We start from the raw sequence: 230686 nt of genomic DNA, 5'->3' as shown, positions 1-230686 counted from the left end.
CGGAGAGGCATGACCGGAAGCGATACAGACAGGCAATACTAGCGTGCGCCAGGTACCTGCTGAACCAGGAGAATCAAGGGAACCTGACGGGCGAACGACTGTCTATAACACTCGCCTCATGCCGGACAGACAAGGTGCATTCAAGCACACAGTAACAGGTTTTGTGCTCTTGCATAGAACTGCACCTCCTTTATACTGGCTAGGCCAGAATTTGAACGAACGGTTCCTCGTACTCAAAGCATACTCGGAACTCATCGTTTTTGTCAACGTTCGCTCTTCTCATTATCGACATTTCGCCAAAATTCATTTGCTTTCGCGCCTGCGGCGCTCAAGGGTAAGATGTATGAGTTGTGGCGTGGACGAACACCCACGCCACAACTCATACATCTTACCCGAGTTGTGTGACCACAAAAAGACAAGGAAAACTCTACCACATGAGGAGAGATAGTAGGCTAGTGGGATAGGAGGAGAAGTGCGCTACATTGCGCCTTTCACTGAGCGGCCAGTGAGTCGTGTAAACATCCATTGCTTTCAGAAGGGTTACCAGGTAGGCATTGGCACTGTCGGACGATGCATATGGGTCAAAGAGATTAAAGTTCGTAGTAGAGAATGCGACCACAATTGGTGCAGACCTGAAGTTCAGGACTACGGAGCGCCTCTTGTAATTCGCTGGGGGCAAGCACGGCCAGGCACCACTGGCAAGAACTCTGTTCAACTCTGGAAATGGCTCGTCCTTGCTTGGTGCGCCGCATCAAGGTATAGCGCTCAAGCAGGTCCATTTCGAGAACTGAGGTAATCAGGGAACGCTGCTGATCGAGATTGGTGCGCTGCGCCTCAAGTTGTTGCTGGCGAGTCAGTTCCGTGGAATTGTCCCGTGACCATGACTCTTGTGCCTGCTCTAACTCGCGCGCCTGACGCTCGGAGGTTTCTTTCAGCGATTCAGTAACGTCTACAATCTCACGCAGGGACTCTTCCTGGCGAGCGTGCTGAGCTCGAAGCAGCTGGACCTCCTGCTGAAGCGCCTGCAAATCCCGCGCATTGCTCAGACTCCCACTGTTAAGGCGCTGCTCTTGCGCCTCGATACGCTTCGTCAGGTCTTCGAGATGCCATTCAGCCTCGCGTTGTGTCTGGAGACTGGCCTGCAACTGTTGCGCAATGCTCTGCTGCTCAGACTGTAGCTTACGCAGCTTATAATTGTTCTGAAGAGATTGCTGAAGGGACTGAAGCTCAGCCTTGACGCGGTCGAGATCCAGGTCGAGCTCCTGTAGCTGGAACAACCGCGCGGCTAGCTGGGTCGTACTCATGAGTAGAATTTCTCCTTTCAGCGCGTCCGACATTCTACCATAGATTACTATTGTACTGCTATCCAGGAGGAACATCAATAGCATTTTCCCTTTTGCCTACATTATTCACCGAAAACGCCGCAGGATGCCCCTGCCCTTTCAGGCATGGGGAGGAATGCGGCATTCCTTTGGAGGTGGCTTGGGTGGAATACGCCGTAGACATGCTTTCATCTGCTCATGTATTATTGACAGGTAGATGAAAACTATGATATAATTCAGACTATGAAAACGGTATTAACAGCGAAACTCAAATTGAATACAACACCCGAGCAATTCAAGGCTTTACGCTCTACACAACTGGCATATCGTGATGCTCTCAACTATGTGAGCCAGTACGCCTTTGCGAATGGCAAAGTGAGTAATGCTATTCGTTTGCAAGATGCCACCTATGATGAGATCCGCCTCCGTTTTCATCTGCCTTCGCAAATGGCCTGTTCTGTTCCTCGCCAGGTTGGAGCCTCGTATAAAGCCCTCTGGACAAAGGTGAAGAACAATGCTGCTCATCGTAAGGCAGGTCTCACCAAGAAACGATATAAAGGGCTTGATCAGGCTCCTACGTTTCTCTCTCCCACGTTGACCTACCAGTATAAGAAAGACTACACGTTCAAGAAAGAGCAGCACGTGAGTCTTCTCACGCTCGATGGACGTATCGTTGTGCCCTATACTGGCTACAATAAGCATGTGGCATTGATCCAGCGTGGTACGGAGATTGGTGCATCGAAACTCTGGTATGACAAAGCCAAGAAGCAATTTTACCTCCTTGTCTCCCTGGAAGTGGAGATGGCTGATCCTACCCCCGAAACACACAAGCAAGTCGTTGGCGTGGATGTGGGGATGCGATACCTTGCCGTCACGGCGACAATGCAAGGCGATTGCACCTTCCATGCTGACATCTCTACGGTTGCCAAATCACACCACTCTGCACGACTGAGAAAGCGTCTGCAAAAAAAAGGCACTCGTTCTGCAACGAGAAGGCTCGTTGCCATCAGTGGACGAGAGAGACGGTTGAAAGCAAACGCCAATCATGTCGTGAGTAAACGGATTGTTACCCACTATTCGCAGAGCTTGATTGGACTGGAGCATCTGACAGATATTCGCGAGCAGACCAAACGACGGAAAGGCAAAAAAGCCAGTGCAAAACAGCGCAAAGCCAATCGTACCTTCTCCAAATGGGCTTTTGGTGAGTTGCACGCGATGATCGCCTATAAAGCGCTCTTGCATCAAAGTATGGCAATCAAGGTGGATGCCAACTATACCTCGCAGGCCTGCCCCCAATGTGGGCACACCTGCAAAGAGAATCGCCCTCACAAGGGCTTGCTCTTTGTCTGTCAGAATTGTCAGTACACGCTCCATGCCGATCTGGTTGGCGCGAGGAATATTGCGATGCGAACGCTTCTTATCCGGCAAGACTGGATAGGAACGGGCCTCTTGTCAGTACGCCCTGATGTGTCGGACGATGAAGCCAAAGCAGCACGCCTGAAAAGGTATGCTGAATTGCGGTGGAGTTCAGACACAACTCCAAGCCCTCGGCTTTAGCCGTAGGGTACTGACATTTTTCATAAAGAGATAGAAAACAGGGTGTTCTGGTGCGTACGCGCCAGAACACCCTGTTTTCTATCTCTTTATCTATAGTCTTCGCGTGTGTCGCGAGGCTCACGTAGAATACGCTCTACCTCGGCCAGCACAGCCTGGGGATCGATCTCTTCCAGATCTTCTTCAGCGGTTGCGGACGCTTCAACCTCGTAGGCTGGCTGCGGCACCTCCTCTAAGAGTGCTCGCGCGCGAATATCGGGAACATCTGAATCTTCCTCTTCATTCCACTGGCGAAAGATATCCAGCTCATCCTTGGGCAAGAGCATACTCTGAATCTCATCTTCATCGAGACCCACCCACTGATAATAGGTAATCTCCTCCCCATCCTCCAGATCGGTATAGATCTCCGTCAGGTTGCTCAACCCACGGAAAGTCGAGGTTACACGCTGGCCCTGGGGATTCTCATAGACCATCTCCCCCTCCTGTCCATGAGCCATAGCCTTCTGGAATGCCTCTTCTGCAGAGTTCGCCCGAATCAGGACAAGGTTTCTATGGACAACATTCTCTTCCGCCCCCTCCACATGAATCTCCTCAACTATTTCGGCAACATACCATTTTCCCTGTTTAGACGCCCCCATAGCATGTTCCTTTCTTGCTCGGACGCAGGCCCTGCTTCGATTCCCAGGGCATCTCAAAAATCACCTCTTCTTCTTATTCGGCTCCAGACTTCGCTTTCATAAGCAACCCAGGCGCAAAGAGAGAGAAAAAGGCTATTCTTTGATCCACCCTGCTTCGACTCCTACTTTGACGATGACGAAGGTACAATCTGTGGTATACTCAAACATCATATCTTAAATTGAGGTAAATGTGTAGAGGTCTACACGCGAGTATCGTCCAGTATGAGGATGTGGAGTTGGAAATGCCGCGGCATTTCCAACTCCACATCCTCATACTGGACGATTTAAGGGACGAGAAACTAGTACAAGCGGCGTATAGATCAAACTATTGACCGCTTTGGACGATTAGATATACTTGCAAGCAATGCTGACTGAATTATTTTGCTTTTCTCCACTATAACATCGATATTAACAAAGAGGGATATATGCAACTGGAGCGCCGTCAGGCAATTATTGTACTAGATTATGGATCGCAGGTTAGCCGCCTAATCACACGCCGCATTCGTGAGTGCCACGTGTATAGCGAGCTGGTGCCTGCCTCGACCACGCTGGCCGAGCTGCAAGCCAAAGACCACCTGGATATCAAGGGCTTTATCCTCTCGGGCGGCCCCTCAAGCGTCTATGACGAGGGCGCCCCAAGCTGCGACCCGGCCATTCTCCATAGTGGCCTGCCTGTACTCGGCATCTGCTATGGCATGCAGCTCATGGCCCAGCAGCTAGGCGGCCACGTCGAGCCCAAGCATGGTACACGCGAGTATGGGCCCGCCACCATCGAGATTGTGGCCGACGCAGAGCAGGATTACGCGACCTATCGCATCTTCGAGGGCCTCAAGCCCTCCCCGGAGCAGACTACCCACCTGGATCGCCCCGCGCAACATACCCCGCTGCGCCTTCCGGTCTGGATGAGCCACGGCGATAGCGTGGACCAGCTCCCCGAGGGCTTTAAAGTCCTGGCAACCACCGAGAGCAATCCCGTCGCGGTTATCGCACACCCCAAGGGGCTGATCGGCTTCCAGTTCCATCCCGAGGTCACGCACACCCCCCAGGGCAAAGAGCTCATTAAGAACTTCCTCTTCCGTGTCTGCGACTGTGAGGCCAACTGGACACCGGAGAAGGTCATCGACGAGACGGTCGAGCGCATTCGCCAGCAGGTCGGCAAAGAGCGCGTCCTCTGCGCCCTCTCGGGCGGCGTTGACTCCGCCGTTGCAGCCCTGCTAGTCCATAAGGCCATTGGCGATCAACTCACCTGCATGTTCGTGGATACCGGCTGTATGCGCGAGGGCGAGGGCGAGCAGGTCGTCGAGACCTTCCGCAACCACCTACATATTCCCCTGGTCGCTATCGACGCCGAAGAGCGCTTCCTCGGTAAGCTAGCCAGTGTGACCGATCCCGAGCGTAAGCGCAAGATCATCGGCGAAGAGTTCATTCGCGTCTTCGAGGAAGAGGCCGTCAAGCTCGCTACAGAGCAGGGCAAGATCGGATTCCTGGCCCAGGGCACGCTCTACCCAGACGTCATCGAGAGCACCAGCCACGACACCGCCAATACCGCCAAGCGCATCAAGACGCATCACAACGTGGGTGGTCTCCCCGAAGAGATGGTCTTCAAACTCGTCGAGCCACTGCGCATGCTCTTTAAGGACGAGGTGCGCGAGATTGGCCTGGAGCTGGGCCTGCCCGAAGAGTGGGTCTGGCGCCATCCCTTCCCCGGTCCCGGCCTGGCCATTCGCGTTATCGGCGATATCACAAAAGAGAAGCTCGACATTCTGCGTAAGGCCGACAAGATCGTCATCGACGAGATCCGCCGCGCGGGCGTCTATCGCGAGCTAGGGCAGGCCTTCGCTGTGCTCACCCCCATTCAGAGCGTGGGCGTCATGGGCGACGGTCGAACCTACGGCAATCTCGTTGCTGTGCGCGCCGTGACCACGGGCGACTTTATGACTGCCGACTGGGCGCGCCTCTCGCCCGAACTCCTGGCGCGCATCTCCAACCGCCTCGTCAACGAGGTCCACGAGATCAACCGCGTCGTCTACGACATCACCTCCAAGCCACCCGCCACTATCGAATGGGAATAAAAATACGCTGAGAACATGATGCGGCTGGCGGCCGATGGCCGCCAGCCGCATCATGTTCTCAGCGTATGTAATACATAGAGAAAGGTTATTTATGTTGGAATTTGAGATCCTGGCGCAAGGCTGCTTCCCAGCAGACAAGGTCGACATTCTCTATCAGCCAGAGGAGCGTATGCCCTTGACTCCCGCCATTCAGGCCTGGATGGACGCGCTCTGGGAGGAGAGGCTGAGCCAGGCCCGCGCCCTCAACAAGCGCCTCTTTGATGCCCCGCTCTACCGCCTCGTAGGTGCCGAGACAACGGGCGAGAGGCTCACGCTCCACCTGGGCGATACCAGCTATAAAGAGTATGTCACGACACGCGAGGCCAGCTTCGCCCGCGAGCGAAGGCGCGACGAACTGGGGAACGCCATCGGCGTCTGCTCCGTGGTCGAGACCAGCGATAACTATATCCTGCTAGACAAACGCCAGGGTGTCGACGTTTATGAGGGACGCTATCACGTCATCGGTGGCTTCTTCGAGCGTGGCCTGGATATCCAGGGACAGCGACCAGATCCCTTCGCCGCCATTCGCCGCGAGATCCGCGAGGAGACCGGCATTCAAGAGGCCGATATCCGCGAACAGTACTGCCTGGGCGCAGCCTACGACCTCGCCATGCCCCACGGCGAATTCCTCTTCCTGACGCGCCTGCATATTCCTCTCTCCGAGGTCCAACAGAGAGAGCCCGAAGAGGACGAAATCAAAGAACTCCGCTTCCTGCACGCCACAGAGGAGAGCCTACGCGCCTTTATCCTAGAGCACCATGGACGCATCTCCGCCACTGGTGAACCCAACCTCCTGCTCTATGGCGCCTGGAAGTTCGGCCAGCCCTGGCTCGCCTCCCTACTCCCAACCCTGGAGAGCCTGGCATAGCCCAGCATATTTCTAATCCAAATATTTCCCATGCTAACTCTGCTCTACAACCACCTCGCTAACTCTGCTCTACAACCACCTCCAGGGTAAGGGGTCTGTATACCTTTTGCGCGGCGAATGCCGCGCAAAAGGTATACAGACCCCTTACCCTGAGCGCCGCAGGCGCGAAGTGTCGCGATCTCTCATGACAAAGATTGAACAGGTATGATATAGTATCTCAACATATTCGATGTTTCGCCGGGCCGATAGTAGAGGATTTTTTTGAGATGAATAAGGAAAAACAGAGAAGAGCGTCGGGGAGCCTGTTCGGGCTGGCATTTGGCGACGCCCTGGGAGCCGATACAGAGTTTATAAGCGTCGAGCAGATTAGCGCGAAATATGGGCCAGAAGGGCCAGGCGAGCTACAGGGTAATCCCGCCCGCGTGACTGATGATACGCAGATGACGCTGGCAATTGGAGAGGCACTCCTGGCCGCCAAGAAGCCCTATAGCGCCGATACGTTGGAAGAGCCGCTGCGCGCCGCCTTTATCGCCTGGGATCGCAGCCCAGATAATAATCGCGCGCCCGGCAATACCTGCCTCCAGGCCTGCGAGGGGCTGGCGCGTAACCTTCCCTGGCAGAATGCCACTGTCATCAGTTCCAAGGGCTGTGGCGCTAATATGCGTGTAGCACCAGTGGGACTCCTACGCACCGAGCAAGACGAGGCGACGCCTGAGACGCGTGCCGCCATCGCTCAGTTCCAGGCCGCGCTCACCCATGGTCATCCGACCGCGCTCGCGGCCTCCGATCTGACGGCCTGGTGCATCGCCGACCTTGTGTCAGGCGGCGAACCCGAGGGACTCGTCGAGCGCCTGCGGGATTATGCCTTGAGCCAGCGCAGCGTCTACCATCAGCTCTGGCTGGGGCCGCTCTGGCAGATCTCGCTCAGCAATACGCCACAGGAGTTTATCGAGCGTGGCTGGGATGAATGCCTGCAGGTACTTGAGCGGCTCGATGTCGCACTGAAGCAGCCAGACCGCCAGAGTGATCCCTGCTTGCAGACGGGCGCAGGCTGGATCGCCGAAGAGGCATTCGCCACTGGCCTGCTCTGCTTCCTGCTCTATCCCGAAGAGCCTATTAAGGCCATCCAGCGTGCCGCGACCACCAGTGGCGACTCCGACTCCATCGCCTGCCTCACCGGAGCCTTCGCGGGCTCCCACCTGGGCCTCGAAGCCTGGCCCCAGGCCTGGCTCGACCGCATCGAATACCGCGATCGCCTGGCAAAGCTAGGAGCAACCTGGGATTAACAACTTCGCCAGGGGTACTGGCTCTATGAATGATACTCCGCGATGACCTCGATGGGGCCAACAATATTACGGTTGAACCCATTCAGTTCCTCAGCCGGAATCCAGTACTCCTGGTGAATCGCGCTACCCACTTTTTGCACCTCATAGCGATCGAGAAAGGCCTTGCGCACCTGGAAACGCGTCACATACCCTGAATTGCCATCGCGGGCGTTCCAATCACGAGCAATCTGGACAGCATATTCCTCAAAGAGCACAGGATAGAAGATAGGTTGCCAGAAGAGGCGCGGCGGAAAGGCGGTATACAGGCTCTCCGCAATCAAGGCCAACTCCTCTGAGCCAGTAGGACGATACAGCGTGATGGTCTCCTCTTGCATAAGTGACATCCTTTCACACCCCCTTACCCCTGAGCCAAGGCAAGAGCTGGAAAGCCCAGGGTTACGACTTACAGATAGCATATTAAGCGATTTATTGATAGAATAAAGGGAAACTTCCCACAAAACAATAAGTAAACCAGCTTCTATCCATGAAGGATTAACGATATGGCAACTTACGCGCAAATTCAAACCTATGCAACCTATGAAGATCAAGAAGACTTCGCAGAACTCCTGACCCGCTACCAGGACACGCTGAAAGAGTTGGGCTGCGACGACCAGGGCGTCCTGGCATGGCTGGACGAGATCACATGGCCCGAGAGCGAAGAGGAAAGCTTTGGCGACATCTATCCCGCTACCTTTACTCTCCGGCCTGCGCAAGGCGAACCCATTACTTGTTCTGGTATTGATGTCTCGCTCTATCCAAATATTGGTACGCCAACCCTGGATGAAGAGCCACAGCCCTGGATTGGCATCAATCTGCAATTTGAAGACGAAGCCCTGCTTACAGAGACAGGCGCGACCTATAAACCAGAGATCGGGGCCGGCATCTGGCACATCCTGCGCGTCCTGGCCAACAATTTTCCCGAACTGGGCGTCTACTTCACAGAGGAGTGGCAGGAAAACCGCTCCTGGCGCTCCATCGTTGAGGAGGCAGGCGACCCCTGGGCCTTCGACCTGGCAATCTTCCCTCGCAAGCTCGCCGCCTATTTCGAGGAGATCCCTGCCGGCTATGAAGGTACCGTTACCGACGAAGGCTTTGGCTTTGCCCAGAGCAATCGCTGGTCCCCCCTCCCCTGGAAATAATCAGATTAATTGCGACAGGTAGTACTATACTACCCGTCGCAATTAATAAACTCATATGTCACAAAATCAAGGTTCCAACGTCTAGTTGTATAGAGAGGAAAACCTTGATTTTCTTTTTGGTCTTATCAAACGCTGATTTTTTTAACTGGCAGCTATTTTTCTCGTCTACCTTATCGACATGTCTTACCTTCATTGGCGAAGGAACGCTTGCAAGGAGCGCAAGGGGGTCATGAGGTGAAGTCAACACAAGAAGGAAGGACACGCATATGCAGCAGGACGTTCTACAGGACTTTTTTATCTATGTCCCAACACTCGACCGCGTTGACGAAACCCTCACACAACACGCCACAAACACACCAGAAGTTGGGGAGAAGCTGAAGGGGTTAGCGATGGACAAAAAGTGGCAGAAAATCGCGCTGGCAGGCCAGCTGGTAATCTACGCTAAATTGCCAGAGGAAGAGGCCAACTGCGCATAGTCCCCATAGAAGCGTTCAGATGTATTGTAAGGTATGTGGTGGTGCCCTGGTTCTGCCAGGGCACCACCACATACCTTATTCATTAGATGAGAAAGTGGCTGCTCTCGTAGCAGAGTTCGCCATCGGCGTAGACCTTTCTCTAACCTGGGATCCGTCATAAAATAATTCCTTCCGCTAACAAATAAACCTCGTGATTCATACGAGCAACCTCATCTTCAAGTTGTATAGGAAATTTGTCCAGCTCCGCTTACTGTTTTTCTAGAACCACTCGACTAGCTATCGTAGCGTCACTTCAAAGGCTTTCTATACATGACTTTATAAATAAAAGCGAACATGCTTATAGGCGCATTAGTAGACGGAGCTGTTTTTTAAGGAAGCAAGCAGGTACAGATTTATGTTGGCATGCCGATAAAGTAAAGCAAGAAAGCTCTAGAAGCTTTACGAAAATACCGCAAAACTACAAATCCCAATTATTAGAATTTCTTATTTTTCTCAGCAAACCAGATCCAGATTTATTGACTTTTGCTTAGGCGACAAGTACAATAGAGAGAGTAAGACGTCGTGTACAGACCAGGAGGCATCTTCATGGCTATTGCGCATACCGACTTTTACCGTCATGAGAACCTCGTTCGCAAATCCATTCAAATCCCCTCAACACAGCACAAGGAGCTCAAAGCCCTTGCAGTTGAACTAGACTCCTCACTAGGAGATGTAGTGGAGACTATCATGGAACTCATGCGCCAGGATAATTATCAGCAACTCAAATCAGCCATTATTCAGAAGCGCGAACGCGAATTATCTTCCTCACTTAATTACTCCCTCGACGAAGCCTACGCTTATCTTGGTTCCCTTCCAGAAACGCTAGAAGACGCCCAGTTCTTTTTTGAGGCCGGGCATGAAGGTATGGTTGCATGAGCGAAGAGGCCAGGCATGTCCGGGCCAGCCCCAGAACGTATGATGTGCAGCAAGTAGATTACCCACAACCTCGCCGAGGCGAAATATGGGATGTTAACTGGTCGCCCGGACGTGGAGCCGAACAACAGGGCACACGCCCGGCTTTAATTATCCAGAACGACCGTGGTAACGGCTCAAGAAATTATCCGCTTACTATCGTCGCCTCCATGAGTCGCACGGAACGCGAACTGCCATTGCATGTGCGTATCTCCCCCAATGCAGAAAATGGGCTGACCGATTACACGGATGTCAAATGCGAACAACTGATGACGATTGAGAAATCACGTCTCTTACGCCGCAGAGGCGTCATCACCTATGAAGAGATGCAGCGCGTCGACTACGCACTCAAACTCAGTCTCAGCATCTCCTAAACACAAATAAAGCATAAAAAAGAAGTACGGCCTAGCCGTACTTCTTTTTTATGCTTTAGGATACCTTGCTTCCTTCTTCGGTGGCCTCAAGTGAGACGACCTGGTGGGGCAGGGGGCGCGGCATCTTCTGCCGCTTCAGGTACGCGACCTCGTGCTCAAGGATACGCTTGGTAATGGCAATGGTAGTGGCGTAGGTCGAGTCCATACCAAAGTAGGAGAGACTGCCCGCGCCCAGGTTCTTACCTCGCGTGTAGGGCGTATCTGAGGCGTAGTGTAGCAGGCCCACTTCGTAGGGGAGGCGCGCGAAGTTGATATTCTCGCCTACCGGGTAGCGCGTGAGGTACTGGTCTTCATAGACCGCGTTGAGGTAGGGGCCACTCTCCATCTCGACAACGGTGTAGTTGGCGCGATAGTAGAAGTCCAGGTACTGACGGTTCTGCAGGTACGTACCCTTGGCCGAAATGGCCTTCTGGTTATCCAGCACGGAGCCATAGATCAGGTAGGGCTGGACATCATGCGCCGTAAAGCAGTTGTCGAGCCAGTACGTGTTCTGGCTATGCTCGTCCAGCACAACGTTAGAAATCATGACATCGCCAATGCTGCCATTGAGCGTCGCAGCCTTGCCCAGGATATAAATGCCGCGTAGCTGCGCCAGGTTCTCCATGATCTCGCGCATCATCCGATAGGCTGCCATGCCCAGGGGATAGTCGATATTCAGGATCAAGGCCTGGCTCTGGGCCAGGTAGTCGAGGTGTGGCATACGACAGCGCGGGTCGATCTCGCCTGGATGTAGCTTGGAGAGGTCGAAGATCTGGGCATCGATCTCTACCCCATGGCGCGCATCCACGCGATAGATGCCTCGCGCTCGCTCCTCCTCCTCGCGCTGGCTCAGGAACTCTTGACCCGCGGGCGTATTGACCCACTCGCGGCCTGCGAAGTAGAGGAAGTTATGCCAGTTGCCCGGAACCTCGCCCTCCTGCAACTTGCGGCATTCCGCGTTCAGGTAGGGATCGTTGCCTTTGAGGGCAAAGCGCGTTAGCTCCTCCTCGCGATTGAGCAGGGAGCCGGAGAGGACGTTCACCATGCTATGGGTATTGCTGGAGACGAAGTAGATTGGGCGATTCTGCACGTTCAAGCTCTCCAGCACATCTTTGACCGGATTCCACCACTGGCGCGTGGCGCGGACGTAACCTACATGCGAGCCACCCAGCATGCGCAGGCGGAAGTTCTTGCGCTGCTGACCCATACTCAGCAGGGTCTCCCACAGTTGATCGCCCCAGATGACCTCCAAGCGATTCCAGTCGTCGGGCGCGATATGCAGGCGCTCGCGTAGCACCTTACTGATCTCTGCGAAGACGGGCGAGCTACGATCCATGCGTGTCTCCAGCAGCTTGATCGTCGTCGGGTCCTCGTTGATCAAGTAATACATCTTGTTCCATTCGATCTGGAAGGCCACCAGCACAGGCACGATATCATCGGTGTCACTGACGCTGGCGACGTAGGCCGCCAGGGTCTCCTTGCCATCATAGAACCACTTGCGGCGCCTGGCCGAGGCCGTCACGGCCTGCCAGCTATTGACCGGGAAGTTATGCTGCACAAAGACATCCTCGGACTGCCCCAGCAACACCAGGTTACAGTGCAGGATAGAAATTGGCAGGCGCAGCACACTATAGATGAACGCCGACATATCGGGCTGTGGCACGCGCGCATCGGGGTGCAGGATCGAATCAATGTTGTAGTGCGCCTGCACCAGGGCCTTCAGATTAACCTCGCCGGAGCTACGCAGCATCGTATTGTAGGTGCGGATGTATAGCTCAACATCACGCTTGCCGGCGGCATGGAAGCGCTCGCCGTACTCAAGTGAGGATAGGACGGCGATATGGTTGCGCTCGTTTAGGACTTCGTCGATTCCGTGTGTCTCTTCTTGCATGGGGATGTGTGTCTCTTCTATCACTTCACGTCGCTGAAATTGGTCACTGTACTCGTTGTTCTCTCGTGTCTTCCGTGGCATAGCGTTACTCTCTTTTTCTGGGGGACTTCTTTCATCCTATCTATTACCGTAATGTTTCCAATAATTATACTCGCCAGGCAATCTTATTGGTAGGGTAGCGGTACCGCGTGAGCCTGCACACCATCTAAGCACAGCTTTTCCCGGCAAAACTCTTGTTTTGGGCAGTCGTCTTCAAGAGAAGAAGCAGAGAGGTGGTCGCTAAGCAACCACCTCTCTGCTTCTTCTCTTGAAGACACTCTTTTATTTAGTGGGAGCACCCCAGATCTTCACATCAACTGTGACATTGTTTGTTTTCTTGCCTATTGTAAAAGTATTCATACTTGCTGTGGCAATGAGAGTATCATCGGGCGACCAGGTAACCCCCCTCATTTGTGTATCGTTTTGCACGTTTTTTTCCTGGTAGGTGAAGAGCGTCTTCCCGTTCATAGGGTCCCAGATCTCCACTTTCTCCACCCCTATCTGATTGCCTTCATTCGGCCCACTCGCGATTGTCTGTATCTCATTCTCAACCATGGCAATACGTTTGCCATCATGCGACCAGGCTAGATCCTGCACACCAGCATTTGGTGAGCGTGTCACGATAGGCGTGCCTGTTAATGCCTGCCAGACCTGAATCTGTGGCTTAGTATTGATCTCCCCAAAGGTATTGCTCCCAACCTGGACATCCATACTCACGGCCAGATACTGGCTATCCGGTGACCACGCTATCCCACCCATTGACCCATAGCCTTTCGCTTGAACGGTATTAATGAGACTACCTGTCTTTGCATCCCAGACACGAACAGTTTCATCCCAATTTTGTGAGAAGGAGGCCAGGTATTTGCCATCTGGCGACCACAACACGCGATAGGGATCGTCAGTATGGCCAAACAGCCTCTTAACTACTTCCCCGGTATGGCTATCCCAGATGAGAATTGGATGATCCTGCGGATCACGAGAGTTATTGATCAGGTGGCCCAGATTAGTGGCAATATACCTCCCATCTGGTGACCAGGTCAAGCTCGTTATGACGGTACCACCACTACCACTATGTGGAGTCAGGGGCGTCAATACGCTCGTAAGCGTATTTCCGGTGTTGGTCGTCGATTGCTTTGGACCAGTGACCAGGACCTTGCCGGTATTTGCGTCTATGATCTGTACTGTATCGGCGGCTATCGCGAGGCGCTGACTGCCATCGGGTGCCCAGGCCACGTTTTGAATAGGGCTATATTTGCCAGTAGGGTAATAGGTAACCTCTTTTTGCCCATTCGTGACATCCAAGATGTGTATGTCATTCCCTACCATGACGATATGCTTGCCATCCGGTGACCACTGCAAACCCATGATAATACTGTCTTTCACTTTATAGGTATAAGCAACCTGGCCTGGTTTAACCTTGGCAGGCAATGTCATCGTTGCTTTAGGTATCACCGTAGAGTGGGGTAAAGTAACGTTTCCTCCCTGGGCTGAGCGCGCCCGGTAGAGGACAGTGAGCAGGCTGCCCACGACCAGGGCCGCCACCAGAACAGCGGCAATGAGTGTGAAAGCTCGCCGGGTGGAGGCAAAGCGCTGCTGGCGTGGTCCGCCTTGCGTTTGGCCAGGCGTGCGCGATGAAGGCATATGCATGGGGATGATCTTCCCCTCGTTATTCAGAGAGCGCTGCGAGCGATTGCGCGCGCGAATATGCTGCCAGGCGTAGTTGAGCGATTGCGCATCAGCCTGGGCATCCGCCTGGTGGAGCCGTTGTAGATCAGCCACCAGTTGCATGTTGGGTTCATTTGGTCGAGCCTGCGCCAGCGCTTGCTCGATCTGCGTATCTATGTCTTTAGCGTTGAAATGTTCGTTCGATGTAGCCATAGTGCCTATCCCTTTTAGTACTTCTCATTTGTGCTTCTCGTAGATGGAGCGGAGGGTATTGAGGGTGCGCGAGAGCAGCATGCGTACTGTCCCCTCGCGTTTGTCGAGGATGTGCGCGATCTCCGCGCTACGCAATCCATTGACAAAGCGAAGGTAGAGGAGCTTCCGCTGGAGCTCCGGTAATCCCTGTACATGTGTACGCAGCAGCGCATGGCGCTCTGTGCGCATGGCGTGTTGTTCCGGCTCCTGATCTTCATCGAAGTAGAGCGCGTCCGCGACCTGTTCTATGGGCGATACCTGGCGGCGCTTCAGACGACGATGCAGATCGACCGTCTTGTTCTGCGCCACCCGCCACAGGTAGGCTCGCTGTCTCTCTATGAGCACATTCTGAAAGTTTTTCTGTTCAAGCGCCGCCAGGAAGACATCAATGAGCAGGTCCTCGGCATCCTCACGCGTCGGTGTATGCATGCGCAAGTAGGCAAAGATCTCCTGAGCGTAGCGCTGGTAGAGTTCAGCCGCGAAGGCGTCATCCCCGGCTGACGACAAATGTTGTTGCATGGTTCCGTCCTACTGTAGTTCTTCTCGCTAGCGATTTCACTGCATATGTCGCTCAAGAGTTAAAAACGCCACATAGTTATTTATATGGTAAGGGTATGTGATGATACTGGGTTGGTGGAGCCAACCCAGTGTCATCACATACCCTTACCATATGTTACTGTTTTTGTAGGATGACGATGTACTGGTGGGCGATGTTGGGGATGTAGGCGAAGGGGTAGCCGTAGGGACGCAGGCGTGTTCCGGTCTGGTACCAGATGATCTCGCCTTTGGGGATCAGACCGTGGAGGCGAGCACGGCGCGCCAGGTCGACGTGGGTAAAGATGTACTCACCATGCTGGTAGGCGTCGCGCACGATGATGACCATGTATTTCCTGGGCTTCAGGAGGCGGGCACACTCTTGAAAGATATGCTCCATGGCCTCTAAGTAAGTCTCATAGCTGGTCAGGTTGGCAAGGTCGGCGGGATCATCTGAGCGCATATCGTAGGTGGTGCGCCGGCTGGCGTGCTGGTTCGCCTTGCGCTTGCCCGACATGGTCTGGGTCATGTGAATATTGTAGGGGGGATCGGTGGCGATAAAGTCAAAGCTGGCGCTCTCCATCTCGCGCATGAGCGTCAGGCAGTCGCCATGCAGCATAGGCTGGGGCAGCAACTGGTCCTGGTTCTCTTCCAATACACGCTGGTAGATCTCTACCCATTGCGAATTAATCTCGATCCCCAGGGCCTCGCGGGGTTTGGCACAGATTGAGGCACCTATAAGCGTTCCGCCGACGCCCGCGAAGGGGTCGAGGACACGTGCGCCTGGCTTGGTAAAGAACTCTATCAACTGGCGCATGAGCTGTGGGGGCTTGTTCGCGCCGTGGGCCTTGCGTAGGTGATGGCTATATTCTGAGGGGTATGAGGTCGTCAGGATGCTACGAGTAAAGTAGACCCATTCGGATCCGTTTAACTCATTGAGTCCATTGCGCGATGACACATCTTGTTTCTTCATACACGCTCTTCCCCATATACTTACTGTATAGATCTATGCTCAAAAACAACACTTTTTCTCTCGAAATCATGCGACTAATTACCTGCGCAAAACGTAAATTTATAATAGGAGGTGTCACTAAAACGCGGGGTCTCCCCATGTCCTGCGTTTCCCCCTGGTGATGCCTTCTTTTCGTGTAAAAGTATGTAGCAGGGGCTGGGCTGGATCATGTTCCTTTTACTTGTAAGAGTTACTAGCGCCAGATGAGTAAGTCGTCGTTACCAGGCGAAACAGGGTCTTCGCTGGTGGAGTGTGTGCGCCGCCATTCGCAGCGTACCTCGCCACTCTGTAGCAGGTACTGCATGACGCCGTCATAGTCGTTGAGCGTAAACTGGCCAAAGTATTCGAGCATGGCCTGCTGGCGTAGATCGGGCCAGCGGCGCACGCGCTGTCCTCGCCCCAACTGGATGATGCGCTGCGTTAACTGCTCCAGGGAGGCTGCATGCCGCTCCTGCTCCTGGACGAGAAACCACTCCTCGGCAAGCACCCCATCATGGATCAGGGCATAAAGACGCCGCCGGTAGTCACAAAGCGCCTCATTCATATGTTGAAAACTGTCCTGGCGCCTGGTCGCAAAGAGCAGGGTCGAGGGGACATATTCCATCCAGGCTGGCCCCACCTGGACCGGTAATGCGAGTCGTTGGATGGGCAGGCTAAAGTAGCGCTTCATGCTCAGTATAAACAACTTAAGAAAACCATCTATGGCCTGCACACGCTCAGCTTCGGCACTGGGGAGGGTCTTCCAGCGGTCGGTGCGCAACAGATTTGTCAGCTTAAGTCCCACCTGTTCGTCACTTCGCGCGGCCTGGAGACAGGCATCAATCGCTTGATGCGGAAGCCAGAGGAGGAGTTCCGTGGGGGCGGTACGCTGGTAGATCTTGAGTAAATCTTCATTGCTAAAGAGCGAAGGCGTAAAGGGATTAAGCAGAAATATGGCTGGCGAAGGCTCAAGCTCACGCAGCAGAGCAGCGCCACCATCCAGCCAGTTGCTGCGCAGGACACCACCATCCTGGGGCAGCTTCTCTTGCGTTGTATGGGCATTCTGCCTGGAACCGCTTAGCAGCAGGCCATAAAGCGAGAAGGGTGGCTGCTCCTGAACAAGTTCGCGCGCTAGAAGCGAGATGGGGAGCAGGGCCTGTGGCAGCATGAACACATCCGGCTCTTTTTTGCGCCGCTTCTTCGCACCATTGCCATTCTCAGCGTGTTCAGGCATTGGCACAAGTGTCTGCTCGCGCGCATTAAGCCCCAGGGCATCGACCCAGTAGCAGCGCCGGAAGATGCGCGTGGCGGCAAGGGCGCGACAATATGCCGCTACATAGTCATGCAGCAGCCAGTGGCGCAGCGTCGCCAGGATCTCTCGTTCATTTGGCCTGCGCGCGCGTTTGCGCGGGCCATTCCCGCTTATCTGCGTCCATACGTCCTTATTCGCGTCGTTGCTTTCGATGTTGGCCCAGAGGTTCATTTGATATATTTTATCATGTTTAGGCGCGTGGAAGTAGACATCCCTTTCGCGCCTACGGCGCTCAAGGGGTAAGAAGATGAATGTACAGGTCCGAGGCCTCTGGCCTCGGACCTGTACATTCATCTTCTTACTCGGGGGAATAGTGCTATACGCTGGAATAAGAAGTAGCCTCGGGGGAAATGGTGCTATGCGCTGGAATAAGAAGTAGCCTCGGGGGAAATGGTGCTATGCGCTGGAATAAGAAGTAGCCGCGTACGCCAGTAGCGGGCCTGTAGCCGCGTACGCTGGTGTGGGCTTATTTGACACACCTGTAAGACTGTACTACAATAGATGCTGAGGAAGTGTATTTTTGACACTAGTCGATGCATTTTTTTCATGCAATTAGTGCAGCTATTAGAAATTGAAGGTTCCGCATATGGGATCAGCACTCCCCATTTTTATCTTAGTAACGCTTGCGATCCTCTTTGGTATTCTGGTTATGGTGGTGACCAACGTGCTTGGGCCACGCAAACCCTCGCCGGAGAAGCTCGCGCCCTATGAATGCGGTATTCAAGAAATTGAGCCGCCCAAGAAACGCTTCCCAGTCAAATATCTGTTGACTGGTATGCTCTTTATTGTGTTTGACATCGAAATTGTGTCGTTCTATCCCCTCGCAGTCCTGCTCCACCAGCTACAGCTTTTCGGACTCATTGAACTGCTCGTCTTCCTGGCGATTCTGATGGTGGGCTATGTCTATGTTTGGCGGAAGGGAGCTTTTTCATGGGAATAACCAATCCCTGGGAGCCGGTACAGACCTACTCCAACACGCAGACACCACGCGAGCTACCAATGCATCAGAAGGATGGTAGCTTTGGCGTACTAACCACGCAGGTGAGCAAGATCCTGGATTGGAGCCGTAGCTCCTCGCTCTGGCCCGCGCTCTTCGGCCTGGCCTGCTGCGCCATTGAGATGATGTCGACCAGCGCCAGTCGCTTCGACCTTGCGCGGTTTGGAGCCGAGGTCTATCGCGCCTCACCACGCCAGGCCGATCTGATGATCGTTGCTGGACGCTGCTCGGTCAAAATGGCCCCTGTGTTGCGCCAGATTTATGACCAGATGCCAGAACCAAAGTGGGTCATCTCAATGGGAGCCTGCGCCTCCTGCGGTGGCGTTTTCAACAATTACGCCATTGTACAGGGAGTAGATAAGATCGTCCCAGTCGATGTCTTTATCCCAGGTTGCCCCCCTACTCCCGATATGCTGTTGTTCGGCTTCAATGAGTTGCAGCGCAAGATTCGTGAGGGCATTCCCAATCCACCCGATCCTTTGAAGGATAGCGGCCTCAAGCTCGTCGGTCCTTCAAGCACGAGTATGGATCTGTAGGGTCAGCTTCTTTTAGTCCATGCAAGCATGGACCCTACACGATATACCAATCTTGATTGCCTGCCTGAGAGAAGGTAGCAGCGGCACGTTCTTCTTAATACGAAAACCAATCCCCATTCGGGGATGCGGCGCCACTATCGTGGCTAGCACTTCGCGCTCAGGTTTTCGAGAGGAAGTTCATACAGAAGAAACGAAACACAAGCGAAAAGTGGGGGCCAACCAGTTTCTGGTTAGCCCTCTTTGTGCGCAAGGGCGGTTATTTCCAGTATCGTTTCCTTGCCCTGACGCCGCAGGTGTAAAGCGCGACTCGTGTCGCCATGGACCTGGCTTTTAGCTCTACGTTCCCCTACGACCTGCGGCCTATGTTGATGATCTTTAACTAATTGCTTTGGTAATGATTGCACTTACAACTTGCCATATTAACTGGTTAAAGTCCCATTCAGTGTTCGGTTACTTTTTTAGGAAGTTATTTTATGGTCATAACAGCAGCTTCGACAGTGGACGTTGTGCGGGAGAAGTTTCCGCAGGCCGTGCTCGAAACCGTTGAACACCGTGACGAGCAGACAATCATCCTCGACCCAGGCTCCCTGGTCGAGGTCTGTCAGTTCCTGAAGGCACAGCTCCAGTACAATTTTCTTGAGACGGTAACAGCGGTTGATTGGCCAGAGCGCACACCACGCTTCGATGTCGTCTACCAGCTTCTCTCCATTGAACATCAGTGTTTTATCCGTCTCAAGGTGCGTGTGGGTCAGCGACGCGAGGCCCATCCAGAGGTTCCCAGTATTACGAGCGTCTGGGCTGGCGCGAACTGGTATGAGCGCGAGGTCTACGACCTGTTTGGGATTACCTTCGCGGGCCATCCCGACCTGCGCCGTATTATGATGCCTGAGGACTGGACCACTCATCCTCTGCGCAAAGATTATCCCATCTCGGGCTTCGAGCTTCCCGAGCCTCACTGGGGTGGACAGGTTCCTTATAATGTCGATCCCGGCGTTGGCGATTACTATCAGCAGTCGCTGCGCTCTTCCGAGGGTCGTCAGTTTAATGAGGGCCGCACTCAGGTCAATCCTGGTCAAGAGCCAGGCACATTGCCAACAACAGAAGAGGCCTAGATCAGCTCCATGACCTTAGACGAAAACCAACACCGCTCTCGCGGCTAGCGCTCACGCGCTCAGGTTTTCGGAGAGGCACTAAAGAGGACAGCTTATGCAGCAAAAAGAGAAGACGAGTACACCGCTAGCCGGGTACTCCTATACCCTTGATGAGGGGCAGCTCCTCGAAGATGGCCAGCGTAACGATACGATGACCATCAACATGGGGCCTCAGCACCCCAGTACGCATGGCGTATTGCGCCTCGTTCTGACCATCGAGGGTGAGACCGTTATTAAAGCCGTACCTGATATCGGCTTTCTCCATACCGGCATTGAGAAGACCGCCGAGGTCAAGTCCTACCACCAGGCCCTGGTTCTGACGGACCGCATGGATTACCTCGCGCCGCTCAATAATAACCTGGGCTATAGCCTGGCGGTGGAGCGTCTCCTGGGCATCGATGACGAGATCAACGATAAGATTAAGTACACACGCGTCATCCTTGCTGAGCTTCAGCGTATCGCGAGCCACCTGGTCTGGCTAGGAACCTCGGCGCTTGACCTGGGCGCGCAGAGCGTCTTCCTCTACTGTTTCCGTGAGCGCGAGATGATCCTCGATATCTTCGAGCTGATCTCAGGCGTGCGTATGATGACTAGCTACATCTGCCCCGGTGGTCTACAGGCCGAGCTACCCAAAGGCTTCGAGGCGAAGGTACGCGAATTCCTGAAGGCCTTCCCGGCACGCCTGCAAGAGTATCATGACCTGCTCAGCAATAATCAGCTCTGGCTGGAGCGCACGCGCAATATCGGCATCCTGACACAGGAGGATGCCCTGGCCTATGGCGCCTCGGGTCCGACTCTGCGCGGTAGTGGCGTGGTCTGGGATATCCGCAAGGTCTTCCCCTACAGCGGCTACGAGAAGTTTGACTTCGACATTCCAGTCGGCTCCACGGGCGATGTTTACGATCGCTACATGGTGCGCATGCTGGAAATGGAAGAGAGCCGCAAGATCATTGAGCAGGCGCTAGAAGGTCTGCCCACAGGTCCCTACCGCGTCCAGAACAAAAAAGTCACACCGCCACCCAAGTGGCAGATCACCGGTAGCATGGAGGCCCTGATCCACCACTTCAAGCTCTTCACCGAGGGCTATCGTCCACCCCAAGGCGAGGTCTTTGTGCGCACCGAGGCCCCCAAGGGCGAGCTAGGGTTCTATATGGTCAGCGATGGCGGCCCCAAACCCTATCGCATGCATGTGCGTGGCGCATCCTTCGCCAACTTGCAGGTGCTCCCGCGCATGGTCGAGGGGACCTTCCTTTCGGACGTTGTCGCCGCCATTGGTAGCATTGATATCGTGCTTGGAGAGGTTGATAGATGATTTCAGAGAAGGCTAAAGAGCGCATGCGCGAGCTGGCCAAGCGTTATCCTGCCGCGCGTTCAGCGGTTATGCCCTCGCTCTATATCGCGCAAGAAGAAGAGGGCTATATCACGCGTGCGGGCCTGGAGGCTGTGGCCGAGGCCGTGGGTATGACGATCGACGACGTGGAGAGCGTCGCGACCTTCTACACCATGTACCATAAGCAGGCACCGGGCAAGAAGATCGTGAAGGTCTGCACCAGCATCTCCTGTTATCTGCGCAACTGCGATAGCGTGATGGAACACCTGGAGCAGCGCCTGGGCATCAAGCGCGGCGAGACCACCCCAGACGGCAACTTTACCCTCCAGGGCGTCGAGTGCCTCGCGACCTGCGGCTACGCTCCTGTCATTCAGGTCAATGGGCAGTTCGTCGAGAACGTCACCCTTGAGAAGGCCGATGCCCTCATTGACGACCTTGAGCGCGAACTGAAACAGAGCAAACAGGTCAACGAGTCCAAGTCCGGTATCTCCCGGTAAAGGCACCAGTTACGAGGAAATGTGCAATGCCAGAAACAGCCAAGTTTCTTACAAAATATATCGATGTGCCGGGAATCGACACGCTTGAGGTCTATCGCCAGAACGGAGGCTACGAGGCCCTGGCCAAGGCCCTGAAGAGCGAGCCAGACCAGATCGTAGAAGAGATCAAGAAGTCTGGTCTGCGCGGACGCGGTGGCGCGGGCTTCCCCACGGGCATGAAGTGGAGCTTCCTGGCCAAAAACGATAAGCCACGCTACCTCTGCTGCAACTCGGACGAGAGCGAGCCTGGCACCTTCAAGGATCGCATGTTGATGGAGCGCAACCCACACCTGCTGGTCGAGGGCGTGCTTATCACCAGCTATGCCTGTCGTGTCAAAACGGCCTTCATCTACATTCGTGGCGAACTGCCCTACGCGGCAGACCAGGTCCAGCGCGCCGTTGACGAGGCCTATGAAGCGGGTCTGATCGGCAGCAACATCCTGGGCAGTGACTATAGTATAGACGTGATCGTTCACCGTGGCGCGGGCGCCTACATCTGCGGCGAAGAGAGCGCGCTGATGGAGTCGCTGGAGGGTCGCCGTGGCTATCCTCGCCTCAAGCCACCCTTCCCGGCGGTGGTCGGCCTCTATGGCGGTCCCACAGTTATCAATAACTGCGAGACACTCTGCACCGTGCCCGCAATCATCGAGCAGGGTGGCGAGTACTACGCCTCCTTCGGCACGGAGAAGAGCAAGGGTACACGTATCTTTGGTTTGAGCGGACACGTCAAGAAGCCCGGTAACTACGAGGCGCCCCTGGGCGTACCTCTGCGCACGCTTCTCTATGATGAGCAGTATGGTGGTGGCATCCTCAACGATCGCCAGGTCAAGGCCGTCATTCCCGGCGGTTCCTCGACCTTCTTCCTGGGTCCCGACAAGCTGGACATCCCCATGGACTATGAGTCCGTGGCGGCGGCTGGCTCGATGCTCGGCTCGGGTGGCGTGATCGTTATTAATGACGAGACCTGTATCGTCGGCACCATCGCGCGCGCGGTCGAGTTCTATCGCGATGAGTCCTGCGGGAAGTGTACGCCCTGCCGCGAAGGCACTTACTGGCTCACCGAGCTTCTTGAGCGCCTGGAACATGGGCACGGCAAGATGAAAGACATCGACCTGCTCACCAGCATTTGCGGCAATATCAGTGGTAAGTCATTCTGCCCCTTGGGCGACGCGGCGACCAGCCTGATTACCAGCGGCGTGCGCATGTTCCGTGAGGAGTTCGAGTACCATGTAACGCATGGCCACTGCATGGTTGGCGGACCTCATAAGCACAGAACCATCAATGCCGAAGCCGCCACCTTGAGCGCTGGCGCTAATTAATTATCCATAGGAATGATACAAACCGTCAGGTAGAAATAATTATGCCAGAAGAGAAAAAGGACGAACTCGTACACCTCACCATCGATGGCATTCCCGTCGAGGTTCCGCCAGGTACCCTGGTGTGGGCCGCCGCGCAGAAGGCTGGTATTGAGGTGCCGATCTACTGCTACCATCCCAAAATGCCGCCGCTGGGTGCCTGCCGCATGTGCTTCGTCGAGGTGGAGAACATGCCCAAGCCCCCTCAGACGGCGTGTACCACGCCTGTGAGCGAGGGTATGGTAGTGCATACCAAGACCGAGAAGGTGCTGAACGCACGCCAGGGTACGCTGGAGTTCCTGCTTATCAATCACCCGCTAGACTGCCCGATCTGCGACAAGGCTGGCGAGTGCGATCTGCAAGACTTCACCCTGCGCCACGGCCCAGGCGGGACGCGCTTCGATCTCAACAAGCGCCACTATCCCAAGCCTGTGCCTATCAGCAAGGATATCAACATCGACCGCGAGCGCTGCATTCTCTGCCAGCGTTGCACGCGTTTTAGCAGTGAGATCTCGATGGACAACGGCCTGGTTATGATCTCGCGTGGCTACAAGATGGAAGTCGGCACGGCTCCAGGCAATGCCTTTGACTCAAACTTCTCCGGTAACACGGTGGAGATCTGCCCAGTCGGCGCGCTGACGGCCACAAGCTATCGCTTCAAGGCTCGTCCCTGGGAGCTTAAACGCGTTCCCAGCGTGTGTAATAACTGTAGCGTCGGCTGTAACGCTCGCGTCGATGTGCGTGTCGACCGCGTGACGCGCCTGATGTCGCGCAACAACGACGCCATCGATGATGGATGGCTGTGTAACCGTGGTCGCTGGGAATTTGACTATGTGAACAATCCCGAGCGCCTGCGCACACCCTTAATCCGTCGCAATGGTACACTTACGCCCGCCTCCTGGCCCGAGGCCATCGCCTATGTCGCTCAGCGTCTACAAGAGATCGCGAGCAAGCATGGCACGCAGGCCATCGGCGGCATTGGCTCGACCCGCACCACCAACGAAGAGACCTATCTCTTCCAGAAGCTGCTGCGCGAGGTCCTGGGCACAGCCAACATCGATCATCATCACGGACTCTTCCTCGGCCCCCGCGACCGCCTGACTGGCAAGCCCTGGATGATGACCAACAGCATCGCCGGACTGGAGAAGGCTGGACACATCGTCCTGGTCGCTTCCGATCCCTATGAGCGCCAGCCAGTGCTCAATCTGCGCATCAAGAAGGCGATGAAGGCCGGAGCCAAAATCAGCATCATCAACTCGGAGACCACCGAGCTAGACCGCTTTACCAACAGTCCTTACAAGGCGGCCAAGGTGAATGTTCCTCAGAATGGCGCGGGCAAGGCGGCCAAGCTGCTGCTCAACTACGTTCTGGAGGCGGGTGAGGTTCAGACCAGCGGCTACGAAGATATCAAGAGCAAGATTGGCCGCGAGAAGGGCGTTATCGCCGAGGCTGAGAGCGCCTTTGGTGCCGAGGTCGTGGCGCAGCTCCGCCAGCTGGCTCAGGAGATCGTCAGTGCTGGCAGCGCCACGAAAGGCGCGGTTATCCTGTACGATGAGATGGCGACCCTCGATCCTGGTTGCGAAGATCTGGCCGCCGATCTGCAAGCCCTGGCCTTTGTCACCAAGAACATTGACCGCGAGGGCGCTGGCGTTGGTCCCCTCTTCGAGGATGCTAACTCACTCGGCGCGCGCGACATGGGTCTGCTGCCCGACGCGCTTCCTGGCTACCAGGCGACGACGAAGGTTGGTATGACCTACAATGAGATGCTCACTGGCTCGCAGTTGAAGGCCCTCTTCGTCATGGGTGCCAATCCGTTGCGCCACCTGAATGGCGCGACCCTGCCTCAGTCCATTGAGTTCCTGGTGGTACAGGATGTCGCCCTCAACGAGACCGCGCAGCAGGCCGACGTGGTTCTGCCCGCTGTGACCTTCGCCGAGAAAGACGGCACCATGACCAACCTCGACCACCATGTGCAGCTCGTACGCAAGGCCCTGCGACCCCTGCCCGGCGCCAAGGCCGATTGGGAGATCCTGATTCAGCTCGCCCAGGCCCTGGGAGCCGACTGGAACTATATGCACCCCCGCGATATCTTCGACGAGATCGCCGCTCACAACCCCTTCTACGCGGGCCTGGCCCACGAAGACCTGGGCATGCAGGGCGTCCGCTCGTTAGAGCAGGAGGTAGCTCATGCTTGATTTCTTAAACAACGAGATCGTCGCTGCGGTTATCAAAAGCGCTATCGTTATCGCGATCCTGCTCACGGTCTTTGCCTACATGACGCTCATCGAGCGTCGCGTGCTGGCGAAGATCCAGGGCCGCCTGGGACCAAACCGCGTTGGCCCCTTCGGTCTCTTGCAGCCGCTCGCCGACGGCATCAAGATGGCTTTCAAAGAGCAACTTGTTCCGGGACAGGCGCGTAAGTTTATCTACGGTATCGCACCGATCCTCTCAACCATCGTGGCACTCTCGGCCTTTGCCGTGGTACCCGTTGGTCTCAACTGGAGCGGCAAGACCAGCGTACACAATGTTTGGGATCCCCTGATCGCCGATGTCAACATTGGCCTGCTCTGGATTCTGGCCATCTCTTCGCTGGCAGTCTACGGCATCGTGCTCGGTGGCTGGGCCTCCGGCAACCGCTACTCCATGCTGGGCGCGCTGCGTAGCGCGGCACAGATGGTCTCTTATGAGACCAGTCTGAGCCTGGCCCTCGGCAGCGTACTCATGTGGTCTCAGACCCTGAGTATGGTCGGCATTATCGACATGCAGCGAGCCCCTGGTATGTCCTGGTTCATCCTGGCGCAACCCCTGGGCTTCGTCATCTATCTCATCGCGGGTATCGCCGAGACTAATCGCGCGCCATTTGACCTGCCCGAGGCCGAGCAGGAGTTGACCGCGGGCTACCTGACGGAATACGCTGGTCTGCGCTGGAGCCTCTACCAGATGGCTGAGTATATCAACATGATCACAGTCAGCTCGGTGGCGACAACGCTCTACCTGGGTGGCTGGAGTCTCTTCGGCCTGGAGACGCTCTTCCCTGGCGCTTCGATCATCATTTACGTCGTCAAGGTGGCCATCTTCCTGTTCGTCTTTATGTGGTTGCGCGCGACCCTGCCACGTATCCGTTATGACCGCCTGATGCGCTTCGGCTGGCAGTTGCTGCTGCCCCTGGCCGTCCTCAACGCAGTCATCACCGCCTTTGTGGTGGCGCTGGGTTGGCACTGGGCGATCAGTGGCGTGGCTGGCCTGGTCGTGATCGCGATCATGTTCTTTGTCGCTCGTCGTCAGGGCTTCAGCGAGGGCACGCGCTTCGAGGAGAAACAGGGCAAGGTCCTGCTCCCCACCTCGGTCCGCCTGGTCAAGTACGAACCCAAAGCCGTCACCGAAAGCACCAGTTCCGAGCAAGAGCCAACAGCAGTTCAAGCGTAGCATGACAGGTGTAGGCAACTTTGATATGATGCCAGATATTAACGCATTGTAGGGTCCATGCTTGTATGGACTTGCAGGCCAAGCAAGCTCTGTCCCTACATTAGGGGTTCTTATTGGATAATACTCATGACAACCTACACTTATCAGCAGATTCTAGAACAGACTCAGCAATTGACAGTTGATGAACAATTGCAACTGCTGGCCGATCTGGCGAATATTATTCGACAACATCGGGCAATGGCTAAGCCTCAGCATAGCATTCTAGAGCTAGAAGGCCTGGGCCAGAAAATATGGCAAGACCTTGATGTTAACGAGTATGTTCGTCAGGAGCGAGATTCATGGGATGGGTAGCTAGTCCAACACGTATCAAGTGAAGGGAGGCACCCCGCCCATGCAGGGAGAAAAAGGACGTGCTTCTGAAGGGCACACCTACCTTTTTCTCCCTGCCGGGCGGGGGCATTACGAAGCAAGTGAGGGTAGGTGCGCCGTTTACAAGCACTACCCGATCTGTGTCGCAAGCACAATGCTGATCTTACGTCGATAGGTATTGAAAGTGCAAAAATTGGTCCCAAACGATACGTCCTTAAAGCTTTAAGGAGTTCATATGTCTTTTGAAATTCTCAAGGGTATGGGTACTACCCTGAAAAATATGGGCAAGAAGCCTACTACCATCTCCTATCCCGAGGAGGAGCGAGAACTGGCGCCGCGCTTCCGTGGTCGCCATGTACTGCACCGCTATGACAATGGGTTGGAGCGCTGTGTGGGCTGCTATCTCTGCGCAGGAGCTTGCCCGGCTGACGCCATCTACATTGAGGCCGCAGAGAACACCGAGGAGGAGCGTGTCTCCCCAGGTGAGCGCTATGCCCGCGTCTTCGACGTCAATATGCTGCGCTGTATCTTCTGTGGCTATTGCCAGGCGGCCTGCCCCACGGGCGCGATTACCCTGGAGAAGGAATACAAGCTGGCCTCGTTCCATCCCGAAGACCTGGTCTATCATAAAGAGCAGCTTCTGGAGGCGAAGGGCAGCGCGACCGTTGGCTCGAACGAGGTCTGGGCCGATCCCGCGCCCGAACCCGATTCGGCTGAGCAGCCTGTACCGCAGAAGAGCAATGTCTTCGATGGTTCACAGGCCAGCGCGACCGCGGTCGGCCTGGGCAATTACCAGACTGAGCGCCCCGTGCTGTTCGAGAATCCTGACCAGGACGCGGACCGCCGCCAGCTAGGAAAATAAGGAATCGTTATTATGACACCTACGATACTCGCATTCGCCGTGCTGGCAGTCGCCAGCGCCGCCTCCGCTATCGGGGTCATCGCCTTTAAGAACGCCGTCTATAGCGCGCTCAGCCTGATTCTGACGCTCTTCTTCCTGGCGATGTTCTATCTGCAATTGGGCGCGATGTTTATCGCCGTGGTGCAGGTCCTGATCTACGCGGGCGCGATCATGGTGCTTTTCCTCTTCGTCGTGACCATGCTCACACCTGATGCGCAGGATACGGGAGAGGATCGCATCCCCTGGCAACGCTATGTCGGCGGCTTGCTGGGCGTAGTCCTGGTCGGCGCGCTGAGCTACCTGATCTTCAAGAATATCTCTGGTAGCAGCAGCACGGTGATCAAGGCTGGCGATAGCTATAGTCATGCCGTCGCCGCGCATGGCAACGTCGAAGCCTTTGGACTGGCACTCTTCCATGGTTACCTCTTCCCTTTTGAGGTCACCAGCCTGTTGATCGTGGTCGCCATCCTGGGTGCCCTGGTCTTCGGTCGGAGGGCCTAGATGAAGCTATTCTTCCCTGTTTTTCAGGGTCTTCGCTGAACGTGAGGATGGAGGTCTTTTTCTAACATGCCTGCAATTTCTACATTGCCGCCACTCTCAGCGTATCTGATCGTCAGCGCCATATTATTCGGTATCGGTGCGATTGGCGTGCTTATCCGGCGCAACCCGCTGGTAATCTTTATGTCTATTGAGTTGATGCTCAATGCCGTCAACCTATCACTTGTGGCCTTTTCAACATTTCTCGATTCCGCGGATGGACAGATGTTTGTCTTCCTGGTGCTGACCGTGGCCGCCGCCGAGGTGGTCGTAGGTCTTGCCATTATCGTCTCCATCTTCCGCACCCGCCACAACATTGATGTTGACGAGATGAATATGTTGCGAGGCTAATGAGGGGGCAGTATGATCAATCTTAGTCTGTGGGTACTGCTACCACCCCTGCTCGGTTTTATCGTGCTGGGGCTGGTCGGCAAAGTCTTGCCCCGCGCCGCGATCCTGACTGTGGGCTGGGGCGCGTGTGGCCTTGCCTTTCTCTTCGCGCTAAGCAACTTTGTCTCGATGCTCGGCACGCCAGCCAATGTTGCCGGCGGTCGTGTCAATGATACAGTGGTCTATCACTGGATCACATCGGGCACTGGTAGCGGCGCGTTTAATGTCGACTTCGGTCTGCTGCTCGATCCTCTGACCGCGACGATGTTGCTGGTCGTGACGGGCGTGGGCCTACTGATCCATATATACTCGGCAGGGTATATGGAGGATGATCCGGGGTTCTGGCGTTTCTTCGCCTATCTGAACTTTTTTATTTTCTCGATGGTGTTGCTGGTCACCGCGGATAACTTCCTCTTCCTGCTGATGGGCTGGGGCCTGGTGGGCCTGGCCTCGTTCCTGTTGATCGGTTTCTGGTACCAGCGCGCGGCCCCCGTGGCTGCGGCACGCAAGGCCTTCGTCATCAACGTCATTGGTGATTTCGGCCTGATGCTGGCCATCTTCCTGATCTTCCTGAACTATGGCACGTTGAACTTTCATGATGTCTTCACGAACGTCAACGCAGTCTCGACTGGCAGTGCGACGGCAGTGGCGATTACGCTGCTGATCTTCGTGGCTTGTGCCGCCAAGTCGGCGCAGTTGCCGCTCTACATGTGGTTGCCCGACGCCATGGAAGGCCCGACACCTGTCAGCGCCCTGATCCATGCCGCGACGATGGTAACCGCTGGTGTCTACCTGGTCGCGCGCACTCATCCGCTCTTCCAGATCGCGCCCGTGGCGCTCAATGTCGTAGCGGGTATCGGTGGCGCGACGGCGCTCTTCGCGGCGACCATCGCCCTGGTACAGCTGGATATCAAGCGCGTCCTGGCCTACTCGACCATTAGCCAGCTGGGCTATATGTTTATGGCCGAGGGCGTCTACAACTATTCAGCAGGCATCTTCCACCTGGTCACGCATGCCTTCTTCAAGGCCCTGCTCTTCCTGGGCGCGGGCGCGGTGATTCACGCCCTGGGCGGCGAGCAGGATATGCGCAACATGGGTGGCCTGCGCAGCCGCTTGAAGATTACCTTCTGGACCTTCCTCTTCGCGACCTGGGCCATCAGTGGTCTGCCACCCCTGGCCGGTTTCTGGAGTAAGGATGAGATTCTGGGTGGGATCTTCGCCCAGGCCGTGCATACCGCCAACCCCGGCTACTATGTGCTGTGGGGCATCGGAATTCTGACGGCTGGCCTGACTGCCTTCTATATGTTCCGCCTCTTCTTCTCAGTCTTCTATGGCGAGTATCGTGGCGGCGCGGTGGTTCAGTCCGCGCACGAGGATGACGAGGAAGAAGACCTGGCTCCCGCGAATCATGGTCACGGCCATGGCGCGCCCGCCAGCATCTACCAGGTCTACGAGGTTCCGGCTGTCATGTGGATGCCGCTGGCGATCCTGGCCTTCCTCTCGATCATCGGTGGTGTCTTCGGCTCCTTCTCGCTGATCGGTCTGCCTAACTGGTCGCCGCTGGGCAATTTCCTGGCTCCGGTCTTCTCGGGTGTTCAGACCCCTGAAATCTCACTGGGTCTCGAATGGGTCTCGGCTGGCCTGAGTATCGCGGCGGCGCTTGTAGGTTTCTTCCTGGCTCATGCTCGTTACGCGCAAGGCTTTGCCTACAAAGAAAGCACCAGCCCGGTCTACAAGCTGCTCTTCAATAAGTACTATGTTGACGAGGCCCTTGGCTGGCTCATCGTCAAGCCCGTTCAGGGCGTGGGTCGTCTCGCCACGCGCTTCCTCGATGGAAGCCTGCTGGGCGGCATCAATACTGGTATTACCGCGCTCTTCCGCGGTTCGAGCAGTGGCATCCGTCGCCTGCAAACCGGCTATATGCGCAACTACGCGCTGGCGATCCTGTTCGGCGTGCTGCTGATCGTTCTGTACTACGCGGTGAGGGGGTAGAGGTTATGCAATCGTACATTCTCTCGTTACTGATCTTCCTCCCGCTTATTGGAGGAGCCGTTGTGCTCTGCCTGCCGAAGGCGAACCAGGCGCTTATTCGCTGGATTTCGCTAGCCTTCGCGGGGATCAACGTGATATTCTCGTTCATCCTGGCCCTGCTGTATTCGCAGGCTACGGTGAGCAATTTCAGTCATTCGAGCTTCCAGGAGCGCCTGCCCTGGATTCCTTCGATTGGCATCAACTACACCCTGGATGTCGATGGCATCAGCCTGCTGCTGGTCGTACTGACCTCGCTGCTCGGGCTGGTGTGTATGGCAGCCTCCTATCGCCAGCAGAAGCGCTTTAAGAACTACATGGCCTTTATGCTGCTCCTGCAAAGCGGTATCCTGGGCGTCTTTCTCTCGGCGAACCTCTTCCTCTTCTATATCTTCTGGGAGTTAATGCTGATTCCAGCCTACTTCCTGGTGGGTACCTGGGGCGGAGAGCGCCGCATTTATGCCGCGTTCAAGTTTGTGCTCTATACCTCCGTGGGTAGCCTGCTGATGCTGGCGGGTATTATCGCCGTGGGCTACTTCTACACGCGTACGGCGGGTGCAGGCTGTGGCTTCACGCTCGATATCGGCACCCTGACCAACGGTCTGACCAACCCCAACACGGGCGCGGTCACCTGCGCGGCCCATTTCGATAGCACAACACAACTCTGGCTCTTCCTGGCCTTCGCGGCTGCTTTCGCGGTCAAGATTCCCTTTGTGCCGTTCCATTCCTGGCTGCCGGATACCTATAGCGAGTCGCCCGCGCCCGTGACGGCCATCCTGGCTGGCGCGATGTCCAAGACCGGCGCCTATGGCTTCCTGCGCATCTGCATTCCGCTCTTCCCGCTGGCAGTGCAGGCGCTGGCCCCGCTCTTTAGCATTCTGGCCGTCGTCGGTATTCTCTACTGCGCGGTCCTGGCCCTGGTCCAGACGGATCTCAAGCGCATCCTGGCCTACTCCAGTATCAGCCACCTGGGCGTGGTGATGCTGGGCATGTTCGCCTTTAACGCGCAGGGCGTCGAGGGTTCGGTCCTGCAGATGGTCAACCACGGTATTACGACCGCGGCCCTCTTCCTGATCGCGGGCTACATCGAGGAGCGCGTGGGGACACGCAATATCGCCGACTTTGGTGGCATCGCGACACGCGTGCCAATCATGGCGACAGTGCTGCTGATCGCGGCCCTCTCGTCGCTGGGTCTGCCTGGGCTCAACAGCTTCGCGGGCGAGTTCCTCTCGCTGCTGGGCGCGTTCCGCAGTAACGTGACTCTGGGTGTGCTGGGAACCGCCGTGGTCGTCCCTGCCGCCTGGTACATGCTGCGCTTCTTCCAGGGCGTGATGACGGGTCCAGCCCCGGCCCTGGGTCCAGTGGCGCAGGTCACACGCCGCGGCGGCCTGGCGGATATCCGTATGGGCGAGTTCCTGGCGATCCTGCCACTCCTGGCGTTGATCTTCTACATCGGCTTGCAGCCTGCGCCGCTCACCTTCCTGCTGCACCAACCGGTGTTGAACACGATGCAAAATCTAGGCAATGCGTTCATCAAATGAGCGTAGAGGGAGCCTCCCGCGTGGCGGCTCCTCTCTCACGAGGTATGGTCAATGACGTTTACATTCACTGTCACCGCCGCTGATTGGTGGCGAATAGCGCCATTAGTGGTCCTGGTGGGCATGGCTCTCATCGTGATGCTGGTTGATGCCGTATTGCCGCATGAGGGTGAGCGCACCAAGCATAGCGGGCCACAGAACTACACCATTCTGCCAATCCTGGCATTTGTGGGTGTGGTTGGCGCTATCGGAACCACGATCGGACTTTTACTTGGCGGAGATCAGCGCGAAGCCTTCAATGGCATGGTTGGCTCAGATCAGGGCACACAACTGGCGTACCTGATTATCCTGAGCGCCGCTGGCCTGGGCATCCTGCTCTCGCCGCCGTATCTCAAGCGCCTGCAACTGGTACACCAGGGCGAATATTACACGCTGATGCTACTAGCTGCAGTGGGCATGATGCTACTGGCCGCTTCGACCAGCCTGCTCACAGTCTTCCTGGGCATTGAGATGCTCTCGCTGGCCCTGTATATTCTCTCGGGCTTCATCGAGCGCCGCCGCGCTTCCCTGGAGTCGGGCATGAAGTACTTCCTGCTCAGCTCCTTCGCCTCGGCCTTCCTGCTCTATGGCCTGGCCCTGACATATGGCGCGACAAATAGCACGCGTTTCCTGGATATCGCCTCTTTTGCCGCGCACCTGCATGGTGCGGCCAACGGCACGGCACAGGCTCCGATTCTTCTGATCGTGGCCCTGGGCCTGCTCACAGTCGGATTCGCCTTCAAAGTCTCGGCGATTCCCTTCCAGGCCTGGACGCCCGACGTCTACCAGGGCGCGCCCGCTCCAGTGACCGCCTTTATGTCGGTTGGTACCAAGGCCGCGGCCATGATCGCCTTTGGGCGTCTCTTCGGACTGGTCTTACTGCCCTTCCATGATACCTGGGCACCCGTGATCTGGGCCATCGCCATCCTGACCATGGTTGGCGGCAATATCATGGCTGTAGTACAGACCAACGTCAAACGCCTGCTGGCCTATTCCAGTATCGCGCACGCTGGCTATATGCTGATCGGTATCGTAGTTGGTGGCACACTCGGCATGAGCGCGCTGCTCTTCTACCTGGCCTGCTACACCTTCCTGAACCTGGGCGCCTTTGGCGCAATCTCGGTCCTGGAAGGCCTGGATAACGCGGGTAGCAGCGCCAACGATTTGCGCGGTCTCTGGCATCGGCGCCCAGTCGTGGCTGGTCTGCTGGCCTTCTTCCTGCTGGCCCTGGCGGGCTTCCCACCCATGGCTGGCTTCGCTGGTAAGTACTACATCTTCTACGCCGCGCTCGCGGGTGGGCATCCTGAACTGTTGATCATCGGTGTCCTCGCCAGCGTCCTGGGTATGTACTACTACCTGCGCGTCATCGCCACCATGTTCATGGAGCAGACGGAGGAGGAGAAAGAGGCTCTGACCCTGGGAACCGTTCCGGCCTCGCCCAAGGTCAGCGAGTCCCGCCGTCCGGCACGCGCCTCTGGTGCTGCTCGGAGCGCCACCGCGACACTCTCGCGTGGTGGCGCCGCCGTCGCCGTCAAGCCAGAGACACGCACCGCTGTGGTGAACTCACCTCTCCCCGCCGAGGCGGAGGAGCAAGATTCAGCGCGCAGCCTCAACTGGTTCGCCTGGATCGCCCTGGTCATCGCGGCCATTGGCACGCTCGCGGTCGGCACGGTCCTGCCCTTCTGGCTCGTCCAGCTCGCGCAGCAAGCCGCACCCATGATGCTCAAGTAGGAATACTCAAGCGAAAGAAGCAGGCCCGCTGTGCATGCACAGCGGGCCTGCTTCTTTCGCTTGAGTTACTCTGGTTGGACACCACAAAGGGCAAGATTGGAGAAGATTTTTTGGAGCTAGAATGGTACACTTAACACCTGTGAGTGAGAAAGGAAATGTGAACTACCGCTCAGCTAAAGACTGAGCGGCTTCTTCGGAAGATGAAGCCTGAGTTCACCAGACTCAGCCACCGAAAGGTGAGCTATGTTTGGAAGGTCATGATACCAACCCTTGACGCATCAGACGGTTGCTCTATCGCCTGAGTTTAAGTAGGGATGAGGGAAGTCCCGGTGATTCAGGCCCAACAAGCCTTCTGAACCTTGTCGAGATGAAGTCGGATTCCCTGTATGGTCGCAGTACAGGGATACGCACCACCTGCCACCTGGCAGAGCATTTTTCTGAAAAGGAATTTTCGATGAACGTTGTGTATGTATTGGCACCAGATGGCACGCCATTGATGCCATGTTCGTGTGCTATTGCACGATTACTCCTTAAAGATGGCAAGGCCAAAGTCAAAAGGAGAACGCCCTTTACGATCAAGTTGTTGGTTCAGCCAACAACGACCTCCACCCAACCATTGACCCTTGGGGTAGATACGGGCAGTGTCATGATTGGTTCAGCGGTGGCCGATACGCAGGGGCAGGTGGTGTATTTGTCAGAAGTGCAGGTTCGCAATGATATTGCCACCACCATGAAAGAGCGTGTAAAGTATCGCCGGAACCGGCGCAACCGAAAGACCAGATATAGAAAAGCACGATGGCGTAATCGCAAGAACTCCATCAAAACAGGTCGCTTCTCTCCCACGATGCGCAGTAAAATTGACGCCCACCTGCGGGAAATCCGTTTTGTGCAATCCATCCTGCCCATTCGTCATATTGTGCTGGAAACAGGAACATTTGATCCCCATGCCCTTAAAAATTCTAACGTTTTAAAGCACAAGTGGCTCTACCAGAAGGGCATCAACTATGGTTTTGCCAATATCAAAGCCTATGTGCTAACACGCGATAGCTATACCTGCCAACATTGTGCAGGAAAATCGAAAGATAAGCGGTTAGAAGTCCATCATATCGTTTTTCGCAGTCAGAACGGCAGTGATGAAGAAGCCAATTTACTCACCCTCTGCAAAACCTGTCATGATGGGCTGCATGCCGGAACCGTGACGCTCAAGCGCGCTGGTAAGAAGAAAGGAAACTTGAACCATGCCACACAGATGAATAGCATTCGTCTTCAATTGTTGAAGCAGGTTCAGGCAGAGGAAACGTGGGGATTTGTGACCAAAGAACACCGTCAGATAGCAGGCTTGCCCAAGGAGCATTGCTTTGATGCGGTCTTGATTGCCACGCGAGGGGCCATGCCCACGTTTCAGACCACGGTGATTCTCAAGAAGCGATGTGTCCCCGATGGAGATTACCAGCAAACCAAAGGGCGACACAGCGAACAACGTATTCTCACGGGGAAAATTGGCGGTTTTCGGAAATTTGATATGGTGCGGTATCAGGGACAGGAGTACCTTATTAAAGGGCGAATGTCTACTGGCTATGCCATTCTGATGAACATTGATGGGAACAAGGTCGATCTCAAGCCAATTCCGAAGTTTGAGAAGATGAAGCGAGTGAGGGCACGATCTTCATGGATGATGTGTCAAGCGCCCATGCCGCATATCTCATCCACTGCCAATTAATCAGGGGAGAATGTGGCAATTCATCCACGAAGCTAAAGACTTCGTGGTTTTCTTGCCACATTCGGATAAACCAACATAAGAGGAGACAGTATGCGAAAAGTCACGTCCAAAGACAGTACGCCTATAGCCTTCGATAAATTCGGGGAAGGTCCCGCGCTCATCCTTGTGGCAGGCGCGACTGCGACGCGTGTAGCCGAGACATCGCTAGCCACGGTCCTAGCATCACATTTCACAGTATATGCCTATGATCGGCGGGGGCGAGGCGACAGTGGAGACAACACGCCATACGCGGTCGAGCGCGAGGTAGAAGATATTGAGGCCCTGATTGACGAGGCTGGGGGAACGGCATTTGTCTTTGGTCACTCCTCCGGGGCAGTTCTGGCCCTTGAGGCAGCACACCTCCTCCCCGGTAAAATCACAAAGCTAGCGCTATACGAACCACCATTTATCGTCGATGATAGCCGACCTCCCACGCCAGAGAATTATGTATCACACTTGAACGAACTGATATCATCAGGTCAGCGTGGCCAGGCAGTCAAATACTTTATGATAGAGGCTGTGGGTGTTCCTGCCGAAATGGTTGAGCAGATACAGCAATCGCCCATGTGGCCAGAATTAGAGAAAGTAGCACACACGATCCCATATGATGGCACCATTATGGGCGACACCATGCGTGGCGATCCGCGGCCACTCAAGAAGTGGGCCTCTGTCAGCGTTCCCACCCTTGTAATGGATGGCGGAGCCAGCCATGTGTTTATGCACCATGGAGCGCAAGAGATTACCAACATCCTTCCCAACGCCCAGCGCCGCACCCTCGAAGGCCAGGACCACGGCCCGGCGGATGATGTTCTCGCCCCCGCACTCGAAGCCTTCTTCCTCAACTAAGGCACGACGCTGCTAAAGCACGCGTCTACATATCCTGGCACGGGTGTCTCGTATCATGATATGTAGACACGTACTTTTGTAGCATCGGTTAATGGGATATCTCTCCCCGCTGCTGCACAAGCGTCATGATCTGGTCTTGTAGAGTGGTTCTATCCACCTGGTCATACTCGGCGCGCTTGCGTTCAACCTCGTCGATGTACTGCTCCGACCACCCGCGGATCGCCCAGATTGGCTCGATAAGGGTTCGGCCCAGGGGTGTCAAAGAGTATTCTACCATGGGCGGGATCACGGGATAGACCACGCGTTTGACCAGGCCATTGCGCTCCAGGTGGCGCAGCGTCTGCGTCAGCATCTTCTTTGAGATGCCCTGGATATGCTCATGCAGATAGCTAAAACGCCTTGTCTCTTCGCCCAGGGCCACGATGACCAGCATCGTCCACTGGTCCGCGATCAATTCAAGACCACGCCGCGTGCGGCAATCTGGCCGAATAATCGGCTCTTCAACTTTATTTCTGGTAACCATGAGGTAACTATATCATATCCTCAACTACAGCTCCAAACCTGAACGTGCTTTATGCATATGTAGTTCGCTTACGCTTTCTCTCTTCCCTTGATTTCTCCTTTTTCCGCTGTTTCCTTAGCCTTCTTGCTTCTAACACCCCAGCACGTAGCGAAGCCCTCCGAAACTCTTTGATCGTCAAGAGCAGAAGCAGCACGATGGTCATAAATCCGGCAATCACCCAGAAATGAGGGACGATAGCTGAAGCGAACAACGCGACCAGTATTAGCAAAATGAGAAAGAGATAACCTGCCCCCTTACCGCTGCTAGATCCTGTATGACTACTTTCTCCAGAACCGCTTTCTGTTATATGGGCGGATTCTGCCTCTTGACTGTTCCTGTTTCCAGTATAGGTACTAAAAATCATCCCAGTGCGTGTGTGCGAGTAGCTATACGAGCTTTGCGCCTGACCAAAGGTTGATTCGGTCATCAGTACACCAGCAACAAGTGAAAATATGAGATAAAAGACCAAGCTATTCTGCATGACTTTCGAGGTTCTCACCTGGGGATTGAATTGTTTATAGTGGACCATAATGCCGACTGCGACGAGCGTTAAAAAGATGGCAAACCACCAGATGCTAATCCCCCACCATGTGCTATCAAATTTGTGGTATACAACAACCAGGGAGAGCCAGGCAATAAAGCAAATACATGTGATTCTCGCTAGAAAATGCCATTGTTCAGATAACATTTAGATTCTCTCCCAGTAAACGGATCATTTATTTTACACCGCCTATTTGTTCAAACGCACCTACCTTTACTATCTCAAAGCACTACTCCCTTTGGTAAGATCTTTGTTGAGAATAGCGTAAATGAGCAAACATAGATGCATGCTAAGAATGCCAACCCAATGTAAGAGAGTTACAGATTTAGGAGGAGTCATTGCATAGAGGTACATCAAATCCGCTATAGGTCGAAATAAGCCAAAGATGGGAAAGCTCAAGAACAAGGCAAATTGTAGTATAGACTCTCGCTTGTACGGCTTGACCTTTGGGCTTTTCATGCGCCAGAGTTTGATGTTTGATATATTGACTATCCCTTGCTTTCTGAGTTGTCTATCTTGAGCTATCATCTGGCGGATTACATAGATGCCAAGAAGGACCAGTGATATGAAGAGACTAGCAAGGGTAAATATCTTAATTATTTGGTCAACCTGGTTAAGCTGTGGCCGTTTCGTCAGATCGAGTAGACCATAGAGTATCTCATCAGCTCCCAATAACACAACATTGACGCCTGACAAGAGAAGCAATGCTTTGCACATGACGTAATTCTCCCTTATACGCCGTCAAGCCATAAATTAAAAATAGTGTTTCCTCTCATCTGTACAAATATGTATGTCTTAATTTATTTCCATACGAACAGGCTTGACTGTGCTGGTATTTTTAGCTGAACAAAACAAAAAGTCAAGTAAAAAGCAGGAAATGATGGTTACCAAGAGGTAACTATATCACTTTGCGGTCACTCCTTACAAGAAGAAAGCTTCTTCTCTATAATTTGCAATAACAACACTGTTTTACGACGCTTCAAGCGCACATATAGAAGAAGAGGAAATTAAATATGTCTTCATTGAGTATTACTATCCTGGGTGCGGGACCTATCGGGAGCACATTGGGACGCAAGTGGGCGAAGGCCGGACATAGCATTGCTTATGGCGTACAGAATCCCTCGTCGGAGCGGGCGCAGGCTCTACGCCAGGATTTAGGAGAGCAGGTCTTCATCGGCTCCCCAGCGGAGGCCCTGGCAAAAGGTGATATCGTTGTGCTCGCGCTCGCGGGGCAGGCTGTTGAAGGGATTATTACCACCTACGCGCAACAGTTAGACGGTAAAATTATCATCGATGCGGCCAATAGGTATCCGCCCGATCAAAAGTTCTCTCAGACGCATCAATGGCCAACAACAGCACTGTATAGCGCCCACATATTGCAATCACATGCTCCACATGCCCAGGTCTACCGGGCCTTCAATACCTATAGCTGGCAAAATCTCGCTGACCCAGATTATCAGGGTATCCAGGCCGACATGTTCTACTGTGGCCCCGATGGGGATGCGATGAAGACGGTCGAGCAGCTCATTACCGAGATCGGACTGCAACCGGTACGCCTGGGCGACATAGATCAAATCGATGTAGTGGATAGTGTTCTGCGGCTCTGGGGGACCCTCGCTATTGTCCAGGGCAAGGGAGTCAATAACGTCGCGTTCAAGATGCTAACACGCTAGCAGAGAGTAGTTACTATATAGAATAGATTCTGAAGGAGAAAGACATGAAAGCCAATTTGATTACGGCCTTTGGTGGACCCGAAGTATTGCGGATCGGTGAAGTGCCGGAGCCCAAGCCCGGACCTGGACAGGTCGCAATTAAAGTAGCCTACATGGGTGTGAATTTTGCCGAGACGATGGCACGGCGCGGAGGACGGCACAGCGAAGAACTCCCATTCATTCCCGGCCTTGAAGTCTCAGGGCACATTCATGCGCTTGGCGAAGGGGTCGAAGGCTTGCGCGTGGGGCAACCAGTCGCCGCGCTGACGTTGAGCGGTGGTTATGCCGAGGTGGCACTGGCTCAGGCCACGCTCACCTTCCCCCTCGACGAGGCCAGTGAAGAGATTGATCTCGCCACGGCGGCGGGTTTTCCAACCATCGTGCCAACAGCTTATGATATGCTTGTGCGGCTCGCGCATCTACAACCAGGTGAAACAATCCTTGTTCACGCAGCAGCAGGTGGTGTGGGGAGCATCGCGGGACAGATAGCCAAGCACCTGGATGCTGGCCTGGTCATTGGCACAGTAAGCAGTCAGAAGAAAGCCGACTACGCTAGATCCTTTGGCTACGACCATGTCATCCTGCGTGATGATTTTATCAAAAAAACACAAGACCTCACGCATGGACGCGGGGTTGATGTCGTACTAGAGGCGATCGGTGAGCCAGTACGCAGTCAGAGCCTCACAGTTCTTGCGCCATTTGGGCGTCTCGTCATCTTCGGGAACGCCAACGATGAACAGGGGCGAGGCCAGAGTCTGCCACAGAATCCTGGCAACTTTCTTGTCGAGAGCAAGGCCATCATGGGCTATAGCATTGGCGCATTGAGCGTATCAGATCCCCACCTCGTTGCTGATACCGCGCGTCGCTCCCTCGAACTGATCGCCCACTCTCAGGTAAAGATCGATATCACTGATATTCTACCACTGGAACAGGCCGGTGAGGCTCACCGCCGCCTGGAAACAGGTCAGACCACAGGTAAGCTTTAGCTACGTGTGTAGAAGGAGAAGACGCTGCTAAAGCACGCGTCTACATATCATGATACGAGACACCCGTGCCAGGATATGTAGACGCGTGCTTTAGCAGCGTCTTCCGAAACGCCTCCGAAAAACTCTAGTACTCGCGTTTCATTCGGAGTGGTACGCTGCCTTAGCAGCGCATGACGTTTCGAACCATGCCCGATTACTTTTGCAGAGGAAAGAGGGCGCACAGCCGCTCATTGCGCAGGTACAGTCCTCCCCAGATAAACAGGCCGACATAGACCGGGAAGAGAACATTACTAAAGAGTGGAGCATCGATGCGCAGGTTGGTAGCAACGGCGCCTCCAAGATAGCCAGTCAGCAGGATGGCACCAAGAACAGAGGTGAATGGAATGATATAGAGGACCAGGCACACAAGTTCCACAATTCCGATCTCAAGCGCGACGCTCGCAGGGTATCCAAGCTGCTTGAATGCATCCATGACCGGGGGAATTTGCAGTACGTGTGTTACACCATCGAAAAGCAAAAACAGAACTGCTAGCACCGTCAAGATACGTCCAATCCAGAGTTGCGTTTTCGAACCTGAAGCCATTTGTGTGGCTGTTTGCATGAATGTTTCTCCTCAATATTTTTATCTCTCTATATACTTATTCCCTCCTGATGAGTAAAAAGCGGAAATGGTTTTTTCTTCGTGGCATCTTAGCTTCCCCATCAGTTCACTAAAGAACTTACTCACAACATAAGGGAATAAAATACGGTATACTTCAGAAAAAATATGCTTGGGGTGAGAAAGAGATGTCTCGAACAGGTGTAGAAGTTAAGATTCCCTGGAGGGAAATTCCCAAAGAAGTACGCCAGCAAATCGATAGCACGTTAGGTTCCCCCGTAACACGAGCAACACGTGTCTGGGGTGGATATGGACCAACACCAACCTATCGCCTTGTGTTAGAGGATGGACGGCGGGCCTTTTTAAAGGGCACCTACCAGGAATCTAATACCTTCATGAAAAACGCGCTACGCTCTGAGGAGCGTGTCTATCAAGACCTTGCACCTGTGTTGGACAGATGGATGCCCCGTTTATACGCAACCATTCAGCATGCTGACTGGCACGTGCTAATCCTGGAGGATCTTGGTCCACAGAGTGTTCCGCCCTGGACACCTGGGAAAGCTCGTGCCATCACGCATGCCCTGGCCAATTACCATAAAGCATTGCTTGGCACTCAGCCTCCCGTGTGGCTCTCTCAACCTCAGGAAGGCTTAGCGCAGGAGAATTGGACTCAGGCGGCTCAAGAGTCTCAAGACTTTCAAACGATCGCGGCCTTTACAGGTGCAGAAGCCTCCCAGGCATTGGCCTGGCTGCGAAAAATTTCTCCCACCATTGAGACTGCACTGAAGCTACCAGCGCTCACAGAAGGTCCATATGCCATTCTGCATGGTGATTTACGCTCAGATAATTTACGCTTTAACCAGGGGCGTTTGTATCTATTCGATTGGCCCTCCATTCAGCTAGGGCGACCAGAGTGGGATATTGTTGCCTTTGCTCAGAGTGTGACCGTCGAAAATGGGCCTTCTCCCGAACAAGTAATAAAATGGTATGGAGAACAATTTCCCTTGCGCACAGAAGCCATTGAAGGTGCTCTTGCCTGGTGGCTCACCTTTTTTGCCCGGCGAGCCTGGCAGCCTGAAGTACCCAGCCTTCCCCGTTTACGCCGCTTTCAGCGCCAGCAACTGGGCGTCCTGATGTTCTGGGCAGCTCGTCACTGGTCTTTTCCATCCCCCAAGTGGGCCAGATTATTACTGAAGTAGAACCAGCCCACATTGCACCTTTATCTGGTCGCAGACTATACATGACTAATCCCTAATCCTCATTCTTCAATTTTTGCCTGCTAGTATCAGATCCCCTTTTTAGCCAAAACTTGGCTCTACTGGCACAGACAACTACAATCAGAGGTAAATGAAAAACGCGGCCAGATGTCCCACTTTCCATAAAGCGGCGTCATTATAAATGGAAGAACTTTGAGGCCTCAAAACTTCTGTTTGCAAAAACATCACTCTTATCCAAGGAAATAATACATATGCAAGCTGGTTACACCTTTTCAGCAATGCACCAGCCGGAGGAGCTACGGGAGGAAGAAGCGCTTGTGCAGGCGGCAAAAGCAGACCCGGTCGCTTTTGAGCCACTCTACCAGCACTATAAAGCTCGCATCTATCGCTACCTATTACTGCGCATTGGGAGTCAGGAAGACGCAGCGGATCTCACCCAACAGGTCTTTCTCAAAGCCATGATCTCGCTGGGGGATTATAAAGCGCGTGGCAGCTTCGCGGCCTGGCTATTTCGTATCGCCTTCCACACTGTAAGCGATACCTACCGCAGGAAGAAAATTGCCTTCTCCTGGGATAGCTTGCCAGAGGCAGAGCAGCTCATAGGTGACGAAGATCCCGAAAGCATCTTTCTCCTGCGCGAGCGCCGCATGCATCTGCGCAAGCTGGTCGAGCAGCTCGATGCGCACAAGCGCGAACTGATCGCTTTGCGTTTCTCGGCGGGCTTGAATGCCAGCGAAATCGCCCAGGTTGTCGGCAAGAGTCCCGCCGCCGTCCGCAAACAGCTTACCCGTATCCTACAAGGCCTCAAGGAGCAACTATAATGTCGAAGCAACAGAAACTTATCCAAACATATAATGACTTACTTGAGACAGCAGCCGACCAGAGACTCATGCACGTGGTTGAGGAACTGGATAGCCTCGGTAACACTTCGCCTGTCCCCAATAACGTCAACTGGCAGAACCTGCGCATGCGCTATGTCCAGCACTCGTTTCAGAAGCCCACGGTCGTGCCTTTCCGTGAACAAACACGCTCCTGGTGGTTCGCACTGACCAGAAAAGCGGTTCTGGTGCCACTGATTGCCGCGCTTCTGATCGTGACCACGGCCTCCGCCTTCGCAGCCACGCCACTCCTGCAAAGCCTGCTCCAAGGAGGCAGCTACAACACGAAAGATTCTATCAAGTATAGCACCTTCGGTGATATCCAGCTTTCGCAGAAAGTTGGGAACGCCACTGTAAGGCTGGAGAAGGGATATGCTGAAGACCATAATATTGTGCTGGGCGCAACCGTCACGCCTGTTGATGATAACTCTATGCTGAACAACCCACGCCTCACGACCGCTGATGGTACTGAGCTTTCATCAAGTGGTCAGTTGTTAAGCGATGTTGAGAACCATATCCTGGCACAGTCTATGACCTTCAGCGATGCTAGTATTACTGGAACGCCAACCTCGCTCAATCTGACGCTCAAGATGGACCTGGTGCAAAACGGAAGTACGCAAACAGTAACCTTCCACTTTCAGCTACCATATCACCAGGGCGAAGTCGTAGCACCGCACCAGCAAGCAATCTCGCAGGGACAGATCATCACGCTGGAGAAAGCGACAATTGGCAAGACCCAGGCCACGATTGAACTCTCGGGCCTGAATGAAGTTTCCGTCAAAATGGCTTCTGGCAAACCTGTCACACCCCAAATTGACATGCAGACCAGCGCTACCAATCACATCACGAGCTTCGACTATGCGGGAAACAACGAGAGCGGGAAGTTCGTCTTCCGCTTCAACAGCGACCTGAGCCACTATCATGGCCTATGGACCATCACCGTTACCAAGGGTAATACCTACAAGTGGGTCTTCCACATCAATGTGTAAACCATTCGCTTAGAATCTCGTGCGTATGACATTTGCTCAGGTAATAGTGCAATGTGGGTTGGCTGCCTAAGACAGCCAACCCACATTGCACTATTACCTGGGGCGTCGTAGAGGCGTATCACCCTTAAGCGGGAGTAACACTGCGATTGACGGCCTCCTCCCATTCCTCTTGCCGTCCAAGAGGCGTAAGGTCAAGATAGTTATATGTCCCCAGGAGGATGTCGACGCCGCGTCCCGTCGTCGAATATGTGTGAAAGATCTGCTCGCCATCGCGCAGGAAAACACTTATCCCAGGTACCTCGCCGCCCTCGGCTGTGGCATCGAAGTCATAGTTGAAGTCGCTCCCATACGAGGAGAACCAGGGAATGGTCCAGTTCTTCTGCTTCTTATAGGGCTCAAGCTTCGCCAATGGGGCACGTGAGACCAGGACCAATGAGGTGTCACCTTCGTGCAGACGGGCTATATTGCCAGGAATGTTGTCAACCAGGTTCGTGCAACCTGGGCAACCCTCGTCCCAGCTTGGATCAAACATGAAATGGTATACGATTAGCTGACGGTGCCCATCAAAGAGGTCGAGCAAGCTCACCTTGCCTTCTGGGCCATCGAAGAGATACTCCTTGTCGATCCTGACCATCGGCAACTGGCGACGTTCGGCATTGAGCCTGTCTCGCGCACGGGTGGCTTCCTTTTCCTTGATCAATAGCTCCTTACGGGCTGCAAGCCATTCTTCTCGCGTGACGATTTGCGGATAGTTCATTGGGTTCTCCTTTGCTTCGATGATCACATTCCTAAGCTCTTTCCCTGGCCATCACTGGAGGATACAAAGAGCCATTAGGGACAATCTATCACGAGTCGGTCAGGAAAACTTCTCCAATGTTGCTTTTTTGCATTTCGTCGCTCAGGAGATGTAATATACTTATCTTCATTCGTTCCAGCGGCTATTAGGTGGAGGGCAAAGTTTGACCGTGGGAGCTTCCCAGTCGATGACGCGATGAGTAGCAAAATCCTGGTTGCAGAGACATGCGCGGCGCCTTATAGCCTGGCAACCACGCCGCCTGGATGACGACCTATCAGGCTTATGGTATAGATCGAAGTAAGGCGTGTTTAGAATGGCCTGCAAGCTTAATACTGTTTGCCAGGCCATCCTAAAACATATTGTTCCGACTCTTATACGCGCTGCTGGTGGATCTTGACGGCCTCGACGATCAACCGGTGCTCAACCTTTTTGATGCGCTCCTGGAGCGTATCTTCGGTGTCGCCTGCCTCTATGGGGACCTCGCGGCGACAGATGGGCGGGCCAGCGTCGACCTCGGGGACCACATAATGCACAGTGCTACCTGTGATACGTACCCCGGCCTCCAGGGCCTGGAGGGGCGCGTGCATGCCGCGAAAGACGGGGATAAGACTGCCATCGCTGGTGGTATAGGTGTCGCCCTTGCCGCCATCGGGGATGAGCGCGGGATGCAGGTTAATGATGCGCTCAGGGTAACGGGTGATAAAATCGGCGGAGATGATGCGCATAAAGCCAGCCAGGACGATAACGTCTACCTGGAAAAGCTGGAGCAGGTCAATAACCCTTCGCTCCCACTCCTCGCGTGTGCGCCAGGGCAAGTAGAGCGCGGGTACTTTATGCTTGAGGGCGCGCTGTAAGCCAAAGGCGTTGGCTTTGTTGCTGATGACCAGGGCGATCTCGACCCCGGGCAAGTGCCGAGCCTCGATGGCGTCCAGCAGGGCCTGGAGGTTACTGCCCGAGCCAGAGATTAAGACTGCTATGCGCAACGTTTTATTGATGTGTTGATCTTCCATTCCAAATCACTACTTGCTTTTATATTTTGTATTATGACTGTTCGCGCCTACGGCACTCATTTAAAATAGAATCAATTATTGTGTTGTGAGTTGCCTTCAGCAACTCACAACACAATAATTGATTCTATTTTTATACCTATAGGGCGCGGTGGCCGATGTCGCGGCGGTACTGCATGCCCTCGAAGGAGATGAGTTTGGCGGCGGCATAGACGCGGTCGGCGGCCTGTTGCAGGGTTTCGCCGTGGGCAACGACGCTGAGGACGCGGCCGCCAGCGGTGACGAGCTGGCCATTTTGCAGGCGTGTGCCGGCGTGGAAGACGTGGACGCCCTCCAATTGATTGGCCTCGTCAACTCCCTGGATGGGTAAGTCGCGCTCGTATTTGCCAGGATAGCCGCCCGCGGCCAGGGTCAGGCTCATGGCGTAACCGGGATGCCAGAGGGTCTCAGGGTCAATATGCTGGCCGTCCGCGTAGGCGAGTACATCCAGCAATTCGGCTTTGAGCAGAACCATCAGGGCCTGGGCCTCGGGATCACCGAAGCGTGTGTTATGCTCCAGCACCATGGGACCGCGCTCAGTGAGCATGATGTTGGCGTAGAGCACGCCTTTGAAGTGGATATCGCGCTCCTTGAGGGCCTGGAGCGTGGCGCCGATGACACGCTGCTGAATCTGCGCCTTCTGGTCCGCGCTGACGAAGGGCAGGGGCGTATAGGCCCCCATGCCACCCGTGTTCAAACCCTGGTCGTTGTCGAGGGCGCGCTTGTGATCCTGGCTGAGTGGCAGGGGCAGAAAATCCGTGCCGTTACAGATGGCGTGCGCGCCGATCTCGTCGCCTTGCAGGTAGTCTTCAAGGACGACGACGTCGCCCGCCGCACCAAAGATGTGGTCGACCATCATCTGCTTGAGGGCGTCCTGGGCTGTCTGCATATCGAGGGCGACAATTGCGCCCTTGCCTGCGGCGTTGCCGTCAGCCTTGACGACGACGGGGGTGCCATGCTCTTCCAGGTAGGCACGGGCCAGTTCGTACTCGGTAAAGGTGCGATGCTGGGCCGTGGAGATGCCTGCCGCGGTCAACAACTCTTTGGTGAAGGCCTTGCTACCTTCGAGGGCCGCGCCCGCCTTGTCGGGGCCAAAGACGCGCAGGCCTCGCTTCTGGAAGATATCGACGATGCCATCGATAAGCGGTGCCTCGGGGCCGACGATAGTGTAATCGATCTTGTTGCGCTCAGCGAAGGCGGCCAGCGCCTCCAGGTTATCGACACTAATAGGAAGGCATTCCGCGTGGGGCAGCATACCGGGATTGCCTGGCGCGGCATAGATGCGGTCGATCCGCTGATCCTGGGCCAGCTTCCAGACCAGTGCGTGCTCACGCGCACCCGAGCCGATGACAAATACTCGCACGAAATTTTTCTCCTTCTGTTATGAGAGCACGCCACGAGGAATGACAGGCACACGCCTGGGACCATGCTGAGACTCGACCTGGGGGTCAAAGGGCCAGCCCTGCATCTCCATACACCCATAACAAAACTCTTGATGCAGCATTTTCAGTGCGCGGGGATCGTCCACCTGGCGAGGATCAATGTCGACCGTTTCATCGATATGGGCAGCGTTGATGGCGCGACCCAGGCCCGGCAGGCTGAGATAGCCCAGGCTATCGACACCCATGTAGTCGGCGACCTCCTGCACGGTACGACCCGCGGCGATTAATTCTTTGTCGCGCGGAATATCGATGCCGAAGTAGCAGGGGTGACGCAGGGGGGGCGAGCTGATGCGCAGGTGTATCTCCTTCGCGCCATAGTTGCGCAGCGCGGAGGCCAGGCGCTTAAGCGTATTGCCGCGTACAATCGAGTCGTCGACGATAATCAGGCGCTTGCCCTCGATTTTAGTGCGCACGAAGTTGAATTTCAGGTCTACTTCGAGCTGGCGCAGGCGCTGGTCAGGCTTGATAAATGAGCGATCGCTATAGCGATTCTTGATAATACCCTGGCTATAGGGAATCCCGGAGGCCTCGGCATAGCCCAGGGCTGCGGGAATGGATGAATCGGGAACAGGCACGACCAGGTCCGCCTCTACAGGATGCTCATAGGCCAACTCGCGTCCCAGGGCCTCGCGCACCTCGTAGGTATAGCGATTGTTGATACGCGAAGTCGCGTCCGAGAAGTAGATATACTCGAAGACGCAGAGCGAGTGGCGGGGCAGCTCAAAGAGCATCTCCGAATGGATGCCATCCTCATCGATAGTTACCAGTTCGCCTGGCTCGACTTTGCGCACAAACTCGGCTCCGGTGCGGTCAAGCGCGCAGGATTCCGAGGCCACAATCCAGCTATCGCCCAACTTGCCAATGCACAGCGGGCGCATCCCCCAGGGATCACGCGTCGCGTACAATTTATTCTGCGCCAGGATCACCAGGCTAAATGAGCCACGCAGGTGCTGCAAAGTGTCCGCCAGGCGCTCATTAAAGGTTTTCCCCTCAGAATGATGGAGCATCAAGGCAATAACTTCGCTATCCGTCGTCGAGCGGAACGAGTCCTCTGGGAAGGCGTTCCGCAGCATAGCTCCGTTTACCAGGTCACCATTGTGGGCGATGGCCAGCGATTCATACTGTCCAGCACGATCACCTACGACAAAAGGTCCGGCATTCTCGACGCAGCTTGAACCCGTGGTGGAATAGCGCACGTGGCCTATGCCTGCATAGGTAGAAGGCAGGCTGGTCCCCGAATCGGTAAATACCTCGCGCACCTTGCCCATGCCTACACGATAAACAATCTGGCCTTCATCGTCATAGACAGCCATGCCCGCGCTCTCCTGCCCACGGTGCTGCAATGCTGTCAAAGCCAGGGTAATGTAACTACGTACATCCAGGCTTGCCTTGCCATGTGGCGCGTAAATTCCGACGACTCCGCATGCATCATGAAGTCGCTCCATCGCTGAACTCCTCTCTGGTAAGATGATCACATTAAATACTCAGCTTGCCCGTAAGATCAGCGACCAGGGCATAACGATCCGCGATCTCGCGCAGACTGTCCGAGGTGACTTCCTGGAGGTTGCGGTAGACCTGCTTATCGAGCATACGATTCTTGTCACCACCAGGCCAGAGCCGCCAACTATCATTATCAATTACATCGGCAACTAATAACTGACCCTGAGGGTCGCGACCAAACTCAATCTTGAGATCAACCATGGTCACATCCATTTTGGCCCAGGCAGTCTCTAGCACTGCAAAGACGCGTCGTCCCTCGCGCGCCATCCAGTCGATCTCCTCCTGCGTCGCAATGCCTTGCTGTATGATCTCTTCAGGCTGAATCTGCGGATCATGACGCGCATCATCTTTCAGGAAGGTCTCAATCAGGACGGGATCAAAGCGAGTGCCTTCGCTTACTTCGGGGTGGCGCTTCAAGAATGAGCCAGTCGCGAGGCGTCGCTGTACATGCTCAATGGGCAGCATCTCACAACTCTTAACCAGCATCGTGACCTCGTCAACTTTTTTCACGAAGTGCGTATTGATACCAGCCTCGTTCAACAGGCGGAACACATTGGCGGTCGTCGTCGTGCTCCAACGCGATTTCCCCTCTAGCTCGTTGCGGCGCGCACCATCGCCCGCGGTAATCTGATCCTTGCTGACCATATAGGCCAGCTGCTCGTCCTGTGGATAGCTATAAATCCGTTTGGTCTTGCCTTCCGTCAGCAAGGGTCCAAACTGCGCATGTTGTGTCATGAGTTTCTTGTCTCCGGGAGAAGTGTGGGCACATGGGAGCGCTACTGACTACCCTAAAGGGCACAAGGTACACACCTACGCTGGGAAGCAAATACGCTTCCGGGGAAGATATTCGCCCGAAAGCGTAGGCGCGTACGTCAGTAGTGCTCCTCCTACAGGTTAGCGAATAAGAACGGCACCCTGTCCCTCGCGAATGGTGCCGATCTGCACCAGTTCGGGAAGGATGCTGCGCGCCTCAAGCGCACTCTTGGGTGAGAGCACAAATATCATGCCGATACCCATATTAAAGGTTCGATAGAGTTCTTCCTGGGGCAGACTGCTCAAGCGCGCCAGGAGCTGAAAGAGTGGCGGCACCTGCCAGGAGCCGGTTTCGATCTCAGCCTGGGTACCAGGAGGCAGAATACGCGAGATATTACCCTGGAAACCGCCGCCTGTGATATGTGCCATGCCCTTGATAAAGCGCCCGCGATCCGCCAGATAAGAGCGAATCTCCTGCACCTCGCGCACATAGCAGCGATGGGGGCGCAGGAGCGCGTCCGCCAGCGGCTCCCCCAGTTCGGGATAGACAGTATCAAGCGAGGTCTGGGCGAAGAGCTTGCGCACCAGCGAGTAGCCATTGGTGTGCAGGCCACTGGAGGGTAGGCCCAGGATATAATCTCCTACGCTGATCGTGCTACCGTTGACGATCTCGTCCTGCTCTACGATGCCAACAATGGTTCCCGCCAGGTCGAAGGCGCCGGGCATATACACATCGGGCATCTCGGCAGTCTCGCCACCGAGCAGGGCACAGCCAGCTTCTTTACAGGCCTCGGCCACTCCCTGGACGATTCTGGCGACTTGCACCGGGTCAAGCTTATTGACGGCGACATAATCCATAAAGAAGAGCGGGCGTGCACCCATCATCAGCAGATCATTTACCGAGTGATTCACGATATCGTAGCCGATGGTGTCATAGCGCTTAGCCTGGGCCGCAATTAAGGTTTTGGTACCCACGCCATCGGTGGAGGAGACCAGGGCCGGACGACGCATTTTATCGACTGCGTGCAGACTCATCGCGCCCGCGAAGGCGCCGACACTCTCCAGCACCTCGGGTCCATGCGTGGACTGGACCGCCTTCTTCATCAGGCGCACGGCCTGCTCGCCCGCGGTGACATCGACGCCGCTCTCGGCATAAGAGAGCGGCGTAATCGTGACGCTGGGAGCCTGGGCCGCGCTTGTGGCGCTACTAGCCCCCGCGACGCTCTGCGAAGCCAGGGGCGAGGCCTCAGGACGGCTCACCGACGTCGCGCCTTCACCGCTGACGAACTTCTGTGCATAGTTAAAGGCGTTCTGGAAGATGAGCAGGCCGTCGCCAATATCGCCCGTGAGGGAGCGGCGCTGGGGATGCTGGAGCGCACTCACAAAGCGCTCTGGATGAGGCATCAGACCAAAGACGTTACCCTGAGCGTTACAGGCACCCGCGATGTTGTCCATCGAGCCATTGGGGTTGGCGGGATACTGAACCATCTCGCCAGTGCGGCCTGCGGGCGTGGCGTAGACCAGGGGAAGCTGACCGCTGGTATGCAGCTCGCTCAGGTCGCCGTTATACACAAACTGGCCCTCGCCGTGGGCCACAGGGAACTCGACGGGCTTGTCGATCCCCTGCGTAAAGACGCAGTTGCTTGGCTGGGTGACGAGCGTGACCCAGCGACATTCAAACTGCGCCAGGGCATTCTCGGTCAGTGAGGCCCGCGCCACGTCGCCCGCGCCATCACTTGCCAGGACGCCAGGCAACAGACCCGCGCGTACCAGGACCTGGAAGCCGTTACAGACGCCCAGGACCAGGCGACCCTCGGCCACAAAGCGGCGCAATTGATCACCCAGGTGAATGGTCAGATTCTTAGCCAGCAGCGTGCCCGCGCCCAGGTCATCACCATAGGAGAAGCCGCCGGGCAGGGCGAGAAAATGATATTCTAGCAGAGACTCTGGATTCTTTAACAGCTGGTTGATATGTACCAGCTCTGTCTCAAAGCCCACCAGGCGACAGGCATACGCCATCTCCCGGTCGCAGTTGATGCCAGGGGCACGCAGAACGAGCGCGCGTGGTTTCCTGGTCATGCCTGTCCTCCCTTCCATGACTCTTGCAGTTCCTCAACGCTGACGTTGACCAGCTCTTCGTCGCCATCCTGGACAATAAAGCGTGGGGTATTGGTTACCATACCCAGATAGGTCAGTTCGGCGGCACCCGCGGCACGCATATGCTGCTCAAAGGTACTCAACTGCTCAGGCGTAACCTCAACGATAAAGCGCGAAGGAGACTCGCTAAAGAGTCGCACAATATCACGCGCATGTGGATGGACCTCGTCGAGGGCGGCGCCCTCGCGTCCAACCTGCGCCACATCCAGTTTGACACCTAGCAGGCTCGCCAGCGACATCTCGGCCGCCGCGACCGCCAGGCCACCCTCTGAGAGATCGTGACAGGCGCGCACCAGGCCCTGGCGAATGGCTTCACCGAGCGCCTTCATGGTCGTATACGCGCGCTCAATATGCACCGTTGGCACCGAGGTATGCGGCACAAACGCCTTGAATGAGGCCTGGTCAATGACCTCAGTATAGTGCGAACCCGCCAGCTCATTGCGCGTCTCGCCAACGAGGTAGAGCAGATTGCCCGGCGTCTTGAGCGACATATCGACGCTCTTGCTCGCGTCCTCGATCACGCCGACCGCTGAAATCACTAGAGTCGGGATCACGGGCAAACGCTTGCCATCGGCGCGATACTCGTTATTCAGGCTATCTTTACCGGAGATGAACGGCACTTTAAAGCCGACCGAGGCATCATAGCAGCCCTTCACGGCGCGCACCAGCGTCCCAAGCTGCTCGGGATCATTGGGATTGCCCCAGCAGAAGTTATCCAGCACAGAGGTACGAGTGATGTCGCCACCGACGGCGGTCAGGTTGCGCAGGGCCTCGTCAACAGCATTGAGTGCCATCTGATAGGGGTCAACCTTGCCATAGAGCGGGTTAACGCCGTTTGAGAGCACAATTCCGGCCTTCGTCGGCTCATCGACAATAGGCCGGAGCACTGCGGCGTCACCTGGACCATTGCCCGCGCGTCCCACCATAGGTTTGAGCACCGTCGCGCCCTGGACCTCGTGGTCATAGCGACGCACCACGTCCTCCTTCGAGGCAATGTTCGCGTGTCGCAGCAGCGTCAAGAGGGTCGGGGTAATCGAATGTGTGATGGCCTCGGCGTTGCCCTCTGTCCACTGTGAAGGCTGAGCAGTCGCGCTCTCTGGTCGTGTCCACAGCGCTTCAAGCGTCTTGATGGGATTGCCATCGTGCAGGAAGTCCATGGCGATATTGGCAATCACCTCGTCCTGATAGGTCACCGTCAGGCGTTGGTCGCTGGTAAATTCGCCGATGATGCTGGCCTCGACCTCTTCGATGGCACAGATGTCCAGCAGTTCCTGCAAATGCTCCTGGGGAACCGCCAGCACCATGCGCTCCTGAGCCTCGGAGAGCCAGATCTCCCAGGGCGCCAGGCCCTGATATTTGAGGGGAGCTTTGGTCAGCTCTACGCGCGCGCCGGTCTTCGAACCCATCTCGCCCACAGCGGAGGAGAAGCCACCCGCACCGCAGTCAGTAATCGCGTGATAGAGGCCATGGTCACGTGCCTGGATGATCACGTCCGTCACCTTTTTCTCGGTGATGGGCGCGCCAATCTGGACAGCCGTCCCGGCCTGGGTATTGATCTCGTGGCTCATCTCACCGGAGGAGAAGGTCGCGCCATGCACGCCGTCGCGGCCAGTGCGCCCGCCGAGGACGACCACCAGGTCACCCGGCTCGACCTTGCTGGGATGACTACCATGGGGCAACATACCCAGACAGCCACAGAAGACGAGCGGGTTGTAGGTATAGCCGGGATGGTAGAGCACCGCGCCATTGACCGTGGGAATACCCATCTTATTGCCATAGTCACGCACACCATTCACCACACCACTGGCGATACGCCGTGGAGGTATGATGCCTTTGGGCAACGAGGCGCTCTCGGTCTCAAGCGGGCCAAAGCAGAGGATATCGGTACAGGCAATCGGCTCCGCCGAGACGCCAACGACGTCACGGATCACGCCGCCCACGCCTGTATTCGCACCACCAAAAGGTTCGATGGCCGAGGGGTGGTTGTGCGTCTCTACTTTGAAGGCGATATCGTGTGTATCGGTAAAACGCACGATACCCGCGTTATCGCTGAAGGCTGAGACCAGGTCGGGATGCTGGACCTCGTTAGTGGCACGCATGATATAGCTCTTGAGCAGGCCACGGATGGTCTCATTCTCGACCTCGTTTCCCTGGGCATCCAGCTCGCGGTAGGCAATAGTCGCCTTAAAAGTTTTATGCGAACAATGCTCTGACCAGGTCTGGGCCAGGGTCTCCAACTCGATATCGGTTGGCTCGCGTCCCTGCTCGCGGAAATGCTGCTGAATGACGCGCATCTCGTCCAGGCTCAGCGAGAGCAGACCTTTTTTACTGACCTCAAGCAACTGCTCATCGCTCATCTGGGTGAGCGGAATCATTGCCACCTGAGAGCCTGCCACGTCGGCGACTGGCACGGCCTCAGACGCATTTGCGGCCTCGGGCTGTGAGCCATTGCCATGCGCCGGGTGGAGTTCATAATGCTGGATCACGGGATTATAGAGCAGGGCATCGGCGAGGGTACGTACTTCGGACTCGCTCAAGCGCTCATCCAGCAAATAGCGTCGCCCCGTCTCCACACGCGCAATACCAGTCAGGCCCAACATACGTGCGCCCTCCAGGACGCTCTCGGCCAGGGTATCGGTTACACCAGGGTGAAAAAAGACATCGACCGTATGCGCGGTGTCGGCATAGGTCGATAGGTGGGCTTCCTGGATGACCGGGTCGGTAAGCAACTCCTGGGAGAGTCGCTCAACATCCTGGGGTGAGAGTGAGCCAGTAAGGTGATAAAGTTGAGCTGTATGAAGGTAAAGCGGGGCATCAGCGATAGTAGCAAGCGATGGAAGAGAATCTATCGATAATTGTGCGATGTCACGAGCAAGTTGACGGGCATGCACATCATGGCGCTCCGCGGTTGCTCGGACTTCAATATGAAATGATGTCACGTTTCTGTTTCCTGGCTGGCATTATAGCTTAAGAGGAAACCAGGACCACTGTTGCGGCTAGCGCTCACGCGCCGGGTTTCCTGATAGGTAGCAGGTCGCATACAAAACAAGTCACACGTATCCCATCCATGCCATAGATCTTATTCCGAAACCCAACCCCCATTCGGGGGCGCAGCGCCACTAGCGTGCCTAGCACTTCGCGCTCAGGGTGTTCGGAGACAAAGATAATGACTATAAGCGACCTCATCTGGTGGGACAAATTCATTGTAACACTAAGGGCCAGAGTCTAGCAAATTACCTGGAGCGAGAGGCAGAGCTTCACAAACGTCATTCATGCTCTTGCAGATCGGCTCGCAGGCTCGCCTCTGGGTAAGAGGGATTGGATGTGCTACGCGGGCGGATTGCCCGCGTAGCACATCCAATCCCTCTTACCCAGAGCACCGCAGGCGCGAAAACAAATGTCCAAAAGAAGCGATAGAAAAGGGAAAGCCAGGCGGAGCACCATCGCCTGGCTTTCAGAAAGTGAGTAGGGTATCTGGGAAGTGCTCTACGAGTTGGAGCGGCGTGACAGGATTCGCTTCATCAAGTCGGTAAAGCCGCTGTTTTTGACCACTCCGTCCAGCAATATACCCAGCGAAGATTTGGGGGGCGCTTCCAGAGAGGGGAAGGCATTCCCAAATGGATCGGAGTTAGGCTGGTTATTGTTGGGCTGGCCATAAGTAGACTGGTCATATCCAGGTTGGTTGGGTACCTGACTCGCTGGGCCTGGCTGGTAGTAGCCTTGATCCTGTGAGTAGGGTTGATACGGAGCATTATAGGTATCGGTGTTTGCAGGTACCTGGCTCGCCGGATCTGGCTGACCATAACCCTGGCCCTGTGGATAGTACTGGTATGGCGCATTATAGGTATCGGTATCCGCAGGCACCTGGCTCGCTGGATCTGGTTGATTATAACTTTGATCCTGCGGAAGGGGTGTATTGTTTGTATCCGCGGGCACCTGAGGAGTCTGTGGAACGTTCTGGCTCTGCGCTGGAGGCGTCGGGGTGGCCTGTCCCTGACCAGGGGCCAGACCTGTTCCCTGGGGCAGAGGTTGATCAATATGCATCAGGTAGATTGTCCCCGCGCCAGGGGGACGATCAAAACTATGGTTGGGATCATAGGCCAGAATACCACGCTCAAAGCGCTGGTAGGAGAACTGAGCATTAGGATCGGGATAGTATTCGTTCATCAGAGGCATGCCCAGGTATGTTAGGCCATTCTTGCCTGTCCCGCCAAAGCTACAGTAGAAGTTAAGCATACCACCAAAGATGTAGTAGTTCGTAGCCTTGCAATGCCAGCGACCGGTGCCGGCCTGCTCAAAGTAGCGCGCAACGATTTCATCATTCAGGTCGATCATGGCACCATTGCCTGTACTTCCTCCACTGCCACCACTGCTGCCACCGCTGTTGGAGCCACCACTTCCCAGATAGGAGATCAATTCATCCCAGGGATAGGGGCCGGGGCAGCGGCTACGGTTCACGGGATCAATTGAATAATGGCCTGTAATGCCGCCATTACCATCGGCGCGTCGCCGGGGAATTTTATGTCGATCACAGATGTGGCTGATCAGGCGGAAGCTTGCCGCCTTCTGTGCATCGGTGATGGTATCTGAATTGTCGGTATGCGGTTTGACATGCTCAATGGAGATCGTTACCCAGTTGGGGTTAACACTTGAGGTCCACCAGGAATCATGCCCGGTACTGATTACGCCATTGCCCCAGGCTCCATCCTTCTCGGAGACGCACTGGACGATGGTGCCATCCTGGCCTATGACATAGTTCGCGCTGACATCGGCCGTCTGGAAGTAGGTACCCACATCGCGAGCACTACTAAAGCCCGCAGTACCATGCACGATAATCCACTTAGGGGTATAGCCGTTGCGGTTCGCGAAGTAGTTAGGAGAAGGTATCCACACCGCCCCTGCTTCATCCACCATATACTCACTCCTTCAAAATGTTGACAACCACTTCCTACTCGTTACCGCCCACTTGCTACGCACAACAGGTGAGAGATGATTGATACGCCATAAAGTATACCCCGAGAAAAAAGAATTGCAAAGCGCACAATGTTTAGGGATACTTCCTACAAATTATGGGTAGGCTGGCCTCTCAGGCCGATTTATGCTATCAGCATCTACATACTTCTTTCTATGGATGTGTAAGGAGATGGTGACGCGGCGCACCTTTCACAACCTATTTTGAAAATAGAACAGAATGTTGTCACAGTCGCAAAAGAGAAAGCGATAGTAGGAGTGAAACTCTTAAGGGAAACACTAATAGCCTGAAGGTTAAGAATGCAACAACATGTTGAAAGAGATGGTGAAACCAGCAAATCCGTGGCAGAGGAGCTGTTTCACTGTCATGCACCCGCTATTTTTGCTTTTTTGCGCCGGCAAACATCCTCGCGCGAGGATGCCGAAGACATTCTTCTGGAGGTCTTTACCGCCGTTATTGAGCAAAAACGCCTTGGCTTATTGCCACAAAGCCAGCAAAGGCAGTTGATCTGGAAAATAGCGCGCAATAAATTGGTGGATGCCTATCGGCGTAATCTACGTCGTCCATCCTCGTCGATAGAGTTGCTGCAAGATGATCTGTTCGTCGATGACGAGCAGGCGCCAGAACAGGAGCTACTGCGCCTGGAGGAATACACTCAATTGCACGCTATGCTCCAGAAATTGCCACCTCTCCAGAGGAAGATTCTCAGTCTGCGCTTCAACAAGGAGATGCGCAGTCCACAAATCGCCACTCTGGTGGGAAAGAGTGAAGCCGCTGTGAGGGCCATCATCTCGCGTACCCTGAATCAGTTGCGCACATTGTATAGAGAAGAAGGTGAGAAGTGATGTCCAGGCACGAAGATTTCTACACCCCTGAGCAAGTCGACGAACAGGTCGACACGCTTCTACAGGCACGTGGAACATCATCGCGGGATAAGCGGCTGGCCTCCGATCTCCATGACTTGCTCAATCACGAAGGTGAGGATGCATACTCACTTCAGCGTGTCCTGGGAAAGTTTCTGGAGAACGAAAACCTGACGCAACAACAAACTAAAATTATCCCCTTTAGTGGTCAACGCGTTCAACAACAAGAACAAGGAAGGTTCGTTGCCATGCCTGATATAAAGAAGCAAGCTCGCGCGACCGAGCATCCCCAGCCCATACGACGTGTGCTGACGACACTCGCAGCTGTCCTGGTGCTCACAATTCTGGTCGGCAGTATGATACTCGTCCTGAACGCCGCCCGCCAGAAACAGCAGAGTACGACAACCGCCAGCTCTAACACGGCCACAGCAAAGCCGGCAGAGCATGAGGGGCAGGTCATTTATAAGAAAGAGCTTGATGGTAACGGTACAGCGGTGATCTGGTCACCCGATGGTAGTCGGGTCGCCACAGTCATCAATGGGCAATTGGAAAGTTGGGATGCACGCACAGGTCAGCATGTCCAGGTTTATCATCTCACGCTGGGTCCCAATGTATTGAATATCAGCTGGTCGCCGGATGGAAATATCCTGGCCGTCAATAGTTATTCCGATACCTCTGCAAAGATTGATCTCGTCAATGCCAAAACGGGAAGCTTGTTGCGCACTATTGACTTACAATCGGTCGCGCTTAACAACACTGGTACCTCGCCCTTGAGTGTCACCGGCACGACGCGCACTTTTAAGCCGCTGAGCAACATGGGACAGTTTTCTGGCGGCGGAACGATGTTTGGTGCTGTTACCTGGTCACCAAATAGCAAGTACCTGGCTGCCTCCGCGCTGATTCAACCTGCAACCAACCTGGTTACAATCTGGAACGCCAACGACGGTTCACAGGTAAAGAAACTCACGGATTTCCACGGAAACATTGTGGACCTCCACTGGTCACCCGATGGCAACTATCTCGCGACCGCCGCTAATCCAGCGATGCGTGATTCCACAATCTCGCCGGAAGTCAAACTCTGGAATACCAAAACATGGCAGGTCGCAAAGCAGTATGCCAATGTCGCCAGCCTTGAGTGGTCGCCCAAAGGAAAACAGTTAGCGCTAGTCGATGCTCAGAATGAGAGTGGGAAAGACGTGCGCATTGTCGATGCATTAAGTGGGCAAACAACAAAACAATTCGCACAAGCAGGAGCAGGGATTATTCTCGGGGTCCACTGGTCGCCAGATGGTAGTCGTATCGCTGTGGAGACGCAGAGCGGCTCTGACCAAAAAATGGTAACCACGCTCTGGAGCGCGCAAAGTGGGAAACTGCTCTACACCTTCTCCAGTAAGCACTCCATTTATGGTGTAGCCTGGTCGCCGGATAGTAAATACCTCAGCAGCTTTGAAACTATACAAGTCGAAGACCAGGATGGGAACACCAATACCGCGGTCAACCTTTTGATCTGGGTAGCGTAATAAATAACCCTCTGTCCTGAGAGAAAAAGAGCAGAGCCCCGGCAGCCTGCGGCTGCCGGGGCTCTGCTCTTTTTCTCTCACATAATCCCTTCGCGCTCGTCCTTGGGGTCGCGCATCATCAGCTCAAGCACAGCCTTGTGGGGATCGAGGCCCTGGAAGAGAATCTGGCTGAGTTTGGTGGTCAGGGGCATATCAACGTGGAAGCGCTCGGCCAGCTTGAGAGCAGCCCGCGTAATATAGATACCTTCGGCGACTGAATGGGTCGAGGCCAGAATATCTTCCAACTTCTCGCCAGCCGCCAGGCGGCGTCCCAAACGCTGGTTGCGGCTGAGAGGGCTGGCGCAGGTCGCGATCAGGTCGCCGATGCCAGCCAGGCCCACGAAAGTCAAGGGGTTAGCGCCTGCGGCGATACCCAGGCGCGCGATTTCCGCAACGCCACGTGTGATAAAGGCCCCCTTAGCGTTATCCCCATACTCAAGCCCCTCGGTCATGCCCGCGCCGATGGCGATAATATTCTTCAAGGCGCCTCCTAGCTCAACACCCACCACGTCATCTGAGGTATAGATACGCAGGTGGCGCGTGGTCAGCAGGTCGCGGCAGGCGATGGCGACCTCGGTGCTCTGGCTGGCAATGACGGCGGCGGTAGGCTTCTCGCGTGCGACCTCGGGAGAGAGGTTGGGGCCGCTCAAGACGGCGATGCGTCCGGCTGATGCAGGCAGTTCCTCTGCGATCACCTCGCTCATACGCTTGAGGCTCTCAATCTCGACGCCCTTACTGGCACTGACGAGCAGGGTCTGGGGAGAAAGGTGGGGCGCGACAAGGCGCAGGTTTTCGCGCATGCGCTGCGAGGGCGTGACCAGGATCAACAGCTCTTTCTCACGCACAGCCTCGCCAATCTCGGCAGTGACACACAGCGCCTCCGGGAAAGTGATTCCTGGTAGGAACATTTTGTTCTCGCGTTGCGACTGCATCTCTTGCGCACGCACGGCCTGATGGTCCCAGAGCGTGGTGGCAATTCCCTTCCTTGCCAGCAGCAAAGCCAGGGTTGTGCCCCAGGCACCACTTCCGATTACACCTACTGCTACCATGTCGTCTTCGTCTCCTCTATCAAGTTGTCTGTTAGCTAGCTATATGTCCAGGCCCATTGTAGCATAGAACGCCTTGATAGAGGGAGGGCAGTAGACATGGATAAGGGGTGTCTGGTGGAGGTCGGGCAGAGCCCGACCTCCACCAGACACCCCTTATCCATATTTTTTAAATTGCCTGAGTTTCGGCGGGACTGGAGTGCTGCTCTTCAGGCTCCGTTCCCTCATAGACGGAGGGCCTGAGGATGCCAATATAGGGCAGGTTGCGGTAGTACTGGGAGTAGTCCAGGCCATAACCTACAACAAATTTATCGGGAATAGTAAAGCCAGTATAATCGACTGGGACCTCTTTTAGGCGTGTGCGTTCCTTATAGAGTAAGGTGCAGATGCGCAGACTCAAGGGATTGCGGCGGCGAATGACATCTACGAGGTAGGCCAGGGTGAGGCCACTGTCGATGATATCCTCGATGATGAGGATATGCTTATTATCGATAGGTCCTTCCAGGTCCTTGAGGATGCGGACCACGCCGCTGGAGTGGGTGCTATTGCCGTAGCTGGCAACCGCCATGTAATCGAGTTCCAGGGGAAGCTCAATGGCGCGGGCCAGGTCGGCAATGAAAGGAACTGCGCCCTTCAATGTACCCAGGAGCAGCAAGTGTTTGCCCTGGTAATCAGTGGTAATCTGCTGACCAAGCTCCTGAACCTTGGCCTGAATTTGTGCTTCTGAGTAAAGAACCTCAGAAATATCTTGATGCATTTGTTTTCCTCGTTTAATAAATTTTTATTACACATCGTTGCGTCGCTGCATGGTGAGGTGGAGCAGGTGACGGGTCTCGCCTGTCAGGCGGACACGGTCATCGATACATACTCCTCCTAGCCAGATACATTGCGCACGCGAGAAGATAAGCGGAATGTGATCACGCTCCTGGCGCGGGATATGCTGGTCTACGCATATATCCTGCACCTTTTTGCTATGCGCCATCCCCAGGGGGCGAATACGGTCTCCCGCCCTCCTGGTACGCACACGGAGAACTGAGTCGAGATGTATTCGATCAATATATACAGAATATCTGTTGGATGCAAGTTTGTGCCAGGTTTGGGTCATGTCTTTCGTACGCAAGCTCTCCAGTATCTCGGCCTCTTCTTCCTCGGCCACAAATTCAGCGCGTACCAGCCATGGAGTACCGGGCACTGCCACCTCGCCCGGCACTGGCAAGATAAGCTCGTCGTTATTCTGAACGATCTGGGGCGACTGTTGCTCTTCTGTCACACGCTTGAGCAGCACCTGCTCACCCTGGCGCCAGAAATGTAGCTGACCCGGCAGGTGGAGCGTGAGTGCCTCGCCTGTCTCCTGGCTTAGAGCCTGCTCGATCAGGGTATAGTGGCGTAGTTCGAGCGGCGACTGGCCCGCGCATAAGCTGGCACTGGCCCGGCGCCAGAGGTGGCGTTGCAGGCTTAAGGGTAAGGTCAGTAGCGCGGAGCGGCGCAGAGCGATAGTCTCAGTCTCTTCATACGAGACGACGGCTGACCAGTGCTGATCGACCTGGGCCTCAATCCAGGCCGCATCTACCTGCATGACCTCTGAGCTGCGCAGGAGCGTGGCACAAATATTGGGATTAAGCTGCTCTAAGAGGGGGAGAAGTTCATGGCGAATGCGGTTGCGCTGGTAGCGAAGATCGGCATTGCTGGCATCTTCGAGGGGAGTCAGGCCATGCTGAGAGCAGTAGGCCAATGTATCCGCGCGTGTGAAGATGAGCAAGGGGCGAATAATATCCTGCTGGCGCGGCTGCAAACCGCTCACGCTGGCGATGCCGCCGCCGCGTATCCAGTGGAGCGCGAGCGTCTCCACCTGGTCGTCCTGGTGGTGAGCCACCGCGATAGGATCGCCAGCCGCGACCCGGCGTAGGAAGCGATAACGCGCCTCGCGCGCCGCCTCCTCCAGCGAGAGGTGCTCACGCTTTGCAAGAGCCTGGACATCCTCTTCACCGAGGGTTACAGGCAACCCCCAGGCACGCGCCAGCTCGGCCACTGCCGCAGCGTCCTGGCTGCTCACTGGCTCACGGAGACGATGATTGAGGTGCGCAACATGCAGTTGGAGGGTGGGATAACGCTTGCCTGGTCCACACAGGCTCCGCAAGAGGTGGAGCAGGCAGAGCGAGTCGGCCCCGCCTGAGACCGCGACAACTAACCTGCCGCCCGAGGCTGGTAGAAGCCGTTGCTGGTCGATAAACGCGGCCAGCGCATCTCTCATAGATGCGACTCGCGCCTCTGATCTCTCCTGTGCTGACATAAAGATTGCGCCTGCGACCTTTCATATGATACTATATAGGCCAATTATAGTGGCAGTGTATGGTTACTCACAAGGGGGGCCCTCTGCCCGGAGTGCATTAGTTGCAGTGCAGGGGATGAGAATATCCAATGGCTATGCGTCAAATTATTACATCTGAAAATCCAATTTTGCGCCAGAAGGCCAAGAAGGTGCATCGCTTCGATGCCTCGCTCCAGAAGCTCGTCGATGATATGTTTGAGACGATGCACGCGAGCAACGGGGTTGGATTAGCAGCCCCCCAGATCGCGCTCTCGATCCGCGTCTTCGTCGCTGAGTACGAGGGCCGCAGAGTAGCAATCTTCAATCCCGAGATTGTTAAGGCCGAGGGCGAGGAGCGAGGCCAGGAAGGGTGCTTGAGCATCCCTGGCTACGTAGGAAACAACATTCGTCGCGCGGCAAAAATCGTCGTCAAAGGTGTTGACGTTAAAGGCAAGCCCGTTCGCGTCAATGCCGAGGGCTGGTTCGCGCGCATCCTCCAGCATGAGATCGACCACCTGGATGGCATTCTCTTCCTGGACCGCCTGGATAGCCCGGATGACCTCCTCGAAGTCCAGCCAGAGGAGTATGAAGAGGCCGAAGAAGCCGCCATTATCGAATAAAGAGTTCATTGGATAAAAGATATGAGGTTGGCTGAACTGCCTGCGGCAGTTCAGCCAACCTCATATCTTTTATCCAACAGTTTAATTTATAGCTTCTGCTGTTTGCGTACCATAGGCAGACCATGCTTACCCAGCCCCTGTGCGCAATTCTGGCAGACATAAAAACCTTCTTCGCGGTAAAGGAGTTCACCCACGGAAAAATGAAGATAGCAGATGCCGCAACGCGTCGCATCGGACTGGCTGGCAATCTGGCGATCATGCTCAAACAGCTCGTGGAGAGACTGAATCATCTGATCAAAATCAAATGACTGGCCACTATAGTATCCCTTCTCCGGCGTCAGCGACGCGGGAGATTGGAGCTGCCCGGTGAGATGCCCGGTACGCTCACGGCGAAAGCTGTGGCCATTGCTCGCCGCCCCACTGCTATAGTGGGAGGAAGAATGATTACTCAAGAGACATCTCCATACATAGTAACTACCGATAAGACTTTCCGTTAATTATACCTTTGGTACAGGTAGAAATCAAGGAAGTCCTCTCCCTCGCGCCTACCAGGCCTTGCCTCGGCTCGCTACGCCCGCCAGGGGTAAGGTGTGTGTGGAAAACGGCTCTGTCGTTTTCCACACACACCTTACCCCTGAGCGCCGCAGGCGCGAAGGATTAGAGGCCGTCTGTATTTGACCAGTCGTTGTTCCAGCGGGGATCAACCTGGTCTTGGAGACGCTGGAAGCGGATATCTGTAGAGAGGCGGATACGTCCATGAGCATCGTTGTTCACAGTTGCCGCGTGGAGCATATAGGGACTATGCATCACCATATCGCCAGCCTCATAGTTGGCGGCCAGCCAGCGCGTATTAAATTTCTCAGCCATTTCAGGCAAATTGGCGCTGATCCATCCCCCCTTGCGCATGTTCTTGTTATAGGCGCTGATGCGCTCTGCAAAAGGCAGTTCGGCATTTTTCGCGCTAAACTCGGCCTCCATCTTGCGTCCAAGCGCGTCGGAACCCTCCAGGTAGACCAGTCCTCCCATCTGTGGCGGGCAATCGCCTAGCGGTATCCAACTACTACAGAGCCGGTTAGTGCCTGCACGCAGATAAATAAGGTCATAGTGGGCGGCGGTACAGTTCTTTTCTCCGGGAACGTTATGGCGAATCAGGCGTCGCTGCAAGAGATGCGGCTCCGCCTCCAGGAAAGAGGTGTAAAACTGCCAGAGGCGCGGTGTCTTGCACAACGCTTCATACTCGGGCCAGCGTACCGCCTCATTGAAAAGCTGGCTCACACACGCACGATCCACTGGGCCACCACTATAGAGCCCCTCCACGGGATCGCTGCCCTTAGCAAGCAAACCACAGGTCTGAAACTGGGTAAAATAGTGACGGCGGAAGGCTAGGATCTCCGCACGATCGAGAATGCCCTTGAACCAGATATACCCCTGCTCTGCATAGATCGCGTGCAGCTTTTTCAGCGGAAGGTGTGGATCAGTCGGCGTCAGCCAACCCAGGCGCTCGGGAACAGTTGAGAGCGTATACCCATTGCTCACCAATGGTTGCGATATTGTTGTCACTTGCCCACTCCTTTTTCGTCTTTTCGCAGTCAAAATGACATCATGGAACATTTTTTGGCTAACGCGGAAGTGTGATTAATCGCCTTCGGACGCGCTAGCCTCCTGATTCATCGTGGGGGTTCCTACCGACTTCTTGAGGGCTTGCTGCACCTTCTCAAGCAGCAGTTCCAGGGGGCAGGGCTTAGTGAGGTAGCCGAAGGCGCCCAGTTCCATAGCATGCTTCATGTGTTTCTCAGAGGAACGCGAAGTCAGCATGATCGTCTTGACGGTTGATAGCTCAGGGCGCAGGCGCATCAAATTCAGCAGATCATAGCCATTGAGATTGGGCATCTCAATGTCGAGCAGCAACACGTCTGGAACATGAACCTGTAAGAGTTCAAGGGCCTCCAGGCCATCACTGGCTTCCATGACATTATAATGGGCATGGGTCAGGGTCTGGCGCAAGGAGAGGCGCATCGAGACCGAGTCGTCCGCGATCAGAATACGTGGGGCCTGAGCCTGGCCGGAATGTGCTCTTTGCGGCACGTATGGACTCTCCTCGTGCTCCTTCAACTCATGCTGGTGTGTGGTATAGGTCTTAATTAGCTCTGGCAGTTCCAGGACCAGTAACACATGCTCATGCCCATCGATGGCGGTACCTGCCAGGCCAGGGCGGCGCAGGTGCGCTGGAAGCGGTTTAATGACGAATTCGGCCTCGCCTATCACCTCGTCGACGGCGATGCCAACCTCGCGATGCGTCCCCCAGCGCGGCAACACCAGCAGCGTCTGTCCACTTACCAGTGGCGCCGAGCCCGTCTCGGGAGCAGACGACAGCGACATATCCAGTAGGTCATTCAAATTGAAACGCAGATCTAGCTGCTCACGAGTACTATCGCCGAGGCGCTGCACCTGGGAGAAAGGCACGACAACTTTCTCACCGCCACAACGTAGCAGGAGGCAATGGGTAGAGCCACGCGAGGTTGGAAGATAGAGATGGAAGCTCACGCCTCCCTGGGCGTTACGCTCAAGGGTAACTTTGCCATTGAGCCGCTGCACTGGCTCGTGGATGAGCGTTAGCACGCCACCGGGCAGGGCCGTAGAGAAACCAATCTCAAGCTCCATCTCGCTTCCCTCCTGGGAGGCGTGGAGCCAGACACGATACTTTTCCCCCTCGCGCCTGGTCCCGGCCTCTTCGCTCTCCGCCAGTACCTCGCGCACACAGGTTTGTAGTAGGTAGACCAGCGGCTCAGTGAGTACTGTTAGCACCTCCTGATCGACCTCAAGCGTCTCACCCTTCACCTCAAACTGCACCTGGGCGCTGGTAAACCATTGGAGGGCTTCACCCAGGCGAGGCATGATAACACTCAGTGGCGTCAGGCGCATGAGGCGCAGGTCATTACGCACGTTGATGACCTGGTTCAGGCAATCGGCAATGACCTGGTTATAGCGTTCGACCGAGTTCTGGACATGTGTGGAGGCCACTGAAACATCGGCCACCGCCTCGCGAAAAGAGCGTAGAAGCATATCTTTTTCGTCATAGCGTTCCATGTTCAGCTCATCTAAACGCCACTGGCTGGTGAGGCCGGGTTGCTTAAATTGGCGTAGTATGGGCTGGATATATTTAGGGCGCTGGGGAACAATCGAATGTTCTTTTACACTCTGCTTCTCTTGCAGGATGCGGCGAATAAGCGACGAAGAAGAGAGAAACTCACCGGTGGCAGGGGCCTCTTTCTCTGGCAAGAGAGCATTGGCCAGGAGCGGTTCAAGTTGTTGCAGGCGTATCTGTGCGGCCTGGAGTTCCTGCATAGCGCCCTCAACCTGGCGCTGCGCCTGTTCCAGCGGCATCCGTTGCCCAATCAGGCTCTCGGAATGTTGTAGCAACTGGTCAAAGCGCCGCTGCTCAACCCGCATCGAGGAAGAGGACGCAGAGGTCAGTTCCTCAGCGATTGCACCTGAAGGAAGGTTCCCTTTCATTTCATACGGGGCCATGGGCTTTACCTGGCGCATCAGCTCGCGTGCCAACGTAACCTGGTCACTCTCTTCAAACTCTTCCTCCTCACGCTCGGCGGGAAGCAGATGGAGTTCGTTTAATAGAGCCTCAAGTTCCTCGCGTGGCTGCGTGCTCTCATTCCCTTGCTGGATAAAGCCCTCAAGCGTGACTTCGAGTGCATGTGCTCCACGAACCAGGGCGTTCAAAGACAGAAATGGCTCGACGCGCCCGGCCAGCACATATTCGCTGATCTCTTCCAGATAGTGTGCGATAGTTGAGAGATTGCTGCATTCAACCATACCCGCCGAACCGCGAATCTTGTGAGCGGCTCGCTTGACCGTTACCAGGCGGGCGCTATCGATAGAGGTGCCATCCTGCTGCTCCAATTGGTTCAGTGCCCGGCGTATACGCGCGATATCTTCCTCGACTTCATCCACAAAGATAACGAGCATATCATCGAGGGTGTCTTCAATAGGAGAGGAGAGCGTGGGAAGCGTAAACAACCCTGGCTCGCTATCCTGCTGCCAGGGCGAGTCATCCATCTCCTCAAAGGCCTTAATAATAGCCAGGTCCTCAGGCGTAAGTTCCTGCTCGTGAGCAAAATCGAAGGAGTTCTCGATATCTTCATCTTGCCAGGGCAAGGGGTGCTTGTCGTTCTCCATAGTTGGATGTTTTCATGCTACTTCTTATAAAGAGAGCCACTATAGACAGCAAAATAGTGGGTTTGCTAAAAAATGGGTGTAGGGTCCATGCTGGCATGGACTCTTGCGCCCACAAGCTGAAACTCAGCCGCTGGCAAGATCGCTTCGCTCGGAGTCCATGCCAGCATGGACCCTACATGGTTAGCGATTGAATAATATGCTGAAAGAGAAGGTCACTATCAAGTAGCGGCGTTTCTGGCTCTACTTTACCCTTTATCACGCCATTAGGCAAGTGGAACGAGGGTGAGGCAGGAGAATTTAAGGCCTGGAATGTCTCCTGCGGGAGGTGAATGGGGATCGCATCCATCACATAAAGGCCCAGGACAACTCCCTCGTGACCCGCGATGAGGAGCAGACCCACGCCTCGAGAGGCGGCTTCACGGTCAGCGACAGACTGTGTGAGATATGCCTCAAGGTCCACAATAGGAAGAATTTCCTCACGCCAGGCACGTACGCCAAGCATCCAGGGAGGAGAGGTAGGAAAAATGGAGAAGTGATAGGGAGATGAGATCACCTCGAGCAGCATCTCCAGTGGCAAAATGCAGCGCCCCTGACGCAAATGGCATTCAAGGTATTGCTCATGTAAACCTGTAGCAGGCGTGGCGAACGTCTCAGCCATTGAGTGAGCCAACGACCAGAACTCATCATCACTCAACTGCTCCAGGGTATGAGGCGGAAGGATAAGTGGCTGATGCTCACCATCCACTGCTGCCTCCGGTCGCATGGGCATTCCCTGATTAAATGACTCGTTCATTTTCGCCCTGTGCATCCCTTCTTCATCGGTTGATCCTGGACGCTTATGATCCGCTAATTTGAAGCTGACGAGGCTGGTGCCCTAAGATGGGAATCGATTACCGCGATAATTTCCTGGGTCTTAAAGGGCTTGGGTATGTAATCTTTCGCGCCCGCCAGGCGTCCTTTGAGGCGATCAATAACGCCATCACGCCGCGAGAGCATCACAATCACGGTATGCGCAAATTGAGGCCTGGCTTTGAGACGGCGCGCAACCTCATATCCATCCATCTTGGGCAGGCCAATATCTAATAAGATCAGGTCTGGAATCTGGGCCTCGGGCAACGTGAGCCAGCGCATAGCCTCTACGCCATCTGGAAACCCCTGCACCAGATAGCCCTCGCGCCCCAGACATGTCTCAATGATTTTGCGCACAGTAGCAGAGTCATCGATAACCATAATAAACTTGCGCATAGAAAGTTCCTCTTTCTTCCTCACCAATACGTGATGCCAGGAGCCATTCCCGGTAGAAGGAAAGGCAGCATCACCCCTCCTGCATCATGGACGCCTTTTCGACGTTCAACGAACCCAGGTCAGCCTGGCACATGACAACGTCATCTCTCCCTTGCCACCTGTTTAAATGTCTCTCGTAAATGCTCTCTTCTCTTCGAGTATCCCCTGATGAGTTACTTAGAGTGGATGTTACCACAGAATCCCGCTTTGTTTCAATCTGTATCGTGTAAAAAATTGCTTAAAAAATGGCTATTTAGCTAACCTTTTCGATCAGGAGCACGGAGGTCCAAAAATCCTATGCTCGTGCCATTACTCCTGTTTCGTATACGGCAACTCTTTTAAAAAGCGCTCCAGGACACGCAGGCGATACTGCTGGTTAAGATCTACAATGGTGGATGACTTGCCTTTGCGCAGGCGCTGCAACTCATTTGTCACCATCTCCACAAGTATAGGTATGTCTTCTTGCCAGATCATATCCAGGAGAATCTCAGAGAGATCTTCCTCAATCTCGCGATTATCCAGGCGTTTCAACCAGAATGTCACCAGGCGGGTGAGCCAGTGCTGGCGCTCTTCCGTGCTCAGGAGGGGTGCGACATTACTATCATATCCCAGGCTACTGCTGGCCTCGCTCAATAGGGTCGCCAGGTCGGGAATGACTTCATCCATTGAGTGATCTAGCAGACGTATCAGAGTGGCATTCCGCTCCTTGAGACGTTCATCCAGTACAATCGCATAGATGCCAAGGGCATTATAGTAATCATATTGCAGTGTGCGCTGCTCCGCCTCAAACAACAACTCCTCCAGATCAGTGGTAATCACGGTAGCGCTCTCACGTTGGCGCAGGCGCTCACTATACCGCTCCACACGCTGGCGATACGCCTCCAGGTCCATGGGAGGCGCGGCCGGGTGACGCGAGGAAGGAAGAATTACGACTTCCTCGATATTCCCCTCATCCCAATCGTCGAGCCGCAAATCGTTATCTTCCTTCTCCGCTATTCCGCTTAACAAGGCAGCCATCTCGGTTAATAACTCTGGGTGCCTTTGAAGCAGTTCCTCAAGTAATTGGACCATTTGCTGCTTACTCGTACTATTAAGACGAGCCTCTAATTCTGGCTCCATAGCCCCTCATCCTGCCTTCCCTGGTGGTATGCATACTCTTTGTGCTACATCGCAAACTTACAACAAGAATTGATAGTTATCTATGAAACGTACCAACCAGTAAAGACGACGCAGAGAAGGTGTGAAGCGATAATTATCCGACGCTATCTTGCCTGAGTACGCTACTAGCCAGGTATAATCGGGAGAGTAAAGCTAAAAATACTACCTTTTTCAACTGCACTTTCGGCCTTGATACTACCGCCATGTGCCTCAACCACCTGGCGGGCAATGGCGAGACCCAGACCAGCACCACCACCACCACCGGGACCAATAAAGTTGGCTTTAGCGCGGGCGCGATCTACTTTATAGAAACGTTCAAAGACGCGGGCCAGGTCCTCCTCGCGCATCCCCACACCGGTATCTCGCACGAAGAAGCTCTGTCTCGCCTGTTCTCCTTTCACCCTCGTCGTACCCACTGTGATCTTACCACCTGAGGGAGTAAACTTGATGGCGTTATGTACTAGATTAAACAGAACACGCGTGATTAATTTGCTGTCCACGTGCACTTTTGTCGTTCCCTGCTCAATATCTGTCAGCAGACTCACGCGGTGCCGCTGGGCCAGGGGAAGCATGCGAGCCATGACCTCGCGCACCAGTTGCTCAGCCTCGACGAACTCAAAGTTCATGGGCACCTGTCCAGCCTCCAGGCGTGATAGCTCTAAGAGCTCCGCGACCATGCTCGAAAGGTATTGGAGTTCGGTCTCAATCTTATTGAGAAACTGGAGTGAGCGCTGAGAATCGGTCTCGATCACATCCTCAAGCGTCTCGGTAAGTAAAAGCGCTGAAGTCAGTGGCGTGCGTAGCTCATGCGAGATATTGGCGAGGAACTCGCGCTGAATACTCTCTAAGCGCTGCATCTCCGCCATATCTTCAATACTTAAGAGAAAATACAGACTTTCAGGCTCTTCCGCCCTGGTGTGTGCCACGTGTTCTTCCAGGTGCGCCTCGCTGCCAGGCTCATATTTTGCGCGTGCCTTGCTCTGGTGCTCAAGGGGAGCCACCGTTACATGCCAGGTCACGTTACTCCGTGTACGCTCGATACTGGCCTTCTGTGTGGTACCGCTCTGTACGCATTCGCGTGCCAGGCGTGCGATAGCCTCATTATTTAAGAGGTGGCTGATCGTTTCGTGGCGGGCCAGTCGTTCTTTGCCACATAACTTTAGCGCGGCCGCGTTGACCTGTACAACTTTCAAGTCACGGTCAAGAACAAACGCTGCCAGTGGCACCGCCTCTAGTAAACTCGTAAACATATGGCGATAGTTGATTGTGGTCTTGCCTGTCACAGCCTTTTGCCGTCCTCATTATCATGATTAGGTGTCTTCTTATCTAGCAGACATTCTAGTATAAACGCATTTATGGGTAGGACGCAAACCTGGACTATTTTCCTGGGTGTGATTCTTTTTTTCTACGGCGGCAATCTTTCTTTGCTGAGTTTTTCTTCGAGAGCTATGAGATAACTTTCGGGAGCTTTGCGGAAGCGATGTTGCAAACGTCGCGCTTCTTGCCGCTGATCAAGGTTGCTCCGTAAAGCGCGCCATTGCGTGAGATCAGTTGGGCAGAGTTCTGGCCCCGAAAACGCGTGAAGCCGGGAAGCAACCGAGGTGATAACCCGAACAGGTCCGCGCACCACCAATCCTGGTGACGCCTGCTTTCGTCCCGTTGTGCGGCGCTCATGATAGCGAGCAGAGCCAAAATACTGCTCTAGCTCATTGTTGGTGCGTGGAAGATCGGCATGATCATAACAGTGAAAGAGGCCAGACCAATAGCTGGTGGTCACTTTGCGAAAGGTCGAAAGCATCGCGCTCAGCGTCTCAGAGGAGGGAGAAACTTGCTCCATTTCTGCCAGAAGGTGTTCATAGCTGTGGCGCACTTGAACAGCAGACTCTTGTTCATCATTGGAGAGCAGATATGCGGCGCGATGAACCCATGCGTATCCCTGCTTTATACCTCTGCCCAAAGTGAGGCAGTTGCGTCAAGTCCTTTGGCCAGAAAAAGCTGCATGCGTTCGAGCTCACGCGGCAAGCCCCTTTTTCAGAGACCCGCGTGAGCGAGGCAGCAACCGCTGTCATCCGCTCATGGAGCTTGAGGCCAGATGCCGAGAGCGGCGGTCTGCCATCATCGGTTAAGGCACTGCGCACCGCCAGGCAATAGCCACGGATCGCATCCGCTTCTTCATCTTGCCGTTGTTCGACGGCCCGCTCAATCGGGCGAACGCCACGCAGATACTTTTTGAGTTCCTTTTTGGCATGCCGATCCGCTTCATAGACGGGTTTGGCCGCTTCCCGTAGATAATGAAAGTGGCATAACTGATGCGGCACGTCCGGCAATGCTGCCTCAACGGCGTTGCGAATGGAGCGCTGCCCATCCGAGATGACCCCTTTGATGGGGACAGAAAGTGCCCGGTGGACCTCATGAAGCAGCTTCACAAGATCCGCTTCACAAGCGCTGAGCAGGCTCCGCGCAAGCAGGACTTCCCCTGAGAGGCAGTCACGCACGACCCAGAGCACTTCATGGCCCACATCCGGCTGGAGCCCATCAAGGGCAAGAATCACCTGCCCTTGTTGCTTCAATTGGTCGCGTAATCGTTGTCGGTCAGCAAGACGAAGCGCAACCAATTCCTCGTACCGCTGAAGCAAATGGGTCACGGTTCGTTCGGCGATTTGAACTCCTCGACCACAGAGCATCTGGTGGATCTCAGGGACGCTCCGATGGGAAGCGTAGCGTAGGGCACCAATCAGGGCAATCACATCCAGACCAAACTCGCCATGCGGTAAGGCCCATCGGCCTTCTTCCTCTGGTCGATAGGGACAATGATACTGTGAGCATTGCGGATTGTGGCATCGGCGGACACGGAGCGTCAAACGGCAGATCCCTTGCAAGGTGGTAATGGTCCGCTCGGTGCGGTAAGCAATCTGCATCCATTGACCGCAGGAGTTGCAGTGTGTACACACAGGAGTGAACAGTTGTTCCGACGTAGCAGCCGGACGACATGCTTTTCTTGCCATAGAATCTTCCCTTTCACACCGCGATAGTAGCTGAGATCTCTATCCTCGCCAGAATGCCGCTGTGCGTGTGCCTTGCTCATTTCCCTTCCATTTGCGATGTTTCCAGTGCGGGAGCCGTTGGGATTGGCGAGCCAGCCCGAATACGTTGGACAAACGTGTCAAGGGAGCGTGCGAGCCTGGTTGGCTCCGTGAACGGAAGGAGGTGCGTGTTGTCCACCCACTGGAGAGAAAATGTCGGGTAGAGGCGTGCGAGTTGTTCGCCACCAGTTCGCCATCGCGCATTTTTTTGCTCGGCACTTGCCCCTTTCTCCCGAGCCGTTTTCGTTGCCAGAACCAGTTCGACTGGACAATCCAACTGGCTGTACGCTGAAAGAAGCTGTTCGCGGCGCGTATTCACCTCAATGGTCAAGGTGGCCATTTCGGAAGGCGTGAGCCGATAGCCCATGCCAATCAGGTACATGATCCACGGTGAGTACCACACGGCTGGGTTATATATGAGTCGACGCCTTACCTCATCGGGATCAGTCACCAGGTTGACTGGCACCGCACCGTCGATGAGAAACAGCCCGGCCACCCTTTCTGGATGAGCCGCCGCATACCAGACTGCCAGGTCGGCCCCCATGGACCAGCCAACCACGATCGGTTGAGGACCAGCAACCAGGTCTATCATAGCCTCTGCATCGCTCAAGAAGCGCTCGAAAGAGATGTCGGGCGAGCGCGTTGCGGTACCATGGCTGCGAAAATCGAAGGTCACCAGCCGATACGGCCCACCGAGTTCGCGGATGATTCGCTTCCAGGCCGCTTGCGTGGTCCCCGCGCCGTTGAAGAACAGCAGCGTTGGTCCTTGACCCGATTCACTGACCGGGAGCGTCACGTTTCCATTGGCGACTCTGCTGTGTTTCACATTGGTCCTTTTCATAAAACAGAAACCTTTCTCTTACCCAAAGAGGCCCTGAAACAGCGCCTCGAGTCCAAAGTCAAACTCCTGGTTGGCATTCCACTGGGCAATTTCCGGCAACAACATATGAAGCCTGGGATAATGATCTGCCGGAAAGTGTTGCCAGACCGTCGGACCGTTTGGCCCTGGTTCCAGACCCGCGACCGCTTGCGTGCCAGTGCCGAGCAGGGTATGTCCAACAATAAAACCGACCAGGCACTGGAGCGCATAGATGGACTGAACGCCGGTGATCTGTGCCTGGTGGAGTGTTTCAAGGAGATGATCCAACAGAACAAGAGAGGCTGAGGTGCGCAGCGGGCTGGTGGCCACGAGCGGAAGCACACGCGGATGAGCGCGGAGTACGTCCCGAAAGGCATGGGCAAAGGCCCATAATTCCTCACGCGGCGTGGCATGGGGGCGCAGAGGCAACGGTGCCTGAATGATGAGCAGTTCGATTACCCCATCAAATAAGGCTTGCTTACTCTCCACATGGTTGTACAGCGACATCGCCTCGACCCCAAGCAAAGCTCCGAGCCTGCGCATACTAAAGCCTTCCAGCCCCTCTTGATCAAGCAAGCGCAAGGCTGCTTCCAACACCCGTTGCCGTGTGAGCGGCTCACCAGATTTCGCCATGATCCTTGTCCTCTCTATACTTACATTGTAAGCTTACGACGTAAGTGTAGGTCAGAGAATGAAGAATGTCAAGGCCCTTTTATTAGTGGGTTTAAATCGTTGCGCAATCCATGGGTTCAACCAATGATCGCCGTGCCTGGCATATTCTGCTAAGGCGCATTGAAAGAAAGATGCCTCTGGAAACGTCTCGCAACGCTCGAAGAAAAGCTCAGCAAATAAAGATTGCCGACGTAGCTTTTTTTAAAAGGGAGAGCGGTGGCACCTATGGAGGAGGGAGAAAGGTGTGGGGAGGAGGAGTTTGAGGGCAAAAATAAAAGGTCACCAGAGTGGTGACCTTTGTGGCTCCTCGAGTAGGACTCGAACCTACAACCCATCGGTTAACAGCCGATTGCTCTACCATTGAGCTATCGAGGAAGATTTCGCTTCGTCTCTCAACGACATCGACAGTATATACCAACTGCTCCGTTTCGTCAATACTTTTTTTAGCAATTTTCCGCCAGGGATAAAAATTTCTTCTTTCGATGCACTCTATCATCGCTGTTAGAGCGCACCTATCCATTTTGATCGGTTGGAGCTTTACTCAATGACACCAAATTTGACACTAAAAAGGCCAAAAAAACACTTTATTTTCGGTCTTTTTTCTTCCCATTCTGACCTTCACCCTCATCCTCATCTTCAGACTACAACAATGCATCAAGCTTTCTCATTGCTTTCAATTTTGCAGATTAAGAACGAGTGTGTAAATGCCCATATAGAATACCAGATCTGAGAGTGTTTCTGATCCAGGTGCTTTTATGTTACAACCAGGCATAAAAGCTCTTCCAAAAAGGGGCATGAGAATGAACAAGCAGGACTAAGATATGGGAGTGCGAAAAAACTTTTATGATTGGTCCCTTTGCACTCCACAGTGCTATGCTCCCTAATAATTACACAACCAAAGATAATATGTCTCTCAGAGAGAATGTGCTTCCCCTTGCATTTGAGTTGAGGCCAAAAAACTCTCGCTCGGGCTTGCTCTCCCCTGACTATTAAACCGTTGAACTGGACAATAAGGATGAAATAGAAGATAATATTTTTTGACAGGGGAAAAGAAGAATTTCTGCGTATTCCAGATGGTAGGAGCGGTAAACATTGGATATTATTAGCTTTTATCGCCATGAGCAGCTCCGGGTGCATGTGGCGCTACAAGAAGCGGTGCAAAAGCTCACGACCGATGAGTGGCACTTTCTGCTCCCGGGCGCGGGGAACCATATTGCCTTTACGTTCTTACACTGTATACGCACTGAGGATAATGTCTATCGTTTTATTCTCCAGGGTCGTCCACCCATCTGGAATGAAGATAAATGGCATGAGATCCTGCACCTTCCTGAGCGCCTTCAAGGTGCTAGCATGTCAATCGCCGACGCTCGGCGCATCTTTATCCATGAACCAGCTTCCCTGCTTCGATACGCCGAACAGGTCTGGCGAGATAGCGAGACCTATCTCTCTTCTATCCAGGATGGGGGGTCCGCGCTCGCCGACCGCATCATCCATGTCAACCCCCTGGGCAATATGTCCGCTCTCCAGGTCATTGGGCAGGTCTGTATCTCAGATCTCTTCATCCACCTGGGAGAGATACACACCTTGCTGGGCGCACAAGGGAAAAAAGTACGCCTGCTATAGCGACCTGCCAAAATTTTAATAAATTTTTGATATACTTGCACTTGACCCGTAATCTAAAATCTTTTATAAACAAAAGTGCAGGCAATGCTATGCCGTACGTTCCCAACCGTTTTGTGAGCAGAGAGGCACTATGACCATGCGTACCTGGAATTTTGGGGAGGCTTCTGTGTCGAAAAAGCAGAATACGTTGTTAAGGTCTGCCCGTCTGAAGAAGAGTTGGACACCCGAATTCGTAAGTGGGAAGGTGGGAGTGAGTCGCTACACCTATATTCGCTGGGAAGAAGGCTTGCAGGCTCCCCGCCTCACCTCCCTTCAGGCACTCTGCTCCATCTTTGAAATGTCACCTACTGAGCTTGGCTTCGCCGAACTACTCGAAGAACGTATGCGCTCACGCTCCTCGCTTAATGGCAAGACGACCCTACGACCACCCACTGACTCGCTAGAATTGCCAGCTATAGAGGGTCCCCAGGAACCTACGCTGACCGAAGCCCTGGCCATGTGGAGTATGGGCCTGGCCTCGTGCTGGCGCCTCTATATGATTGGGGGACAGAGCGAGCTTGAACGCCTCCTACCTACCTACCTGGCACAATTGACCGCACCAACGCTACATCCCGGTCCCGAACAGAGAAGCGCTGCCTCGCTTACCGCCCAGGTCTATCAGCTTATGGCCATGCTCGAACTCCAGCGTGGCGATTTTGTCTCAGCCCAGATGAATGGCACGCAGGCCGTAGTGTATAGCCAGCTCGCAAAAAATTGGAACTTGTACATCGCCTCGCAGTTGCGCATGGCCACGGTCTTTACACAGCGCAAGCGCATAGGTGCGGCCCTGGGGGCCTATAATGACGCCCTCAAGCGCATCAACACGATCAGCGAGACCATTTCGCCCCTACTTCATGGCTGGATCTTCGCAGGCCTGGCTGAGATTCAGGCCGCGATGAACCATGAGCAGGAGGCCATGCAGTTCCTGCGCCTGGCCATGGCCGTCTTCCCGGAGCACCCGGAAGAGGATGCTACCTTTGCCTATACATATTGTGATCGCTCGCTGCTCTACTACTACCAGGGGCATGTCTTCCTGCACCTGGGAGAGCCGCGCCTGGCCTGGGACGCCTTCGCCCAGGTTGATGAGCTTAAGCCGGCCCCCCCAGAGAGAACGCGTGCCGAATTTCTCAGGCTCAAAGCCTATACCTCACTTGTGCTGGGCAATATGGTACAAAGTTGCATCTACCTGGAGGCCGCGACACGCGCCGCGCAAGCTATTAGTAGTGATCTGATCCATAGCCAGATCTATGGCCTCTATGAGCATATGCTCTCGATCTGGGGTCAGGAGCCACGCGTGCGCTCTCTCGCCCATCTCTTCCAGAGCTAGCCCCTTATTCCGAAAACCAACATCACTTTCGTGACTAGCGCTCCCCCATTCGGGGACAAGCGCGCTCAGGTTTTCGGAGAAGAACTAGAAGTGCTTCTCAACCCAGGCCCGCGCCTCGCGTACCTCTTCATGGATGATGGTATGTCCAGTGTTATTCCAGTATGCCTGGACCTCGGCCCCCTGCTGCTCAAACAGGTTGATGAGTCTCTGAGTATTCTCACTGGGAATCAGCATATCGGAGCGGCCAGCAGCCACAAAGATTGAGCGATGCTGCAAATCCACCTGTGTCTCTGGCTCAAAGGGGAACATGGCATGCGAGAGATAGGCTCCTGCCAGGGCCTCGGGCCTGAGTAGGAGCATACTGGCGGCGATATTCGCCCCGTTGGAGAAGCCGACCGCGACCACCTGGTGCGCGTCAAAGGCGTATTCCTCGCTGGCCGCCTGGAGGAAGTCTGCCAGTTCTACAGTCCGCTGCTTCAGGTCATCGATATCGAAGACACCTTCGGCGAAGCGACGGAAGAAGCGCGGCATACCATTCTCCAGTACATTGCCGCGTGGACTCAGCAACGCGGAGCCAGGGCTGAGCATGCGCCCCAGGTTGAGCAGGTCGTTCTCATCGCCCCCCGTACCATGCAGCAGCAGGAGGGTGGGCTTATTGGCTTCCTGCGCGGGCTGAAAGTGGTGAATATAGTGTTGTAAGGCGTCTTTTGCCATGGTTTTGCCTCTTTTTAGTTGTCTATTCCGGTGTTACAGACTTCTCAGCGCCTACGGCGCTTCGCGAAATTTAGGATGTGTGGAATGGGGTTGCGTTCGCAACTCTATTCCACACCCTGACCCATATCTGCCAGCGGTTTGATTTCTGTCTTTTTATTTTAGCGGGCTTCGGTGCCGGTCCAGGGAATGGTGAGGGCGGGCAGCGCCTTCTCGAGTGCCGGACGATTGCTCTCCAGCCAGGTAGGGAGCTTGAGGTGCGTTCCCAGTTCGGCCACAGGTTCATCTACCGGGAAGCCGGGCTGGTCAGTCGCGATCTCGAAGAGGACCCCGCTCGGCTCTCTAAAGTAGATGGAGTGAAAGTAGTTGCGGTCGAGCACCTGAGTGACCTGCATCCCCTCGTCTGTCAGGGCCTGGCGCCACTGGAGCTGCTCTTCATCGTTCGCGGCGCGGAACGCTACGTGGTGAACGCTGCCTACTGCCTCCTGGCCTCGCGCCTGACCTGGCAGGTCCAGCAGGTCAACGATTGAGGCATTGCCACTCTGAGCGGCGATGAAGCGCGTGCGCTGTCCCTCCTGCTGCTGAAGCTTAAAGCCCATGACCTGGGTCAACAACTTCGCGCTTGACTCATAGCGTGCGGCCGCCAGGGTCACGCCATAGAAGCCACGAATTGCCTGCTCCGCCGGAACCGGACCTTGCCTCCAATAGATCTCTCGCTGCTCAATCCCTGGGGCCGCAACCAACTCAAGTTGCAAGCCATTAGGGTCTTCGAAGGAGAGCACCTGCTCCTCAAAGCGCTGCGCCGGCCCCTCAAAGGCGATATGGTGAGCGCGCAGCCGCTCCTGCCAGTAGTCCAGGGCCTGCGCTGGGATAGCGAAGGAGGTCGTAGCAACCTGGCCTGTGCCACGTCGCCCCCTGGGATATCCAGGCCAGGAGAAGAAGGTCATGATCGTGCCAGGATAGCCAACCTCGTCCCCATAATAGAGGTGGTAGGTCTCCGGCGAATCGAAGTTCACGGTCTTTTTGACAAAGCGTAAGCCAAGCAGGCCAGTGTAAAAGTCCAGGTTACGCTGTGGATCATCGGTGATCGCCGTCACATGATGGATGCCCGAGATAGCGTTTGCCATGGTGTATACCTCCAATGGTATGGTTAATCTTTTTCTTTATTGGTTTAGCAGGAAAGGGAAAATTTTGTGGGGAACTGGTTTCTTATTCCGCTCACCAACCCCCATTCGGGGCGCAGCGGCGCTTTCGCACCTAGCCTATCGGCTCAGGTGAGCGGAAAGGAAGCCCACGCCCCGGCAGGAGGGAGACCCTCCTGCACCTCCCCTCATTGCTTACTAAACAACATCAGTTAACACAATAATAGTAACTTATTTTTAGTTAGTTGTCAATAGCATAGTTGATGCGTGGTATGGAGTGTAGCGGCTGATGGCAGCTACACTCCGTACCACGCATCAACTAGCAAAAAGAGCCGCGACTTTGAATTGAGTCTCGGCTCCAGCGATGTGTAATGGACGCTCTAGTCAAGGGTAAGCGTCTGAGCTGGCGTTATTTCTTGGGGAGATTGACACCAAGGACCTGCTCGAGGCTAGTAACGCGGGTCGCGTTGGCAGGAGCATTGATGGTGACGGGATCATTAAACTTGCTCAAATCAAGGATAGAGTTCATATTGACCGTGAAGTCCTGGGTCGCGGAGTCACTGAAGAGCTTACCATCGGCCACCAGGTTAATCTTAAGCTGAGTGCGATGGACATAGTACTGCGACTCATCGATCCAAACGTCCAGGTTCGTCTTTACCGACTTGGTGCCATTAATGACTTTATCGACGTTCTGCTGGCTAACACCGAAGTAGCTGGCAACCTGGGGATTCTGCTTAAGAAGTTGGCGCAGGGCCTCTTTATCCAGCTCGGCACCCAGGTGGCGCAGTTGCTGCCCATTCACGTTCTCAGTGTGGTAATCCGTGATCTTTGAATTCTGGATCAGACCAAGCAGGCTATTCTGGTCCAGAGAGACAGTGGAGGGTAGAGGCAACTTGCCAGCCTCGGCCTGTAAGTCACTCTTGCTAATGACATACCACTTCCCATTTACCTGGAAGTAGACGTCATTGCCCTTTACAACCTGTTGCTCAGGGAAGCTCTGCCCCTGTGCACTCGCGGTGTACTGTACTTTGGCGTTATCGGTACCAGCCTGGTCGCCCTCACCATTTACGTTCGTACTGACGTTCTGAGGCTGAGTAGTTCCATTGCCTGTCGATACCTGTGGTACCTTGACGTCATCAGTCAGTTGCAACTTAAAGTGCGAAGACTTGAGTTGCTGCATGGCAGTCGAGCTTTTCTGCACAACCTCCAGGGGCGTGGTACTGGTAGTGCCTGTTCCCGTGGAACTCTGGCTACAGGCGCTCAGGAGCAGCATAAGCATGCTCACCAGTGCCAGAGCCATGCCAGAGCGCGTCCATAATTGCATCTTCTGTGACATTATATTTTCACCTCTATTTGCTTAAAGTATCTTGCTTAAATTACGTAGCATATTGATTGCTTTTAATACTCATAATACGGGGCAAAGGCCCGTTTTAGTTTCAAGGAGAAAAATAGCATATAGCGTGCATGTGAACTGGTGGATGAAGTCTGCCAGTTCACATGCACGCTATATCTCTCCTCTGGAGAAGCCTTCGTGCCTACGGCGCTCTGGGTAAGGGTGTCTGGTGTGAGGCTGGCGGAGCCAGCCTCACACCAGACACCCTTACCCAAGGCGAGCTTGCGAGCCAAAGCGATGCCAAGGAAGCTTTTGAAAAACCTTGCCTGAACATACCTATTCTCTATACATAGGTGCTTATCGATGGTAAGATATATGGTATAGTAAGAAAATTCATTTCTAACAAAAGCATCCTGATAAACGTTACTCCTTTTTGCAACGTTTGCAACAAATTGTGAACTAGTACGTATCTCTACTGTCGAAATATAGGATATAATACTACAAGCAATTGCTCTCTATTCCCAACCAGGCCCAGGACAGGATTTACAAGATATGAAACGAAGATTACCCACACAGCATACACAGCAGAAGCTGCGTTTCAGTTTCCTGGTCATGCTGGCAGTGAGTGCTCTAGTCTTCGCCACCTTCGGCAATACAAAGAGCGCACTAGCTGATAGCAAACCTGGAGGAAACATTTCTGATCCCGTTGTTCGCGCGGTGGATGTTGCCAAGCCGGCAGTGGTACGTATTATCACTACCCTAACCTCGCATGTAACGGTCCATTTCGCCAGTGGAGACGTGAAATTTCCCCAGGGTGGCGATGGTTATATCGCACAACTCTCGGGTAGTGGCACATTTATTACCTCCAATGGAGATGTGTTGACCGCCGACCACGTTGTCAATCCGCCCAAGGATGATTCGCTCGTCCAGTATATTAATAAGCAGGCTGCCAATGACGTCGCGGCATATCTGACCCAAAAGGGAAAAGCGACGACCGCCAGTGACGCGGAACAGCAGCTCGATAGCGGCGCCTTGCGGTCGGACGCAAATATTGACCAGACACAGAGCGAGGTCTTTCTAAGCACCGACTATACGGGAAGCCTGACAGCATCCAATTTTAATAGTGTGCCCTCCTATATTCATGCCAGTGTCGATAAGATCGAGCAACAGAGTTCGCTGGACCAGCGCGACCTGGCAATTGTGCACGCGGACTTCCAGGACACCCCCAGTGTTCAGCTCGGCAACTCCTCCTCAGTTCAGCAGCAGGACGAGCTAACGATCATTGGTTTCCCCGGCAACGGCGATGTCAGCAACCGTCCAACGGACCTGCTTACCTCCTCCGTCAATAAGATCTCGGTAAGCTCAATCAAGACCACGGATAGCGGGGCGCCCGTCATCCAGGTCGGAGGAAATGTCGAGCATGGAGATAGTGGTGGCCCGGCCCTGGATAACAATGGTCGCGTCGTGGGGGTCGTCAGCTTTGGCCTCTCCAGCCCCAATTCGCCAGGCAGCACAACCTTCCTTCAGGCCAGTAGTGGCGCCACTGATATGGCCCAGAGCCTGGGCCTGAATACAGCGCCCGGCTCTTTCCAGAAGCTCTGGCAGCAGTCCTTTGACGCTTATGCCTCTCAGGATACAGGCCACTGGCACAAAGCGCAGACGCTCTTTGATCAACTGCAAACCAAGTATCCAAACTTCAAGTCGGTTGAGCAATACGCAAGCTATGCGCGTACACAGGCCAACAGCGAGAGCCAGAATGGTTCAACGCCCAGCAAGTCAGGCAATCAGCTTATCAATACTTCCTCCATTTCCTGGGGACTCATCCTGGCGGTCATTGCGATTCTGGCAATTGTGGCCCTGCTCTTCTTTACCATCTCCGCCCGTAGCAGGAATAAGAGGCAGGCGGCAGTTGCAGGTTACCCTGGCAATCCTGGTCAACCAGTCTATCCGAGCCAGCCTGGGGCGTTCGCTAATAGCCACCCAGGTGCCACGCCGGGACCCTTCCCGCCGACGCCTGGCGCGTTTAATACCCCAAGCGGTTATGACGATGGCATGGCGGCCTTTGGCGCGCCTGCACGTCCATCGTCGTCTTATCCTGCTCCCTCCCCTATGCCTCCACAGCCAGGCTTTGGGGGCCAGCCGTCGTCATTTATGGCACAGCCTGGGCCTACGCCCCTGGCGACGCCATATCCAAATAATTCCCCAGTGACGACACAGATCTGGCCCTGTGGGCACGCCAACCGCCCCGAGGCACGTTTCTGTAGCATCTGTGGTGAATCTGCCCCCCAGCCACCCACAGTGCGACGTCCAGTCGAACAGTAAACACCCTAACAAGCCAGAAGGAGCGCCAGGCGAGATTGCCTGGCGCTCCTTTTTGGGGTGCAGGAAAAGCGTAGTGAATTGAGGAGTCATGCAGATTGAGAGTCTTATTTCAGGCAGAATTTAGGAGAGAGGTGTATCTCTTCGGGTAGATAATCGTTGATGTATTGTAATAGGCGTGATAGCAACCCGTCTCTACAGACAAGGTCGTATAGATTGAATAACACCCGGATCGCTATCCAGATTCATAACAGGGAGGTTCCATGACCAGCAGCAGAACCATGCCAGACACGCGATATAGTAGTCCCCCTAAAGAGCCGGAACCTATACGCACGTCCCGCGCCCTGGCGTTATTGCCGCTACGCCTCTTTCTGGGTGTCACTTTTCTGTATGCAGGTATGCAAAAACTGACCGATCCAAACTTCTTGCGGCCAGGAAATCCAGACTTCATCGGCCAGCAGATTCTCACGTTCGCGCAAACATCGCCACTGAGTACATTGTTGCTCCAGGTAGCGGAGCCACACGCGATTCTCTCTGGCCAGGTCATCGCCTATGGCGAGCTGGCGCTTGGCCTGGGGGCCCTGCTGGGACTCCTACTGCGGCCAGCCTCCTTCTTTGGTTTGCTGCTCAACATCTTACTCTGGCTCAGCGCCTCCTGGAGTGTCTACCCCTACTTCTATGGCTCTGACATCGTCTTTGCCTGCTGCTGGCTCGTGCTCCTGCTCAACGGTCCACACGGTACCGGTCTGCCAACGCTTGATGAGGTCTTCTTTACGCCGGTGCTCATGCGGCGTAAGGCGCAGAGGAGAGAGTCGGCGGCGCGCACATTCTCTCTCTTGCTGGGCCTTCCGCTTGCACCAGCCCTGACTAGAACAGCATATTCACAGGTGAACACGATAACCAGGCGAGGCTTCCTCTGGGGAGCCCTGGCGGGTGGCATAAGTGTGGCTGTCATGGCGACCCTGGGCAATCTGCTCCAGGCGAGCCGCCAGGCGAATGTTTCCATTGCCAATCAGGTGACACCTACTGTTAGCACGCCCCCTGGCAGTACGGCGACGGCAACCAGTGTTGGGAGTCCTTCTAATGGGGCAATTGCACGTGTAAGCGATGTACAGCTTAATAGCGCGCTTCCCTTCATTGACGCAGGAAGTGGGCAGAATGCCTTATTAATTCATCTCGATAGTAATCAGTTTGTAGCCTATAGTGCGCGCTGCACCCATGCAGGCTGTACCGTTAGCTACGATAGTGATAGTAAGCTGATAGTCTGTCCCTGTCACGGCGCCAGTTATGATCCCGCTAAGCAGGCCGAGGTCGTTCGTCCGCCGGCCCGTCGCCCTCTTGCCTCGATTCCCATTCATGTTGATAGCGCTACCGGCGAGATCCTACCCGGCTAAAGCTAGCCATAATGTTTCAATGTTTCACGTGAAACATTGAAGAAGCGAGAAAAAAGGTCGGGCCTCTGAACTAGAGACTCAACCTTTTTTCTCGCTTCTTGTTTTACGCACCCATGACGTTGTAGCCGGCGTCGACGTAGAGCGTCTCACCGGTGATGGCACGGGCCAGGTTGCTGGAGAGGAAGAGGGCGGTATCGCCAACCTCGCTCTGCTCGATGTTGCGGCGCAGAGGCGCGATCTCGGCCACGTGGTTACGGAAACCAGTCAGGCCAGAGACGCCACGCGCAGCCAGTGTATTGAGCGGACCAGCCGAGATGGTGTTGACGCGAATGTTGTGCTCGCCCAGCTCATAGGCCAGGTAGCGCGTGCTGCACTCCAGCGCGGCCTTGGCCACGGCCATGACATTATACTTGGGCATGACACGCTGGCTGGCCATGTAGGTCAGGCTGGTGATGCTGCCACCATTCTGCTGCATCAATGGCACGGCGCGCTTGGCCATAGCGACCAGGGAGTAGGCGCTGATATCCAGCGCGGTATGGAAGCCCTCACGCGTGGTCTGGACAAAGGGATTCTCCAGTTCAGAGGGAGGCGCGAAGGCCACGGCATGAATCAGGATATCCAGGCTACCACCGAAGATCTCTCCGGCTTTAGCAAAAGCGCTATCTAGCTCCTCATCGCTCTGCACATCGCAGGGGATAACCTCGGTACCGGGAATCTTGGCCGCCAGCTCGCGCACATACTTCTCCATGCGCTCCTGATACGTAAATACCAGCTGCGCGCCCTCGCCAGCCAGCGACTGTGCGATGGCCCAGGCAATCGAACGATGGTTAGCGACGCCGAAAATCAGCGCCTTTTTTCCTTCCAATAGAGGCATATGCTCTATCTCCTCTCGCAAATAGCTATCTAACCCCATGTGCAACTTTTTGGTGTCACACCTCGCGCCTACGGCGCTCGCCGGGGTAGTGGGTGTGGTGCAGTGTGGCGGCTTACGACCGCCACACTGCACCACACCCACTACCCCAAATAACGTGTACATCGGGTTAGCTAGAACCAAATCTCTATAAGTTCTTGCAGCGATGTGACACGCCTGGTGTAACAGTAACGCTGTCAAGTAGAGGGGGTGTATTAGCGCGTGGCGGGAAAGCCATAGCTCATCCAGCCGTGCATGCCGTGCGCCAGATTATAGACCTTCTGGAAGCCCAGGAGGCGCGCGATCTCGGAGGCCGAGGCACTGCGACGACCAGAGGCGCACACAAAAATGACATCTTCATCCTGGGGGAGATTCTGCTCTGCCAGCGCCTTGCCAAAGGCGTAGATGCCATCGATGGGAACCAGAGTAGCCTGGGCTATGTGGCCGCCATTCCACTCATCCAATTGACGAACATCAATGACATGTGCGCCTGCTTCGATTAAGCGTTTGGCCTCTTCGGCGTCAATCTCGCTATAGGGAAGCTGCTCTTCCTCTTCGTACATAGTTGATCACTCCTTAAGGCTCCAACCATCCAGGACAGCTTGAGCCATGTTTTACAGCCAATGTGCAACAGCATTGAGTTGGGGGACGACGCTACTAAAGTACGCGTCTACATATGGGGCCTTATATGTAGACGCGTACTTTAGTAGCGTCGGGCAGCCACAGTGCTACACTTTACCGTTCTCGAACTCTTCCAACCAGACCTTTCCCATGAGGGTGGGAGAGATAATATATTCATCGCCAACGAATGCCATCGTTAACAGTCCCTGATCCTCCATCTCGCGAAAGTCATCTGTTACCAGATACTGGTCGCGCAACAGGCGTGAGACATCGCTCTCAGGCAACTGTTTCCAGGTTTGCAATACACGTAAGACCGCCGCATAACGCGGCCTGTTATCGTCTACAGCTCGCATAAACCTTCACAAGCTCCCTCATCGTTTTCTCTGGCATCCTTGCACAGCGTACGCAACGGCATTAACATGCCTCCACATGCGCACTGCTCACAGTGTAACAAATCCGCCTGTACTGAGCAAGTCGGTATTACAAGTCTATGATCTGTATGCCCGCGTCCTAAGTCGGCATTACAAGTCTATGATCTGTATGCCCGCGTCCTAAGTCGGTATTACAAGTCTATGTTCAATATGCCCGCGTCCTAAGTCTATATTCTAGCCTATATTCGCTTGAACGACAGCATGATATACTGTAGCCGTCAGCACGCAGAAGCAGCAGAAACGCAAGCGTTCTTGTGAACTATAGAAGGAGAACATGGTATGGTGCTTGATCCTTCCCAGTCCGCGCACACGATACGCGCGGATACAGTGATTCGCAATATTGGTCAACTGGTAACAGTGGCTCAGGAACCACTTCCCGGCGCTAGTGGTCCCCTTCAGGTGATCGACCACGCGCTGGTGAGTATTAGTCAGGGGCGTATCACCTGGATTGGGCGCGAGGGCGAGGAGGAGCCGCAATTTCAATCCGCCACTACAGAAGAAGATATCGCCATCATTGATGCCGAAGGTGCGGTCATCACGCCCGGCTTTGTAGATTCCCACACCCACCTCGTCTTCGCGGGCGACCGCGCCCAGGAGTTTCACCTACGGCGCGCCGGGACCAGCTATGGTGAACTCCTCGCGCGTGGTCAGGGCATTTTAACTACCATGAACGCCACCCGCTCTGCCGACGAAGAGACGCTGTTAGGCCTGGCGCAGGAGCGCCTGCGCAGCCTGAGTGGACATGGCACCACAACCGTCGAGATCAAGACTGGCTATGGCCTGAATCCAGAGTCTGAAGAGCAGTGCCTTCACATCATCAATAAACTGAACGCCACAGACACAAACACCTTGCCCGCATTGAATGAGGTCCGCGTCGTACCGACCTTTCTGGGTGCGCACAGCGTTCCCCCTGAGTATCGCGAGCGACGCGAGGCATATGTAGAGCTCGTCATAGAGGAGATGCTGCCCCGCTTCGTGGGGCTCGCCCGCTTCTGCGATGTCTTCTGTGAGCGCGAGGCCTTCACTCTCGACGAGAGCCAGCGTATCCTCACACGCGCCAAAGAGCTAGGCTACCTGCTCAAACTGCATGCCGACCAGCTCAGCCCCTCGGGCGGCTCACGTCTCGCCGCTGAACTAGGAGCGGTCTCCGCCGACCATCTCGACCATGCCAGCGACGAGGACCTGGAGGCCATGCGCGAAGCTGGCGTCGTCGCCACCCTCCTGCCAGGCTGCTCCTATACGCTGCGCTCGCCTTATCCCACAGCACGTCGCTTTCTCGATCACGGCCTGCACGTGGCCCTGGCGACCGACTTCAATCCCGGTACTTCCTACTGCGAGAACATGCAGATGATCCTGGACCTGGCCATGTCATCCATGGGTATGTCGCTAGAGGAGGCGCTGACGGCAGCCACCATCAACGGAGCGCGCGCCCTCGCCCTGCAAGACGAGATCGGCAGCATCGAAGTTGGCAAACAATGCGAACTCGCCCTCTGGTCCATCCAGGATTACCACGAGATCGGCTACCACTTCGGCACCAACCTCGTGCGCACCACCCTCGTGAAACGCTAATAAAGGGAATGTTTCACGTGAAACGTCATGTCGCAACGAGATCAATGTTTCACGTGAAACATTGCAGACTGAATATTTGTTGAGGGAACAGAGCCTTGGGAAATCGAGCGAACTATGTGCTCATTGAAAATGGGCAGAAACAAATCTTCTATTCGCAATTTGGTGCGATTACAATCCCTGCTGTATTACTAGCAGGGCCAGAAGATACGTTGAAGTACATCCTTAAACTTGAGCCTACTGAGTACCTTATGAATAATATTTGGGCAGAGGGTGGTATTCTCTATAAAGCCGATGAACGGCGAGTAATGTTCTGGGGCGGAGATACTATCGCAGCCTATCCTTATCTGCGTCGCCCGCTCCTGAAATTATTACCAACTCTCTGGCAGGGATGGTCTATTGATTGGGCTATGCATGGTATTGCTGATCTAGCTTATGCCCTTAATTGGGATGTCTGGAAAGTTTTAGAAGATGATTTTGATGATACCGACTTTTTGCAAGGCCATGGCGCAGTCGTCACAGAAGCCCAACTGATGGACTCACTACTGGCAGATGGTGCAAAATCACATATCACTATCCGCCAAAAAATGGAGAGGTACGCGATTATTTCTTTTCAGCTCATTCCTCTCTCGGAGAAGCCTTCTTCTCACCAGAGCCTTACAAAGTGCTCTCTCCAGGTCTCCAACTAATCACATTTCTAGATGCTCAATCTACCGCTCCACTCCCCCTCGAAGGTAGCGAGCAGGAACCAGATAAGGGTGAGCTTATCGATGAGGAAACGCACACCCTCTGGGTTTGGGATAACGAACTTGACCCACGCTATCAGGAGGCTATTGCTCGCCGCTGGCCGGGCTGGCAAGTGAAGGTCTGATTCGTCACGTTCAGCTCTCAGGAAGGAACGCCACCCCACTTATGCTTCCAGCAGAGCAGGTAAACCAGAAACTACTGCATGCACTCGTCGATTTTCAGGGCTTTGATCCTGACAGATTAGCCCATGCCATACGTCAGGCACTCCCAGAGGAGGAACAGCAAAATATAAAATTTGCCCCTGGCTTTTTCAAGGCAACACACCACCCCTAACCTCTCAGGAGAGGCACGCAATCTTACTAGATTTATTGGCCAATCTGGGCAGCAACTCAGATACTTAACAATTTGATCACAACATCTCTGCCTACCAATGTTTCACGTGAAACATGAGGGATCAGTCATTCTCCTCTCACAAAGCCATGGTCGCTACTGACATAGGGTTGTCACTCTGTTCATCTATACTTCCTGCGTTGGAACACATTATTGGATAAAATCGAAGAAAGGAACGTCTCTATGAATCGTAGTCAGCGTCTCGCCAAAGCCCAGGAATTTACCTGGTTGCATGCCCGGCTCCTTGAGCGCAATCTGTTCACCTACCTCTTCAGCAATGGCAGCAAGGAGCCTGTACTTGCTGCCCTCCAAGCTTACCAGAATGAGGACGGGGGCTTTGGTAACGCGCTAGAACCAGATAAGCGCTGCCCAGATAGTCAACCTCAGGATGTCGAGATTGCTCTGCATATTCTAGATGCTATCAACACTATGGATGATCGCATGGTTACACGCGCCTGTGATTACCTGGCTACTATTACCACCCCTGAGGGCGGTGTACCGTTCGCCCTGCCATCAGTCAATGCCTATCCCCATGCCCCCTGGTGGACGGTCGACGCCGACCCACCTGCCTCGCTCAATCCTACAGCGGCGCTGGTGGGCCTGCTACTCAAGCATGGCGTCCAGCATCCCTGGATCGAGACCGCGTCCGCATTTTGCTGGCGAGAGATCGAGATTCTAGATTCAACCGACTTCCACACGTTAATGCCCACTATCACATTCCTTGAACATATCTCTGACCGGGAGCGCGCTGAGCATGAGCTACAGCGTATCGCCACGCGCCTGGCACAGCCCGGCGTCATTGAACTCGATCCCCATGCCCAGGGTTATGTACAGAAGCCGCTAGACTGGGCGCCAAACCCGCGCAGCTTCTGCCGCCGCCTGTTCACCAATGACATCATCGAGAGACACCTGGCTGCTCTCGCTGAGCGCCAACGCGACGACGGTGGCTGGCCTATCGCCTGGGATCCTATTAGCTCGACGGTCGAGAACGAATGGCGGGGTCGCGTTACCATAGAGGCCCTACGCACCCTGGATGCGTACGAAAGCGTTAACTCACATTGATGCCCTTCAGTAACGTGCGCTACTTGCGTACGCGCCTACGCTGTTGTTGCTGACGAACAGAAGGCACACTTATGTTTCTGGCAAAACCCCGTGTAGGCGCGTACGTAAGTAGCGCTTTCTCCTGGCGTATGCACCTACTGTCGGGTTGTTTAGAGTTTGATGTTTCACGTGAAACATTGGGTGGTATTGAACAGCGTTCCCGAAATTCCATGTTGGAATGGGAACGCTGTCGTGTTTTTTCGGGAGCAATTGTATAAGCTAACAACCCTCCGCTTGCTTTCTAGAGGGAGAGATAAGTATACTGGTAGTGTCTTACAAGGAGGTTTTTTTTCATGACTTTCGCAACATGGTGGCGGAGAGATTCCCTACCCGATCTCTCGCCTCTCCCAACATTCTCCGCTCGTCTCTCAACAGATATAGAAGAAATCGCGCGCCTTACCAATCACTCCCCACAGGTCATTATCACCTGTTTGCAGACGGGCAATCGGTCTTATCTGGCTTTTATGGACGATACGCCAGTCGCCTATGGTTGGGTGGCAACGCAAGAGGGAAGTATTTCCGACCTTCAGTTGTCCTTCGCCATACCCCCTGAAAATTGCTACCTCTATAGTTTCCTTACAGTTCCAGAGTGGCGTGGTCATGGCATCTATCCTCATCTGCTCCAGGCTATCATTCGCCAGGAAGAGCAGCTTCAGCGCTTTTGGATTGGCTACCTGCCCAACAATGCAGCATCGGGGCGCGGTATCGAGAAAGCAGGCTTTCACATTGTGAGCGATCTCGTTGTCTCTCAGGGTCACGTCTCTGGCATCACGCTTTTCGAGTCGAGTGAGCAAGCCCAGGCGAGCGCCGATCTCTTCCGTCTCCCCGTGGTAACTGAAGCGCCAAAAGTCAGTTCAGACAAGTGATCACAATTTTTCTACCACATTAACATGGTCAACATCGGTTCTCATGTTTCACGTGAAACATTGTGAAGATGTGAACCCCAACGAGCGCTACTTGGACGTGATGTGATAGGAGGGATGTTTCACGTGAAACATCCCTCCTGCCGTGTAAGCATACATGCATTTACGAGCAGGCTTACTTCTGCTATCATCTAAGGAGAACATACATTTTTACAAAGGCAGACTGGCAATGAGGCCGGAAAGGATTATCTTCTATGACGAAGCATAAGACCAGGCAGAAACACACTACAATGAAAAATAATCAGTCACTTATGGCTCAGACCACGCCTCTTTCTTCAGTAGATATCGTTCACATTACTGGCGAGGCCCTTACCCCCTCTGAGGTTATAGGAGTGGCGCGCCGCGCCATACCCGTACAACTTGAAGAGACGGCGATTGTGCGCATTCAGGCTGCGCGCGATGTTGTTGAAGCGGCGGCGGCTGAGGGACGCAAGGTCTATGGTGTGACCACCGGCTTTGGCCACTTGAGCAGCGTGCGCATTCCCCAGGATCAGCTGGTTCAGCTTCAGCATAATCTGCTGCGCAGTCACGCGGCTGGCGTGGGCGAGCCGTTGAGTGAAGATGTGACGCGGGCAATGGCCCTACTACTCGCCGCCAGTCTCGCGCGCGGCAACTCTGGTGTGCGCGTCGAGGTTGTGCAGCAGTTGCTGGCACTGCTTAATCATGGCATTACTCCGGTCGTGCCATCGCGCGGCTCGGTGGGTGCAAGTGGTGACCTGGCCCCCCTCGCGCACCTGGCCCTGGTCTTGATTGGTGAGGGCGAGGCACTCTATAAAGGAGAGAAGATCTCCGGCGGCGAGGCCCTGCGCCAGGCTGGACTTGAGCCACTGACACTCCAGGCGAAAGAGGGGCTGGCCCTGATCAATGGCACTCACCTGATGGAGGCCATCGCCATTCTGGCCCTGGATGATGCGCGCACGCTGGTCGAGAGCGCAGAAGTGGCCTGCGCGATGAGCATTGAGGCATTGATGGGTAGCCATGTACCGCTGGACCCACGCATCCATCGCCGCCGAGGCCAGTATGGTCAGCAGGTGACGGCAACACGCCTGCGCCAGTTGCTGCATGATAGCGAGATTCGCCAAAGCCATGAGCATTGTCTGCGTGTACAGGACCCCTATACCCTGCGTTGTGCGCCCCAGGTCATTGGTGCGGTGCGCGACGCATTAGACTACTGCCAGCAAATCTTTGAGCGCGAGCTAAACGCCGTCACCGACAATCCCCTGATCTTCCCCGAGGATGGAGACATCCTGAGTGGAGGCAACTTCCACGGTCAGCCCCTGGCCCTGGCCCTCGATACCCTGGCCATTGCCCTGACCCAGCTCGCCAGTTTCTCTGAGCGCCGCGTCTATAATCTGATGGGTCCCCATGAGTGGGACACCAATGGCGCGCCCCTCTTCCTCACACCCAATCCGGGCCTCAACTCGGGCTTTATGATTGTACAGTACGCGGCGGCAGCCCTGGTCAATGAGATCAAGGTTCTGGCCCATCCCGCCAGCATCGATTCAATACCCACCTCGGCTGGCATGGAGGACTTTGTGAGCATGGGTGTGACCAGTGCCCATAAGCTCCTGCGCCTGCTCGAGCTGGCGCGCCAGGTGATCGCGATTGAGTTACTCAGCGCGGCCCAGATGCTGGAGTTCCGTCTCCCACTCAAGCCGGGCGCAGGTGTTCAACAGGCCTATGACCATGTGCGTCGCTATGTCGCCAAGCTTGAGGAGGATCGCGTGATGGCTCCCGATATCGCCATCATCGCCCAGGCCCTACAAGAAGGCGTCTTTGCCTTCCCTGTAGAGGGCTAAGCTTTTTCATCAAAGAGAGGCGATGTTTCACGTGAAACATCGCCTCTCTTTTTATTTCAATGTTTCACGTGAAACATTTAGTGGCGAACGCTGCCGCCATTGACTGGCAAGATCTGACCGGTGATATAGGTGGCGGCGGGCGAGGCGAGGAAGAGGGCCACACCAACAATATCCTCTGCCTGACCCCAACGCTTTAGGGGAATAGACTCTTTGACACGCTGGTAGAATGCGGGGCTGGCTTGCTCTCTGGCCCACGTGTTCTCGATCCAGCCAGGGGCAATACAATTGACGCGGATATCTGGAGCATACTCGACCGCCAGGCAACGGGTAAGGGAGATAACCGCGCCCTTGCTCATGGCGTAGAGCTGGTTGGTGAGGCCGGACGCACCTGAGAGCGCTCCATCCCAGCCTATGTTGATAATACAGCCCCCGGGTCGCATATATGGCCTTACCTCGCGACAACACGTCCATGTCCCCTGGACATCCACGCGCATCATGCGCTCAAAGCGCTGGATCTCGTTTAAGCCTCCAGCCTCCGCAGAGTTAGCGCTGGCTCCGGCATTGTTGATCCAGACATCGATCTCGCCCAGGCGCTTCGCCGCCTCTTTGACTAAACCCGTTGCCTGGTCGCTATCACTAATATCTGCCTGGAGCGCATTCGCCAGCCCTCCGCTGTCTTGTATCTCGCGCACTACCTCCTCGGCCTGCTCCCGGCTCTTCCCATAATGTAGCAACACCCTGGCACCTTCGCGCCCAAAGCCCAGGGCCATGGCACGTCCAATCCCACGTCCCCCACCGGTTATCACAACATTTTTCCCCTGTATGCCCATCATAGCCACGCTCCTTTTTGTTAGTAAATGTTTCACGTGAAACATCAGGGCTTTCTCCGCTGGAAATTATGGAGATCGATTCGTACAAACGCGGGGCGAGCCTACTTCTGTCGCCTCATAGATCTACTTGTCGCTTCTGCAGCGTATGTGCTACACTCATAGGGATGGTATCACCAATGAAGATGGTACCGCTCCTTAACAGGATGAAGCGCCATGTGTTGCGCGTATGAAGGGAGTATATCTTATGGTTACCCACGATCTCTCTGTGGACCTTTCCAACACGTCTTTGACTCAGGAAGAACAACAAGCTACTCTGCGCGAACTGCGCAGTCAGCTTATTAAATATTATCGCCCTCTCTTGCAGGATGGGCCAGGACCTATTCGTATTATGGCACGGATAGTCACAGAACTGGAAAAGGCCTGCCGCCAGCACAATATCTCAGAAGAGGTGATCATATCTGAGATTGTCAATCGCACGATTGGCGATATCAATGTGCGCTTGATTACCGAGTGCGAGGGTGAGCCTGGCGGTTCGCGTGACTACCGCCTCCTGGCCGACGAGCTGGGCGTGGCCCTGCCAGGAGAGAAGCTGGCCTCTGGCTATACCGCCAGCGGCTCGACCTATCTCTGGCTGCGCGAGCAGATGCTAGAGTGCGAGCGCCTCCTGCTGCAACAGGGCTTTGATCTGCGTATCTATGATATCTATGGCGTTGGTAATCCCGTGCTCCGCTCCTGGCTGGCACACGAGATGGCTACCCTCTGGAACCTGCCTGTTACATATGAACATATTCTCCCCAGCCTGGGCGCAATGGATGGCATCGATAAAACCCTGCGCGGCCTGACCCTCCACTTTCAGCAATGCAGCACGGAAGGCATAGGCATTCTCTTCCCTGAGCCAGGCTTTGGCGTCCCCGAATGGCAGGCACGTACCTATGGCTATACTCTACATCGCTTCCAGACGGCAGAGGAGCATCACTTCAAACTGACGGGCTCCCAGCTCGATGCCTTGTTACAGGAGCATGAAGATATTCGCATTGTCTACCTGACCATCAGTAATAATCCTACAGCCTTCTCTTTTACGGCCGCCGAGCTACGCTCGCTCTATGATGTATTGCATCGCTACTGGCAGGATGGGCGCGAGATCCTGGTTCTGGCCGACCTGGCCTATATCGGCACCAGTCAGCCAGAATTAGACCGGGAGCGCATGTCTGCCTTCCAGGACACGGATATTCTCCAGCACACACTCTTTGTTAGCAGCCTCTCAAAGACCAGTACACTAACTGGCGAGCGCTTTGGCTGGGTCACCTGCGCGAATCCAGCTATCGCCAACACCATTGCCGCTAGTTGGACGAATGGCATGGCCTCCCTTCCAGGCGAGTGGCAACTGCGCTTCATGGCCTATTATCGTCTCCTACACGAACGCTCCTGGCTAATGGAGAAGTTGCGCGCCTTCTATCGTATGCGCCGCCAGCGTTTCATTGAGCAGCTACGCCAGATCAATACCCAGCAACCCCTCTTCGCCGAGATCTATGTCGATGATGACACCACCGTCTATAACTGGAGCAAGCTTGCTCCCGGAGAAGATGCCTTCTCGCTCTTTGAGAAGACAGGCATCGCGGGCGTGCCTGGTTCAGGCTTTGGCTATACCGATGCCTATATTCGCTTCTCAATCGGCTTTCTTCCTGTGCCAGCAGCAGACTCGACAAACCCGACAGGCTCTAAAGACGCATCTACATCCGATGCCACGTTGAACAACGTGAGCACACCAAATATTCCTACTTGATATCAGTTGTCCTAAATGGTACTCTGTAGAGGGCTATGAACTTTTCAAAGTTCTTGCCAGGGGAGCAGGGAGGCTGGCTAACAAGGCTCTAGCCAGAGCAGGTTGTGCCAGCTGTCATTTACCACCTTCCATACTTCCCAGGATATAACTTCCATTAACTTGCACACAATGCGTTGGATCAGGTAAGTTCCTCATCCTGGGTGTGCGGGGCAAACCAAGACAAGCATACTGGCGTTTCTTTTTGGATGCACTGTCGCATCGCCCCTTGTTAATGATGACATGGTACTACATGCAGTTTAAACCCGGTTGTCACGATCAGTACTATGTGTTATGACAGGAGTCCATGATGGACGGATTGTAGCCCTGTCATAGCCATACCTACTTTTATTCGTACACACACACTCAGTCGTTGCAGCTATCTCTGCGCGCTGAAAAAAACCGGTTTGCTCTGCTCGTTAGTACACTCGTAACCGTTCAGATGAAAAAGGAGAAATTAGGATATGACTCTTCGTGTAGGTATCAACGGTTTTGGACGCATTGGTCGCCAGTCTATGAAAGCCATGCTGGAACGCCACCCCGAGGACATTGAGGTCGTTGCGATTAACGACCTGACCGATACGTCAACCAACGCCCACTTGCTTAAGTATGACTCCACCTACGGTCGTTTCCCTGGCACCGTCGAGGCCACAGAGGACTCGCTGATCGTCAATGGTCATAAGATTCAAGTTATTTCTCAACGTGATCCGGCCCAGATTCCCTGGAGCGACCTCGGCGTGCAGGTAGTAATTGAATCCACTGGCTTCTTCACCGATGCCGAGAAAGCTGCCGCTCACCTGCGCGGCGGCGCCAAGAAAGTGATCATCTCGGCTCCCGCCAAGGGCGAGGATCTGACGATGGTGCTGGGCGTGAACGAGAACACATACGATCCCGCCAGACACCATATTATCTCCAACGCCTCCTGCACCACCAACTGTCTCGCGCCAGCCGCCAAAGTGCTCAATGATACCTTCGGTATCGAGCGCGGTATGATGAACACCATTCACTCATACACCAATGACCAGCGCATCCTTGACCAGGTTCACAAGGACCTGCGCCGCGCGCGTGCCGCCGCCGCCAATATCATTCCAACCACGACCGGTGCCGCCCGCGCCCTGGCCCTGGTCATTCCAGAGCTAAAGGGTCGCTTCGATGGCATGTCCCTACGCGTTCCCACCATCACCGTCTCTGTCGTTGACTTCGTGGCAACCACGCAGAAGCCTCTGAGCAAAGAGGCCGTCAATAACGCCTTCAAGGAGGCCGCCGCTGGCGCACTCAAGGGCATCCTCGATTACACCGATGAGCCCCTGGTCTCCAGCGACTTCCGTGGCAACCCGCACTCCTCCATTATTGATGGAGAATCAACGATGGTGCTTGGCGATAATATGGTCAAGGTCGTCTCCTGGTACGACAACGAGTGGGGCTACTCCTGCCGCGTCGCGGACCTGGCGAACTTCATCGGCCAAAAGGGCTTCTAGCCCATGAACAAGAAGACGATTCGTGATATTGATGTCGCTGGTAAGCGAGTCCTGGTGCGCGTTGATTTCAACGTACCCCTGGACGAGAACCAGCGAATCACCGACGATATCCGTATCACCGCCGCGCTGCCGACGCTGCGTTACCTGCTTGAACATGGTGCGTCGCTGATTCTGATATCCCATCTGGGCCGCCCCAAAGGGAAGGTTGTAGAGTCCATGCGCTTACGCCCGGTGGCTCAGCGCTTGAGCGAGCTACTCCAGCAGCCAGTGAAGACCACGTCGGACTGCGTTGGCGCCGAGGCACTCTCCGAGGCCCAGGCCCTGCAACCCGGAGAGGTGCTCTTGCTGGAAAACCTGCGCTTCCATAAGGAAGAGGAGGAGAACGATCCAGCCTTCGCGCGCCAGCTGGCGGAACTGGGTGATCTCTACGTCAACGACGCCTTTGGCACCGCGCATCGCGCCCACGCTTCAACCGAGGGCGTGACGCACTACCTGCCCGGTGTCGCTGGCTTTCTGATGGAAAAAGAACTCAATTATCTTGGTTCTACGCTGGAGAACCCACGCCACCCCTTTAAAGCCATTGTGGGCGGGGCCAAAGTCTCCGACAAGATCGCGGTCCTGGAACGCCTCATCGCCATCGCCGATGGGATCCTGATCGGCGGCGGCATGGCGAACACCTTCCTCAAGGCCCAGGGCCTGGAGATTGGTAAATCGCTCGTCGAGGACAGCAAGCTGGATGTAGCGCGCGATCTTATGCGTAAGGCCAGCGAGCGGGGTATCGAGTTTCTCCTACCGGGCGATGTCGTGATCGCAGATCGCTTCGCACCCGATGCCAATGCAAAGGTTGTGGCGAGCCAGGAGGTTCCCACGGACTGGCGCATCCTCGACATCGGACCCGAGACTATTGAGCAGTTTGCGCAGGCCCTGGCCTCGGCGCAGACGATCATCTTCAATGGTACCCTGGGTGTGGCTGAGATGCCCGCCTTCGCGAAGGGCACCAATGCCGTGGTTGAGATCCTGGGCCGTCGTACCGCCGAGGGTGCCACAACCATCATTGGTGGTGGCGACTCCGCCGCCGCGGTCGAGCAGGCCGGGGCCGCGCAGAAGATGTCACACGTCTCCACGGGTGGGGGCGCCTCCCTCGAATTCCTCGAAGGTAAGACCCTCCCAGGCGTAGCAGCCTTGCAAGATCGTTAGCCCAGTGTTTATGATAATAGAGTCGGATCACACGTATGTGATCCGACTCTATTCGTGTGACAATCATTAGAATTGCTTATACAAAGAGGTATAAATTATATGACTGCATCCTCAACTGGCCGTACCGCCATTATTGCGGGCAACTGGAAGATGAATTATGGGCCGCGAGAGGCCGCGAAATTTGTGCAGGAGATCCAGCCAGCCCTGTCAGAGGCTCTTCAAGCCCCTGGCTCGCCGCTGTGTATCCTCTGTCCACCCGCCATCTCCCTGGCAGCGGTACGCGCCGTGCTAGATATTCCCGATGCCGCTAGCTCGCCCCAGATAGAGCTTGGCGCCCAGAATATGTACTTTGAGGAGAAAGGGGCCTTCACAGGCGAACTCTCTCCCAATATGGTACATGAGCTTTGCACGACCGTCATTCTCGGCCACTCCGAACGCCGCACATATTTCGGTGAGACCGATGAACTGGTAAACAAAAAGACCCTGGCCGCGCTACGCCATGGACTCAGGCCCATCGTGTGCATCGGCGAAAATGAGCAGCAGCACGAGAGCGGTGAGACGGCCCACATTATCACCACCCAGATGCGGGCAAGCCTGGCTAATCTCACGTCCGAACAGGCTCGTGAGATCGTGATTGCCTATGAACCCATCTGGGCCATTGGCACAGGCAAGGCCGCGACCGGCGAGATCGCCAACAACGTTATTCGCCAGATTCGCCAGGAGTACCAGGCGCTCTATGGGGCCGAGGCCGCCTCAGTGGTACGCATCCTCTACGGTGGCAGCGTGACCTCGGACAACATCGCCGAATTCATGGCCTATCCAGACATCGATGGCGCACTCGTCGGCGGAGCCAGCCTCAAACCCGACTTTATCAATATCGTCCGCAACAGCCGCCAGGTTCGTCACTAAAATAGCAATCAACTTATCGATCAGAATGCAGTCAGGCTTGTCACTGGGAGGACGAGCCTGACTGCATTCTTTTGGGGGCGGCACTCTACACACATGTTCTCTCATATGCTAAGATGGTTATATCGTGACACTCCGCCACGACTGAAGTCGCGCGGCTTCTTTCGCCTCTCTTCTATACGCGATGTGCTGAGAAATGTAGCGTGGCTACGACTCGGCGTACATCGTAGTGGAGGAGGAAAAGCTGAGAGGATGCATCCATCCATGCATGGTCTCTCTTGCGCGGTGCCAGGCGCGTTGTTACTCTCATGCCTTTCGAGAAGGGAGAGATGGCCCACAACTCTCGTTTTCGGCGTCCTGGAGAGATGCAACACCCGCCTCTTTCGAGGCTCACTCCTGGGGAACGTACCCACCAGGTCGGAGGCTTTTCCTTGGCGCTATTCGTTCGGTGACGTGACACTTCCTAAAGCCGTGGATTGGATACCCGTGCCTTCGCACGTCGAAATAGCTGAGACAGTGGGAAACGCGGTAACGTTTTTACGCATGGCCCTTCGCCATGCAACCCGTACGTTATTCAGTTCTCAAGGTACTACTGATCAATTCTTTTCGCGTACAGAAAAAACGGAAGGGCAAGGGCTAAAGCCGCAAACGCCTAACCACGGGATGAATCCCCGTGGCTTGCGGCGGGCTGAAGCCCTTTTCTGTCAAGAACGGGTAAAAGATCACGAAAATAGGCATCATACAGAGGTCATACATGGTACAGGCACACCCTTCTCCCCTGCTCAGCACACCTGCCTTCGCGCCAGAACATCTCGTGGGCGATCTGGAGCAGCTTGCGCTCATACTTACCCAGAGCCTGGATGCAGTACCAACGAAAAGCTGGGCGCGCCCAACCGAGAAACATGGGGCAGGCTGGACAATGCATGAAACACTGGCCCATGTCACAGCCACAGCGGAACTGTATTTGCAGGCCATAGAAAAAGCACTCACTGGTGAGCGCTTTGCTCGCGTCAATGTGACGCGCCGTTATGAACTGCCTGCCTTGCAAAAAGAAGATATCGCGGCGAGACATTACCTTCCACCCACCCAGCTACTTGAGCACCTCGCCCAAGCGCTTCGTCAGACCGCCCAGCTCATCCCTATGCTCTCAAACGTCGACCTGATGCGTCCAACGGCTATTGCCTTTTTTGATCGCCCACCCACCATTATTGAACTCATCGGTACTCAACTGGTCCATCCAGCCATTATTCATGCTCAGCAGCTTACGGCAGCGGCGGGCAGACCTCCACTCTGGAACACCTATGTGCCTGACTTCTTGCAGCGTAATCTCACGCGTTTATTCCAGATGCTCACCTTTCTGTACTGGCGTGAACGCGAGCGCGACCTTCACGCTACCGTCAACTATGACATCCAGGGGCCCGCTGGTGGCCAGTGGACCCTTACGCTCACACCACAGGGGGCATACGCCGATAAAGGCCATGTAGAGCGTCCTACGCTCACCATCTGGCATCCTGGTGCTGAAACCATGTGCTCCTGCTTTACAAAAGAGTCCAGCCTGCGGCGCGCTCTTGTGTTGGGACGTATGAGATTTCGCGGTGATCTGCGCCTGGCGCAGCGCCTCTATGATTTATTTGAACCCGCCTGATAGAAGAAGGGCGTTGGCCCTGGCAATCTCATCTTTTTGCGCGATCTCCTCTTCCTGGCGTTTGATATAATCCATATATCTATAGCGTCAAACATAGGTGGCCACATACAAATGGATAGGAAAGATTCGCGTGATTTCAACAGACCAGACGACTCCAAACACCAGACGTACTCCCTCTTCGTTCGCCCTACATATCGCAATCGCCTTCTTCCTGATTTTGCTCATTGGGGCAAACGATGGTGCCTTTGGCGTACTGCTCCCCCATGTGCGCATACACTATGCGCTCAATAATTCTGTAGTCAGTCTGATCTTTCTATTTAGTACTCTGGGCTATCTCAGCGCGGCCTTTAGCAATGGCCTGATTATCGAGAAGATAGGCAAAGAGCGCGCATTGATGACCGGGGCAGGTCTGCTTATCCTGGGAGCAGCGCTTACCAGCCTACAACCATTTTTCTTCTTGCTCTTACCCTGTGTCCTGATTCTTGGCTTTGGCATCGCCATGCTTGACGCGGGCCTTAACACCTTCATCGCCAGTCTTCCGCGTAGCTCAGCCCTGCTCAACTACTTCCACGCCTTCTATGGCATCGGGGCCTGGCTGGGACCTCTCACGGCGACAGGTCTCTTTGCGCTCAGGCAAAACTGGAATGTGATCTATATGCTGTGGGCTGGGGCGGGACTTCTTGGCATACTCTGCCTCTGGCTCATCTTGAGACATACCCCCATTACGGCACCCGTCGAGGGGACAAACGAAGAAGGGCAGGGCAATGTACTTGTTCAAGCGCTTAAACTGCGTGTCGTCTGGTTCGCAGCCCTCTTTCTACTCTTCTATGTCGGCGCGGAGGTCACCCTGGGCGCCTGGAGCTATAGCTTTCTGACCGAGGAACGCCATGGAGACGTCGTGCTTATGGGCACCCTTGTCAGTGGCTACTGGTTTGGCTTAACCGCTGGTCGCGTTGCGCTGGCTCACCTGACACAGCGCCTGGGCGCAAAACGTGTGATTCTGATCTGCCTCGGAGGCTTTGCTGGTAGTTTGCTGCTGGTCTGGCTTATCCCCTCGGCGATATGCGCAGCCATTGGACTCTTCGTGGCAGGCTTTAGCCTGGGGCCAATGTTCCCCACCACCATCTCTATCATGTCAGATCTTGTGCCCTCACGTCTCCTGGCCAGCAGCATCGGTTTTCTGGCCAGCCTGGGCAGTATGGGGGCCGCGCTCTTCCCCTGGCTCACAGGAAATATCGCGCAACTTCTTGGACTCTGGGCACTGCTTCCCTTTGTCATTCTCCTGGCACTACTCATGATTGTCTTCTGGCTGTTTCTACACTCATCAGCGCCTGCAGCGCTTCGCATAAAGTAAAGTATGCCCGGCAGGAAGGCTGACAGAGCCAGCCTTCCTGCCGGGCATACCGTAGTAAGGTGTTCTCGACGCTTTGCAGGGTTATGATATAGCTTAATGATATATCTTCTTTTTCTCTCAAATAAAAAGTAGCAAGATACTTTTTATTTGGAATGGCAAATTATTATTCTGTATCCTGGCCTTCGGTGATCTCGCCGAGCATGAGGCGTTCAGCGAGAATATCGGCGCTCTCGCGTAGCAACCTGCGGCGCCTCAGCCAATCTCTAATGGTTACACTGACCAGGAGAATTCCCAGGGGAAAGAGGAAAATGATGGCGAACGTGGCGATTCCCTGGCTGACTCCATAAAGCACAAGCAGATCAGTCGACCAACCCAGGCAGAGAAGCGCAAGCACGCCCTTTGTGATGAGGCTGGGGAGGCCCAACGTGCGTGGGACCTGGCCCTGGGCCGAGGCAAAGAGGAAGGCGCGCTCCCGGAGTCTACGCTCCTCAATATCTATCGTCGCAATAGGTAACTTGCCTGTCCGATAGTTACGCATACCGTTATAAATGCCCCAGATCAGCAATCCCATGAGAAGGAGGAGGAAAAGTGGTACAACCAGGGGCTGCTGAGTAAAGAGCGCGCGTAACGTAGTCAGTGAGCAGAGGAAGAGTGTCGCACAAAAAATTATCATTGCCCGCAGGCCGCGCCGCCTTTGCGCGGCGCGCTCCTTTGCGATCTCTTCACGTAAAAACTCGGCTTCAGGATTGCGTTTCACATGCATAGTTTGCCATTCCTTTGGACGGGACTTCTCGCCACATTGTGGCTCGCGTGGATATGGAACGCAGTGATGAGTCGTAACGATAGGTCAGACCTGGGCCAAGACAAGCAGAGACACGCCGCATATTCCTGACGACGTGTCTCTGCCTCTTATCGTTTTAGTGATCGGGGAACAATGCTTACCACGTGGATACGGCCACGTGGCATTGTGGATTACTATAACTGGCTACCATTTGCTGCGCGATGCACCTGCTAGTAGCAAAGCCTGGCAAACAAGTAAGCAACTAATCCAGGTAATCCTTCAGCTTGCGGCTGCGGCTTGGATGGCGTAATTTGCGCAGGGCCTTAGCCTCGATCTGGCGAATGCGCTCGCGCGTGACATGAAACTCCTTGCCAACCTCTTCGAGGGTACGGCTACGCCCATCATCGAGACCAAAGCGCAACTGTAAGACCTTGCGCTCACGCTCAGTCAGGCTATCGAGTACATCCTCCACCTGTTCTTTCAACAGCTGGTGGCTCGCGGCGTCCGCGGGGGCAAGTGCCGTATGATCCTCGATAAAGTCGCCGAGGTGGCTATCATCTTCCTCGCCGATGGGAGTTTCCAGGCTTACTGGCTCTTGGCTGACCTTAATGATCTCGCGCACCTTCTCCGCACTGATCTCCATCTGAGCGGCGATCTCTTCCGAGGTTGGTTCGCGACCAAGATCTTGCAGCAGGCGACGGCTAATGCGGATCAGGCGGTTGATCGTCTCCACCATGTGGACGGGAATACGGATCGTGCGGGCCTGGTCTGCAATAGCGCGGGTAATAGCCTGGCGAATCCACCAGGTCGCGTAGGTGCTAAACTTAAACCCTTTGTTATAATCGAACTTCTCAACCGCGCGAATCAGGCCGATATTGCCCTCCTGGATGAGGTCCAGCAGGTTCATACCGCGCCCAATGTACTTTTTCGCCACGCTCACGACCAGGCGCAAGTTAGCCTCTGTCAGGCGTTTCTGTGCCTCTTCACCCTCAGAGATGTAGCGATAGTTTGGCGCGGGCTTGAGGCGCTCGGCCTTTCCTCGCTCCATCAATTGAGCCAGGCGAATCTCTTCATTGGCCGTCAGCAGGGGTACACGCCCGATCTCGCGCAGGTACATACGCACGGGATCATCCAGGCTGCTTTCCAGGTCGGCCACAACGATACCGAAACCATCCTGTAAATCCTCCCACTTGGGATCAGCCAGGACCTCGGCGTCTACATCGTTCATTTCCTCAGGGCTGGGCTCCCAGTCTGCTGGCGGCTCTTTGTTTGGGTCCAGGGCGTCCATAGACTCTTCGTCCTGTAATTTAAACAGATCGAAAGACTCACCCTCCGCGCCCAGAGCTGCACTTGAGGCATTTCCAGTCGCTTCTTGATGAGCACGACCAATGGCTTCAATATCAAAGACACTTTCCGTATCGTTTAAAAGAGTCTCATTAAAGGTTTCCATTTCAAAAACATTCCCCAATGACCCCGTGCTCACATGCCCGCTTTGTACTCGATCCATAACTTCTTGTTCCCGATTCACCATTCTGGCATCCCCCTTCAGAAAACAGGACGTGGCTGTACATACATAAACGATAAGATGAAATATCCCGTTTCCTGATCCTATATGTAAAAAGATGATACCGCGCCTAAATAATTTGCGCTTGCTTGAAATGTCGACAGTAACATATACACAACAGGGCCAGGTAGGACTAGCCTTGCAGGTGTGTTGCAGAATCAATCGTGTGTAACTGCCGGTGAATTTCCAGTAGTCGCTGCTGTAACTGTCTCCTCGTTTGTGCATCACCAGCAGCAGTGGCTTCGCGTATGAGAAATTGCAATTCGGTATTCAGTTGTACAAGCCTTGCTCGTTTCAGGCGCGTCGCACACTGGACCGCTTCTTTTACCAGTCCAGCTCCATCGCGTGGAGTCTCCATGTCTACGCATTCGCGCGCCCGATTGAGCGCGTCCCATAACGAGGCAGGCACATACTGATCAAAGGATTGAAGTGAGGGGAAGAAGCACGTTGTTGATACACAGAATAGAGAATGTGGTACAACTCTCGCGTATCTGTCCCGGCGAAGTCACCATCGTCTATTATACCATAAACATAGGGACTTAATCCGGGATTTTGCAGGAGTAGCCCAATCAGGTAGTCCTCCCATTTTAGCCTATTCGCCTCACCTCTGTCAAGTATACCACTGGTACCATGACGCTGTGCATCGACTAGACCATTCGTCCTTGCTTCCCTCTTCTGCCCGCTGCTTGGATGGCCTTGTTCTCCAATGGGTGGTGCTCCAAGCACTGACCCTGCTTGTTCTTTGCCAAATCCCTTCCCACTATCAGCGTTCCTTTTGTCTAACGGAGCAGAGAACGTTGCAGTAACACTCGTCGCCCGTTGTTCCCTCAGGGTATGTTGTAATTCAGCATACAAACTTCGCTCATCGATAGCAATAAGCCTTGCAAGCTTGCGTATGTAGGCGTCACGCTTAATACGATCACTGATCATGCCAATGACTGGCAACAAGCGTTTCGCGGCCTCGGTCTTGCCCACTGGCTCACGAATATCCAGGTCCGCTGTCTTGACGACAAAGAAGTAGTCTACCAGGGGTAGCGGATGGCCGACAGCGTAGAGCCAGGCAGCATGGTCACGCCTGATAAACTCATCAGGATCTTCACCCAGGGGCAACTGAAGCACATTGATCTCCGCATCCACCTGCTCCTCCAGGCGAATAATCCCACGTGCCTGCTGCTTGCCGGCGTAGGATCCCTTCTGCTCACGTACATTATTGCCCCCCTTGCGCCCCTCTCGCGGCCATTGACGATCAGCGGCTCCGGCAGGCAATGGCACAGGTACAACGGTGCGATCAAAGCCCTTCAAGGCTTCCTGGATACCGTGCTCCGTCGCCGCGCTTCCCGCGGCGTCAGGATCCAGCGCCAGAGTTACTTGCTTGGTCATCTTCTTCAGTTGCTGAATGTGCTTTTCGGTGATCGCGCTACCAATACAGGCCACGGTTTGCCTGGTACCATATTGGTGAGCAATGATGGCATCAACATATCCTTCGACAATAACAACTTGCCGGGCCTGTTTTATTGCATCGCGCGCCATATCCAGGGCGTATAAGACTGTATTTTTCTCAAACAGCAACGTCTGTGGCGAGTTGAGATATTTGGGTTTGCCGTCTCCAAGTGCTCTTCCACCAAAGCCAATCACGCGTCCCCGTATATCCCGTATCGGAAAGATAATTCGGTTTCTAAAGTAATCATAGATGCCATTTTCTGTATTTCCCTCGCCGCTCTCGCGTCCACTTCGGTCAGAGCTACCCATTTCTCGCTCACGTGCCAGTCCCCCAACAACCAGCTCGCGCTCGCTATAACCGCGACTGAGCAGATAGCGCGATAAACCATCCCACTGGTCGGGTGCATAGCCCAAGCCAAAAGTAATAACGGTATCCGCGGAGATACCCCGGCTCTGGATATATGCGCGCGCCTCCTCTGCCTCACGCGAACGCAGAAGCATATGGTGAAACCAGAGCAAGGCATCCTCGTTCAACTGGCGCAGGCGCTCTTTGGCCGCACTCGTCTCACGCGAAGCCTCGGCGTTATGACTCTCCTGCTCCTCCAGCGCCACACCCGCCTTCTGGGCCAGGTATTCCAGGGTCTCGCGAAACTCCAGGCCCTGCTGCTTTTGCACAAAGGAGAAAACATCTCCCCCCTCGTTACAGCCAAAGCAACGCCAGGTCTGAGTCTCTGGAAAGACATAGAACGAAGGCGTCCGCTCGTTGTGAAACGGGCAGAGCCCTTTCAAGGTCTTTCCTGATTTGTGTAGTGCAACAACCAGGCTGATCTCTTCGGCTACGTCAACTTTAGCCTTGATAGTTTCGATAATAGATGTCATTTCCTGGCCCTCAAAGATAGATGTTGCTCTTACAAAACATATAACGGGTCATCACAGAGAAAATAGTGGCACATAGCTTAAGAGGTGGGTAAGTAATAGTGCCCAGGTATTCTACAGCATGAAGATAGCGCACTGCAAACATGTGTGCCATAGATGTAACCGACCAGGGGGTGTGACCTGGAGAGTGTATATTCCTGGCTTAAGATTATTCTAACACGGGTACAAGGCCATACAAAAATAAAAACGCCGCTCTCTCTTAGTCACTTAACAGAACATCCATTCTATAGACGATCTCTGACTCTACCAGGTGACAAAAAAATCCACTTTTCTTTCTTGTGTTTCTTGAATAACTCAAAGTTATCCACATTTTCCACAACCCTAACTACTATTATATTTATTTTATTTTTAAAAAATATATTAGATAGCAGTAGTAGGGGATGTGGATAAGTGGATAACTTTTGGTTTCCTATCATTGTCTCTCGCCCCTAATATATGTATAAAACCCCTTCACAAGCGGCTCCAAACTATGTGGATAACTTATCCACATAGTGGCAAAAAGGCCAAAAAAAGGTGGATAACCTGTGGATAACCTGTGGATAACCTTGTGGATAAAACTCACTTCTAAAGAGGGTGCTGGAGGATTGTGGATAAGTTATCCACACCCTTTGTGGATAAACTCCGTAAGTTATCCACCGAATTGTGGAAATGTGGATAAGTTATCCACATTTTATGTGGATAACTCCTGTTTCTGACATTCCTTTCACGTAAATATATCACTAATTAGGAATGCATAAAATTGTGCTGTGGAAAAATCCACAATTACAGCCTGCTTGTGTGGATAGTGTGGATAAGTTATCCACATTTTATGTGGATAACTCTAGCGCTATATCGTATTGTGTGAAAATGCCGTGAACGGTGGATAACTTGTGGATAACTTATCCACATTGATTGTGGATAACTTTGAAAAAAATTCCAGGTTCTGTGTCTTGTGGATAACTTGTGGATAACTTATCCACATTGATTGTGGATAACTTTGAAAAAAATTCCAGGTTCTGTGTCTTGTGGATAACTTGTGGATAACTTATCCACATTGATTGTGGATAAGTCTTAGATGCGCATACTTCAATGGATGGTATTGTGGAAATGTGGATAAGTTATCCACAACGATTGTGGATAACTCAAAAAATACTGCTCGCTTTGTGGATAAGTTATCCACAACGATTGTGGATAACTTAAAAACGCCGCTCGCCTTGTGGATAACTCTTTCATCTTTGTTCATTCTTCTGCGGAAAAATCCACAATTACAGCTTGTTTGTGTGGATAGTGTGGATAAGTTATCCACACAAAATGTGGATAAGTCTAGCGCTATATCGTATTGTGTGAAAATGCCGTGAACGGTGGATAACTTGTGGATAAGTTATCCACAATCGTTGTGGATAACTTTGAAAAAAATTCCGGGTTCTGTGTCTTGTGGATAACTTGTGGATAACTTATCCACATAAAATGTGGATAAATCTAACGTTATATCGTATTGTGTGAAAATGCCGTGAAAATGTGGATAACCTGTGGATAACTCTGTTGTGGTGTTGTGGAAAAATCCACAATTACAGCCCGCTTGTGTGGATGGTGTGGATAAGTTGTCCACAACCGTTGTGGATAACTCTAGCGCTATATCGTATTGTATGAAAAATGCGCAAAGATGTGGATAACCTGTGGATAACTTGTGGATAAGTGCCTATTTTTTAGGAGTATTCCCCACATGTAGTACAAAGCAGGTTGCGATTGTTCTAGCTTATCCACAAAAAATGTGGATAACTCTTATTTCTTGCCAGAAATATGCAATAAAGCGTGATCGTTGCGGAGAAGTTCGATCTATAAAGGTGAAATGTGGACAATGGAGAAACGTTTGTGTTCTTCCAAAAGGGGGTTATTCAGATAATTATCCACTTATCCACAATTTTTGTGGATAAGTGGGAGGAAAATGTGCAGAAGTCGAGAGCTTATCATTGCGTCTGTCTTTACAGATGAGTATATATACAAGCTTTCTGTGTTTGTTGAGAATGTAAAGGACATAAAATTTTGTAAACTTTTGCTTGCCATGCATCGCTGAGACGATTTGTTATGCAAATAGGTGTGATACAAGATGCTTTTTTAAACGTAGTGTTAATATGTGTATTTAGTACACCTTCTTGTGGAGATATTCTGGGCTTTTTAAAGAGGAGATAATGATTGGTGTACCGCTCCCGCTTCAATCAAGGCTGGCTTTTGTGGCTCTGTATGTGGAGCTGCCTGGTGATCGTGCTCTCTATAAGCGCGTGTAGCGGCGTCGCTCTCCCCGCACCCAATAATGGAAAGCCACCCTCCCACCTGAGTTCGCCACTACCACAGGCCTCTCCTGACCTGATTCAACCAGGGGTGTTAACAGTGGGCAGCTATTTGCAGTATCCGCCACAGGCCTTTCTTGACTCGGCATCTCAGCGTCCAATGGGCTTCGATATCGATCTGATTACTGAAATTGCGCATCGCCTGGGGGTGAAGGTCTCTATTACAAACATGGAGTACAAAACGCTGCCTGATGCAGTTACGCAGGGAGAGGTGGATGTAGCTATCGCCGCGATACCTATCTCTGATACCCTCCAGGCAAGGGTGAATTTTGTTCCTTACTTTAAGGGAGGAGAGGCCCTTTTGGTGCCACGAGGCAATCCTTTGCAGATTGCTACACTTAATGATTTGTGTGGCAGAAGCGTGGGCGTCGTCCAGAATTCTCTTGAGCAGAGCGATCTTGAATTGACCAGTGCCAGTTGCGTTGAAGCCGGGCAGGCATCGATCAGGCTTACATATATCTCTCCGCCCGATACATTCATTGATGCCCTGACCCAAAAGCGTGTAGAGGCTACATTTCAGGATCTGCCGCAGGTCGATTTTTATGCTATGAAATATGCTAACCTCGTGCAGCAGGTGGGTCCCATTCTCAACGTCACAATGGAGGGAATCGCTGTACGCAAAGAGAGCGTAAACCTGGGACATTTGATACAGGTCGTGCTAGATACACTGCGGAAGGATGGTACCTATAATCGTCTCATCAAGAAATGGGGTCTCATACACGGGGCTTTACGTTCCTAAAGATGAGTTTGAACCCGAACAACGTCCAGGCTCAAACCTTATCTTTCTATCCTAGAAATCAAGCCCCCGTTAAAAAGGTTTGTGGCGAGAGCATGAGTTCCAGGTCCTCGGTTTGCGGCATACCGCACAGATTCTGGCGCACTGGAAAACCTGGTGTATTGTCTAGCAGGTGGAGAAAAGCGCGGATGATCATGGGGTCAAAGCTTGCTCCAGAGGCTTGCAGGAGCCGTTCGCGCGCGGCGTCGTTTGAGAGCGGCGCCTTGTAGGGGCGCTGAGAGGTTAAGACATCATAGACGTCCGCGACCGTCAGGATACGCGCACTCAGAGGTATCTCTTCCCCTTTAAGTCCCACAGGATAGCCATGCCCATCCCAGGCTTCGTGATGATGCAGGACCGCCTCTACATAGAAGGGATGGATATCGCAACCAATAAGAATGCGTGCGCCAATGAGAGGATGGCGCTCCATCTTGCGACGCTCTTCCTCTGATAGGGCCGCTGATTTATTGAGGATATCATTGGCGATCCAGGTTTTACCCAAATCATGTACCAGGGCCGCAAGGGCCAGGTCACGTGCCTCGCGCCTACTCCACCCTAGGTGGCGAGCCAGGCGCGAGGCATATGTTGCTACGCGCCGGGAGTGCTCATAGGTCACGATGTCACGCTCTTGAATACTTTGAGCAAATGAAAGAAGTACTTTTCTCGTCTCTTGATCTTTTGTTATCTGTTTAGCGTCCACCACGTTGCTCTCCCACCTACAGGTGAAATGTACCCTCTGCCTGGTAACCGCGAAGATCACCATCACCTACTTATGCGAAAACCAACGCCACAGCCGTGGCTAGCGCTTCGCGCTCAGGTTTTCGAGAGGTAGTCCATAGAAAACGAGAGAAAACGATAGGCTTTGATATACAACCTGTACTTCCAGGAAGTAATGACTACCTACTGCATAGAAGACGCAAGGTAGGCCTTGTTCCGACCGCTCTTCTCGTTTCTATTCAACCAATCGTTACATGTGTGAATATGTCACATCTTAATACGTAGCTTTGAGTGGTGTCTATGTACACCTGCAAAAAAGGTACTTTTGGCTAGCATAATGCCCCTTGCGTACGCTGGCGCGTTCTTTTCTTTAGCCTTTTCTAGAGGGAGAACGTAGACAATGCTATTCCCCAATTAGTCCCTGTTTCCCTCCTATTTCGTTTGGTATCGCACTCTTTTGTGATAGACTCAGCTTGATACTCTGAGAAAAGGATACTCATACTGTGTTTCTTTATTAGTGGATAAAGCCCTTCATGCATAGCATCTGGAAGTGACGAAAAATGGCGGAGAAATCTACACAACAGCAAAAGAAGACGCAAGAGTCAAACGTGTTAGAAAAGAAGCAAAGCGATATCGTGACCCTGGTTGTGACCGCTGATAACCACCTGGGCTATTCCGCCTTTGGACAGCAGCCTCGTAGGCGTGAAGAGCGCCAGCTGCGGCTGCGCCAGGCCTTCCAGCAGGCGACGGATTTTGCTATCGTGCAGGGAGTCGACCTGTTTATTCAGGCGGGCGACCTCTTCGATACACCGAGCCCTGATGAGCAAGATCGCAGTTTTGTGGCTGAGCGTCTTGCCCAACTTAAACAGGCAGGCATACGCACTTTTGCGCTGGGGGGAACGCATGATACTCCATTGACCGGGTCCACGCCCGCCCCTCAGAGCAGCTTTGCGCGCCTGGGAGCCCTGCATTATATTCCGCCCGCCCTCAAAGCTGGAGAACGGCTGGAATCAGAACTCATTGATGTGCATGGCGTGCGCGTTGGTATTGCAGGTATCGGCGCGTTAGCTGGCCAGAGTGGTGATCCCCTGACGAATATCTATGTGCGTCCCGATATTGAGGCAGCAGACATACCGATCTTACTTTTGCATGCACCAGTAGAGGGCCTGGGCGTGAACTCCTCGCTCCTGGATGTGCGTGCCAGCGTGAGCCGCGAGAGTATCGCGAACCTATCCATGTTTAAATATATTCTCGCCGGATATCACCACGGACATACACGTATGCGCATGGCTCATTCTGAACTGGTGGTGGCCGGTGCTACGCAGCATGTGGACTTTACTAGCCCTGAGCAGACACCCGGCTTTGTCTTTATGGGCATTGCCGCCGATGGGATCCGTTGGTGTAACCATATTCCCTCACTCGAGGCACTTCAGTTCAAGCGTCTGGTCTTGCATACGAATGAACTATGGCTGGAACAGAATGGAGATGAAACCCAGGCTGTTTCTCCCACCACTTTGATTCTTGAACGCCTGCGTCCCTTGTATGGTGACGATACTATGTTGCAGGTTCGCCTGGAGGGCCAGCTCTCGCGCCGTCAGTTTCACGATTTGGACCTGAATCAGATTCGGCGCACGGGCGAGGAGCATTGTTTCGCCCTGGCAATCGATGATAGCTCTCTTACCGTTTTGCCTGAGCAAGAGACCTCTCCTGTTGAAGAAGGGGCGCGCCTTTCACTGCGTACAGAGCTGGTGACCCTGGCCGACGAATGGATTGCCGCGGCATCTGCTGAGCAAGAGAAAAAAGCACTACAATATACGAAGCATGAATTATTGCAAGCGATGGATGAGGTAAAAAGGTAGATGGTGTCCGGGGTCTACCAGGTGCGTCTCGTCGATGATCTGGTAAGGGCTTGGCGAACGGAGTTGTATCCATGATTATCCTGAAGCATTTAACGGTCGAGCGGTTCCGCCTCTTGCGCGAGGTAAATATTCATTTCCCTCAGCGAGGTAGTATCCTGATTCAGGGACCTAATGAATCTGGCAAGTCGGCGCTACTCGAAAGTATTTACTTTGCTCTCTATGGCGAGCCAATGGCCTCTGACCGCAAAAAGAAGCGCGTCCTCGATGATTTAATTTCCTATGGTTCACCGCGTGCGACTGTCTCGCTCTCCTTCTCCATTGGTACGACCAATGTGAGCATGACGCGCATCCTGGAGCGCGGCCAGGGACAACAGGTTCGCCTGCTGGTAAGCCGGGGCGGAGTGACGCAAGGCGATGAGATCACTGATTTAAGCGAGGCCAATGCCCGCATTGTTGCGGAACTGGGCCAGATCAATGGTGAGACGTTACGTAACTCCTGCCTGGTGGAGCAGAAAGGCCTGACTCGCCTTGAGGATTTGAGTGGAGCCGAGCGCGAAGAGACGGTTCGCCACCTGCTTGGCCTGGAACAACTGGCCACTCTCGGCGAGCGCTTCAAAGTTCTCCCGGAAGATGAGCAGGCACTCCAGGTCAGTCGCGAACGCCTACAGCTTGCTGAGATGCAGGCGCGTATCCCCGAGGTGAGCAAACAGCTTGGCGAGGTAGAACTGGCTCTGGATGCTGTCACGATCCATGAGAGTCTGGACGAGATCCAGACCCAGGAGACCGAAATTGCCGAGGAGGAGACCGCGCTTAAAGATATCCAGAAGCAGCGCGGTGAGCACAAAATGCGTCAGCATCGTGTGCAACAGTTGCGCCGTGCTGATACGACGCTGGCAGAAATCATCTCAGCCTATGATGGCATTGCCGAGGCCCGGCATGAGATTCCAGAGCTGGAGCGCCAGCTAACCGAACTGGAGCGCCGTGAGCAGGAGGAACTGCCCGCGTTGGAGAAGCGCGTGAGCGAGTTGAGTGAGTTGCTGCGCTCCTTTGGTACCTTACAGCGTATGTCCAATGACCTTTTGAGTGTTGTCGATACCATCAAGGAACAGGAGCAACAGCAGAAGGAGCATGAAACGGTGCGCGGGGACCTCAAAGGCATTGAGGTCCAGGTCGGGAACGCCCGCGAGCGCTTGCTACAAGCTCAGCAATCCTTGCAGGATCTTGAGGATCGTCGGCGCATCAATCGTCCACGCCTGGAAGCACGCCTGGAACGTCTCCATACCCTTGCTTCGCGCCTGGCTGAGCTGCGTCGCCTGGAGCAGAAATATCTGCGGTCCCTGGAAGAGAAGAAGTACGCGGCCCAGAATACGCTTCAGATTGAGCAGCTCTCACGCTCACTGCGTGATGCCCAGCGTGAGCTAGACAATATCGAGGCCGAGGCCCACCAGTTGCAGCAGCAGGCGGAAGAGTTGGAGAAGCGCTGGCGTATGCTGAGCATGCGTCGTCACCTGGAAGAGTGGCAGCGCCTCAAGGGGCTTTCTCAGGGCCTGGCCCAGGCAGAGAAGCATGTTCATGAGGCTTATCGCCATCAGGAGAAACTAAATCACCTGGCGATGGACGCGCGTAGCTCCGTTACCCGCTACCGACTTCTGTTGCTCGGCAGCGGTGGAGCTTTTATCGTGGCTCTGGGCTTCGCACTCTGGGCGATTTTTAGCCAGGGTAATGTGCTGGTAGGCGTGATCTCTGGTGTGATTGCGCTCCTTTTAGTTGGAGCCTTTGCCTGGGGCTGGCAGAAACAATCGCAAGCGCATGAAGAGGCCACAGAGGCGGATCGGCAGATGCAGGATGCCATCAGCAAAGTGGGCATGATGGTTGCCGCGCGTGAAACAGCCATCCGTATGGGTGGTAGCCCTGAATCTCTGGCTCAGGTGGAGCGCGAGATTCAAACGCTGGGTGGTACCATTCCTATCTCGCTCGAAGATGCGCATCATATGCTGCACCAGATTCGTGACGAGGGCGAGAGCCTGGCCGATATCCAGAAACGCGCCCAGGGTCGCCGCGAAGAGGCCAATGGTGCGCGCAACCGTGCTAACCTGGCGGGCGAGGCCGTCAATAAGTTGCGCCAGGAGCGCGCCCTCCTCGAGGAGCAGCGTCGTAAGGCCGGCTGGGATCGCCTTGAGGAGCGCATCCTGAAAGAGCTCTCGGCGGTTCAGCTTATGCACCAGGAGATCACGTTACTAGCTGGTCAGGAGGGCTTGCCTCTTCCCAGCGTCAATGAGCGCCTCCAGGGCGCTGAACCGGGAACGGTGACGCCGTTTATTGGCCTTTCGACGCCCGAGGATCTTGCCAACACAGGCGTGCCTGAGTTAGAGTCCCTGGTCGAAGGCAATATCAAGGATACAGAGCGTGAAATGGCCTCCCTGGATGGTAAGCTGGATATGATCACCAACTTGGCGGCCCAGGTAAAAATCCACCAGGAGGCCCTGGATGTCTTGCTTGAGCGCCAGCGGACGATCAGCGCGCGCAACACGCAGTTTATGGCAAACTCTCCAGCCCAGCAGTTGGAGCGCACACGGGAGCAACAATTCGCCCTGAAGCAGGCCCTGCAATCCCTGAACAATTCGCTGCGCCAGCGCGTTAGTGCCCTGGGCATCACCTTTGGTCAGGCCCCCGTCAGCAACGCTGAGCTGGCGGCGCGCAAGAAGCTCGAAGAGCTTCACATCTCGCTGGGCAATAAGTATACTCTCCAGGAACGCCTGAACAAGTATACGAAGCAGCTTCGCGAGCTACAAGATCTACTGGCTGAACACTACAAGCAGCTTGCCAAGTATAGTAATACCCTGGGAAGCTGGATTGTACCACCCAATCCCTTCGCGGAGGCGCTCTCCGCCCTGCGTGAGCGCTGTGCTGAAGAGCTCAAGGAGACCAACGAGCAGACGCTGGCCCGTGATAAGGAGAGATTGGATGGGCGTGAAGGCGCGGCCAAAGCCAAGATTGCGCTGTGTAAGCAGGAAATTCTCAATATTCAGGAGCGTATACATACCCTCCTGGAGCAGTTGAAACGCCCTGAACCCGGCTCGCTAGCCCTTGAGGATATCGTGGCTATCTGGCCGCTCCTCGCCGATTATAAGGCTGAGGAACGTCCAGAGCTTGAAGAGAAGCGCGACACCTTCGCGCAGGAACTGCAAGATCTGGAGCGTCAGGAGCTTGAGTTGAGCGAAAAGCTGCAAACTGGTCGTCTCTCCCTCGACCTGGACGAGACGCGCCAACAGGCCGAGCAGCAGGAGCGTTCGTATCAGATAAAATATCATGGTCAGCGCATGATCAATGAGCTCTATCAGCGCGTGTTGCAGAAAGTTGTTCCACGTACGCAACACTATATGCAGCAGATCCTGCCCCTGCTCACCAGCGGGCGCTATCACGACGTCCACCTGACAACGGATGACGAGGAAGGCACCATTAGTGGTGGGCCTGTGCGCGTCAATGTATGGGAGGCCGCCGCGGGTGAATACATCCCCAGGTCGGCGCTTTCGGGTGGTACTGCGGATCAGCTCTCATTGGCATTGCGCCTGGCCTTCTCTATCGCAGCCCTCCCGCAGGACGAGCCGGTGGTACCCGGCTTCGTGCTTCTGGATGAGCCGCTAAGCTCCTTCGACCATACACGTGCCCAGGCCCTGGTCGATGTGATTACGAGCGAGGTGCTTAGCACGCACTTTGAGCAGATTGTATTGATTTCGCATAGCAGCGCCTTCGATCCTGCCATGTTCCCATATCACCTGTACATGAATAATGGCCTGGTGGTCGAGAGCAACCTTCCTGTGGTTCCAAGCCTGGCAACTGTTGCCGTCAGCGAAGATACCCTGGCGTCTTCCGACCTGACCTCTGAACTGGAATATGAGGAGGATGAGGATCTGCTGGGGGCCACACAGGTCGTCGCAGCCGTCCGCCCTCCAAAGAAATAACAATCGTAGACATGAAGGGGCCGGGCAGCCTATAGACTGCCCGGCTCCTTCATGTCTACGATTATCTCCCTATTTTCCTGACAGAAAAACCTTGACCAAATCCTGGGCCTGTTGCTCCATCGCGGTACCACCCGCCAGCCAGAGAATGCGTTTATCGCGCCTGAACCAGGTGAGCTGACGCCGGGTGAAGTCGTGGATCGCATATTTGAGGCGTTGCACCATATCCTCTTTACTGCTGATCTCACCACGCAGCCAGCGGCTAATAAAGCGGTATTCCAGTCCCAGGGCCTCCATGCGTTCATGGCTGATGCCCTGCTGAAGCAAGCTCTCTACCTCCTGTACCATGCCCTCAGCCACGCGTTCATCGACCCGCGCATCAATGCGCTGGTAGAGGATCTCGCGTGGCCAGTCAATGGCCAGGAGCAGGCAATGGTAGAGTGGTCGTGCTTGCCCGCGCTGGCCCGAGAAGGGCTTGCCCGTAACCAGGCAGACCTCCAGCGCGCGGATGACACGCCGGGGATTGCGCCGGTCAATAGTGGCGTAGGTCTGGGAATCAAGCTGTTCCAGTTGGGCAAGTAGAGCTTCCAGAGGCTGCTCCTCTAGCTGTGCTCGTAGCTCGGGTTGGGGGGCGACCGCTGGAATGTCGAAGTTATCGATAATCGTCTGGATATAGTGAGGCGATCCTCCAACCAGGAATGGCTGCTTGCTACGCATCAGAATATCGTTGATGACGGTGATAGCTGCCTGTTGGTATTGGGAGACAGTATAGGTCTCGCCTGGATCGACGACATCAAGCAGGTGATGAGGGATCATAGCCCGCTCCTCAGGCGTGACCTTGGCTGTTCCTATATCCATACCACGATAGACCTGGCGTGAATCTGCTGAGATGATCTCGCCCGCGAAGCGCTGTGCAAGCTGAATGCCCAACGAACTCTTGCCGGAGGCAGTTGGTCCTACTATAACTGGTAGCCTGGGTAAAATTGCAGTTTGGGAATACTCCATGTTTGCGGCCTACTCTTCCACTACGCATCCTCAAGGATTTGCTTTGTCTTCACTATGTAATGTACCCGCCAGAGCAGGCTTGATGCAACCAGCATGCCAACCAACATGCCTGCAATCGTGAACCAGCCCAGGTCATACTCAATTGTTAGCAGAAAGCCAAGCATCCCACCAATCGCAATGAGTAAGCCAATGACCAGTTGCCGCACCGAGGTTAAAGCCCAGGTCATCCATTCGATAACCATATTGCTCATGCGCTTATCAGTGCCTACGATGGCCGCGATGGCGGCAGTGGCTAGCATAAAAATCATTTGTACAGAGCCTGGAGTTATCTGTGCTAGCAGTTGCCAGAAGAGTTTGAGGACAGCCAGCGCCAGCAGGGTTGCGCTCATGCCCGTACAGAGGCGGTTGAGAATATCCTGGAGGCGCCACGTCCATCTCCAGTTGCTACTCAAGGCGCCAATGCTTGTGGTAGGAATAAGCATTGCGAGTACGAACACAAACCAGGGGCTAGGCGCGAGCGGCTCAATATGCCAGTTTGCCAGCAGTGATCGCAGAAGTGTATAGCCCAGGCCGCCTATAGCCCAGGCTCCACACCAGGTAAAGATATGTTTAAGAATTGTTTGCTCGCGCTGAGTTGTGCTCACAATCTCCCAACCCTGATAGTCGCTTAGACCAGGGTCGCCATACTTTTCGATATCCGCGGCCTCTGCATCCATATGCGTGTCGGGTGTCTCGGTTACGTCTTGAGCCTGGGATTGCACCTGGCTCTGTTGCGCGGATACGCTTGCTGTCCTCGCGCGCATGGGTGTCTTGTGCTTCCCCGTGATCCCTGATTGCGCGCCAGTTGTCTGCTTCCAGTTATAGGTGTCGTCCAGCTCATCAAGATATTCGTCATCCTCGTCATTCAGGTCGGCGCCAATAGTTTTGCCACCATGATGCTGGGTATAACGGGGAGCTAATTCTTGCTTATCGGCCTCGATAACGACCTCGATGGCGCGCTCCTTGCCTGCTCCTTGTTTGCCAGTGGGAAGAAGTGTGATTATTCCACTATTGTGTCCGGCATAGAGCAGATGGCTCTGAATTTGAACATTGACGTAGGTGGTCTCGCCCGAAAAGTCATCGCGGTCAAGAACAATCCAGGGATCACTGGCCTGGAGTGTGCCCTGAACGGGCTTGCTTGATGTGCTGCTAATGATGAGCGGGAGTGGTTCTGAGAGGTCATCTAGCACCTCCCCAAAATCGAGCCGAATGGGCTTCACTTCAATGCCAGGCGTGCTCCAGCGTAGCCACTGCATCTCCTTGTGGCGCCCACCTGACAGGATGGACCTGGTTGCGGGTTTTGCGCTCTGTTTGCTGCTATGCCTCTTCTGAATTGAACCTGCTGCTGTCGTTGCAGCCAGGTGTTTGCCACTCTGGCTGCCCCGGCTGCCTCGGCTATGTCCATTGCGTTGTGGAGCCTCACCTGGCTCTGGCGAGGGAAAAAGAGAGACCTGTGCGCCAGGAATCTTGCGGATAAATTGCTCGACCGACTCCAGGGGGTCGAGCACGGTGACGCGAATATACCGCGCTGCCCGTGCCAGGTCGTTCTCGCCAATCTCACGTAGCCAGGACTCGATTTCACCATTAGCCAGGTAGTCAGCAGCCTCGTCGGGGTAGAGCGCGCAAAGCTCTGCCAGTTCCAGCGGATTCGTCGCCTGTTCACTACTCTCAAAGCTGAAGGTATGTTCGCCAAGTAAGGCACTGCGGAACTCCTCGACGCTATTGTAGCGGTCGTCGGGGTCGATTGCGGTCGCGATCTCCAGCGCGCGTGCCACGGCTGGCGAGATATAGGGGTGAGACTGGCGAATATTCTTGAGGCCAAAGCCCTTCTCTGAGAGTGTATTGGTGAGGAGTTCAAAGAGCGTCATCGCCAGGGAGTAGATATCGGAGCGTTCATCGGTCTGGGCCTCGCCATACTGCTCTGGAGGCGCGAAGCCAGGAGTGCCTAGTTGCTGGGTATCGTGGTGCCGGGCCTGGCGAAAGAAGCGCGCGATTCCAAAATCAATCAGCTTGATGCGCCCATCGCGTGTGAGCATGGCGTTGCCGGGTTTCATATCGCGAAAAATGATGGGCGGATCCTGGCTATGCAGGTAGGAGAGTACGTCGCAGAGCTGGCGCGCCCAACCCAGGACTCGCCGTTCGGAGAAGGGGCCGCCATTGCGATGGAGCAGGTCCTCCAATGTCATGCCGTCGATATACTCCATCACCAGGAAATGGCGATTATTCTCGGAGAAGAAGCCAGTGAACTTGGGCAAGTTGGGGTGATCCAGCCGCCAGAGAATTTTCGCCTCGATCTTAAAATTCTCAATGGCCTGTTCTTGCTCTTCATAGGGAACTGTCGAGAGGCTCATCTCTTTGATGGCACAAACTGCCTGGCGTTTGAGGTCGCGTGCCTGGTAGACAGCTCCCATACCTCCCTGCCCGATGGTGCGTTGAATAAGAAAGCGCTTGTGAAGTAGCGTCTTACTTCCCAGGCGTCCTGTTTGTGGATTCCACTGGCCGCTACGCTGGTTGATGGCGAACCCCTCCGTCTTAGCTTGCGTCTTCTCCTAGAGGCCGAGCGCGATGGTGTGGTCTCTGCTAAACCCGAACACCAGGCGATTGCTCAAATGCGCGACTTTAGTATAGCATACCCTACTGGGACATACTACCTAGAAAACACCGTTCTAGCCGTGCGCCTGGACTATCTCGTGGTACAATTGAACGAGTGCCTATTTGCTGGCTACAAAGGTTGGTATCTGAAATCTTGTTCTTTTTACGGTTCCCTATATAAAACGAACGAATGCGTGTAAGTATCTGAAAAAAGGCAAAAGTTATAAGCGCAGGTGGGTATTGATAAATGGTGACAAATCGAAATGCATCACGAAGTATACCAGAAGTTTCGCGCAGGCGAAAGCGCTCGTATGCTGTGCTCCTCTGTAGCGTGCTGTTGATTGTTATGGGAGGCGCGGCGACCCTGATCTGGCAGATTCAGCAGGGCACGGCCACGCGCGCGGCTGGCGCCAATGTTATTGGTCCACCCTCGCTACCTGCCGCCTATATCGACCAGGTCTTTGCCCAAAATGGTAGCCGTATGGCTGGCACGGGCCAATTGATCGAAAACGAATCGCGCCTGACGAATATTGATGACGCCTTCGCGCTCGGCGTTTTCTCAGCCGAGACCAGCTATGGAATGGCAGGTGTGGGCATTAACTGTCTGAATCCCGGCAGCATTTCTGGTCCCGGTTGTGGCAGCTTCAAGTCCTATCCTTCTTATAGTGCCGCCATTATCGATTGGTTCACCATCATCAAAAATAATTACGTGCTGGGGCGTGGTCTGACAACCGTTTATGCCATCAGTGGCCCCTATGTGGGCACCTCTGGTGCGGGCACCTGGGCCGCCAAAGTCGTCAACTCCATGGCGCGTTATCAGGCACAGACGGCGCCGCCACCACCACCTGTCACGCCCACTCCCACGCGTGAGAGCCGTCCCTTTAATGAGGGCCCGACAGGCTTCTTCCCGGCTCAAAGCTTCTCCCAGGATGCCAGGCATATTGCTCCGGGCACTGAGGTTCCCGGTGGAAAGAACACTCAGCCACAGGCTGATGGTCTTCCAGTGGCTTTACGTAATACCATTGTCGCGGCCTGTCTATTGCTCTCAGTGGCCATATTCGCCCTGGGCGTGATGCTGCGTAGGCGCAATTCTAGTGTGAGCATACCAGAGATCGAGGTCCAACAAGCCGCGTTCGCCGTCGCGCCTCCTCTGGCAGCCGTTCCACAGACGCCATTGCCAGCCGAGGCGTTTGCGGCGCCTTCATTTGCGTGGGAGGCAGGCGCCTTCCAGGTGGCCTCGCTCTCACCCTCGACGGAGGAATTGGAGCGAGATGCGTCTCAGTTCGTGGCCTCTCAGGGACAGAGCATACCTATTGCACCCCTCTTTGGACTCTCGGCGAAGAGAGCAGCTCCCCGCGAGCGCAACACCGACGAACACGTTCCATTGACAGGACTGCGCCCAGGGGGAGGGCTGCTCTCGCGTTATCGCAACACCGAGGCCCTGAATAACTCAAGCAATGGCCTGTCACAGAGGCAATCAGATCCCAGCCTGATCTCAGTAGGGAGTGGGCAGCAAGAAGGCTTTTAGCTGCCTTAAAAGCATGCCTACACGGTCCGAAGAGGCAAGCGAGCGGATAGAGCGGAAATTTGGGGAACCTATAAAAAAAGGCCAGAAAAACTGTTGACAAAAATCGCGCTTAGGTGTATTATGGCACACGTAATCCGTTAGCAATTAGCCCTCGTGGCGGAATGGTATACGCAGCAGGTTGAGGGCCTGTGCTCGAAAGGGCGTGGTGGTTCGAGTCCACTCGAGGGCATTCGTAGGGCATCCAAATATTGAGTAAATATCTGGGTGCCTGATTTTTCGCCAACAAGCGGAATACACGGGCGATTAGCTCAGCTGGTTAGAGCGGCTGCTTTACACGCAGTAGGTCTGGGGTTCGAATCCCTAATCGCCCATCTGAAGCGTCTTTAGAGGCTCTTCTGTAGCAAGCAACCACGGTGCTATAGAAGAGCTTTTTTTGCGCCTTTTTTTAGTCCAAGCCAACTGCCTTATTGATGACGTGGTATCGCATGAAAGGCGCACCAGCTGGGACCACACCCTGCTTTTCCAACCACGCAAACACTTCCCCAAGCAACTGCGGTATCGCCTCCTTAAATTCTTTCATGGGTACTTGGGTTCGAATCCCCATATAATGCCGCTCCTTGCGATCTTCCAGTTTTGGTTCGGTTATGATAGCCATAGGGATTTCTCACTTCCTTCTGAATAACATGCCATCAACCAGCTATAACCAGCTACCAAGGAGTGGGAACTGGATTTGTAGAGCATGGAGGGTAGGCACAAACCTTCTCATAGATCTTGTTTCCGCGAGAGGCGCAGCTAGCGCTTCTCGACGGGAAACTGGACCTCTGTTACAAACAGCGATTCGTCGCCACCGGGCTTATAAACATGGTTAAGCTCGCGATTAGGACCATTGACCTGATAGCCGTTGTTTGCAATCCAGGTAAGCAGGGCATTGTACGCCAGATGTAAGGTGCAGAAACTGCCATGATGGATCACCGAGGCCATCATCTCAACGCCGGGTAACTCAGTCACTTTCACCTGCTCACTGTCATCGACGGAACCTTCAAAGGTCAGACAGGCTGAGACACTGATATCACGTTCGTGATGCTCGTTGTCATGGAAGAGTGTAATGCCGGGGATAAGCCAGGTTGCTCCTTGCTGACAGACATGTTCCTGTATTTGAACGAAGACACGCGTAAGGGTCGGGCTGACCTGCTCCCAGCCTGGAGCGACAAAACATGTTTGAGCGGCCCGCAGCGGTGCTACACTTTTGAGGAGGATATCGTATGCAGGCATCTTTGCTTCCTGTTCAAAGGTATGCAGCCATGCTTCTAGCCGTGCTAGTCGAGCCTGCCCCTCTTCAACTTGCTGATGCAATTCAACTTGTTTGAGCCGCAGCATCCCCAGGATCTGGTGTTGTGCACATTGGTAAATTCGTCTGGAACTCCCATAGAGAAAGAAAACAAAGACGCGTTTTGGCATGGTTTCATGCCGGGTGGTGCGACTGTGACGCATGTAAAGTGCAAAAAACACTTGCTCGTTGTTCAATTGCAGTAGAATAAAGTACGCGCCTACATCACGTAATATGTAGGCGCGTACTGTAGCTATGAAGCGTAATGGTTACGGCACAACATTGATATAGCCAAGATGAGCGCTATGCAAGCCCCCCTTATCAACGAGATCAAAGCCATACTGGCCCTGCCATAGCTCCTTCTGGCTTGTGAGATCGTAGGCGATGATCTTGAGACCGCTCTTAGTGTAGAGCACGTCATCTATAATGGAAACAGGATCAGCTACTACATCCTTCTGCCAGGCTGGTTGCCCGTTAGCTTTCAGCACATAGAGCGTATAGGAGGTAACTTTGCCCTGGTCATAGGTTCCTCCGCTGACGCTAACATAGCCATTGCCAGCGGTTAGCCAATATACGCCTAAATTGCTATAATTATGCTCCCAGACCTTTTTCCCCTGAGTATTGAGTGCATAAAGGATAGAATCATCTGGTGTGGAGGAGAGTTGGTTCGCGATAAAGTAGATTTGACCGTTATCGATAGCAAGTCCGCTTGAATTCAGGCCCTCAATTGAATAGTTCCAGCTCTGCTTTCCATCCTTTGTGTTGAAAGCGTACACGTAACTCTGGTATGCTTGTCCGTCATGATGCTGGCTCACCGAATGCGAGGAGGCATAGATGATGCCATCCACAACCTGTGCGTCGCCAAAAACTTGCTCCTCGGATGTGATTTTGGTGTTCCAGACCTGCTTGCCGCTCTTGATGTCAACCGCGTATAATGTGTGTTCTAAGGCACCGTAGAGTACCCCATTACTCACCTGCGGTACACTTCCATCGTAGAATGTCGAGCCTGCGAACTTCTTCTTCCCAGTGTTGGGATCAGTATAGTACTGTTTCACCAACGCAGACGCGCCAATCTTATATGTCCAGTTCTGCTTGCCAGTCTCGCTGTTGAACGCGAACACAGTACCAGCACGATTGGCTACGAACACCTGCCCATCAGAGACGACAGGCACGGTCAGGTAGCCCATATTAAAGGGACCACTGCCATTCTCATCAATTGTTGTAAGCGCCTTGAAAGGAATGTCCCAGCGCACCTTGCCAGTCGTGGCATTCAACGCAATGAGATGGGACTGGCTTGTCAAGTTGTCTGAAGCGTTGAGATATACTGTGTCGCCATAGACAGTTGGGTAGCCTAGATCTGCAAGCTTCTTGTTTTGGTAGGTCCACAGTGATTTATGCGTCTTAGAGTCCAGCTTGTCGACAACATAGAAGTATTGCTCATTTTGATACATTATGTAGGTGCCGGAAGAGTTGACGACTGGCGTGCTAGTAGGTTTGACAGAAGCCGTGTTGCTTTGATTGTGAGCCGTGTTATTCTTGCCAGCTACACTGAAGATGAGGGCCGCGCTTCCTGTCAGTACCGCAACCACTATTACCGCCGCGATCAGGCTCAGGACGCGCTTGGTGCTGCCCCGTGAAGAGCTATCTGAAGACGATGTATCCTTCATCGTTTGTTCCCTTTGTTGCAAAGAGATAGGCGCGGTTCGGGCCGCATCCTGTAGGCGCTGTTCCTGCCTTTCTTGTTCCAGACGATTCCAGACACGCTGCAAGGACTGAGCGTTTTCGCGCTCATATGCCTGATGTGTATGCCACAGATCTTGCACCAGGCGCTGATCGTCGGGGGCAAGCCAGTTTGTGGGATGCTCAATCTGTTCATCCAACCGCTCCGGCATAAAGGTCATATCGTCATTGTTCACAGCGTGCCTCCTTTCTCGTTCCTGGTATAGAGTGTGCGCAGCAGTTTGAGCGTGCGATGGAGTGTCATACGCACAGCCCCCTCACTCTTCTTGATGATGGTGGCTATCTCGCCGCATGACAGGCCATGTCCGAACCGCAGCCGAATAATTTCGCGCTGTAATTCCGATAGTCCTTGCAAGGTCATGTTTAACTTGTGATATTCCTCATTTCGGAGGGCCACGCGCTCAGGTGCCTGCTCCTCGCTTTCGTAGAGAGAGTCCTCTACCGTGAAAAGCTGTATACTCGCTCGATGTTTGCTGCGTCGATGATAGTCCACGACTTTGTTTCGCGCGACTGCCCAGATCCAGGAGGGTAATCGTTGCTCATCCACTTTTGCAGACGACCTTTTTTCTAGAACTGCCATGAAGACATCGAGTAACAAGTCTTCCGCGTCCTCTCGGGAGGCGACATTGCGTAAGAGATAGGCGAATATAGCGGGAGCGTATTGCTGATAAAACTCGGCATCCTCTCCTCGTGAGTGAACCATATATGGTTGCTGCATGTTACGTCCTTGTGCTGTTTGAGATCTCGTGTATATATTCGCATGAGCGAGGCAAACATAACACATCTATGCCTGATTTCAGAGCTATTGAATTCTCTTCCGCAGGTTGTCTTGCCCCGCTGCGTAAAGTGGAAGAAGATTTACAACCATGTGAGTTAACATATTATAAAAAACCTTCCTGACTTGAAATATAGAGTGTTTTAAATATAAAAGCGGGTGTTTTATTAATCAAAACATCAGAAAAGCTACTTTAGATCTACTGAGGTGAAAAATGAAGATAGTTGGCTATATTGCTAAATAGGTTATATAAGCGTCTATAGAGACATAAGCTCTGCAATTTATTTACACGCAGTAGGTCTGGGGTTCAAATCCCTAATCGCCCACTCTCAACACCTGTTAAACTGGCTTCTAGAGCCAGTTTTTGTGCCTCCAACGATAAATGCCTACCCAGGCCTGCTGTGTGTAAAGCAGCTGCCTGGTTTTCCTCTTTTATGGATAAATCTAATGGATTGCTGTGGCTTAGAGACTGGTATTGTTTGAGGTTCTGTCAATCAAAAAGCATCTCGCATGCCTATAAAGGCATGCGAGGTGCTTTTATCTGAGGAGATTAGTTGGGAATAGAAGCGATCTGATGCCAGTTCTGGCCGTCATTCCGGCTCTCATAGAGGTTTTGAGCAGTGTAATCGGAAGTTCCTGCGCTCATGAATAGGTGGTTCGAGCTTAAGATCGACAAGAATGGGGCAGCAGCGAGATTGCTCGGCAATGTGATATTAGCGACATCCCAGCTATCTGCTTGCAGCGAGGCCAGTCCTACTTTACCTCCGATGCCAACGAAGGCAAAGGCCGCATTGACTACGTGCCAGTTATCGATCTGGATCACTCGAGTATTGGCTGGTACGGCACCTCCATCAATCTGCCAGGTCTGGCCACCGTCCTGAGTACGATAAATGTACGAGTTATAGATTGTGTATGAGTTTGTATCACCAAAGGCTGCTATCAGGTAGCCTTCCTGCTGATTCCCGAAACCAAGGAAGCGAATGTTGGTGGGCGCAGCCGTAGCGGGTACATCAGCAGGAAGCGGCAGGTTTAGCTGGGTCCAGTTCTGGCCGCTATCGCTAGTCCTATACAGTGTGTAGCTGTTGTTCCCGTTACCATTGACGTTCACGACGGTCGTGTAACCCGTTGTTTGTGAGGTAAAGTAGTTATAGTTCGAGCCATTTTGTGCAGGTAGCGTAGTCTCCTGCCAATCCTGGTTAGTTCCTCCAACAAGGAAAAGATGGGACACGCTATTGCTATCGCTTGTCGAGATCCAGGCAGACTGATTATCGGCAACGCTTAAGGTTTGTAAGTATTGATTCGCATCAATCCAGGCGAAACGCTTCCAGGTCTGACCACCATCGTTGGTCCGGTAGAGTGCCGCAATAGCATAGGTCTGCGAGTCATATGTCAGGTACCAGGCTACCTGACCGTTTAGCACATATGCTTGACCGAGCACTTCCTGATCAGCAGGCTGGGCAACGGTTTGCCAGGTTTTGCCTCCGTCGCTGGTGCGTCGTAAGGTACTGGTCAGTGTCCAGCCAACCTTTGCGTCAATCATCGCTACGCCGCCAGGGCCAGCTCCCCCTAGCAGGATCACGTTTTGTAGCGTATCCTGGGAAGTGGCGGAGGTTGCCACTGCCGCGCTTTGAGCGTGAGTGTTGGCAAAAGCAGAGGAGACAGTTATACCTATCAAGAGTAGAGAAAAGCAGAGGGCAAGCGCTCCCTTGCGCAAATAAAGAGACCAGGACTTGTGACGATGGGGGGACATCACTGTAGACATAGTTCCTCCTGAGCTACTAATGAGCATGTGCGTTCCATACATTTGCATAAAGAAGTTATTGATAGAATGTGAGTAGAGAATATTAAGCACATGATCAAGCATATTATATCTCTTCAATTAATATACAGAAAATGATGAGTTAAAAACAAGATGAAGATCAGATTAAAAATACTGGAAATGGGGGAATATTTCAGTAAATATTTGCTTTTGATATTTATATTAGTAATTTGAATCAAATATTTGTAGCATAGTTAATAAATATAAAATTTTGAAAAAACTTTTTGGCATCTTATAGAGTGTGACTGATTGCTTGCTTAATACGTCCCAAGTAGAAAAAGGGGCATACTTTTATGGCTTGTATCTCTCGCATGCTCTTGTATTTTTCACAGCAACGCTGGACACTTATCGCCCTTACATCTTTATATCCTTGTGCTCTACTCCTACTTCTATTGGTTCAGCATATTTTTCCCCAGCATGATGGAGCCCTTGCTATTACCCAGGTTTTTGCGCCCTATCTATTTCTCCCTCTGCTTTTTCTTATTCCCTTTGCCTTTCTCTCTCGCACCATGCTCTTGCGCCTGGTCCTGGTTGCTTGCCTGCTCGCCTTTAGTTTCACCTACTTTCCTCGACTCCCTTTTCACGCTTCCAGCGACTCCACTTCCAGAATGATGACGAGTGTTCTTTCCTGGAATATGGAGGTAGGCCACTCTCATGATGCACTGCTCCTCCCGTTACTCAAAGAGAGGCATCCCGCGCTTGTGGCCCTGGAAGAAGTTGATCCAGGCGATGCCTTCACTCAGTCGCCTGATTTTAAGCGTCTTTATGCTTATCAACTCGCCCAGCCCACTACTAACGTCCCATACAATCTCGCTCTTCTGAGTATCTATCCTATCATCGAGTATGGCACACTCAAAACCAGCGATGATACCTGGGCGGAGCCTCAGGCGCAGGTTCTCTGGGCGCGCCTCGACCTGGGTTCGGGTCAGCGGTTGGTGGTCATCATCGGCCATCCCGTCTCCTCCATCCATGCCGTCGCAAATTGCTACTTCTGTTCTGAGCGCCGTGATGGCCAGCTTCGCTCTCTCAATGCTTTTGCCCATTCGTTTATGTCTCACGGTGAAGCGGTGCTCCTGATGGGAGATATGAACGTGACTGATCGTGAACCGGGGTATGCTTCTCTTACCGCTGGTCTGCAGGATGCTTTTCAGCTTGCTGGTACCGGGAGTGGCCACACCTGGGGCTTTCACCGCCTCAACCCTTACTGGCCTATGCTGCGCATCGACTATCTGCTTGCCAGTCCACGTGTCCATCCCTCAACATTTGATGTTGATTGCACTCCACGTGCCAGCGATCACTGTGTGATTTGGGGACAGTTTGGCCTCTTGTAGGAGATATTTAGAAAGTGATGCCAACCGCGTGGAGGGCTATATTTGTGTAGAATTGCGGCTGGCATGGCGAGGTTGTCTTTAGTTCAGAGCCTGTTCGATGGCTTGGAGTAGGTCACCACGGCTACAGGGTTTGCACAGGCCTGGGATGTTGCGCTGGCGGATCTCTTGCTCGGGCAGGCTGGCACTGACCATGATAGCGGGGAGATCGGCCCATTCGGGAGTGCTGTGTACCAGGTCGTAGATCTCGATGCCGTTCATGCCAGGCAGGTCATAGTCGAGCACCAGGAGCTGCGGCCGGTGCTCCTGTAGCATCTGCAAGATATGGCTTCCCTCGCTGAGGTGAAGCACCTGGTAGGGAGTATGCTCGGTGATGATGTGTTTCATAATCATGCCCAAGACAAGCTGGTCCTCTATCAGAAAAATTGTTCCGCTGGCGACGCTGCTTCTGGAGGCCTCTTGTGTGTACATCTCTTGCTCCTTAAACATTTCCCACCACCTCCTGATTCTCTGGCTTATCACTTTTGTTTATTAGCCTAGCATAAGCGAATTAAGAGGCGATGTCGAAGCTGTGGTACCATTGGTCTACTATTCTGGCTATAGAGGAGGCGAAGCGGTTGATGCTAATCAAAATGGCTAAAGCGGTAATGTGATGGATGAATGGAGAAGATGCACTGCACCAGGCATGGGCAGTTTTATATCTGCCCATGCCTGGCGCGCTTTGATCCTGCTGAGTCTGTTACAAGTCAGGCTACAATTTGTAGGTTTAGCGTTGACTATAACGTTACTGGATCTCTAAACCTCTAAAAAGCCGATTCCTGAAGTGAGAACACTCTGTGGATCCCAGCGCTGCTTGAGGGCCTGCATGACTTTGAGTCCGTCGGGCTGGTAGCCCCAGCGTTCGATGTGACCGTTAAACGCGTCCGGGAGAGCGGTGACGAGGGCGTAGCCGTCCTGCTGGAGGGCAGGCGTGCGTAACTCCTCTACCCATGCCTGGGTGCTGGGTACGCTCTCGTCCTGTGAGGCTGCATAGATATGTCCGCTGTTGAAGTCGACCATGTAATCGTCGCGCTCCAGTACTGCTTGCTGTTGCCGGATATAGGAGAAGGCTTTCCTGGGGGAAACACCGACGCGCACATGCGTTCCCTCGCGTCGAAGGAATTGCTCCCAGGCATTGGTGGCGCTCCAGTTCTCAACTATCTGCGCTTCAGGTGCGCCAGCTTCGCGCAGGGCCTCCTGCACTTGTTGGAGTTCGGTCTCGACATCTTCGTGCAGTCCCTCGTCGCTATAGACCAGGGTATACGGTGAACCCTGTATATGCGGACCCTGATTACCATGGTAGAGGACAATACCAGAGCCGACGAGGGGATAGGCAAGCGCCGTCCTGGCCCAGTTCAGACCCTGTTGTAGATTATCTACTGGTATGACAAGCGTTTGCTGCTGGCGCGGAAGGCTCGAAACCTTGAGTGTGATGTCGCTCATCAGTCCCAGGGTGCCATAGGAGCCGACAAAAAGCCTGGTGATGTCGTAGCCCGCGACATTTTTAACGATGGGGCGACCTGTCCGAATGACACGCCCATCTGACAGTGCCACTGTCGCATAGAGCACGAGATCGCGTATGGAGCCGTAGCGCATGCGCAGAGGGGCATTGACGTTGCTCGCGATAATGCCGCCAATGGTGGCATCTGGCCAGGGAGATGTGATTGGCAGTTGTTTCTTCTCCTCGGCCAGGAAGTCCTGAATTTCACGGAGCGTTGTGCCAGCACCCACGGTAATATACATGTCGTCGCGGGCATATTCCTTGATGCCGCGCATATTCGCTGTGCTGATCTGCACTCCGGGTTGCTGGAGGCGCTTATGGTTGATATAAGCCTTCTGACGGCCTTCAGCGAGCGCGAGGAGCCCCTGCACAGCATCCTCAGCATTTTCGGGCGTGAAGACGTGCTCAGGCGTCTCTCTGTTTGTGGTGGCATCTTGATAGTCGAGGGTATAGCCCTTGAAAGGAGCCTGTGAACCAGGCTCTGGCGAGGGGAAGAGCTTGCCAGGATTGAGAATGTTCTTGGGATCAAATGCTTGCTTGATGTCCCACATGGCCATCAGTTCATGAGGCTTGTGCATGAGCGTCATAAACTCGCGTTTCTCGATCCCGATGCCGTGCTCACCGCTCAGGCTACCTCCCTTTTCAACACAGCACTGGACCATGTCGCGGCCAGCCATATGTACCCGGTGCATTAGCTCAGGATTGCCCGGCTCGGGTACCAGGATCATGGGGTGCAAATTACCATCACCAGCGTGAAGCAGGTGTCCTGCGCGCAGGTTATGCCGCTCGATTATTTGGTTGACCTCGCTCAGCGTCTCCGCCAGGCGGCTGCGAGGGACTGTAACATCGACGGTGTAATATGAAGGGCTCAGGCGTGTGACCGCGCCAGCGGCACTCTTGCGGGCTAGCCAGATACGAGCACGCTCATCTTCGCTATTGGCGATGCGGATATTCTTGCCACCGTTGGTAAGCAAGATTTGCTCGATTTCATGTATCTGCGTCCCCAGGCTTTCGGTATATCCATCGACTTCAATGATGAGAATGGCTCCAGCGTCCAGGGGAAGGCCTGCTTTGGCAAAGGGCTCGATGATGTGAGTGATTTTCTGATCCATCATCTCCATGGTAGCGGGAACCAGGCCAGCGGCGATAATGGCGGAGACCGCGACGCCTGCCTGCTCGACCGAGTCGAAGACGACGAGCATAGTTTTGACACCTGGCGGGTTGCGTTGCAGGCGCACCGTGATCTCGGTAATCATGCCCAGCATGCCCTCGCTACCGGTTAGTAGGCCGCAGAAGTCATATTCAGGATAATCAAAGGCGCTCCCTCCGGCGTAGATGATACTGCCATCGGCCAGGACTGCCTTGAGACCTGTCACATAGTTGGTGGTCACGCCATATTTAAAGCAATGGGGGCCGCCGGAGTTTTCCGCGACATTGCCGCCCATGGTAGAGGCGCGCTGACTGGATGGATCGGGAGGGAAATAGAGGCCATGTGCCCTGGCCTGTTCATCCAGGCGGAGATTGATGAGGGCTGGCTCGACGATGGCACTCCTCCCCAGGGTCTCTATCTCCAAAATATGATTCATATGTGCGAACTCGACGATGACGCCGCCTCGATCCGCGACCGCGCCGCCCGAGAGGCCTGTTCCTGCTCCCCGGGCAACCAGGGGAATATTGTGCTGGGCGGCCCAGCGTACAACGCGGGCGACCTCTTCTGTGGTGCGAGGAAAGACTACACCTTCGGGTTTGCCTCGATCGATGCCAGCATCTACCTCGTAGGCGATGAGCGTGGCCCTATCCACAAATACCTGCCCTTTGGGAAGGATGTGTTCAAGTGAGTGTTGTGCCGTCTCTTTCAGCATTGAAACCCCCCTCTTCCTAGATGGATCTTACTTCTTTCTGGCAGTATATAACATGGAGCATTAGTATTCGGTGTTTTTTTCGCGCCTGCGGCGCTCACAGAGTAAAGATATGAGCATGAAAAACCGGGCATTGCCCGGTTTTTCATGCTCATATCTTCCTATGAAGGGGTGTTGTATAAATTGAGGCCAAAAACACAAAGAGCGTTGACAACACAAGGTCTCTTGTTGTCAACGCTCTTGTCGATACCTGCCAAAGAAGTACTCCCTCAATTTTGCTGAGCCACGCTGGCCTGCTCCTGCTCCCCGTGCCGCTCGCCCTCTTGCTCGTGCTCAGGTCCGATCCTAGACCGCTCTCACTCACACCACAAGGACTCACCACACTTCGCGAAAAAACAGAATGGGAAACAAGCCGTACGATCATTAGTACTGCTCCGCTCCACCTGTTACCAGGCGTCCACGCGCAGCCTATCCACCAGGTCTTCTTCCTGGGATCTTGACTCTTCCAAGAGAGTGGGAAAAGTTATCTTCGGGTCGGCTTCGCGCTTAGATGCTTTCAGCGCTTATCCCTTCTTGACGTAGCTACCCAGCTCTGGAGGAGGCCCCCCAACTGGCGCACTAGCGGTCAAGCCATCTCGGTCCTCTCGTACTGAAGATGACTCCCCTCACTTTTCCGACGCCCACGACGGATAGAGACCGAACTGTCTCGCGACGTTCTGAACCCAGCTCGCGTGCCGCTTTCATGGGCGAACAGCCCAACCCTTGGGACCTACTCCAGCCCCAGGATGCGACGAGCCGACATCGAGGTGCCAAACCTTGCCGTCGATGTGAACTCTTGGGCAAGATAAGCCTGTTATCCCCGGGGTAGCTTTTATCCGTTGAGCCACACTCCTTCCACACGGGAATGTGGGATCACTAAGCCCGACTTTCGTCCCTGCTCGGCTTGTCTGCCTTACAGTCAAGCTCCCTTGTGCCTTTACACTCTACAGAGGGTGATGTCCATCCACCCTGAGGGAACCTTTGGGCGCCTCCGTTACTCTTTGGGAGGCGACCGCCCCAGTCAAACTACCCATCTGGCCCTGTTCACGTCCCGGATCACGGTGACGTGTGAGACACAAACCATGGTGAGAGTGGTATTTCACTGCTGCCTCCCTCACCCCCACAAGGATGAGTTCTTAAGCTCCCACCTATGCTACGCACACCATACTTCGTTTCCAGGCCAAACTGTAGTAAAGCTCCACGGGGTCTTTTTGTCCTGTCGTGGGTAACCCGTATCTTCACGGGTACTTCAATTTCGCCGAGTCCTCTGTCGAGACAGCGCTCAAGTCGTTACTCCTTTCGTGCGGGTCGGAACTTACCCGACAAGGAATTTCGCTACCTTAGGACCGTTATAGTTACGGCCGCCGTTCACCGGGGCTTAGATTCGTGGCTACGCACACCACTCCTCGTAACCTTCCGGCACTGGGCAGGAGTCAGCCCCTATACTTCCGCTTTCGCGTTCGCAGAGACCTGTGTTTTTGGTAAACAGTCGCTTGAGCCGATTTCTTGCAACCTTCTCACCATGTGTGCAAGCACACACAGCTACGCAGGCACCCCTTCTTCCAAAGGTACGGGGTTAATTTGCCGAGTTCCTTAACAGAGGGTCGCTCGATCACCTGGGGAGATTTCCCCCTGCCTACCAGTGTCGGTTTGCGGTACGGGCGGAACAATTTCTGGCGAGAGGCTTTTCTTGACGGCCTGGGGACCAATGACTTCCGCACCCTTGCGGGCGCTCGGCCTCAGTGTCACGCATAATGCAACCGGGATTTTCCTCGGTCACGCGCTTCAGCAGAGGCACCGATCCTGTCCATTCGATCGGCTCACCTTCCCTACCGCGTCCCCCCATTGCTCATAACGAAATGTTCCGGTGCAGGATTCTCTGACCTGCTTTCCATCGCCTACGGCATGACGCCCTCGGCTTAGGGCCCGACTCACCCTGGGACGATTGACGTTGCCCAGGAACCCTCAGGCATTCGGTGTGTCTGGTTCTCGCAGACATTACGCTACTCATTCCGGCATTCTCACTTCTCTTACCTCCACCAGTCCTTGCGGTCTGGCTTCTCAGGCGTCGAGAACGCTCCCCTACCAATACAGCGAAAAGCTGTATTCCACGGCTTCGGTACGATGCTTAAGCCTCGATACGTTGTCGGTGCCATTGCACTCGACCAGTGAGCTATTACGCACTCTTTAAATGATGGCTGCTTCTAAGCCAACATCCTGGCTGTTTGGGCGCATTGACCCCCTTTGACACTGAGCATCGATTTGGAGACCTTAGCCGATGGTCTGGGCTGTTTCCCTTTTGACGACGAAGCTTAGCCCCCGCCGTCTCACTCGCGATAAACACGTAGTGGCATTCGGAGTTTGAGTAGGGTTGGTAACCCGCACAGGGCCCCTAGCCTATCCAGTGCTCTACCTCCACCACGCTCTTGGTCGCGGCTGTACCTCAATACATTTCGGGGAGAACCAGCTATCTCCGTGTTCGATTAGCATTTCACCCCTACCCACAAGTCATCCCCCAGTTTTGCAACACTGGTGGGTTCGAGCCTCGACGGACTGTTACATCCGCTTCACTCTGCTCATGGGTAGCTCACACGGTTTCGGGTCGCATCGCCGCTACATACACGCCTGTTTGAGACTCGGTTGCCCTCTGGCTCCCCAGCTTTAGCGCTGGTTAACCTGCAACGTGCGATGCACTCGCCGGATCATTCTACAAAAGGCACGCCATCAGCCCTTGGTTCCTCATGGAACAGTGGCCTCTGACTGCTTGTGAGTACGTGGTTTCAGGGACTCTTTCATCCCCCTCTCGGGGTACTTTTCACCTTTCCCTCACGGTACTTGTTCGCTATCGGTCGCTGAAGTTCTTTAGCCTTGGAGGGTGGTCCCCCCAGCTTCCCACAAGATTGCACGTGTCTCGTGGTACTCAGGATTCTCCCCACACCCTTCTCCTCGTCCTCTACGGGACTCTCACCCCCTCTGGTGGCACGTTCCAATGCCTTCGAGTAAGGAAAAGTGTGCTGATGGAAGTCCTACAACCCCGCCTATTCACGAGGAATAGATGGTTTGGGCTCTTCCCGGTTCGCTCGCCACTACTACGGGAATCTCGGTTGATTTCTCTTACGCAGGCTACTGAGATGTTTCAGTTCACCCACGATCCTCCATATCGCCTATGTGTTCAGCGATAGGTCTCCAGACATAACTCTGGAGGGGTTGCCCCATTCGGAATCTCAGGGCTCATCGCTTGGATGCAGCTCCCCCTGAATGTTTCGCCGGTCTCCGCGTCCTTCATCGGTCTTCAGCGCCAAGGCATCCACCTCGTACTCTGTTTCGCTTGTTCTGCCTTGTCTGCTTCTTCTTGTTGGTCTGTTACCCTTGTTGTATGGGATCTCGGTCTTCTCTCTTCACTGTCACGAGCGTTGAATGACTCACGTCACGGTTGGGCACTTGCATGCCAACGTGCTCGCTCAGCAAAATTGAAGGATACTTCTTTGGTTGTTCAGGTACAATGCGGGCTTCGGAACTGGAAAAAACCAGCGGCCGAACCGCTCAAGAGTGGAAGCAGGGTATCAACGGACAGGTCGTTCCTGTTCGACCTGAGAGTGCACTCTCACGAGGAGAGTGATGACTCCCTAGAAAGGAGGTGATCCAGCCGCACCTTCCGGTACAGCTACCTTGTTACGACTTCACCCCAATCACCGACCCCACCCTCGACGCCTGCCTCTCCGAAGAGTTAGCCTGGCGGCTTCAGGTGTTGCCGACTTTCGTGGTGTGACGGGCGGTGTGTACAAGACCCGGGAACGTATTCACCGTAGTGTGCTGACCTACGGTTACTAGCAACTCCACCTTCATGCAGGCGAGTTTCAGCCTGCAATCTGAACTGAGACCAGGTTTTTGAGCTTGGCTCCCCCTCGCGGGTTGGCATCCCTTTGTTGCTGGCCATTGTAGCGTGTGTGTCGCCCAAGTCGTAAGGGCCGTGCTGACTTGACGTCATCCCCGCCTTCCTCCCGTGAGGGCAGTTCCGCCTAGAAGATGTAATAGGCAGTAGGGGTTGCGCTCGTTGCGGGACTTAACCCAACATCTCACGACACGAGCTGACGACAGCCATGCAGCACCTGTGCAAACGTCCCGAAGGAACAGCGCATTACCGCTGGTGCATCTGCATGTCAAGACTTGGTAAGGTTCTTCGCGTTGCATCGAATTAAACCACACGCTCCGCTGCTTGTGCGGGTCCCCGTCAATTCCTTTGAGTTTTAATCTTGCGACCGTACTCCCCAGGCGGACCACTTACTGCGTTTGCGACGGCACGGAAGGGGTCGATACCTCCCACACCTAGTGGTCATCGTTTACGGCTAGGACTACCAGGGTATCTAATCCTGTTCGCTCCCCTAGCTTTCGCACCTGAGCGTCAGATGCTTCCCAGGACACTGCCTTCGCCATTGGTGTTCCTCCGGATCTCTACGCATTTCACCACTCCACCCGGAATTCCGTGTCCCTCTGAAGCCCTCAAGTCTCGCCGTTTCCGAAGACCTTTCCCAGTTGAGCCGGGAACTGTCACTCCAGACGTACGAAACCGCCTGCGTGCGCTTTACGCCCAGTAACTCCGGACAACGCTCGCCCCCTACGTATTACCGCGGCTGCTGGCACGTAGTTAGCCGGGGCTTGTTCCTTGGGTACCGTCCGTTCTCGTCCCCAAGAAAAGCAGTTTACACTCCGAAAAGCGTCCTCCTGCACGCGGCGTTGCTCGTTCAGGGTTGCCCCCATTGACGAAAATTCCTCACTGCTGCCCCCCGTAGGAGTCTGGGCCGTTCTCAATCCCAGTGTGGCTGACCATCCTCTCAGACCAGCTACCGATCGTGGCCTTGGTGAGCTCTTACCTCACCAACAAGCTAATCGGCCACAGGCCCATCCCAAGGCGCCCTTGCGAGCTTTGTTCCCGGAGGAACATATGCGGTATTGTCGGCGATTTCTCGCCGGTATTCCTCACCTCGGGGCAGGTACCCATGTGTTACTCACCCGTCCGCCACTCCCTCTCTTGCGAGAGGGCGTTCGACTTGCATGTGTTAGGCACGCCGCCAGCGTTTATCCTGAGCCAGGATCAAACTCGCCATTCAAGTGATGAATGTATCTCACAGACACCAACAGGTATCTGTAATGATCATGTAGTTTGCGTCCAGGCTAGAAGCACGTTGTCGTTACTTCATTGCTTTGTTCGCAGAATTGACAGGAACGGTGTTCTTCACGATTGAGCGGTGCTCAATCAACGAAGTTCCGTTGTACTTCTGCATTCCACTCTTCAGTTGTTCAGGGTGCTCTGGTTCGTTCTTCTTTTGCTTGAACCGCAACCCGGCAAGCCCGTGAGCTTGCGCTTGTGTGTCGGGCGTTTCGAACTCTTGCAGCGTTTTCGCTGTTTTTGTTCGCTCGTCGACTGCTCCGGTAGTATCGCACACCGCCTGGGGTTTGTCAACCCCTTTTGCAAGGCTTTTTCGAAATCCGTTTTTTCGTTCTCGCTGTTCCCTGGCCTGCCAGTGGCAGATATGTGAACGTGGCGTGATCGGCTCAACAATTTCGTGTGCTTGTCGTTGGAGCGAGGGTAAGTATGCCATACGAAAAAGGGCTTGTCAATACTTTTCATGACCAATCTCAAAACCCTCTTTTCTCGATGATAAACGGTTTCTGTTGTGAGAAAGCCAATGTGTGGGGCTAAATTCATTGTGCGATGATATTGCAGAGTTATAATCGATATAAAAATATGGCTGTTTTTTTCGGGTCTGTTTTGAGCCATTCCACTTTTTAGCGAAAGTTTATTTTCAACCCCTGCAACGCTGAGCTGAAAAAAGAGGTGGCGGGGTAATGCCTATGACATTGCCCCGCCACCTCTTTTTTCATGAAGGTATGTGACCGTTATGGAGAAGCTATAGTTTAGCGTTCGCCCTTTTTGGGGAGGACCGCGCTAAAGGTGCCGCTCACTTTGACATCACCATTCTGATCGGCTGCCTGGACCTTGCCCGCAATGATAGCCTCGCCATTAACTTCGTTTTTCTCGGTGATGGTGCCGCTACAGGTGATAGTGTCGCCGAGATGGGTCATACCTTTAAAGCGGACGTTAAACTTGCGGAGCGCGGTTGGCCCCACATAGTCACTTAACATCTGTCCCACAAAGCCCATAATGAGCATACCATGGGCGATAATACCACCTGTACCAACCGCTTCGCCTACCGCAGGGTCGGTGTGAAGTGGATTGAAGTCTCCCGAGGCTCCCGCGTAGCGCACCAGGCGTTGCAGGGTCATGGGGTCTTTGGTGAGGGTGGGAATCTCGTCCCCAACCTGGACATCTTCAAAATAGCGCCTGGCTGCTGGCTGTGTATCTGTGGCCATGGCTGGCTTCTCCTTTGCTCTTTTATGATCTTGTTACTAACTGGCTTGTATGCGTACGATTACCATCGTGCGGGCAACTAGAACCTCCTGCTGATCCTGGTTGCTATAGCGTGTCTCCAGGGTGACGATGTCCATGCCAGAGCCATCCTTGCCACGGCGCGACTTTCCACTGGCAATCGTTGTGGTGCCCGTCAGTTTATCGCCAGGATAGATGGGGGCTAAATATTCGTATTCTTCTTCTCCATGAAGAATACGTTCGATTTCTAGTCCAGTAGATCTCAATTGCTCATTGAGCTGGGCGTTGCCCCAGAAATTAAAGATGGTGGGGGCGGTAGGAAAAAGCGGTATATCGCGGTAGCCAGCGGCCTGTGCAGCCTCGCGGCTGGTATAGATAGGGTTCTCATCGCCTATGGCGAGCGCAAGCTCCTGGATCTTGCAGCGCTCTACCTCGATGTGGAAAGGAGGAAAGCTCTGACCAACTTTACTGGTATCAAACATATATTTTCTTTTCGCTCCTCTATAAAGTACTTCTTGTGGACAGTATCAGACTTTCATTTTGCGTTGTCAAGCGATCCCGGCTCGCAAGCTCGCCTCTTGATAAGTTATATGGTGGTGTGGTTGCGGGCTGGCTCTGCCAGCCCGCAACCACACCACCATATAACTTATCCATTTGCTTTGTTGCTTCGTTAGTAGTAGGTAGAGCTGCAATTTTCGATCTATTATTTGGTGGAGTATTACTATGAATGAACCTCATCGACAGAGGAAGCATTTGCTAAGGAAGCTTTCCTTCGCGGCTACTTGGCTTCTGTGTCTATGTTTACTACTGAATGCCTGCGCTCAGCAGGTTTCTATAGCTCCTCAGACAACGGCCACACCTCAATTTCCTGCTGGACCAGTTCCTACCCCGATTGTGCTTGATGATGCTATGTTGATTCAACGCATAGTTCAGCATATGAGCCTGGAGCAGAAGCTGGGCCAGATGGTGATTGTGGAGTTTAATGGCTCGACGCTTGATGATACTTTGCGCCAGATGCTACAGAAATATGACGTCAGCGGTGTATTGATCGAGAATAAAAATGGCAATGCGCAGACACGTGAGCAGCTCACAGTTTTGAATAAGGCTATGCAACAGGCAGCACTTTTTCCGCTTTTTATTACGACTGATTATGAAGGCGGCGTCGTTAATGAGTTGCGACGTATTACGGGTGAGCGCCCATCAGAAGCTACTATTGGGGCCAGCGGTGACCCCCAAAAGGCCTATCAGGCGGGGAGTAGTGCCGCCAGGGATTTAAGTGGATTGGGCCTCAACGTGAATTTTATGCCTACAGTGGATGTGCTGACAAATCCTAATAATCCCGGTTTACCCCAGCGCACCTTTGGCTCTAGTGCGACCCTGGTCACAAATATGGGGCGTGCCTACCTTAAAGGTTTGAATGAAGGCGGTGTCGTGGGATGCCTGAAGCATTTTCCGGGCCTGGGTAGCGCTAACCTGGACCCCCATCGCTCGCTGCCATATATGGATCGCAGCCTGGAGACCCTCAACCAGGTAGACCTTGTTCCCTATCGCACAATGATCGGCGAAGGCGTGGTGCCAATGGTCATGGTGACTCATATTCTCAATCCTCAGCTGGACCCACAATTGCCTACATCACTTTCGCCAAACGTCGTGACTAATATTCTTCGTAAACAGTTGAATTTCCAGGGCGTGATTATTAGCGATACCCTCTGGATGGGTGGTGTAAGTAACACGTATGATCTATCACACGCGGCAGTCCTGGCTGTCAAAGCAGGCACGGATCTTCTGCTGGGTCCGCGTGGACTTACTGAGACCGCGACCATGCTTGAAGGGCTGGCCCAGGCCGTCCATAGCGGGACGATTACTACGCAGCAGATCGACGCCTCTGTCACACGCATCCTTGCGCTGAAGCTAAAGTACAATATCATTTCGCATGAGCAGGCCCTGCTGCTGGCAGGTGTGCTGGAGCCTGGCGAGCAGCAGAAATAGGCGCTCTGATTAGAAGTTTTTTTATTGGACGCGGGTGAAGTTGGCAAAGTTGGCGACGCGCATCTCTTCTACCTTGCCTTCGGCGTTCAGGACAAAGGTGATAAGATCCTCGCCAACCAGGGGTTTGCGCCACTGGGCTTTAAATGTATCGTAGTGCCAGTGTTCCAGGTCCGCGTACTTGGAGCCAAAGCGGAAGGTGAGCTTACTGCCCTCTTTATTGATGAAGGCTCGGCCATAGAAGGCGTCCTCATATTCGCCCACGTAGCCCACTGGATCTAGCGAAGGGTGAGTGTTGCTTATCTGCTGGCTAATGCGATCCTTGCGCTCCAGGCTCATCCACTCCTTAACCTGCTTCTCCTGCTGTCTCTTCATCTGAAGGAACTCTTCGCTCCAATCACGTTCGGGTAGCTCAAGGAAACTATCAAAGACCTTCTGCTTAAGCGCGATCAGGGGCCACCTGGACTGAAAACCATTGGCGAGGGCGACGATGCCTAGCTGCTTCTCTGGCAGTATAGCGATGAGCGCCTCCATTCCTGGCATTGCTCCACTGTGATCGATAACTTTTTGCCCACAGTAATCCGCGAGGAACCAGCCCAGGCCATAGCAGACAAAGTTCGAGCCGGGGTGATCCAGCTGCATCAAGGGTGATTGATGGACGATCTGGGGTGTGTGTAGTTCGTTGATGACCTCTGAACTTAAAATCTTCTTCTGTTTAAAGGTGCCTTTTCCCAGTTGCAGGCGTATCCACTGGGCCAGGTCAAGCACATTCGAGGTGATACCGCCACCGGGTCCTACGTTATCTGGAATGCTATAGATGTAGGGATCAGGGGCGTTATCGTTCTCTATATGAGGGATCGCGACGTTGCGTGTGTGCAGCGCCGAGGCGCGAGTGGTGCCACTGGCGCTCATGCCAAGCGGTTTGAAGAAGCGCTCTTTTATAAATGTGTCCCAGGGGCGCCCGGTAACGGCGGCGACAACCTGGCCCGCGATGGTGAACATAAAGGTAAAGGCGCCCTGGCGCGTGCGAAAGCTGTAGCTGGGTTTGAGATAGCGCAGGCGATAAATAACCTCGTTGCGATCAAAGTCGCCCCCTTCCCGCATCAGGTCGCCACCGTCCAGGCCGCTTCTCGCGCAGAGCAGGTCGCGTATGGTCAGCTCTTGTGTCACATAGGGATCATAGAGCTGGAAATCTGGCAGATACTTGATCACAGGATCATCCCACTGAAGTTTCTCTTCATCGACGAGCAGCCCAATGGCTGCCGCGGTGAAGGTTTTCGTGACCGATGAGATGCCAAAAATAGTATGCTCGCTGATTGCTTTATGCTCGCCTGCTTTGCGGATACCATAGCCTTTCGCGAAGATGGTTTCATCATCTTTGACAATGGCCAGCGCAAGCCCTGGGATATGCCAATCTGTGAGCATCTTCCCAATGTAATCGTCCAGGTCTGGGAGCAGTTCTTGCCGTACATACGTGGAAAGCGATGTCTGTGCTTGCATGTTATCCTCTCCTAATGCTTTAGCTTTATGGCTTTGCATAATGACGCCCGTTGGAACACATTACAATACTTCGGTAATTTTCTGCCGCGCGCTATGGAATTGTATCCTCTTGCCAGGAGTCTTGTCCATCTTGCTCCTATTTATAGGATACTCAGCACCCGGTAATAGGATATATGGAGGGCACATTCAGTGTATATGTCGTTATCTCTTAAGTGTATTACGATAGCGTAGCCTTTCTGGCTATAGAGCGGTAGAGGGCACCTTATTCTGGCTTGCAATGCTAGCTAGCTAACACTATTTGGTCATTCCAGGCCCTGTGAGCAGCCCTGTTTTCCAGGGTGTGGTATAATTTACCAAATTGACCCCTCCCCTAGGGCTTTTTTGTGAGAGGAGTAAGGTGAGGCGCGTGTTCCCTACTAGAACCTGTCGCGCTTCATTAGTGACATATGTTTCGAAAAATTCTAATCGCCAATCGTGGTGAAATCGCGCTGCGTGTCATCCGGGCCTGTCGGGAGATGGGTATACGCAGCGTCATTGTTCACTCCGAGGCTGACCGCGATTCGCTTCCTGTACGCCAGGCTGATGAGCGTATCTGCATCGGCCCCGGCCCCAGTGGGAAGAGTTATCTTAACATTCCCAATATTATTAGTGCCGCACTTATTTCTAACGCGGAAGCAATTCATCCCGGCTATGGTTTTCTCTCTGAGAATACCAGCTTTGCTGAGATCTGTAAGGATGTCAATATTACCTTTATTGGCCCCTCGGCGAGTGTCATGTCCGTCATGGGCGATAAGGTATCCGCGCGCGAGGCCATGATCAAGGCCGGTCTGCCCACGCTTCCCGGTACCCCTGTTTTGCGCACGCTCTCTGAAGCTCAGGATGCCGCGCGCGAGATTGGTTTCCCGCTGATGCTGAAGGCCGTGGCGGGTGGCGGTGGTCGTGGTATTCGCCTCATCAACAAGCCTGAGGAGTTTGATCGCGTCTTCACCGTGGCTCAAAATGAGGTCCGCGAGGCCTTCCGCGACGATGGTATCTATCTTGAGCGCTATGTTGCCAAGGCGCGCCACGTCGAGATCCAGGTCCTGGTGGATAACTATGGCCATGGTGTACACCTGGGCGAGCGTAACTGCTCTTGCCAGCGTCGTAACCAGAAGGTACTTGAGGAGTCTCCGAGCCCGATTCTGCCGCGTGAGCTGTGCGAGGAGATGGGCCAGAAAGCCATTCGCGCCGTTCAGGAGGTCGGTTATCGCAACGCGGGTACGCTAGAGTTCCTGGTGGATGAGCAGAATCGCTACTACTTCATGGAGATGAATACTCGCCTCCAGGTGGAGCATCCTGTGACGGAGTTGGTGACCGGCATTGACCTGGTGAAGGAGCAAATTCGTATTGCCTCGGGCCTTCCCCTGCAACTCAAGCAGGAGGATATTAAGTTCCGGGGCCACGCGATTGAGGTTCGCATCACCGCTGAGGATGCCGACGCCGATTTTCGCCCACAGACTGGCGTGGTTGAGAATTACCAGGTTCCTGGCGGACCTGGCGTGCGCGTCGATAGCCACCTCTACTCGGGCTACGAAATTCCTCCGCACTATGATTCGTTGCTTTCAAAGCTTATTGTCTGGGCTGAGACACGTAACGAAGCCATCGCTCGTATGCAGCGTGCGCTCGATGAATATGAGATCGAAGGCTTGACGACGACGATCCCCTTCCATAAACGCTTGCTCAGTCATGAGGGTTTTATCCAGGGAGATACGTATACACGCTTTATTCAAGAAGAGGCCACTGCTCTAGGTATTGGCTAACTGTATCGGGAGGGGGAGAGAGCCAGCCGGAGGCGCGGTTCCCGGCTCGGGCTTGGTGGGGTGTGATAAACCGCTTACTTCATAAGGATTTTACTTCTTTTATGTAAACTACAGGAGGTGACTTCGTGTCTCGCGTAGTTGTAACCGGATTAGGACTGGTTACCTCGTTGGGTAACGACCTGGCTTCCTCGTGGGAGGCACTCTGTCAGGGCAAGTCTGGTGTTGGTGAGATTACTTCTTACGATACCGAACGCTTTCGAGTGCATTTTGCCGCTCAGATTAAGAACTTCGATCCCACTCCCTATATGGATCGCAAGGAAATTCGGCGCAATGATCCCTACGAGCAGCTCGCCATCGCCACGACCAAGCAGGCATTGGCTCAGGCTGGTTTAGAGATTTCAAATGATATTGCCGACGAGGTCGGCGTGTATATTGGCAGCGGTATTGGTGGCCTGGTCACGCTGCACGATCAGTTTACGGTCCTGCATGAGCAGGGGCCAGATCGTATCAGCCCGTTCTTCATCAATATGATGATCGTCGACGGCGCGCCTGGCATCGTTTCGATTATGACTGGTGCGCGTGGTCCGAACTGGGCCGCGGTCTCCGCCTGTGCGACCAGCGGAAATACGATTGGTGAGGCCTGGGAGACCATTCGTCGCGGTGACGCAAAGGTTATGATCGCGGGCGGCTCCGAGAAGGCGGTCACGCCTATCTCGATGGCGGCCTTCGATAATATGAAAGCGCTCTCGCGGCGTAACGATGATCCGCAGGGTGCCAGCCGTCCCTTTGATGGCACGCGTGATGGTTTCGTGATGGGTGAAGCCTCGGGCATGCTGATTCTGGAGGACCTGGAGTTTGCTAAAGCGCGTGGCGCGACTATTCTGGCTGAGCTAGTTGGCTATGGTAGCACGGGCGACGCGAGCCATATTACCGCGCCCGCTCCCGGTGGCGAGGGCCTGGTGCGCGCGATGCGCCGCGCCTTGCAGAAGGCCAACCTGCGCCCTGACCAGGTCGACTATATCAACGCGCATGGTACCTCCACTCCGTTTAATGATAGTACTGAGACGCAGGCCATCAAGACCACCTTCGGTGAGCATGCCTACAAGGTCGCTATCAGCTCGACCAAGTCCATGACGGGCCACACACTCGGCGCGGCTGGGGCGGTTGAGTCAGTGATCTCGATTCAGAGCATCCTGAATGGCATTATTCCGCCGACTATCAATCTGCATCATCCCGATCCAGAGTGTGATCTCGACTATGTGCCTAATGAGGCGCGTCACGCGACCGTCAATGTGGCCATGTCGAACTCCATGGGTTTTGGTGGTCATAATACCTGCTTAATATTCAAGCGATACGAAGAGTAATAGGTTATGAAGACTGAGAATCATGAGCAGTGGCTGGAGCGTGTTGAGAAACTGATCCAGGTCCTTGAGGGGAGTTCTATTGGTGAGCTGGAACTTGCCGAAGGGGAGTTGGAGATTACGATTAAACGCGATCCAGGTATGGTACTGGTCTCTGCCCCTACCGTCTCAGGACCGGTAGCCATCGCGGGGGCACCGGCTCCACGCGCTCAGAAGGCGGACACAACCGTCGCGGTCAACGCGCCTCTTACAGGTGTGTACTATTCCGCGGCCTCGCCCTCCTCTCCATCGTTCGTCAATATTGGCGAAACGATTCACGTTGGTCAGGTCGTGGCGCTCGTTGAGTCGATGAAAGTCTTCAATGAGGTCGTGTCCGAGGTTTCTGGTCGCGTTACCGCCCTGGTGGCGAAGAGCGGAGATGTGGTGCAGAAGGGCGCGCCGCTTATTCGCGTCGAGCCCCTATAAATAATTTCTGTTTGAAAGTGAGGTGCCCCTGGCTGCCTGCGGTAGCCAGGGGCACCTCACTTTCAAACAGAATAATTTGCGTAACGAGTTCTTTAGCGGCGAGCATCCTGCTCTTCGTCAAAGGTTTGGGCCTCTTCCACCATGTAGCCTGCGTGGCGCAGGCGGCGCAGTAGTTCTTCGCACTGTGCCCGGTTGCGCGTCTCCAGCGTAATTGTTTCCTCGCGCTGCATAATGGGCAGGCGCTCGGTGATGCGTTGATAGCGTACGTCGATGACGTTGATACGCATCTCGGCGATGATGTTGAGCAGGCGCATCAGCTCGCCTGGCTTGTCGTCGAGGCGTGTGTGGATGACGAAGTAGCGACCCGAGACCGCCAGTCCATGCTCAATAAAACGCCCAACAAGGTTGATGTCGATATTGCCGCCTGTGAGCGGCACGAGCACCTTTTTTCCCGGCAGCTTGACGACGCCACTCAGGAGAGCGGCCAGGCCAATCGCGCCCGCGCCCTCGACGACCATCTTGCTGCGCTCCATGAGCAGGAGCACGGCCTTGATGATATCCTCGTCGCTGACCAGGACGACATCATCGACGAGCTGCTTGATAATGGAGAATGTCAGCTCGCCCGGGCGCTTGGTTGCGATACCATCGGCGATGGTACTGATAGCGGGGAGCGTAACTGGTGTACCACCGTCGAGCGAGGCACGACAGCTGGGCGCGCCCGCAGCCTGCACACCGATGATTTTAATGTCGGGTTTGAGCGCGCGCGCGGCGATGGCGATGCCCGCGATCAAGCCACCCCCTCCGATGGGGACAAGAATGGCGTCGGCATCGGGGAGATCATTGAGCATCTCTAAACCCAGGGTGCCTTGCCCCGCAATGACATCCGGATCGTCGAATGCATGGATAAAAGTCGCGCCGCTCTCACGCTGTAGCTCACAGCAATACTTATAGGCGTCATCATAGGTGCTGCCGTAGAGCTCGACGGTCGCGCCATATTCCTGAGTGGCGACGACCTTGGCCAGGGGCGCGCCCTCCGGCATGACGATGGTGCAGGGAATCTGGTGCTGAGCCGCGGCGATGGCTACGCCTTGCGCGTGATTGCCCGCCGAAGCCGCGATCACGCCAGCTTTATATTGTTCAGGAGTAAGTCGCGAAATTTTATATGCCGCCCCACGTGCCTTGAACGAACCTCCACGCTGTAAATGTTCAGCTTTGAGATAGACATCCGCCCCGGTCATCCGCTGATAGGTTCGTGATGGCGTGAGAGGCGTATGATGCATAATAGGCTTGAGGAACTTATAAGCCTGCCAAATATCGGCGATAGTGACTGGTAATGGTGGCGTCTCGACCAGGGCAGGTAGCCGGGTGGTACCTGTTGTCGAGTCATGTTCGATAAGCATAAGACTGACGACTCCTTTCAACCCTCCGCATGCCACACCACGACCTTTGTGGTTTTGCGTAATTGCCGGTTCTCCATGCAGCTTTGCATCTGTGACTTGCAGAGCATTATAACATGCCATGTCATGGTAGACAAAAGGCTGTGACGTTCATGGCGATGTACTTGTATGCGCTTGCCTTGCGCTTCCGTCTTCATTGATCGGTTTTGCTATATTTATAGGTAGAGTAGTCACTCCTTATATGTACGATTATACCCACGCCTGTGTGTCACAGAGTTTCAATACTGATGCGCGGTTGCGTTGAGGAGATCGTCACCGTACTGGGTCGCCTCCGTCAAAGTATCGGGGGGACCAGCGTTGTTGGGGTTGGCTCTGGATGTTTGATCCTGGTAGCTGGAGGCATGGGGGATAATTGGTCGATCTCTCCGATGACTATGTAGAAGCGTTTGGGAGAGCTCCTATCACATTTCATCGGAGAGAGGGTCGCTAGCCAGCACACATGTTACGTTGCTTCTTTCATGTCAAATCAATTTACACACGCTTTTGATAGACCCTCATGGCAAAGATGTAGGCCACGAGCAGAATGCCGACACACCATGCCAGCGCCACCCAGATCTCATTGGAGACTGGCTGTCCGGCCAGTAACGCACGGATGCTGTTCACGATCGCTGTTACCGGCTGGTTTTCAGCAAAGACCCGGACGACAAATGGCATCGATTTGGTGGGCACAAATGCCGAGCTGATAAAGGGCAGGAAGATGATTGGATACGAAAAGGCACTTGCCCCGTCGACCGATTTGGCGGTCAGTCCGGGAATCACCGCCACCCAGGTTAACGCCAGCGTAAACAACGCGAGGATGCCAACGACGGCCAGCCAGGATAGGATGCCCGCCGATGAACGAAAGCCCATCAGCAACGCGACGAGGACGATGACCACCAGCGAAATCGCGTTGGAGACCATTGAGGTCAGGACGTGCCCCCACAGCATGGTGGAAGGGGCAATCGGCATGGAGCGAAAGCGCTCAATGATCCCCTTCTGCACATCGGTAAACAAGCGGTACGCGGTATAGGAGATTCCGCTCGAAATGGCGATTAATAAGATCCCAGGTAACAAGTAATTGACATAATTGTCTGTCCCGGTTTGAATGGCACCGCCGAATACATACACGAAGAGCAACATAAACATAATCGGCATGATTGTGACCGTGATGATAGTATCCATACTGCGGAAGATATGCCGCATGGAACGACCAAGCATGACGCTCATATCGTTGAAAAAGTGGTTCTGTACCCGACTTCCTGAGTTGTTATGCCCTATGGTTTCCTGTTTCTGTATCGCTTCCATTTACTTTCCCTCCTTTTTGCCAATGATGGCCAGAAAGATCTCCTCCAGGGTCGGTTGTTTTTCCACATACTCCTTTTGAGCAGGGGGAAACAACTGTTTGAGCTCTGCGAGCGTGCCGCTGGCAATGATTGTGCCCTCGTGGAGAATGGCAATGCGATCCGCTAGCTGTTCCGCCTCGTCCAGGTACTGCGTGGTCAATAAGACGGTGATGCCACTATCCGCCAGCTCCTTCACCACGTTCCACACCTCGATACGCGCCTCGGGGTCCAGCCCGGTGGTTGGCTCATCAAGAAACAGGATCGGCGGTGTCCCCACCAGGCTCATGGCCAGGTCCAGCCTGCGGCGCATCCCGCCGGAATAGGTCGCTGCACGACGGTTGGCGGCCTCGGTTAAACCGAAGCGTGTTAGCAACTCGTCGGACACCTGGCGCGGTTGTTTGAGATGGCGCAGTTTAGCGATCATCATAAGGTTCTCTCGTCCGGTCAAAATTTCATCTACCGCAGCAAATTGCCCGGTTAAACTGAATGATTGCCGCACGTGGGCTGGCTGTGACGTCACATCAAAGCCGTTGACGATGGCTGTTCCGCCATCCTGTTTGAGTAGCGTGGTGAGAATTTTGATGAGTGTTGTCTTGCCCGCGCCGTTGGAGCCAAGCAGGGCAAAAATGCTGCCCTGCTCCACGCTGAGATTCACGCCTTTTAAAACCTCGAGATTCTTGTATGATTTCCGTAGATCGTTTACCTGAATGGCAATATTTGGCACAATTTTCTCCTTATGCTAGAACAGTCACCTTCGAGACATCGGCTCCCAGGCCTTTGAGCGCAGCATATGTGAGCTTATCCATCATCGCGCCGTCAAAGTGAATGGATTGGATGGCACGCTTCTGAGACCATATGCCAACCGAGCGGAACGACACATTTTTGAGGGTCGCACCCTGAAACGATACATCCTTGAGTGCTGGCAGCTCAAATATGATGCCAACAAAGGTCTGTCCATCAAAGCGCTGTCCGCTCAGATCGGAATAGTGGAAGTCGACGCCGAGAAAAGTACAATCTTCAAAGATGGTTTTTCGCAAGTCGGTCGTAGTAAATTTGACATCCGTCAACGTGACGCCGATGAATTTTGCTCGATCCAGTCCTGCCGCGCCGAAGTTGGTGCGCACAAGGATGGCTTTACTGAAGTTAGCATCTGTAAGTTCAAGGGCGGAGAAGTTGCAATCGGTCAGATTGGCGCCAGAAAAATTAGCTTCACGGACATCACTGCCTGAAAACGAGCTACCGGTCAAGTCTGCGCCCGAAAAGTCTGAGCCGCGCAACATGCTCCCTTGAAACTTACCTTGACGCGCCGTAACGCCTGCGAAGTCGCTCTGTGGCAGATTGCTCCCACTCAAGTTGATAGCTACCTGCCGCTCCAGCGAGCGGGAGAGGTTGGCAACCTCCAGGACGGTTTGCTCAATGTCGCCGATACTCTCGATGGTCATGGCAAAGGCGGTTTCATCATCCTTGCCCTCGGCTTTCAGTTCACGGAAGCGCTCCTGCAAATCCGAGAGCAGATCCGACTTTAATTCGCTCGCGCTTTTGACTCCCTCATATGGAGCAAACACACCATTGACATAGCTGGTCAATTTCTCGTTCATAACAATCCCTTTCCTTTACAAGAGGTTCTCTAGCACGCCCTTTGCGTAATCCCAGTTGCTTTTATTGCGCTCGTAAGTTGCTTTCCCTTTGTTTGTAATGCGGAAGTATTTCCTCCTGCCGCCTTGCGATTCATCGCCCCAATACCACTCGATATCCCCGTCTGCCTCAAGCCGCCGAACGCTGGAGTACATGGTAGCTTCCTTGAGTTCATATTCTCCACCCGAGCGCTCAGCAATCAGCTTAACGATCTCGTAGCCGTAGCGGTCAGCTTCCGCTAAGAGGCGTAGAATCATCGTATCGGTATGGCCGCGTAGCAGGTCGGAGGTCAGTTTGTTTTCACTCATCTCATTACCTCATGTTTGGAGTATACACTACACTACTGTGATTGTCAATGTAGTATTTTTGTTGTTGTATTTTGTGTGATGAACAAATCCTCTGTTCTTTCCGACTTCTTAATAATCAGCTTGACAATCTCATAACTTGTAGTTGGAGTATACGTCACATTGCTATGATTGTCAAGGTACTATTTCAATTGAAATACTTTACTCGGTAAACAAGTGCTCGGCTGCATAAAAATTGTCGGGTGTCTTAGTCCTCTCTCCACCATATCGGGCGCCTTGCTGCCGCAGCAGGCAGCAACGAAAAAAGGGAACCAGCACACCACTCTGGTTCCCTTACAATTCGATTGCCTGTTTGTTGTTGTTTACTTCTGGCCTGGCCTGGGCGCTCTCTTTTCATGGGCTGGAGAAGAGATTGGGCTGGCCGAAGTCCTTCCTGTTGTGTGCGATGAATGAGCTAAAGGGCGAGATGGCTCCTTATGCCATATTAGTTGCGAGCGCGAAAGATTTTGACACGGCGATTGGGCTCTTTGCCCCGGCTGCGTGAAAGCAGGTTATAGCGTGTCGCCATCTGGTGCTGCAAGCGGCGAATATGGGAGTTGGCTGGCGGAAGCTCAGCCGTGGTCAACCCTTTATTGAGCACTTGATGAATCGCGTCCTCTGTCTCCAGAAGAGCCTGTTTGGTCGGGTCATCGAAGTGCATCTCATCCAAGGCTGGATGGCTCTCCTCACCTTCGACGGTATCCTCCTCTGGAATGTCGAAGATACGTGCCAGGGCGTGCTGCATTTGCGAGACGGTATTGTTCTTCAGGATGATGAGTAGTTTACCGTCTTGTGCGGCCAGTTGCAGGCGCTCTCCCTGGTGCCGATAGTAGTTTTTCAGCGTCATCACGGCATCGGCCTCTTTCTGGTTGTTTGTGATCACAACCGGAACGCGTAGATGGCGTGATGCGTCGCTAAGTCGGTCACGGTTGACCCCGAATGGATAGACACGTAAAGTCCGATTGAGCGGAAGGGTCTCGGTCCTATGATCCTCCTCAGGCTCGCTCTCGATGGCTGTGCCTGGCGTAGTCGTGACTTCAGCAGGCGAGGTGCCAGTTGGGGCTAAGGCCCTCATCGGCATGGGCGGTTCATTGGAGCCGCGCCGTGGGCGCTCTATCTGACGCACCCCCTTGCTGCCGCCACGCTCTGAGCGATCACTACGTTCGGAATGATCACCACGCTCGAACATACTGGGTGTAAAGCCCTGGCTACGGTTGCCCAGGCCTCCGATCCCATTGGGGGAAGCGTTCTCCATACCGTTTCGGCTGATACGGCGGAGTCCGATATGCCCCGTGTTCTCGTCGCGTGTGCGTTCCTCGGCCACAATGATCATGCCTCTGAGCATGGTATCGACCGTGTCGGCGACATCGCGATGCACAATGACCTCTTCCCAGCTCTGCTGTTCCACCACGACATCAAAAGTCGGTGGCGCCTTACGCTCAAGAATACTCTTTTGCGTATGGCGGCGGCGCGCCTCTTCGTCGCCCAGGGTGACGGTTTGAATGCCACCAACCAGGTCTGAGAGGGTCGGGTTCATCAGCAGATTGCCGAGGGTGTTGCCATGAGCCGTCGCGACGAGCTGGACACCACGTTCCGCGATGGTGCGGGCGGCGGCGGCCTCCAGTTCGGTGCCGATCTCGTCGATGACGATAACCTGGGGCATGTGGTTCTCCACAGCCTCGATCATCACCGCGTGCTGCTCAACCGTGCGTGCCACCTGCATACGACGCGCGCGTCCGATACCAGGATGAGGGATATCACCATCACCCGCGATCTCGTTGGAGGTATCAACCACCACGACGCGTTTGTTTGCTTCGTCTGCCAGGACGCGCGCGATCTCACGTAGAAGCGTGGTTTTACCCACGCCTGGGCGACCCAGAATCAGGATGGATTGCCCCTGCTCCACGATATCGCGGATGAGGGCGATGCTTCCTAACACGGCTCGACCGATGCGGCACGTCAGTCCCACGACTTTTCCTTTGCGGTTGCGCAAAGCGCTAATTCGGTGTAGCGTTCGCTCTATCCCTGCGCGGTTATCATCGCCAAATTCGCCGATGCGTTCAACCACATATTCGAGGTCAGCATAGGTCACGGGCTGATTGCTTAAGAGGACCTCTCCCTCGGGGAAACGTCCCTCGGCCAATCGCCCGAGGTCCATTACGATCTCCAGCAGTTCGCTTCGGTTCTCTAGCCGATTGACCGCGTCGTGGATGCTAGGTGGAAGGGTCGCTAGCAGAGCCTCAAGATCGTCGGTGACCACATGTTGCATAGGCAGTTCTATCACCTCATTAACTTTTGGCGTGAATTGACCGTCCCCAGGCCCTTCAAGCCATAGACCGCTCTTTGTTCTAGCAGGGGGACTGTGCTTTGCCTCGTAGCTAGTGATGCTACGTGTCGCACGAGCAGCAGCCTGGTGGTTGACTGCTCAAATCCACTGTTGCTTAGAGCGGTAATAACACATGAGTCGTACTCGCGCACCAGGCAATAAATGCGGCGTACGTCTGCTTCCAGTAACCTGCGCATGCCAAAGCGTAACAGCGGCTCCGCCAGGTCGGCATGTTCTGGATGGACAATAAGAGAGAGACGATGGGGTATGGTGTTATGCCCTCGGCAAATGCGTAACCAGGCGCCCAGGCGCACGCCAACGTCGCAGACATAGTTCTCATTCCAGGGTGAGAACCAGCGCTGTGGCCCGACATGCAATTTGGCGTATTCCTCGCTGTTTTCAAGCAGCTCGGCCATGCGCACACGCTGTGGTGTGGTGGCCCGGTACAGTTGATGCAGACCCCAGGCATAGTGGCGATGCCACTTGCGCAGGGAGCTCAACTGTTCACCTTGCTCAGGTAAAGTTGTTCCCGGTTCATAGACATAGGTGAGTTCGCGCGCATAGCGTTGGAAGCCACTGCGTACGAACATATCTACCTCCGGCACCTCATCTTCAACCTTCGCAAAGATACGCAATATTCCATGCGCCCCCGCCATCTCTAGGGTGTAGTCGAGCAGCGCGCTCAGTACCTCTTCGCTGGAGACGTTTCTGTTGCGCATGGAGGCAAGATATGAGAGATCCCACGCTTTGCGCGCGGGTCGTTCGTTCATTTGTGCGAAACCGAGTAATTGCCAGTGATCTTCACAGATCCAGGTTCGCGACGCTGGGGTAAGCGGCAGAAGGTTACGCAGGATAGGTGAGGGCAGCGAGTCTCTCTCTACAGGCTCCAGCCAGCACACGAAATTCGCAATTCCGTGTTTCGGACTACGAGCATGTCGGTCCATTGCATAGATGATTCCCGGTAGATCCACGAACAGGACCGGTCGTATCATCCAATTCTCCTGCGTCCCTTTAGGGGCATCAATGATGCCCCTAGTTGCTGACGCTCTCTACTATGCGGAGAAAGTATTGGTGGAAACGGGTGTCTCCCGATACCTCGGGATGAAATGCAGTACCTAGCCTGGTTCCTTCTCGGACAGCAACGATGGTTCCATCGTCGAGCGTAGCCAGCACTTCTACTCCTGGTCCAACCTTTTCGACCAGTGGACCGCGGATAAAGAAGGTGTGGAATGGCGCTTCGCCAAGTTCTGGCACTACGAGATCTGTCTCAAAACTTTCCCGCTGACTGCCGAAAGCGTTACGACGAACTTTGATGTCCAGCGAGGCCAGAAGTGGTTGGCCTGCCAGCGCATTATCCGTCTCTTGTGATAACAATATAAGACCTGCGCATGTTCCCCAGACCGGTATGCCGTCCCGAATTTTCTGCCTCAAGGGCTCCAGGAGGTTATACTCGATCATGAGTTTGCCTATCGTGGTACTTTCACCACCTGGTATAATTATACCATTTATTTCCTCTAGTTGCTCAGGGAGCCGAATAGCTTTTCCCTCAGCGCCTAACTCGGCCAGCATCCGCAGGTGGGCCTCAAAATCGCCCTGTAATGCTAATACGCCGATACGTGGCAAAAGGTTGTGTCCTTGTGTCATGGTGCCTGAGCCTGTTCCGCTACTACCAGCCACGACGAGCCATCAGATCGTCCTGCGAGAGCTTATCCAGGCTGATACCAACCATTGGTTCACCCAGGTTGCGCGATACCTCGGCGACGATGCCCGCGTCCTGGAAGTGCGTGGTGGCGCGAACGATGGCCTTGGCACGCTTGAGAGGATCGCCAGACTTGAAGATGCCCGAACCCACGAAAATGCCTTCTGCGCCCAGGCGCATCATCAAAGCGGCGTCTGCCGGGGTCGCGACGCCACCCGCTGAGAAATTGACGACGGGTAGTTTGCCGGTGCGTGCGATCTCACGGACCAGGTCATATGGCGCGCCAAGGTTCTTGGCCTCGCTCATCAGCTCTTCTTCTGGCAAATTCTGCAAGCGGCGAATGCCGTCCATGATGGTGCGCATATGACGAACCGCCTCGACGATATTGCCGGTTCCAGCCTCGCCCTTGGTACGCAACATCGCGGCGCCCTCACCCACGCGTCGCAGCGCCTCACCCAGGTCGCGCGCGCCACAGACGAAGGGCACGTTGAAGAGATGTTTATTGACGTGGAAACTCTCATCGGCGGGCGTCAATACTTCCGACTCGTCGATGCAGTCAACACCGATGGCCTGGAGGATCTCAGCCTCGACAAAATGACCAATGCGGCACTTCGCCATGACCGGGATAGTGACGGCCTCTTTAATCTTGATGATTAGCTCGGGATCGCTCATGCGAGCAACGCCACCATGGGCGCGGATGTCCGCTGGCACGCGCTCAAGAGCCATAACGGCTGAGGCGCCGGCTTCCTCGGCGATCTTAGCCTGCTCGGCGTCGATGACGTCACAGATGACGCCACCTTTGAGCATCTCGGGGAAACTGCGTTTAACCTGTACTGTACCTGTCTGTTTTTCCATTGTGTAGAAATCTCCTGCCATTTATCTGAGAAATTTCGCGGCCGTAAATTTTCTTTTCGAATTTTAACATAGCCTTCTGACTCTTGCTACAGCCAATCCCTTCCACTTAGACCAGCCATCTTACATTGGCTCCATCCATGTGAGCATAGTAGCTGGCTCTCTTCTTTTCTATCGACTATTTGGGGTACCTTCTGCATCATTGAGCAAGACAGATGACTTCTCGCGCCTACGGCGCAAAAAAATTGTATGATGGTGTTTGTCGTTGAGGGCGCCAAAGGCGCCCTCAACGACAAACACCATCATACAAAAAAATATGTTACCAGCCAGATTGGCGGGGCGTGCTACTCTCGTGTGAGGTCATGCTGTGTTCTGTGGAAGGAGAGACCTGGCGCGTATGCAGACGTTCCTCCCTTATGCCTCTTTTGAGGAGACGGCCCGGGTGCTGGACTCCAGGCGCCTGGGAAAGCAGCGAGTAGAGGCATCTCAAATCCTGAAGATCATTACGACGCCGGACTACCTGGGCGCGTGGCGGCATCATCCTGCCGTTATGATGTGGCATGGCTATGCTACCGCGCTGCGCGAGTATCTTAATACAATGTTGACCGAGTGGGAGCGTCGTGGTTACAAAAACATGAAGCTACATCACCACCTGGATGAGCAGCATATTCAATATCCCTGGTGGCTTGGCGACCCACGCCTGCACGACTCCCATAAATCAAATCTGCTGCGTAAAGATTGGCTCTACTACAGCCAATTTGGCTGGGAGGTCTCCGACGATATTCCCTACTACTGGCCCGTTACCTATCGGCCGCCCGAGTAGTGTTCTCCTTCTGGATATACCAGATGTAGCCACTGAAGCGGAAGGTGCCGTGCTCACTGGTAAAGAAGGGACTGACCTGCTCCAGTAGTGAAAGATAGACCTCTTCCTGGCTCCTCTCTCCTCTCTCCAGCACAGAGATGACCAGGCTTTTTGTCATCAAGTATCTTACTAAATCCTCTCTGGTGAAGAGTACTTCGTTAACATAGCGTTCCTCTCGGATGAAGCGCAGACCATGTTCGGCCAGGACATGCGGGTCAAGGGGTTTATTTTCACGAGGAGTAACGGGGTACTGGGTAAGATATTGCTGGGCGACCCATTGTTCAAAGGCCTGATTTTCGCGCATCGACCCTTCAAAGCTGTTGTCATAGATTACCAGCCAGCCACCAGAACGGAGGACTCGCGCGGCTTCAGGCAGGAAGCGCATACGATCCACCCAGTGGAAGGCAGACGAGATGGTGATCAGGTCGATGCTTGCGCCATCAAACGGCAGTTGCTCAGCCGGAGCCAAGATATAGCTCACACCTGGCAGCTCCGTGGCGGCGGCAAGCATTTCGGGCGAGAGATCACAGCCAATCGCCTGGTCCGCGATATGTTTGAGCGCGCGGGTAGATTGTCCCGTTCCACAGGCCACGTCGAGCGCCTTTTTGACGGGTGTGTCCAGGTGAAGCGCGTTCTGGACCTTGGAGATCACAAGAGGGTGAAAGTAGGGCCGGAATGTGGCATAGCGCCGCGCCACGTCTGCATCTGCAAAGTAGTTCATAGCTGAATGGTTCCCTCCTCCGTAGGAAAATTTCTTCTTAATTAAGATCATAGCACAAGGGGCGAACCATTCAAAAGAAAAAACAAATAAAAAGTAGTAGGGGCATCAAGGTAAATCAATTTCATCCAGCGAGATCAAGCCCTTTTTCAAGGCATAGATGACAGCCTGGGTGTGATGCGCAAGTTGCAATATATGCCATGACGGCGATGGCGACAATAATGATTATATATTGCTGCGACATATGCTCTCACCTCAAATCACTACCTTTCGGAAACCTGAGCGCGCTTGTCCCCGAATGGGGGGAGCGCTAGCCACAAGAGTGGCGTTGGTTGTCCGGATAAAAGGTTTTCTTATGAAGATGTATTTTCTCTGATCTGAGAGCAAGTATACTGTCGCGGTCCCGCTTTGCCATCGCTGAAGGGCAGGATCTTGTTCTCCCCCAAAAGGGGGAGTTAAGAGTTGGGAGCTAGGAGTTCAATTGAGCCATAAGTTGCCCATAGCTATAGGCGGCATTAGCCCCGCCCTGCTTATTTCCATTACCGTTGAGTACCTGGTCGCAGAGGGCGCGAATTTGTTGTAGCGTGGCCTGGTCGAAGGGATTCTGAGCGAGATTGATCGCCAGTTGATCCAGGCGGGAGGCCCACTCACGGATATTTTCCAGGGTGGTTCGTGCCTGCTCTGCATGCTGCTTGATGGTGGCGCTGGAATCGCTTTGCGTGGCCGCCAGCGAGACATGCATCAGGCTCATCTCGATATAGGCTCCCGCTCCTACAAGGCCAAAGCCGTCGCCTGCCTGCGCGATCTGCATTGTTGCGCACCGGGAGGAGAGTGCGGCGTAGTGCGCTCCTCGCGTTCCCTCGACGATATTGAGTATATTCTGTGCGACACAGCGTACTGCCTGAGAGGGCAATGTGCGATTTTTAAGGAGGGCGGCCTGGGTGTTGAGCTGCCGCGCCTGCTCGCGTAGTCCGACCAGTAGTCCGACCTGTCCGGGTGTTTCGTCCAGGTGGACCAGCAGGTGACGTAGATGCACAAAGGCAAGCGGGGGGAAGTCAGCCTTGAAGACGATTTTTCCTGTGGGGACGGTGACCTTACTACTCTCTTGCGTGACCTGGATGCGGTTCCCCAGGCTAAGCAGATTAGTTGCTCCCAGCGTCCGTTGCAGGACAAAGTCTGTCCCGCGTGGCATCAATTGGCCCAGTGGAGTAATATGCTCCGCCTCATCGTCGATGAGCCAGGCCAGGTAGGTCGCATTATCGGCTGGGGCGTTGAGCTGCTTGAGTGTAATGGTCACGCGGTTGCTTTTGCCTGGTGTTTGTGGATTATCCGTGAAGGAGACCTCGCCCTGAACCTGGGTGCGGTTTTGACTGCTAAAGTCGCGTGAGAGGCGATAGCCACCAATCGAACGGGTTTTGATCAGAGCATAAGCGCCTACACCAATCGAGCTAATCAATAACGCGATGGTAATGAAAATAAGCATGGAGCGAAAGAAGGTGTTGTGCTGTCCCCGAGGAAGCCCGGTGATAGGCTCGGCCAGGGCGAGGTGTAGCGCGGAGGGTGAGAGTTCCTTTCTGGCGAGATCGATCTCAGGAAGCTCCCTGGTGACATATTGCCTCTTCGCTTGCATTTCATTATGGTGAGGGACAAATGCGTTGTGTGGCCCTGTATGTCCTGGCCGCAGGTCGAACTCTATGCCTGATGCGGCTTGTGGTCCTGGCAGCGGAGCGTGTACTATAGGTCTCTCCATAATGAGACCTCGCCCTGCCTGGCCTGGTACGATGGCGAGGGGGGCTGGCTGCCGCTGCGACAACGGCTCTTGTTTGGAGTGCAGGCGCTGCCCACAATGGCCACAGAAGATGGCTCCCGGCTCTATTTCCTCACGACAAATAGTACATTTCATGATGACTACCCCTGGCTTCCCAGTAGCTATTTCTCTTTACCTCCTGGATGGGGGAGGTTCAGAAATATCTGTAATATGGCAGTATAGTGGTTATCTTTTGACTCTTCAGGTTTCTGGTACTTTTTTATGACTTCTCGCGTCTACGGCGCTCGCTTGAGTAGGGGAGTGTTAGGGCAAGGTGGCCGGAGGCCACCTTGCCCTAACACTCCCCTACCCTATTAATCAGGTGGGAGAATATGAAAGACAGTGATAAGTAGTTCCATGATGCTGTGGTAGGAGATGATGAGCAGGGCTCCGCTAGCCAGGACGATGTGTATGGTGCGCCAGCGACGCATGAAGAGCTGGGCTGCTTGCTGGCGGTGGAGCGATCCCAACAGGTTTGTGCGTTCTCTGAGAGCCTCGGCGGCGCGTTGGAAGTCATGTCGCTCGCTTGAGGGGAGTGCGGTCTGGTAGGACGTGCTATCGGGCGCAGATCTGGTTTGTGCCAGGTGTTCGATGCAGTACCCTTTGAAGGGGGCGGACTTGCCCGCGCATAGGCGTTCAACCGTTTCCTCCAGGAGGGTAATACGCTCCTTGACGCCCTGAACGATGCCTACCCCGTTGGTCGCAGCCTCATAGGCCAGGCGGCGCGTTTGCCACTGGTCAAGCAGACGACCAGTAACGCCGCTGAGGACGAGGAAGATCAGGGCGAAGAGGGCGGCTGGCCCCGCCTTGGCCTGGATCAGGTCACCCGCGCTTTGTACGAAGTCGTGTGTGATATAGGCATAGTTTTCGTGCAGGAGCGCGACCAGGATCGTGATGATTCCCAGCCAGGTGTGCATCCAGAGCCAGTTCTGTACTTTTCCAGGCAATGCGCGCACAAAGCGTCGGCGCAGGCTATAGCTCGCGCTCAGCAGGACCAGGGCGAAGGCGCAAATGCCAAAGATGCGGAAGGGATCAAGCGCTGGTTCCGCATCCTGTCCGTTATGGATGGCATAGGCGCTCCAGGCGAAGAGGAACAGGTAGAGTGCGCCACTTCCCAGGAGCCAGAACCATTTCCCGCGTGAAGCGGGGGCGCGCCAGAGCTTTTTATATGTCTGCTGGCCCGCTATTTTATTTGTTTGTGAGGGGGATTTGGGTAGACTGGACATGCTTGCTCCTACTTCAAAAGAATCTCTTCGGTCGAACCAAAGAAGGTGCGCGGATTAACACGAATGGCCGCGCCCGTGGGGCAGGCCTGGACACATGCCTGGTCGTTATAGCCAGCACAGAGATCGCATTTGACGGCAATTTTCTTACGTATCTCCTCTACCGGGTCGAGTGGAGGAGTATTGTCCAGGGGACCAGGCGTGGTCAGGACTGGCAAGAGTTTGCGTTTCTTGCTGGAGAAGAAGGTGCTAAAGCTTTGCCAGAGGTCGCCCTGGCGCTGTGTCTGCTGTTCTTCCAGGTCAATGATAGAGATGTTGTCGTAGGGACAGCGCTCGGCACAGATCCCGCAGCCGATGCAGCTCTCGGTAATGTAGACTTCGCCGCTGGGCAGGCGCGCGATCCCCGCGCGGCTACAGAGCATACAGACGGGGTCCTGGCACTGGCGGCAGGCGGTGGCAATGCTGATATTGCCTACTACCAGTCCGTTGCGGTTCATACGCGAATGCCCATGGCGGCGCTCGCAGGCCTCCTCACATTCATTACAATGAATGCATTTCGCCAGGTCGATGACCAGCACCTCGGTCCCCTCGATGACGCCATCGTCCACCAGCGCGTGCAATCCGGCGCGAGCGGCGGCATTGGAGGTAGTGCTGGCAGCTGGCTGTTCCTGGTCAAATTGGAAAGGTTCAAAGATCGCGCTCTGGGCGGCCAACTTGGCGTCATTATAGAGCTGGAGCTGCTGCTGAAAGCGCTTTTTGACCTCGGGATAGCGGCGGAAGAGGCTGAGCAGTTCGCGGCGCGGAACTTCGGCTACGGTCGTGCGCGTGATTGCTGAGACTTTGACCGCGCGCTGGTCTCCCAGCATGTCAAGTCCTCCAGCGAAATAATCGCCGTTCTGGCGATAGGCGATAATGCGCTCTTTGCGCCCCTTGCCAGGGGGAAGCTTGCGTGCTACCTTGACGAAGCCATCCAGCAGCAGGTGCAGGGTCTCGCGCTCGGGCTGGTCCTGGCTCTCTTCGTCAAAGAGTTGCTCACCGCGCTCATAGCGGCGCGTAATGGCCTGTTCTGCCAGGTGACGTAGATCGATTGTGGCGATGCCTTGCAGGAGTGGTAGGCGCCTGAGCACGGCTTCGATAGAGCGTTCCAGGTGGAGCGACTCAAAGAAGACTCTGACCTCTGGCACGATCTCCATCAGGCGCTGGACGACCTGCTCGGGAATGACAAGCAGGGCGCATTTGCCGATGGCGTAGGCGCTGGTCTGCCGCGTCTGTCCGCTGAGCATTTCATGTTCGCCGAAGTATTCGCCTCGGCGTAGGACGGCGAGGGGCAGCCCTGCCTCGCCAGGACCTGTCGAGGAGATCTCCACGCGCCCGCTCAAAATAAGCACGAGGTCGCGGCCAAACTCTCCCTCGCGCATAAGCCAGCTCCCAGGTTGTGTGATGCGCAGTTGTGAGGAATTGACCAGGTGCAGCAGGTAGTTATCAGGAATAAGCATCTCGTCGCCGAGCATTGGCTGCTCACGCAGGCGTGTAAGCAATTGTGAGACGCTCCAGCTTTTGGGCAGCATATCGCGCACACGCTCAATATCTGCCTTGTTCTCCCAGGATGTTCCCAGGCGTTCTTTGAGTGAGAGCATCAGCAGGTCGCGATGGTTATCCACTGGACAGACGGGGACGCAGGAGCCACAGAGGACGCATTCGTCGGTGAAGCGAACGAGCAAAGGCGAAAGCTCATCATCGATCGTGGCTTTATTGAGTTCGGCGATACTAATTTTTGATGAGAGGGGAACCGGGCAGGCACGCATGCAGCGATCACATCCAATACACATGTCGATCTCAAAGCGAAGCTGCTCAGGCGTCAGTGGCCGAAGAGCGCGTTGTAGCTCAGTACCTGGAACTTGCTGCACCTCTTCTGGCCGAGAGGCTTTAAATCCTTGCATCGGCTATTCCTTGCTCTCTATGTCTAGCGGCGCGCTACAACTGGCACAGAAGCGAGCCTTCTGCGTGTTCGCGATGCCACAACAGCGGCAAATGACCAGGCCCGGCAGGGGTGTGGAGCGCTGGTGCGCCGCCTCTTTGTATGCTACCAGCTCTGTGAGCACCTGGAGTGCGGGTATCTTCTCGGTTTTGCCCACACTTCCCGCTGTCGCAGTAGCGAAGCGCCGCATCAGCCCTCCGGTATTTCCTTCCATGCCCATGAGTGGGATGGGAAGTTTTTCAGAGATCCCCTTTAGAGGGGCTAGAGGGGCGGTGTCGGGCCCGTCATGGGTATGACACAGACAGATAAAGCGTGCGCGGCTGCCAAAGCTGATCTCTTCATTCTCTTGAAGAAAGTGTACTGAGCGTGGCGGCATGCGGTATCCATTGATAAAAATACCGTTGGTGCTGCCCAGATCGCGCAGGACGTAGCGCCCATCGGCGAAGAAGATCTCGGCATGCGTACGCGAGATAGTCTCCATATCCAGCAGCAGGTGGGAACCAGGCTGGCGCCCAACAAAGAGCTTCTCGCTCTTGCTCAGTTGTAGGGGTTGGATATGTGCCCACTGTGAAACGTTCGTGTCGGGGACCAGGTACCAATCGATTCTCTGTGGTTTCTCTTTTTGCCTGACCACTGGCTTCTTATCGGTTGTGGGCAGAGATGCGGTAGCAGACTCGAGCTGAGCGCCAGGTTGCTGCTGCCGCGCGGGGGTGGTATCTTGCTCGGGTGTGGCTGCCCTGGCTTTCCCGGCGAGGTTCGCCCCCAGGAGTGGCGGGGGCACACCCTGGCTATCCAGCCAGTTGTTCAGGTTAAAGTCAGGGAGGAAGAGACAGAACGCGATGGCGCCCATTTGTACACGGTGATCGATGGCCCGTTTGAAGGCCAGAGCCTGTGCCCGATTGCCCAGCCCCAGCATCCCAATGGGAACGCCATTTTTGAGTAGGACCTTGCGATAACTGCGTGGCTCGGGGTCCGCAATGATCTCCTGAAGCCCCTGGCCTCCGCTCGGGTATGTGAGTCCGGTCGCGGCAAAGGGCAGACCATAGAGAAAGGTGGCGTTGTAGAAGGTTTGCGCCTGGAAGGAAGGCGTATCGTGCTGTGGATCGAGCAGATCCAACATGCTATAAGCGGCGGTTCGCGCCTGTTGAATGGCGGGATACCACTGCCCCAGGACGCGCATGCGCTGGGTAAGGGGATCCTGGATCTCGACTATATCCCCGGCTGCGTAGACGTTAGGAGTGCTGGTACGCATGAAGGCGTTGACGTGTATGCCTCTACCATGAGCGATGTTGCTCCTCTCAATGCAGTCGAGATTGGGTTCAATGCCGATAGCACAGATGAGGAGATCGCAGGGCAGGGCCTCGCCCGAGGCCGTCAGGAGCGCGTGTACCCTGCCCTGACGTCCCGTAATCTCAGCAATTTCTGTCTCGCGCCGTACCTGTACGCCATCGCGGCGCTCCTGCTGTAATACCAGGTCCGAGGCCGTTTCATCCAGGACCTCTGACCAGAGCGTGCGTTTGCGGACCAGGTGCGTGACTTCATGCCCCTGCTGGCGCAACGTCTCAATCGTTTCCAGGGCCAGGGTACCACTGCCACAGACGACGATATGGCGCGCACCCGGCAGGTAGCCCATGACTTCCTGGTAATCCTCCAGGTTACGCAGGGTTACGACGCCTTTCAGGTTGTTGCCCTGACATTGTAGGCGCGCCGGTCGCGCTCCACAGGCCAGGAGGAGGCGTGAATAGCGGAGCTTTTTCCCACTCTTGAGCCGCACATATTGCTGCTGTGTATCCAGGCCCACTGCCGGGTCGGCGTAAAAGTGGATATCGTGCTCCTGGTAGAACGTCTCTGTGCGTGCTGGCAGCCTTGTTTCATCGAGTCTTCCCGCCAGGTAGTCCTTCAGCGCGGGACGGTATAGGACTGGTTGTTCATCGTTGCTGAGCATGACGATAGCGGCCGAGGTATCCTCTTGGCGTAATACCTCGGCTGCCGTAATCGCGGCAATGCCATTGCCGATGATGACATATCGCTTCCCCACCTGGTTGCTCATTACCCTTTGCCCTCTTTCAAAGCGACTATCCCCTTCCTATGGTTACCATATGGACATCCATCATAAAATCGCGCCATGCGGGGACCCCTGGCTTTAGACATGGGGAGGAGCATGGCGCGCTCCTTTCTGAATATACTCATACCCGTCAGATCGATGCACACACCGCAAATACTTGGGGTGAATATCGACCTTCCCAAGTCGAAAACTAGGCCGATGGCGAATGGCGATTCGTCCTTCAAATGTTCCTTTGGGCGTTATGGCTTTGACCATATCACCCGTTTGATATCCCAAAAAGGTTTTTTTGCGTGCTTTGTGCTGCTTGGGGAAGCCAAACTCATCAGGCACGCACATACGCCTGCGCCCATGCCCTGTGGCTGCGATGCGCAAGGGCAAAATTCCTTTGTGCGATAGCGTAACAGGCGTATTCATGCCCACGCATGACGCATCGAGCCAGTGGGTTTTGGGCAATCCTCGCATGGTGCGATTGTACTTGGTCAAGCCACCGCTGCCACACTCCACAGGTACCCCCACGGCTTTGAGCCGTTCGAGTAACGCAAAACGCGTGGCATTCACCGCTGCGGCATCCTTGAGTGGCTTCTTCACCTGGGCCAGAATACGCGTGAGCACATCAGGCTTCTTGGTGAGAAACGCCGCAATATCCTGGGTGCCTTTTGCGGTATTGCATGGCTCACAGGCCAGTGTAAGATTGCTTATCCGATTGGTGCCACCATGAACACGTGGATGGATATGCTCGACTTGAAGCGGAACATTTTGTTTGCCACAATAGGCACATCTGCGTTCCCACTTTTCCAGCAAAAATTCTCTGATCTCATATCCTTGCAATGTTCCTTGCTGATATTCAATCCCTGTTATGTCTGGATTCTCTATCAATTGCAGATCAAACTTGACCAATTCTTGGCTGATGGCCGCAATGGGAGTATAGCGACACAAACGAGCTACCCACGTCTGGATGTTGGCAAGCCGACTTTCTAAGGATGGTGGCAACCATCCTTTCTTACGCCGCCTATTCAGGTATCGCGGTTTGCGATACCGTGTTTTACGGTTACGTCGGTTGCGGCGAACCGCACGACGATCATCCAGGCTTTCCTTGATTTTGTGCCCACGATGCTCAAGTTCAGCCGCGAAAACAATCTTACCGTTGCCCTCATTCACCAGGGCGATCCCCGTGATTTTACTTCCAGGATCAAGCTTGAGGCGCAAGGGTTGCACCTCTGGCTGTTCAACTACCCGTTTGAGCACAATCGTAAAAGGGTATCTGCGAAACACAGCAGCTTTCCCTTGCGTGAGCAAAAGCCTTGCTCGTGCTGGATGGACTGGATTTCATGGTTTGTAGTCACTATCAATCACAAACACGTTGCTCACGTTGAGCCTCTACTTTCGTAGGTAATGGGTGCCTCGACAAGGATAGAGGGCGGTACTTTTCCCTGAGCACTGCATAACCCCCCGTTTTGCTGTTTAACTCAGAGATTCTAGAGCTACAGGCTGGCACGCACCCGTAGGTAGGAACGTGAACGCTTCACCTCTATCGTAGCCCGATAGCTGTCTGCCGAAACAGAAGGCTCATGGCTAAGTCTGGACAGGTCCGGGCTTGCGTTCACAAGCCCCTGCCTTTAGGCCTGATTCTTACCCACATCTTTTTGAATGGTCTTCACAGGCCAATCTCTATGGATGAGTTTGCGAAACACCCAACAGAAGGAGTTGGCCTCTTGTGCTGTTCCACAAAACCCAATTGTAAAATGTGGGTAAGAATCAGGCCTTTAGGCAGGGGGTACCTGACCCTATCGTCATCCTTGCTTTCGTCACCAAATTTGTAGGGCCCAAGCTGGCTTGGACTCCGAGGCCCGCAGGCCGATACCTGGCCGCCGGAGAAGTCGCTTCGCTCGCAGTCCATGCCAGCATGGACCCTACAGGTTCTTTCGCTCCTGGACCTGGTAAACAGACTGTCAGGCCATGGTAATAGTGCCATCGGCATTAACCATAATCTGCACCTTCTTAAGCGGCGTCATGGCGGGACCCTGAAGGACACTGGCATTATTCGCGGGATCAAAGACTGCTGAGTGACAGGGGCAGACCAGATGTTTGCTTCCCTGATCATAATGTACAGCACATCCCTGGTGTGTGCAGGTTGAATCAAAGGCGACGAATTTGGTGTTGGGCAGATGGATCAATACCCCTGGATTCTTTTGATCAGGTAAAGTAAACGTAATTGCTTGATTGATTGGGATATCTCCGGTATGTGCCAGGACTTTTCCGTTCATGGGCTTGGGAGCCTGTGTCGGTTGTGCAGCCTGTGTTGGCTTGTTCTGCGCGCGTGGAGGCTGAGTACTGGTTGCCTTGGGCTGTCCTGCCTGCGGCTTTGTGCCAGGCATCGGTGTCGTGGGATAGATCACATGCGCGCTGAGCATATTCACGCCCAGGGCCGCAATGGTGACCGCGGCGGCTGTCCCGCCGCCAACCGCGAACAGCGTTCGCCGCGAGATCTGCTTATGGGGCACGCCTTCATCTGCGGGAGTCACTGGACGTGAAGCGTGCCGCTGTGCTCGGCCATGCTCGGTGTCGATTTCGTTTGCATCCCTGCCCAGGGAATGGTTGCTCGCAGCCTGTGATGTGTTTTGTATCAGCGCTGCGACCGCTGGGAGGCGCTCGGGGGCGACGACCTGGTAGTATGCCTGTAGGACCTCGCCTGGATGCCGGTAGCGCATTTGGGGTTCCTTGGCCATAGCTTTAAGTAGAAGGGCTTCTAATCCCTCGGGTGGCTCTGAGAGCCAGGCGCTTAGGGATGGTACCTCGGCATAGAGGTGCTGGCGCATGACCTCATTGCGTGATCGACCCTGAAATGGAGGCTGGCCTGTGAGTAAACGGAAGATGATCGCTCCCAGGGCATAGATATCTGTATAGGCACCTACGGATCTACCAAGAAGCTGCTCGGGCGCGCTCGACTCGCTATCGCCTTCAAAGGTATGCTTCTCGCTCCGTACGGCGAGGCTCAACTCGCGTATGCGTAGCAGGCCAAACTCGCCCAGGAGGAGATGCCGGTTGTTATGCAGGAAAATGTTGTTGGTCGAAAGGTTACGGTGCAATACGGCGTGTTCATGGGCATACTCCAATGCAGAAACGATCTGTTCCAGGTACTGTCCCACGATACGCAGGTCGGAGGGAACGTTGCGCGCCAGTAGGGTGCGCAAGGGCACGAGCGAGACATAGGGATAGACCAGGAAAGGCATCCCCTGAAAATTGCCGTAATCCAGAAGAGGTAGGATGTGTGGGTGCTGTAGCTTCGCCACCTGGTTGGCCTCCTGTTGGAAGCGACCCAGGTATATCATGTGATTCTCGGGTGGAAGCGACAGTCTGGCTGGATTGGCTGAGGATTCAAAATCCAGAAGGCGCAGCATGACGCTCCGTCCCTCGCGGTTGTGAGCGAGAAAGACAGGACCCCATGGACGTTCTTGTAAGACCTGTTTTAGCTGGTAGTTGCCTACCGTCGTCCCTGCCAATCTGGCATTGGTAAGGCTTTCAACCATTTGGCACCTCTCAATACGCATTGGTATATTCTGCTACATGAATCAATCATAGCAGAGTATAACTGAGGTTAAACAGGACCTGCATAGAAAGTATTACTCATTTCCTACAAAACAGATAGATAACTCAAAATCTTAACCTGAATATGCCAAAGGGAGAAAAAGGCAAATAATGAGAATGTGACTTCTCACCACTGCGTGGCTCGCTGGATATAAGGGTGTGGTGGTCAGGATGGCTTCGCCATCCTGACCACCACACCCTTACCCTTGTAGGGGCCATACTTGCATGGCCTTGTGCTCGGGGTGTGAGTGTGTTGCCCTTGCGAGAAAAGGCCGAGCAAGCTCTGCCCCTACAATTTATCTGTCGTGTAGCTCGTCCTGTTGCTGGTGTAGGACTTCGTAGAGCATCAGGACAGCCGCGTTGCCGACGTTGAGCGAGTCGGCGCGTCCACGCATGGGAATGGAGACGCTCAGGTCATGGCACGCGAACCAGTCCTCTGAGACGCCTTCGCGCTCGTTGCCCATCACGATAGCTGTACGCGCGCTATAGTGGGCCTGGCGAAAGCTAATCCTGGCCCGGGGGCTGGTCGTGACGACCTGGTAGCCATAGCGCTTGAGCCAGGCATAGGCCGTCTCTACATCGCTCTCGATGATAGGTAACGCAAAGAGCGAACCCATACTGGCGCGGACCAGTTTGGGATGCGTTAGGCGCTGGCGGCTCTGTGTGATGATAATCCCATGGGCGCCTGCGCCATCGGCACTGCGAATAACCGTGCCAATATTTCCAGGAATTTGCAGCCCATCCAGGATGAGGAGCGTCCCTTTCTGGCGCGGTTTGAGGTGAGACAAGTCGTACCGCCGCAGGCGCACCATGGCTGCCAGTCCATCGGGGCCCTCCCAATCGACCATGCTGCCTAAGACCTTCTCGCTGACCTGGTAGAGGTGTACCTTGCGCGTGATGGCTAGTTCTATGAGAGCCATGCCATCGCTTCCTCGTAGTCGTTCAGGGCAGATGAAGAGGCAAGAAAGCTCTAATCCAGCCTCCAGCGCTGCCTGGATTGGCCCTAGCCCTTCGAGGGTTATCAGGTGCTCTGGATTGTGCTTTGTGTTATTTTTCAAGGCCAGGTACTGGCGTACATGTATATTATGTTGCCCGGCGGGCATAATCTGGTGCATATCCAGCATAGCAACCTCCTGTTGCTGGCCTGCCTCTGAGAAAAGAGGCGAGCCATTCTGTATCTGTCGTACTAACTAGAGTTCGTATAGGTCTCTTGCTCCTGGCAATCAGTGACCAGGAGCAGACTCAGCTTGTTTGTAGTCAGCGCCCAGGCGCAGGGTGGTCGTGCTCCAAATGGTGTGCATAATGCGAATTTAATTGACATATCTTTTTCCTCTTGATAGAATCTTATTGCATTTTAAGCAGGAAATAAGAGATGAAATCTATTTCATAATGTATCCTCTCGATCCGCTTGAGGATCCTGCAAAAGGTATAACATGGTGTCTATCTCCTTGCCAAAAACGCAGAGAAGCCGTGAAGGGTGGCTAAACGTCGCCACTCTTCACGGCTTCTTTTCTGATTAGACGAGGGAAGCGCTATCGCCCCTCTTCTTGCCTTTCAAGTTTAAAAAGGCAACAAAAAAACCGTGGTACTGACCATCTATGGCCCCACGGTAGGTACTATTCGAGCTTCGCGTCTTTAAAGAAATTCCCGCTTAGCTCAGGTCGTGTTCCGTCCTCCTGAAAAAGGGCATAGTATGGCCTTGGGCGACGGAATGGGCCTCGCCATATTTGCGCACTGTACACCAATTGCTCACAGGCAATTGTGTCAGAATCGCTTTTACCATACTCCTGGAGAACATGAAAACGTCTCTCTTTTCCTGAATAGCGTAAACAATGCCTACTGCAAGCGTAACATGCCAATTATGACTTGTCAAGCAGGAATAGGCATTCAAGAGTAAAAGATATGTGTATGGAAAATGGAGCGAAGTTCTATTTTCCATACACATATCTTTTACTCATTGCGTTTGACGATAAGGGCCAGGCAGGCGGTAAAGCTGTGTAGGAAGGGGCGGTCGCCAACTGGCCCGATTTCACCATTGCAGAAGAGGCCGATAGTTGGCAGGGGTCCCAGGATCTCTTCAACCATGCCCGCGTCGTGATTGGGAGTGGGAAACAGGCTTTCGCCGCGCCCGTTGCAGGTGCAGAGGATGCCGCTGACGACCTGGTATGCCTCGGCCTTCTTGAGGCGGTAATGGAGCTTATTAAGGAGTTCGCGCAGGTCTAAGTCCGCGGTCTCTGAATCGCGCATCTGGAATTGGATGGTCTGGCCGACGCGTGGCTGCGCGCCGATTGCCAGCGCCTTGTTGCGCCGGTCGACGCCGAGTAGATTGCGTATTAAGAAGCTGCCACGCCCAAAGCGCTCGCTGTACTCGTCCGCGGCCAGCCCAACCAGCAACAGGTTTCTCTGGGCGCGGATTTGCGCGGCGGGCGAGAGTTTCTGAAAGGTGTCTACGAGCATGTCATAGGCTGGCCGATTAGAGATGGTTTCGATCAGGCCATTATCCTGTACTTTAGTGATTGTCCAGGGTTCACCAATAGGTTCGCACCCCTGAGAGACGATTGAGAGAATCTTGTAGGGACCGCCAATTGCCAGGCCAATGCCACCATCGGTATAGACGGTATCGTTAAAGAAGAAATAGCAGGGCGAGTCTTGCATGTCGTTTGAGGCCAGGCCACCCATCATAGATACCTGGGGATAGGCCCTGGCCAACGCGTCAATAAGAGACTCACTATTGAGATGGAAGGGATCGAGGAAGAGGAGCCAGCCATTCACGTCATCGAGCGGCACATCGAGGAGGGTTCGTAACTCTTCAGGGGTGTTAAACATCTCTACAATGTCTGGTGGCAAGCGAGTCGCGTGGAGCGTGGCTCCTGGCAGTGACATCGTCATGAGCGAGAGTGCTGGCACATCCTCCAATTCCATCCCTGTCCCTATAATACCCTGGCCCGAGCATCCCAGTACAATTGAGGCGCCTGTTTCCTTTTTGATGATACGCAACATCTCCGGGAAATGTTCCTCATATTCGCCACTGGCAAAGAGTAAGGCTACATCGGCCTGGATATCGCATGTCTGCGCGAGTGCCTGGAAGAGGGCCTGGTCCCAAATCTCATCAGCTACAACGGCTTCCCTGGCGACTGGCATACCTGACTTCATAGTTCTCATTCTTCCTCATAAGTGAAAAAGATGTATCCCGCTAACTCGTTCCAAAGTTAGTATCGCACACGATTACGCCTAATAGCAATGAACACTATGAAGACACGAGAAAGCCCTCATTGTCTCTCGTCTTACAATGAGGGCTTTCTCGTCATATTTATCAGGTAGGAAGTGGTGAGCCTTTATGCTGGGAGTATAGCATGTTTCTTATAACTCATGTGTTAAAAAGGCATTAATATTTTTGCTTCCTATTGTTCTTCTGTGTCTTTCTTTTGTTCAGCTTTACGCGCCTCTTCCTGATCTTGTACATGCCTGGGGGCACGCGAGGTCATGGGATCAATAATATTTTGGTTGGTGCCCTGCCCGCCCGAGGTATGGGGATCACGGTCTCCCATGCTGGTTTGGGGTTGGTCGGGTGTACGACCACCAATGTTCTGGCTGGCTTGTTGATCAACAGCGTTGATATTGGCCGCAGTGCTTCCAGAGCGATTATCAGCCGTAGTACCACTACCGCGCTCACGCTGTTCCTCTTCAATGGCTCGACCGCCTGTGGCTCCTCCTTCAGGTGTCCCCATGCCACCGCGTGCGTTTCCAGAGCCACCCGCGGCACTATCGGGAATCATTCCTCCTCCAGCCGTTCCTAGATCGCGCGCGTTGCCTGTGCTGGTTTGTCCAGCCACTTCTTTGCGCTGGGAGGCTACCAGTTGCTCATATTGCGTAGCTTCTTCCTGGCGCTGTTGTTCACCTGGCTGAGGCGTATTATGGTCTGGCATGGCTTGTTCTCTCCTTTTACTCGCTTACCCTGGTTTGTCCTGACCAGCACTGACTAGTAATTGGTGGCGCATCTATATATGTACGCTTTGTACACGTGTCAGCGGCAGGCAAGGTGACTCCCCTGGCAAAGCAAGAACCGCTATTCCCCAATTGCTCTAGAATATGGTATTACATAGAGAAGATGCTTATGCGTTTGCTGGAGTTGTAGTAATTAGACACTAGAGATCAGAAACCAGAAAAGTGAGGCGTATATGGTTCCACCCAGGCATATGATTACCTTTGCGACTGATGGTATTCTCTTTGTATATCGTGTGGGGGGTGTTATTCTCCATAATGGTCGTGTTCTCTGTCAGCGCGCCGCCCGGACCACTCCCCCCTACTGGTTTCTCCCAGGTGGGCGTGCGGAACTGCTTGAATCTGCTGCCACAACGCTCCAGCGTGAGGTTGAGGAAGAATTGGACCTGACGCCAACGATTGTGCGCCCCCTGGCGATCATAGAGAACTTTTTTGGGCAACAGCCCAGGGCAACACATGAAATAGGTCTCTACTTCTTGCTCGACTTTCCTGAAGACGCATATATCTATCAACAATCGTCGCTTGCCTTGCGCGATAAAGACGGCTCTCGTGTCTCCTCAAATGAGGAGCTACTCTACTTCGATTGGCTACCCCTGGAGGAGATAGAGCGTGCGCCACTCTATCCACGAGCCTTGCATACACTTTTAAAAGATCTCCCAGAGCACTTTCAGCATATTGTCTCCCAATGAACAATGTTTTCTGGTAGAGGTGTGGTGAGCCTGAGTGCCGCATACGCTGGCACTCAGGCTCACCACACCTCTACCAGAAAATACTTATCTATTTTGCGCAACTTCGCGTTGAAAAGCTTCTGTGCTCTTTTTTCCTACTTGACGGATCATACGTAAATTACATACAATCAGGCTGAGAGAAACATGGTATTCGTTGGTAGTGTGATACATAGCTAGTACACAGAGGAGGTTCTGGTGACGTCACAGGCTGGAGAAGAATGGCTGAGCTTGCGCGAGGCTGCGGAGATGCTTGGTATGCACCCCGCCACCGTACGCCTGTGGGCTGATCGGAATGAACTTCCATCTCGTCGTACCAGTGGCGGACACCGGCGCTTTCGGCGTACTGATATTGAGGCGCGTCTACGTCAGGAGAGCGAGCTGAAGCCTAATGTTGCCTCACAGATGCTTATTCAGAACTTGATCGGGCGGGTCCGCCTCGATTTTACTGCAGGTACCCTTGGCCGGTTCTCCTGGTATCAGCATTTTAATGAGTCCGCGCTGAATGCCTATCGCATGTTGGGGCGCCGGGCGCTGGATTTACTCTTGCGTGGTCTGAATGATCCCGCTCATAAGGAGGATCTGCGCCAGGAGGCCATCCAACTGGGGACCGAGTATGGCACAGTGACGCGCAAGGCTCATGTGCCAGTGGCGGACGCGGTGCGTGCCTTCCTCTATTTTCGTACCATCATGGATGAAGCGGTGCTGCAACTTGCCGAGGTGCGCGGTGCGCGCGAACAGGATATTCCCTGGCTGGAGAGCCTGTATCAGATTCAAACCATCACCAACGAAATCCTTCCCGCGCTGATCGAGGCCGCGGTCACGCCCGAGTCGCCTTCTTTTTGAAAAAAATAGCTACTTTTGATAGCGCTAACGGGTACTTATAGTATACGCCTTTATGTCAGGTGTCACATTTCTTCCACTGTCGCGTCTTACTTAATAAGGGGGACTTTGTTTTGCGCTGGCCAGAAGAGCTTTTTGCGCGCTTTTACACCCTTCCTCCTGTATATATTCTCAAAGTTAAAAATAGTTATCGCCTGAAAAGATATTATTAATTCTGAACCTCCTTGTTTACTGTGTATTTTTTTCGCAGCTATGTGCGGATACTTTCTCTATTCTGTTATCTGCATCTAAGGGGTAATATCAGGGGAGCATAGAATGTCACCAGATCAAAGAAAAAAGGAAACCAGCTCTGAGCGGTCTCCGGCTTCATCGGAAGCGATGGAGCAAGGACTGCCCGCCTCACCATTGGAAGAGCAGACGCAAGAACAGCAGGAAAATAACTCTGAACAGAAAATAGAGCAGGCTTCTCAAGAAGTCTCTTCCCGTTTAGAAGACTCAGAAGACTCTGACATCGATGATGATGACGCTCCAACCGTTCCTGGCTTACCCACAATTGGCCGTGTGCCCAGGTCCACTACTCCTGACGTTACCTCGCCTGCCCATAAAAAGGAGCCCGACGCTGCTAGCTCTACTAACGTGAGTGAAAAGGCCGTGGCTGCATCAGAGAAGCATTTTCAGCCGAAGCCGCAAGCGGAGGTTTCCGCCTTGCCTGCTAATACAGAGGAGCCACAGGCAGTCGAATCCGAGGAAGAAAGCCCATCGCAGGAGTCGGCCCCGTCTGAGGAGAATGCTGAACAGGATATCCCAACTGTGCGTATCTCGCCGGAAACCATGCATGAGGTGACGTCATCAGAAGCGCCACTGGCGAACGAGAGAGAGGAGCATCCAGCCACGCAGGCTGAGGAGCAGGCAGCTTCTGCCTCAGCTCCAGAAGAGCAATCCGAGCCTGCTGAACCGAAAGCGACACCTGGTATTGCTCCTGTACGCCGCCCCAGGGCAGAGACCTTTATTTCTACGCGGCAGCAACGGGCTGTGCGTGCTTTTGAGAAGCGCCAGTCTCGCAACCAACCTGCAACGACGAACACCGAACCCAAAGGGACATCGCCCGCGGAGCAGCCCCAAAACGACCCATCCGGTCCAGATATCGCAGACGCACCCACTCGCGAGCTCACGGCGCCAGAAGCCTCGGCGAAGCCAGCTAATCCGCCCAAACCTGCTATGCCGTCCTCGGTACCACGTCGTCCGGGCGCTGGCGCCTCCAGGCGCAGCGACAAAAAGAAGCCAGAATCACCCGTTTCCCCTTCCAATAAAGTGAGCGCAAGCGAGCCACAGGGGGCAGAGGCTCAGCCTGGAGCCGTAAATAGGCAGAAGATTGCGGTAGCCCAGCGAGAGGCCCATATAGATGAGCCTCTTGAACCGGAAGCCTCGCTTTCGCCTGAGGAAGTGATTACCGCCTCTATGGTAGGCTTGCCGGATGAAGAGTTGGCGCAAGAGTACCGCAGACACCTCGCGCGCCGCCATCATCACAAGATATTACGCGTGGCGCGCTGGCACATTCGGCGTAATCATTTGCAGAAAAAGCAGACCCGCAACAATGTCCTGGTCGGAGCTTTCTCCGTCCTGATGGCCCTATTGATTGTCTTCCTGGCCCTGAGCGGTACGGGAGCGTACTTTGGCTATCGTTTCTACAGCGATACCCAGGGACGTTACCTGGGGCGCGTGCTTAGCCTGCACGAGCTTTTGCCCAAGGATAATCTGAAGGTCTACGATAGCAAAGGGACATTACTAGGGCAGCTAGCTGATAATGGTGTGCATACATCGGTGAAATTGCAAGATGTCTCGCCCGACCTGGTAAATGCGACCATCGCGGTTGAGGATAAAAACTTCTGGACGAATCCTGGCGTAGACATTGCGCGTATCCTTCAGGCCGCGCTTGATAACCTGAAGAGTGGGCATGTCGTCGAGGGCGGCAGTACCATTACGCAGCAGTTGATCAAGAAGCTGGTTGTGGGTGACAAGGTAGACAATGTGCGTAAGCTTGAAGAGATCATCCTGACGCCCCAGGTCAATGACGTCTACTCCAAGCACGATATCATGGAGATGTATCTCAACACCATCTACTATGGGTCTCAGGCCTATGGTATCGATGCCGCCGCGAATATGTACTTTGGCTTGCAGGATAAGCCCGGTTTACCAGCCTCAAAGCAGCTCGACCTGGCCCAGGCGGCAATGCTTGCTGGTCTGCCCCAGAACGGCGACTACTATAATCCCTGGAACTATCGCGCGCGCGCGACGGACCGTATGCATCTAGTGCTGGACTTGATGGTAAGTCAGAAAAACATCACAAAAGCCCAGGAGAGTGCCGCGCTGAAGGAGGCCGGGCAGAAGGATTTCTTCAAACATTCGCCCGATATGGGCCTGCTCGCGCCCCACTTCTTCTACTTTGTGCTCAGCCAGTTGCAAAGCATGACGCATATGAGTGAGCAGCAGCTCTCTCGCTCTGATATGAAGGTCACAACCACGCTGGATATTACGCTGCAAAATAAGATTCAGAAGGTAATGACGGATCATACCGATGAGCTGCATACGTATGGTATCTCCAACGCCGCCGAGGTGCTTATAGACCAGCACACTGGCGCGATCATCTCGTTGCTGGGGAGCCTGGACTACAACAATAACTCTATTGGCGGCAAGTTTGACGTCGCGACGCAGGGCTGGCGCCAGCCTGGCTCATCCTTCAAGCCCTATGTCTATGCCCTGGCGATGCAGTCGAAAGGGACGTCGCCCGCACAGGCGGTGAACGATGTTCAGACGCGCTTTCCCACCCCAGGGGCCGAAGACCCGTACTTTGAGCCTAAGAACTATGACCAGAAGTATCATGGGCCTATGACGCTGCGTTGTGCTTTACAGAACTCGCTCAATATTCCGGCCGTACGCGTGCTCCAGCAGGCCGGAATCAATAATGCTGTGGATCAGGCCAAGGAGATGGATCTCTCCTATGAAGGAACACCTGGCCTCTCAATGGTCCTGGGTGGCTTGAGCGTTCACCTGCTTGACCATGTCTCGGCCTTTGGTTCCTTTGGCAATAATGGAGTCCATGTGCCTTACTACGCCGTACAAAAGATAGAGTACATGAGCATCGGCAAGGTCATCGAGCACCAGCAGACTAAGGGCAAGCAAGTCTTTAGTCCCCAGACAGCGTATATGATCTCGAATGTGCTCAGTGATAATCAGAGCCGCCTACCCGAGTTCTTTGATTGCAATCAGTTGCAGTTGTATTCTAACTCACAGCAATCATGCTATGAGGGAGATCGTGGGACAGTCCGTCCTGCCGCAGCGAAAACCGGTACCACCAACGACTTTCGTGACAACTGGACGCTTGGCTACACTACTGACTATGTCATGGGTGTATGGGCAGGCAACAACGATAACTCACCGATGTCTGATGGCACAACGGGTGTTGTCGGTGCCGCGCCAATCTGGCATGATGCGATGTTGCTTGCCGAGAAAGGGAAACCCATTCGCGACTTCTCGGTTCCGGGTGGCCTGGTACGGACTACGGCAACGATTGATGGTATTACGTCTACTGACTGGTTCTACTCCGATAAGGTGCCCAGTGGCTATAACTCGACCAATGGTCAGTCCTGGAGTCCACAGTCTCTGCTACAGGGTCCCACGGATAACAACCAGAATCCGCCGCCTGGAGGCGATAAGAACAAAGATAAGGATAAGACCAAGTATACGCCTTACTGTCCGAACTTCTCGTATACTGGCAACCCTGGCGCTGGTGGTTGGTAGCACCTATAGCGTTGAGTTCTGGAGGTGCGCAGCCAGTTATGGCCGCATCTCCCAGGGCTCATATCCTTTATCTGCAAGTATCTGAGTTAAAACAGGATTATTATATCTAATTGTACTGTTACGCGCTGGAGGCGTTACCACCCTTTTTGCGTTCCGTTAAAATAGACAGTTTGCTGTACTCTATTTCTTTGTGAAGTTGCTCACATTTTTTGCGTGCACCAGAAATACACTTATTTTGTCGTTGCACATCCGACTGCTCAGAAGTTAGAATAAGTATGGGAAAGAGGGGATGGACTGGGTATTCATTGCTACAAATTGCAAGATACAGAGTATATCTATCTTTTTTAGCGACTCTACCTGTATGGTAAAAGAGTAATGCGAAATTTTTATTGTTCCTGCTACAGGTCTTTTCTCAACCTGTCCGTGAAATTTGATTTATTACCAATCCAGTGTATAAATAGAAAGAGGTTGCATTATGCAGGATGAGCAGCAGCGCCCTGAGCGAGCGCAAGCTTCAGCGACAACCTCGCAAGAAGCTTTGCATTCTACGCTGACTGCGGCTAATGAGCCTACCCAAGCATCCGTTCAAGATCAAGCTCCAGGTAGTGAAGAGCGCAAAGGTCTGGTTGCTACTGCGGATGCACAGGTCGTAGACGCCGATGATGATCCAGGCAAAACCGCGAAAATGCGGGTGATCCTTCCCGCGAAGCTGCCCACACATTCCAGGGCCGCCGCCGCGCAACGCCTGAGTAATCTCCCACTCAAGGCGCCCCGTGGTGTTTACTATCCAGTGGCGCATTTGCTTCCCCTGGCACCAGGTTGGCGTACCAAGCGCCATATTAAACGCAAGGGGTTGCGCGAGAGTAATGCGCGCTTCAATGAAGCCGAGCGCAAAGGATCGCGCTGGGGCTTTATGCCGCTGGCCATCATTTTTATGGCTTTTCTGGTTGTTGCCGCCTCTTCTATTACTCTGTATACGGCTCTCTATAATTCAACTGAGCAGCTCTATGGGAGTAAGGTAACGACGCTGCCGGATATATTACCTAAAGATAATCTGAAAATGTATGACGATCAGGGACAGATGATCTATCAGATGATCGATGATGGTGTGCAAACATCTGTTCCCTATTCGCAGCTCTCGCCTACGCTCATGCATGCGACCATTGCCATTGAAGATCAGTATTTCTGGTCGAATCCAGGATATGATATCACTGGTATTGTGCGCGCGGCACTTGATGACATCACGGCTCATGACACGGTCTCAGGTGCCAGTACGATTACGCAGCAGTTGATCAAAAATACGATCCTTGGTCAGCAACGGACGGCTATCCGTAAATTGCAAGAAATCTTGCTGGCACCAGACGTAACACGCTACTATACTAAAGAGCAGATCATCACTATGTATCTCAACACGATCTACTATGGTGATCAAGCCTATGGGGCTGATGCTGCCGCACAGATCTACTTTGGTCTGGAGGATAAGCCGAATTTGCCGGCGGTCAAGCAGCTTGACCTGGCACAGTCCGCTATGCTGGCTGGCCTCCCTCAGAACGGCGATTATTATAATCCATGGCTGCATAAAGATCGTGCGCTTAACCGTATGAAAGATGTTCTGCATAATATGAATGTGCAGAACTATATCACCCACGCCCAGGAGCTACAGGCGATTGCCGAGGCCGAGCAAGAGGATTTCCTTAAGCCAATGCAGGTGCATAATGACCTGGCTGTGCACTACTCTGCCTATACCCTGCGCGAGTTGATGGACAAGCTGCATGTAAAGGCTGGTGACCTCTCACGTTCAGGACTTACGGTCATGACTGCGCTCGATCTGACCAAGCAGAACCAGGTGCTGAAGATCGCGCAGAAGCATATCGCCGAGAATGCTAAAATTCATAATATGTCTAACTCGGCTGTGGTGGTGATGAACCCCCATGATGGCTCACTATTGACCCTGGTAGGCAACATTAATCCCAATGATCCCAAGTCGGGAGCCTTTGACGTGGCCAGCCAGGGCTTACGCCAGCCGGGTTCATCCTTCAAGCCTTTCATCTATGCGACTGCCTTTAATAAGGGCGTCAGTCCAGGCGATCATGTACAGGATGGTCCGCTGACGATTAACATGTGCTGTGGACTGCCAGCCTATCGGCCGACGAACTACGACATGAAGTATCACGGCAATATTACCTATCGCTATGCCTTGCAGAACTCGTTCAATATTCCTGCCGTCAAGCTGCTGATGCAGACGGGGGTTGATCCCGCGCTACAGATGGCGCTTAACCTGGGAATTACAACGTACGCAGGTGTGCCGAACTACACGATGGTGCTTGGTTCGCTGAGCGTTCATCTGACGGACATGGTCTCGGCCTATAGCACATTTGGCAATAGTGGTAAGCATGTCACGCCGCATGCGATTACTGAGGTGCGCGACTCACTGGGCAAGGTGGTGTATCGTCCCGATATGAACGCCAAGCGTGTGATTAGCCCGCAACTGGCATACCTGATGGCAAATGTGCTTAGCGATAACAATTCGCGTACCTTCGAGTTCGGTAAGTGTAGCGTGCTCTACCTGTACTCGACCTCGCAGTCGCAGTGTTACGCTGGTAATCCCGGCCCCATTCGTCCCGCGGCTGTGAAAACCGGTACCTCCAACGACTTCCGCGATAACTGGACCGTTGGCTGGACGACCGACTACACAGTTGGCGTGTGGTCTGGTAACAACGATAACTCGCCGATGTTCAATGTCACTGGTGTTGATGGTGCCGCGCCTATCTGGCACGATACCATGCAGCTCTTTGAGCAGGGCCACCCCATTCGGAACTTTACAAATCCCGGCGGCCTCGCGCGCCGTGGTAATGACTGGTATATCCCTCAAAAGTAAACACTAAGAATTTAGTGTTTACGAAAAAGGTCACGGTTCCCGGCATGCCAGGAATCGTGACCTTTTTACGTGTTATGCTTACGAGTTGATGGTCACACCCAGGCGCTCCAGCAGGCGCCGGCTGACCTCTGCCCGGTGCTTGCGTGGCATGCGAGCGGGATGGCTGTGGGAGTCGGAGCCAGTGCTCTGTAGCAGATTGTGCTTGCGCACATACTCTTCGTACATGGCGACGGTCTCAGGGCTATGGTAGGGATGGTAGACCTCGATGCCATCTAAGGGAATCTCGGCGCGCAGGCGGTCCAGCAGCTCAGTGTCATAGAACGTAAAGCCACTCTCCTTGCGTCCTGGATGGGCGATCAAGCAAACCGCGTTGCTCTTATGGGCTGCCTCAACGGCCTCTGCCATATCCGCCATAATGCTGACAAAGCCAGCCTGTTCGATCATACGCAGACCAGTCATACGGTCGGGCGCGTAGCCATGTTCTATGAGGAGGGTAATGTTATCCGAAGGACGGAAAAGTTTGCCACCATGCTCTGCCAGGGCCTCGGCCTCGCGGGGAAAGGTGTAGCCCTTGCTTACCAGTGCATCATGCACCTGGTGCGTGTTCTCCAGTTGCAGGCGCGCCACCTTCTCTGTAACCTCTTGCACTGCGTTCTGTGCCGGATCGAAACCGTAGCAGAGCATATGGGCCATGTGCCCATTCCACTTACAGGTGATCTCTACTCCAGGCAACACAGGAAGCCCCTTGCTTGCCGCCAGCTCTTGAATTTCAGCCACTTTATCGACACGGTCATGATCAGTGACCGCAACCAGGTCAAATTTCTCCTCAACCAGGTAGTTAATTAACTGTTCAGCAGGCCAGCGCCCGTCGCTATACGTAGTATGCATATGCAGGTCTACAGCCGCCTCAGGAGATAAAACGAGATTATGTGTCGCCAACAGCCTCTGCTCCTTTACTTACTGCCAAAAACTTTAAGGAGGAAGATACCCCCCCTCATGCCATACTGTTCATCGCTTTCATAGTATCACACTTGCTCGCTTGTGAATTGCGACAAATTCGCGACAGATACACGATAAGGCTTTGACATTTGCACCGTATTATTGCTTTCAGAAGAGAGCGTAACATCATCGAGCAAGGAAAGGGCCACAAGCAATATGCTATACGATCTATTGAAGCGCTGTACTAGCATCTTCTTCAATCTCTTGAACTGGTTGCTGGGCGGGAAGCTGCCACCCTTCTGTAGCGCGGCAGTCGTGGTTGAGGAGCAGGGACGCTACCTGGTTGTTCAGCTTCCCGGCCAGAGAACAGTTTTTCCCGGCGGTTTTATGAACTGGCGTGAGACGCCGCAACGGGGTGCGCAGCGCGAGGGTCTGGAGGAGACCGGCCTGCACCTGGAAATTGGTGATATGGTTGGTTGCTATACGCTCACAAGTGATAGCTGGACCAACATGAGCAATCTGAGCTTTGTCTTCCAGGCGCGGATAACCGGTGGCGAATTGCGCGATAACATTGAGGGGCGCCCCTGCTGGCTAAGCGAGGATGAGCTCTACGCTCAACTTAATGAACATGGACGGCACATTTTTGCCGATTATCAGCGCCAGCGTGCCGGTTGTCAGTTTTCGCTAGTCTCCACTTCTGTTACACCAGGTACACCTAAAGCTGCTCCCCTGGCCTCCTGAAATGGAAGCCCTGGGGAGCTTTCTCCATACATCTCAGCCTCTTCCTGTAGTCTTCCCCTGAGTACCATGCCTGTCCCCCTGCGAGCACAACTGTGATACAATAGCCTGGACCCCGAAATAGACCTGGAAAAATCATATCTTTCTTCCTCCCGGCCCTCTCGCAGGGTACACAAACCTATAGAACTAATGGACCGACTAGCTAGATAGCTGACGACTTGAAGCCTGATCTGGAGCGTGATGATGTTGGAACAGATAAACTTACTCGATGGACTCAATGAACCGCAGCGCCAGGCTGTAACCACAACACAGGGACCCGTGTTGATCCTCGCAGGTCCTGGTAGCGGCAAAACGCGTGTCATTACACATCGTATTGCCTACCTGGTCCAGCATGAACACGTCTCTCCCTGGCATATTCTGGCCGTGACCTTTACCAATAAGGCCGCGCGCGAGATGCGCGAACGTATGGAGAAACTGGTGGGGGTGAGCGCGTCGAAAGACATGAGCATTGGCACCTTCCATGCCATTTGCGCACGCGTGCTGCGTATGGAGGCCGATGCGCTCCTGCCCCTGGGCCTGAACAAATCTTTTGTGATCCTGGATACCGACGATCAGCTTTCCCTGGTGAAGCAGGCCATCAGAGAACTAAACCTGGACGAGAAATTATATCGTCCAAACGCTATCCACGGCCAGATATCGCGCGCAAAGAACGAGATGCTTGGTCCAGACCAGATGGCGGAGCAGGCCCGCAAGTATAGCGAAGAGGTGGCCGCCCGCGTTTATAAGGTGTACCAGCGCTTGCTACGCGCCAACAACTCCGTCGATTTTGACGATCTACTGATGCTTACGGAACAGCTTTGGCGACGCGAGCCAGAAATTCTGCAACGCTATCAGCGCCATTGGCAGTATATTCATGTCGATGAGTTCCAGGATTGTAACCTTCCACAATATAAGCTCATTCGCTTGCTTGGCAGCGGGACTGCCGACCGGCAAGAGGGGCTGAGAAACGTATGTGTTGTTGGCGATGATGACCAGATGATTTATACCTGGCGAGGTGCCAGTGCCGAGAACGTGGTGCGCTTTGAGCGCGACTTTCCGCACACAAAGGTGATCTTGCTGGAGCAGAACTATCGCTCGACGCAGAACATCCTGGATGCCGCCCAGGAGATCGTACAGCAGAATCGCCTGCGTAAGCAGAAGAATCTCTGGACCGCGCAGGGACAGGGCGAGAAGATCACCATCTACGAGGCCTTTAACGAAGAGATGGAAGGCCAGTTTACCGCGCATGAGATCATACGCCTGCTGGCGCGTGGAGACGTGGGGGGGCGCGGCGATATCGCCGTGATGTATCGCACAAATGCCCAGTCGCGCGCCCTCGAAGAGCAGTTCCTGCGTATGAATATTCCCTACAAGGTCATCGGGAGCCGCAAGTTCTACGAGCGCAAAGAAATTAAGGATATGATCGCTTACCTGCGCCTGCTGGCCAATCCGCATGATGACCTGAGCTTTGAGCGGATCGTGAATGTGCCTAATCGCAAGATTGGGCCGAAGACCATTGGCGAGCTGAAGAAATGGGCCAAGCAACAGGGGATTTCGCTGTATGAGGCTGTTCAGCGTGTTGAGAAGCATACAACGCTGGGAACCGCCGCCCGCAACTCGCTCCAGAACTTTAGCAAGCTAATCGTGGGCCTGCAAAGCGCTGTTGAAGAACTCCCGCTTCCCGAACTGCTGGATCGCATCGCTGAACGTACGGGCTATGGACCTGAGTTGCGTGCAAATGCCGAAGAGGAGCTTGATCGCTGGGCCAACGTCCTTGAATTGCGCCGCGTGGCCGAGGATTATTCAGAGATTGAGACGCCGGTCGCGCTGGAGTTGTTTCTGGAGAATGTGGCCCTGGTAGGCGGGGCCGACACAGCACAGACGAGCGAGAATGGTGCGCTTGTCAACGAAGAGCAGAACGACTCGGTGACGCTGATCACTCTGCATGCCGCCAAGGGTCTGGAATATCCCGTGGTGTTTATCGTGGGTATGGACGAGGGTTCACTACCGCATTCGCGCTCCATTAATACACCAGAGGAGCTAGAGGAAGAACGCCGCCTGGCATACGTTGGCTTTACACGTGCCATGAAGCGTCTCTACCTGGTTCGTGCTCGCCGGCGCTCGCTCTGGGGCGAGACCCAGTATACAGAGCCATCGCGCTTCTTGAGCGATATCCCTCTCCATCTGCTCAGTCGTCCCGGCCTGGGGGCCGAGGATGGCAGCCGCTCAAAGCCGTCCGTTGATGCCGGTCATAATAGTGGCGTACAGGTCAATCGTCGGCGTGCCCCCTCCTGGGAAGATGAGTTTAACCAGGATCCTTATGGCGATGAGGGAGGGCGTGTCTTTGGGCGTGGTGATAGCTCTAGTTCTGGTGGACGCCGCTTGCCAGAGACAGGAAATGAGAGCTATGGCTCCCCGCAGCGTACAGGTGGGCCTGGTCTCGCTGGCCGTGGCGCATCATCCTCGGCTCGTCCAGGGAATACATCCAATACACGTCCACCTGTACCGCCTGCTGGCAAGCAGACCGAGCCTGCCAGCCCCAAGCCTCGGGACCCGCAGTTTAAAGCGGGCGACCGTGTACGTCACGATAAATTTGGCGAGGGGCTGGTGCTAAAGAGTGAGATGGAGGGGCCAACTGAATATGTGGAGGTCCAGTTCCAGGGGAGCGTCGGCAAGAAACAGCTCAGCATGGACTTTGCGCGTCTCAGTAAAATCTAACAAGCGGAGGGTAATAAAGGGAGAGTGAGGGTCGAAGACCCTCACTCTCCCTTTATTACCCTCCGCTTGTAGTAAAGCCGCATAAAAATGACATTAAAAAAAGAAACATCGAGCATATTGGCACGATTTATTTGACAATGACACATTGGCGGTTGTAATATAGCAAGCGAGACAGTTCTCATTGAGCTGCTTTGATTCTCTATCGGAAGCGCCCTTGCTTTCCCTAGCGAGAAAGGTAGAGTCATGCCGCCAGGTGATGAGTCCCATCAAATGCCGCGGAGGAAAATACGCTCAAGTTCTTTGGAGTATTCGACGACGAATGATTCGAGTCCACGGAATACACGAATCGAAGGTCGATATACTACAGGTTCAAGATTTAATGCAGTGGATGATATACTTGAGGATTCACGCCCTCACACCAGCGTTGTACGTTTAAGTCAGCAACCCTCTCAAGTAAATCGAACCACGGCAGCAAGTTTTCCCACAACGACTGTTCCGCAGCGCCGCCAGGCAGCAACCACCAATGATTTGCCTCGTCAAGCTCCACGCACCACCACCTACCAGCCTCCCAAGAATGCTCCACGTCAGCCAAAAAGGAACGCCGCTTCACGTCCATCGGCTACGCATCATCGCATTCACTGGCTTCTTCCCCTGGGTGTTGGTATGCTGGCTATGCTCGCCATCTGGATTACTGGTTCCTGGGCGTTGGCGTGGGCACATCAAGTTTCCGACGATGTGCACTATGGGAACCCTCGTACCTATCAAGTCGATGCTGTCGTTGGTCATGGAACCGACGCGACGACGCATCCCAGCCATTTCGTTGCCATTAACCTGAATCGCCAGGCGGTGGTCTTTGAGATGGTTGCCGGTGATCCCGCTAAGTCGATAAGCTATGTGGCACCTATCTATATCGCTGGCGATGGAGGCGATAAGGCACCTGTCACCCTGGAATTTAGGGATGTCAATGGAGATAGTAAGCTGGATATGATCATTCATATTCATCTACCTGCCCAGGAGCAGCTCTCCGTCTTCCTTAATGATGGGAACAAGTTCCGCCCCTCCACCAACAACGATAAAATTCACCTATGACAGGCACACGCTTTTTTGTGGCGTGCTTGTACACAAGAGAACGCGGATTCTACCTGGTCGTGTAACTCTATCTTTCCCTTACCAGGTAAGAACCCGCGTTTTTGTTATTTTATGGAATGAGGGTGTGTGATGGGAGGCTAGCTCCGCTAGCCTCCCATCACACACCCTCATTCCATAAAGCGTCGCAGACGCTGAGAAATCCTCCCTCTCTCTATCTCCATATCCTCCTGGATAAGCCGCATAAGCAATTATGGCTATTTTTTAAAATGCCGATATATCCCTATTGACAAATGCTATGACGTTCTGGTAAATTTATGACTAGAAAGTCAAACTTCTAAGCTTAAGTCAAACTAAGGGACGGATGGTCATGTTTTAGCTTGTTTGGTCAATCTATAAACGGCTGAGGCGTGAGATACTTCCCTGATTAACCTGGTTAAGCGTTGCCAACTGAATGACAACTCTATAACCGTATGTCCTGCCATCATTGTGCAAGGTTCCCTTTTCGGGAAGACCTTGTGCTATGCGTGACCTATGAGCGCTATAAGCATTGTACCTATCGCTTCAAGGTTGAATCTGCGGTGATATCTGCGAGCTAGAAGTGCTGTAATGGTAACGCAAAGGAGGTTCTCGAATGCAAGTTCCTGCCCCGGCTGCAAGGCGGGAAGGAGGTCTCCCTTATAAGTGGATCGTGGCTTGTGTGGTGATTTTTGGTACCTTTATGTCTATCCTGGACAGTACCATCGTCAATATCGCCATTCCGCGCTTACAAAGTGCCTTTGGAACAGACCTGAACAGCGTGCAATGGGTATTGACTGCCTATACACTTGCTCAAGGTGTGGCCACTCCACTGACGGCCTTTCTTGCTGACCGTGTTGGTATTAAACGTTTTTATATCATGTCCCTGGTTGGCTTTACATTGGGGTCCGCTCTGTGCGGCATCGCCTGGAGCTTACCTGTTCTGATCATCTTCCGTATCTTTCAGGGGGTAACGGGTGCCTTCCTGACTCCGCTGGCGATTACTCTGCTCTATCGCGAGTTTCCTCCTCAGGAGCGCGGTACCGTCATGGGTGCCTTCGGTGTGCCGATTCTAATCGCCCCGGCGATTGGGCCGACAATTGGCGGCTATATCGTCACCTACATCAACTGGCAATTGATCTTCTACATTAACTTGCCTATTGGTGTTGTGGGTCTACTGATGGCTTTCTTCTTCCTGCGTGAGGGAGAGATCATTCGTAACAAAACCTTTGACATTCCTGGTTTCCTTCTCTCGGCGATTGGCCTGGGCCTCCTGTTGTATGGCCTCTCCGACGCCAGTACTGATGGCTGGCTCTCGGGACCTGTGCTTGGATCGCTGGCTGGAGGCGCACTGCTACTGATCCTCTTCATTTATGTCGAGCTCAGTGCCGCTCGCCAGGGGCGTCACCCTCTGCTTGATCTGACTGTATTCGCAGATCGTTCGTTTACCACCAGTAGCATCGCTAGCTTGTTGGTAACCTTCTCGCTGTATGGTGGCCTCTTCCTGGTCCCGGTCTACCTGGAGAACCTACGGGGTTTGAGCGCATTTAATGCGGGCCTGGTTCTCTTGCCACAGGCCTTTGCCTCGATGATCACGATGCTTCTCGGAGGACGCCTGGTAGATAAATTTGGTGTGCGTGCGATTGTTATTCCAGGCCTGGTCATTATGAGCATCGCTCTCTGGTTGTATTCACTGCTGGATCTCTATATTCCTATTGGTCAGTTCCAATGGCTGCTAATCCTGCGCAGTTGCGGTATCGGGCTGTGTATGCAGCCGCTCATGGTTTCGGCCCTATCCAATATTGAGCCACGCCGTCTCTCGCAGGCATCTTCGGTGAGCACGACACTTCGCTTCGTTGGTAGTTCGCTCACAATTGCTATTCTGGCAACAATGGTGCAGAGTCAGAATAAAATCCATTATGCTCACCTCGCCGAGCGTGTCACAGCAACCTCTCCACTTGGGAAGCTGGTTGTGATGCTCCAGGGTGCTTTGATGGGCAAGGGCCTCTCGGCAACCGCGGCTTATGCCTATGCGCTGAAAACGATCGGTGGTTTGCTGCAAAGGCAGTCTTACATGCTTGCTATGCAGGATGGTTTCCGTTTGAGCTTCTATCTGGGAATCATAGCTATCATCGCGACACTCTTCGTCAGTGGCGCGAAGAAGAAAAAGACCGCTCAAGAAGAGGCTTCAATGAGCGAGGAGGAGCGCGCTGAGGCTGAAAAAGCTCGCGAAGAGGCTTCACTCGCCGTTTAATCTCATACACTTGTTCTTTAGCACAAAACAGCACATTTATTCATCAGCATTTATATACCTAAGGAGGATACGCACGTGCGTCGTCTCATTCTTGTTCCCGTTCTTGTTTTCGTTGCGCTCCTGGCTATCGCGGGCGCCGCAGGTTACTGGGTCTACAATAGCTACTACTTCTACTCTACCGATGATGCGCAGATCAACGGGCAGATTCTCAATATCAGCAGCCCCCAGGCGGGTCAGCTGGTTGACATGAGCGTTAAGCAGGGCGATAAAGTGACCGCCGGAGAAACCGTTGGCACTATCTCGACCCTCTCTCAGACCGGTCAGAAGGTAACCGTGAATCTGACTAGCCCTATTGATGGTACAATTGTGCAGGAGAGCGGAGTCGTCGGTCAGAGCGTCACCCCGGGTGCGTCACTGGCTCAGGTGGTTGATCTGAGCAAGCTAAATGTTGTGGCTTATGTCGACGAGGGCCAGCTCAACAACATCAAAAATGGTCAGGATGTGGACATCACCGTCGATGCCTACAATGGCGATTCGTTCACCGGCCATATTGATCACATCGTTCAGGCGACCGCGGGCCAGTTCTCCCTGTTGCCCTCGACGGATATGTCCAGCGGCAACTTCACCAAGGTTGGTCAGCGTGTTCCCGTGGTCGTTACCCTTGACACCAATGGTGGGCATAACCTGGTTCCTGGCCTGAGCGCCGAGGTCAAGATCCACCTGCACTAAGGTGTCCCTGCCTTCTTATGCGGAAACCAACGCCACTGTCGTGGCTAGCGCTCCGCGCTCAGGTTTCCGTATAGGCACTTATAACCTGGAAAGGAAGTTCGCATGTTAATTATTGGAGGCCTGATCGTCGTCGCCGTGCTGGCGGTTGTGGGAGCTTTTCTCCTGGCACGCGGCGCCGGTCAGGAGACGGGGGCAACTACACCTGTTCCCGCACCCGTCGCGGAGCAGCCTGCGACTCCAGCGCCAGCGGCAACGCCGCAGCAGCAAGAAGCTGCTTCGGTCGCAGATGCGCCTACGGTCTACCAGGACGCGCAGACAGGCGATCTGAGCGCTTCGCATCCCTATCCAACGCCCAGGGCCGCGTATACCGATCCTGCTACTGATTTCGCGGGTGCGCAGTCAGGTGAGTATCTCAATGTCTCTTTCCCGGTCTTTGCTCTGCGCCAGGAAGTCCATATGCTTCAGGCGCAGGTCTACCAGCTTTCAGAGCATCTCCAGGTACTCAATCAGCATGCTCGTGAGATTGAGCAGCGCCTGAGTCATGTGCATGAGATGCTGCCTCCAGGTGAGCAGGAAGAGACGGCCAACAGCGCATTGGATTCACGAAACTCTTTCTCTGAGGGCCATACCTACTAACCTTATAGCGCCAAAGCTCGTGCCCCTATCGAGAGATAGGGGCACACCGGAGAACTGGTTTCCCATACCTGGTGAGCCAGTTCTCCTACCCATCGCACTAGCCATCCATTTAGGGAGCTTTCTCATCTATAGCCCTTATCTTCACAACGGCGTGAAATGTAATATTGAAGTACGTCTTTGTATAGACCGCTACATTACGTACGATCAGCCCCCATGAATAATAGGGGTACTGCTTTCATGCTTCATTTTTGCTCTACACTGGAGGGAGCCACATGCATGAGCCTATACCTGCGCTCTCGCTTAAAGAACGTCAGCGTCAGCAGCGTAAAGCACTTATACTCCAAGCAACCGAAGAAGTTTTGCTGGAAAAGGATTACTATGAATTATCAATGGATGAAATCGCTGCTCGTGTAGGTATCGCTAAAGGCACGCTCTACCTCCACTTCGCTCGTAAAGAGGACCTGGTTCTGGCCATTCTGGAGGAGCAGCTCCAGGGCATCATTCAGATGTTGCAGCGTATTGTTGCTACTCCTGGTTCGGCTCAGGTGCGCCTGGAAATGATTCTCAAGTCAGTCTTTATGAGCCTGCGTGGCCAGAGGGGGCGCCTGCTCTATGCACTCTTTGGCGCCGTTGAGCTACGCTCTATTCTCAAAGAACATCATCGCTCAATGTTTGATCAGCTCGCGTCCATACTTATGGGACTTATCGAAGAGGGGAAGGCCAGTGGCGAGTTTGATCCCTCGCTTCCCAATCCCATCGTGCTCCACACCTTTACCAGTATGCTCGCCTCGTATTCTTTTAAACGTTTGCTGCTCAGCGAGGCGATAAAGCCAGAGGAGCTTGTGGAGTATGTCAGCTTGATCTACTTTCGTGGTATTGCCAATCCAGCTTCTTCCTCTCACCCCGAATGACGCTGCTAAAGCACGCGTCTACATATACAGGACTTCTCGCCACTGCGTGGCTCACTGGGTCAGGGTGTGTGATGGGAGGTGGGAGGCTGGCAAAGCCAGCCTCCCACCTCCCATCACACACCCTGATCTCCTTTTGATATTTTTTCTGGCCTCGCGTTTATCCAGGTAGGATGTGACTCTTGAGGTAATACTCTTTGTAGTCACATCTGATATTGATGTCGCTATTTTTTGCTCTTCCAAGAAGAAGAAGGTAACGCTGATTTTTAGAAGGAAATCATATGCGAACCTGCCCCAGTTGTCGGCAAACGGTGTCTATGAGCGATGATGTCTGCGAGAATTGTGGTGCGATTCTCACGCAGATTACGGTTGCGCCACGCCTGGCCACAACTTCTCAGCCCACAGCCGCGTCGGTGCATTCAGCGCCTGTGGCAACTGTAACCCCTACGATTTGTCCAAATTGTAAGTCTGCACTCCAGCCTGGTGATGATGTCTGTGAAAACTGCGGACTAGTTGTGAGTGGCGTCTTGTTAGCTAGCACCTCTCGACCTGTCTCCAGTACTACCACCCAGACGAGCAACCTGTGCCCTCGTTGCCATAAGGCGTATAAGGGCAACGCTCGTTTCTGCAATGGCTGTGGCTACCACTTTCCTGACCCAGTGTCTGCACCAGCGACCCTTGCCAGCATGGTGAGCGCTCCTCAGACCGATCCGCTCTCGCGCCTGAGTGTGGGCCAGGTCCTTAACTCAAAGTATAAAATTGTCAAAGAGATTGGCGCGGGCGGAATGGGAGCGGTCTTCCTGGCTGAGGATACTGTGCTGAAGCGCCAGGTCGTGATCAAAGCTCTGCTGAGCGAAGACGATCCGGATATGGTGGAGCAGAGCGTCAAGGAGCGCGAGTTCCTGGCCGCGATCAAGCATGCGAATATCGTGTCGATCTATGATTTCATCACGATGAATCGCAAGGGCTATATCGTCATGGAGTATGTCCATGGCCAGACGCTGGAAGACTTGTTGCTGGCGCGTGGCAAGCCTCTACCTGTGGCCGAGGCCATTGGCTATATTCTGGACATCCTCCCCGCCTTTACCTACCTGGCGAAGCTGGACCTGGTCTATTGCGATTTTAAGCCCCAGAACATGATGGTCGAGCTATTAAAAGATGGTAACCAGATCGTGAAATTGATCGATATGGGTACGGTTATTAAGTATGAGCCACGGCCGAAGGATGTGTATGGCACGCATGGCTTCTATGCCCCCGAGGCGGTCAAGCACCCTTCGTCCCAGACCGATCTCTACTCTATCTGTCGCACGCTGGCCTACCTGGTCTCCTTGATGGACCTGGCCAATCCCATGTTTGGCATGCCCATTGTTGAAAACTATCGCATCTTTCGCGACTACCCTGCGCTCTATCGCTTGCTTGTCAAGGGAACGCACAGCAAGCCAGAGCAGCGTTTCCAGAGTGCCGATGAACTGGCAGACCAGTTGCGCGGCGTCTTGCGCCAGATTGTAGGTGGCAAGGCCAGCGAGCCTATTGCCTCTAAACTCTTCGCTCCCGGCATTCTGACGACGACAGGTAAGCTCGGGTTTCGTGGCGAAGCTGCCCTCGATGAGCGTGACCCCGTGATTGATACACTGCGTTATGGTGACCAGGCGTTACGGGCTGGCAACTATATCGGCGCACGGGGTTTCTACAATCAGGCCACGCGCAACAACCAGCGCAGCCTCGATGCTCATTTACGCCTGGCCGAGGTGTATATCGACCAGGGCGAGTATAGCCTGGCACTCTCCGAAGTCACACTGGCCCAGCGCCTCTCCCCCAGTCACTGGAAGGTCTCCTGGTATACCGGGCGCCTGCTGGAGGCTCAGGAACGGTATAACGAGGCCGCTGCCCAGTATCGCGAATTGCTTGCCGAACTGCCCGGCGAGCTACCGCCTCAACTGGCCCTGGCGCGCGTAAACAATCGCTTGCAGCAGCACCAGGAGGCAGTTGATCTCTATAGTGCTGTGTTGAAGGCTGATCCTGCCAATACCGAGGCGGTCCTCGGCGCAACCGACTCACTGATGAAATTACAGCGCTGGAGTGATGCCGCGACGCTTCTGGGTGGAGTGAACGAGGCTGCGGCCCGCTATATCGAGTCCCAGCTCTTGCTTATCAACATCTACATCCAGCATATGCAGCCTGTAGATGAGAAGAATGTGCAGAAGGCCACGACCGTTGTGACTGCCCTGGAGGGGCGCACCGAGGACTCGCGCTACTTTCTGGTTCGGGGACACGTCTATCGTACGGCCTGGGAACTGGCGAAGCGTGGCGCACTCGCGAAAGGTGCCAGTCTTCCCGGCGTCAGTGATTGCTCGCCGCGCTCCCTGGGAAGTGTTGCTGAGCACAGCTATAAAGAATACCTGCGCCGCGCCTCACATCCCGCCGACCGTGAGCAGGTTGTGAAGTATCGTCTCCAGGTTGCGCCCTGGCGTTGGTGGTAAGAGACGCAACGAAAGAAGAGAAGGACATCCGCTATGTTTAGCTTACGTGCATATCAAAACCCCTACCTGCAAGTGGGCCAGAATACAATACAGGCTGTTATCTCCCTGCACGTCGACGATAATGCTCAGTTTACGCCCGCTCCCCTCTCGCTAGTCCTGGCTATCGACCAGTCAGCCTCGATGCATGGAGCGAAGATGCAGGCCGCGCGCGAAGGCGCGATCCAGGTCGTGCAGGCCCTCGACGAGACGATGCAATTTATGCTGGTCTCCTTTAATGACGTCTCGCGTCTGCTCTTTGGCCCTGCCATGGGGACGAATGCCAACAAGCGCAGCGCCATCGCCGCCATCCAGCGTATCACCGCGACGAATGGAACACGCATGAGTACCGCGCTCAATATGATTGTTGAGCATCTGGGACGCGATCAGTCGCGGGCGCGCAAGGTATTGTTCTTGACTGATGGTCGTAACGAGGGTGAGACGCGCTTCCGTCTCAATGAGGCGGTGGAGCGCTGTCGCGCGGCGAATATCAGCATCAGCGCCTGGGGCGTGGGTACGGATTGGGATGCCAACGAGTTGCGCCATATGGCCGATAGCACCCATGGTAGCGCGGACATTATCCCCCAGCCCCAGCAGATTATTCCGGCTTTTACCCTGGCCTTTAACGAGATGCGCCGGACCGCGATCACGCATGCCACGCTTGACCTGTGGTCGCCTGCTGGCGTGAAGATCACGCGTATGCAGCAGGTCTATCCTTCCCTGGCTGAATGCCAGCTTGAGGGCGATGGCACTAATCCACGCCAGGTGCATGCCTCGCTTGGCTCTCTCTCGATGGGCGAGCAGCGCGATTATCTGCTCAATCTGGAGATTCCTGTGCATGATCCCGGCCAGGCTTTCTTGATGGTGCGCCCCAGCGTTCGCTACCTGGTTGGTGGTGGGACCGAGCAGGTGCAGAAGAGTACTCAGGATGGCTGGGTCTTTGTCGAGTGGACCGAGGATCTTAATCTGGCGGCCCAGGTCGAGGAGCATATCGCCCACTATACACACGAAGAAGAGCTTTCCGATACGATCAAGCAGGGTCAGGCCGCGCTGGTCGCTGGCGATGTCGTGCGTGCGACCAAACTGCTGGGCGAGGCCTTGCTTATGAGCGAGCAGAGCGGCAACGAAAAGATCACGCATCTGCTCTCCAACCTGGTTTTGCGCGACGATAAGGGTACGATTCGCCTCAATCCTCATGTCGATGCCGTGGCGCGTAAGACGCTGGCTATCAACACTGGACGCACCTCTAAGCTCAAGTAGACTTTTGCTTTACGCAATTGGGAAATGCTCTATAGGAGAACGTGTATGGGTCGAACATGAGGCCCATACTTGAAGGAAAAATAGATCATGGCTAAGTATGTGGGGCAGACAATGGCCCCCTATTCAAAGGCGGTACCTGCGCCAGCCAGTAGCCGCTTCCTGGGCGTAGACTGGGTGCGTTTCTGGCAATGGCTGGGTGGCACATACAAAGGAAAGTTTTCGACCCTTGCCAGTTGCCTGTTATTACTGGCTGTCATCCTGGCTCTTGTTTTGGCACAGGCAATTTCACGCTCCTCCGATGATCTAATGACTATTGCCAATGGAAGCGTGCCGAGCGTAGATGCCGCACAATCCATGTCACAGTATATTGAAGATATCGATGCCAAGGCCGCCGACTACCTGGTGACCGCTGAGCTGACGCAGTATGCGAGCTGTGTCCTGCCAGAACAGCCACGTACGACCTACTCCTTGACAGTACATGACTGTGATGATCAGACCATCAGTTCCGAGACGCTGCTTTTCAACCAGCAGCTCTACCTGGCGGCGCATAATGTAACCTATCCGGGCGAGCGCACCGCGATTGAGCGGATCATGGCAGGCTCACAAGAGTATATGGCTGCCATCGAGCGCATGCGTACCGAGTACATCCAGGCGAAAGATAAAGGTAATACCAGTGATCCACACCTGCAAAATGCTTGGAAGGCGTACCTGGATGCCAGCCAGGTGCTGCATACGAAGATTGGTTGGCAGTTACCGCAAGATAGCGATGGGCATATCATCTTTCCCGAGACGAACCCACCCACCTGTATGCTGCCGAGCCAGGGTGACAGTGTTCTCGCGTCGCAGTGGGCTACGGGCAGTATCGAGGATAATATCACTTGTCTGAATAACATCAATAAGAGCCACCTGGATCAAGCCTATGCGGATACGCAGAATTTTTTGAGTGGAACCTTTGCCCTTCTGGTGCTACTGTGTGGCCTGCTCACGTTGCTCTTGCTTTGTGGTTCGATCTATATGGCCGTGACGACGCATCGTGTGTTTAATCCTGGTCTGGCACCGGCTTTCCTGGTGGGCCTGGTCTTGAGTGCGAGCCTGCTCTCGCTCTTTGGTACCATGATGGGCCAGCACGGCTCCTTTGGTCAGGCCGTGAAGGATGATTATGACAGCGTCTACTATGCCGCACAGTTGAAGCGTTACGGCACAGTGGCCAACGGCGATGAGTCGCGCTGGCTGATCTCGCTTAAATTCAACGACCAGGAGCAGGTACGGCACTGGCAGAACGATTGGGAGCTGAACATCCGCCAGGTGAATACGTTGATCAGTCACGCTCAGCAGAATCGTACCTGGCCCGAGGAGGACCAGCCTCTGGCCGATATGAGCCAATACTGGAAGAGCTACACCGATATCGATACGCGGATTCGTACTACAGCCAAAGATCAGAACGATGACCAGCGTATCGCGGACGCTGAAATGCTGAGCACTGGCCAGTCCAACGATACTTTTAACACCTTCAGTAATGCAGTTGATCGCCTGAGCCAGGCTAATCGCTCCCACTACGACGGGACCGTTGCTAGCACGCAGAGCGCGCTCTCGCTCTATGTGCTTTTATGCTCAATTCTCTTTCCGCTGGTCGGTGTTGCCTCTGTCTGGGGCATCGGTCGTCGCTTTAGAGATTTCTAGCCGGTAAGGCCGAATGGCAGTGTTTCACGTGAAACGCTGGCGTTTCACTGGAGAGGCCGATGCTACTAAAGTACGCGTCTACATATAATGGTACGAGATACTGCGCTAATATATGTAGACGCGTACTTTAGTAGTGTCGGCACATATTAGATATCACTCTCGATATATTGGTGTCGGCCTCCGTGGAAGATGTCTTCATAGTGCTCAGAGACGCGTTCTTGGGGAAAGAAGCGCAGCATATTTGTCGCGAAGAGGGCGAAGACACCCCAGTCCAGCCCGGCGTCCAGGGGAACGCCCAGGATATTGCCAATGACTGGCAGGATAGTTCCCGCCAGGATGACCTCCGCGTCGGGGATGAGGAGGAGCGCAAGCAGGAGCGCCACGGCCCCACCAAACGCGAATTTGCGGAACACTGGCACGCGCCTATCTGCCATCAGGCGCTTGATCAGCTTCCCTGTTTTTACGAAGTGGAAAAGGATCTCAAACCGTTTGGGATGGCGTAATAGGCGTACGGCGTGCTTTTTTGCCTGCTCCCGGTAACTGCCTTGTTGTTGCATCATGCCTTGCTCTCCTTCTTGGCGCACCTGCTGTTTTTCCATCTGGGCAGCTCCAGCAATTCCCTTCTATATAATACGTTCCAACTCGCCACTTCGTTTATGGAAAAGGTAAGAAGATATGAAAATTTGTGGTGTGGGCATTCGCCCGCGCCACAAATTTTCATATCTTCTTATTAATGTCCCATCCAGGTTGGAATGAGGAGCTGCAAGGCGTAGACGATGTGCCAGGTCGTCAGACCTAGCGTGACCAGGGCCAGGAAGATATGGAACGCCCGCCAGTAGCGCAACACATAGCGGTAGAACTGCTCTTTTTGTAGTGCCAGTTGCACAACTTGTAACTCGCGCATCTGTCTCTTAAGGTTGGGTGCGTGTTGTTCTGTTGCGCCTGAGCGTGGTTGTAACTCGTGTGGCGTCTCTTCGAGGGTGATATATGCCAGGTCCCACGAGGGAGGAAGCGATACTCCTGCAAGCGAGCGCTCGCGAATAGCCCCTACAGGCGCGCCATGCATGCTTTCTCCTGGACGGCCCTCGCCAAAGAGCAGCCCGGACAGGCTGAGGTTGTCCGGACTCTTGCGAGCCTGCTGCCTGGGATCGCGCTCTTTCGTCAGGGCTTGTAGTTTCTGTGAGATTCTCTCGATTCTATCCTCGCCTGAATCTGTTAGGGCATTGCGTACCTCGCGCGCAATGAGCCGGGGAATGATGCGATCCAGGACTTTGCCGACTATGCCACACATGACCAGGGCGAGCATGCCGTATAAGGCATATGTACCCGAGCGAGGATTAAAATTGCCGAAGCTATGCAGGATAAGGAGCCCCAACCCCATCAGGCCAAAGCCGATATGCCAGTTGAGGGCCGCGTTAAGCTTTCCTATAGCTTTGCGGCGTGTCCGGCGCGTCAGGCTATAGCTAATGGCAGCAAGCAGAAAACAGGCGATGCCACCGAAGGCAAAGGCATAGCCCAGAAGGCTGTCAGGAGAGCTATCTGTGCTGTAGCGCTCCCACCAGAGGTAAAGTCCGAGGCCACCACCCAGCACAAAAAGCGCGAAAAAGAAACTGCCCACCCATGAACTGTTCATATAGAAGAAAAGCAAGGGATAGCCATGTGCCCCTGGCTTGTTTGATTGCATCGGCATACGCATAGGTTCTAACCTCTCCAATCGTCGCGTATTAGCCGCACTTTGAGCCACATCATCATTGCGTCACGATGCAATCCCACCGGACAGGGTGAGACGCAGGCTCCACACTGGTAGCATGTCCTGGCAAAGCGGGCGACGGCAGGCGAGATGGCTCCCGCTACGGTCTCGTGGTTTAAGCGATCTATGGTGATGGGCTCAGCCAGCGCGGGGCAGGCGAGGAGACACTCATTGCAGCCGATGCAGGCATTAATCTCTTGCATGACTTGTGGCCCTGTCTTATGGAGTAGGACTGGCTCTTGCTTAAAGATCTTACTCAACCGTTACCGTCCCTTCTTGTGGTTATCTGATTTCGCATATGACCAGAGTGTACGTGTAGCGCCTGTTTGTCCACTTGAATGCTTCGTCTCCGGCGTTTTTGGCTGTTTATTTCCCTCTACATGGGAACGAAGACTGGGTAATCTACTCTGCGTAATTCCTAACAGGGGGGCTGGATTCCGGGGGGCTCCCCCTGCTGAAGGTTTTCTTCTTTGGCCTTTCTGCTATCCTTCTGTGCAGACGACGAAGTTTCCAGGCTGGGAAGTTTGCCACTGAAGGCATCTAGCTCTTCTTCCCAGACTATAGATGGGCGTGATTGAGGCAGGTTGCCACTGAAGGCATTGATCTCCTCAGGCAGGCCAACCAATGAGGGAGGCAGGGCTGGCAGATTGCCGCGGAAGGGATCAATCTCGCTCTGACCATGACCTACCAGCCATGATGAGGGATCGGGGGTCTGGGTATACTTGTGAGCACCTGGCGTTTGCCCGGGGCGTGTTGACCGCGTTCCATGCTGGGAGATCACTACGGGCGCTACCTCGCCCGTATTTTTTTGCATCGCCTGGCCAGATATGCGTGGGTTCTGCTCTCCTCTTGCTAGTGGCGCGAGAGGACTGGTTTCTCGCGCTTTATCTCTGGCGACGGGCTGGATCCGTTGTAAGGGACCCGTTGTGCGCGCTGGCGGAATCAGTGGACCACTCTGCCCCGGTTGCGGCATGCTGATGGCTTCTTGTTTTCTCGCCTTGACGAGCGGCTGTTTGCTGGTAAGCATACTGCGGGCTGTCTTGGTTTCTACCTGTGAGAGGTAGCGTCTGGCGTCAAAGTTGCCCTTCAAAAGCGTGCGTGTGATGTCTTGAACGGGATGGCCCTCCTCAATGATGCGTTTGACGGCCAGGCTATCTGGCTGACTCTGACCCAGCGAGAGGTAGCCAACGAGCCTTTCGCCTGCGATGGCAAGCCTGCGATAGCCGCCCTGACTCTTATCTTTGAGGATCTCTATGCCGCTGCCTTTGGCCAATGGGTCACCAACAGTTAGCATGGAGAGATCGCCGACATGCGTGGCATGCCAGGCGATGCCGAGCGGCTGTTTTGCCAGGTCTTCGTGTCCCGCTAACATCGCCCCTGCCAGGCGACCCTGGAGCACTGCCGCGTACCATTGCGCCCGGGGAGCATGCTGGCCCGTTTGAGGATTGGGGAGTGCGGCGACATCGCCTGCCGCGAAGATATTTGCCACATTGGTTTGCATAATATCGTCTACAACAATCCCATTCTGAAATTCAATCGGGATGGTGCTGCGCCTGGCCAGTGTCTCCGCAGGCTTTGTGCCCGTACAGATAAGGACCATCTGGCAGGAGAGCATCTGCTGCTGATTGGTAATCACTCCTACAACTGCTCCCACACGACCCACAACACCAATGACCTCGGTCTCGGTATGCACCGAGGCACCAGAGCGCCGCATGCCTTCCAAAATAAGGTCCGAGGCCTCCTGGTCCAGGGTGCGCCCCATAAACGTGGAGCCGCGAATGAGCCAGTGGACACGAATCCCCCAGTAGAGAAGCCCCATAACGGTTTCTATGGCGTGCACTCCTCCCCCAACAACGACCGCCTCGCGCACCTCTGGCAAGCGTCTGCGCAGATCGAGATAATCCTGTAAGCGGTGGAGCGTCAGAACGCCATCGAAGTGGCGCCCGGGCATGTTCTCAGGCAGACCGAGGGGGGAGCTACCAGTTGCAATCAAGAGCTTGTCGTAGCCAAAGGCACGTTTATCCGCCAGGGCAAGGTACTTGCTATTGGCATGGATCTCCTCTACCCGCGTGGTAACGATGCGGATATGCTCCTGCCGCTCGGTCCCCACGGGATAAGCCAGCAATTGCTCGCGCGTCAGGCGCCCGGTCGCGTATTGCTTAAGCGCGGGCGTGTTGATCGTCGGATGGACTTGCTCGGTGATCATTACAATCTGCTTCTCTGGCGCGTGCTTTCGCGCCTCTACGGCGGCGGTCAGGCCAGCAATGCCATTGCCGACAATCACGATATCTGCTCGATCCATCTCTGGCTACCCTCTTCCTACCTCTGTCCTTGCGCTGTGGCTCAAATTAGTGTGCTGTCCTTCCATCTGCATGGTGGTAGCTTCAATCTACATAAAGCGCCAGGAGCTGCTGCGTTCCTCCCTGGTGCCCTGGCAGAGCCTGATAGTAGACGTCGGTTGTGGCTTTCTCGGTAATATGCCTGCGTATATGAGCCAGTGAAGCCTTACACTTGGTGCCACAGCGAAAATGAAGCACATGGCCATCACTTACACGCAGGAGGAAATCTTTCTCGGATCCGGTCAGACTAACAATTTTTCCCTGCGCATGTTGCGTCGCCCCAGCCGTCATCTGTGCGCTTGCGACCTGTGTTATCCCTAGTACCAGCACAGCAGCTATTCCCACGAGCAATAAGACGCATAGTGCCGCCTTCCCGCGATTTAACCAATTCATGCCAGCTGGCTCCTTCCCCCATAAAGTGGTAGCACTATATTTCCCAGGTGGCTTTATACATACCTCAAGGCGTTTCTTTAAAATGTGTAATGCACCAGGAAGTAAATCTTTACTTTAAAATATATCTATGCACGCCCTGGTTGTATTGTACCCCAAAGAAGAGATGCAATTCAGTAGACATGCCCTAAATTGGGCTAAATGTCTTATCCTGTAAAACACATCTTAACCATGTTTGACGCTTTTAGAGAATTTGATGTGAGCAATGAGGAGGAGGTAAGTGATTAAATTTATTTATTAGCCTGTACTAGGATGGCCTGGACGAGGGCCTGATCCTGTTCTTCGAGGACGGTACGCGGGTCAAAGAGCAGGGTATCGCGCGAGATGCGGGCGATGACAGGCAGGCGCTGGGCGCGCAGGTCGCTGGCTATCTCTTCCAGGGGCCTGGCGCAGTGGCGCTGTTCCAGGGTCAGGAGGACGGTTGGTAGGGTCTCGGTGGGGAGCGAGCCGCCACCGACCGTTGACTGCCCAGCCTGGCGCCGGGCGTTGATGCCCTGGGCCTTGAGCTGCTTGATCCAGTGATCGACGCGAACTCCTAACTGCTCCGGGCGAGCCGCGATCATGCGCCAGATGGGGATGTGGCGCTCAGCCTCGCCGCGCTGGTAGTGCTGGAGCGTGGCCTCCAGTGCGGCGAGGGTCATCTTGTCAATACGTACGGCGCGCATCAGGGGGTGCTTCGCCAGGCGTTGTATAACGCTCGCCTTCCCCACCAGGATGCCTGCCTGCGGTCCACCCAGCAGCTTATCGCCCGAGAAACAGACCAGGTCGACGCCCGCTTTGATGCTCTCCTGGGGAGTTGGCTCGTGCGCCAGGCCATAGCGCTCGCTCGGCAAGAGGCAGCCGCTTCCCAGGTCGTGCATGACCAGGAGTTTATGCTCATGGGCGAGGGAGACCAGCTCATGCTCGGGAGTCGCTTCGGTAAAGCCGCTGATCAAGAAATTACTTGGATGTACTGAGAGAAGCAAGGCTGTCTCGCCGCTGATGGCGTGCTTATAGTCGGTGATACGTGTACGATTAGTCGTGCCGACCTCAACCAGTTGGCAGCCACTCTGGCGCATTACATCTGGTACGCGGAAGCCGCCACCGATCTCCACTAATTGCCCACGAGAAATAATAACCTCGCGCCCCTGGGCAAGGGCGCTCAGCCCCAGCAGGACAGCCGCGGCATTGTTATTGGTGACCAGCGCCGCCTCGGCCCCTGTAATCTCTCTCAAGAGCTGGCTGACGTGGCTATGCCGCGAGCCACGCTCTCCCGCAGAGAGATCGTATTCTAAATTGGAGTAGCCACTTGCGATCTGGCGTACCGCCTCCAGAGAGGCGGCACTCATTGGCGCGCGCCCAAGGTTGGTATTGATAATCACGCCAGTCGCATTGATCAGGGGACGCAGGTGCGGTAGCTCTCGCTCCTGGAGGTAGTGCGTGGCCTGCGCAAGCAAAGTTGTGTGTGTGGGACAGTCCTCCCCACGTAGAATCGACTGGCGTGCCAGGGTGATACTCTCACGAATAGCCTGGACGGCCAGGGGATGTGAATAGCGTGCGACCAGGTCCTGCCCACTCTGCGTGTGCAACAATTCATCCACAGAGGGCAAGAGACGCAGCTGGCTCTGATATAGTGACATGATCGGCTCTGCTCCCATACAGTTCAAGCTTTAGAGCGTTCATATGGCTCGGCTTGGCGCTTTGTTCTATGCTCTATATAAGGTATACGTCAGCAAGAGAAGGTCTGTAAAGAGGTCTGGTAGGTGGTGTGGTGCCCCTGGGCAACCGCAGGCTGCCCAGGGGCACCACACCACCTACCAGACGAGCGCCGCAGGCGCGAGGTGTCACGCTATAAAACATACTTAGGAGTAATGAGTAAACGAAGAGGAGGCACGAGTTAATGGAGCGAATAGTAGTAGGTAATTGCCAGGCTATTGGCGACCTTGGCCATAATGGCACGCATATCGGCGTCATGCAGACGGCAGATGGCATACTGGTCCGCCATGAGACTGCGCAAGACAGGATACATCAGCTCAGTCTTCACCAGGCTATCGGTATCAAGGAGGGGATAGTCACGCTTGAGAAGAAGATGGTGGTAGGGGCGCAACTTGCCACGATATGAAGTCAAGGCAACAACGTTGATCGCCCCGGCGTGACGACAAAAAGGTTCAGCGGATACCACAAGTGCGGGATGCCAATCGAGAATACGCTTCTCCTCAATGCCGGGAGGCAGCGAGGGATAACCAAAGTTCACCCAATAGACCATGCCAAACTGCACAGGCGTTTGATAGGTCAACTCTTCCGGTGCAAGGTCAGGTGGATGGGGCATAGCTTATTCTACTTGTACTTTTTCTAGCTAAACGAACATTCTCGACAAACAATGATAAAATCTTATTCCGAAACCCATCCCCATTCGGGGACAAGCCTTCACTGGCGTGTCTAGCGCCTCGCGCTCAGGGTTTTCGGATCAGAAGTACTATGGGCGGGCTAAAGCGACGGGTGCAAACGTTACTGCTTCATTGGGCTCCAGCTGGCTCTGAAAGCAGGCAGCGGTGAGGGACCAGGAACGTGCTACAAGACCTAAGCGCTCCTCGCGTTCGTCCTGACTCTCTTCTTGCAGGGCAAGAGCTATGAGTTCCATTTCCTTTTGATACTGTTCCATGAGAAAGGAAGAACGACTGAAGTCACAATTCGTTGCCATAGCACTTTACCTCATAATTCCAAGTCATAATGCCAGTCGAAACCAGCCAACGACGAACTAACCGGCTGTGTTACTACTGGTTAGTGGATGACTAAGGATAACTGCGGAAGGAATAAAAGAATTTTCTCCAACGTTGGGAATTATACCAGCAAATTGAGCAAGAAGCAATGCTTTTGCCTCTTATTTTTTAAAATTTGCTTAGAAATACTTTACAAATTCCTTACGTTTTTGTGCTCATTCTCTCCCTTTCCTGACACACATTGGCTCCAAAAGGAGCCAGAGATAGGCCGGGTCGTGTATGTCCCTCCTCTCACCCGTTCTTCCTACATAGATCGAAGAACGTTCGCTATAAGAGGAAGAGGTGACCTTATTGCAAGTAGCGCTGAGCGTGCTTTCACACCCACTCTTCTCTTTTTTCGTGGCGGTATTCTCCCCTACTTTGTTTATAACTCCGGCCTCATAACGAATTTTTTAAATCTTGGTAGAACTGATAAAAAAGTGCTTGACATCGCTATGAGGGTCGGCTATAATACGTCACGTCGACCGGTTCAGAATGACGGCGACAAAACGGTGTGATTTCTAGGGATAATTCCTAATAGAGAGCGACACCACCTGGGCAGTTACCAAAGTGGCCAACTGGGACTGACTGTAAATCAGTTGCGAAAGCTTCGGAGGTTCGAATCCTCCACTGCCCACCAAGTCAGACCTCTCCTGGTCTGTCTAGCCCGTGTGGCGCAGGGGTAGCGCACATTCTTGGTAAGAATGAGGCCATGGGTTCAAATCCCATCACGGGCTCCGTGGTTTCTAGATGAAACCGCCGGGCACTTCCGCAGCGCTTTCATCTTTATAAGATTCCGCGTGACGTACTAAAAGCTTTTGCTGCCGTCTTCTGAATTGATCAACCATTCCCTTCCCGTTGGTAGAATAAATAGGAAGATATTTTCCAAGGAATGCGATCAAATATCAGGGGGCGGCTGCTGCATGTTTACACCCATTGCTATCTGATCGCAAGAGGATTGCAAAGGAGCCTCATTTAGGAAATGGCAAAGCAGAAGTTCGAGCGTACAAAACCTCACGTTAACGTGGGTACAATTGGTCACATCGACCACGGCAAGACGACCCTGACCGCGGCCATCACCCATACCCTGGCCTCCGCTCAGCTTGCTAAGTACACGGCCTTCGACCAGATCGACAAGGCCCCCGAGGAGCGCGAGCGTGGTATTACCATCTCAATCGCGCACCTGGAGTACCAGACCGAGAAGCGCCACTACGCTCACGTGGACTGCCCCGGTCACGCTGACTACATCAAGAACATGATCACCGGTGCCGCGCAGATGGACGGCGCGATCCTGGTCGTGAGTGCTCCTGATGGTCCTATGCCTCAGACGCGCGAGCACGTCCTGCTGGCGCAGCAGGTTGAGGTTCCCGCGATGGTGGTCTTCCTCAACAAAGTCGACATGATGGAAGACGAGGAGCTGCTCGAGCTGGTCGAGCTGGAAGTTCGGGAGTTGCTCTCGAAGTACCAGTTCCCTGGCGACGATGTTCCTATCATCCGCGGTTCAGCGCTCAAAGCCCTGGAGAGCAAAGGCGACCTCTCGCGCAACGACGAGGCAGCCAAGTGCATCTGGGAGCTGATGGATGCGGTGGACTCCTACATCCCCACGCCTCCTCGCGCGACCGACAAGCCGTTCCTGATGCCAGTGGAAGACGTCTTCGGCATTAAGGGTCGCGGTACCGTGGCCACGGGTCGTATCGAGCGTGGTATCGTCAAAGTTGGCGAGAACATCGAGATCATTGGTATGAAGGAAGAGACCCGCACCGTGGTTGTCACGGGTGTGGAGATGTTCCAGAAGACGCTGGATGAGGGCCAGGCGGGCGACAACGTTGGTTGTCTGCTGCGTGGTATTGAGCGTGCGGACATCGAGCGCGGCCAGGTGCTGGCCAAGCCGGGTTCGATCAAGCCCCATAAGAACTTCCTGGCGCAGGTCTACGTCCTCTCGAAAGAAGAGGGTGGCCGCCATACGCCATTCTTCAACGGCTATCGCCCTCAGTTCTACGTCCGTACCACGGACGTGACGGGATCGATCAAGCTGCCTGAAGGCGTGGAGATGGTTATGCCTGGCGACAACATTGAGATGACGGTCGAGTTGATCCAGCCGGTCGCGATGGAAGAGGGCGTGAAGTTCGCCATCCGCGAAGGCGGTCGTACCGTCGGTGCTGGCATCTGCACGAAGGTTCTTGCATAAGATCAATTGGTTGTAAACGCATGGGCGCTCCAGCAGCAATGCATGTTGCGCCCATGTTCTTTCGCAAACAAAGCAGATTTAATGCATCCTCTGCAAGCCAGGCAACAAAACGGAGAAAATCATGGCTAAAGGCAAAGAAAATCGCATTGTGGTCACGTTGGCTTGCACGACCTGCAAGAGCCGCAACTATACCACCGAGAAAAACAAGAAAAACAATCCCGACCGTATGGAACTGCGCAAGTTCTGCACGACTTGCCGGGAACATGTGCCCCACCGTGAGACCAAGTAAGATAGTAGAGTATGTGTAGGTTAGCACCTGTGCTAGCACGCATGTACAGTCGCTACTGATCGAGAAAGGCTGAACGTGGCAAACAATATGGCCGAGAAAAAGAGAAATACTAGCCGGAGTCAGATGGCTGAGGCGAAGGTGAGCGGTAGGGAGAAAGAACAGCCAGTTAAGAGCAACAAAACACCCGTGACAACAAAGGTAGCTACTCGTGATCGTGGCAAAACCACGCGTCGCGAGCAGAGAGGCAATTCTACGTGGGCCCGCTTCCGTAATACTGCCTTTGGTGGTTTTGTTGTTGACTCTTATTACGAACTCCGCCACAAGGTGACATGGCCCACCTTTGAGCAAGCTCGCAACATGACTATCGCTGTTATCGTCATTTCTTTAGCGGTTGGGTTGTTTCTGGGGTTGGTTGACCTGGGTTTGAATCAAATTTTTGTGCTTATTAACGGTAAATAGCTTCGTCACCTGGCGACCAGAAGGGGAGAGCCGTGTTTACTGAACATACCAGCGAGAATGACCAGCCAGATACTAATGCCGGTGCTACTACCGAAGAGCGTGCCTGGTTTGCGATTCATACTTATTCCGGCTACGAAAACAAGGTGCGTAGCCACCTTGAAGCTCGTATTGCTTCCATGGATATGCGTGGAAAGATTTTCCGCGTCATTGTGCCCATGGAGGAAGAAGTTGAAATCAAGCAGGGCCAGCGCCGTACGGTGCAGCGCAAGGTCTTCCCTGGCTATGTGCTCGTGGAAATGATCATGAGCGACGAGGCCTGGTATGTGGTGAGAAATACACCCGGCGTCACGAGCTTTGTCGGTTCTGGTAATAAGCCTGTGCCCCTGCAAGAGCATGAGGTCAAAACGATCTTGAAGCAGGTCACAAAAGAGACTGAGAAGCCCAAGGCCAAAATCAGTTTTTCCAAAGGTCAGAGTGTTCGCGTTGTCGATGGACCCTTTGCGGATTTCATCGGTACGGTCAGTGATCTCAATATGGATCGTAATAAGGTCACTGTACTGGTCTCTTTCTTCGGTCGCGAAACGCCTGTAATTTTGGACTTTTTACAGGTCGAGAAGATTTAGGTGCCTCTCGAAAACCTGAGCGCGCTAGCGCTAGCCGCGAGAGCGGCGTTGGTTTTCGTATAAGGAGGTAGCCCCTTGTGGGCAGCTAAATCCAGCAGGCCGTTCATTCATAGGTAATTCTTGAGGAGTTGACATAGGTTATGGCAAAGCGTATTAAAGCTGTCGTTCGCCTACAGATTCCGGCGGGCAAGGCAAACCCGGCGCCCCCAATTGGTACAGCGCTCGGTCCTCACGGCGTCAATATTATGATGTTCTGTAAGGAGTACAACGCGCGTACCCAGGATAAGGCTGGCATGATTATCCCAGCTGAAATCACCATTTACGAGGACCGCTCGTTTACATTTGTAATCAAGACTCCGCCTGTCTCCTATCTGCTGAAGAGTGCAGCAGGCGTCGAGAAAGGTTCCGCGGTTCCCAATAAGACCAAAAACGGCTCGATTACGCGTGAGAAGCTCCGCGAGATCGCCGAGTTGAAGATGGTAGACCTTAACGTAAACAGTGTCGAGGCGGCCGAGCGCACCATTGAAGGTACCGCCCGCAGCATGGGTATCACCATCGGTTAGTTCACGATTCACTACCCATCGTAGACTAAGCATTGGCCCGAAAGTCACTGCGGTTGTAGCCTCAAGGAGGGCTTAAAAGAATATGGCAATCAAAAAGCATGGCAAGAAGTACTTGGAGGTCAGCAAGCTCCTGGAAGCGGAGAAGCTGTACGAGCCCAAGGAAGCTGTCGAACTCCTCAAGAAACTAAATTACGTTAAATTCGATCCAACCGTCGAGGTCCATATGAAGCTTGGCGTCGATCCCCGCCACGCTGATCAGATGGTTCGCGGCGTCGCGATGCTTCCCGCTGGCACCGGTAAAGAAGTCAAGGTGCTGGTTTTCGCCCAGGGCGAAAAAGTCAGTGAGGCCGAGACCGCTGGCGCGGATTTTGTTGGCCTCGATGACCTGATCAAGCAGATCGAGGGCGATTGGCTCGGCTTTGACGTCGCTATCGCTACCCCCGATGTCATGGGTAAAGTTGGCCGTCTCGGTAAGAAACTTGGTCCCCGTGGCTTGATGCCTAGCCCAAAAGCTGGTACAATCACTTTTGACCTCGCTAAGACGATCCGCGAAGTCAAAGCTGGCCGCGTAGAGTTCAAAGTCGACAAGACCGCGCTCCTGCACATCCCTGCTGGTAAGCTGTCGTTCAGCGAAGATGCGCTGATGTCGAACATTACATCGGTGATTGACGCGGTCGTACGTGCCCGCCCATCTGGCGCGAAAGGCACCTATGTGAAGAGCGTAGTGCTTACGTCGACGATGTCGCCCAGCATTCGCCTGGACATCCCGACCGCCCTGGCGCTCAAACCTTAACAGACAAAAAAGACACTTCGCAACCGAAGACCGCAAGCACACATGCTGTGTTGAAATGATGCTCCTGGCATCGGCTTGCCGAGGATTGCGCGTCTCCATGAAGATTCTCCATGCGTACTCGCTACGTGTGCGCCTGAATCTCATGCCGAGAAATACGCGGCTCTCCTCAAGCCTTCGGTTGCATCCCGAAGGCTTTTTTCATGCCTCGCGCGAATATCTCGCAAGGCGTTTAAAAGATAAACTACCTATCGAAAACCTGAGCGCGTCAGCGCTAGCCGCGACAGTGGCGTTGGTTTTCGCATAAGAAGTAAACATTTTTTAGGAAAGGAGGGAGAGCAACATGCCAACGCAAGCAAAGGCTCAGATGATCGAGGATTTAACCGATAAGCTGGGTCGGGCGACGATTGCTATCCTGGTTCAAACTCAGGGTCTCTCGGTCAAAGACATGAACGACCTGCGCAAAAAGATGCGCGCCGCCAATGTCGAGTTCCAGATCGCGAAGAATACCCTGCTGCGTATCGCGAGCGAGCGCAACAACATGAATGAGCTCGACACGAGCATCTTCAATGGTCAGACCGCCGTCGCTTTCGGTTTCGACGACGAGGTAGCAGCCGCTAAGGCCGTCGTTGATTATACCGGCAACTCCAAGGTTGTCGTCCTTAAGTCTGGCATCCTGGGTGGCCGCACGCTGTCTTCCGAGCAAGTTGAAGGCATCGGCAAGATCAGGGGTGGCAAAAACCAGACCAAGGCTGAGGTAGTGGGCACTATTCAGGGTCCGCTGTCCAATGTGTATGGCTTAATTAGCGCTCCCATGCGCGAACTGTGCTATGTCCTACAGGGTCGTGCTGATCAACTCGGTGGAGCTTCCGCCGAATAAAACTGTGTATTCAATGCATATCTATGTGCATATCTAGGAGGAACGATCATGTCCGTTGAGACAATCATTGCTGATATCGAAAAGTTGAATGTCCTTGAGCTCGTCGAGCTGAGCAAGACCCTTCAGGATAAGTGGGGCGTCAGCGCTGCTCCCGCCGCCGTGGCTGTTGCCGCTGCTCCTACCGAGGCCACCGCTGCTCCTGTTATTGAAGAGAAGACCGAGTTCGACGCCGTCCTGACCGAGGTTGGCGCCAACAAGATCAACGTCATTAAGGTTGTTCGCGAACTGACAGGCCTGGGTCTCAAAGAGGCGAAGGCTGTCGTCGACGAGGCTCCTAAGCCCGTTAAAGAGGCTGTCTCCAAGGAAGAGGCCGAGCGCATCGCCGCGAAGCTTGCCGAGGTTGGCGCGAAAGTCACCATTAAGTAGCTTTTAAGTAAGTAACTTAAGTGACTGTCCCCTTCGATACCGAAGCGAGACAGGGAAGCTTCTACGTTTCCCTGTCTCCTCTCCGACTTTGAAGGCGTGCTCTTAATCTTCCCCACCCTCCCGGTAGGGAGGTTCTGGCCCCATCTTGCTGGAAAACCCTCTAGCTTGTATGTCTACACACGATCTTCCTGAACAGCTTTCGATACAATACACCTATACACAACACGAACAACAACGACACAACCCAAAAGCTGATCTGGGGGACGCCTTTCGTTGCGCCCTCCGGTGATCCATGTTATAATGCTGAAAGATCTTACGTCTTTCCCAACTTTTCCTAGTAGGAGGTGAGTTAGAAGCGTGGCTTTGACAGTTGAAGAGAAATCACAAATTATTGCTGATTCCCGCGTCCATGAGACCGATACTGGTTCGCCCGAAGTTCAGGTAACTATCCTGACTTCCCGCATTCTGAGCTTGACTGAGCATCTCAAGGTGCATAAGCATGATGTCCATTCACGCCGCGGCCTGAGAATTATGGTTGGTCAGCGTCGGCGTCTGCTTGCATATCTGAGCAAGAAAAGTCCAGAGCGCTATCGCGCCCTGATCCAAAAATTGGGCCTACGCCGCTAAAACGGTATCGCGAAAGCCGTTGGGCTGCAATTAATGCGGTCGGCGCAATCCTGGCGTACGCCTTTGCGTTCGCCCGACCGCTGCACCTTTTCCAAGAGTTCACAGGGATAGGGAGTGTCCCACAGATGTTGCTATTTCCACTGGATAAGCAGGCATCTTATAAAAAGCTCCCGGTTGTGTTTGCGAGGTCGCAAGTATTACTAAGTATTGCTCCTCAAGGTTGTTCGTGTGTCATTGGTGTTTACGAAGGAAGCTAGAGACGAAGGAACGAGCGAAGACGATAGGCAGAAGAGGGTTTTATTCTCCACACAGCAAGTAATAAATCAGCACGCAACGCACTGCTAGAGCGAAGACGATGTTTTGAAGCCAGTTGCAGCTATGTTTGCGAAAAAAAGGACATTTCAAAGAGCAGTGATCCGCACCCAGGTTATAACGAGAGATGGGCCGGCAAGACTTCAGACCCCTCCTGAGGAGCTTTAACACACTTTCGCGTTTTAGGTATTAGGGTGCATTAGTCGGAGGAAATATGATTCACCGTCAAGAAGCCGTTATCGGTGGCCGCGTCATGAGTATAGAGACCGGTCGCGTAGCGGAACAGAGTAGTGGCGCTGTACTTGTGCGATACGGCGACACCGTGATCCTGGCAACCGCGGTTGGCAGCGATGAACCCCGTGAAGGCATTGACTTTTTCCCGTTAACTGTAGATGTTGAAGAACGCATGTATGCTGCTGGTAAAATTCCCGGTGGCTTTATCAAGCGTGAAGGTCGCGCGACTGAGCATGCTATTCTCGCCAGCCGCCTTACTGATCGCCCTCTTCGCCCTCTCTTCCCCAAAGGTTATCGCAACGACGTCCAGATCGTGATTACCGTCCTCTCCGTCGACCAGGAAAATGACCCCGATATTATGGGTATTGTTGGCGCTTCTGCCGCTCTCTCCATCTCGGATGTCCCCTTCGCTGGCCCGGTTGGGGCCGTACGCGTCGGCTACGTCGATGACCAGTTTGTGATCAATCCCCCGGCTTCCGCGATGTCGCGCAGCAAGCTTGACCTGGCAATTGCCGGTACCGCTGACGCGATTATGATGGTTGAGGCCGGCGCCAAAGAACTGCCCGAAGATATGATGCTGGAGGCTCTGCGTGTTGGTCACGAGGCCCTGCAAGATCTGGTGAAGATGCAGGAGAAGCTGGTCCAGGTCTGTGGGAAGCCCAAGCGCACCTTCGCGGCCCCCGTGCCCGATGCTGAGCTTCAGGGCAAGGTGGCGGAGTTCGTTCGCCCACGCTTCGAGGCCGCGGTCAGCAATCCCGATAAAACGGTTCGCTCAGCCTCGCTCAGCCAGGTGCAGGACGATCTGGTGACCGAGCTGGGAACGCAGTATCCTGATCGCCTGAAGGAGATCATCGGCTTCTATGAGAAGGAGCTGAAGGCCTACGTTCGCAATACCATTCTGGATTCAGGTATACGTCCCGATGGTCGCGATACCAAGACCATCCGTAACATTACCTGCGAGGTTGGTCTCCTGCCCCGCACGCATGGCTCGGCGCTCTTCACCCGCGGTCAGACGCAGGTGCTCAGCGTGATAACACTTGGCTCACCCGGAGAAGAGCAGGTGCTCGATGGACTGGGGACCAATGATAATAAGCGCTTCATGCACCACTACAACTTCCCGCCTTATTCCACTGGTGAGAGCAAGCCGCTCCGTGGCCCTGGTCGTCGTGAGATTGGCCATGGTGCCCTGGCTGAGCGCGCGGTCTCGCCTGTCATTCCAACACAGGAAGAGTTCCCCTATACCATTCGCGCGGTCTCGGATATTCTCTCCTCCAATGGCTCAACCTCGATGGGTTCGGTATGTGGTACAACCCTTGCCTTGATGGAAGCGGGTGTTCCCATTCACGCGCCTGTGGCTGGCGTGGCCATGGGGCTGATTACTGGTGAGGGTGAGCGCGAAGGCAAGTGGGCCGTCCTCAGCGATATTCAGGGCATCGAGGATGCTCTGGGCGATATGGACTTTAAGGTCGCGGGTACCGCCGATGGTGTGACCGCCCTTCAGATGGATATCAAGGTCAAAGGTATCACCTATGATGTGATGGCCAAGGCGCTTGAACAGGCACATGAAGGCCGTATGTTCATCATGGAGAAGATGCTGGACGCAATCGACGCTCCACGCGAGGAGCTCTCGATCTATGCACCGCGTATTCAGAGTATTAAGATTAATTCTGATAAGATTGGTGCAGTCATCGGGCCGGGCGGCAAGATGATTCGTAAGATCCAGGATGAGAGTGGCGCCAAGATCGATATCGAGGACGATGGGACCGTCAACATTGCTGCCACCTCTGGTGAGGCGATGCAGCGTGCGATGGATGCGGTTCGCGCCCTGACCGAAGAGGTCGAGGTTGGTCGCATCTATACCGGTACGGTTCGCCGCCTGGTCGACTTTGGTTGCTTCGTCGAGATCCTGCCCGGGAAAGAGGGCCTGGTCCGCACATCGCAGCTTGCTGACTACCAGGTGATGCGCCCTGAAGATGTCGTTTCACTCGGCGATGAGATTACCGTCATGGTAATCGAGGTCGATGGTCAGGGACGCGTCAACCTCTCGCGTCGCGCGGCCCTGAGTGGCGAGATGCCCAGTCAGGCCGAGATTGAGAGTGAGCGCGGTGGTCGCGGTGGCCCAGGTCGCGGTGGCATGAGCCGTGGTGGCTATGGAGATCGTCGTGAAGGCCCGCCTTCTGGCGGTCGCATGGGTGGCGGCTATGGAGATCGAGACCGTGGTGGCTACGGCGGTGGCGGTGGTCGCGGCTATGGAGATCGAGACCGTGGTGGCTACAGCGGTGGCGGTGGCGGCGGAGATCGTGGCTTTGGCCAGCGCCGTCCCATGGGTGGCCCTGGCGGCAGTCGCCCAAGCGGCCCAGGTGGTCCACCACGCCGCGATAACGGTGGCTTTGGTCCGCGTTCGACGGATCGCCGCTGGTAAAACCTCAAATAAGCAGCAACACTATAGGCGACCTCGTGTCGCCTATAGTGTTCTTAACTTGGTTCTTGACCCTATTATGCACAATATAGTTGTGTAATACACAAAAGATCTGTACAATATAGAGACATCTTAGGACCTCAACGCTAGTAACGATTAAAAAAGGGGTAATATGCCATGTCGTCAGAGGAGATACTGAGAGAGGTAGCCGTAGAGGTTTCTACCTGTTCGAAATGTAATCTCTGTAAGGGTAGAACGAGGGCTGTACCAGGCGAAGGTAGCACAAGTGCTAAGATCCTTTTTATTGGTGAAGGTCCTGGTTACCACGAAGACCAGCAAGGACGTCCATTCGTGGGTCCCGCGGGACAATTCCTCGATGAACTCCTGGCAAGCATAAATCTCAAACGCTCCGATGTTTTTATTACCAATGTCGTGAAATGTCGCCCTCCGCAGAATCGCGATCCCCAACCCGATGAGATTGCGGCCTGTAATAATTATTTAGATCGCCAGATTGAGGCGCTGAAACCGCGGGTCATCGTGACTCTCGGACGTTTCTCAATGGCCAAGTTCTTTGGCAATGAGAAGATCAGTGTTATTCATGGACGGGCGCGCAAAAAGGATGCAGGGTATATCTGTATTGCCATGTATCACCCGGCAGCAGGTCTGCACCAGGCCAGCCTGAAAGACGTGATTCGTGAAGATTTCAAGAAGATTCCCCTGGTGATGGCGGAGGCGGAACGCATGGCCGCGGCGGCTCCCAAAGTTGTCGTAGCACCCAAGAAAAATGAGGAACCACCTCAGCAGTTATCTCTGTTCTAATAATCTCCTCTACATCTCCCGACCAGCAGGTCATGGAGGTGAGAGCAAGCAAGGGTAGTGGCAAGGTGTGTAGGAACTGACCTCGTGCGCACCAGAGGCTATGAATCTGAAGGTGCGCACTGTATGGCTACCGATGACCAGGACCATCTCTGTTGTTGAGATTGGTTTACCTGTGCAAAATAGTCTGAGAAGGTCATCCGCGTTGAGAGATGAGCCTGTCCCTTGTTGCAATGGAGTGGTGGGTTGCATAGCGCTGATCGCTGTGCACGAAGTGGATGTGTGGATAAAGATTTGCTTTCACAATGGGAAAGGGAGATAATATTATGCAAACAAGCTTTCAACGTTCCCTTTTACTAGGGGGACTTGCTTTATTCTGTCTGCTCAGTCTCATACTCGCACCCCAGGCGCTACACCGTGTTTATGCCCAGGGCTATACTGACCAGACCACGCAAGGTAAGCGCATCGTCGTAAGCATCTCACAACAGGAGTTGACTGCTTACGAGGGCGATAAAGAGGTCTTTGATACGCTGGTAACGACGGGTCGAAGCCAACTTCCGACCCCAACCGGTACCTTTCATGTGATACAAAAGCTCAGCCCAACCTGGTTCCATTCCCCCTGGCCAAAGAACTCACAATACTACTACGCTCCAACCTATATTAACTACGCCCTCGCGTTCAAGGAAGGTGGCTACTTCTTACATGACGCGACCTGGCGCTCCGCCTTTGGCCCCGGCACGACCGATGATAATCAGGGTTCACATGGCTGCGTAAGCATGAATCTGGATTCCGCGAAATGGCTTTACAACTGGGCACCCGTGGGAACAACTGTACAGATTGAATAATGGGTTTGTGTGTGATTTGCGGGCAATGCCCGCAAATCACACAATCTTGTTATTCGGTGGTGGCGCCCAGAACGAAGGCTTCAACGGCGCTGACGCGCCCACGCCAGTATGGTAGCTTAGTCTTATGGCCCCCGCTGATGATGGTGATATCGCGCAGGTGTACATACTCATAGAGCACGGGCAGTCCTGCCGGTCCGATCTCAGGCTGGTCGGCGGGTGGAACCAGGTTGGTGTAGAACTCACGCAGGAAGTCTGCAGTATCGGGATCTTCCTGGCGATACATCCCCTCATAAAGCTCGACATGGAAGCGGGCATAAGCGAGCGTGCTGATCATCTGTCCAAAGACGAGCTGCCCATGCATCTGAAACATCACGGGAAACTCCTGGTCTGTCTGCTCTGCAAGTTTCACCCAGAATTGGAGCGCGATATCCTGTTCGCCATACTCTTTGAGCCATAGGTTGCGCCGCTCGGTGCGCGTAAGGGGACGAAAGTTTGGGTCCAGAGGTGGCAACTGCTCCTCGCCGCCCTGGCCCTGGTTCGATCTATCTGACATAGAGAATGTAGACCTCCGGGAAGTAGTATCGTTTAATGGCTGAATAGCTTCGTCAGTATTATAGTATTTTATCATCCACAAGTAAGGGGATAATAACATTGAATGGACAGGCCCGCCTGTCCATTCAATGTTACTGTTTCACTTACGGACCCGGGGTCACATCGATGATTTGCGGGTTGTTGGTAGGGCTATTCCCGCCGGTACTGGTGGAAGGCGTCGCCTGGCTGCCGTTGGGGCTATTTCCTCCACCAGCGTTCGGGCTGCCGGACGAGTTCTTCCCGGTATCTCCATCTTTGCCGTCCTTGCTACTGTCTTTCAGGCATGCCTCTGGTATATCCGCGTTGCTGGCGCTGTCGCCTTCTTCATCATCTTTGGGTTTCGGGCATACCAGGGGGGGAACATAGTAGTTGGCGCCCTGGATAGTTGGCTGCGTTCCATCGATAAACCAGTCGCTTACCGCGCCCTCGCCAGCTGCATATGCCAGGCCAGTGTTGGCGGAGACTGCACCTCGATGCACATTATCGGGACGAGGGAAGTCGTCTGGCGGAAAGTTATAGTGCTGCGAGGCGTACTCCATGACATCGTGCCAGATCGGACCTGCTCCCGTGATACCAATGACGTCGTACATCTGCTCATTGTTGCTATTGCCCGCCCAGACTCCTACCGTCAGATAGGGCGTATAGCCAATTGTCCAGTTATCGCGGAAGCTATCCGTGGTGCCAGTTTTGGCGGCGGCTGGCCTGCTCAGTTCCAGGGGATTACCCGGATAGAACTCTTTATAGCGGGCGACTCTATCCGAGAGAATGTCATTCATGAGAAAGGCAACGTCGGGGCGCAGCGCGCGAATGCCGCGTGGATGGAAGCTATAAAGCTCGCGTCCCTGGTTACTCTTGACCGAGAGGATCGAGACTGGGGGCATGCGTAGCCCTTGATTGGCAAAGGTCGCATAGGCATCGGTCATATGCAGCAGTGAGACCTCTTTTGAACCCAGGGCCATGGAGGGACCCGTCTGTGCGTCAGGCAGGTTTGCCACCTCTGAGATGCCCAGGCGCGCTGACATGTTCTGGACGTTGTGTACGCCTGTAAACATAATCGCGTCGATGGCGGGAATGTTGAAAGAGTTGGCCAGCGCCGTGCGTACCGTCATCGGATAATCGCTATGGAAGCTGCCATCGTAGTTCTGGGGATGGTAGTAATCTGGCGGATCGACCGGGTAGATCGTGCGGTGGTCAGAAACGATCATCGCGGGATACCAGCCCATTTCAAAGGCCGTCGCGTACACAATCGGCTTAAAAGAGGAACCTGGCTGGCGTGGCGTCGTCGTACCATTGAGCTGGCCGCGCACCTGAGGATAATTCGCCTCGTAGGAGGCGCTCCCGTTCATGGCGAGAATTTCTCCGGTTTTGGGATCCATCACGACGACCGAGGCGTTATTGACGTTTTTATCGCGGCTTAAGACGTTATAGGTTCCCAGTCCACGATCATATGTTGTTGTATAGAGGTTGTTATAGGTGATCTCTTCAACTTTCTGCTCCAGGTCATAGTCCAGAGTGGTGTAGACGTCAAAGCCTCCATCCCGAAGCTGCTCCGGGCCGCCCAACACCTCCTCAAGCTGGTTGATGACATATTGTACAAAGTGGGGGGCCTTCATCTCCTGGTCAGTGGAATAGGATTGGATATCGCTCTGCTGCGTCTCCTGGCGAGCCTGGCGAGCCTGTTGGGGTGTGATCATCTTCATTGCGACCATGGCGTTGAGGACCACCTGTTGACGCTCAAGCGCGACATCCTTGTTGATGACCGGGTTGTAGTAGGTTGGACTCTGTGGTAAACCTGCCAGCAGCGAGGCCTGACCCAGCGTAAGGCGCGAGACGGCTGGCTTGCAGTGATTTCCCTGGCAATCTGGCTTAAGACCAAAGTAGTCGCGCGCGGCCGCCTCGACGCCATAGTTGATATTTCCATAGTAGACGGTGTTCAGGTACATCTCCATGATCTTCCACTTGGGGTACTGCTGGGTGATCCCGGCGGCGAGAACGGCTTCCTGAAACTTGATGCCTACCGTGCGTTCTTTGCCACTAAAAAACTGATTCTTGATAAGCTGCTGCGTAATGGTACTGCCGCCCTCGCGTACGCCACCGCTGCGAGCATTGGAGAGCAGCGCGCGCCCAATGCCCTGGAGGTCTACGCCGCCATTGCTCCAGAAGGTATGATCCTCCGCGGCGACGGTGGCGTTGATGAGCAGGGGCGAGATATCCTGATAGCTGACATAGGTACGGCGTCCCTTCCCAAGCTGTTTATCGTATAGCTCGTAAAGCAGCTTCCCATGCCGATCATAAATATGTGTGTTCTGGAAAAGCGAATGCTGTGCGATACCATTGATCGACGAAAGCTGCATCTGATAGTAGCCATATGCTATACCGGTCCCGCCAAATGTGAAAAGGAGAGCAACCAGGAAGAGCAGGGAGCCACCCATAAGCAGGCGTGCTACCATATCTGGCCTGGGCTGCTTCAGGCGTACCCGCTTTTTGCGTAGCACACGGGCGTGTCTCTGGCGTTGCGATGTGCCTGGCAATGGCTGGGAAAGAGGCCTGGACCCACTACCGGCGTACGCGGCTACAGGCGGTGGCACTGCTGGTTGTATGCCTCCTCGTATGCTTCCTGGCTGGACAAACTGGCTGGTGCGATTGAGAGGCACAGGGGGCTTTACTATTGGCGCGGGAGCTGTGGAGGCATTGGGATGGGGAATGCCTGTTTGCCCCAGGCTTTGCTGATAAGTAGGCTGACGCGCGAGAGGAGGGCGAGGAAGTGTTGACTGCTCGCCATAGGCCTCCGCGTGTTCGTTCTCCTGTTGCCATGCCGGGCGTTCCTGTGGAGAGGAGCGTGAAGGAGAGGAATCGGAGCTAGAATTCGTTTGAGAATGATTGGTTGGCATAAAGTTATATATCCTTCCTGCGTTAAGATCTTTTTATTATTTCCTCGCAAGCGGCCCCACCTCTGTCCACATGCTTTATCTGAATTTTTCTGACTTATATGCACAATTCGCTCACTATTCATATTATGAAACGAACGAAAGCGCAATCAGGAGTATTTGCGTAGAAATTCGGGGATATTGGTACTTCTATTTGTAGATACATATGTATATATGTGGATATTGAGCGGAAAAGAAGCCAGCGTGCTAGCTGAAAATCACTTATCTCGTGCGTATATTGCAACTCAAGAGGTGGTCCGACGTAGAAAATGTGAGAGTACCTCAGCCTGAGTGCAGGATAGACCCGATAGTATATAATGGTGGTGCAAAGAAAGTATGCCGACGCTGCTAAAGCACGCGTCTACATATCAAGACGCGACCGGGCTCTGTACCTCCATATGTAGACGCGTGCTTTAGCAGCGTCGGTCGGACGCACGAGATAAACCTTAGGCATACGTGGTAAGAACGGACGAAAGAAAGCATTGGGAAAAGAGAGAGAGCTACACCAGCCCATGGCGGTGCCAAATATAAATTATGACGCCATCGACCTGACGAATATGCGGGACCTGAGAAATCTTCTCTACGCGCATGGGATGCGTCCAAATAAGGCCTTTGGACAAAATTTTCTGATTGACCGGAGCGTGTTGCAGCGGATTGTCGAGGCGGCTGAGATTAACGCGAATGACGAAGTGTTGGAGGTAGGATCTGGAACGGGCGTCCTGACGCGCGAGCTTGCGCAGGAGGCTCGGCGCGTCGTAGCGGTTGAACTAGAGCGTGATATGCTCACCCTGCTAGAGAAGACGGTAGGAGATAGGCCCAACGTTGAACTGGTGGAGCGTAACCTGCTCTTTATCAATCCCCAGGACCATTTTGAGCACAGACCCTACAAACTGGTGGCGAACTTGCCTTATTATATTACTGCGCCCACCTTTCGGCACTTTCTGGAGAGCCAGAACCCACCCAGACTACTCGTCGTCATGGTCCAGCTGGAGGTGGCACAGCGGATTGCCGCGGCCCCTGGCGATTTAAGCGTCCTGGGGGTCAGTATCCAGTTTTATGGTAAGCCACGTATTGTAAGCAAGGTGCCAGCCCAGGCCTTTTATCCCGCGCCCAAAGTTGACTCGGCCATCTTGCGTATTGACGTCAATGACGAGACGCCCCTGACGCTGGAGGAGCGTGACCGCTTCTTCCGCGTGGTCCAGGCGGGTTTCGCGGAGAAACGCAAACAGCTTCACAATTCGCTGACGCATGCTTTACACTATAAAAATGAGGTAGTGCGTGCCTGCCTCAGCCAGGCAGGTATCGAAGCCAACAGGCGTGCAGAGATGCTCAGCATTGAAGAGTGGATGCAACTCTGGCGCGCCTTCGAGGCCCTGCGTACCACCCCTGCCGAGTAACCAGGTTATGTAAGGTGGGTGGATCCGATAAAAAGGGGAGGTGCAGGAGGGGTCTCCCTCCTGCTGGGGAATGAGGTGTCCCCATAAAACCCCCCCTCCACAATTTCTGGAGGCACCAGAAATAAAATTATTGAGAACATTTAGCGTGTAGCCTATTCTGAAATGAAGAAGTAGCGAGATTTATGTCGACACTGGAGCAGTTCTGCGAGAACTGTGGGGCGGCGAATGCGGCGACGGCGCGCTTCTGTCAATATTGCGCCACCGCGCTACCATTTCGACACACCACAGGCGCTTTACCCGAACAAACCCTACTCGATGGCCGTTATCAGCTTGAAGCGCTGATTGGTCAGGGAGGAATGGGCGCGGTCTATAAAGCATTAGATACGCGCTTTAATAACCGTCCAATCGCGATTAAAGAGATGAGTAAAGCGGGACTCTCCTCGACGACTGCTCAGGAGGCGGAAGACGCCTTTGAGCGCGAGGCTCTTCTCCTGGCGGACCTGCTGCATCCCAATCTACCGCGCATCTATGACCACTTTAGCGAGAATGAGCGCTCCTACCTGGTTATGGACTTTATCGAGGGCCGCACGGTCGAGGACTATTTGGAGCAGGCGGGAGGTAAGCCGCTGCCACTCGACCAGGTGCTGGATTGGGGCAAACAGCTCTGTGATGTATTGAACTATCTTCACAGCCATCAACCACCCATCATCTTTCGCGATTTAAAGCCATCCAATGTGATGGTCAATGGCAATCATATCTACTTGATTGACTTCGGTATCGCGCGCGTCTTTAAACCTGGTCAATCGCATGATACCGTTGCGCTTGGCTCGCCGGGCTTCGCCGCCCCTGAGCAGTATGGGAAGGCACAAAGCACGCCACGCTCCGATATCTATAGTCTGGGTGCCTTAACGCACTGCCTGCTGACAGGCGTTGATCCCAGCGAGCAACCTTTCTTCTTCCGCCCGGCATCGCAGCTCAATCCCATGGTTCCCCACGAACTTGAGGCTTTGTTAATACGCATGCTCGATATGAGCGCGGAGAAGCGCCCGGCGAGCGCGCAAGAGGTATTGGATGTCTTGCGCCATGTAGATCAACAGCGCATCAGCGGCACCTTGAGCCAACCCATCGCGACTATGTCGGGGCCAACCTCCACACCGTATGCCTCAGGGTTCGCGTCCACAATGACGGCCTCCTCACCTGAGACGAGCCAGCTCTTACAGGATGCCTATACCTTCTATGCACAGCGGCGTGTCCCTGAGGCCCTCAAGCTCTATGACCAGGTAATCAGAACGGACTCGCTCAATGCCCAGGCCTGGCAGGGGCGTGGCTTGACGCAGGCCTTAAATGGTCAGCACCGCGAGGCGTTGCAGTCATTTACGCGTGCGCTCCAGCTTGATCCCGATCTGGTAACCTCCTTAAATGGGAAGGGGGTCGCGCTCAATCGCTTGCGCCAGAATCGCGATGCCTTGCAGTCGTTTGATCGTGCCATCCTGCTTGAACCTGGTAATGCCGTTGCCTGGAATGGGAAGGGCGCGGCCCTGAGCGCGCTTGGCCTCCCCGAGCAGGCTCTCAATGCCTTTGATACCGCCCTGAGCTTTGATCCCAGGATGGCCTTGGCCTGGAGCAATAAGAGCCTGGTCCTGCGCCAGATGCGCAAGTATGAAGAGGCTCTGCAAGCATCAGAGCAGGCTCTGAGCTATGAGCCTAATTCCGCGCTCAACTGGAACAGCAAGGGCTTGATTCTGCTCGAAATGGGGCGCTTACGCGAAGCCTACCAGGCCTATCAAGAGGCGCTCAAGCGCGATTCACGCTTCGCGCCTGCTCTTTATGGCATGGGCAATGTGCTCTACGCGCAGCAGAAGTTTAAAAGCGCGCTTGACAACTATGACCGGGCGCTCCAGTTTGATCCAAACTATGTGAAGGTCTGGGAGAGAAGGGGCCAGCTCCTGCAAGAGCTGGGCAACTATCGCCGCTCGCTGGAATCCTTTGAGCGCGCGACGCAGATTGATCCCAGCTTTGCCCCCGCCTGGCTCGGTAAGGCGACCGTCCTGAGTCGTATGGAGCGCTATGATATGGCGTTGAATGCATATGAAGAAGCCCTGCGCCGCAATCCCAGCCTGCCCGCAGCCCTCAATGGCAAAGGGAATGCCCTCTATCGTCTCGGGAACTATAGCGCGGCCCTGAGCGCCTACGATAACGCTCTCAAGGTCAATCCACGTATGGTCTCCGCGCTACATAACAAGTCCCTGATCCTCAAGCTGTTAGGCCGGTATAACGAGGCTCTGGCAGCGGCCGAGTCGGCCATTCGCCTCGCGCCCAACGATCCCGATAATTGGCTGCGCAAGGCAGAGGCTCTGCGCAAGCTCTACCGCAAGAGGGATGCCCGCGCCGCCGAGGCCGAAGCCGAGCGCCTGCGAGGGGTATAAAAAGAAGAGGGGAGAGGAATGGTCAGAACGCGGATCTGTCCTGACCATTCCTCTCCCCTCTTTTCTGAAGATTACTTTAGCTTACGCGCGATATGATTCTCGACCACCACCTTTTCATTGGTGAAGGACAAGATACTATCGGCGGAGATGCCCCTGGCTTTGTGTCCATTAGTGGAGATACCCAAAGCATTCAAGCGCATCGCGTTAAGAGGATACAGGGCGATGCTGATCTCGCTCACCTCGCCCAGGGCCTCGTCCTTCTCGCTGACAACGGGCATGCCGATCAGATCTTTGCTCTGTGGCAGTGGGGGAAGCGCCTTTATAAGCATGTTCTCGTTATCGATAGTCACTCTGTCAACTTCAACGGCCTTGATGCCGCGCACTGGCAGTGCAAAATCGCCATTGACGCGTGTATGGACGCGCAGGGCATAGATAGAGTTTGATCCCTCTTTAAAGAAAAAGTCCACGACGGTCCCGAGAGACTTTCCCAGTTTGGGTACATAGACCGGAAGGCCCAGTAACTCAGACCATTTTCTGCTACTCGTAGTCTCCATGTGTATTGGGTACTCCTTGATAGGATTAAGCATAGAATTATACAGATGCGCGATCAACCGACGCTGCTAAAGCACGCGTCTATATATAATAGTACGGGGTATTCGCGGCATTATATGTAGACGCGTGCTTTAGCAGCGTCGGGCCACACGGCTCTCTGACCTATTATACACTTTGTCGCCCCCCTTGGTAATTCTCTTTATCCACTGTGAGATACCTCATAGGGAATTGCGTAAAATTGCTTTATCATGTATTTGACTTTATAATGGACATTGGCCGGAGATATATGCAAATATGGCTCCATTGCTTTTAGCAAGCGAAATTCTCATTGTTTGTTTGGAAGAATGATAAAGGTGGGTGCGATGAAGGAGAACGAAAGCGCTTTTTTAGGCAAAACAGTAGGTAATTGCACCATCGAAAAGGTCATTGGGCGGGGTGGCATGAGTACCGTGTACCTGGCGCAACAGCAACGGCCCGCGAGATCGGTAGCGATTAAAATCTTGCGCTCGGAGGCTGAGGGCTCGGAGGCTGCGGACTTTCTGGCGAGATTCCAGCGCGAAGCGGATATCATTGCCCGGCTTGAGCATGTGCATATCATCCCTATTTATGCCTATGGCGAAGGCGAAGGCTATGCCTACCTGGTGATGCCGTATGTGAGTGGTGGCAGCTTGAGCGGTCTGCTGGCAAGGCAGAGAAAGCTGGAAATGCACCAGGCGCTGGGCTTTGTGATGCAGGCCGCCTCCGCCCTGGACTACGCCCATCAGCAGCATGTAATTCACCGCGATCTCAAGCCAAGCAACTTCTTACTCTACCCCGATGGCAGGCTCTTGCTCGCCGACTTTGGCATCGCGCGCCTGGTAGACAGGGCAGAAGATGAGCATAACGCAACTCTGACTTCGCAGGGGACCATTCTGGGAACGCCAGCCTATATGGCGCCAGAGCTGTTGCGCGGCGAGGAGATTGACGCGCGTGTCGATATCTACGCGCTGGGCGTGATTTTTTACCAGATGCTTAGCGGGTCCGTGCCTTTTAAAGGAGATAACCATTACGCGGTCGTTGATAAGCACCTGTATGAACCCTTTCCTGCGCTCTATGGCGTCAATCCCGAGGTCCCGCTGGCAGTGGATGCTGTATTGGCCCGAGCAACTGCTAAGAGCCGCGAAGAGCGTTATGAGACGGCCGGGGCTTTCGTCAAAGCGCTACAAAATGCGATCTATACCTCTGAGGCGGTGACGGAGATGAAGGCCGTGGCAAGCGGCGTACTGCCAACGCTGCCCGCAAGCTTTGCGGGCATTGAACTGGTGCAGCGTTCCGCTCCCTACGCCATGCCTGGGCATTCCCAGACGCCTCAGCAGCCTTATCCAATGCCTCAGGGCGTCACTGCCCAACCACCCTATCCAACGCCTGCGAATCAGGCCTACTGGCAGGCGACTCCTCAGGATGGCATGCCTGTGCAGGGAGGCTGGCCCCAGCAGCCTCTCTATCCGCAGCAGAAGCAAGAGCGTGCCTGGCCACTGGTTCTGAAGGCTCTGCCGAGCCTTGCCCTGCTGGCCGCTATTATCTTTATCAGCTTGCAGGTCATGGGCGCCTTCGCGCAAAAGCCCCAGGGCAACACGGGGCAATCGGGGAATCAACAGCAGGGAAATGCCCTGGTCGCTACCACCACACCAGCCAGTCAGGCGACTACAGTCCCTACGACCGCGCCCACTGCTACTCCTACGGCTGCCCCAACCTCAACCCCAACGCCGATTCCTACACAGACCCCAGTACAGAAAGCGCACGCCGTTGTGCAGTCGTACTATGATCAGTTGAATCGGCGCGATTATCAAGGCGCTTATAATCAATTGTCGCCCAATTTTCAAAACAGTTTATCTTATGATCGCTTCTCCAGCGGCTACTCTAAAGTACATCACCAGGACATCACCTTCCTGAGCGAGACATCCAATGGTGATGGGACCGTGACGGAAGCCGTTCACCTGGTGGTTCAAGAGGAGAATGATCAGGGTGTTGTCCAGACGCATGAGCAAAACTGGACGGGGATCATTGTCCAGCAGGGCGATGGAAGCTGGAAGATCGATAGCGCAAAATTTAGTTAATCAGTAGTTGATAAAGTGGTGCCCCTGGTAGCCAGGGGCACCACTTTATCAACTACTGATTAGCGCTGGTTGAGCGCCGCAAGCGCGAAAGCCAACGAATTTGATGATTTTTGAAAAGTCGCAAAAAAGGTGTTGACAAATCGCGAAGAGGATGGTATTATGCACCATGTCAATCGGAACCGCTTGTATGCGCAGGCGAACCGGTGGTTATTGCGAAGAGGGTACACCCGTTCCCATCCCGAACACGGTAGTTAAGCTCTTCAGCTCCAACGATACTTTGGGGGCAGCCCCACGGGAAAATAGGACACCGCCGTTTCGCCCGCTCACACAAGCGGTCTTTTTATTATCAAGCTGGACACCGCCGTTTCACCTGCTCACACGGGCGGTTCTTTGTTTATATCGAACACGAGCAAACGCATGGAAGAACTCAGTATTGGTGAAGTCGCCCGGCGCACCGGCCTGCGCACCTCGGCGATTCGTTACTACGAAAGCATTAACCTTCTGCCGCCGCCGCGCAGGGTGAGCGGTCAGAGACGTTATGCGCCAGAGACGGTGCAAACACTGGAGTTCGTGCAAACCGCCAGGCGTATTGGCTTCTCTCTTACAGAAATTCAATCTCTATTAGAGAAGCGACAGGGCGAAGTTCCCCTTGGGGCGCACTGGCAGGGCCTGGTGCAGCGTAAACTCATTGAGGTACAAAACGTTATTAATCAGGCTCAGACCATGCAGCACCTGCTGGTGCAGGGCGGCGGATGCAGCTGTACCACCCTCGAAGAATGCATCGATTGCGTACTGGCAAACTGCCAATAAGAAATATGCGTAGCGATGGTCCTGCTGAAAAATTGGGAAACGCGCTAAAGCTGGTCCCTACCGGTATGGGAAGCCTTCTCATGTGTTATGAGGCCCCGCTTCATGGCGACGGCGACGGCTGAGGCGCGTGAGTCAACCTGCAATTTAAAGTAGATGTTTGCCAGGTGTGTCTTGACGGTTGGCTCACTGATACTCAGATAGATGGCAATCTCCTTGTTGCGCTGGCCATGTGCGACACAGGTCAGCACCTCTAGCTCGCGCTCCGTTAGATTCACCCACTGCGCCTGCGCAGACGATCTCTCCTCTACAGGTGTCGCTCCTTCTATTCGCTCAAGCAAACTTCGCACCAGGGCGTGCTGGAGGAGTGTCTCCTTGTGAACGCTCGCAGTCAAGGCCTGGTGGAGGGTCGTGCGACTGGCATGTAGCGGCAGGCACGTTGCCATGCCCGTTTGCAGACAGGCCAGGAGGAACTCTGGGTCATCGGCATGCATGGCGAGCCCCACTATCGCCAGGGCTGGCCACTCGCCGTGCATCATGCTGAGGGCTTTGAGCGTCGCGCCCTGGTGAATATGTGTATCAATGAGCAGGACCTGGGGTTGAAGTTCGCCTACAAGGCGCATCGTCTCAGGGAGCGATGTGGCGATGGCAAGCAGTTGAATATCCGGGCTACCGGCAAGCATAGTGCGCAGGCCTTCGCAGACAATCGGGTGTGCGCTAGCGATGAGCAGGCGCAATGGTTTGGAGGCGTCGTTCATCGTTCTTCCTCTGGTGTGTATTTAGCTTTATTACTTCTTTTGCATAGAATAGCAAAAAATATGGTATGAAAACCAGGATAGATGGATGAAATCCGTTTGGCTGAGAAGTAATCATCCATTCATACGATGTTGCCTATCCGGTGAAGCCGCTACAATTGGGGTGTAAAGAGAAAAGAGATACGTACAACCCACCTATAAGGAGGTAGGAGACATGATGTGGCAAGCAATAGCCGCCGCCCTGGCGATTGGCCTGGGAGCAATTGGCGCGGGTATCGCCATGGGTTTAGCTAATGGGCGCGCTTATGAGGCGTTAGGGCGCAACCCTGAGTCGGGAAGCACCGTACGCACAAACTTCATCCTGGGCCTGGTTTTCTCCGAAACGATTGTCATCTACGCCCTGGTCATGGGCTTGTTGATCCTCTTGCGCCAGTGACAAAGGGATCTCCTCCGGCTCTTGTCTCGGTTCGCTACGCGAACTCCAGGGGTAAGATGTGTATGTGGAAAACGGCCTGCCGTTTTCCACATACACATCTTACCCCTGAGCGCCGTAGGCGCGAAGAAAGCAGGCAGGATAAAGAGTGCATATGCTACAATGTCAATATAATCAATATTGTAGCTATGATGTAGGCTCAGGGGAGAGTTCTCAGCAAAGCCGTGCTAAAGAAAGAGGAGAAAACTTCTTTTATGACCACCCAGCTCTATCTGATTCGTCATGGTGAAGCCACAAGTCAGGTACACCAGTTTCTTCGCGATGATGGACTTACCGAATTAGGCGTCAGGCAGGCCGAGCGCCTGCGCGATAGATTGATTGCTACACGCGAGATTCAGGCAGACATTGTGATCGCCAGTACCCTGCCACGAGCCAGGCAGACCGCCGAGATTATCGCCCCGGCCTTTGAGCTACCAATTATCTTTGATGATGAGGTGCAGGAAATGCTAGAAGGCGAAGCCCATGGCCTGACCTATGATGAATATCACGAGCGCTATGGTCCCGGTCCGGACTTTCTGCACCAGCCATTTAAACCGATAGCGCCGGGTGGCGAGAGCTGGCCTTCCTTTGCCCTGCGTGTCGCCACCGCTTTAGAGCGCATTACTCAGGAGCACGCGGGCAAGAGTATCGTCATCGTCTGTCATGGCGGTGTTATCGATAACTCTTTCGCCTACTTTTTTCGCTATAGCACCTTTGCCATGCCGCCTGCCCATTTCTTTACCCAGAACACCTCCATTACTCAGTGGCGAGAGGATGAGCATAATGGAACCAGTTTCTGGCGCTTGATACGTTATAACGATAATATGCATGTGCGTGGCCTGGAGACGGATACGCTCATCCCCTGGGAGCAGCTTCCCTTGCCAAAGAGAAAGCGCTACCAGGTCGACCAGCCCGACGAACCTGCCAGCGAACAATAAAAATAAAGATGTGGGATATGATAGGGAAATACTGCAGGCATTTCCCTATCATATCCCACATCTTTATTAAAGAGAAATGTATTATAGCGCGACGCGCTCGATCAGCATAATGGTTACGGTCAGGAAGACCCCCAGGCTAATCACGGAGATGACAGGATCAAGTAGAGGCGCTGTGATTAAACTGCCACGTAGGCGCAGGCGCTGCAAGAGGTTGGGCAGGCCCAGGCCGCAGAAGTAAGCGATTAACTGTGTAAAGCCAAAGCCCAGCGCCGCCACCAGGCTTAAGGCAACGGTATGGAAGAGCACGAAGGCCGCGATCCCAGCCAGGATGCTCACGACAATGCCGCTAAAGGTGCCGATCAGCAACTCACGCAGAATCGTTTTCCACAGATCACGCCCGCGTGTGCTGCGCAGGTTCCAGCCAGCGATGCCCAGGGCCTGTGAGCTAGCACTCCCGCTTGTGAGCAGCAGCATCGGAACCAGGCAGAAGAGACCTCCAAGTGCCAGTGAGAGCCGATTATCGCTTACACTTCCTACGAGGCTAACGAGTGCGGTGGTATGTGCGAGCAGGGGGGCGAAGGCCTGAGCCAGGACCAGGGCCAGAACAAAGCCTGCAATCACGTTGACAATAGGCCAGATTGTGCGCCGAGCGGCAGTTGACCAGGAGAAATTCTCCTCTTCTTCAGACTCCTCCACATCCGCGCCCACGATATCGGAGAGGTCTTCAGCTTGCTCCTCGTGGATAACGTCGATGACATCGTCGACCGTGACCAGTCCCACAAGGTGATCTTCCTCATCAACGACGGGCACGCCAAGCAGGTCGTACTTGGCGATGATCCGCGCCACCTCTTCCTGGTCGGTATCCACATGCACTTTGATGACGTCGGGGTCCTTCAGATCGGCGATGCGTGTCGTGGGTTCGGCGACAACCAGTTGCCGCAACGAGACCACACCCTTTAGATGGTGCTGCTCATCAATGACATAGAGATAGTAAACCATCTCCAGGTGCTCTGAGTGCTGGCGCAGGTAGGTCAGCGCATCCTCGACCGTCGATGTCTCAGAGAGCGCCAGGTACTCAGGCGTCATAATACCGCCTGCCGTCTCGGCGTCATAGCGCAGGAGATCGCGAATGGGGCGTGACTCCTCAGTGGGCATGAGGTTAAGCAGGTGCTCGGCCTCAGCCGGAGCCATCTCGGCCAGGATATCGGCGGCATCATCAGGTGCGAGGCGCTCCAGGAGATCAGAGGCGCGCTCGGGATCCAGCTCGCTGATCAGTTCGCTCTGCAAGGGATACTCGACCTCGTTGAGGGTATCGGCGGCGGTCTCCATGTCCAGGCGCTCCAGCATGGCCCCGGCCTCTTCGACATCAAGCTGCTCCAGGATGTCGGCGATATCGGCGGGATGGAGATCGATCAGTTTGTTATGACTTACGTTGAGCTGGAGCTTGGGGATAACGCCAACCGCCCCCACGGTTGCAGCGGTGGTACCTGCTAGGGCGAGCTGACCGGTGTGTGCGCCCACCACCTGAATGGGTTCAACATAATTCCAGGTAATGGTTCGCTCTGGCAACTGCAATGGAACGACGCGCCCGATGCGGTCAATCGTGGCTTGCAAGCCAAGGCGACGCAGCAAGCCACTCAGGCTAATATCCACACCAACCAGGCGCGCGGTGCGTTTAATCTGAGCCAATTTAAGATCATTGACTTTAACAACGCGGAAGCCCTGAGTATCTACAATCTGCTTATCAAGAATATCTCTTTTTAATAAAAGCTCTTCAGTATGCGGGATATAAGGTGTAATACCATCTTTATTAATATTTAAGCGTACTTCTGGTCCCTCTACAGTGGCTACCTGGGACCAGGGAATCATCATTTCTCCGTTGCCGCTGCGATGGACGACGAGCGCGGTTACCACGGGAAAGGTCTCATCAAGGGAGACGCAGACATCGCGCACGCTACCCACGCGGCGATGGTCGTTATCGACAATGCTCCGGCGGAGCAGATCGCTCAAGAAAATCATGAAATCACCGCCTTTTTCAAGACTCAGTAGTGCGTATCCACTTATCCACATTCTGTGCACATATGTGTATAAGTAGTTTGAATGTCCTTTGCAGTTGCTCGTTTGCGGTGGTAGATGCCCTGTCACAGGAGCAAGGCGCACAGCGCTCCTAATTCTCCTGTAGGCAGGAGGGTCACTGGAGGCTGTGTTAGTGTTCTTCGGATAGCAAAGCCGAGCACAGGTTGGTCTGTCGGGAGCGGTATGAGCCTGCCTATCGCACGGACAGGTAGGACCAGCGATGCCTCTTTTGTAAGAGAACATCGTCAGAGACACGCTCATAGACAGAGCAGAAAAGCCATAAGGGGGATGCTGCTGAGCAGCACAAGGACTTGCTGGCAAAGGCGGGATCGTCCTTACTCGACATCTCTTGGGTCTGACTATAATGCTATATCATAGGGGGAAACTGGTGGATGTCAGCTCATCGAGTAAGGGTATGGTGGTTATAGGTCAGGCAAGCGAGGTATTAGAAAGTGAGCCATCGCAACCACACCTGGCTACTCGATGAGGAGTAGAACTCTCCCATTGGCAGGCACAATCAGGCCTGCCGCTAGTACTGTGACTAGAACTAGGGCCAGCGTCCATATCCCTCACCTCCTTTGCCCAGGCAATCAGGCGTATTTACTCCGGGGCGCCAGTAGTGGCGCGAGATCGGTAACGAAGCGGAGCAATCGCGTTGATTGTGGGTGTACGAAAAAATTTTTGGAAATTGTGAGATTTTTCTCTCTCCACTGAGTATAACATGTCATCAAAGAGGTGACAAGTTACTTAGTGTACATAGTACATATGTGCATGTTGCACAATATGCACATAACGAGAAGCATCATAATGATTCAACGTGGCTTAGACTGTGTTATGTGTCTTCTTGTACACGGGAGAAGGGTGCACAGGGTTTCACTGTCTGGTTGTAATAAGCAGGTTAATAAGATCTTCTGGCGCGCCATTGCGCGTAGCCTCTGGTTGAGTGGCTGATTTTATCCCTGTGGTAGGAGAGGATAGATCGCGTTCTTCAGTTGGGCGCAGATATCTTCCACCGGTTGTTTGGCGTCGATGACCCGAAACTCGTAGGGCTTGACCATGTGCTCGAACTGGGTGAGGAGCCGGGCCTGGTAGGTTATAAAGCTTTCATAGAGATCGGGACCCAGGCGCATATCCATCCCTGATTCCCAGTAATTGAAACCCCCGCGCTGGAGCACGCGTGGAATCAGATCATCAATACCAATGTTGAGATAGAAAATGGCATCGGGCTTGAGGGCCAGACTGTAAATAGAGCGCAGCCAATGAGGATTGGCGCCACGCACCATTGCACGAGCCATCAGTGTATAGATATACCGGTCAATCAGAACAATAAAGCCAGCTCGTAGCGCGGGGAGAACCTGGTTCTCCAGGCGATCTACGAAATCGGTGGCGTAGAAGAGATGCATCGTGATTGGGCCAAGAGTATGTCC

At 54.1% G+C, this 230686-nt stretch carries 180 protein-coding genes, 5 tRNA genes, 3 rRNA genes and 4 pseudogenes (1 of these 192 running past the window's edge); 97 read left to right on the top strand and 95 right to left on the bottom strand.

Going from position 1 to position 230686, the window contains the following annotated elements; all coding sequences use genetic code 11:
* Positions 1–590: 590 nt before the first annotated feature.
* Positions 591–1304, bottom strand: a complete 714-nt coding sequence (locus KTE_RS13700; RefSeq protein ID WP_201381747.1) for a zinc ribbon domain-containing protein — start codon at positions 1302–1304, stop codon at positions 591–593.
* A 261-nt stretch (positions 1305–1565) separates the two neighbouring features.
* Between KTE_RS13700 and KTE_RS13695 the strand changes: the two genes are divergently transcribed.
* Positions 1566–2879: an RNA-guided endonuclease TnpB family protein gene (locus tag KTE_RS13695; protein ID WP_201381746.1), complete on the top strand. Its 1314-nt coding sequence runs from the start codon at positions 1566–1568 to the stop codon at positions 2877–2879.
* An 86-nt stretch (positions 2880–2965) separates the two neighbouring features.
* Here KTE_RS13695 and KTE_RS13690 read toward each other — a convergent pair whose 3' ends face one another.
* On the bottom strand, positions 2966–3514 hold the full coding sequence (locus KTE_RS13690; protein WP_201370183.1) for a DUF4288 domain-containing protein: 549 nt from the start codon (positions 3512–3514) through the stop codon (positions 2966–2968).
* Positions 3515–3978: 464 nt separating this feature from the next.
* On the opposite strand from KTE_RS13690, the gene guaA reads away from it, so the two are divergent.
* From guaA to KTE_RS13675, 3 genes are all read left to right on the top strand, one after another.
* The gene (guaA, locus tag KTE_RS13685) at positions 3979–5625 is read left to right on the top strand and encodes a glutamine-hydrolyzing GMP synthase (protein WP_201381745.1); all 1647 of its coding nucleotides are present in this window, start codon (positions 3979–3981) and stop codon (positions 5623–5625) included.
* A gap of 91 nt (positions 5626–5716) precedes the next feature.
* Entirely contained in the window at positions 5717–6532 is an 816-nt protein-coding gene (locus KTE_RS13680; RefSeq protein WP_201381744.1) for an NUDIX domain-containing protein, read from the top strand.
* A gap of 266 nt (positions 6533–6798) precedes the next feature.
* Positions 6799–7818, top strand: a complete 1020-nt coding sequence (locus KTE_RS13675) for an ADP-ribosylglycohydrolase family protein (RefSeq protein WP_201381742.1) — start codon at positions 6799–6801, stop codon at positions 7816–7818.
* 23 nt (positions 7819–7841) lie between these two features.
* Here KTE_RS13675 and KTE_RS13670 read toward each other — a convergent pair whose 3' ends face one another.
* Positions 7842–8192, bottom strand: coding sequence for a hypothetical protein (locus KTE_RS13670; RefSeq protein ID WP_201387072.1), 351 nt, complete (start codon positions 8190–8192; stop codon positions 7842–7844).
* A gap of 165 nt (positions 8193–8357) precedes the next feature.
* Here KTE_RS13670 and KTE_RS13665 point away from each other — a divergent pair, with 165 nt between their 5' ends.
* The 4 genes from KTE_RS13665 (at position 8358) to KTE_RS13650 (ending at position 10797) form a co-directional block, all read left to right on the top strand.
* Positions 8358–8996: a hypothetical protein gene (locus tag KTE_RS13665; protein ID WP_201381741.1), complete on the top strand. Its 639-nt coding sequence runs from the start codon at positions 8358–8360 to the stop codon at positions 8994–8996.
* Between the two features lie 266 nt (positions 8997–9262).
* The gene (locus tag KTE_RS13660; protein WP_201381739.1) at positions 9263–9472 is read left to right on the top strand and encodes a hypothetical protein; all 210 of its coding nucleotides are present in this window, start codon (positions 9263–9265) and stop codon (positions 9470–9472) included.
* A gap of 585 nt (positions 9473–10057) precedes the next feature.
* Positions 10058–10387, top strand: coding sequence for a hypothetical protein (locus KTE_RS13655; protein ID WP_007913050.1), 330 nt, complete (start codon positions 10058–10060; stop codon positions 10385–10387).
* Positions 10384–10797, top strand: a complete 414-nt coding sequence (locus KTE_RS13650; protein ID WP_201370191.1) for a type II toxin-antitoxin system PemK/MazF family toxin — start codon at positions 10384–10386, stop codon at positions 10795–10797. The genes KTE_RS13655 and KTE_RS13650 overlap by 4 nt, the downstream gene beginning before the upstream one ends.
* A gap of 55 nt (positions 10798–10852) precedes the next feature.
* Here the strand turns inward: KTE_RS13650 and KTE_RS13645 are convergent, their stop codons facing one another.
* The 5 genes from KTE_RS13645 to KTE_RS13625 form a co-directional block, all read right to left on the bottom strand.
* Positions 10853–12808 carry a hypothetical protein gene (locus KTE_RS13645; protein WP_201381736.1) on the bottom strand — a complete coding sequence of 652 codons (1956 nt, stop codon included), beginning with the start codon at positions 12806–12808 and terminating at the stop codon, positions 10853–10855.
* 240 nt (positions 12809–13048) lie between these two features.
* Positions 13049–14644 carry a WD40 repeat domain-containing protein gene (locus KTE_RS13640; RefSeq protein WP_201381734.1) on the bottom strand — a complete coding sequence of 532 codons (1596 nt, stop codon included), beginning with the start codon at positions 14642–14644 and terminating at the stop codon, positions 13049–13051.
* A 24-nt stretch (positions 14645–14668) separates the two neighbouring features.
* Entirely contained in the window at positions 14669–15202 is a 534-nt protein-coding gene (locus tag KTE_RS13635) for an RNA polymerase sigma factor (protein WP_201381732.1), read from the bottom strand.
* A 154-nt stretch (positions 15203–15356) separates the two neighbouring features.
* Complete coding sequence (locus KTE_RS13630; RefSeq protein WP_201381730.1) at positions 15357–16190, bottom strand: TRM11 family methyltransferase; 834 nt, start codon at positions 16188–16190, stop codon at positions 15357–15359.
* Between the two features lie 232 nt (positions 16191–16422).
* Positions 16423–17691, bottom strand: coding sequence for a hypothetical protein (locus KTE_RS13625; RefSeq protein WP_201381728.1), 1269 nt, complete (start codon positions 17689–17691; stop codon positions 16423–16425).
* Positions 17692–18106: 415 nt separating this feature from the next.
* On the opposite strand from KTE_RS13625, the gene KTE_RS13620 reads away from it, so the two are divergent.
* The 17 genes and pseudogenes from KTE_RS13620 (at position 18107) to KTE_RS13540 (ending at position 36989) form a co-directional block, all read left to right on the top strand.
* Entirely contained in the window at positions 18107–18460 is a 354-nt protein-coding gene (locus KTE_RS13620) for an NADH-quinone oxidoreductase subunit A (RefSeq protein ID WP_201370197.1), read from the top strand.
* Between the two features lie 59 nt (positions 18461–18519).
* Positions 18520–18975, top strand: a pseudogene (locus tag KTE_RS13615) (NADH-quinone oxidoreductase subunit B); the annotation flags it as partial.
* Positions 18976–19526: 551 nt separating this feature from the next.
* A pseudogene (locus tag KTE_RS13610) lies at positions 19527–19988 on the top strand (NADH-quinone oxidoreductase subunit C); the annotation flags it as partial.
* A 367-nt stretch (positions 19989–20355) separates the two neighbouring features.
* A complete protein-coding gene (gene nuoD, locus KTE_RS13605) occupies positions 20356–21516 on the top strand; it encodes an NADH dehydrogenase (quinone) subunit D (RefSeq protein WP_374226807.1) in 1161 nt (386 codons plus the stop codon).
* Complete coding sequence (gene nuoE, locus KTE_RS13600; RefSeq protein ID WP_201381726.1) at positions 21513–22031, top strand: NADH-quinone oxidoreductase subunit NuoE; 519 nt, start codon at positions 21513–21515, stop codon at positions 22029–22031. The genes nuoD and nuoE overlap by 4 nt, the downstream gene beginning before the upstream one ends.
* A gap of 26 nt (positions 22032–22057) precedes the next feature.
* Positions 22058–23389, top strand: a complete 1332-nt coding sequence (nuoF, locus tag KTE_RS13595; RefSeq protein WP_201381725.1) for an NADH-quinone oxidoreductase subunit NuoF — start codon at positions 22058–22060, stop codon at positions 23387–23389.
* 41 nt (positions 23390–23430) lie between these two features.
* Positions 23431–25620 (top strand): NADH-quinone oxidoreductase subunit NuoG, encoded by a 2190-nt coding sequence (nuoG, locus tag KTE_RS13590; protein WP_201381723.1) that lies wholly within the window; start codon positions 23431–23433, stop codon positions 25618–25620.
* Positions 25613–26851, top strand: coding sequence for an NADH-quinone oxidoreductase subunit NuoH (nuoH, locus tag KTE_RS13585; protein ID WP_201381721.1), 1239 nt, complete (start codon positions 25613–25615; stop codon positions 26849–26851). The genes nuoG and nuoH overlap by 8 nt, the downstream gene beginning before the upstream one ends.
* A gap of 126 nt (positions 26852–26977) precedes the next feature.
* Complete coding sequence (locus KTE_RS13580) at positions 26978–27202, top strand: hypothetical protein (protein ID WP_201381719.1); 225 nt, start codon at positions 26978–26980, stop codon at positions 27200–27202.
* Positions 27203–27455: 253 nt separating this feature from the next.
* Positions 27456–28082, top strand: a complete 627-nt coding sequence (nuoI, locus tag KTE_RS13575; protein WP_201381717.1) for an NADH-quinone oxidoreductase subunit NuoI — start codon at positions 27456–27458, stop codon at positions 28080–28082.
* Positions 28083–28094: 12 nt separating this feature from the next.
* Complete coding sequence (locus KTE_RS13570; protein WP_201381715.1) at positions 28095–28622, top strand: NADH-quinone oxidoreductase subunit J; 528 nt, start codon at positions 28095–28097, stop codon at positions 28620–28622.
* Between the two features lie 66 nt (positions 28623–28688).
* Entirely contained in the window at positions 28689–29009 is a 321-nt protein-coding gene (gene nuoK, locus KTE_RS13565) for an NADH-quinone oxidoreductase subunit NuoK (protein WP_201381713.1), read from the top strand.
* A 12-nt stretch (positions 29010–29021) separates the two neighbouring features.
* Positions 29022–31040 (top strand): NADH-quinone oxidoreductase subunit L, encoded by a 2019-nt coding sequence (gene nuoL, locus KTE_RS13560; protein WP_201381711.1) that lies wholly within the window; start codon positions 29022–29024, stop codon positions 31038–31040.
* Between the two features lie 5 nt (positions 31041–31045).
* A complete protein-coding gene (locus tag KTE_RS13555; RefSeq protein ID WP_201381709.1) occupies positions 31046–32617 on the top strand; it encodes a NuoM family protein in 1572 nt (523 codons plus the stop codon).
* Positions 32618–32668: 51 nt separating this feature from the next.
* On the top strand, positions 32669–34384 hold the full coding sequence (locus tag KTE_RS13550) for an NADH-quinone oxidoreductase subunit N (RefSeq protein WP_201381708.1): 1716 nt from the start codon (positions 32669–32671) through the stop codon (positions 34382–34384).
* Positions 34385–34838: 454 nt separating this feature from the next.
* Positions 34839–36104 (top strand): RNA-guided endonuclease IscB, encoded by a 1266-nt coding sequence (gene iscB / locus KTE_RS13545; RefSeq protein WP_201381707.1) that lies wholly within the window; start codon positions 34839–34841, stop codon positions 36102–36104.
* 90 nt (positions 36105–36194) lie between these two features.
* Positions 36195–36989, top strand: coding sequence for an alpha/beta fold hydrolase (locus KTE_RS13540; RefSeq protein ID WP_201381706.1), 795 nt, complete (start codon positions 36195–36197; stop codon positions 36987–36989).
* 88 nt (positions 36990–37077) lie between these two features.
* Here KTE_RS13540 and KTE_RS13535 read toward each other — a convergent pair whose 3' ends face one another.
* Together KTE_RS13535 and KTE_RS13530 are read right to left on the bottom strand one after the other, a co-directional pair.
* Complete coding sequence (locus tag KTE_RS13535; protein WP_201381705.1) at positions 37078–37512, bottom strand: helix-turn-helix domain-containing protein; 435 nt, start codon at positions 37510–37512, stop codon at positions 37078–37080.
* A 49-nt stretch (positions 37513–37561) separates the two neighbouring features.
* Positions 37562–38239 carry a hypothetical protein gene (locus KTE_RS13530; RefSeq protein WP_201381704.1) on the bottom strand — a complete coding sequence of 226 codons (678 nt, stop codon included), beginning with the start codon at positions 38237–38239 and terminating at the stop codon, positions 37562–37564.
* An 866-nt stretch (positions 38240–39105) separates the two neighbouring features.
* On the opposite strand from KTE_RS13530, the gene KTE_RS13525 reads away from it, so the two are divergent.
* Together KTE_RS13525 and KTE_RS13520 are read left to right on the top strand one after the other, a co-directional pair.
* The gene (locus KTE_RS13525) at positions 39106–39765 is read left to right on the top strand and encodes an NADPH-dependent F420 reductase (protein ID WP_201381702.1); all 660 of its coding nucleotides are present in this window, start codon (positions 39106–39108) and stop codon (positions 39763–39765) included.
* Positions 39766–39809: 44 nt separating this feature from the next.
* Positions 39810–40790 carry an NADPH:quinone oxidoreductase family protein gene (locus KTE_RS13520; RefSeq protein WP_201381700.1) on the top strand — a complete coding sequence of 327 codons (981 nt, stop codon included), beginning with the start codon at positions 39810–39812 and terminating at the stop codon, positions 40788–40790.
* 193 nt (positions 40791–40983) lie between these two features.
* Here KTE_RS13520 and KTE_RS13515 read toward each other — a convergent pair whose 3' ends face one another.
* On the bottom strand, positions 40984–41391 hold the full coding sequence (locus tag KTE_RS13515; protein WP_201381697.1) for a DoxX family protein: 408 nt from the start codon (positions 41389–41391) through the stop codon (positions 40984–40986).
* A 185-nt stretch (positions 41392–41576) separates the two neighbouring features.
* Here KTE_RS13515 and KTE_RS13510 point away from each other — a divergent pair, with 185 nt between their 5' ends.
* From KTE_RS13510 to KTE_RS13500, 3 genes are all read left to right on the top strand, one after another.
* Positions 41577–42587 (top strand): phosphotransferase, encoded by a 1011-nt coding sequence (locus KTE_RS13510; protein ID WP_201381695.1) that lies wholly within the window; start codon positions 41577–41579, stop codon positions 42585–42587.
* 269 nt (positions 42588–42856) lie between these two features.
* A complete protein-coding gene (locus KTE_RS13505) occupies positions 42857–43426 on the top strand; it encodes an RNA polymerase sigma factor (RefSeq protein WP_201381693.1) in 570 nt (189 codons plus the stop codon).
* Positions 43426–44472: a hypothetical protein gene (locus KTE_RS13500; protein ID WP_201381691.1), complete on the top strand. Its 1047-nt coding sequence runs from the start codon at positions 43426–43428 to the stop codon at positions 44470–44472. The genes KTE_RS13505 and KTE_RS13500 overlap by 1 nt, the downstream gene beginning before the upstream one ends.
* 124 nt (positions 44473–44596) lie before the next feature.
* Here the strand turns inward: KTE_RS13500 and KTE_RS13495 are convergent, their stop codons facing one another.
* The 8 genes from KTE_RS13495 to KTE_RS13460 form a co-directional block, all read right to left on the bottom strand.
* On the bottom strand, positions 44597–45229 hold the full coding sequence (locus KTE_RS13495) for a DUF899 domain-containing protein (RefSeq protein ID WP_201381689.1): 633 nt from the start codon (positions 45227–45229) through the stop codon (positions 44597–44599).
* 410 nt (positions 45230–45639) lie between these two features.
* Complete coding sequence (purN, locus tag KTE_RS13490) at positions 45640–46278, bottom strand: phosphoribosylglycinamide formyltransferase (protein ID WP_201381687.1); 639 nt, start codon at positions 46276–46278, stop codon at positions 45640–45642.
* A gap of 136 nt (positions 46279–46414) precedes the next feature.
* Positions 46415–47677, bottom strand: coding sequence for a phosphoribosylamine--glycine ligase (purD, locus tag KTE_RS13485; RefSeq protein WP_201381685.1), 1263 nt, complete (start codon positions 47675–47677; stop codon positions 46415–46417).
* An 18-nt stretch (positions 47678–47695) separates the two neighbouring features.
* Complete coding sequence (purF, locus tag KTE_RS13480) at positions 47696–49201, bottom strand: amidophosphoribosyltransferase (RefSeq protein WP_201370225.1); 1506 nt, start codon at positions 49199–49201, stop codon at positions 47696–47698.
* A gap of 31 nt (positions 49202–49232) precedes the next feature.
* Positions 49233–49991, bottom strand: a complete 759-nt coding sequence (locus tag KTE_RS13475) for a phosphoribosylaminoimidazolesuccinocarboxamide synthase (protein WP_201381683.1) — start codon at positions 49989–49991, stop codon at positions 49233–49235.
* A 159-nt stretch (positions 49992–50150) separates the two neighbouring features.
* On the bottom strand, positions 50151–52088 hold the full coding sequence (purM, locus tag KTE_RS13470; protein ID WP_201381680.1) for a phosphoribosylformylglycinamidine cyclo-ligase: 1938 nt from the start codon (positions 52086–52088) through the stop codon (positions 50151–50153).
* A complete protein-coding gene (gene purL / locus KTE_RS13465; protein WP_201381678.1) occupies positions 52085–55105 on the bottom strand; it encodes a phosphoribosylformylglycinamidine synthase subunit PurL in 3021 nt (1006 codons plus the stop codon). The genes purM and purL overlap by 4 nt, the downstream gene beginning before the upstream one ends.
* Before the next feature lie 547 nt (positions 55106–55652).
* On the bottom strand, positions 55653–57080 hold the full coding sequence (locus KTE_RS13460; RefSeq protein ID WP_201381676.1) for an N-acetylmuramoyl-L-alanine amidase: 1428 nt from the start codon (positions 57078–57080) through the stop codon (positions 55653–55655).
* A 357-nt stretch (positions 57081–57437) separates the two neighbouring features.
* Between KTE_RS13460 and KTE_RS13455 the strand changes: the two genes are divergently transcribed.
* Both KTE_RS13455 and KTE_RS13450 read left to right on the top strand, forming a co-directional pair.
* On the top strand, positions 57438–57983 hold the full coding sequence (locus KTE_RS13455) for an RNA polymerase sigma factor (RefSeq protein ID WP_201381674.1): 546 nt from the start codon (positions 57438–57440) through the stop codon (positions 57981–57983).
* Positions 57983–59521, top strand: coding sequence for a WD40 repeat domain-containing protein (locus tag KTE_RS13450; RefSeq protein ID WP_201381672.1), 1539 nt, complete (start codon positions 57983–57985; stop codon positions 59519–59521). The genes KTE_RS13455 and KTE_RS13450 overlap by 1 nt, the downstream gene beginning before the upstream one ends.
* Before the next feature lie 77 nt (positions 59522–59598).
* Here KTE_RS13450 and KTE_RS13445 read toward each other — a convergent pair whose 3' ends face one another.
* The 3 genes from KTE_RS13445 to tilS form a co-directional block, all read right to left on the bottom strand.
* Positions 59599–60609 carry an NAD(P)H-dependent glycerol-3-phosphate dehydrogenase gene (locus KTE_RS13445; RefSeq protein ID WP_201381670.1) on the bottom strand — a complete coding sequence of 337 codons (1011 nt, stop codon included), beginning with the start codon at positions 60607–60609 and terminating at the stop codon, positions 59599–59601.
* Positions 60610–60775: 166 nt separating this feature from the next.
* Entirely contained in the window at positions 60776–61363 is a 588-nt protein-coding gene (hpt, locus tag KTE_RS13440; RefSeq protein ID WP_201381668.1) for a hypoxanthine phosphoribosyltransferase, read from the bottom strand.
* Between the two features lie 27 nt (positions 61364–61390).
* Positions 61391–62896, bottom strand: a complete 1506-nt coding sequence (tilS, locus tag KTE_RS13435; protein ID WP_201381666.1) for a tRNA lysidine(34) synthetase TilS — start codon at positions 62894–62896, stop codon at positions 61391–61393.
* 128 nt (positions 62897–63024) lie between these two features.
* Here tilS and def point away from each other — a divergent pair, with 128 nt between their 5' ends.
* Complete coding sequence (def, locus tag KTE_RS13430; protein ID WP_201381664.1) at positions 63025–63534, top strand: peptide deformylase; 510 nt, start codon at positions 63025–63027, stop codon at positions 63532–63534.
* Positions 63535–63620: 86 nt separating this feature from the next.
* Here the strand turns inward: def and KTE_RS13425 are convergent, their stop codons facing one another.
* From KTE_RS13425 to KTE_RS13375, 11 genes and pseudogenes are all read right to left on the bottom strand, one after another.
* Entirely contained in the window at positions 63621–63986 is a 366-nt protein-coding gene (locus tag KTE_RS13425) for a hypothetical protein (protein WP_201381662.1), read from the bottom strand.
* A 205-nt stretch (positions 63987–64191) separates the two neighbouring features.
* Positions 64192–65094, bottom strand: a complete 903-nt coding sequence (locus tag KTE_RS13420; protein ID WP_201381660.1) for a phytanoyl-CoA dioxygenase family protein — start codon at positions 65092–65094, stop codon at positions 64192–64194.
* Between the two features lie 75 nt (positions 65095–65169).
* Positions 65170–67725 carry a response regulator gene (locus KTE_RS13415; RefSeq protein WP_201381658.1) on the bottom strand — a complete coding sequence of 852 codons (2556 nt, stop codon included), beginning with the start codon at positions 67723–67725 and terminating at the stop codon, positions 65170–65172.
* A gap of 172 nt (positions 67726–67897) precedes the next feature.
* Entirely contained in the window at positions 67898–68518 is a 621-nt protein-coding gene (locus KTE_RS13410) for a chemotaxis protein CheW (protein WP_201381656.1), read from the bottom strand.
* A gap of 53 nt (positions 68519–68571) precedes the next feature.
* A complete protein-coding gene (locus tag KTE_RS13405; protein WP_007913149.1) occupies positions 68572–68970 on the bottom strand; it encodes a response regulator transcription factor in 399 nt (132 codons plus the stop codon).
* Positions 68971–69318: 348 nt separating this feature from the next.
* Positions 69319–70128, bottom strand: coding sequence for a hypothetical protein (locus KTE_RS13400; protein ID WP_201381654.1), 810 nt, complete (start codon positions 70126–70128; stop codon positions 69319–69321).
* Positions 70129–70292: 164 nt separating this feature from the next.
* Positions 70293–71450: a cell wall metabolism sensor histidine kinase WalK gene (locus tag KTE_RS13395; protein WP_201381652.1), complete on the bottom strand. Its 1158-nt coding sequence runs from the start codon at positions 71448–71450 to the stop codon at positions 70293–70295.
* A gap of 122 nt (positions 71451–71572) precedes the next feature.
* A pseudogene (locus KTE_RS13390) lies at positions 71573–73085 on the bottom strand (ISNCY family transposase).
* 163 nt (positions 73086–73248) lie between these two features.
* Positions 73249–74076 (bottom strand): alpha/beta fold hydrolase, encoded by an 828-nt coding sequence (locus KTE_RS13385; RefSeq protein ID WP_236600383.1) that lies wholly within the window; start codon positions 74074–74076, stop codon positions 73249–73251.
* Positions 74077–74109: 33 nt separating this feature from the next.
* Positions 74110–74742: a TetR/AcrR family transcriptional regulator gene (locus KTE_RS13380; RefSeq protein ID WP_201381647.1), complete on the bottom strand. Its 633-nt coding sequence runs from the start codon at positions 74740–74742 to the stop codon at positions 74110–74112.
* A gap of 339 nt (positions 74743–75081) precedes the next feature.
* A tRNA-Asn gene (locus KTE_RS13375) sits at positions 75082–75156 on the bottom strand.
* Positions 75157–75873: 717 nt separating this feature from the next.
* Between KTE_RS13375 and KTE_RS13370 the strand changes: the two genes are divergently transcribed.
* Both KTE_RS13370 and KTE_RS13365 read left to right on the top strand, forming a co-directional pair.
* Positions 75874–76404: a DinB family protein gene (locus KTE_RS13370; RefSeq protein ID WP_201381645.1), complete on the top strand. Its 531-nt coding sequence runs from the start codon at positions 75874–75876 to the stop codon at positions 76402–76404.
* A 166-nt stretch (positions 76405–76570) separates the two neighbouring features.
* Positions 76571–77770, top strand: a complete 1200-nt coding sequence (locus tag KTE_RS13365; RefSeq protein WP_201381643.1) for a helix-turn-helix transcriptional regulator — start codon at positions 76571–76573, stop codon at positions 77768–77770.
* Positions 77771–77854: 84 nt separating this feature from the next.
* Here the strand turns inward: KTE_RS13365 and KTE_RS13360 are convergent, their stop codons facing one another.
* The 3 genes from KTE_RS13360 to KTE_RS13350 form a co-directional block, all read right to left on the bottom strand.
* Positions 77855–78484, bottom strand: a complete 630-nt coding sequence (locus KTE_RS13360) for an alpha/beta hydrolase (protein ID WP_201381641.1) — start codon at positions 78482–78484, stop codon at positions 77855–77857.
* A gap of 158 nt (positions 78485–78642) precedes the next feature.
* Positions 78643–79608, bottom strand: coding sequence for a ring-cleaving dioxygenase (locus KTE_RS13355; RefSeq protein WP_236600381.1), 966 nt, complete (start codon positions 79606–79608; stop codon positions 78643–78645).
* Between the two features lie 424 nt (positions 79609–80032).
* Positions 80033–80959, bottom strand: a complete 927-nt coding sequence (locus KTE_RS13350) for a DUF6612 family protein (protein ID WP_201381640.1) — start codon at positions 80957–80959, stop codon at positions 80033–80035.
* Between the two features lie 549 nt (positions 80960–81508).
* Here KTE_RS13350 and KTE_RS13345 point away from each other — a divergent pair.
* Positions 81509–83278, top strand: a complete 1770-nt coding sequence (locus KTE_RS13345) for a trypsin-like peptidase domain-containing protein (RefSeq protein ID WP_201381639.1) — start codon at positions 81509–81511, stop codon at positions 83276–83278.
* A gap of 260 nt (positions 83279–83538) precedes the next feature.
* A complete protein-coding gene (locus tag KTE_RS13340) occupies positions 83539–84669 on the top strand; it encodes a ubiquinol-cytochrome c reductase iron-sulfur subunit (RefSeq protein WP_201381638.1) in 1131 nt (376 codons plus the stop codon).
* Between the two features lie 103 nt (positions 84670–84772).
* Here the strand turns inward: KTE_RS13340 and KTE_RS13335 are convergent, their stop codons facing one another.
* The 3 genes from KTE_RS13335 to KTE_RS13325 form a co-directional block, all read right to left on the bottom strand.
* The gene (locus KTE_RS13335) at positions 84773–85543 is read right to left on the bottom strand and encodes an enoyl-ACP reductase (protein WP_201381636.1); all 771 of its coding nucleotides are present in this window, start codon (positions 85541–85543) and stop codon (positions 84773–84775) included.
* 251 nt (positions 85544–85794) lie between these two features.
* Complete coding sequence (locus tag KTE_RS13330; RefSeq protein WP_201381634.1) at positions 85795–86142, bottom strand: rhodanese-like domain-containing protein; 348 nt, start codon at positions 86140–86142, stop codon at positions 85795–85797.
* 165 nt (positions 86143–86307) lie between these two features.
* Positions 86308–86553 (bottom strand): hypothetical protein, encoded by a 246-nt coding sequence (locus KTE_RS13325; protein WP_007913175.1) that lies wholly within the window; start codon positions 86551–86553, stop codon positions 86308–86310.
* A gap of 357 nt (positions 86554–86910) precedes the next feature.
* On the opposite strand from KTE_RS13325, the gene hutI reads away from it, so the two are divergent.
* From hutI to hutH, 7 genes are all read left to right on the top strand, one after another.
* The gene (hutI, locus tag KTE_RS13320) at positions 86911–88200 is read left to right on the top strand and encodes an imidazolonepropionase (RefSeq protein ID WP_201381632.1); all 1290 of its coding nucleotides are present in this window, start codon (positions 86911–86913) and stop codon (positions 88198–88200) included.
* A gap of 95 nt (positions 88201–88295) precedes the next feature.
* Positions 88296–88886, top strand: coding sequence for a hypothetical protein (locus tag KTE_RS13315; protein ID WP_201381630.1), 591 nt, complete (start codon positions 88296–88298; stop codon positions 88884–88886).
* Positions 88862–89068: a hypothetical protein gene (locus KTE_RS13310; protein ID WP_201381628.1), complete on the top strand. Its 207-nt coding sequence runs from the start codon at positions 88862–88864 to the stop codon at positions 89066–89068. The genes KTE_RS13315 and KTE_RS13310 overlap by 25 nt, the downstream gene beginning before the upstream one ends.
* Before the next feature lie 41 nt (positions 89069–89109).
* Positions 89110–89277, top strand: a complete 168-nt coding sequence (locus tag KTE_RS13305; RefSeq protein WP_201381626.1) for a hypothetical protein — start codon at positions 89110–89112, stop codon at positions 89275–89277.
* 240 nt (positions 89278–89517) lie between these two features.
* Entirely contained in the window at positions 89518–90396 is an 879-nt protein-coding gene (locus KTE_RS13300) for a hypothetical protein (RefSeq protein WP_201381624.1), read from the top strand.
* A gap of 332 nt (positions 90397–90728) precedes the next feature.
* Entirely contained in the window at positions 90729–91301 is a 573-nt protein-coding gene (locus tag KTE_RS13295) for a GNAT family N-acetyltransferase (RefSeq protein WP_201381623.1), read from the top strand.
* A gap of 251 nt (positions 91302–91552) precedes the next feature.
* On the top strand, positions 91553–93157 hold the full coding sequence (gene hutH, locus KTE_RS13290; RefSeq protein ID WP_201381620.1) for a histidine ammonia-lyase: 1605 nt from the start codon (positions 91553–91555) through the stop codon (positions 93155–93157).
* A 77-nt stretch (positions 93158–93234) separates the two neighbouring features.
* Here the strand turns inward: hutH and KTE_RS13285 are convergent, their stop codons facing one another.
* Positions 93235–93990: an SDR family NAD(P)-dependent oxidoreductase gene (locus KTE_RS13285; protein ID WP_201381618.1), complete on the bottom strand. Its 756-nt coding sequence runs from the start codon at positions 93988–93990 to the stop codon at positions 93235–93237.
* Positions 93991–94231: 241 nt separating this feature from the next.
* On the opposite strand from KTE_RS13285, the gene KTE_RS13280 reads away from it, so the two are divergent.
* The 6 genes from KTE_RS13280 (at position 94232) to KTE_RS13255 (ending at position 102386) form a co-directional block, all read left to right on the top strand.
* Positions 94232–95770, top strand: a complete 1539-nt coding sequence (locus tag KTE_RS13280) for a pyridoxal phosphate-dependent aminotransferase (protein WP_201381616.1) — start codon at positions 94232–94234, stop codon at positions 95768–95770.
* A gap of 500 nt (positions 95771–96270) precedes the next feature.
* Positions 96271–97284 carry a type I glyceraldehyde-3-phosphate dehydrogenase gene (gene gap, locus KTE_RS13275; protein ID WP_201381614.1) on the top strand — a complete coding sequence of 338 codons (1014 nt, stop codon included), beginning with the start codon at positions 96271–96273 and terminating at the stop codon, positions 97282–97284.
* A gap of 3 nt (positions 97285–97287) precedes the next feature.
* Positions 97288–98481: a phosphoglycerate kinase gene (gene pgk / locus KTE_RS13270; RefSeq protein ID WP_201381612.1), complete on the top strand. Its 1194-nt coding sequence runs from the start codon at positions 97288–97290 to the stop codon at positions 98479–98481.
* A gap of 99 nt (positions 98482–98580) precedes the next feature.
* The gene (gene tpiA, locus KTE_RS13265) at positions 98581–99390 is read left to right on the top strand and encodes a triose-phosphate isomerase (protein ID WP_201381610.1); all 810 of its coding nucleotides are present in this window, start codon (positions 98581–98583) and stop codon (positions 99388–99390) included.
* Between the two features lie 751 nt (positions 99391–100141).
* Positions 100142–101032, top strand: coding sequence for a maleylpyruvate isomerase N-terminal domain-containing protein (locus KTE_RS13260; RefSeq protein ID WP_201381608.1), 891 nt, complete (start codon positions 100142–100144; stop codon positions 101030–101032).
* Between the two features lie 130 nt (positions 101033–101162).
* Positions 101163–102386 carry a sugar MFS transporter gene (locus KTE_RS13255; protein WP_201381606.1) on the top strand — a complete coding sequence of 408 codons (1224 nt, stop codon included), beginning with the start codon at positions 101163–101165 and terminating at the stop codon, positions 102384–102386.
* Positions 102387–102549: 163 nt separating this feature from the next.
* Here KTE_RS13255 and KTE_RS13250 read toward each other — a convergent pair whose 3' ends face one another.
* The 4 genes from KTE_RS13250 to dnaG all read right to left on the bottom strand — a co-directional run bounded on the left by KTE_RS13250 (position 102550) and on the right by dnaG (position 107050).
* The gene (locus tag KTE_RS13250; protein WP_201381604.1) at positions 102550–103149 is read right to left on the bottom strand and encodes a hypothetical protein; all 600 of its coding nucleotides are present in this window, start codon (positions 103147–103149) and stop codon (positions 102550–102552) included.
* Positions 103150–103429: 280 nt separating this feature from the next.
* Positions 103430–104674 (bottom strand): RNA polymerase sigma factor RpoD, encoded by a 1245-nt coding sequence (gene rpoD, locus KTE_RS13245; protein WP_305068358.1) that lies wholly within the window; start codon positions 104672–104674, stop codon positions 103430–103432.
* 190 nt (positions 104675–104864) lie between these two features.
* Positions 104865–105089, bottom strand: a complete 225-nt coding sequence (locus tag KTE_RS13240) for a hypothetical protein (protein WP_201381600.1) — start codon at positions 105087–105089, stop codon at positions 104865–104867.
* A gap of 2 nt (positions 105090–105091) precedes the next feature.
* Complete coding sequence (gene dnaG / locus KTE_RS13235) at positions 105092–107050, bottom strand: DNA primase (RefSeq protein ID WP_201381598.1); 1959 nt, start codon at positions 107048–107050, stop codon at positions 105092–105094.
* A 2232-nt stretch (positions 107051–109282) separates the two neighbouring features.
* On the opposite strand from dnaG, the gene KTE_RS13230 reads away from it, so the two are divergent.
* Positions 109283–110173: a transporter substrate-binding domain-containing protein gene (locus tag KTE_RS13230; protein WP_236600658.1), complete on the top strand. Its 891-nt coding sequence runs from the start codon at positions 109283–109285 to the stop codon at positions 110171–110173.
* A 58-nt stretch (positions 110174–110231) separates the two neighbouring features.
* On the opposite strand, the gene KTE_RS13225 is transcribed toward KTE_RS13230, so the two are convergent.
* Positions 110232–110972, bottom strand: coding sequence for an HD-GYP domain-containing protein (locus tag KTE_RS13225; RefSeq protein WP_374226776.1), 741 nt, complete (start codon positions 110970–110972; stop codon positions 110232–110234).
* A gap of 514 nt (positions 110973–111486) precedes the next feature.
* On the opposite strand from KTE_RS13225, the gene KTE_RS13220 reads away from it, so the two are divergent.
* Both KTE_RS13220 and KTE_RS13215 read left to right on the top strand, forming a co-directional pair.
* Positions 111487–112785, top strand: a complete 1299-nt coding sequence (locus tag KTE_RS13220; RefSeq protein ID WP_201381595.1) for a metallophosphoesterase — start codon at positions 111487–111489, stop codon at positions 112783–112785.
* A gap of 71 nt (positions 112786–112856) precedes the next feature.
* Positions 112857–116747 (top strand): AAA family ATPase, encoded by a 3891-nt coding sequence (locus KTE_RS13215; protein WP_201381594.1) that lies wholly within the window; start codon positions 112857–112859, stop codon positions 116745–116747.
* Between the two features lie 69 nt (positions 116748–116816).
* Here the strand turns inward: KTE_RS13215 and miaA are convergent, their stop codons facing one another.
* Positions 116817–117749 (bottom strand): tRNA (adenosine(37)-N6)-dimethylallyltransferase MiaA, encoded by a 933-nt coding sequence (gene miaA / locus KTE_RS13210; protein ID WP_201381593.1) that lies wholly within the window; start codon positions 117747–117749, stop codon positions 116817–116819.
* Positions 117750–117769: 20 nt separating this feature from the next.
* Positions 117770–120214: a serine/threonine-protein kinase gene (locus tag KTE_RS13205; protein ID WP_255552978.1), complete on the bottom strand. Its 2445-nt coding sequence runs from the start codon at positions 120212–120214 to the stop codon at positions 117770–117772.
* Positions 120215–120627: 413 nt separating this feature from the next.
* Between KTE_RS13205 and KTE_RS13200 the strand changes: the two genes are divergently transcribed.
* From KTE_RS13200 to KTE_RS13190, 3 genes are all read left to right on the top strand, one after another.
* On the top strand, positions 120628–121908 hold the full coding sequence (locus tag KTE_RS13200; protein ID WP_201381589.1) for a glucosaminidase domain-containing protein: 1281 nt from the start codon (positions 120628–120630) through the stop codon (positions 121906–121908).
* Between the two features lie 147 nt (positions 121909–122055).
* Positions 122056–122137: transfer RNA gene (locus KTE_RS13195), tRNA-Leu, on the top strand.
* Between the two features lie 68 nt (positions 122138–122205).
* Positions 122206–122279: transfer RNA gene (locus KTE_RS13190), tRNA-Val, on the top strand.
* Between the two features lie 74 nt (positions 122280–122353).
* Here the strand turns inward: KTE_RS13190 and KTE_RS13185 are convergent.
* The 5 genes from KTE_RS13185 to KTE_RS13165 form a co-directional block, all read right to left on the bottom strand.
* Positions 122354–122563, bottom strand: coding sequence for a hypothetical protein (locus KTE_RS13185; RefSeq protein WP_201381587.1), 210 nt, complete (start codon positions 122561–122563; stop codon positions 122354–122356).
* Positions 122564–122700: 137 nt separating this feature from the next.
* Entirely contained in the window at positions 122701–123366 is a 666-nt protein-coding gene (locus KTE_RS13180; RefSeq protein ID WP_201381585.1) for a GyrI-like domain-containing protein, read from the bottom strand.
* Positions 123367–123504: 138 nt separating this feature from the next.
* Complete coding sequence (locus KTE_RS13175; protein WP_201381583.1) at positions 123505–125151, bottom strand: PQQ-binding-like beta-propeller repeat protein; 1647 nt, start codon at positions 125149–125151, stop codon at positions 123505–123507.
* Positions 125148–125693 (bottom strand): RNA polymerase sigma factor, encoded by a 546-nt coding sequence (locus KTE_RS13170; protein WP_201381581.1) that lies wholly within the window; start codon positions 125691–125693, stop codon positions 125148–125150. Before KTE_RS13170 ends, KTE_RS13175 begins: the two co-directional genes overlap by 4 nt.
* Before the next feature lie 607 nt (positions 125694–126300).
* Entirely contained in the window at positions 126301–127512 is a 1212-nt protein-coding gene (locus KTE_RS13165; protein ID WP_201381579.1) for a hypothetical protein, read from the bottom strand.
* A 350-nt stretch (positions 127513–127862) separates the two neighbouring features.
* Between KTE_RS13165 and KTE_RS13160 the strand changes: the two genes are divergently transcribed.
* Positions 127863–128900 carry an endonuclease/exonuclease/phosphatase family protein gene (locus KTE_RS13160; protein ID WP_201381577.1) on the top strand — a complete coding sequence of 346 codons (1038 nt, stop codon included), beginning with the start codon at positions 127863–127865 and terminating at the stop codon, positions 128898–128900.
* A 78-nt stretch (positions 128901–128978) separates the two neighbouring features.
* Here the strand turns inward: KTE_RS13160 and KTE_RS13155 are convergent, their stop codons facing one another.
* The 7 genes from KTE_RS13155 to KTE_RS13125 form a co-directional block, all read right to left on the bottom strand.
* On the bottom strand, positions 128979–129368 hold the full coding sequence (locus KTE_RS13155; protein ID WP_201381575.1) for a response regulator: 390 nt from the start codon (positions 129366–129368) through the stop codon (positions 128979–128981).
* A gap of 324 nt (positions 129369–129692) precedes the next feature.
* On the bottom strand, positions 129693–132299 hold the full coding sequence (locus tag KTE_RS13150; protein WP_201381573.1) for an FAD-binding oxidoreductase: 2607 nt from the start codon (positions 132297–132299) through the stop codon (positions 129693–129695).
* A 400-nt stretch (positions 132300–132699) separates the two neighbouring features.
* Positions 132700–135669 (bottom strand): 23S ribosomal RNA (locus KTE_RS13145).
* Positions 135670–135965: 296 nt separating this feature from the next.
* Positions 135966–137443 (bottom strand): 16S ribosomal RNA (locus tag KTE_RS13140).
* A gap of 81 nt (positions 137444–137524) precedes the next feature.
* Positions 137525–137935, bottom strand: coding sequence for a hypothetical protein (locus KTE_RS13135; protein ID WP_201381571.1), 411 nt, complete (start codon positions 137933–137935; stop codon positions 137525–137527).
* A gap of 316 nt (positions 137936–138251) precedes the next feature.
* Positions 138252–138707 (bottom strand): MaoC/PaaZ C-terminal domain-containing protein, encoded by a 456-nt coding sequence (locus tag KTE_RS13130; protein ID WP_201370282.1) that lies wholly within the window; start codon positions 138705–138707, stop codon positions 138252–138254.
* A 36-nt stretch (positions 138708–138743) separates the two neighbouring features.
* Positions 138744–139205 carry a MaoC family dehydratase N-terminal domain-containing protein gene (locus KTE_RS13125; protein ID WP_201370283.1) on the bottom strand — a complete coding sequence of 154 codons (462 nt, stop codon included), beginning with the start codon at positions 139203–139205 and terminating at the stop codon, positions 138744–138746.
* 241 nt (positions 139206–139446) lie between these two features.
* Here KTE_RS13125 and KTE_RS13120 point away from each other — a divergent pair, with 241 nt between their 5' ends.
* Complete coding sequence (locus tag KTE_RS13120; protein ID WP_201381569.1) at positions 139447–140712, top strand: glycoside hydrolase family 3 protein; 1266 nt, start codon at positions 139447–139449, stop codon at positions 140710–140712.
* 21 nt (positions 140713–140733) lie between these two features.
* Here the strand turns inward: KTE_RS13120 and KTE_RS13115 are convergent, their stop codons facing one another.
* Positions 140734–142209, bottom strand: coding sequence for a serine hydrolase (locus tag KTE_RS13115; RefSeq protein ID WP_201381567.1), 1476 nt, complete (start codon positions 142207–142209; stop codon positions 140734–140736).
* A gap of 446 nt (positions 142210–142655) precedes the next feature.
* On the opposite strand from KTE_RS13115, the gene accC reads away from it, so the two are divergent.
* From accC to KTE_RS13100, 3 genes are all read left to right on the top strand, one after another.
* Positions 142656–144008, top strand: a complete 1353-nt coding sequence (gene accC, locus KTE_RS13110; RefSeq protein WP_201370286.1) for an acetyl-CoA carboxylase biotin carboxylase subunit — start codon at positions 142656–142658, stop codon at positions 144006–144008.
* 125 nt (positions 144009–144133) lie between these two features.
* On the top strand, positions 144134–145372 hold the full coding sequence (gene fabF / locus KTE_RS13105) for a beta-ketoacyl-ACP synthase II (protein ID WP_201381565.1): 1239 nt from the start codon (positions 144134–144136) through the stop codon (positions 145370–145372).
* A 6-nt stretch (positions 145373–145378) separates the two neighbouring features.
* The gene (locus KTE_RS13100) at positions 145379–145834 is read left to right on the top strand and encodes a biotin/lipoyl-containing protein (RefSeq protein ID WP_201381563.1); all 456 of its coding nucleotides are present in this window, start codon (positions 145379–145381) and stop codon (positions 145832–145834) included.
* 92 nt (positions 145835–145926) lie between these two features.
* On the opposite strand, the gene ilvA is transcribed toward KTE_RS13100, so the two are convergent.
* The 9 genes from ilvA to pdxS all read right to left on the bottom strand — a co-directional run bounded on the left by ilvA (position 145927) and on the right by pdxS (position 155472).
* Positions 145927–147234 (bottom strand): threonine ammonia-lyase, encoded by a 1308-nt coding sequence (ilvA, locus tag KTE_RS13095; protein WP_201381561.1) that lies wholly within the window; start codon positions 147232–147234, stop codon positions 145927–145929.
* Between the two features lie 528 nt (positions 147235–147762).
* Complete coding sequence (locus tag KTE_RS13090) at positions 147763–148575, bottom strand: ABC transporter permease (RefSeq protein WP_305068545.1); 813 nt, start codon at positions 148573–148575, stop codon at positions 147763–147765.
* Positions 148576–149337 carry an ABC transporter ATP-binding protein gene (locus KTE_RS13085; protein WP_201381558.1) on the bottom strand — a complete coding sequence of 254 codons (762 nt, stop codon included), beginning with the start codon at positions 149335–149337 and terminating at the stop codon, positions 148576–148578.
* 10 nt (positions 149338–149347) lie between these two features.
* Positions 149348–150211: a pentapeptide repeat-containing protein gene (locus tag KTE_RS13080; protein WP_201381556.1), complete on the bottom strand. Its 864-nt coding sequence runs from the start codon at positions 150209–150211 to the stop codon at positions 149348–149350.
* A gap of 15 nt (positions 150212–150226) precedes the next feature.
* Positions 150227–150556 carry a PadR family transcriptional regulator gene (locus KTE_RS13075; RefSeq protein WP_201381554.1) on the bottom strand — a complete coding sequence of 110 codons (330 nt, stop codon included), beginning with the start codon at positions 150554–150556 and terminating at the stop codon, positions 150227–150229.
* A gap of 481 nt (positions 150557–151037) precedes the next feature.
* Entirely contained in the window at positions 151038–152861 is a 1824-nt protein-coding gene (locus tag KTE_RS13070; protein WP_201381552.1) for a R3H domain-containing nucleic acid-binding protein, read from the bottom strand.
* A gap of 11 nt (positions 152862–152872) precedes the next feature.
* Positions 152873–153910, bottom strand: coding sequence for a hypothetical protein (locus KTE_RS13065; RefSeq protein ID WP_201381550.1), 1038 nt, complete (start codon positions 153908–153910; stop codon positions 152873–152875).
* 40 nt (positions 153911–153950) lie between these two features.
* Positions 153951–154562 (bottom strand): pyridoxal 5'-phosphate synthase glutaminase subunit PdxT, encoded by a 612-nt coding sequence (pdxT, locus tag KTE_RS13060; protein ID WP_201381548.1) that lies wholly within the window; start codon positions 154560–154562, stop codon positions 153951–153953.
* Positions 154563–154584: 22 nt separating this feature from the next.
* Positions 154585–155472 (bottom strand): pyridoxal 5'-phosphate synthase lyase subunit PdxS, encoded by an 888-nt coding sequence (pdxS, locus tag KTE_RS13055; RefSeq protein ID WP_201381546.1) that lies wholly within the window; start codon positions 155470–155472, stop codon positions 154585–154587.
* 394 nt (positions 155473–155866) lie between these two features.
* Between pdxS and KTE_RS13050 the strand changes: the two genes are divergently transcribed.
* The gene (locus KTE_RS13050) at positions 155867–156292 is read left to right on the top strand and encodes an MSMEG_6728 family protein (RefSeq protein WP_201381544.1); all 426 of its coding nucleotides are present in this window, start codon (positions 155867–155869) and stop codon (positions 156290–156292) included.
* Here KTE_RS13050 and KTE_RS13045 read toward each other — a convergent pair.
* The 11 genes and pseudogenes from KTE_RS13045 to KTE_RS13000 form a co-directional block, all read right to left on the bottom strand.
* Entirely contained in the window at positions 156270–157052 is a 783-nt protein-coding gene (locus KTE_RS13045; RefSeq protein WP_201381542.1) for a class I SAM-dependent methyltransferase, read from the bottom strand. The two genes, KTE_RS13050 and KTE_RS13045, sit on opposite strands and share 23 nt — an antisense overlap.
* A gap of 466 nt (positions 157053–157518) precedes the next feature.
* Positions 157519–158952: a zinc ribbon domain-containing protein gene (locus tag KTE_RS13040; protein ID WP_201381540.1), complete on the bottom strand. Its 1434-nt coding sequence runs from the start codon at positions 158950–158952 to the stop codon at positions 157519–157521.
* A 218-nt stretch (positions 158953–159170) separates the two neighbouring features.
* Positions 159171–160082, bottom strand: coding sequence for a hypothetical protein (locus KTE_RS13035; RefSeq protein WP_201381538.1), 912 nt, complete (start codon positions 160080–160082; stop codon positions 159171–159173).
* Positions 160083–160090: 8 nt separating this feature from the next.
* A complete protein-coding gene (locus KTE_RS13030; protein ID WP_201381537.1) occupies positions 160091–162019 on the bottom strand; it encodes a cyclic nucleotide-binding domain-containing protein in 1929 nt (642 codons plus the stop codon).
* A 3-nt stretch (positions 162020–162022) separates the two neighbouring features.
* Positions 162023–164107, bottom strand: a complete 2085-nt coding sequence (locus KTE_RS13025; protein WP_201381536.1) for an FAD-dependent oxidoreductase — start codon at positions 164105–164107, stop codon at positions 162023–162025.
* A gap of 93 nt (positions 164108–164200) precedes the next feature.
* Positions 164201–165490, bottom strand: a pseudogene (gene iscB, locus KTE_RS13020) (RNA-guided endonuclease IscB).
* Positions 165491–166071: 581 nt separating this feature from the next.
* Positions 166072–167649 carry a protein kinase gene (locus KTE_RS13015; RefSeq protein ID WP_201381535.1) on the bottom strand — a complete coding sequence of 526 codons (1578 nt, stop codon included), beginning with the start codon at positions 167647–167649 and terminating at the stop codon, positions 166072–166074.
* 354 nt (positions 167650–168003) lie between these two features.
* Positions 168004–168831 carry an RNA methyltransferase gene (locus KTE_RS13010; protein ID WP_201381534.1) on the bottom strand — a complete coding sequence of 276 codons (828 nt, stop codon included), beginning with the start codon at positions 168829–168831 and terminating at the stop codon, positions 168004–168006.
* A gap of 62 nt (positions 168832–168893) precedes the next feature.
* Positions 168894–169028 carry a hypothetical protein gene (locus tag KTE_RS48845; protein WP_255552889.1) on the bottom strand — a complete coding sequence of 45 codons (135 nt, stop codon included), beginning with the start codon at positions 169026–169028 and terminating at the stop codon, positions 168894–168896.
* Between the two features lie 629 nt (positions 169029–169657).
* Positions 169658–170860, bottom strand: coding sequence for an FIST N-terminal domain-containing protein (locus KTE_RS13005; protein ID WP_201381533.1), 1203 nt, complete (start codon positions 170858–170860; stop codon positions 169658–169660).
* Positions 170861–171108: 248 nt separating this feature from the next.
* Complete coding sequence (locus tag KTE_RS13000) at positions 171109–171633, bottom strand: hypothetical protein (protein ID WP_201381531.1); 525 nt, start codon at positions 171631–171633, stop codon at positions 171109–171111.
* A 252-nt stretch (positions 171634–171885) separates the two neighbouring features.
* Between KTE_RS13000 and KTE_RS12995 the strand changes: the two genes are divergently transcribed.
* The 4 genes from KTE_RS12995 to KTE_RS12980 all read left to right on the top strand — a co-directional run bounded on the left by KTE_RS12995 (position 171886) and on the right by KTE_RS12980 (position 179953).
* Positions 171886–172398, top strand: coding sequence for an NUDIX hydrolase (locus tag KTE_RS12995; protein ID WP_007913342.1), 513 nt, complete (start codon positions 171886–171888; stop codon positions 172396–172398).
* Positions 172399–172632: 234 nt separating this feature from the next.
* Complete coding sequence (locus KTE_RS12990) at positions 172633–173280, top strand: helix-turn-helix domain-containing protein (protein WP_201381529.1); 648 nt, start codon at positions 172633–172635, stop codon at positions 173278–173280.
* 312 nt (positions 173281–173592) lie between these two features.
* Positions 173593–177075 carry a transglycosylase domain-containing protein gene (locus KTE_RS12985; RefSeq protein ID WP_201381527.1) on the top strand — a complete coding sequence of 1161 codons (3483 nt, stop codon included), beginning with the start codon at positions 173593–173595 and terminating at the stop codon, positions 177073–177075.
* A gap of 475 nt (positions 177076–177550) precedes the next feature.
* On the top strand, positions 177551–179953 hold the full coding sequence (locus KTE_RS12980) for a transglycosylase domain-containing protein (RefSeq protein ID WP_201381525.1): 2403 nt from the start codon (positions 177551–177553) through the stop codon (positions 179951–179953).
* Positions 179954–180031: 78 nt separating this feature from the next.
* Here the strand turns inward: KTE_RS12980 and KTE_RS12975 are convergent, their stop codons facing one another.
* Positions 180032–180892, bottom strand: coding sequence for a PHP domain-containing protein (locus KTE_RS12975; protein ID WP_201381523.1), 861 nt, complete (start codon positions 180890–180892; stop codon positions 180032–180034).
* 216 nt (positions 180893–181108) lie between these two features.
* Between KTE_RS12975 and KTE_RS12970 the strand changes: the two genes are divergently transcribed.
* The 10 genes from KTE_RS12970 to KTE_RS12925 all read left to right on the top strand — a co-directional run bounded on the left by KTE_RS12970 (position 181109) and on the right by KTE_RS12925 (position 195474).
* A complete protein-coding gene (locus KTE_RS12970; protein WP_201381521.1) occupies positions 181109–181633 on the top strand; it encodes an NUDIX hydrolase in 525 nt (174 codons plus the stop codon).
* Between the two features lie 237 nt (positions 181634–181870).
* Positions 181871–184387 (top strand): ATP-dependent helicase, encoded by a 2517-nt coding sequence (locus KTE_RS12965; protein ID WP_201381518.1) that lies wholly within the window; start codon positions 181871–181873, stop codon positions 184385–184387.
* A gap of 384 nt (positions 184388–184771) precedes the next feature.
* The gene (locus KTE_RS12960) at positions 184772–185476 is read left to right on the top strand and encodes a hypothetical protein (protein WP_201370310.1); all 705 of its coding nucleotides are present in this window, start codon (positions 184772–184774) and stop codon (positions 185474–185476) included.
* 631 nt (positions 185477–186107) lie between these two features.
* Positions 186108–187745, top strand: a complete 1638-nt coding sequence (locus KTE_RS12955; protein WP_201381516.1) for an MDR family MFS transporter — start codon at positions 186108–186110, stop codon at positions 187743–187745.
* A 75-nt stretch (positions 187746–187820) separates the two neighbouring features.
* The gene (locus KTE_RS12950; protein ID WP_201381514.1) at positions 187821–188474 is read left to right on the top strand and encodes an HlyD family secretion protein; all 654 of its coding nucleotides are present in this window, start codon (positions 187821–187823) and stop codon (positions 188472–188474) included.
* A gap of 102 nt (positions 188475–188576) precedes the next feature.
* Positions 188577–189110: a hypothetical protein gene (locus KTE_RS12945; protein ID WP_201381512.1), complete on the top strand. Its 534-nt coding sequence runs from the start codon at positions 188577–188579 to the stop codon at positions 189108–189110.
* Between the two features lie 272 nt (positions 189111–189382).
* Entirely contained in the window at positions 189383–190021 is a 639-nt protein-coding gene (locus tag KTE_RS12940) for a TetR/AcrR family transcriptional regulator (protein ID WP_201381510.1), read from the top strand.
* A 278-nt stretch (positions 190022–190299) separates the two neighbouring features.
* Positions 190300–192498: a tetratricopeptide repeat protein gene (locus KTE_RS12935; protein WP_201381508.1), complete on the top strand. Its 2199-nt coding sequence runs from the start codon at positions 190300–190302 to the stop codon at positions 192496–192498.
* Positions 192499–192531: 33 nt separating this feature from the next.
* Positions 192532–193794, top strand: coding sequence for a VWA domain-containing protein (locus tag KTE_RS12930; protein ID WP_201381506.1), 1263 nt, complete (start codon positions 192532–192534; stop codon positions 193792–193794).
* A gap of 87 nt (positions 193795–193881) precedes the next feature.
* On the top strand, positions 193882–195474 hold the full coding sequence (locus tag KTE_RS12925) for a tetratricopeptide repeat protein (protein ID WP_201381504.1): 1593 nt from the start codon (positions 193882–193884) through the stop codon (positions 195472–195474).
* A 146-nt stretch (positions 195475–195620) separates the two neighbouring features.
* On the opposite strand, the gene KTE_RS12920 is transcribed toward KTE_RS12925, so the two are convergent.
* The 8 genes from KTE_RS12920 to KTE_RS12885 all read right to left on the bottom strand — a co-directional run bounded on the left by KTE_RS12920 (position 195621) and on the right by KTE_RS12885 (position 202693).
* The gene (locus KTE_RS12920; RefSeq protein WP_201381502.1) at positions 195621–196034 is read right to left on the bottom strand and encodes a hypothetical protein; all 414 of its coding nucleotides are present in this window, start codon (positions 196032–196034) and stop codon (positions 195621–195623) included.
* Positions 196035–196204: 170 nt separating this feature from the next.
* Positions 196205–197170: a hypothetical protein gene (locus KTE_RS12915; protein ID WP_201381499.1), complete on the bottom strand. Its 966-nt coding sequence runs from the start codon at positions 197168–197170 to the stop codon at positions 196205–196207.
* Between the two features lie 5 nt (positions 197171–197175).
* On the bottom strand, positions 197176–197484 hold the full coding sequence (locus KTE_RS12910; RefSeq protein WP_201381497.1) for a 4Fe-4S dicluster domain-containing protein: 309 nt from the start codon (positions 197482–197484) through the stop codon (positions 197176–197178).
* Positions 197485–197642: 158 nt separating this feature from the next.
* On the bottom strand, positions 197643–199526 hold the full coding sequence (locus KTE_RS12905) for an NAD(P)/FAD-dependent oxidoreductase (protein WP_201381495.1): 1884 nt from the start codon (positions 199524–199526) through the stop codon (positions 197643–197645).
* A gap of 82 nt (positions 199527–199608) precedes the next feature.
* Positions 199609–199956: a hypothetical protein gene (locus tag KTE_RS12900; protein WP_201381493.1), complete on the bottom strand. Its 348-nt coding sequence runs from the start codon at positions 199954–199956 to the stop codon at positions 199609–199611.
* A 287-nt stretch (positions 199957–200243) separates the two neighbouring features.
* The gene (selA, locus tag KTE_RS12895) at positions 200244–201632 is read right to left on the bottom strand and encodes an L-seryl-tRNA(Sec) selenium transferase (protein WP_201381492.1); all 1389 of its coding nucleotides are present in this window, start codon (positions 201630–201632) and stop codon (positions 200244–200246) included.
* A 257-nt stretch (positions 201633–201889) separates the two neighbouring features.
* Positions 201890–202321 carry a type II toxin-antitoxin system PemK/MazF family toxin gene (locus KTE_RS12890; RefSeq protein ID WP_007913369.1) on the bottom strand — a complete coding sequence of 144 codons (432 nt, stop codon included), beginning with the start codon at positions 202319–202321 and terminating at the stop codon, positions 201890–201892.
* A gap of 147 nt (positions 202322–202468) precedes the next feature.
* A complete protein-coding gene (locus tag KTE_RS12885; protein WP_201370324.1) occupies positions 202469–202693 on the bottom strand; it encodes a hypothetical protein in 225 nt (74 codons plus the stop codon).
* Positions 202694–203307: 614 nt separating this feature from the next.
* On the opposite strand from KTE_RS12885, the gene KTE_RS12880 reads away from it, so the two are divergent.
* The 14 genes from KTE_RS12880 (at position 203308) to KTE_RS12815 (ending at position 214222) form a co-directional block, all read left to right on the top strand.
* A tRNA-Tyr gene (locus KTE_RS12880) sits at positions 203308–203391 on the top strand.
* A gap of 25 nt (positions 203392–203416) precedes the next feature.
* A tRNA-Thr gene (locus KTE_RS12875) sits at positions 203417–203488 on the top strand.
* A 245-nt stretch (positions 203489–203733) separates the two neighbouring features.
* On the top strand, positions 203734–204939 hold the full coding sequence (gene tuf / locus KTE_RS12870; protein ID WP_201381297.1) for an elongation factor Tu: 1206 nt from the start codon (positions 203734–203736) through the stop codon (positions 204937–204939).
* 118 nt (positions 204940–205057) lie between these two features.
* The gene (rpmG, locus tag KTE_RS12865; protein WP_085954412.1) at positions 205058–205228 is read left to right on the top strand and encodes a 50S ribosomal protein L33; all 171 of its coding nucleotides are present in this window, start codon (positions 205058–205060) and stop codon (positions 205226–205228) included.
* Between the two features lie 75 nt (positions 205229–205303).
* Positions 205304–205687, top strand: a complete 384-nt coding sequence (gene secE / locus KTE_RS12860; RefSeq protein ID WP_201381491.1) for a preprotein translocase subunit SecE — start codon at positions 205304–205306, stop codon at positions 205685–205687.
* 32 nt (positions 205688–205719) lie between these two features.
* Complete coding sequence (gene nusG / locus KTE_RS12855) at positions 205720–206310, top strand: transcription termination/antitermination protein NusG (protein ID WP_201370326.1); 591 nt, start codon at positions 205720–205722, stop codon at positions 206308–206310.
* A gap of 140 nt (positions 206311–206450) precedes the next feature.
* On the top strand, positions 206451–206873 hold the full coding sequence (gene rplK / locus KTE_RS12850; RefSeq protein ID WP_201370327.1) for a 50S ribosomal protein L11: 423 nt from the start codon (positions 206451–206453) through the stop codon (positions 206871–206873).
* 82 nt (positions 206874–206955) lie between these two features.
* On the top strand, positions 206956–207666 hold the full coding sequence (gene rplA / locus KTE_RS12845; protein ID WP_201381490.1) for a 50S ribosomal protein L1: 711 nt from the start codon (positions 206956–206958) through the stop codon (positions 207664–207666).
* 340 nt (positions 207667–208006) lie between these two features.
* Complete coding sequence (gene rplJ, locus KTE_RS12840) at positions 208007–208543, top strand: 50S ribosomal protein L10 (RefSeq protein WP_201381489.1); 537 nt, start codon at positions 208007–208009, stop codon at positions 208541–208543.
* A gap of 48 nt (positions 208544–208591) precedes the next feature.
* Positions 208592–208969, top strand: a complete 378-nt coding sequence (rplL, locus tag KTE_RS12835; RefSeq protein ID WP_201370330.1) for a 50S ribosomal protein L7/L12 — start codon at positions 208592–208594, stop codon at positions 208967–208969.
* Between the two features lie 357 nt (positions 208970–209326).
* Positions 209327–209596: a 30S ribosomal protein S15 gene (rpsO, locus tag KTE_RS12830; RefSeq protein ID WP_201370331.1), complete on the top strand. Its 270-nt coding sequence runs from the start codon at positions 209327–209329 to the stop codon at positions 209594–209596.
* A gap of 526 nt (positions 209597–210122) precedes the next feature.
* On the top strand, positions 210123–212564 hold the full coding sequence (locus KTE_RS12825; protein ID WP_201381488.1) for a polyribonucleotide nucleotidyltransferase: 2442 nt from the start codon (positions 210123–210125) through the stop codon (positions 212562–212564).
* Positions 212565–212738: 174 nt separating this feature from the next.
* Positions 212739–213380 carry a uracil-DNA glycosylase gene (locus tag KTE_RS12820; protein WP_007913399.1) on the top strand — a complete coding sequence of 214 codons (642 nt, stop codon included), beginning with the start codon at positions 212739–212741 and terminating at the stop codon, positions 213378–213380.
* 323 nt (positions 213381–213703) lie between these two features.
* Positions 213704–214222 carry a L,D-transpeptidase gene (locus KTE_RS12815; protein ID WP_201381487.1) on the top strand — a complete coding sequence of 173 codons (519 nt, stop codon included), beginning with the start codon at positions 213704–213706 and terminating at the stop codon, positions 214220–214222.
* Positions 214223–214271: 49 nt separating this feature from the next.
* Here KTE_RS12815 and KTE_RS12810 read toward each other — a convergent pair whose 3' ends face one another.
* On the bottom strand, positions 214272–214775 hold the full coding sequence (locus KTE_RS12810; protein WP_040444277.1) for a hypothetical protein: 504 nt from the start codon (positions 214773–214775) through the stop codon (positions 214272–214274).
* Positions 214776–214917: 142 nt separating this feature from the next.
* Entirely contained in the window at positions 214918–217704 is a 2787-nt protein-coding gene (locus KTE_RS12805) for a transglycosylase domain-containing protein (protein WP_201381486.1), read from the bottom strand.
* Between the two features lie 548 nt (positions 217705–218252).
* Between KTE_RS12805 and rsmA the strand changes: the two genes are divergently transcribed.
* Together rsmA and KTE_RS12795 are read left to right on the top strand one after the other, a co-directional pair.
* Entirely contained in the window at positions 218253–219137 is an 885-nt protein-coding gene (gene rsmA, locus KTE_RS12800; protein ID WP_201381484.1) for a 16S rRNA (adenine(1518)-N(6)/adenine(1519)-N(6))-dimethyltransferase RsmA, read from the top strand.
* 182 nt (positions 219138–219319) lie between these two features.
* On the top strand, positions 219320–221563 hold the full coding sequence (locus KTE_RS12795; protein ID WP_201381482.1) for a tetratricopeptide repeat protein: 2244 nt from the start codon (positions 219320–219322) through the stop codon (positions 221561–221563).
* A gap of 71 nt (positions 221564–221634) precedes the next feature.
* Here KTE_RS12795 and KTE_RS12790 read toward each other — a convergent pair whose 3' ends face one another.
* Positions 221635–222117, bottom strand: a complete 483-nt coding sequence (locus KTE_RS12790) for a PRC-barrel domain-containing protein (protein WP_201381480.1) — start codon at positions 222115–222117, stop codon at positions 221635–221637.
* 360 nt (positions 222118–222477) lie between these two features.
* Here KTE_RS12790 and KTE_RS12785 point away from each other — a divergent pair, with 360 nt between their 5' ends.
* The 3 genes from KTE_RS12785 (at position 222478) to KTE_RS12775 (ending at position 225021) form a co-directional block, all read left to right on the top strand.
* On the top strand, positions 222478–224211 hold the full coding sequence (locus KTE_RS12785) for a serine/threonine-protein kinase (protein WP_201381478.1): 1734 nt from the start codon (positions 222478–222480) through the stop codon (positions 224209–224211).
* Between the two features lie 199 nt (positions 224212–224410).
* Positions 224411–224527 (top strand): 5S ribosomal RNA (rrf, locus tag KTE_RS12780).
* A gap of 101 nt (positions 224528–224628) precedes the next feature.
* Positions 224629–225021 (top strand): MerR family transcriptional regulator, encoded by a 393-nt coding sequence (locus tag KTE_RS12775; protein ID WP_201370340.1) that lies wholly within the window; start codon positions 224629–224631, stop codon positions 225019–225021.
* A gap of 44 nt (positions 225022–225065) precedes the next feature.
* Here the strand turns inward: KTE_RS12775 and KTE_RS12770 are convergent, their stop codons facing one another.
* Positions 225066–225776 carry a response regulator transcription factor gene (locus KTE_RS12770; RefSeq protein ID WP_201381476.1) on the bottom strand — a complete coding sequence of 237 codons (711 nt, stop codon included), beginning with the start codon at positions 225774–225776 and terminating at the stop codon, positions 225066–225068.
* Positions 225777–225987: 211 nt separating this feature from the next.
* Between KTE_RS12770 and KTE_RS12765 the strand changes: the two genes are divergently transcribed.
* Complete coding sequence (locus tag KTE_RS12765; RefSeq protein ID WP_201381474.1) at positions 225988–226209, top strand: ATP synthase F0 subunit C; 222 nt, start codon at positions 225988–225990, stop codon at positions 226207–226209.
* 251 nt (positions 226210–226460) lie between these two features.
* On the top strand, positions 226461–227183 hold the full coding sequence (locus tag KTE_RS12760; RefSeq protein WP_201381473.1) for a histidine phosphatase family protein: 723 nt from the start codon (positions 226461–226463) through the stop codon (positions 227181–227183).
* An 81-nt stretch (positions 227184–227264) separates the two neighbouring features.
* On the opposite strand, the gene mgtE is transcribed toward KTE_RS12760, so the two are convergent.
* Both mgtE and KTE_RS12750 read right to left on the bottom strand, forming a co-directional pair.
* Positions 227265–229202, bottom strand: a complete 1938-nt coding sequence (gene mgtE, locus KTE_RS12755; protein ID WP_201381472.1) for a magnesium transporter — start codon at positions 229200–229202, stop codon at positions 227265–227267.
* Positions 229203–230212: 1010 nt separating this feature from the next.
* Positions 230213–230686, bottom strand: partial view of a thymidylate kinase gene (locus KTE_RS12750; protein ID WP_201381471.1) — the 3' portion only. 315 nt of this gene lie beyond the right edge of the window; 474 of the gene's 789 nt are visible here — the last part of the coding sequence; the start codon falls outside the window, past its right edge — the gene reads right to left on this strand; its stop codon occupies positions 230213–230215.

It is taken from the genome of Ktedonobacter sp. SOSP1-85 (genome assembly GCF_016587415.1).
Taxonomy (GTDB): domain Bacteria; phylum Chloroflexota; class Ktedonobacteria; order Ktedonobacterales; family Ktedonobacteraceae; genus Ktedonobacter.
Note: the sequence above shows the minus strand (reverse complement) of the source record. Positions and strands in the feature narration are given on the sequence as shown.

What these genes read in the sequence shown, in the direction of transcription:
- KTE_RS13345 (WP_201381639.1), top strand. Translation starts at nt 81,509, where the DNA reads ATGAAACGAAGATTACCCACACAGCATACACAGCAGAAGCTGCGTTTC.
- KTE_RS12795 (WP_201381482.1), top strand. Translation starts at nt 219,320, where the DNA reads ATGTCGACACTGGAGCAGTTCTGCGAGAACTGTGGGGCGGCGAATGCG.
- KTE_RS13625 (WP_201381728.1), bottom strand. Translation starts at nt 17,691, where the DNA reads ATGAACCTCTGGGCCAACATCGAAAGCAACGACGCGAATAAGGACGTA.
- KTE_RS12980 (WP_201381525.1), top strand. Translation starts at nt 177,551, where the DNA reads ATGCAGGATGAGCAGCAGCGCCCTGAGCGAGCGCAAGCTTCAGCGACA.
- KTE_RS12965 (WP_201381518.1), top strand. Translation starts at nt 181,871, where the DNA reads ATGATGTTGGAACAGATAAACTTACTCGATGGACTCAATGAACCGCAG.
- KTE_RS13165 (WP_201381579.1), bottom strand. Translation starts at nt 127,512, where the DNA reads ATGTCTACAGTGATGTCCCCCCATCGTCACAAGTCCTGGTCTCTTTAT.
- KTE_RS12785 (WP_201381478.1), top strand. Translation starts at nt 222,478, where the DNA reads ATGAAGGAGAACGAAAGCGCTTTTTTAGGCAAAACAGTAGGTAATTGC.
- KTE_RS13335 (WP_201381636.1), bottom strand. Translation starts at nt 85,543, where the DNA reads ATGCCTCTATTGGAAGGAAAAAAGGCGCTGATTTTCGGCGTCGCTAAC.
- rplL (WP_201370330.1), top strand. Translation starts at nt 208,592, where the DNA reads ATGTCCGTTGAGACAATCATTGCTGATATCGAAAAGTTGAATGTCCTT.
- KTE_RS13635 (WP_201381732.1), bottom strand. Translation starts at nt 15,202, where the DNA reads ATGCAACAACATTTGTCGTCAGCCGGGGATGACGCCTTCGCGGCTGAA.
- KTE_RS13330 (WP_201381634.1), bottom strand. Translation starts at nt 86,142, where the DNA reads ATGTACGAAGAGGAAGAGCAGCTTCCCTATAGCGAGATTGACGCCGAA.
- KTE_RS13510 (WP_201381695.1), top strand. Translation starts at nt 41,577, where the DNA reads ATGTCTCGAACAGGTGTAGAAGTTAAGATTCCCTGGAGGGAAATTCCC.
- KTE_RS13695 (WP_201381746.1), top strand. Translation starts at nt 1,566, where the DNA reads ATGAAAACGGTATTAACAGCGAAACTCAAATTGAATACAACACCCGAG.
- KTE_RS13305 (WP_201381626.1), top strand. Translation starts at nt 89,110, where the DNA reads ATGCTTCCAGCAGAGCAGGTAAACCAGAAACTACTGCATGCACTCGTC.
- rplK (WP_201370327.1), top strand. Translation starts at nt 206,451, where the DNA reads ATGGCAAAGCGTATTAAAGCTGTCGTTCGCCTACAGATTCCGGCGGGC.
- KTE_RS13325 (WP_007913175.1), bottom strand. Translation starts at nt 86,553, where the DNA reads ATGCGAGCTGTAGACGATAACAGGCCGCGTTATGCGGCGGTCTTACGT.
- KTE_RS12770 (WP_201381476.1), bottom strand. Translation starts at nt 225,776, where the DNA reads ATGAACGACGCCTCCAAACCATTGCGCCTGCTCATCGCTAGCGCACAC.
- KTE_RS12810 (WP_040444277.1), bottom strand. Translation starts at nt 214,775, where the DNA reads ATGTCAGATAGATCGAACCAGGGCCAGGGCGGCGAGGAGCAGTTGCCA.
- KTE_RS12805 (WP_201381486.1), bottom strand. Translation starts at nt 217,704, where the DNA reads ATGCCAACCAATCATTCTCAAACGAATTCTAGCTCCGATTCCTCTCCT.
- KTE_RS13655 (WP_007913050.1), top strand. Translation starts at nt 10,058, where the DNA reads ATGGCTATTGCGCATACCGACTTTTACCGTCATGAGAACCTCGTTCGC.
- KTE_RS12935 (WP_201381508.1), top strand. Translation starts at nt 190,300, where the DNA reads ATGCGAACCTGCCCCAGTTGTCGGCAAACGGTGTCTATGAGCGATGAT.
- KTE_RS13640 (WP_201381734.1), bottom strand. Translation starts at nt 14,644, where the DNA reads ATGGCTACATCGAACGAACATTTCAACGCTAAAGACATAGATACGCAG.
- KTE_RS13455 (WP_201381674.1), top strand. Translation starts at nt 57,438, where the DNA reads ATGCAACAACATGTTGAAAGAGATGGTGAAACCAGCAAATCCGTGGCA.
- def (WP_201381664.1), top strand. Translation starts at nt 63,025, where the DNA reads ATGGCTATGCGTCAAATTATTACATCTGAAAATCCAATTTTGCGCCAG.
- rplA (WP_201381490.1), top strand. Translation starts at nt 206,956, where the DNA reads ATGGCAATCAAAAAGCATGGCAAGAAGTACTTGGAGGTCAGCAAGCTC.
- pdxS (WP_201381546.1), bottom strand. Translation starts at nt 155,472, where the DNA reads ATGGAAAAACAGACAGGTACAGTACAGGTTAAACGCAGTTTCCCCGAG.
- KTE_RS12995 (WP_007913342.1), top strand. Translation starts at nt 171,886, where the DNA reads ATGGTTCCACCCAGGCATATGATTACCTTTGCGACTGATGGTATTCTC.
- KTE_RS13505 (WP_201381693.1), top strand. Translation starts at nt 42,857, where the DNA reads ATGCAAGCTGGTTACACCTTTTCAGCAATGCACCAGCCGGAGGAGCTA.
- KTE_RS13185 (WP_201381587.1), bottom strand. Translation starts at nt 122,563, where the DNA reads ATGGCTATCATAACCGAACCAAAACTGGAAGATCGCAAGGAGCGGCAT.
- KTE_RS13675 (WP_201381742.1), top strand. Translation starts at nt 6,799, where the DNA reads ATGAATAAGGAAAAACAGAGAAGAGCGTCGGGGAGCCTGTTCGGGCTG.
- KTE_RS13500 (WP_201381691.1), top strand. Translation starts at nt 43,426, where the DNA reads ATGTCGAAGCAACAGAAACTTATCCAAACATATAATGACTTACTTGAG.
- KTE_RS12820 (WP_007913399.1), top strand. Translation starts at nt 212,739, where the DNA reads ATGTCGTCAGAGGAGATACTGAGAGAGGTAGCCGTAGAGGTTTCTACC.
- nuoL (WP_201381711.1), top strand. Translation starts at nt 29,022, where the DNA reads ATGATCAATCTTAGTCTGTGGGTACTGCTACCACCCCTGCTCGGTTTT.
- KTE_RS12765 (WP_201381474.1), top strand. Translation starts at nt 225,988, where the DNA reads ATGATGTGGCAAGCAATAGCCGCCGCCCTGGCGATTGGCCTGGGAGCA.
- KTE_RS13515 (WP_201381697.1), bottom strand. Translation starts at nt 41,391, where the DNA reads ATGCAAACAGCCACACAAATGGCTTCAGGTTCGAAAACGCAACTCTGG.
- KTE_RS12825 (WP_201381488.1), top strand. Translation starts at nt 210,123, where the DNA reads ATGATTCACCGTCAAGAAGCCGTTATCGGTGGCCGCGTCATGAGTATA.
- KTE_RS13000 (WP_201381531.1), bottom strand. Translation starts at nt 171,633, where the DNA reads ATGCCAGACCATAATACGCCTCAGCCAGGTGAACAACAGCGCCAGGAA.
- KTE_RS13405 (WP_007913149.1), bottom strand. Translation starts at nt 68,970, where the DNA reads ATGCGCAAGTTTATTATGGTTATCGATGACTCTGCTACTGTGCGCAAA.
- KTE_RS13520 (WP_201381700.1), top strand. Translation starts at nt 39,810, where the DNA reads ATGAAAGCCAATTTGATTACGGCCTTTGGTGGACCCGAAGTATTGCGG.
- KTE_RS13645 (WP_201381736.1), bottom strand. Translation starts at nt 12,808, where the DNA reads ATGCCACGGAAGACACGAGAGAACAACGAGTACAGTGACCAATTTCAG.
- KTE_RS12905 (WP_201381495.1), bottom strand. Translation starts at nt 199,526, where the DNA reads ATGGATCGAGCAGATATCGTGATTGTCGGCAATGGCATTGCTGGCCTG.
- KTE_RS13070 (WP_201381552.1), bottom strand. Translation starts at nt 152,861, where the DNA reads ATGCAACATGTGGTCACCGACGATCTTGAGGCTCTGCTAGCGACCCTT.
- KTE_RS12890 (WP_007913369.1), bottom strand. Translation starts at nt 202,321, where the DNA reads ATGCCCCATCCACCTGACCTTGCACCGGAAGAGTTGACCTATCAAACG.
- KTE_RS13570 (WP_201381715.1), top strand. Translation starts at nt 28,095, where the DNA reads ATGACACCTACGATACTCGCATTCGCCGTGCTGGCAGTCGCCAGCGCC.
- KTE_RS12900 (WP_201381493.1), bottom strand. Translation starts at nt 199,956, where the DNA reads ATGAATTGGTTAAATCGCGGGAAGGCGGCACTATGCGTCTTATTGCTC.
- KTE_RS13135 (WP_201381571.1), bottom strand. Translation starts at nt 137,935, where the DNA reads ATGGCATACTTACCCTCGCTCCAACGACAAGCACACGAAATTGTTGAG.
- purM (WP_201381680.1), bottom strand. Translation starts at nt 52,088, where the DNA reads ATGACCAGGAAACCACGCGCGCTCGTTCTGCGTGCCCCTGGCATCAAC.
- KTE_RS13700 (WP_201381747.1), bottom strand. Translation starts at nt 1,304, where the DNA reads ATGAGTACGACCCAGCTAGCCGCGCGGTTGTTCCAGCTACAGGAGCTC.
- KTE_RS12775 (WP_201370340.1), top strand. Translation starts at nt 224,629, where the DNA reads ATGGAAGAACTCAGTATTGGTGAAGTCGCCCGGCGCACCGGCCTGCGC.
- KTE_RS13065 (WP_201381550.1), bottom strand. Translation starts at nt 153,910, where the DNA reads ATGATACGACCGGTCCTGTTCGTGGATCTACCGGGAATCATCTATGCA.
- tpiA (WP_201381610.1), top strand. Translation starts at nt 98,581, where the DNA reads ATGACTGCATCCTCAACTGGCCGTACCGCCATTATTGCGGGCAACTGG.
- mgtE (WP_201381472.1), bottom strand. Translation starts at nt 229,202, where the DNA reads ATGATTTTCTTGAGCGATCTGCTCCGCCGGAGCATTGTCGATAACGAC.
- miaA (WP_201381593.1), bottom strand. Translation starts at nt 117,749, where the DNA reads ATGGAGTATTCCCAAACTGCAATTTTACCCAGGCTACCAGTTATAGTA.
- KTE_RS13350 (WP_201381640.1), bottom strand. Translation starts at nt 80,959, where the DNA reads ATGTCACAGAAGATGCAATTATGGACGCGCTCTGGCATGGCTCTGGCA.
- KTE_RS13295 (WP_201381623.1), top strand. Translation starts at nt 90,729, where the DNA reads ATGACTTTCGCAACATGGTGGCGGAGAGATTCCCTACCCGATCTCTCG.
- KTE_RS13580 (WP_201381719.1), top strand. Translation starts at nt 26,978, where the DNA reads ATGACAACCTACACTTATCAGCAGATTCTAGAACAGACTCAGCAATTG.
- KTE_RS13660 (WP_201381739.1), top strand. Translation starts at nt 9,263, where the DNA reads ATGCAGCAGGACGTTCTACAGGACTTTTTTATCTATGTCCCAACACTC.
- KTE_RS48845 (WP_255552889.1), bottom strand. Translation starts at nt 169,028, where the DNA reads ATGTCAATTAAATTCGCATTATGCACACCATTTGGAGCACGACCACCC.
- KTE_RS13130 (WP_201370282.1), bottom strand. Translation starts at nt 138,707, where the DNA reads ATGGCCACAGATACACAGCCAGCAGCCAGGCGCTATTTTGAAGATGTC.
- KTE_RS12940 (WP_201381510.1), top strand. Translation starts at nt 189,383, where the DNA reads ATGCATGAGCCTATACCTGCGCTCTCGCTTAAAGAACGTCAGCGTCAG.
- KTE_RS13150 (WP_201381573.1), bottom strand. Translation starts at nt 132,299, where the DNA reads ATGCTGAAAGAGACGGCACAACACTCACTTGAACACATCCTTCCCAAA.
- KTE_RS13550 (WP_201381708.1), top strand. Translation starts at nt 32,669, where the DNA reads ATGACGTTTACATTCACTGTCACCGCCGCTGATTGGTGGCGAATAGCG.
- ilvA (WP_201381561.1), bottom strand. Translation starts at nt 147,234, where the DNA reads ATGCTTATCGAACATGACTCGACAACAGGTACCACCCGGCTACCTGCC.
- KTE_RS13260 (WP_201381608.1), top strand. Translation starts at nt 100,142, where the DNA reads ATGGTACAGGCACACCCTTCTCCCCTGCTCAGCACACCTGCCTTCGCG.
- KTE_RS12760 (WP_201381473.1), top strand. Translation starts at nt 226,461, where the DNA reads ATGACCACCCAGCTCTATCTGATTCGTCATGGTGAAGCCACAAGTCAG.
- pgk (WP_201381612.1), top strand. Translation starts at nt 97,288, where the DNA reads ATGAACAAGAAGACGATTCGTGATATTGATGTCGCTGGTAAGCGAGTC.
- KTE_RS13025 (WP_201381536.1), bottom strand. Translation starts at nt 164,107, where the DNA reads ATGAGCAACCAGGTGGGGAAGCGATATGTCATCATCGGCAATGGCATT.
- rplJ (WP_201381489.1), top strand. Translation starts at nt 208,007, where the DNA reads ATGCCAACGCAAGCAAAGGCTCAGATGATCGAGGATTTAACCGATAAG.
- nuoH (WP_201381721.1), top strand. Translation starts at nt 25,613, where the DNA reads ATGCTTGATTTCTTAAACAACGAGATCGTCGCTGCGGTTATCAAAAGC.
- KTE_RS12970 (WP_201381521.1), top strand. Translation starts at nt 181,109, where the DNA reads ATGCTATACGATCTATTGAAGCGCTGTACTAGCATCTTCTTCAATCTC.
- dnaG (WP_201381598.1), bottom strand. Translation starts at nt 107,050, where the DNA reads ATGACATCTATTATCGAAACTATCAAGGCTAAAGTTGACGTAGCCGAA.
- KTE_RS13360 (WP_201381641.1), bottom strand. Translation starts at nt 78,484, where the DNA reads ATGGCAAAAGACGCCTTACAACACTATATTCACCACTTTCAGCCCGCG.
- KTE_RS13285 (WP_201381618.1), bottom strand. Translation starts at nt 93,990, where the DNA reads ATGATGGGCATACAGGGGAAAAATGTTGTGATAACCGGTGGGGGACGT.
- KTE_RS13030 (WP_201381537.1), bottom strand. Translation starts at nt 162,019, where the DNA reads ATGCAAGGATTTAAAGCCTCTCGGCCAGAAGAGGTGCAGCAAGTTCCA.
- KTE_RS12985 (WP_201381527.1), top strand. Translation starts at nt 173,593, where the DNA reads ATGTCACCAGATCAAAGAAAAAAGGAAACCAGCTCTGAGCGGTCTCCG.
- KTE_RS12920 (WP_201381502.1), bottom strand. Translation starts at nt 196,034, where the DNA reads ATGATGCAACAACAAGGCAGTTACCGGGAGCAGGCAAAAAAGCACGCC.
- KTE_RS13650 (WP_201370191.1), top strand. Translation starts at nt 10,384, where the DNA reads ATGAGCGAAGAGGCCAGGCATGTCCGGGCCAGCCCCAGAACGTATGAT.
- KTE_RS12945 (WP_201381512.1), top strand. Translation starts at nt 188,577, where the DNA reads ATGTTAATTATTGGAGGCCTGATCGTCGTCGCCGTGCTGGCGGTTGTG.
- KTE_RS13620 (WP_201370197.1), top strand. Translation starts at nt 18,107, where the DNA reads ATGGGATCAGCACTCCCCATTTTTATCTTAGTAACGCTTGCGATCCTC.
- purF (WP_201370225.1), bottom strand. Translation starts at nt 49,201, where the DNA reads ATGGAGCGACTTCATGATGCATGCGGAGTCGTCGGAATTTACGCGCCA.
- KTE_RS13535 (WP_201381705.1), bottom strand. Translation starts at nt 37,512, where the DNA reads ATGGTTACCAGAAATAAAGTTGAAGAGCCGATTATTCGGCCAGATTGC.
- KTE_RS12915 (WP_201381499.1), bottom strand. Translation starts at nt 197,170, where the DNA reads ATGCGTATGCCGATGCAATCAAACAAGCCAGGGGCACATGGCTATCCC.
- KTE_RS13005 (WP_201381533.1), bottom strand. Translation starts at nt 170,860, where the DNA reads ATGAAGTCAGGTATGCCAGTCGCCAGGGAAGCCGTTGTAGCTGATGAG.
- tuf (WP_201381297.1), top strand. Translation starts at nt 203,734, where the DNA reads ATGGCAAAGCAGAAGTTCGAGCGTACAAAACCTCACGTTAACGTGGGT.
- KTE_RS13355 (WP_236600381.1), bottom strand. Translation starts at nt 79,608, where the DNA reads ATGGCAAACGCTATCTCGGGCATCCATCATGTGACGGCGATCACCGAT.
- KTE_RS12955 (WP_201381516.1), top strand. Translation starts at nt 186,108, where the DNA reads ATGCAAGTTCCTGCCCCGGCTGCAAGGCGGGAAGGAGGTCTCCCTTAT.
- KTE_RS13530 (WP_201381704.1), bottom strand. Translation starts at nt 38,239, where the DNA reads ATGTTATCTGAACAATGGCATTTTCTAGCGAGAATCACATGTATTTGC.
- nuoD (WP_374226807.1), top strand. Translation starts at nt 20,356, where the DNA reads ATGACCATCAACATGGGGCCTCAGCACCCCAGTACGCATGGCGTATTG.
- gap (WP_201381614.1), top strand. Translation starts at nt 96,271, where the DNA reads ATGACTCTTCGTGTAGGTATCAACGGTTTTGGACGCATTGGTCGCCAG.
- KTE_RS13495 (WP_201381689.1), bottom strand. Translation starts at nt 45,229, where the DNA reads ATGAACTATCCGCAAATCGTCACGCGAGAAGAATGGCTTGCAGCCCGT.
- KTE_RS13125 (WP_201370283.1), bottom strand. Translation starts at nt 139,205, where the DNA reads ATGTTTGATACCAGTAAAGTTGGTCAGAGCTTTCCTCCTTTCCACATC.
- KTE_RS12930 (WP_201381506.1), top strand. Translation starts at nt 192,532, where the DNA reads ATGTTTAGCTTACGTGCATATCAAAACCCCTACCTGCAAGTGGGCCAG.
- KTE_RS13400 (WP_201381654.1), bottom strand. Translation starts at nt 70,128, where the DNA reads ATGGAGCCAGAATTAGAGGCTCGTCTTAATAGTACGAGTAAGCAGCAA.
- KTE_RS13555 (WP_201381709.1), top strand. Translation starts at nt 31,046, where the DNA reads ATGCAATCGTACATTCTCTCGTTACTGATCTTCCTCCCGCTTATTGGA.
- purN (WP_201381687.1), bottom strand. Translation starts at nt 46,278, where the DNA reads ATGGAAGATCAACACATCAATAAAACGTTGCGCATAGCAGTCTTAATC.
- KTE_RS13240 (WP_201381600.1), bottom strand. Translation starts at nt 105,089, where the DNA reads ATGGAGACTCCACGCGATGGAGCTGGACTGGTAAAAGAAGCGGTCCAG.
- KTE_RS13460 (WP_201381676.1), bottom strand. Translation starts at nt 57,080, where the DNA reads ATGGTGGATGAAGCAGGGGCGGTGTGGATACCTTCTCCTAACTACTTC.
- KTE_RS13200 (WP_201381589.1), top strand. Translation starts at nt 120,628, where the DNA reads ATGGTGACAAATCGAAATGCATCACGAAGTATACCAGAAGTTTCGCGC.
- KTE_RS13690 (WP_201370183.1), bottom strand. Translation starts at nt 3,514, where the DNA reads ATGGGGGCGTCTAAACAGGGAAAATGGTATGTTGCCGAAATAGTTGAG.
- KTE_RS13045 (WP_201381542.1), bottom strand. Translation starts at nt 157,052, where the DNA reads ATGAACTACTTTGCAGATGCAGACGTGGCGCGGCGCTATGCCACATTC.
- pdxT (WP_201381548.1), bottom strand. Translation starts at nt 154,562, where the DNA reads ATGACACAAGGACACAACCTTTTGCCACGTATCGGCGTATTAGCATTA.
- rsmA (WP_201381484.1), top strand. Translation starts at nt 218,253, where the DNA reads ATGGCGGTGCCAAATATAAATTATGACGCCATCGACCTGACGAATATG.
- KTE_RS13090 (WP_305068545.1), bottom strand. Translation starts at nt 148,575, where the DNA reads ATGGAAGCGATACAGAAACAGGAAACCATAGGGCATAACAACTCAGGA.
- KTE_RS13250 (WP_201381604.1), bottom strand. Translation starts at nt 103,149, where the DNA reads ATGCATGTGAAACGCAATCCTGAAGCCGAGTTTTTACGTGAAGAGATC.
- KTE_RS13450 (WP_201381672.1), top strand. Translation starts at nt 57,983, where the DNA reads ATGTCCAGGCACGAAGATTTCTACACCCCTGAGCAAGTCGACGAACAG.
- KTE_RS13380 (WP_201381647.1), bottom strand. Translation starts at nt 74,742, where the DNA reads ATGGCGAAATCTGGTGAGCCGCTCACACGGCAACGGGTGTTGGAAGCA.
- KTE_RS13080 (WP_201381556.1), bottom strand. Translation starts at nt 150,211, where the DNA reads ATGAACGAGAAATTGACCAGCTATGTCAATGGTGTGTTTGCTCCATAT.
- KTE_RS13155 (WP_201381575.1), bottom strand. Translation starts at nt 129,368, where the DNA reads ATGTACACACAAGAGGCCTCCAGAAGCAGCGTCGCCAGCGGAACAATT.
- KTE_RS13410 (WP_201381656.1), bottom strand. Translation starts at nt 68,518, where the DNA reads ATGAACGAGTCATTTAATCAGGGAATGCCCATGCGACCGGAGGCAGCA.
- KTE_RS13415 (WP_201381658.1), bottom strand. Translation starts at nt 67,725, where the DNA reads ATGGAGAACGACAAGCACCCCTTGCCCTGGCAAGATGAAGATATCGAG.
- nuoK (WP_201381713.1), top strand. Translation starts at nt 28,689, where the DNA reads ATGCCTGCAATTTCTACATTGCCGCCACTCTCAGCGTATCTGATCGTC.
- KTE_RS13670 (WP_201387072.1), bottom strand. Translation starts at nt 8,192, where the DNA reads ATGCAAGAGGAGACCATCACGCTGTATCGTCCTACTGGCTCAGAGGAG.
- KTE_RS13040 (WP_201381540.1), bottom strand. Translation starts at nt 158,952, where the DNA reads ATGAAATGTACTATTTGTCGTGAGGAAATAGAGCCGGGAGCCATCTTC.
- KTE_RS13035 (WP_201381538.1), bottom strand. Translation starts at nt 160,082, where the DNA reads ATGTCCAGTCTACCCAAATCCCCCTCACAAACAAATAAAATAGCGGGC.
- KTE_RS13050 (WP_201381544.1), top strand. Translation starts at nt 155,867, where the DNA reads ATGCAGACGTTCCTCCCTTATGCCTCTTTTGAGGAGACGGCCCGGGTG.
- KTE_RS12885 (WP_201370324.1), bottom strand. Translation starts at nt 202,693, where the DNA reads ATGGCAACGAATTGTGACTTCAGTCGTTCTTCCTTTCTCATGGAACAG.
- KTE_RS13120 (WP_201381569.1), top strand. Translation starts at nt 139,447, where the DNA reads ATGAATGAACCTCATCGACAGAGGAAGCATTTGCTAAGGAAGCTTTCC.
- rpoD (WP_305068358.1), bottom strand. Translation starts at nt 104,674, where the DNA reads ATGGATCGAGTACAAAGCGGGCATGTGAGCACGGGGTCATTGGGGAAT.
- KTE_RS13445 (WP_201381670.1), bottom strand. Translation starts at nt 60,609, where the DNA reads ATGGTAGCAGTAGGTGTAATCGGAAGTGGTGCCTGGGGCACAACCCTG.
- hpt (WP_201381668.1), bottom strand. Translation starts at nt 61,363, where the DNA reads ATGCATCAAGATATTTCTGAGGTTCTTTACTCAGAAGCACAAATTCAG.
- KTE_RS12790 (WP_201381480.1), bottom strand. Translation starts at nt 222,117, where the DNA reads ATGGAGACTACGAGTAGCAGAAAATGGTCTGAGTTACTGGGCCTTCCG.
- KTE_RS13115 (WP_201381567.1), bottom strand. Translation starts at nt 142,209, where the DNA reads ATGCAAGCACAGACATCGCTTTCCACGTATGTACGGCAAGAACTGCTC.
- iscB (WP_201381707.1), top strand. Translation starts at nt 34,839, where the DNA reads ATGAACGTTGTGTATGTATTGGCACCAGATGGCACGCCATTGATGCCA.
- tilS (WP_201381666.1), bottom strand. Translation starts at nt 62,896, where the DNA reads ATGTCAGCACAGGAGAGATCAGAGGCGCGAGTCGCATCTATGAGAGAT.
- hutH (WP_201381620.1), top strand. Translation starts at nt 91,553, where the DNA reads ATGACGAAGCATAAGACCAGGCAGAAACACACTACAATGAAAAATAAT.
- KTE_RS13665 (WP_201381741.1), top strand. Translation starts at nt 8,358, where the DNA reads ATGGCAACTTACGCGCAAATTCAAACCTATGCAACCTATGAAGATCAA.
- KTE_RS13075 (WP_201381554.1), bottom strand. Translation starts at nt 150,556, where the DNA reads ATGAGTGAAAACAAACTGACCTCCGACCTGCTACGCGGCCATACCGAT.
- KTE_RS13340 (WP_201381638.1), top strand. Translation starts at nt 83,539, where the DNA reads ATGACCAGCAGCAGAACCATGCCAGACACGCGATATAGTAGTCCCCCT.
- nuoF (WP_201381725.1), top strand. Translation starts at nt 22,058, where the DNA reads ATGCCAGAAACAGCCAAGTTTCTTACAAAATATATCGATGTGCCGGGA.
- hutI (WP_201381632.1), top strand. Translation starts at nt 86,911, where the DNA reads ATGGTGCTTGATCCTTCCCAGTCCGCGCACACGATACGCGCGGATACA.
- KTE_RS13280 (WP_201381616.1), top strand. Translation starts at nt 94,232, where the DNA reads ATGGTTACCCACGATCTCTCTGTGGACCTTTCCAACACGTCTTTGACT.
- KTE_RS13680 (WP_201381744.1), top strand. Translation starts at nt 5,717, where the DNA reads ATGTTGGAATTTGAGATCCTGGCGCAAGGCTGCTTCCCAGCAGACAAG.
- KTE_RS12925 (WP_201381504.1), top strand. Translation starts at nt 193,882, where the DNA reads ATGGCTAAGTATGTGGGGCAGACAATGGCCCCCTATTCAAAGGCGGTA.
- KTE_RS13215 (WP_201381594.1), top strand. Translation starts at nt 112,857, where the DNA reads ATGATTATCCTGAAGCATTTAACGGTCGAGCGGTTCCGCCTCTTGCGC.
- KTE_RS13475 (WP_201381683.1), bottom strand. Translation starts at nt 49,991, where the DNA reads ATGACACAACATGCGCAGTTTGGACCCTTGCTGACGGAAGGCAAGACC.
- KTE_RS13300 (WP_201381624.1), top strand. Translation starts at nt 89,518, where the DNA reads ATGAATCGTAGTCAGCGTCTCGCCAAAGCCCAGGAATTTACCTGGTTG.
- KTE_RS13170 (WP_201381581.1), bottom strand. Translation starts at nt 125,693, where the DNA reads ATGCAGCAACCATATATGGTTCACTCACGAGGAGAGGATGCCGAGTTT.
- nuoI (WP_201381717.1), top strand. Translation starts at nt 27,456, where the DNA reads ATGTCTTTTGAAATTCTCAAGGGTATGGGTACTACCCTGAAAAATATG.
- KTE_RS13525 (WP_201381702.1), top strand. Translation starts at nt 39,106, where the DNA reads ATGTCTTCATTGAGTATTACTATCCTGGGTGCGGGACCTATCGGGAGC.
- nuoG (WP_201381723.1), top strand. Translation starts at nt 23,431, where the DNA reads ATGCCAGAAGAGAAAAAGGACGAACTCGTACACCTCACCATCGATGGC.
- KTE_RS13160 (WP_201381577.1), top strand. Translation starts at nt 127,863, where the DNA reads ATGGCTTGTATCTCTCGCATGCTCTTGTATTTTTCACAGCAACGCTGG.
- KTE_RS13180 (WP_201381585.1), bottom strand. Translation starts at nt 123,366, where the DNA reads ATGCCAAAACGCGTCTTTGTTTTCTTTCTCTATGGGAGTTCCAGACGA.
- KTE_RS13225 (WP_374226776.1), bottom strand. Translation starts at nt 110,972, where the DNA reads ATGGTGATCTTCGCGGTTACCAGGCAGAGGGTACATTTCACCTGTAGG.
- KTE_RS13015 (WP_201381535.1), bottom strand. Translation starts at nt 167,649, where the DNA reads ATGGTTGAAAGCCTTACCAATGCCAGATTGGCAGGGACGACGGTAGGC.
- KTE_RS12815 (WP_201381487.1), top strand. Translation starts at nt 213,704, where the DNA reads ATGCAAACAAGCTTTCAACGTTCCCTTTTACTAGGGGGACTTGCTTTA.
- guaA (WP_201381745.1), top strand. Translation starts at nt 3,979, where the DNA reads ATGCAACTGGAGCGCCGTCAGGCAATTATTGTACTAGATTATGGATCG.
- KTE_RS13630 (WP_201381730.1), bottom strand. Translation starts at nt 16,190, where the DNA reads ATGAAGAAACAAGATGTGTCATCGCGCAATGGACTCAATGAGTTAAAC.
- KTE_RS13220 (WP_201381595.1), top strand. Translation starts at nt 111,487, where the DNA reads ATGGCGGAGAAATCTACACAACAGCAAAAGAAGACGCAAGAGTCAAAC.
- KTE_RS13010 (WP_201381534.1), bottom strand. Translation starts at nt 168,831, where the DNA reads ATGCTGGATATGCACCAGATTATGCCCGCCGGGCAACATAATATACAT.
- accC (WP_201370286.1), top strand. Translation starts at nt 142,656, where the DNA reads ATGTTTCGAAAAATTCTAATCGCCAATCGTGGTGAAATCGCGCTGCGT.
- KTE_RS13100 (WP_201381563.1), top strand. Translation starts at nt 145,379, where the DNA reads ATGAAGACTGAGAATCATGAGCAGTGGCTGGAGCGTGTTGAGAAACTG.
- selA (WP_201381492.1), bottom strand. Translation starts at nt 201,632, where the DNA reads ATGTCACTATATCAGAGCCAGCTGCGTCTCTTGCCCTCTGTGGATGAA.
- nuoE (WP_201381726.1), top strand. Translation starts at nt 21,513, where the DNA reads ATGATTTCAGAGAAGGCTAAAGAGCGCATGCGCGAGCTGGCCAAGCGT.
- KTE_RS13540 (WP_201381706.1), top strand. Translation starts at nt 36,195, where the DNA reads ATGCGAAAAGTCACGTCCAAAGACAGTACGCCTATAGCCTTCGATAAA.